The organism is Acidovorax sp. FG48, assembly GCF_057809085.1.
Genome location: NZ_JBMDJH010000004.1, coordinates 110007 through 338644 on the forward strand (window position 1 = coordinate 110007; position 228638 = coordinate 338644).

225 protein-coding genes and 7 pseudogenes (1 of these 232 only partly in view) are annotated in these 228638 nt (G+C 56.9%); 142 read left to right on the forward strand and 90 right to left on the reverse strand.

Annotated elements, in window-relative coordinates:
• Positions 1–704 carry the 3' portion of a DUF5623 domain-containing protein gene (locus tag ACODSU_RS07390; RefSeq protein WP_488841233.1) on the forward strand. The gene continues 586 nt to the left of window position 1, outside the view, so only the last 704 of its 1290 coding nucleotides appear in the window; the start codon falls outside the window, past its left edge; its stop codon occupies positions 702–704.
• A gap of 80 nt (positions 705–784) precedes the next feature.
• Here ACODSU_RS07390 and ACODSU_RS07395 read toward each other — a convergent pair whose 3' ends face one another.
• Complete coding sequence (locus ACODSU_RS07395; protein ID WP_488841235.1) at positions 785–1195, reverse strand: hypothetical protein; 411 nt, start codon at positions 1193–1195, stop codon at positions 785–787.
• Positions 1196–1522: 327 nt separating this feature from the next.
• On the opposite strand from ACODSU_RS07395, the gene ACODSU_RS07400 reads away from it, so the two are divergent.
• The 30 genes from ACODSU_RS07400 (at position 1523) to ACODSU_RS07545 (ending at position 17582) form a co-directional block, all read left to right on the forward strand.
• Positions 1523–1771, forward strand: coding sequence for a hypothetical protein (locus ACODSU_RS07400; protein WP_488841237.1), 249 nt, complete (start codon positions 1523–1525; stop codon positions 1769–1771).
• 119 nt (positions 1772–1890) lie between these two features.
• On the forward strand, positions 1891–2355 hold the full coding sequence (locus tag ACODSU_RS07405) for a hypothetical protein (protein ID WP_488841239.1): 465 nt from the start codon (positions 1891–1893) through the stop codon (positions 2353–2355).
• Between the two features lie 29 nt (positions 2356–2384).
• A complete protein-coding gene (locus ACODSU_RS07410; protein ID WP_488841241.1) occupies positions 2385–2672 on the forward strand; it encodes a hypothetical protein in 288 nt (95 codons plus the stop codon).
• 448 nt (positions 2673–3120) lie between these two features.
• Positions 3121–3948, forward strand: a complete 828-nt coding sequence (locus ACODSU_RS07415) for a hypothetical protein (protein WP_488841243.1) — start codon at positions 3121–3123, stop codon at positions 3946–3948.
• 1 nt (position 3949) lies between these two features.
• On the forward strand, positions 3950–4312 hold the full coding sequence (locus ACODSU_RS07420; RefSeq protein WP_488841245.1) for a hypothetical protein: 363 nt from the start codon (positions 3950–3952) through the stop codon (positions 4310–4312).
• A 239-nt stretch (positions 4313–4551) separates the two neighbouring features.
• Complete coding sequence (locus ACODSU_RS07425) at positions 4552–4977, forward strand: hypothetical protein (protein WP_488841247.1); 426 nt, start codon at positions 4552–4554, stop codon at positions 4975–4977.
• A gap of 153 nt (positions 4978–5130) precedes the next feature.
• Positions 5131–5304 carry a hypothetical protein gene (locus tag ACODSU_RS07430; RefSeq protein ID WP_488841249.1) on the forward strand — a complete coding sequence of 58 codons (174 nt, stop codon included), beginning with the start codon at positions 5131–5133 and terminating at the stop codon, positions 5302–5304.
• Between the two features lie 236 nt (positions 5305–5540).
• Entirely contained in the window at positions 5541–5882 is a 342-nt protein-coding gene (locus ACODSU_RS07435; protein WP_488841251.1) for a hypothetical protein, read from the forward strand.
• Positions 5883–6025: 143 nt separating this feature from the next.
• Complete coding sequence (locus ACODSU_RS07440; protein ID WP_488841253.1) at positions 6026–6586, forward strand: hypothetical protein; 561 nt, start codon at positions 6026–6028, stop codon at positions 6584–6586.
• Positions 6587–6665: 79 nt separating this feature from the next.
• Entirely contained in the window at positions 6666–7730 is a 1065-nt protein-coding gene (locus ACODSU_RS07445) for a phosphoadenosine phosphosulfate reductase domain-containing protein (RefSeq protein WP_488841255.1), read from the forward strand.
• 251 nt (positions 7731–7981) lie between these two features.
• A complete protein-coding gene (locus ACODSU_RS07450) occupies positions 7982–8104 on the forward strand; it encodes a hypothetical protein (RefSeq protein ID WP_436078713.1) in 123 nt (40 codons plus the stop codon).
• 82 nt (positions 8105–8186) lie between these two features.
• On the forward strand, positions 8187–8372 hold the full coding sequence (locus tag ACODSU_RS07455; protein WP_488841257.1) for a hypothetical protein: 186 nt from the start codon (positions 8187–8189) through the stop codon (positions 8370–8372).
• 82 nt (positions 8373–8454) lie between these two features.
• Positions 8455–8706 carry a hypothetical protein gene (locus tag ACODSU_RS07460; protein ID WP_436078715.1) on the forward strand — a complete coding sequence of 84 codons (252 nt, stop codon included), beginning with the start codon at positions 8455–8457 and terminating at the stop codon, positions 8704–8706.
• A gap of 21 nt (positions 8707–8727) precedes the next feature.
• Positions 8728–9342: a hypothetical protein gene (locus ACODSU_RS07465; RefSeq protein WP_488841260.1), complete on the forward strand. Its 615-nt coding sequence runs from the start codon at positions 8728–8730 to the stop codon at positions 9340–9342.
• 95 nt (positions 9343–9437) lie between these two features.
• Entirely contained in the window at positions 9438–9857 is a 420-nt protein-coding gene (locus ACODSU_RS07470; protein ID WP_488841261.1) for a hypothetical protein, read from the forward strand.
• Entirely contained in the window at positions 9854–10168 is a 315-nt protein-coding gene (locus ACODSU_RS07475; RefSeq protein ID WP_488841263.1) for a hypothetical protein, read from the forward strand. Before ACODSU_RS07470 ends, ACODSU_RS07475 begins: the two co-directional genes overlap by 4 nt.
• A 67-nt stretch (positions 10169–10235) precedes the next feature.
• Positions 10236–10580 (forward strand): beta barrel domain-containing protein, encoded by a 345-nt coding sequence (locus ACODSU_RS07480; protein ID WP_488841265.1) that lies wholly within the window; start codon positions 10236–10238, stop codon positions 10578–10580.
• Between the two features lie 59 nt (positions 10581–10639).
• The gene (locus ACODSU_RS07485) at positions 10640–10939 is read left to right on the forward strand and encodes a hypothetical protein (RefSeq protein ID WP_488841267.1); all 300 of its coding nucleotides are present in this window, start codon (positions 10640–10642) and stop codon (positions 10937–10939) included.
• Positions 10940–11226: 287 nt separating this feature from the next.
• Positions 11227–11583: a hypothetical protein gene (locus ACODSU_RS07490; RefSeq protein ID WP_488841268.1), complete on the forward strand. Its 357-nt coding sequence runs from the start codon at positions 11227–11229 to the stop codon at positions 11581–11583.
• A gap of 88 nt (positions 11584–11671) precedes the next feature.
• The gene (locus ACODSU_RS07495; RefSeq protein ID WP_488841270.1) at positions 11672–11995 is read left to right on the forward strand and encodes a hypothetical protein; all 324 of its coding nucleotides are present in this window, start codon (positions 11672–11674) and stop codon (positions 11993–11995) included.
• A 56-nt stretch (positions 11996–12051) separates the two neighbouring features.
• Positions 12052–12360, forward strand: a complete 309-nt coding sequence (locus ACODSU_RS07500; protein WP_436078723.1) for a type II toxin-antitoxin system TacA family antitoxin — start codon at positions 12052–12054, stop codon at positions 12358–12360.
• Positions 12361–12388: 28 nt separating this feature from the next.
• A complete protein-coding gene (locus ACODSU_RS07505; protein WP_488841273.1) occupies positions 12389–12805 on the forward strand; it encodes a GNAT family N-acetyltransferase in 417 nt (138 codons plus the stop codon).
• Positions 12806–12889: 84 nt separating this feature from the next.
• Positions 12890–13447: a hypothetical protein gene (locus tag ACODSU_RS07510; protein ID WP_488841275.1), complete on the forward strand. Its 558-nt coding sequence runs from the start codon at positions 12890–12892 to the stop codon at positions 13445–13447.
• A 302-nt stretch (positions 13448–13749) separates the two neighbouring features.
• Entirely contained in the window at positions 13750–14571 is an 822-nt protein-coding gene (locus tag ACODSU_RS07515; protein WP_488841277.1) for a hypothetical protein, read from the forward strand.
• Positions 14572–14661: 90 nt separating this feature from the next.
• Positions 14662–14859 (forward strand): hypothetical protein, encoded by a 198-nt coding sequence (locus ACODSU_RS07520; RefSeq protein ID WP_436078727.1) that lies wholly within the window; start codon positions 14662–14664, stop codon positions 14857–14859.
• A 4-nt stretch (positions 14860–14863) separates the two neighbouring features.
• Entirely contained in the window at positions 14864–15262 is a 399-nt protein-coding gene (locus ACODSU_RS07525; protein WP_488841279.1) for a hypothetical protein, read from the forward strand.
• A 259-nt stretch (positions 15263–15521) separates the two neighbouring features.
• Entirely contained in the window at positions 15522–15869 is a 348-nt protein-coding gene (locus ACODSU_RS07530; protein WP_488841281.1) for a hypothetical protein, read from the forward strand.
• A 184-nt stretch (positions 15870–16053) separates the two neighbouring features.
• Positions 16054–16803: a hypothetical protein gene (locus tag ACODSU_RS07535; RefSeq protein ID WP_488841283.1), complete on the forward strand. Its 750-nt coding sequence runs from the start codon at positions 16054–16056 to the stop codon at positions 16801–16803.
• Between the two features lie 49 nt (positions 16804–16852).
• The gene (locus ACODSU_RS07540; protein ID WP_488841285.1) at positions 16853–17149 is read left to right on the forward strand and encodes an H-NS histone family protein; all 297 of its coding nucleotides are present in this window, start codon (positions 16853–16855) and stop codon (positions 17147–17149) included.
• A gap of 256 nt (positions 17150–17405) precedes the next feature.
• Positions 17406–17582, forward strand: coding sequence for a hypothetical protein (locus ACODSU_RS07545; RefSeq protein WP_488841287.1), 177 nt, complete (start codon positions 17406–17408; stop codon positions 17580–17582).
• A 522-nt stretch (positions 17583–18104) separates the two neighbouring features.
• Here ACODSU_RS07545 and ACODSU_RS07550 read toward each other — a convergent pair.
• From ACODSU_RS07550 to ACODSU_RS07640, 19 genes are all read right to left on the reverse strand, one after another.
• Complete coding sequence (locus tag ACODSU_RS07550) at positions 18105–18770, reverse strand: YkgJ family cysteine cluster protein (RefSeq protein ID WP_488841289.1); 666 nt, start codon at positions 18768–18770, stop codon at positions 18105–18107.
• 55 nt (positions 18771–18825) lie between these two features.
• A complete protein-coding gene (locus ACODSU_RS07555) occupies positions 18826–20100 on the reverse strand; it encodes a transposase (RefSeq protein WP_488841291.1) in 1275 nt (424 codons plus the stop codon).
• Positions 20101–20358: 258 nt separating this feature from the next.
• The gene (locus tag ACODSU_RS07560) at positions 20359–20847 is read right to left on the reverse strand and encodes a hypothetical protein (RefSeq protein ID WP_488841293.1); all 489 of its coding nucleotides are present in this window, start codon (positions 20845–20847) and stop codon (positions 20359–20361) included.
• A gap of 41 nt (positions 20848–20888) precedes the next feature.
• Complete coding sequence (locus tag ACODSU_RS07565) at positions 20889–21365, reverse strand: hypothetical protein (RefSeq protein ID WP_488841295.1); 477 nt, start codon at positions 21363–21365, stop codon at positions 20889–20891.
• 148 nt (positions 21366–21513) lie between these two features.
• Positions 21514–21840 carry a hypothetical protein gene (locus ACODSU_RS07570; RefSeq protein WP_488841296.1) on the reverse strand — a complete coding sequence of 109 codons (327 nt, stop codon included), beginning with the start codon at positions 21838–21840 and terminating at the stop codon, positions 21514–21516.
• Positions 21833–23506, reverse strand: a complete 1674-nt coding sequence (locus ACODSU_RS07575; protein WP_488841297.1) for an AAA family ATPase — start codon at positions 23504–23506, stop codon at positions 21833–21835. Before ACODSU_RS07575 ends, ACODSU_RS07570 begins: the two co-directional genes overlap by 8 nt.
• Positions 23507–23515: 9 nt before the next feature.
• A complete protein-coding gene (locus ACODSU_RS07580) occupies positions 23516–23911 on the reverse strand; it encodes a hypothetical protein (protein WP_488841299.1) in 396 nt (131 codons plus the stop codon).
• A complete protein-coding gene (locus ACODSU_RS07585) occupies positions 23908–24441 on the reverse strand; it encodes a hypothetical protein (RefSeq protein ID WP_488841301.1) in 534 nt (177 codons plus the stop codon). Before ACODSU_RS07585 ends, ACODSU_RS07580 begins: the two co-directional genes overlap by 4 nt.
• A 299-nt stretch (positions 24442–24740) precedes the next feature.
• Positions 24741–28232 carry a hypothetical protein gene (locus ACODSU_RS07590; protein WP_488841303.1) on the reverse strand — a complete coding sequence of 1164 codons (3492 nt, stop codon included), beginning with the start codon at positions 28230–28232 and terminating at the stop codon, positions 24741–24743.
• A complete protein-coding gene (locus tag ACODSU_RS07595) occupies positions 28229–28534 on the reverse strand; it encodes a hypothetical protein (protein ID WP_488841305.1) in 306 nt (101 codons plus the stop codon). Before ACODSU_RS07595 ends, ACODSU_RS07590 begins: the two co-directional genes overlap by 4 nt.
• A gap of 168 nt (positions 28535–28702) precedes the next feature.
• On the reverse strand, positions 28703–29362 hold the full coding sequence (locus tag ACODSU_RS07600) for a hypothetical protein (protein WP_488841307.1): 660 nt from the start codon (positions 29360–29362) through the stop codon (positions 28703–28705).
• 45 nt (positions 29363–29407) lie between these two features.
• Entirely contained in the window at positions 29408–30256 is an 849-nt protein-coding gene (locus ACODSU_RS07605) for a hypothetical protein (RefSeq protein ID WP_488841309.1), read from the reverse strand.
• A 29-nt stretch (positions 30257–30285) separates the two neighbouring features.
• Positions 30286–31842 carry an LPD1 domain-containing protein gene (locus tag ACODSU_RS07610; protein ID WP_488841311.1) on the reverse strand — a complete coding sequence of 519 codons (1557 nt, stop codon included), beginning with the start codon at positions 31840–31842 and terminating at the stop codon, positions 30286–30288.
• A 110-nt stretch (positions 31843–31952) separates the two neighbouring features.
• Complete coding sequence (locus ACODSU_RS07615; RefSeq protein ID WP_488841313.1) at positions 31953–32297, reverse strand: hypothetical protein; 345 nt, start codon at positions 32295–32297, stop codon at positions 31953–31955.
• 11 nt (positions 32298–32308) lie between these two features.
• A complete protein-coding gene (locus tag ACODSU_RS07620) occupies positions 32309–33190 on the reverse strand; it encodes a hypothetical protein (RefSeq protein ID WP_488841315.1) in 882 nt (293 codons plus the stop codon).
• A complete protein-coding gene (locus tag ACODSU_RS07625; protein WP_488841317.1) occupies positions 33187–34320 on the reverse strand; it encodes a toxic anion resistance protein in 1134 nt (377 codons plus the stop codon). The genes ACODSU_RS07620 and ACODSU_RS07625 overlap by 4 nt, the downstream gene beginning before the upstream one ends.
• 32 nt (positions 34321–34352) lie before the next feature.
• Positions 34353–35132: a toxic anion resistance protein gene (locus ACODSU_RS07630; RefSeq protein ID WP_488841319.1), complete on the reverse strand. Its 780-nt coding sequence runs from the start codon at positions 35130–35132 to the stop codon at positions 34353–34355.
• A gap of 3 nt (positions 35133–35135) precedes the next feature.
• Positions 35136–35615: a hypothetical protein gene (locus ACODSU_RS07635; RefSeq protein WP_488841321.1), complete on the reverse strand. Its 480-nt coding sequence runs from the start codon at positions 35613–35615 to the stop codon at positions 35136–35138.
• A gap of 85 nt (positions 35616–35700) precedes the next feature.
• A complete protein-coding gene (locus ACODSU_RS07640; protein WP_488841323.1) occupies positions 35701–36315 on the reverse strand; it encodes a phospholipase D family nuclease in 615 nt (204 codons plus the stop codon).
• Between the two features lie 182 nt (positions 36316–36497).
• On the opposite strand from ACODSU_RS07640, the gene ACODSU_RS07645 reads away from it, so the two are divergent.
• Positions 36498–36962, forward strand: coding sequence for a hypothetical protein (locus tag ACODSU_RS07645; RefSeq protein WP_436078752.1), 465 nt, complete (start codon positions 36498–36500; stop codon positions 36960–36962).
• 3 nt (positions 36963–36965) lie between these two features.
• On the opposite strand, the gene ACODSU_RS07650 is transcribed toward ACODSU_RS07645, so the two are convergent.
• Positions 36966–37376 (reverse strand): hypothetical protein, encoded by a 411-nt coding sequence (locus ACODSU_RS07650; RefSeq protein WP_488841325.1) that lies wholly within the window; start codon positions 37374–37376, stop codon positions 36966–36968.
• 359 nt (positions 37377–37735) lie between these two features.
• Here ACODSU_RS07650 and ACODSU_RS07655 point away from each other — a divergent pair, with 359 nt between their 5' ends.
• A complete protein-coding gene (locus ACODSU_RS07655) occupies positions 37736–38677 on the forward strand; it encodes a hypothetical protein (RefSeq protein WP_488841327.1) in 942 nt (313 codons plus the stop codon).
• An 80-nt stretch (positions 38678–38757) separates the two neighbouring features.
• On the opposite strand, the gene ACODSU_RS07660 is transcribed toward ACODSU_RS07655, so the two are convergent.
• The 7 genes from ACODSU_RS07660 to ACODSU_RS07690 form a co-directional block, all read right to left on the reverse strand.
• Positions 38758–39555 (reverse strand): hypothetical protein, encoded by a 798-nt coding sequence (locus tag ACODSU_RS07660; protein ID WP_488841329.1) that lies wholly within the window; start codon positions 39553–39555, stop codon positions 38758–38760.
• Between the two features lie 77 nt (positions 39556–39632).
• Entirely contained in the window at positions 39633–41672 is a 2040-nt protein-coding gene (locus tag ACODSU_RS07665; protein WP_488841331.1) for an RNB domain-containing ribonuclease, read from the reverse strand.
• 82 nt (positions 41673–41754) lie between these two features.
• The gene (locus ACODSU_RS07670; RefSeq protein WP_488841333.1) at positions 41755–42192 is read right to left on the reverse strand and encodes a hypothetical protein; all 438 of its coding nucleotides are present in this window, start codon (positions 42190–42192) and stop codon (positions 41755–41757) included.
• A gap of 29 nt (positions 42193–42221) precedes the next feature.
• Positions 42222–43559, reverse strand: a complete 1338-nt coding sequence (locus ACODSU_RS07675) for a type II toxin-antitoxin system HipA family toxin (protein ID WP_488841335.1) — start codon at positions 43557–43559, stop codon at positions 42222–42224.
• The gene (locus ACODSU_RS07680; RefSeq protein WP_488841336.1) at positions 43556–43876 is read right to left on the reverse strand and encodes a helix-turn-helix domain-containing protein; all 321 of its coding nucleotides are present in this window, start codon (positions 43874–43876) and stop codon (positions 43556–43558) included. Before ACODSU_RS07680 ends, ACODSU_RS07675 begins: the two co-directional genes overlap by 4 nt.
• Before the next feature lie 131 nt (positions 43877–44007).
• On the reverse strand, positions 44008–44550 hold the full coding sequence (locus tag ACODSU_RS07685) for a DUF1643 domain-containing protein (RefSeq protein WP_488841338.1): 543 nt from the start codon (positions 44548–44550) through the stop codon (positions 44008–44010).
• Positions 44547–45980 (reverse strand): DUF3850 domain-containing protein, encoded by a 1434-nt coding sequence (locus tag ACODSU_RS07690; protein WP_488841340.1) that lies wholly within the window; start codon positions 45978–45980, stop codon positions 44547–44549. The genes ACODSU_RS07685 and ACODSU_RS07690 overlap by 4 nt, the downstream gene beginning before the upstream one ends.
• 443 nt (positions 45981–46423) lie before the next feature.
• Here ACODSU_RS07690 and ACODSU_RS07695 point away from each other — a divergent pair, with 443 nt between their 5' ends.
• The 9 genes and pseudogenes from ACODSU_RS07695 (at position 46424) to ACODSU_RS07735 (ending at position 52733) form a co-directional block, all read left to right on the forward strand.
• Positions 46424–47029, forward strand: coding sequence for a hypothetical protein (locus ACODSU_RS07695; protein ID WP_488841342.1), 606 nt, complete (start codon positions 46424–46426; stop codon positions 47027–47029).
• A gap of 152 nt (positions 47030–47181) precedes the next feature.
• Positions 47182–47394: pseudogene (locus tag ACODSU_RS07700) on the forward strand (DUF3717 domain-containing protein); the annotation flags it as partial.
• Positions 47395–47476: 82 nt separating this feature from the next.
• Positions 47477–47875, forward strand: a complete 399-nt coding sequence (locus ACODSU_RS07705) for a hypothetical protein (RefSeq protein ID WP_436078764.1) — start codon at positions 47477–47479, stop codon at positions 47873–47875.
• Positions 47872–48312: a DUF6283 family protein gene (locus ACODSU_RS07710; protein WP_436078765.1), complete on the forward strand. Its 441-nt coding sequence runs from the start codon at positions 47872–47874 to the stop codon at positions 48310–48312. The genes ACODSU_RS07705 and ACODSU_RS07710 overlap by 4 nt, the downstream gene beginning before the upstream one ends.
• A 537-nt stretch (positions 48313–48849) precedes the next feature.
• Positions 48850–49668, forward strand: a complete 819-nt coding sequence (locus tag ACODSU_RS07715) for a restriction endonuclease (protein ID WP_488841345.1) — start codon at positions 48850–48852, stop codon at positions 49666–49668.
• A gap of 40 nt (positions 49669–49708) precedes the next feature.
• Complete coding sequence (locus tag ACODSU_RS07720; RefSeq protein ID WP_488841346.1) at positions 49709–50041, forward strand: hypothetical protein; 333 nt, start codon at positions 49709–49711, stop codon at positions 50039–50041.
• Between the two features lie 13 nt (positions 50042–50054).
• The gene (locus ACODSU_RS07725) at positions 50055–50510 is read left to right on the forward strand and encodes a hypothetical protein (RefSeq protein ID WP_488841348.1); all 456 of its coding nucleotides are present in this window, start codon (positions 50055–50057) and stop codon (positions 50508–50510) included.
• Between the two features lie 189 nt (positions 50511–50699).
• Positions 50700–51647 carry a hypothetical protein gene (locus ACODSU_RS07730; protein WP_488841350.1) on the forward strand — a complete coding sequence of 316 codons (948 nt, stop codon included), beginning with the start codon at positions 50700–50702 and terminating at the stop codon, positions 51645–51647.
• 9 nt (positions 51648–51656) lie between these two features.
• Positions 51657–52733, forward strand: coding sequence for a hypothetical protein (locus ACODSU_RS07735; RefSeq protein WP_488841352.1), 1077 nt, complete (start codon positions 51657–51659; stop codon positions 52731–52733).
• A 30-nt stretch (positions 52734–52763) separates the two neighbouring features.
• Here ACODSU_RS07735 and ACODSU_RS07740 read toward each other — a convergent pair whose 3' ends face one another.
• Both ACODSU_RS07740 and ACODSU_RS07745 read right to left on the reverse strand, forming a co-directional pair.
• The gene (locus ACODSU_RS07740; RefSeq protein ID WP_488841748.1) at positions 52764–53948 is read right to left on the reverse strand and encodes a Y-family DNA polymerase; all 1185 of its coding nucleotides are present in this window, start codon (positions 53946–53948) and stop codon (positions 52764–52766) included.
• 191 nt (positions 53949–54139) lie between these two features.
• Complete coding sequence (locus ACODSU_RS07745; RefSeq protein ID WP_488841354.1) at positions 54140–54592, reverse strand: HAD domain-containing protein; 453 nt, start codon at positions 54590–54592, stop codon at positions 54140–54142.
• Positions 54593–54706: 114 nt separating this feature from the next.
• Between ACODSU_RS07745 and ACODSU_RS07750 the strand changes: the two genes are divergently transcribed.
• A complete protein-coding gene (locus tag ACODSU_RS07750) occupies positions 54707–55009 on the forward strand; it encodes a helix-turn-helix domain-containing protein (protein ID WP_488841356.1) in 303 nt (100 codons plus the stop codon).
• Here the strand turns inward: ACODSU_RS07750 and ACODSU_RS07755 are convergent.
• Complete coding sequence (locus tag ACODSU_RS07755) at positions 55006–55446, reverse strand: hypothetical protein (protein ID WP_488841358.1); 441 nt, start codon at positions 55444–55446, stop codon at positions 55006–55008. The two genes, ACODSU_RS07750 and ACODSU_RS07755, sit on opposite strands and share 4 nt — an antisense overlap.
• 201 nt (positions 55447–55647) lie before the next feature.
• Between ACODSU_RS07755 and ACODSU_RS07760 the strand changes: the two genes are divergently transcribed.
• Entirely contained in the window at positions 55648–56058 is a 411-nt protein-coding gene (locus ACODSU_RS07760; RefSeq protein WP_488841360.1) for a helix-turn-helix domain-containing protein, read from the forward strand.
• Between the two features lie 352 nt (positions 56059–56410).
• Here ACODSU_RS07760 and ACODSU_RS07765 read toward each other — a convergent pair whose 3' ends face one another.
• Together ACODSU_RS07765 and ACODSU_RS07770 are read right to left on the reverse strand one after the other, a co-directional pair.
• Positions 56411–59728: a type ISP restriction/modification enzyme gene (locus tag ACODSU_RS07765; protein ID WP_488841362.1), complete on the reverse strand. Its 3318-nt coding sequence runs from the start codon at positions 59726–59728 to the stop codon at positions 56411–56413.
• Positions 59725–62613 (reverse strand): TrlF family AAA-like ATPase, encoded by a 2889-nt coding sequence (locus tag ACODSU_RS07770; protein WP_488841364.1) that lies wholly within the window; start codon positions 62611–62613, stop codon positions 59725–59727. The genes ACODSU_RS07765 and ACODSU_RS07770 overlap by 4 nt, the downstream gene beginning before the upstream one ends.
• Positions 62614–63001: 388 nt before the next feature.
• Here ACODSU_RS07770 and ACODSU_RS07775 point away from each other — a divergent pair, with 388 nt between their 5' ends.
• Positions 63002–63964 (forward strand): hypothetical protein, encoded by a 963-nt coding sequence (locus tag ACODSU_RS07775; protein ID WP_488841366.1) that lies wholly within the window; start codon positions 63002–63004, stop codon positions 63962–63964.
• Between the two features lie 374 nt (positions 63965–64338).
• On the opposite strand, the gene ACODSU_RS07780 is transcribed toward ACODSU_RS07775, so the two are convergent.
• From ACODSU_RS07780 to ACODSU_RS07815, 8 genes are all read right to left on the reverse strand, one after another.
• The gene (locus ACODSU_RS07780) at positions 64339–65637 is read right to left on the reverse strand and encodes a Y-family DNA polymerase (protein WP_488841368.1); all 1299 of its coding nucleotides are present in this window, start codon (positions 65635–65637) and stop codon (positions 64339–64341) included.
• A 21-nt stretch (positions 65638–65658) separates the two neighbouring features.
• The gene (locus ACODSU_RS07785; protein WP_488841369.1) at positions 65659–66060 is read right to left on the reverse strand and encodes a TetR family transcriptional regulator; all 402 of its coding nucleotides are present in this window, start codon (positions 66058–66060) and stop codon (positions 65659–65661) included.
• Complete coding sequence (locus ACODSU_RS07790; protein ID WP_488841371.1) at positions 66053–67894, reverse strand: tyrosine-type recombinase/integrase; 1842 nt, start codon at positions 67892–67894, stop codon at positions 66053–66055. The genes ACODSU_RS07785 and ACODSU_RS07790 overlap by 8 nt, the downstream gene beginning before the upstream one ends.
• Complete coding sequence (locus ACODSU_RS07795) at positions 67884–68357, reverse strand: hypothetical protein (protein ID WP_488841373.1); 474 nt, start codon at positions 68355–68357, stop codon at positions 67884–67886. The genes ACODSU_RS07790 and ACODSU_RS07795 overlap by 11 nt, the downstream gene beginning before the upstream one ends.
• A gap of 118 nt (positions 68358–68475) precedes the next feature.
• Positions 68476–69765, reverse strand: coding sequence for a hypothetical protein (locus ACODSU_RS07800; RefSeq protein ID WP_488841375.1), 1290 nt, complete (start codon positions 69763–69765; stop codon positions 68476–68478).
• A 162-nt stretch (positions 69766–69927) separates the two neighbouring features.
• Complete coding sequence (locus tag ACODSU_RS07805) at positions 69928–70497, reverse strand: hypothetical protein (RefSeq protein WP_488841377.1); 570 nt, start codon at positions 70495–70497, stop codon at positions 69928–69930.
• Between the two features lie 45 nt (positions 70498–70542).
• Positions 70543–70869 carry a type I restriction endonuclease subunit M gene (locus ACODSU_RS07810; protein WP_488841379.1) on the reverse strand — a complete coding sequence of 109 codons (327 nt, stop codon included), beginning with the start codon at positions 70867–70869 and terminating at the stop codon, positions 70543–70545.
• Positions 70870–71387: 518 nt separating this feature from the next.
• The gene (locus ACODSU_RS07815; protein ID WP_488841381.1) at positions 71388–72293 is read right to left on the reverse strand and encodes a hypothetical protein; all 906 of its coding nucleotides are present in this window, start codon (positions 72291–72293) and stop codon (positions 71388–71390) included.
• 378 nt (positions 72294–72671) lie between these two features.
• Between ACODSU_RS07815 and ACODSU_RS07820 the strand changes: the two genes are divergently transcribed.
• Positions 72672–72977, forward strand: a complete 306-nt coding sequence (locus tag ACODSU_RS07820) for a helix-turn-helix transcriptional regulator (protein ID WP_409832787.1) — start codon at positions 72672–72674, stop codon at positions 72975–72977.
• Between the two features lie 293 nt (positions 72978–73270).
• Positions 73271–74656: a hypothetical protein gene (locus ACODSU_RS07825; protein ID WP_488841383.1), complete on the forward strand. Its 1386-nt coding sequence runs from the start codon at positions 73271–73273 to the stop codon at positions 74654–74656.
• Between the two features lie 390 nt (positions 74657–75046).
• Here the strand turns inward: ACODSU_RS07825 and ACODSU_RS07830 are convergent, their stop codons facing one another.
• On the reverse strand, positions 75047–76999 hold the full coding sequence (locus ACODSU_RS07830; protein WP_488841385.1) for an aconitase family protein: 1953 nt from the start codon (positions 76997–76999) through the stop codon (positions 75047–75049).
• A gap of 18 nt (positions 77000–77017) precedes the next feature.
• Positions 77018–77998, reverse strand: coding sequence for a Bug family tripartite tricarboxylate transporter substrate binding protein (locus tag ACODSU_RS07835; protein WP_488841387.1), 981 nt, complete (start codon positions 77996–77998; stop codon positions 77018–77020).
• A gap of 92 nt (positions 77999–78090) precedes the next feature.
• On the opposite strand from ACODSU_RS07835, the gene ACODSU_RS07840 reads away from it, so the two are divergent.
• Entirely contained in the window at positions 78091–78981 is an 891-nt protein-coding gene (locus ACODSU_RS07840; RefSeq protein WP_488841389.1) for a LysR family transcriptional regulator, read from the forward strand.
• A 44-nt stretch (positions 78982–79025) separates the two neighbouring features.
• On the opposite strand, the gene ACODSU_RS07845 is transcribed toward ACODSU_RS07840, so the two are convergent.
• Positions 79026–79934 carry a LysR family transcriptional regulator gene (locus ACODSU_RS07845; protein ID WP_488841390.1) on the reverse strand — a complete coding sequence of 303 codons (909 nt, stop codon included), beginning with the start codon at positions 79932–79934 and terminating at the stop codon, positions 79026–79028.
• Positions 79935–80044: 110 nt separating this feature from the next.
• Between ACODSU_RS07845 and ACODSU_RS07850 the strand changes: the two genes are divergently transcribed.
• The 11 genes from ACODSU_RS07850 to ACODSU_RS07900 all read left to right on the forward strand — a co-directional run bounded on the left by ACODSU_RS07850 (position 80045) and on the right by ACODSU_RS07900 (position 90498).
• On the forward strand, positions 80045–80986 hold the full coding sequence (locus ACODSU_RS07850) for a hydroxymethylglutaryl-CoA lyase (RefSeq protein WP_488841392.1): 942 nt from the start codon (positions 80045–80047) through the stop codon (positions 80984–80986).
• On the forward strand, positions 80983–82131 hold the full coding sequence (locus ACODSU_RS07855) for a CaiB/BaiF CoA transferase family protein (protein ID WP_488841394.1): 1149 nt from the start codon (positions 80983–80985) through the stop codon (positions 82129–82131). Before ACODSU_RS07850 ends, ACODSU_RS07855 begins: the two co-directional genes overlap by 4 nt.
• 15 nt (positions 82132–82146) lie before the next feature.
• Entirely contained in the window at positions 82147–83124 is a 978-nt protein-coding gene (locus ACODSU_RS07860) for a Bug family tripartite tricarboxylate transporter substrate binding protein (RefSeq protein WP_488841396.1), read from the forward strand.
• A 3-nt stretch (positions 83125–83127) separates the two neighbouring features.
• The gene (hppD, locus tag ACODSU_RS07865) at positions 83128–84222 is read left to right on the forward strand and encodes a 4-hydroxyphenylpyruvate dioxygenase (protein WP_488841398.1); all 1095 of its coding nucleotides are present in this window, start codon (positions 83128–83130) and stop codon (positions 84220–84222) included.
• Positions 84219–84755, forward strand: coding sequence for a VOC family protein (locus ACODSU_RS07870; protein WP_488841400.1), 537 nt, complete (start codon positions 84219–84221; stop codon positions 84753–84755). The genes hppD and ACODSU_RS07870 overlap by 4 nt, the downstream gene beginning before the upstream one ends.
• Positions 84755–86038, forward strand: a complete 1284-nt coding sequence (gene fahA / locus ACODSU_RS07875; protein ID WP_488841402.1) for a fumarylacetoacetase — start codon at positions 84755–84757, stop codon at positions 86036–86038. Before ACODSU_RS07870 ends, fahA begins: the two co-directional genes overlap by 1 nt.
• Before the next feature lie 112 nt (positions 86039–86150).
• On the forward strand, positions 86151–87194 hold the full coding sequence (locus tag ACODSU_RS07880; protein ID WP_488841404.1) for a pyridoxal phosphate-dependent aminotransferase: 1044 nt from the start codon (positions 86151–86153) through the stop codon (positions 87192–87194).
• Complete coding sequence (locus tag ACODSU_RS07885; protein WP_488841406.1) at positions 87191–87499, forward strand: 4a-hydroxytetrahydrobiopterin dehydratase; 309 nt, start codon at positions 87191–87193, stop codon at positions 87497–87499. Before ACODSU_RS07880 ends, ACODSU_RS07885 begins: the two co-directional genes overlap by 4 nt.
• A 14-nt stretch (positions 87500–87513) precedes the next feature.
• On the forward strand, positions 87514–88413 hold the full coding sequence (phhA, locus tag ACODSU_RS07890; RefSeq protein WP_488841408.1) for a phenylalanine 4-monooxygenase: 900 nt from the start codon (positions 87514–87516) through the stop codon (positions 88411–88413).
• Positions 88410–89111 carry an SDR family NAD(P)-dependent oxidoreductase gene (locus ACODSU_RS07895; protein WP_488841409.1) on the forward strand — a complete coding sequence of 234 codons (702 nt, stop codon included), beginning with the start codon at positions 88410–88412 and terminating at the stop codon, positions 89109–89111. Before phhA ends, ACODSU_RS07895 begins: the two co-directional genes overlap by 4 nt.
• A 28-nt stretch (positions 89112–89139) precedes the next feature.
• Entirely contained in the window at positions 89140–90498 is a 1359-nt protein-coding gene (locus tag ACODSU_RS07900; RefSeq protein ID WP_488841411.1) for a class II 3-deoxy-7-phosphoheptulonate synthase, read from the forward strand.
• A 110-nt stretch (positions 90499–90608) separates the two neighbouring features.
• Here ACODSU_RS07900 and ACODSU_RS07905 read toward each other — a convergent pair whose 3' ends face one another.
• The 4 genes from ACODSU_RS07905 to ACODSU_RS07920 form a co-directional block, all read right to left on the reverse strand.
• Entirely contained in the window at positions 90609–91700 is a 1092-nt protein-coding gene (locus ACODSU_RS07905; protein WP_488841413.1) for an AbrB family transcriptional regulator, read from the reverse strand.
• Positions 91700–92641, reverse strand: a complete 942-nt coding sequence (trxB, locus tag ACODSU_RS07910; protein ID WP_488841415.1) for a thioredoxin-disulfide reductase — start codon at positions 92639–92641, stop codon at positions 91700–91702. The genes ACODSU_RS07905 and trxB overlap by 1 nt, the downstream gene beginning before the upstream one ends.
• 44 nt (positions 92642–92685) lie before the next feature.
• Positions 92686–93438, reverse strand: a complete 753-nt coding sequence (locus ACODSU_RS07915) for a glutaredoxin domain-containing protein (RefSeq protein WP_488841417.1) — start codon at positions 93436–93438, stop codon at positions 92686–92688.
• A gap of 84 nt (positions 93439–93522) precedes the next feature.
• Positions 93523–94470: a LysR substrate-binding domain-containing protein gene (locus ACODSU_RS07920; protein ID WP_488841419.1), complete on the reverse strand. Its 948-nt coding sequence runs from the start codon at positions 94468–94470 to the stop codon at positions 93523–93525.
• A 138-nt stretch (positions 94471–94608) separates the two neighbouring features.
• On the opposite strand from ACODSU_RS07920, the gene ACODSU_RS07925 reads away from it, so the two are divergent.
• The 3 genes from ACODSU_RS07925 to ACODSU_RS07935 all read left to right on the forward strand — a co-directional run bounded on the left by ACODSU_RS07925 (position 94609) and on the right by ACODSU_RS07935 (position 97176).
• Positions 94609–95583: a tripartite tricarboxylate transporter substrate-binding protein gene (locus ACODSU_RS07925; protein ID WP_488841421.1), complete on the forward strand. Its 975-nt coding sequence runs from the start codon at positions 94609–94611 to the stop codon at positions 95581–95583.
• Positions 95584–95750: 167 nt separating this feature from the next.
• Positions 95751–96671 carry a restriction endonuclease gene (locus ACODSU_RS07930; protein WP_488841423.1) on the forward strand — a complete coding sequence of 307 codons (921 nt, stop codon included), beginning with the start codon at positions 95751–95753 and terminating at the stop codon, positions 96669–96671.
• 40 nt (positions 96672–96711) lie between these two features.
• Complete coding sequence (locus tag ACODSU_RS07935; protein WP_488841425.1) at positions 96712–97176, forward strand: DUF4124 domain-containing protein; 465 nt, start codon at positions 96712–96714, stop codon at positions 97174–97176.
• 1 nt (position 97177) lies between these two features.
• Here the strand turns inward: ACODSU_RS07935 and ACODSU_RS07940 are convergent, their stop codons facing one another.
• Entirely contained in the window at positions 97178–98773 is a 1596-nt protein-coding gene (locus tag ACODSU_RS07940; protein ID WP_488841427.1) for a flagellin N-terminal helical domain-containing protein, read from the reverse strand.
• Positions 98774–99196: 423 nt separating this feature from the next.
• On the opposite strand from ACODSU_RS07940, the gene ACODSU_RS07945 reads away from it, so the two are divergent.
• The gene (locus ACODSU_RS07945) at positions 99197–99505 is read left to right on the forward strand and encodes a helix-turn-helix domain-containing protein (protein WP_488841429.1); all 309 of its coding nucleotides are present in this window, start codon (positions 99197–99199) and stop codon (positions 99503–99505) included.
• Positions 99506–100287: 782 nt separating this feature from the next.
• Here ACODSU_RS07945 and ACODSU_RS07950 read toward each other — a convergent pair.
• Both ACODSU_RS07950 and ACODSU_RS07955 read right to left on the reverse strand, forming a co-directional pair.
• Positions 100288–100395 (reverse strand): annotated as a pseudogene (locus tag ACODSU_RS07950) (IS5/IS1182 family transposase); the annotation flags it as partial.
• Positions 100396–100459: 64 nt separating this feature from the next.
• On the reverse strand, positions 100460–101968 hold the full coding sequence (locus ACODSU_RS07955) for an amidohydrolase family protein (protein ID WP_488841431.1): 1509 nt from the start codon (positions 101966–101968) through the stop codon (positions 100460–100462).
• 384 nt (positions 101969–102352) lie between these two features.
• Between ACODSU_RS07955 and ACODSU_RS07960 the strand changes: the two genes are divergently transcribed.
• Positions 102353–102697, forward strand: coding sequence for a transposase (locus tag ACODSU_RS07960; protein ID WP_488841433.1), 345 nt, complete (start codon positions 102353–102355; stop codon positions 102695–102697).
• A 290-nt stretch (positions 102698–102987) separates the two neighbouring features.
• A pseudogene (locus ACODSU_RS07965) lies at positions 102988–103062 on the forward strand (IS3 family transposase); the annotation flags it as partial.
• A 59-nt stretch (positions 103063–103121) separates the two neighbouring features.
• Here ACODSU_RS07965 and ACODSU_RS07970 read toward each other — a convergent pair.
• The 4 genes and pseudogenes from ACODSU_RS07970 to ACODSU_RS07985 form a co-directional block, all read right to left on the reverse strand.
• Positions 103122–103591: pseudogene (locus tag ACODSU_RS07970) on the reverse strand (IS1595-like element ISAte2 family transposase); the annotation flags it as partial.
• 5 nt (positions 103592–103596) lie between these two features.
• Positions 103597–104607: a tripartite tricarboxylate transporter substrate-binding protein gene (locus tag ACODSU_RS07975; protein WP_488841435.1), complete on the reverse strand. Its 1011-nt coding sequence runs from the start codon at positions 104605–104607 to the stop codon at positions 103597–103599.
• Between the two features lie 67 nt (positions 104608–104674).
• Complete coding sequence (locus ACODSU_RS07980; RefSeq protein ID WP_488841437.1) at positions 104675–105760, reverse strand: porin; 1086 nt, start codon at positions 105758–105760, stop codon at positions 104675–104677.
• Between the two features lie 87 nt (positions 105761–105847).
• Positions 105848–106972 (reverse strand): FAD-dependent oxidoreductase, encoded by a 1125-nt coding sequence (locus tag ACODSU_RS07985; RefSeq protein ID WP_488841439.1) that lies wholly within the window; start codon positions 106970–106972, stop codon positions 105848–105850.
• A 410-nt stretch (positions 106973–107382) separates the two neighbouring features.
• Here ACODSU_RS07985 and ACODSU_RS07990 point away from each other — a divergent pair, with 410 nt between their 5' ends.
• Genes ACODSU_RS07990 through ACODSU_RS08010 form a run of 5 tightly spaced genes read left to right on the forward strand, consistent with a single transcriptional unit; the run spans position 107383 to position 111343 of the window.
• The gene (locus ACODSU_RS07990) at positions 107383–108441 is read left to right on the forward strand and encodes an alpha/beta hydrolase family protein (RefSeq protein ID WP_488841441.1); all 1059 of its coding nucleotides are present in this window, start codon (positions 107383–107385) and stop codon (positions 108439–108441) included.
• The gene (locus ACODSU_RS07995; RefSeq protein WP_488841443.1) at positions 108438–108746 is read left to right on the forward strand and encodes a subunit of meta cleavage enzyme; all 309 of its coding nucleotides are present in this window, start codon (positions 108438–108440) and stop codon (positions 108744–108746) included. Before ACODSU_RS07990 ends, ACODSU_RS07995 begins: the two co-directional genes overlap by 4 nt.
• Complete coding sequence (locus ACODSU_RS08000; RefSeq protein ID WP_488841445.1) at positions 108739–109566, forward strand: DODA-type extradiol aromatic ring-opening family dioxygenase; 828 nt, start codon at positions 108739–108741, stop codon at positions 109564–109566. Before ACODSU_RS07995 ends, ACODSU_RS08000 begins: the two co-directional genes overlap by 8 nt.
• Positions 109563–110336, forward strand: coding sequence for an alpha/beta fold hydrolase (locus ACODSU_RS08005; RefSeq protein WP_488841447.1), 774 nt, complete (start codon positions 109563–109565; stop codon positions 110334–110336). Before ACODSU_RS08000 ends, ACODSU_RS08005 begins: the two co-directional genes overlap by 4 nt.
• Positions 110333–111343 carry a tripartite tricarboxylate transporter substrate-binding protein gene (locus ACODSU_RS08010; protein WP_488841449.1) on the forward strand — a complete coding sequence of 337 codons (1011 nt, stop codon included), beginning with the start codon at positions 110333–110335 and terminating at the stop codon, positions 111341–111343. Before ACODSU_RS08005 ends, ACODSU_RS08010 begins: the two co-directional genes overlap by 4 nt.
• A 198-nt stretch (positions 111344–111541) precedes the next feature.
• On the opposite strand, the pseudogene ACODSU_RS08015 reads toward ACODSU_RS08010, so the two are convergent.
• The 15 genes and pseudogenes from ACODSU_RS08015 to ACODSU_RS08085 form a co-directional block, all read right to left on the reverse strand.
• Positions 111542–111646, reverse strand: a pseudogene (locus tag ACODSU_RS08015) (IS5/IS1182 family transposase); the annotation flags it as partial.
• 40 nt (positions 111647–111686) lie between these two features.
• Positions 111687–112887, reverse strand: a protein-coding gene (locus ACODSU_RS08020) for an IS3 family transposase (RefSeq protein WP_488841451.1) whose coding sequence is annotated in 2 segments (ribosomal slippage) — positions 111687–112605 and positions 112604–112887 — 1203 coding nt in all. Because the reading frame shifts where the segments join, the coding sequence is not laid out codon by codon here.
• Positions 112888–112950: 63 nt separating this feature from the next.
• Entirely contained in the window at positions 112951–113901 is a 951-nt protein-coding gene (locus ACODSU_RS08025) for a helix-turn-helix domain-containing protein (protein WP_488841453.1), read from the reverse strand.
• Positions 113902–114277: 376 nt separating this feature from the next.
• The gene (locus ACODSU_RS08030) at positions 114278–115111 is read right to left on the reverse strand and encodes an intradiol ring-cleavage dioxygenase (RefSeq protein WP_488841455.1); all 834 of its coding nucleotides are present in this window, start codon (positions 115109–115111) and stop codon (positions 114278–114280) included.
• A gap of 121 nt (positions 115112–115232) precedes the next feature.
• A complete protein-coding gene (locus ACODSU_RS08035) occupies positions 115233–115559 on the reverse strand; it encodes a Dabb family protein (protein WP_488841457.1) in 327 nt (108 codons plus the stop codon).
• Between the two features lie 22 nt (positions 115560–115581).
• Positions 115582–116622 carry a branched-chain amino acid ABC transporter permease gene (locus tag ACODSU_RS08040; RefSeq protein WP_488841459.1) on the reverse strand — a complete coding sequence of 347 codons (1041 nt, stop codon included), beginning with the start codon at positions 116620–116622 and terminating at the stop codon, positions 115582–115584.
• Positions 116623–116642: 20 nt separating this feature from the next.
• Positions 116643–117497: a branched-chain amino acid ABC transporter permease gene (locus ACODSU_RS08045; protein ID WP_488841461.1), complete on the reverse strand. Its 855-nt coding sequence runs from the start codon at positions 117495–117497 to the stop codon at positions 116643–116645.
• Between the two features lie 2 nt (positions 117498–117499).
• Complete coding sequence (locus ACODSU_RS08050; protein WP_488841463.1) at positions 117500–118204, reverse strand: ABC transporter ATP-binding protein; 705 nt, start codon at positions 118202–118204, stop codon at positions 117500–117502.
• A gap of 1 nt (position 118205) precedes the next feature.
• Entirely contained in the window at positions 118206–118925 is a 720-nt protein-coding gene (locus ACODSU_RS08055) for an ABC transporter ATP-binding protein (RefSeq protein ID WP_488841465.1), read from the reverse strand.
• A gap of 17 nt (positions 118926–118942) precedes the next feature.
• Complete coding sequence (locus tag ACODSU_RS08060; RefSeq protein WP_488841467.1) at positions 118943–120196, reverse strand: ABC transporter substrate-binding protein; 1254 nt, start codon at positions 120194–120196, stop codon at positions 118943–118945.
• A 43-nt stretch (positions 120197–120239) separates the two neighbouring features.
• A complete protein-coding gene (locus ACODSU_RS08065; RefSeq protein WP_488841468.1) occupies positions 120240–121301 on the reverse strand; it encodes a maleylacetate reductase in 1062 nt (353 codons plus the stop codon).
• A gap of 2 nt (positions 121302–121303) precedes the next feature.
• Positions 121304–122293, reverse strand: coding sequence for a tripartite tricarboxylate transporter substrate binding protein (locus ACODSU_RS08070; RefSeq protein WP_488841470.1), 990 nt, complete (start codon positions 122291–122293; stop codon positions 121304–121306).
• A gap of 17 nt (positions 122294–122310) precedes the next feature.
• A complete protein-coding gene (locus tag ACODSU_RS08075) occupies positions 122311–123819 on the reverse strand; it encodes an aldehyde dehydrogenase family protein (RefSeq protein ID WP_488841472.1) in 1509 nt (502 codons plus the stop codon).
• A 52-nt stretch (positions 123820–123871) separates the two neighbouring features.
• Positions 123872–124879, reverse strand: a complete 1008-nt coding sequence (locus ACODSU_RS08080; RefSeq protein WP_488841474.1) for a hydroxyquinol 1,2-dioxygenase — start codon at positions 124877–124879, stop codon at positions 123872–123874.
• Positions 124880–124911: 32 nt separating this feature from the next.
• Complete coding sequence (locus ACODSU_RS08085; protein WP_488841476.1) at positions 124912–125418, reverse strand: cupin domain-containing protein; 507 nt, start codon at positions 125416–125418, stop codon at positions 124912–124914.
• A 169-nt stretch (positions 125419–125587) separates the two neighbouring features.
• Here ACODSU_RS08085 and ACODSU_RS08090 point away from each other — a divergent pair, with 169 nt between their 5' ends.
• The 3 genes and pseudogenes from ACODSU_RS08090 (at position 125588) to ACODSU_RS08100 (ending at position 127225) form a co-directional block, all read left to right on the forward strand.
• Positions 125588–126535, forward strand: coding sequence for a LysR family transcriptional regulator (locus tag ACODSU_RS08090; protein ID WP_488841478.1), 948 nt, complete (start codon positions 125588–125590; stop codon positions 126533–126535).
• 130 nt (positions 126536–126665) lie between these two features.
• Positions 126666–126823: pseudogene (locus tag ACODSU_RS08095) on the forward strand (IS3 family transposase); the annotation flags it as partial.
• A 45-nt stretch (positions 126824–126868) separates the two neighbouring features.
• Positions 126869–127225, forward strand: a complete 357-nt coding sequence (locus tag ACODSU_RS08100) for a hypothetical protein (protein WP_488841753.1) — start codon at positions 126869–126871, stop codon at positions 127223–127225.
• A gap of 482 nt (positions 127226–127707) precedes the next feature.
• Here the strand turns inward: ACODSU_RS08100 and ACODSU_RS08105 are convergent, their stop codons facing one another.
• From ACODSU_RS08105 to ACODSU_RS08145, 9 genes are all read right to left on the reverse strand, one after another.
• Positions 127708–127893 (reverse strand): hypothetical protein, encoded by a 186-nt coding sequence (locus ACODSU_RS08105; protein ID WP_488841480.1) that lies wholly within the window; start codon positions 127891–127893, stop codon positions 127708–127710.
• Positions 127894–127907: 14 nt separating this feature from the next.
• Positions 127908–128246 (reverse strand): XRE family transcriptional regulator, encoded by a 339-nt coding sequence (locus ACODSU_RS08110; protein WP_488841482.1) that lies wholly within the window; start codon positions 128244–128246, stop codon positions 127908–127910.
• Positions 128239–128604 carry a type II toxin-antitoxin system RelE/ParE family toxin gene (locus ACODSU_RS08115; protein WP_317702402.1) on the reverse strand — a complete coding sequence of 122 codons (366 nt, stop codon included), beginning with the start codon at positions 128602–128604 and terminating at the stop codon, positions 128239–128241. Before ACODSU_RS08115 ends, ACODSU_RS08110 begins: the two co-directional genes overlap by 8 nt.
• Positions 128605–128683: 79 nt before the next feature.
• The gene (locus tag ACODSU_RS08120) at positions 128684–129874 is read right to left on the reverse strand and encodes a tyrosine-type recombinase/integrase (RefSeq protein ID WP_005798254.1); all 1191 of its coding nucleotides are present in this window, start codon (positions 129872–129874) and stop codon (positions 128684–128686) included.
• A gap of 41 nt (positions 129875–129915) precedes the next feature.
• Positions 129916–131262 (reverse strand): hypothetical protein, encoded by a 1347-nt coding sequence (locus ACODSU_RS08125; RefSeq protein ID WP_488841485.1) that lies wholly within the window; start codon positions 131260–131262, stop codon positions 129916–129918.
• On the reverse strand, positions 131262–132434 hold the full coding sequence (locus tag ACODSU_RS08130) for a tyrosine-type recombinase/integrase (RefSeq protein ID WP_488841487.1): 1173 nt from the start codon (positions 132432–132434) through the stop codon (positions 131262–131264). The genes ACODSU_RS08125 and ACODSU_RS08130 overlap by 1 nt, the downstream gene beginning before the upstream one ends.
• Positions 132431–132688 carry a hypothetical protein gene (locus tag ACODSU_RS08135; protein WP_488841489.1) on the reverse strand — a complete coding sequence of 86 codons (258 nt, stop codon included), beginning with the start codon at positions 132686–132688 and terminating at the stop codon, positions 132431–132433. The genes ACODSU_RS08130 and ACODSU_RS08135 overlap by 4 nt, the downstream gene beginning before the upstream one ends.
• Positions 132689–132825: 137 nt before the next feature.
• On the reverse strand, positions 132826–132948 hold the full coding sequence (locus ACODSU_RS08140; RefSeq protein WP_488841490.1) for a Y-family DNA polymerase: 123 nt from the start codon (positions 132946–132948) through the stop codon (positions 132826–132828).
• A 7-nt stretch (positions 132949–132955) separates the two neighbouring features.
• The gene (locus ACODSU_RS08145) at positions 132956–133381 is read right to left on the reverse strand and encodes a LexA family protein (RefSeq protein WP_488841492.1); all 426 of its coding nucleotides are present in this window, start codon (positions 133379–133381) and stop codon (positions 132956–132958) included.
• A gap of 115 nt (positions 133382–133496) precedes the next feature.
• On the opposite strand from ACODSU_RS08145, the gene ACODSU_RS08150 reads away from it, so the two are divergent.
• Positions 133497–134117: a hypothetical protein gene (locus ACODSU_RS08150; RefSeq protein WP_488841494.1), complete on the forward strand. Its 621-nt coding sequence runs from the start codon at positions 133497–133499 to the stop codon at positions 134115–134117.
• A 34-nt stretch (positions 134118–134151) separates the two neighbouring features.
• Entirely contained in the window at positions 134152–134934 is a 783-nt protein-coding gene (locus ACODSU_RS08155; RefSeq protein WP_488841496.1) for a hypothetical protein, read from the forward strand.
• A 21-nt stretch (positions 134935–134955) separates the two neighbouring features.
• On the opposite strand, the gene ACODSU_RS08160 is transcribed toward ACODSU_RS08155, so the two are convergent.
• Together ACODSU_RS08160 and ACODSU_RS08165 are read right to left on the reverse strand one after the other, a co-directional pair.
• The gene (locus ACODSU_RS08160; RefSeq protein ID WP_488841498.1) at positions 134956–135465 is read right to left on the reverse strand and encodes a hypothetical protein; all 510 of its coding nucleotides are present in this window, start codon (positions 135463–135465) and stop codon (positions 134956–134958) included.
• Between the two features lie 654 nt (positions 135466–136119).
• A complete protein-coding gene (locus ACODSU_RS08165; protein ID WP_488841500.1) occupies positions 136120–136905 on the reverse strand; it encodes a DNA translocase FtsK in 786 nt (261 codons plus the stop codon).
• Between the two features lie 1355 nt (positions 136906–138260).
• Here ACODSU_RS08165 and ACODSU_RS08170 point away from each other — a divergent pair.
• Both ACODSU_RS08170 and ACODSU_RS08175 read left to right on the forward strand, forming a co-directional pair.
• Complete coding sequence (locus tag ACODSU_RS08170) at positions 138261–138512, forward strand: hypothetical protein (protein WP_488841502.1); 252 nt, start codon at positions 138261–138263, stop codon at positions 138510–138512.
• 547 nt (positions 138513–139059) lie between these two features.
• The gene (locus ACODSU_RS08175; RefSeq protein ID WP_488841504.1) at positions 139060–139761 is read left to right on the forward strand and encodes an AAA family ATPase; all 702 of its coding nucleotides are present in this window, start codon (positions 139060–139062) and stop codon (positions 139759–139761) included.
• A 131-nt stretch (positions 139762–139892) separates the two neighbouring features.
• On the opposite strand, the pseudogene ACODSU_RS08180 reads toward ACODSU_RS08175, so the two are convergent.
• Positions 139893–139982, reverse strand: a pseudogene (locus tag ACODSU_RS08180) (hypothetical protein); the annotation flags it as partial.
• On the opposite strand from ACODSU_RS08180, the gene ACODSU_RS08185 reads away from it, so the two are divergent.
• The 26 genes from ACODSU_RS08185 to ACODSU_RS08310 all read left to right on the forward strand — a co-directional run bounded on the left by ACODSU_RS08185 (position 139974) and on the right by ACODSU_RS08310 (position 174735).
• Entirely contained in the window at positions 139974–140864 is an 891-nt protein-coding gene (locus ACODSU_RS08185) for a ParB/RepB/Spo0J family partition protein (protein WP_488841506.1), read from the forward strand. The pseudogene ACODSU_RS08180 and the gene ACODSU_RS08185 overlap by 9 nt on opposite strands.
• A 1159-nt stretch (positions 140865–142023) precedes the next feature.
• Positions 142024–143355, forward strand: a complete 1332-nt coding sequence (locus ACODSU_RS08190; RefSeq protein ID WP_488841508.1) for a replication initiation protein — start codon at positions 142024–142026, stop codon at positions 143353–143355.
• Between the two features lie 153 nt (positions 143356–143508).
• Positions 143509–143832, forward strand: a complete 324-nt coding sequence (locus tag ACODSU_RS08195; RefSeq protein ID WP_488841510.1) for an H-NS histone family protein — start codon at positions 143509–143511, stop codon at positions 143830–143832.
• A 246-nt stretch (positions 143833–144078) separates the two neighbouring features.
• The gene (locus ACODSU_RS08200) at positions 144079–144483 is read left to right on the forward strand and encodes a hypothetical protein (protein ID WP_488841512.1); all 405 of its coding nucleotides are present in this window, start codon (positions 144079–144081) and stop codon (positions 144481–144483) included.
• Positions 144480–146294 carry a conjugative transfer system coupling protein TraD gene (traD, locus tag ACODSU_RS08205; RefSeq protein ID WP_488841514.1) on the forward strand — a complete coding sequence of 605 codons (1815 nt, stop codon included), beginning with the start codon at positions 144480–144482 and terminating at the stop codon, positions 146292–146294. The genes ACODSU_RS08200 and traD overlap by 4 nt, the downstream gene beginning before the upstream one ends.
• Before the next feature lie 3 nt (positions 146295–146297).
• A complete protein-coding gene (locus ACODSU_RS08210; protein WP_488841515.1) occupies positions 146298–146906 on the forward strand; it encodes an IncC plasmid conjugative DNA transfer DtrJ family protein in 609 nt (202 codons plus the stop codon).
• Positions 146876–147604, forward strand: a complete 729-nt coding sequence (locus ACODSU_RS08215) for an EAL domain-containing protein (RefSeq protein WP_488841517.1) — start codon at positions 146876–146878, stop codon at positions 147602–147604. Before ACODSU_RS08210 ends, ACODSU_RS08215 begins: the two co-directional genes overlap by 31 nt.
• Before the next feature lie 138 nt (positions 147605–147742).
• Positions 147743–148162 carry a lytic transglycosylase domain-containing protein gene (locus ACODSU_RS08220; protein WP_488841519.1) on the forward strand — a complete coding sequence of 140 codons (420 nt, stop codon included), beginning with the start codon at positions 147743–147745 and terminating at the stop codon, positions 148160–148162.
• Between the two features lie 60 nt (positions 148163–148222).
• The gene (locus ACODSU_RS08225) at positions 148223–151984 is read left to right on the forward strand and encodes a hypothetical protein (RefSeq protein ID WP_488841521.1); all 3762 of its coding nucleotides are present in this window, start codon (positions 148223–148225) and stop codon (positions 151982–151984) included.
• A gap of 137 nt (positions 151985–152121) precedes the next feature.
• Positions 152122–152745 (forward strand): hypothetical protein, encoded by a 624-nt coding sequence (locus ACODSU_RS08230; RefSeq protein ID WP_488841523.1) that lies wholly within the window; start codon positions 152122–152124, stop codon positions 152743–152745.
• Complete coding sequence (gene traL / locus ACODSU_RS08235; protein ID WP_436078788.1) at positions 152742–153020, forward strand: type IV conjugative transfer system protein TraL; 279 nt, start codon at positions 152742–152744, stop codon at positions 153018–153020. The genes ACODSU_RS08230 and traL overlap by 4 nt, the downstream gene beginning before the upstream one ends.
• Complete coding sequence (locus ACODSU_RS08240) at positions 153017–153802, forward strand: TraE/TraK family type IV conjugative transfer system protein (protein ID WP_488841526.1); 786 nt, start codon at positions 153017–153019, stop codon at positions 153800–153802. Before traL ends, ACODSU_RS08240 begins: the two co-directional genes overlap by 4 nt.
• Positions 153803–153807: 5 nt before the next feature.
• Positions 153808–154863, forward strand: coding sequence for a hypothetical protein (locus ACODSU_RS08245; RefSeq protein WP_488841528.1), 1056 nt, complete (start codon positions 153808–153810; stop codon positions 154861–154863).
• Positions 154860–156344, forward strand: a complete 1485-nt coding sequence (locus ACODSU_RS08250; RefSeq protein ID WP_488841530.1) for a TraB/TrbI/VirB10 family type IV secretion system protein — start codon at positions 154860–154862, stop codon at positions 156342–156344. Before ACODSU_RS08245 ends, ACODSU_RS08250 begins: the two co-directional genes overlap by 4 nt.
• 2 nt (positions 156345–156346) lie before the next feature.
• The gene (traV, locus tag ACODSU_RS08255) at positions 156347–156853 is read left to right on the forward strand and encodes a type IV conjugative transfer system lipoprotein TraV (protein ID WP_488841532.1); all 507 of its coding nucleotides are present in this window, start codon (positions 156347–156349) and stop codon (positions 156851–156853) included.
• A gap of 27 nt (positions 156854–156880) precedes the next feature.
• The gene (traA, locus tag ACODSU_RS08260) at positions 156881–157195 is read left to right on the forward strand and encodes a TraA family conjugative transfer protein (RefSeq protein WP_436078793.1); all 315 of its coding nucleotides are present in this window, start codon (positions 156881–156883) and stop codon (positions 157193–157195) included.
• 28 nt (positions 157196–157223) lie between these two features.
• A complete protein-coding gene (traC, locus tag ACODSU_RS08265; protein WP_488841535.1) occupies positions 157224–159665 on the forward strand; it encodes a type IV secretion system protein TraC in 2442 nt (813 codons plus the stop codon).
• Positions 159666–159678: 13 nt separating this feature from the next.
• Positions 159679–160161 (forward strand): TrbI F-type domain-containing protein, encoded by a 483-nt coding sequence (locus ACODSU_RS08270; protein WP_488841537.1) that lies wholly within the window; start codon positions 159679–159681, stop codon positions 160159–160161.
• A 1-nt stretch (position 160162) separates the two neighbouring features.
• A complete protein-coding gene (locus ACODSU_RS08275; RefSeq protein WP_488841539.1) occupies positions 160163–160726 on the forward strand; it encodes a S26 family signal peptidase in 564 nt (187 codons plus the stop codon).
• A gap of 169 nt (positions 160727–160895) precedes the next feature.
• Positions 160896–161885 (forward strand): TrbC family F-type conjugative pilus assembly protein, encoded by a 990-nt coding sequence (locus ACODSU_RS08280; protein WP_488841541.1) that lies wholly within the window; start codon positions 160896–160898, stop codon positions 161883–161885.
• Positions 161885–163036, forward strand: a complete 1152-nt coding sequence (locus ACODSU_RS08285) for a TraU family protein (RefSeq protein WP_488841543.1) — start codon at positions 161885–161887, stop codon at positions 163034–163036. The genes ACODSU_RS08280 and ACODSU_RS08285 overlap by 1 nt, the downstream gene beginning before the upstream one ends.
• Positions 163037–163046: 10 nt before the next feature.
• A complete protein-coding gene (gene traN, locus ACODSU_RS08290) occupies positions 163047–167030 on the forward strand; it encodes a conjugal transfer protein TraN (RefSeq protein WP_488841545.1) in 3984 nt (1327 codons plus the stop codon).
• A 597-nt stretch (positions 167031–167627) separates the two neighbouring features.
• Positions 167628–168608 carry an SEL1-like repeat protein gene (locus ACODSU_RS08295; RefSeq protein WP_488841547.1) on the forward strand — a complete coding sequence of 327 codons (981 nt, stop codon included), beginning with the start codon at positions 167628–167630 and terminating at the stop codon, positions 168606–168608.
• The gene (traF, locus tag ACODSU_RS08300; RefSeq protein ID WP_436078801.1) at positions 168605–169570 is read left to right on the forward strand and encodes a conjugal transfer protein TraF; all 966 of its coding nucleotides are present in this window, start codon (positions 168605–168607) and stop codon (positions 169568–169570) included. The genes ACODSU_RS08295 and traF overlap by 4 nt, the downstream gene beginning before the upstream one ends.
• Complete coding sequence (locus tag ACODSU_RS08305; RefSeq protein ID WP_436078802.1) at positions 169571–171079, forward strand: conjugal transfer protein TraH; 1509 nt, start codon at positions 169571–169573, stop codon at positions 171077–171079.
• Positions 171080–171090: 11 nt separating this feature from the next.
• A complete protein-coding gene (locus ACODSU_RS08310; RefSeq protein WP_488841550.1) occupies positions 171091–174735 on the forward strand; it encodes a conjugal transfer protein TraG N-terminal domain-containing protein in 3645 nt (1214 codons plus the stop codon).
• Between the two features lie 22 nt (positions 174736–174757).
• On the opposite strand, the gene ACODSU_RS08315 is transcribed toward ACODSU_RS08310, so the two are convergent.
• The gene (locus tag ACODSU_RS08315; RefSeq protein WP_488841552.1) at positions 174758–175003 is read right to left on the reverse strand and encodes a hypothetical protein; all 246 of its coding nucleotides are present in this window, start codon (positions 175001–175003) and stop codon (positions 174758–174760) included.
• 253 nt (positions 175004–175256) lie between these two features.
• Between ACODSU_RS08315 and ACODSU_RS08320 the strand changes: the two genes are divergently transcribed.
• The 6 genes from ACODSU_RS08320 to ACODSU_RS08345 all read left to right on the forward strand — a co-directional run bounded on the left by ACODSU_RS08320 (position 175257) and on the right by ACODSU_RS08345 (position 183813).
• Positions 175257–176165 carry a tetratricopeptide repeat protein gene (locus ACODSU_RS08320; RefSeq protein ID WP_488841554.1) on the forward strand — a complete coding sequence of 303 codons (909 nt, stop codon included), beginning with the start codon at positions 175257–175259 and terminating at the stop codon, positions 176163–176165.
• A gap of 3 nt (positions 176166–176168) precedes the next feature.
• Complete coding sequence (locus ACODSU_RS08325) at positions 176169–179006, forward strand: hypothetical protein (RefSeq protein ID WP_488841556.1); 2838 nt, start codon at positions 176169–176171, stop codon at positions 179004–179006.
• Between the two features lie 31 nt (positions 179007–179037).
• Complete coding sequence (locus tag ACODSU_RS08330; RefSeq protein ID WP_488841558.1) at positions 179038–181887, forward strand: fibronectin type III domain-containing protein; 2850 nt, start codon at positions 179038–179040, stop codon at positions 181885–181887.
• Between the two features lie 257 nt (positions 181888–182144).
• Positions 182145–182537, forward strand: a complete 393-nt coding sequence (locus tag ACODSU_RS08335; RefSeq protein WP_488841560.1) for a hypothetical protein — start codon at positions 182145–182147, stop codon at positions 182535–182537.
• Between the two features lie 68 nt (positions 182538–182605).
• Positions 182606–183337, forward strand: coding sequence for a disulfide isomerase DsbC N-terminal domain-containing protein (locus ACODSU_RS08340; protein WP_488841562.1), 732 nt, complete (start codon positions 182606–182608; stop codon positions 183335–183337).
• 131 nt (positions 183338–183468) lie between these two features.
• Positions 183469–183813 (forward strand): hypothetical protein, encoded by a 345-nt coding sequence (locus tag ACODSU_RS08345; protein ID WP_488841564.1) that lies wholly within the window; start codon positions 183469–183471, stop codon positions 183811–183813.
• Positions 183814–183890: 77 nt separating this feature from the next.
• On the opposite strand, the gene ACODSU_RS08350 is transcribed toward ACODSU_RS08345, so the two are convergent.
• From ACODSU_RS08350 to ACODSU_RS08360, 3 genes are read right to left on the reverse strand one after another with little or no spacing between them, the layout of a single operon-like run.
• Positions 183891–184889, reverse strand: coding sequence for a hypothetical protein (locus tag ACODSU_RS08350; protein ID WP_488841566.1), 999 nt, complete (start codon positions 184887–184889; stop codon positions 183891–183893).
• Positions 184879–185601, reverse strand: a complete 723-nt coding sequence (locus ACODSU_RS08355) for a thioredoxin domain-containing protein (RefSeq protein ID WP_488841568.1) — start codon at positions 185599–185601, stop codon at positions 184879–184881. Before ACODSU_RS08355 ends, ACODSU_RS08350 begins: the two co-directional genes overlap by 11 nt.
• A 16-nt stretch (positions 185602–185617) precedes the next feature.
• A complete protein-coding gene (locus ACODSU_RS08360; protein ID WP_488841570.1) occupies positions 185618–187006 on the reverse strand; it encodes a GspE/PulE family protein in 1389 nt (462 codons plus the stop codon).
• 134 nt (positions 187007–187140) lie between these two features.
• On the opposite strand from ACODSU_RS08360, the gene ACODSU_RS08365 reads away from it, so the two are divergent.
• Genes ACODSU_RS08365 through ACODSU_RS08375 form a run of 3 tightly spaced genes read left to right on the forward strand, consistent with a single transcriptional unit; the run spans position 187141 to position 191636 of the window.
• Complete coding sequence (locus ACODSU_RS08365) at positions 187141–187491, forward strand: hypothetical protein (RefSeq protein WP_488841572.1); 351 nt, start codon at positions 187141–187143, stop codon at positions 187489–187491.
• Entirely contained in the window at positions 187479–188360 is an 882-nt protein-coding gene (locus ACODSU_RS08370) for a hypothetical protein (RefSeq protein WP_488841574.1), read from the forward strand. The genes ACODSU_RS08365 and ACODSU_RS08370 overlap by 13 nt, the downstream gene beginning before the upstream one ends.
• 18 nt (positions 188361–188378) lie before the next feature.
• Positions 188379–191636: a DEAD/DEAH box helicase gene (locus tag ACODSU_RS08375; RefSeq protein WP_488841576.1), complete on the forward strand. Its 3258-nt coding sequence runs from the start codon at positions 188379–188381 to the stop codon at positions 191634–191636.
• Here the strand turns inward: ACODSU_RS08375 and ACODSU_RS08380 are convergent.
• Positions 191596–192177, reverse strand: coding sequence for a helix-turn-helix domain-containing protein (locus ACODSU_RS08380; protein WP_488841578.1), 582 nt, complete (start codon positions 192175–192177; stop codon positions 191596–191598). The genes ACODSU_RS08375 and ACODSU_RS08380 overlap by 41 nt on opposite strands.
• A 117-nt stretch (positions 192178–192294) precedes the next feature.
• Here ACODSU_RS08380 and ACODSU_RS08385 point away from each other — a divergent pair, with 117 nt between their 5' ends.
• The 3 genes from ACODSU_RS08385 to mobH all read left to right on the forward strand — a co-directional run bounded on the left by ACODSU_RS08385 (position 192295) and on the right by mobH (position 195671).
• Complete coding sequence (locus tag ACODSU_RS08385; RefSeq protein WP_488841580.1) at positions 192295–192576, forward strand: hypothetical protein; 282 nt, start codon at positions 192295–192297, stop codon at positions 192574–192576.
• Positions 192577–192591: 15 nt separating this feature from the next.
• Positions 192592–193080: a FlhC family transcriptional regulator gene (locus ACODSU_RS08390; protein WP_488841582.1), complete on the forward strand. Its 489-nt coding sequence runs from the start codon at positions 192592–192594 to the stop codon at positions 193078–193080.
• 119 nt (positions 193081–193199) lie between these two features.
• A complete protein-coding gene (mobH, locus tag ACODSU_RS08395) occupies positions 193200–195671 on the forward strand; it encodes a MobH family relaxase (RefSeq protein WP_488841584.1) in 2472 nt (823 codons plus the stop codon).
• Positions 195672–195777: 106 nt separating this feature from the next.
• Here mobH and ACODSU_RS08400 read toward each other — a convergent pair whose 3' ends face one another.
• The 3 genes from ACODSU_RS08400 to ACODSU_RS08410 all read right to left on the reverse strand — a co-directional run bounded on the left by ACODSU_RS08400 (position 195778) and on the right by ACODSU_RS08410 (position 198729).
• Positions 195778–197487: an ATP-dependent helicase gene (locus ACODSU_RS08400; protein ID WP_488841586.1), complete on the reverse strand. Its 1710-nt coding sequence runs from the start codon at positions 197485–197487 to the stop codon at positions 195778–195780.
• Positions 197488–197490: 3 nt separating this feature from the next.
• Positions 197491–197799: a hypothetical protein gene (locus ACODSU_RS08405; protein WP_488841588.1), complete on the reverse strand. Its 309-nt coding sequence runs from the start codon at positions 197797–197799 to the stop codon at positions 197491–197493.
• A gap of 72 nt (positions 197800–197871) precedes the next feature.
• On the reverse strand, positions 197872–198729 hold the full coding sequence (locus tag ACODSU_RS08410) for a hypothetical protein (RefSeq protein ID WP_488841590.1): 858 nt from the start codon (positions 198727–198729) through the stop codon (positions 197872–197874).
• Positions 198730–200169: 1440 nt separating this feature from the next.
• On the opposite strand from ACODSU_RS08410, the gene ACODSU_RS08415 reads away from it, so the two are divergent.
• From ACODSU_RS08415 to ACODSU_RS08545, 27 genes are all read left to right on the forward strand, one after another.
• Positions 200170–201069: a PD-(D/E)XK nuclease-like domain-containing protein gene (locus ACODSU_RS08415; RefSeq protein ID WP_488841592.1), complete on the forward strand. Its 900-nt coding sequence runs from the start codon at positions 200170–200172 to the stop codon at positions 201067–201069.
• 101 nt (positions 201070–201170) lie between these two features.
• Positions 201171–202514, forward strand: a complete 1344-nt coding sequence (locus tag ACODSU_RS08420; protein WP_488841594.1) for a recombinase RecT — start codon at positions 201171–201173, stop codon at positions 202512–202514.
• A 227-nt stretch (positions 202515–202741) separates the two neighbouring features.
• Positions 202742–203401, forward strand: coding sequence for a hypothetical protein (locus ACODSU_RS08425; protein WP_488841596.1), 660 nt, complete (start codon positions 202742–202744; stop codon positions 203399–203401).
• Positions 203402–203593: 192 nt separating this feature from the next.
• Positions 203594–204100, forward strand: coding sequence for a single-stranded DNA-binding protein (locus tag ACODSU_RS08430; RefSeq protein ID WP_488841597.1), 507 nt, complete (start codon positions 203594–203596; stop codon positions 204098–204100).
• A gap of 149 nt (positions 204101–204249) precedes the next feature.
• The gene (locus ACODSU_RS08435; RefSeq protein ID WP_488841599.1) at positions 204250–205398 is read left to right on the forward strand and encodes a DUF7146 domain-containing protein; all 1149 of its coding nucleotides are present in this window, start codon (positions 204250–204252) and stop codon (positions 205396–205398) included.
• Between the two features lie 14 nt (positions 205399–205412).
• A complete protein-coding gene (locus ACODSU_RS08440; RefSeq protein WP_488841601.1) occupies positions 205413–205664 on the forward strand; it encodes a hypothetical protein in 252 nt (83 codons plus the stop codon).
• A 345-nt stretch (positions 205665–206009) separates the two neighbouring features.
• Positions 206010–208940, forward strand: coding sequence for an adenosylcobalamin-dependent ribonucleoside-diphosphate reductase (locus tag ACODSU_RS08445; protein WP_488841603.1), 2931 nt, complete (start codon positions 206010–206012; stop codon positions 208938–208940).
• Positions 208941–209199: 259 nt separating this feature from the next.
• On the forward strand, positions 209200–209733 hold the full coding sequence (locus ACODSU_RS08450) for a hypothetical protein (protein WP_488841605.1): 534 nt from the start codon (positions 209200–209202) through the stop codon (positions 209731–209733).
• 76 nt (positions 209734–209809) lie between these two features.
• Positions 209810–210703, forward strand: coding sequence for an ArdC-like ssDNA-binding domain-containing protein (locus ACODSU_RS08455; RefSeq protein WP_488841607.1), 894 nt, complete (start codon positions 209810–209812; stop codon positions 210701–210703).
• Positions 210696–210911 (forward strand): hypothetical protein, encoded by a 216-nt coding sequence (locus ACODSU_RS08460; protein ID WP_488841609.1) that lies wholly within the window; start codon positions 210696–210698, stop codon positions 210909–210911. Before ACODSU_RS08455 ends, ACODSU_RS08460 begins: the two co-directional genes overlap by 8 nt.
• 92 nt (positions 210912–211003) lie before the next feature.
• Entirely contained in the window at positions 211004–211138 is a 135-nt protein-coding gene (locus ACODSU_RS08465; RefSeq protein ID WP_436078833.1) for a hypothetical protein, read from the forward strand.
• A gap of 2 nt (positions 211139–211140) precedes the next feature.
• Entirely contained in the window at positions 211141–211773 is a 633-nt protein-coding gene (locus ACODSU_RS08470; RefSeq protein ID WP_488841611.1) for a hypothetical protein, read from the forward strand.
• 252 nt (positions 211774–212025) lie between these two features.
• A complete protein-coding gene (locus ACODSU_RS08475; RefSeq protein WP_488841613.1) occupies positions 212026–212634 on the forward strand; it encodes a hypothetical protein in 609 nt (202 codons plus the stop codon).
• Between the two features lie 288 nt (positions 212635–212922).
• Positions 212923–213144 carry a hypothetical protein gene (locus ACODSU_RS08480; protein ID WP_488841615.1) on the forward strand — a complete coding sequence of 74 codons (222 nt, stop codon included), beginning with the start codon at positions 212923–212925 and terminating at the stop codon, positions 213142–213144.
• Entirely contained in the window at positions 213141–213395 is a 255-nt protein-coding gene (locus tag ACODSU_RS08485) for a hypothetical protein (RefSeq protein WP_436078837.1), read from the forward strand. Before ACODSU_RS08480 ends, ACODSU_RS08485 begins: the two co-directional genes overlap by 4 nt.
• On the forward strand, positions 213392–213565 hold the full coding sequence (locus tag ACODSU_RS08490) for a hypothetical protein (protein WP_488841617.1): 174 nt from the start codon (positions 213392–213394) through the stop codon (positions 213563–213565). Before ACODSU_RS08485 ends, ACODSU_RS08490 begins: the two co-directional genes overlap by 4 nt.
• Before the next feature lie 124 nt (positions 213566–213689).
• Positions 213690–214655 (forward strand): deazapurine DNA modification protein DpdA family protein, encoded by a 966-nt coding sequence (locus ACODSU_RS08495; protein WP_488841619.1) that lies wholly within the window; start codon positions 213690–213692, stop codon positions 214653–214655.
• A 73-nt stretch (positions 214656–214728) separates the two neighbouring features.
• Positions 214729–214965: a hypothetical protein gene (locus ACODSU_RS08500; RefSeq protein ID WP_488841621.1), complete on the forward strand. Its 237-nt coding sequence runs from the start codon at positions 214729–214731 to the stop codon at positions 214963–214965.
• 63 nt (positions 214966–215028) lie between these two features.
• Complete coding sequence (locus ACODSU_RS08505) at positions 215029–216762, forward strand: adenine nucleotide alpha hydrolase family protein (protein WP_488841623.1); 1734 nt, start codon at positions 215029–215031, stop codon at positions 216760–216762.
• 396 nt (positions 216763–217158) lie between these two features.
• Positions 217159–217377, forward strand: coding sequence for a hypothetical protein (locus ACODSU_RS08510; protein ID WP_488841625.1), 219 nt, complete (start codon positions 217159–217161; stop codon positions 217375–217377).
• Between the two features lie 482 nt (positions 217378–217859).
• Entirely contained in the window at positions 217860–218195 is a 336-nt protein-coding gene (locus tag ACODSU_RS08515; protein ID WP_488841627.1) for a hypothetical protein, read from the forward strand.
• 10 nt (positions 218196–218205) lie between these two features.
• The gene (locus ACODSU_RS08520; RefSeq protein ID WP_488841629.1) at positions 218206–218706 is read left to right on the forward strand and encodes a hypothetical protein; all 501 of its coding nucleotides are present in this window, start codon (positions 218206–218208) and stop codon (positions 218704–218706) included.
• Between the two features lie 322 nt (positions 218707–219028).
• A complete protein-coding gene (locus ACODSU_RS08525; protein ID WP_488841631.1) occupies positions 219029–219193 on the forward strand; it encodes a hypothetical protein in 165 nt (54 codons plus the stop codon).
• A gap of 116 nt (positions 219194–219309) precedes the next feature.
• Entirely contained in the window at positions 219310–219642 is a 333-nt protein-coding gene (locus tag ACODSU_RS08530) for a hypothetical protein (RefSeq protein WP_488841633.1), read from the forward strand.
• A 434-nt stretch (positions 219643–220076) separates the two neighbouring features.
• Positions 220077–220829 (forward strand): hypothetical protein, encoded by a 753-nt coding sequence (locus ACODSU_RS08535; RefSeq protein ID WP_488841635.1) that lies wholly within the window; start codon positions 220077–220079, stop codon positions 220827–220829.
• A gap of 237 nt (positions 220830–221066) precedes the next feature.
• The gene (locus tag ACODSU_RS08540) at positions 221067–225986 is read left to right on the forward strand and encodes a DEAD/DEAH box helicase family protein (RefSeq protein ID WP_488841636.1); all 4920 of its coding nucleotides are present in this window, start codon (positions 221067–221069) and stop codon (positions 225984–225986) included.
• Between the two features lie 601 nt (positions 225987–226587).
• A complete protein-coding gene (locus ACODSU_RS08545; protein ID WP_488841638.1) occupies positions 226588–228462 on the forward strand; it encodes a DUF4942 domain-containing protein in 1875 nt (624 codons plus the stop codon).
• Positions 228463–228638: the final 176 nt, after the last annotated feature.

A 228638-nucleotide genomic window follows, 5' to 3' on the forward strand; every position in this document is an offset into this window, starting at 1 on the left:
AGCCCGCTGCACTGAGCAAAGCCGACGCGCGTGCCCAATGGGCCGAGCAACACCAGTTCGATATCGCCAAACCCCAATGGCCAGGCATGTACCTGCCCGGTGGCGAAAGCGGCTCTCGGTTGTATCTGGTGGCCAGCAAGAAAAGCGGCCCTCCACTTGCTCCCCTAGTGAAGGCTCTGGACCAACTGCCGCAGCCACCAGTTCCAGAGGCCTGGGAAGGAGAGTCGGCCAGGGGGCTCAGCCACTTCGTCAGCCCCGGGGCTACAACTGCCCTGAGCAAGAAAACTGCCCCCCCCAAGAAGTCAGCGGCGCAGCCCCCAGCGCCACGTGGCAAGCAGCCTAACCGGATGCCGATTGAGACCCATGAGCGGCTTGGCGGTCTGCTGAAGATCGTGAACGCCGACACGTACATGCGTGAGGGCGTGCGTAACCGCATGGTCAAGCTGCGCGGCACACTGGACAGTTGGATCCAGACCGAATACACCCCTGTACAGCTGCCCTTTGACCGGTTCACAGAGGTGTATTTCGGCGATGCGCCGCCCACCCGCTTCGAAAAGTCGATGCCTCAGCATCTTCGTGAGACCCACATGGCGTCCTTGGCAGAGGCCAAACAGATCCTGATGGATCACTACACGCCCACAAAGGCGCGGACGCTGGTCAGCAGCATCGACCAGATGATTAAGTCCCTGGCGACTTGGAAATAAGCGAGTGCAATTGAGGCCGGGTCCACCCTCCATCAGGGTGACCTGGCCCGTTATCCCAGCGCGCGGAGGGAGGGATATGGCTATTTTTTGCGTCCAGCCGTCTTGGAAGCTTTTTGAAGTTCGATGACCAATTCTTTCGCATCACGTTGGTGCGATTTGCAATTCTCCAAAACCTTCGCAGGGTCGTCCTTGTGCAGAGAGATGTATTCAAACTCCAGACGTGCGTTCGCTGCAATTCGCTTGGCGACCATTTCTGGGTAGTCATCAGTCAATAGGTCGGAGGCCCGGACGTATTGGAGAAATGCCACTTCGGTATCCACCGCAGGGACATAACTGAAGGAGTCAGCAACAGACATGCATGCTCGCAATTGCCCGATCAGATTCGTCGCATATGGCAGCTTTATCTCCATGTCCGCCCTGGTGATTTTTGCATGAGCAAAAAGAGGAATTGCAAGACATGCGGCAGTGAGAAATAGAGCTTTTCGGTTCATTTTGAGAGGGTAAAAGCCAATTGTAAGGTCCGGTTTTCGGGAGAAATTGCTTCTCACCGGTGTGCTGCAAGCCTCTTCCAATGAGACGATTGACGGGGCTCGACAGTCCACGGCGGCCAACCTAGCTGATGAACCACCACTGTCAAAGCGCGTTGAAGGCCTATACAATGTTGCGGAAATGATGCAGGCTACGCTTGCTCGTCGTTCCTAGCTGGGGAATCAAACAAACAGCGCCTACTTGGACTGGCACACCAGCCACCACCTCAACCCTCCCGGGACTTCTGTTCCCGCATGGGCAGTGGTCTCGGACATCTACCGGAGACCACGATGACCACATGCCAACGCGTAGCGCGGCGCGACATACCAATCACTGATCGCCCATTGGCGTGTCCACCAAACCAGAGCTACCGCCTCAAAGGTGCTTTCGGCTGGATCATGATCGGCGCTATGAATGACCAGGACGCCATGCGCGAAGCCCGCCGCTCCACAGACCATCCTCTTTTCGAGGACCTGCAGCGCTGGGACGGAACACAGTACGTTTCCTGCTGTCCCGTTGCTGGCGCAATGCCGGCATGATTTCCTTCAGGGAGAGAGGATGGGTTTAGCCCCACCTTCATTCCCATCTGACCTTGTTTAACCCTTGCGGGGCCTATCCCCGCATGGGGGCATGGCTTCGCTTTTCACTGGAGAACCCCATGGATAGCAATGACAACCCCCAAGTTTTTTACGCCACCCTCTCTGGCAAAACGACGCTTACATGCATCGACACTGCCAAGGACTTCGGTGATGGCGTACTGCGGTCGCACTTCAAGCGTCAAACCCGTGAAGAAATGGCCCTGGAGCGCGGTGTCGAGATCATGGTGACGGACATGAACTCCTTCATCGAAATGCAGGAAGCCAGCTACAAGTCTGAGCCCCAGCGCATCGAGGAGGATGACTTCTTCGAAGCACTGGAATGCCTGCCGCCCATGCGCTACGGCCATCATTTGGGCCTGGAGACGTTCCGCTTCGCGGAGTTCCTGTCTGGCCGCATCACGACGATCTACGCACGTGAGCCCAACGGTACCTGCTGGAAGTTCCATGACCTGGCCAGCCTGAGCCACGAGTTGGTGCGGGACAAGATCAACGGTGCTGCTGCTAAAGCAGCGATGCCAGCCTGATCCGTCCAAGCTTCGAGAAGGGATCGTCTATGACAACCCAACTTGAGCCAACTGACGACGCAGAGATGCGTGCCGCCTTTGAGGAGGAGTTCCAGCGAGACTGGAACGACCCCTACAGCAACGACTTGAAAGACACCTGGACCAGAGCCTGGACTGCAGCACGCCGCAAAGGTGATGCGCTGCTGACCGAAGCCCTTGAGCACGTGACACCCAAGCCGTGGGATGACGACACGCTACTGCACGCCCGGATATCCCGGCACCTTGGCCGCGAGGTCGAGTACGCCGAATGGATCGAAGAGGCTGCAAAGAACTGCTGAGCAACCTTTCTGGCGCCAGAGACACCTTCAACCCTTGCGGGCCTGCACCGCAAGGTGTGGGACCGCTACTAGGAGCCCCATGCCCGCATTTAGCCAAAAGCCCCACTTCATTGAGGGAGCGCGATATCCACTCAGCAGCAACGCCCAAAAGCTCTCACCGATCCCCTGTGAGTTCAATGTAGGCGACACCGTGACGTTCACAAACGACAACGGAGTCGCCTTCCCCGGGCACCTCGTAACGGGTTTTGCACCAGAGCCAGTTGGCAAACGGTTCATCTACCTGGACTATGACTGCTGGTGGTTCCCAGCTGAACCGGAATCCCTCACCCTCACCCACAAGGCCCCACCGGCCGCGTGACCTCTCTCCAAGCCCTACGGCTTGGATTCACCCTTGCGGGGCTGTCCCCTGCAGGGGGTGGCCTCGCACTTTTTCTTCTAGGAGATCAAATTGACGACAGCCAAAACCTCTGACCACCCTGACCTGGCAAAGCCACGTCGCCGCCTGACCTGCACCTGCTGCGGATCCAGCTACTCGGGTCGCCAGAACGACAACCAGGACACTGGCTTCTCCCTCGGGGACTGCTGCGTTGACTTCGTGCGCCCTCGCGTGGAGGACATGGAACGGACCTACGGCGTGCCCGGGGTCCACTACCTCGCCAATCCCGTCGCTAAGGTCCACACGATTGACGCACCGGATTCGTGGTCAGACTGGCACATCGCCCAAAACCTCACCGACCGCTGGGGCGAAATCAACCACGCCGAACCGGAAAAAAAGCTGGTGCAGCGCTTCCTTGAAGCCGATCCAGGCCTGCTGGATCGCCTGCGCTCCCAAATGTTCGAAGAAGACACCTTCATCGTCAACAAAGGCGGGCGCTGGGGGATCCTCTTCGAGCTGGAATACTGCTCTCGCGAGTCAGAAGCCAACACGGTGGGTGAAGAAAGCGCCAAGGCCTTTGAGCCCCAAGCGGACGTTGAACGGCGTCTGCTTCGCGGAATGAAGGCCATTGCGGACACCTTCCCCGGTGTGGACTTTGCGGTGCCTGGCTCAGGCCACACCTACGAGGACCGTCCAAGCGCCTGGGCCTTTGTGCCCGATGGGCTGCTGGATGACAACGCCCGCACCCGACTGGGCCACGCTCTTCAAACTCTCGGCCGGGGCTCGCAAAAGAGCACCGAATCCAACTGCAGCGATTGCGGCCAGTCCGCAGGCTCGATTGTTGGGTGTCCTGACGGCGCTGAAGTGTGCCAGCCGTGCTTCGAATCGGGAGCGCACTGACATGGCAGAAGTCTCAGAAGCTCACCTGCTGGGCCGAAACGCTGCGCTCAAGGGGTACTCCGTTCAGGCGCCTTCCCACCTTCGGTCTGTTCGCGATCTCCGTGACTACGAGGATGGTTGGCTTGCTGGAAACCGGGAGCGCAAGACGCTGCTGGAAGGAACGCAGCCTGTAGTGGTCGCGAACCGAACCGCAATCCCTTGCGTTCGGTCGATGGCAGACAAGAAATGGGGCGTGCGCTGGGTTGACCAGGGCTCAGGCCTCGAATATGCCTCTCCAGAGCTTGCGAAAACGGGCCTGGAAGATCGTGTCAAACGCGAAGCGGAGCTGGGCAAAGCCCTTGCTGCGCTGAAGCCTCGACGCTGATCTGCAAACGACAAGTTCCCGCGAGCCCCCCCAGGGGGTTTGCGAGGCTTGCCCAAGCCTCTGCCAACGCGGGGGCTTAGGCAAGCGACTTTGACCGTATGCCTTGTGCTGCGGACATAAGCGGTAGCTGACCGTGCTCGTAGAGCAACCCAGCATTTCAACGGCGAAAGCCATTTTCATCACCCCTGCGGGACCCATCCCTCAGGGGATAGGCCCGTGGATTTCTTCAAGGAATCACCATGAGCAACACATCGCACAGCACCAGCAACAATGCCACCACTCTCATCCCGGCCCGCAAGAAGCCGCGGATGGGGGAGACGGCTAACTCTCTGTGGGAGGCCATCAAAAAGGCTTCCCTTGGCGTGGTTTCCCGGGAAGGCGGATCCCGCATCCTCTACCCCACCCTGCGTGTGGTGGCAGGTGACTGGTTCACACTCAGCGCAAGCGGAAAGCTGCAGCTGATCGACCGCGAGCACGGCATGGCCGTCATCGACGCGACCGAAGAGCAAGCCGACGAGTTCCACCGCGACCTCGATGGCGACCGCGTAGAGGTCGTGCTCCTGACTCAGCCAGGCTATGCATCGAACTACGGCCCCCAGAAGGTGCTGGAAGTCCTGCACAGTCCATCGGGAATGTCCTTCGAAGGCATGCGGGCTGCTGCATAGGCCCTGACCCAAGACCGCAAGAAGGTCGTGCCCATGTCACAGCTGGGCGTTGCAAAGGATCTGCAGCCCGAATGGTGCTGAAGACTTGCACCGCCCAGCTGGACTCTCTTTCAAACGCCAAACCATGGCCGCACCATCAATGCGGCATCCACCATGACTACGCTATATCCGTTCCTTCTCATTGAACTCGCGGCACGGCACGACCGTGGCGAACATTCCGTCGCCTGCGACTACGAGGTCAGCGAGCGATTTGGATACAAGGTCACAGGCCTCTCAGGCAAGATCTGGCACACCCGGTGCTACTTGCGCGGATTCCTGGGGCCCTGATTAAAATGCCCCGAAGCCTGCAGCTCCAAAAGCAGCTGCAGGGCTTCCCCAAGTCCCTTGCTCCAGGGGACTTGGGGAAGATTTCTGGCCGCAGCGTAAGTTGCGATCAAAAAATGGTAGCTGGCCAGCCCCAGGGCAACACAGCAACACGCGGCGCACGCCGATATCAACCTCCCCTGACGGGCACTCGCTGCCCATACGGGGGGCGGTGCTTGTCTCAACACGTAGAGAAGCACATGAAATTCGAAACCATCAAGACCAAGGCGGTCCATGCTTTCACCGACATGGTGAATCATGAACTGGCCATGCCAGGCTTGACCACCAATCTGAATGCTCCCGTCAACCTCAGCATGACGGCTCTCGCAGCGGACCTCGGCATGACGGAAACCATCCGCCGTGAAACCCTGCACAAAGTCCTCGAACGTGGAGCTACGCTCATCCGCAACTGGGATGTACGCAATGTTGGCAAGCTGGTGAAACTCTTCCCCACGGCGGCTCCGTCGTCGTGGCGAGGCAAGCACCTGCAGGCCTACATCGCGGACAACGAAACATCGGACTGGATGGTCACAACCGCCTAGCACTCCGGGGGGGCTCCCCGGCCTCGCCCCTGGCTGGCAAGGGCAATTCACCCATCACCCGGCAACTGCCAATTCAACCCACCCTGACGGGCGTAAGACGCCCAACAGGGCCTTCGCTCGTCGTTTCTTTCTTGGAGAACGACATGAAGAACACGATCAGTTTCACCTCGATGCAAACGAACCCTGTCCACGACGTGCATTGCACGTTTGTGCGTCAAGGTGAACCCTTGCACCACGGCCGCGAAGGCGTCGCTGACGAACATTCCATCGTCATCGAAGTGACCCCACAAGATGGTGTCACCGGCAAAGTCATCAGTGTCATCAAAGCCAACGCCAGTATGAGTTTTCCAAACGAATACTCGGCCTTTGCGGACGTTACGCTGAGCATGGCCGACACCGATGCTCTTCGGCATTGGGCGCTGCAGCACCTGGTTTCTCAAACGGAGCTGATGACGAAGGGCAGCCTCCCCGATGAGCGCCCCGTTATCGAAGTGCCGATGAAGATCCACAAGGTGACAACGATTCGCCACGGCAGCTCGCGCTACGCCGTCATCCTCGCCAAAGGCCGTGATCACGAGATCCTGCTGGATGACGAACTGCCAGCTGCGGATTCGCTTCGCAAGTTCGCTGCCGACAACCGCGCGAGAGCGTTGCGCTATCTGGCATATGCCGACATGGCAGACGCTGCAGCAACGTTGATCTGAACGTCTGAACACAACTCAACCCACGCGGCGCTGCTCCCGCGAGGGGCGGTCCCGTGGCTTTCATTGAAGGAATATCGCCATGGAAACCATGCCATTGGCCCCATGTGGCCAGCAGGCGAAATCACACGCATCACAGACCACGCTCTGGGATGAAGATGCTGGTACTGACGAAGGCAGGATTGAACCCGTCCTGACAGACTACTCCCGCATCATCGTGGCGTTTTCTGGTGGGGCAGACTCAATGGCCTGCGTGCTGCACCTTCTCGATCTCGGGGTGCCTGCATCGCGCATCCATCTTCACCACCACCGCGTGGACGGAGACGGTGAGAACTTCATGGACTGGCCATGCTGCGAGGCGTACTGCGAAGCCGTTGCGAAAGCCCTCGGGATGGAGATTTCCTTCTCGTGGAAACACAACGGATTCGAGGGTGAGATGCTCCGCGAGAACTCGCCAACTGCTGCGACCATGATCCCCTGGGAAGGTGGACACAAACAGGTGGGGGGCGAAGGACCTCTGGGCACCAGAAGGAAATTTCCTCAGGTATCCATGGATCTGCAGACGCGTTGGTGCTCGTCCTACTTGAAAATTTCAGCCCTTGATAGCTGGATCAAAAACGATCCTCAGTTCCTCTTTGGTAAGACGCTCATCATCACCGGTGAGCGTGCCGAAGAGTCACCCGGTCGAGCCAAGTACAAGACCTTCGAGCCCCACCGCTCCGACAACCGTTTCGGGGTGCGCGTCAAACGGTATGTGGATCACTGGCGGCCTGTTCATGCTTGGCCCAAGACGAAAGTTTGGGAGACCATCCAGCGACACCGCATCCAACCCTTTGTAAGCTATATATTGGGGTGGCCACGGGCCAGCTGCATCGGCTGCATCTTTGGCGGACCTGACCAATGGGCCTCGGTGAAGATCGTTGTCCCAAAGCAGTACACGAAGATCTCGAACTACGAAAAGGAGTTTGGTGTAACCATTCACCGCACCCTTTCCGTGGAGACACTTGCAGCGCAAGGTACTCCCTACGACATGGACCCTTTCTGGCTGGCGGTAGCTCGCAGCAAGGAATGGACCCTGCCCATCATCGTGGACGATTGGAAAATGCCCATTGGCGCCTTTGGCGACCAGACGTGCGGCCCTACCTGATCCCTTCCACAGCCTCAAATCTCCTGCGCACCCTTCGGGGTTCGCGGGGGCTTTCCAAAGGTCTCTGGCACCCCGCCCGAGGCCTTCGCAAAGCGATTTCATCTACCTGCCTAGTGCTGGTGGAACGAAGCGGCAGCTGACCGTGCTCCTCAAGAGCGATACAGCATCCACGTTGGGATCAAACCCTACACACCTCCAATCCATCGGGACAGCATCCCGATGGGGGCTCACCCGATTTCTCCCGAAGTCACATGAGCAACCTGATCCACTCCCTGAAATCCGCCTGCCAGGGTGAAGACACACAAGCTGACCTCATCACCGCCGCCTGCGCCATAGCTGCACTGGTGGTGAACGGCCTGTACTTCTTCTCCTGATACCTGTCGGTTCCCTTTACCCCCAATGGCGGGCATCTGATGCCCACAGGGGCCAGTGCTTGCCCCACTCACAGGAGCAACCATGAAAACACGCATGTACACCTTGGTCATCGAGGCCGATGACGATAGCGCCTTCGATGACGCACTCTCTGAAGCTACGCGGCTGCTGAACCAGGGCAATCTCTCTGGTTTGGACCGCACGGACAACGGCGCCTTCTATTTCGACAGCACAGACGATGTGCCGGAGAACAAACGGCCCAACCGCTGATCAGCCGAAAGACCTATCCCAACCCATGACGGGCACTTGATGCCCTAGGGCCGGTGCCCGTCCTTCCCAAGGAGAAAGCACCATGTCAACCGACAAAACATCCACGCGTCACTTTCTGGTACCGGCATTCTTTGTTGTGAGCGCCGCGAATGCGGAAGAAGCAGACAAAATTGCTGAAACCATTCAGACCTACGCTGTTTCAAAAGGCATCGCCCTTTACCTTGATGAGGTCCTTCCCACTGTGGAGGTCTCAGACCACAGTGAACAGGAGTTCCATTCGGTGATGGACGAGCATGGCATCCAAGAAGCTGCCTGCAACCACATGTTGTCGTGAACCCGTCAAGGAGCCACACACATGACGCAGAAAATCCCTCATCAGGTCCGCACCCGGATCGCCTTCCATGTCACGCAGCTCGTGGATCACGCAAAAGCCCTCAACGGGGTTGAGCGTGCACGCGGCAACGGTCACATCCTCTCGCTGGAGATGGCGGACCGCAAGCAGCGGATTGCGACGGCATTCGACAAGTTGACCGAGATCCATGAACTCGCGGCCAAGCACAAGTCAACGGAAGAGTTTCTGGAGCTGGTAGTCAATGCCGGCATCCCAGACCTCAAGCCTTTTGGCTTTGCTGCAAGCGACCTCCCCTCGTGGGCACACCTGCACGCGGAGACGGGCTTTCATGTAACGGTCCAGGTCGAAGGCACTGCCACCGACCCGGAAGACGAAAACCTACCAGGGGAGTACCCCTTCTGGGTGAAGGTCACACGGCCAATCAAGTTCGCAAGCCTCACCCTTGGTGAGAAAACTGAGATTGCAAAGGCGGTTCTGGACGAGTTCCACAACCGACAAGGCATCGAGGTACTTGAAGACTTCGAGATCGCAGTGGTTCTCCCCAACGGTGATGGCATCAACGAAGGCGATGAGCACGAGACAACCCACCTGGTGGGATCTGTTCAGTGCGATTGGTAGTCCCGAGCTGAAAGTCTCAGCAAGCAATTTTTCAACCCCTGACGGGCTCGACAGCCCGCAGGGCTGAGACCCGTCATTCCATTTGGAGCACAACCATGACAACTCAGGAAATCAACGCATCCTCGGAAGCCCATTGCACATCCCCCAACCAAGCGCTGAGCCTGCTCTGCAGCGAGTGGGCCCAAGGGCTTCAGAAAAGCCCCGCTCAGCCAATCCTCGACGCCGTTGAGATGATGATCAGCGACCTGGAGCGTTTTCGCGCAGCAGTTCGCCAGAACCTCCCCGTCGAAAATGGCGGCTTTGAGGGGCTCTCCCGGGAGCAGGCCATCACGGCATTGCGCAAAGTCGCGATCGAGGTCTACGAGACCGGTGGCGGGTACTTCGGGTACAGCGGCTGCGATGCTGACCAGTGGGAATGCTTCGATGACGCGATCAACGCGGCTCTGAAGTACCACCCTGAAGCCCTGCCGCAGAAAGTGACCCTAGCGGTCAAAGGTGAGGTTTCGGCAGCATGATTCCCCCTGCAAACAAACACCAGGTCATCATCCAGGATGACGGTGAGTTCTACCTGGAACTGAACACGAACCATCCCATCGCGCAGGCCCCCGGCTTTCTGATGCGGAGATGTCCCAACACCAAAGCTGATGTTGCGGTTCTGGGCGGGTTTCAGCTCGGAGCGAACGGGTGGAATTGCGACATCAAGATTCCCCCCGATGACAGCCATGGACCTGACCTGCAGGTGCTCTCTACCGGTGCAACTCGCATCACCGCGATGGTGACGCTGTGGCAGTACCGCAAGCGCGCCATCAAACGCCAAGGTGCATGACCAACCAACCCCATGGGGCTCACGAGCCTCATGGGAACGGGCCCCAAGTCACAACGGAGAAATCGACATGGCCAAATTCCCGGCCCCAAAAACTGGAGACACGCTGGTGGTTGTCCCCCGGTACCGCAAGGGCACACCGGCCAGCGTCCTGATCACCAAGGTAGGACGGCTCTACGTTCACCTTGCCACGACTGAAATCCCATGGCAACACCTTGTTGACTTCGGGGTCTACCATGGGCAAAACGAGAGCTACTGGCTCTCGGCGAGCCTCTACGAGACCTATCGCACCAACAAGATATTGCTCGATCAACTCGAAGCCCGCATCGCGACGGTTGTTCCTCAGAACATGAGGACCAGCGACATCCTTGAGGCTGCGCGATTGCTGGGTGTAGAGCTGATCCCAAAACCCTGATTACCCTGAGAGGACCACGCCCCTTGGGGCTGGGCCTCATCAGTTCACCGGAGTTATCCATGAACAATCCAACTTCAATCAGTACGGCCGACGCCATGAAACTCCGCGCGCAAGCGCTGGAGCTACTGCGCAAGGCAGAACAACTCGATGGTCTCAAGGCGTATGGAATCCCTGCCTACAACCCGCTGACCTTGCCAGTGTTCATCCTTTGGTCCACAACGAAAATTACCCAGGACATGGCTTTCAGAATCTACGATGCTCGCATAGACGAAAACGACGGCAGAATCAAACCCATTGCCCTTGAAGACATCTGTGGTGTATCCGCAATCTCTCGGACCGATGGTCAAGAATCCGCCTAAAAGGCGTCACCATTTCGACCGAGCCCCACCGGGCGCGATCGGAATAAAGAAGCTCTGCACACCCCTCTAGGGCTCTGCAGGCGCTTCCCCAAGCCTCCCCATTCAGGGGGCTTAGGAAAGCGATTTCAACCACGTGCGTAATGCTCGCGGCGAAAACGGTAGCTGACCGTGCCATCTGGCGAACCAGCAATTCACGTCGGGCTGCATGGCCTGACACATACCAACCCACCGGGGAGCACTATCCCCGCTGGGGAGATGTTGCCTCCGGGATTCTTTGGAGCCCCATCATGGAAGCAACCATCGCGACTGAAAGTCGCAACACAAATGCCCTTGGACCCTATCTGGAGTTCAACGGGCTGAAGTTCAGCCCCTTGGGCAAACCACCCCTCCCTGACTCCCACGGCTTCTACAAGACCAACCCCGGCAAGGGGGCCCTCCTGTACAAACTCAACGGTGAGCCTGAGGCCTACCTGGTCAACAACCAGCGTCAAGGGCATTTTGTGGTGACTGCCCACAAAACCAGCGAAGGTGTTCGCTACATGTTCTCAACATCATCCTCCACCCAGAAATGGTTGAAGCTGGATGGTGTCGGGTACATGGCTTCGCACGATCTGGTGCGTTCGACGCGCATCGTTGATGCTTAACTGAAGCAGATTTTTCTTCCCCCCCATGACGGGCACCTGTTTGCCCCTCGGGGCCGGTGCTTGTCTTCCTTTTTTAGGAGATCAAGCTATGCAAAACAAAGCCAACAGCGTTCCTGGCGGCAAACCCCTGACCTACGGCCAGTGCCAAGCGGTGAAGGTTCTGGTCGCACAGCGGCTGGGGCTCGCTCCGACATGCACTGACGACGCCGTGAAGTTGATGCAAGGCGTACCAGTACACCCGATGCAAGCTGCCTCGGTTGACCGCGAGGCCGCAAGCATCCACAACACTTTGGCTGCAGGTGACCCCTCCAAGGTCGCTCAAGCCAACGTCGCTGGGAATCAGGTCCTCACGGAGTACGGCTTTGTCCATCTCGTCGCCCCGGCCACTCAACATGGACTGGTGACGCAATGAACGGACCTGGCTACACTCATGGGACACGAAGAACCTCGTCCAAGCCCTGGTTGGCCATGCCCACGAAATCCTCCAAAAGCCTCACTATCGGTGTATCGCCGACTTCGCTGCACAAGCTGAAGTCGGCCGCTGCATTGAAGGGTGTGACTGTTGAAGACTTTGTGGTCAAGGCCGCTGTGGCAGACGCTCGACGTACTTCCACCCCAACGGAGATCATCAATCTCACGGCGCGCGGCTACAAACGCGTGCTGGAGCGGATTGACGCCACAACGGCACTCTCGCCGGAACTCGAACGGCTCATGGCCGACTACGAGGCAGCGAAGATCGATGGTTCGAATACTTCCATTGCGTGGTCACCACGATAGGAAGTCATTCGACTGCGGCAATGCTGATTTGAACCGCTGGCTGGCCACCATGGCTCGCCAGCACATGGACAAGGGGATCTCTTCCACGTTTGTCGCCACAGACACCGAAACCTCACCTGCCGTTTACGGCTTCTACTCGGTGAGCATCGGCGAGTTGCGCAGCGCAGAGCTTTCCGCATCCAAGGCAAAGAAGTATCCGCAGCGAATCCCTGTCTTCCGCATCGGCCGTCTGGCCGTTTCGAACCAGCAACAGGGCCTCGGTCTAGGTCGCATCCTCTTGGCCAATGCCATTGAGCGTTTGACCGAGACCGCCGCCATCGTTGGTGGAATGGGCATCCTGGTGGACTCAAAACCATCCGCCCTGCCCTTCTACCAACGCTACGGCTTTGAACCCCTGGCGGATGACCATCCGCTTGAGCTGTTCTTGCCGCTATCTCGTTCCTGATCCCTGATTCGGAATCATCCCCACCAACCCAGACGGGCACTGATGCCCTCTGGGCCGGTGCTCGCCATTTCTCAAGAGAGCACCATGTCAAATTCCAACGAACTGATCCAAGTAGGCTTCACACACGCCCAACTGTCGCTCTTGCGCGCGTCAGTTGCGGCCTACCGTGAACTTATGAGTTCAGCCACCTCGGCCGATCGTGAAGCCCTGGGCCACGCCTGGGCGGATGCTGAGGTCGCTGCATGCGATGTTCTGCTGCAAACGCAGCTGAAAGACATCACGTCGAACGCCCAAATGGCCGGGATTGAAACCCCATCGCCTTGCGATCGCGCGCAGGGCTCCCCTCTGCTCGAATCCAGCATCGCTTTTCTCGCGATGCTCAACCAGGCCGACTCAGTGACCGTGAACCAGCAGTTGCTCCAGCACTGGGAAACTTCTGATGTGGTCGCCAATGACGGGAACCAGGTTGTTCGCTTCAGCTGGTACAGCGAAGGTGTGAACTTCGCCGTGACGCTGACACAGGACGGCATTGCCAACGGCCACTGGCACAACGGATTCTTCATCTGCGTGGACAGCGAAGGCGACACGCTGGAGATCCAGTTGGCCAAGCACACCGCAATCACGCCGCCCTCTGGCGCCTGATCTGGGACGTTTTGCTCCCACAACCGGTAGAAGGCCATCAGAGGCCCTACCGTCAATCCTTGCACCCCTACCCTTTGGTTCTGGTGCACCCCGCTCTCTTGCGTGCCCTCAGGGGCCGCAGGGGGCTTTCCCAAGCAATCCCTCCGTCTGTTTGGGTAAGCGAATTCCATCCTCCGCCTTGCGCAGAGGTTTGATACGGCAGCTGGCCGTGCCTACCGGCAAATCAGCACAACGATTCACCAACCCCTACGGGCATCTGATGCCCATGGGCCTCGATTCCCGTTCTTCATCCAAAGAACGACATGCATACAGACACCTCGATCACCGCAAGTCAAACCGCCCTCCTCGCCCTCAAGCAGGAACTGGTGGCCCACACCGACTTCGCAAAACACCTGCTCATCGAACCCACCACACACCTGGTAGAGCGATGGCAGTCCGCCCTGGCATCAGGGAGTGACAGCAACCTCCTGGCAGACGTAGATTCACTCATCGTTCGCCTTGAGATTTTCAAGATCAAGGCTCGACGTGCCCTGCCCATCGCCAACGGTGGGTTTCAGGGCCGTGAGCCTGCTGAATGGAAACAAGCTCTGGCTGAACACTCCATCCGCATCACCTATGACGATGATGGTGAAGTGTGGGGCTTTGAGGACTCCGGGCCTGATGGCTTCGATTCGGAAGAGGACGCGATCAACGCCGCTCTGCAAGCGCATCCTGAAATCGTTGAACCGGTTCTGGGGAGCGATAGTGGGGTTGCTGGTATCCACTCCACTGAACCACCGTCTACAGCTTCGAATGATCCTCTCAGGGCACTGGTATTCAGGCCCGATGGGCGGCTGCGAGGCGTGAGTTACTGCAAGCCGTCCACGCTGCGCGGAGCAATCATCACCGTCAAACCGACTGTGAACACCTCTGGATTAAAGGGCAAGGTCAACACGTACCTACTCGACAACACGGACTTCCACAAGCAGTACGCGATTGCCGTCAAGTACATCGCTGAGCACCATGAAATCCCAGCTGATGCTCCCATTCGCGCTGAAATGCTGGCCACCTCAAGCCTCTACCTCAATCACTACCGCCTGAAACTGCGCGATGTGAACTTCAAAACGGCCTTTCACCCTGGCTGAACCGCCGAATCACCCCGGCAGAAATCATTTTCACAAACCTAGACGGTTATGCCCGCCTGGGCAATGCCGTCATTTTCTGGAGACGCATTTATGTTGACCCACTCAATGCTGCTGCAAATGCTCGTAGAAGCTGAAGCGCGCCGCGACAACACCGATTTCCCAAAAGACGTGCGCGAACGCTCGGCAGAAACAGCAAGCCTGTGTCTGCAACGAATGGCCAAAGAAGGCCTGACACGTGCCCAACTCGAATCCCTCGCCCGCGAGGAGGCTGAGTGCGCAGGTGCCTGATTTGATGATGACCCAAGCAAGCGACAAGCCTGCCATCAAACCCATCCTGATCAAGGATGTGGCCGACTGGGTTCGACGCGTTTACGCTTCGGACTTCTATGCTGCTTCGTCGCTCACAAAGCGTGAATGGATCATGGAATACGCTGGCAACCACGGACTGGACTTCAACCGCCAGCCGTTACTAGAAGTCGGCGCTCTACTGATCAAAGCGCGTTCTGCCCTGGGCTCTATGCCTGAGGCGGACCGGTACGCCATGATGGACCTGACCATGATGGTCGAGGCCACTCTGAACATGGCCGCCGCGCTCAACCCGGCCGTTGCGCAAGTCATGCGCACGTTACCGCCACTGGAATGGTCCGACATGGAGCAGCCTGCTGTGCTCCGCACCGGAACACTTCATTGATCCACCGGCCGTTGCCGATGGCTCAACTCCCTGGAGCCCCCGTCGAAAGATGGGGGCTTTTTTTTGGCCTGCAGATTCTTGAGTTGCTCCGTTCAACTGCAGCGTTTCTTTGAAAAACGCACGAATTCGCTCCATTTCGCCAAATATAGCGGATATCGATTTACCTTGTATTTGGGCTATGCATAATGAAATTTCATGCCTCTGATTTGGTATGCGAAACAAGCAATAAGAGATCACTGTCAGCAAAGGAGAACTGAACGTGTTGGAATTGCGTCATGTAACCCCAGTCGCCTTCATAACGGGCTTGTTGACCTTCGTGGGTTCCATCGAAGGATTGACAGTTCCATTCCTCTACCAATTTGTGGTTTCATTCTCTGGAGGCGTGGTGATTTCTGGCTTGTACTTTTGGACCCGCAAGCAGGGCTCAAGCGTGACATTCGTCGCGCTGATGTTCTTTGGCTTCCTGATGGTGAATGTGCATTTGCTGACGGCGGAAGACAAATTCCAATCCGGGGCCGTGGCCTTAGGGCTCCTGGCGGGGTTGCTCATTAAACGAGGATGGAGGCGTCTTTCTGCGCGCGCCCAGCCAGTGCACGCCATTGAATAACCAGGTCCATTTGAGCACTTCACAACCTGCGATTTTCAAAAAGTGACACGTTTCAAGAATACTCAATAGAAATCCGACTAGAATCCGGCCAAATTACATTGGCAACTGTTTCTAAAAATAGCCCCGGGGCGTAACCCGCCACCGGGGCACCACTTCAGATTTCTGAGCACCCTTCACCAACTTCATGACGCCAGTCTCTTCGAGAGAAGCAGCCCGCCAACAGGCCAGATTGCTGGCCATCGTGGCGGTATCGCCCAAAGCCCGCGTTCAGTGTGGCAACCCAGGCTGCGGCCACGGGGTGTATGCGGCGATTCATGTGGTTGAGGACAATGGCGAACTGATGGTGCTGGGTTCCACCTGCTTTGCCAATCGGTATGGGGGCACGCAGGCATTGGGCCTTCCGGCCTACTCCGCTGGCGGCGGCAATGGACGCCTCCTGACCGACGCCGAAAGGCTGGTCCTGGTGAACAACACCGCTGAGCTGCTGGCTTCTTTCAAGGCAGAGCATGAGAGAGTGATGGCTGAGGCTGCGGCCCGCTTGCATGAGTCCAATCTGCGCAGGGCCCAGCGCCCTCGATTGGCCATCGTTCCGACGCAGCCCAAAGCGCCAGCCCCCCGCCATCCATGGCCATGGCAACACTCCATGAGCAGCTCCATCGCCGTGATGCGCTCGCCTGAAGGTCAAGCCTGGATCCGAGTCCAACATCGCAACGGCTCACAGAGACTTGTACCCTGGCCTGCGTTCCCTGGATGGGAGACGGCACTGCCGGCACCATGTGGGACCCCAGATCCTGAAATTGAAGCCCTGGTCGTCCCCAACATCGTTCTGGCCCTCAAAGCCATGCAGGATGAGGGCTACTCACCGCCACAGATCACCCGCTGGCCTGAACTCCTGAAGTTTGTGCCGCCACTTCATCTTCCATCCACTGTTTAAGGCTCTCCGAGCCTATCCCTGCCCCATCTCAACCCCCGAAAGGAACCACATGACCGATCCCGTCAGCTACAAAGACCTCATCGAAAAACGCAATGCACTGGATGCCCAGATTGAAGCACTTCGCAAAGAAGAGATGTCTGGCGCAATCACCAAGGCCCGTGAACTGGTGGCCACCTTCGGGCTCACCGAATCCGATGTGTTTCCGAGCGGGCGCAAAGCAAGCGGCACCAAAGGCACGACCGTTGCAGCCAAGTACCGCAACCCGGCCACTGGTGAAACTTGGACAGGCCGTGGCAAGGCGCCGAAATGGATCCGCGATGAAGACCGCGCCAAGTTCGCCATCTGAGCTTGCACTGGGGCATTAAGTAGCCCCAGATCGAAAAAGGGGGGCTTGCCTCCCTTTTTTTATGGGCGTTTCACTGTGAAATATGGCCCGGAAAAGATGATCGAAAGTTTGGTTCGCGCGCTGTCCATCGCCCTGCCTAGAGGATTCACTCTGATACAGCTTCTAACAATTGGCTGGATCAATTCTCAAGGGGGAAATCTCTAGAATGCCATCTAAGTTTTTGCCGAAGATTCACGGTTCACACAACTCCTCCGCCATGAAGAACAGCCTTGCTTGCTACTCCCTTGCATTGGTGTGTTGCATCGCCTTTCAAGCTGCTGCAGGCCCCTGGGACTGGGCGGATTTTCTTGGGCGCAGCGCCACCACCATGCTGCTGATGGCCGCCTGGCACCGCTGGGGGTGGCCGAGCATGAGTCAGTTCCGAAGCACCTGACGCCATCGACACCATGGCAGCGGAACCTACACCACGCCCCAAACAACCGCGCCTCACCAACTTGCAGTTCAAGGTGCTTCGATCGCTCCAAAGAGGGGCATGGCACGAGGGATCAACTGTCCACTGGCGCACTGCAAACCGTTGGGAGGAAATTGCTCACGCCTGGCAGATGGCGTTTTGGGGGGGTAACTACCGTCTCGACGCAATGATGACCATTCCCGACTTGGAACGCCGTGGGCTAGTGGAGGAAGGAACCCTCAAAGGCCAACACCCGAAGTCGTGGAACTGGGAAATCCGTCTCACAAATAAGGGGCGGGCATTCATCGAACGAGCCAACTCGGGTGCACAATCCTCGCAGCACCCCCACAACCCCAAGCGCTCACTGGCACGACGCGCGCTGCGACATCTAACGCCCTACAGGATGGCAAGACAGTGGCCTCGCACGGCGCACACATTGCGCACCTCCGTTGAGGCGTTACACCGAATCTGGCGAGGCATCCTGGGGCACTGAGCTGCTCCAAGCTACCGCTGTGGGAGCCCCTCAGGAAACCACTCACGGATATCGTCGTAGGTCTGGTTCAGTCCCAATGCCGCCACGCCCAAAAGCTCGTGCTCGGTGGTGTTGATACGCGGAACATTGACTTTCGCTTCAGGCGTGATGATGCACAGCAAATCATCGTCGTCCATGTTGAGCAACAGCCTGCAAGCTAAAGGCCGTGACTCATAAATACTGCACTTCCCTTTGCTCAGGAATGTGCAGGGCATGCCGTAGTAGATGGCGCTCATATCACTGACGATGGCCTGAAGATCAGCGCTTTCGTCCCCCATCTTCATACCGGCATTCTTGTTCAGGCGTGCGCCTGTTTCGCGGGCAATCACCTCGGCCTCTACTCGGCTGATGGGCACGGTGATATTGCAGCAATGCGAGCACCCGGTGCGACACGCTGAGAGCGCGAAGACAGGCTCCGCCATTGCCTCGGCCGCCTGCCGAAGCCAATAGACCTTCTTCGCGCCACTGGTGGCCTTGCCAGCCTGCCGCAAAAGACGAACCTCGTTATCCCGCTGCCGATTCCGCAAGTGCAGCAGCTTGGTCTCGATCCGGATCTGCATGCCCTCCTCGCGTTCTGCGACGCGCTCCAAGTGAGCCTGCAGCTCAGTGGCGCGATCCGGTGTTGTGGGTTCGTTCAAGCGTTGTCCTCCTTGGTCAGGATCATTCGACGATCGGTTCATGGGCTGGAGGCTGTCAGCCGTTGGCCTTTTTTTGAGCCTCATCCCGTAGTCGCGCAATGCTGGTTCCCGGGGTCCGGAAGGTGGCCCCTGGCATCCTGGACGGATACAGGGCTGAGGCACGGGCTATCTCGAAGACTTTTCCTCGCTCGGGGATTGCGTCGATCCAGTCGCCCAGGCTTCCCAGTTCCGGCAAATCCGCCAGCGAGAAGTCACGGGCGCCAGAGGTGAAGAAGGCCCGAATTTCAGGCTCAAAGTCCTTCAAGGCACCGGACAAGGAGCGAAAGTGCGTGCGCACCTTGGGGCTCAATTCCGCCACAGCACTGCTCATCTGGGCGAAAGCCTCATCTGCGGTGATCCCCGGCCTGTACGCTTGACGGAAGGCCTCGCGCGCCTGGTACGCCTCTCCAAGGACGGGGTACAGGGCAAACCAATAATTCATCTGGGCTCGGTCGGACTCGGACAAATCCGTATCGGCCTTGGCCAAGACCTCTGCATCGTGGGACAGATACCGCTTGAGGGTGATTTTGAGGGGCTTGCGGACAGCTTTGCGGGTCTGTTCCAGTGCCAGGTCGGCCATCTCAAGAACGAAGAATGGGTCTACGTACAGAATGGACCTGGGAAGGTGAGCCTTGATAGTTTTCCGGACTGTCTTGTTGAATCCGATGGCCACGAACCGCGCTGCTCCCTCCGCAGCCAACTCCATCAGCTTCGGCTCCAGAACTTTGTTCTCCTGACTTGCCAAAAGGTCAACAAGCGTCTTGGCCTTGGCGTTGATAAGCGCAGTCCGGGGCTTATTCACAACTTTGAGCGGTACCAGCGCCAGCGCCTCAGGAGCTGAAATGCGGACACAACTCTCAAGCTCCTTGAGGTAGGTGTGGAAGAGCAAGCGGGCAGAAGTGTCCTCAATACCAAGCTCCTCGCCCATCTGACCAAAGGTATGGGTGTAGCACTTCTCGGCCGCATCCAGAAAATACCGGCGCGTCAATCCGTGGATGTGGTTGAAGGCGGGGAGATCCTGCAGGAATGTCTTCTTGCATGCTGGGCATCGCATCCGTTTGATGACGACAAGAATCTCGACCCTTTTGCCGGCACGAGGAAAGTCCATGTAGGTCCGTTCCTTCGAGCCCCAGGAACGCGGCTTTCCCCCGCAGTACGGACAGGCTTTGGGGATCGTGGTGCACTCTGCGGTGTAGCGAATTCGATCGGCTTCCTCTTCCTGAGCAAGAAGGCGATAGTCTCTGGGCAGGCCAGGGACAGCAGTGGCAGGAAGTTTGGTTGTCACAGACATAGGGGCTCAGGATGCATTCTTCTTCTTGGCAGTACCTACCCTGCCAGGTCCATCAGAAAAGCGCTCCTTGGGGGCCTCCAGAGGCCTCGGCGGCTTCTTGAATGCTGGATGAGGCTGTCTCCCCGGAGTTTGCCTTGGGCACCACCATCTCTCGCCATACGCTTTTCGTGATCTCCCCCAATTGTGACCAGTCTGGCTTGACTGTCGGACACAGGTCATAACGCTGGTGCGCAGCTCGCTCGATCTCCTCTGCCGTCATTACCGGTATCCCGACTTGAGTTGTTGGTGCCGGAACTCGTGCATGGACCACTGCATCAGGAGAGCCAATTCAAAATTCGAGACTGCTGTTCGGGCATTGCTCGCGTCGATGAAAGGCGCCAGCGATGGGTGATCGCGCAACACCTCCTCCAGCCCCCTGCGAACATGGTCATCGGACGGCTTCTTGGCCACCGTGTCCTTGTCAATTCCGTTGAACTTCAGTTTCACCAGCCAGTAACCAGCGAGAAGCCACAGAAACAGTGAAAGGCCCTTGGTTAGGGGTGCCTCTCCCAACACAAAAACCATTCCCAAAAACGCAAAGAGAACAAAGTCGAGCATCAGGTAGTTGCGGCGCAAGCGCAGGACATGTTCAGGGTCAATAGGTCGCCCTTGTGGGATCGCGTCCGAGAAGTGATACATGAATGCGTTCCTGTCCCCTGCCAAGGTGAGCAGGAAGCGAAAAGCGCGCAGGATGAACGGTGGTTTCATAGATCTCTCAACAGAACAAGCACGGGGTCAAGCCATCGGATTCAATACTTCCTGAAGGCGTGGTCCGGTGCCCCCAGGATTACAGCGGTGACATATCGCACCAGCACCGACTCAAGGAACTGATTGCCACTCCTGGGCAGGTCATTGGCCTCGTAGAACGGCTTGAGTTGTGGGTGTCTTTCCAGCAACGATGTCAGAAATGCCGTGGTGTCCATTTCGGGGTTTGGGTGCATCGCCGACTCGGGCAGAGCAAGCAGCTTGATGCTCGCTGCGTTGCGACCTACGAGGTAGCCAAGGGGAATGGCTGAAACGGTAACCGCCCACGAATTCAGCCAGTACATCAAGCACGCCCAGACACCCCACATAAGGAGGTAGTTGGCGTAAACGTAGTTCTTGCGCAAGACAGCAACCCGTTGTGGATCGATGCGTCGGCCCCTGGCCACATCGTCGTAGAAGTAGGTCAGAAACGCGTGGCGCCGACCAAGGAGACAGGCAAAAAAACGAGCAGCGGGATTCATTCAGGGCTTCCAATCCGGGAATTGTCACATTGCCGTTGGAGCTGCTCGAAGGTGATTGAACATGCGCGGGTCGGCTGGTGGCCGGTAGCTGCCTCAATGGCAGGTCCGCCACGCCCCAGCGACACCGCAAATGGAAAAGAGGCTGAGTTCATGAAGGGGCTCCAGCATGAGGCGGCTCGGAGGGTTGTGCCGTGGCCTTTGCCAGGGACTCCAGCTCGTCGAGGCAGCGGATCAAGGCCGATTGGGTTGGCGTCAGCATGGAATGTTCTTTCACGACATAGCCCGCAAATCGGCTGTGAGGGAATCGCAGCTTGTGATCGTCGAACCACTTGTGCACCTCCCCGTGGTCGCCTTGAAAGCAATAGTCCCCGGTTACCGGGTGCTCCACCCGCCACTCCACCTGCGGTTGGCACAGACCCCGCATCTTGCGCATTTCGGCGAGGTCCAATCTCGGAGTTTCCAGCGGCTCAGACATTCGCAAGCTCCTTGACCCCGGGAATCTTCTGGTACGCGGGTATGGCTCTGAACATGGCGCAGCGCCGAAACACATCCACCGTCAGAGGCTCGTTATGGGCGTTGGCAACCCGCAATGCGAGGCGGAACAGCATCTTGGCATCTCGTGGGCGGAGCATGGGGAAAGCATCGATCAAACCCGCTACGGTGGCATCGTCCAATGGATGCTCAAACTGTTCGGCCATCGTCCGCCAGACTTTCGCGGCCAACTCCGGCCCTGGCTCGCTGTACGAGATACAGGCAGCGACGCGCGACAGGAATGCATCATCGATATCGTTGACCCGATTGGTGGTCATGAACAGAAGTCCCCGGAAATATTCGGCACTTCTCAAAAATTCGGCAACGATCGCGTTCTGCTCCAGGTCCTCTCCTCGGGAGCGGACATACACATCCGCCTCGTCGATGAGCCCCACGCAGTTCCAGCGCTCAATGCGTGCGAAGGTCTCCTTCAGGTTCCTGTGAATGTCCTCAGCGGAGGTACCGAGCGTCCCCGTGTGGACAGCAAACAGGGGCCGCTTGATGACTTCCGCGTACACCTCGGCCGTGAGGGTTTTACCAACCCCGGGGGGGCCCTTGATGAGCACCACGTTGCCCGCCGACTTGCCCTCAATGAAGTCGTCCACGAACACCCCCAGGTTGGTCGTGAGGATGCTCAGTAAGTCGTGCATCTCAGGCGGGAGGATCAGCTTGTCCTTCAAGGAGGCGTTGTACTGATACGGGGTCATGTAGTCCGAGTGGACCCACATGAACTCATGCGATTTGAGGTCAAACACCTTGACCAGGGGATGCACAGGCACCTGCCCCAGAAAATCCTCCGCGTCAAACAGTGACGACTCCATGAAGCGCTGGGACTGCGGCAGTTCCCGGGCCTCCTGATCGTGGATGACGCGGCGGTTGTCCAACATCTCGCCACGGCGGCGATACGAGCCATTGTCGAAAGCGAAGCACCGCCCGGTCACCCGGAACTGCTCCGCAAACTTCAGCCGCACCTCCGCATCGAATCTTTCCATGGACTTCTGGTATTTGTCCTTTCTCGCGCGGGATTCTTTGAACAACCCGGAAGCCGCCAGAATCTCTGCCACCGGCTTGTGCAATGCATCGTCGGGACGGAACGTGTGCGCCCGAGTGCGCGCCCCCTCGCTGCGAGAACGCGTATCGGCGTCAAGGCCAAACGCAATGGTGGTGATGACGACATGGGGGTCGGGCTTGTTCTTGTAGCCCTTGTTGTCGTTGAAGGTCGCGCTGAGGATCAACTCAGGATAAAGGCACCCATCGGCCGCTTCCGCATAGATCCATCCATCAATCCGGTCGTGGTGCAGATAGGTCTGGAGCATGGGCAGGAAAGCACCAAAGCTCGGGACTTTGCTGTCAATGGCCCCCCCCTTGGCCTTCAAAACCGCGTCGAGCACCCGCACCGCCTTCTTATTGCCCGCACTGTCGCAGAAGCCGCGAAGCTCCACCAGCGCATCGAGATCGAAGGCTGCAATGTTGAGGCTCACCTCTGCATCGGGGTCGTCCTCACCGTTGCGAAGCGACACGCGGCCTTGGGAGATCGCTGTTGAAATCAGGGGGCTCTTGATTTGGGACTTGACGGGCAGCAGGACGGCCGCTGGGATCACAAGGGACATGGGGCTCTTTCAGACTTTTGCAGGATGCGATGGCTTCTGCAGGGGGCCGACAAAGGACTCCCCTGTCTTGATCCAATCCTGCCGAGAACCATTGGTGAACCGCACAAAGTCTTCGCCTTCACGCTTCTCGCAAATCTGGTCGGGGTGGCCTGTGCGGACATACCAGTAAGCACCTGGGACAAGCGCAGCCGGAGCCCCATCGCTGACACCCGAAATGCCTTGGAGGGAGCGATGCTCTTTCGTGGCCTGCAGGTTGACCAGGGTCGCATCGACCCAATCGCCATCAATTCCCGGCATGGCAGGGAACGCGGCAACCGTATCGCTGGGAATGGCCGCGATGTATTCACGAAGTCCGCGAATCACGCGCATGGCGTCTTCCAGGACAGAGGAAATAGGGTCGTTCATGGTGCGATCGTCTCTGTTGTGTCTGGTTGTGTCTGGTCTGCCTGCTGCGCGTTATCGTCATTCGCGGCGACAGACGGCACAAGCAGCTGCATACCGCCGCTTGCCTGTTGATCTGTCGGCGTGGTAGCACCTGGCGCGGCGTCCGTGGCAGCAAACATCTTCGGGTGAGTGCGGGCGAGGTACTGAGCAAAATGGTTTTCCTGCCACTGCTCAATGCTCAAAGGACCGCTATGAAGGTGGGTGTACTTCCCATCCACAGCCTGCATTGCTCGCCAATGGCTGTGATGGTCCAGGCCCGCTTCTTTCGTCATCAGGGTGTTCGGCCCGGTGATCACGTAGGTTTCCTCGGAGGAATCACGCTCAGCCCCCCAGACCTCGGCGGCATCCACCACGCCCTCCCACTCAGCAATGCGAGACCAGGCGGCTTCGAGAGATGGCGCGCAAACCATGAAGTCCCGGTACAGAACGCGTGGCAGCTCATGGGGTTGCACCTCCACGGGGGAGACACTGAAGAGATGAAAAATAGGCATGTTCTACACACAATTTGCCGGATATGAATGAATGATACCTACCGGGACCAAATCTATCAACACAAAACGCCGGATATCTCTTATTCGCACAAACTCGTGATCGTCATTGCCCGTTTTGATTCCCATTGAAGACGCAAACTTTCTCGATACATGCCAATTTCGGGCTCAAACGACAAGGGTCGGCCTGTAGGGCTGAAGCCTCGGTCGCAGGTTTTTTGCAAGTTTCCGGGAATGGCCTGCTACTGCGTTCCCAGTGATGATGCAAACCCGTTTAGCAAGGCGCCATGCACTTTGCAGCTTCAATGGGAACCCTGTGAGTTCAAGGAACCCGTTGCAGTTCTTGGCAACACATAGAGCCGTTCAATGCCGGGAGGTGGCTGAGGTGCGTCAGGATGCTCGCGAGAATCCGACAGGACAGCGCCCTTCACTGACGATCTGAGCTTTCCAAGGGCATCCTCGCGATTCAGGTATGTGTGCCCGTAGTGAGACCTCCCATACCCACTGCCGAACATCTCCAGGTCATAGTCCGGGAACTCGATGCCAGCTGGGGCCAGGTCGTACCACTCCAGGAAGTTCGAGGCTGTCGCGGTTGCACGGCGCCCAAAAGAGCTGTACTTGACGTGAAGCGCCTGATGGGGGGCGAAGTTCTCTGCCTGCTTGAAGCCCATGATCTCGTCAATCAAGAGACACCCCTCAGCGTCCAGCAGATCGGTCGGCGACCAGAGCTTGTAGTAGCGAAGACTGTCCTTCTTCCACTCCTCAAACCAATCGGCCATCAACAGGCTCAGTGGTTGGCGAGATGCAGTGGAAACCGACTTGATGAACTCGGTCTTGACGTAGCCGCCCGTGGGTCCGCTGAAGGCGTCAGCGCTGACCTCGGCAAGAGTCCAGTCACCACGGGCATCTCGGGACTCGCTCCACATGGAGGCAATCCACCGCTGGTACCCATAAACCCTGCGAAACCTGTCGGAACAGGCCTGAAAGGCTTCAGGGGCGTGATCCTTGATCAATGCTCCCAGCAACCTGTGGGGTTGCCGGTTCGCAAGACAGAGATACTGGATGTCACCTTTGCCCTTCTTGGGGAAGCAGACGGCGATGGGAAAAGCGAGTATCGGATAGCAGACCTGAGTGGCGGACAGCCCAGAGGACGCGACGAACGCCGCCTCGAATTCGCGAAGTACATGGACCGCATCCACGGGCTGGTGCCCTTTCAGGAAGGTTGCAACAGCCGCTCGGAACGTCTCGGTCCGCCCAAGGATTTCGGTCTTGCGAGCGAGAGTGCGGAAAGCAGAGCCCAGTTGCCAATGCTTTGCCCCCGCCCATTCATGAAGTACGGTTTCAGCAGCAGCCTTTTCTGGCAAGAGTTCCCAGCGCCTGGAGACTTCGACCAGCTTGGTTTTCTTGCGCTCCAGGGTGATGCGGTGCACCCAGGCATGGGGCTCAAGACGGTCATCGCGCTCCTCCTCATTCGGCGCCGCGTAGATCGCAAACTTGGCCTTGCCGGACAGCACCAGCCTCAGAGGTTCGTATCCCAAGTCGCGAACGAACGCTTCGGCTTCAACGGCTTTGGAGCTGCCATCCACTGACAGGGCGAACATCTGGTCCAGCAGTCTTCGCCATTCAGCGTTGTTGGTGGCTTCTGGCGAAGGAAGGGACTGACCTCGGTGGGCTGCACGCCAAGCCTTGATCGCACGAGAGACCAAGGCCTCACGCTCTTCAGCTGCACCAACATTCCCATCACTCAGGGCTTGAGCAAGTGCCGCACGGGTTGGAGCTTCCTGGGAGCGTTCGGTCTCGATCAGTTTCAGCGCTCGTTTGAAGAACCGCAGGTACTCAAGATGGTTGGTACGCGTGTTCCGGTGATGAATGAACCAGTACAGCTCTTCGGGATCGACTGCATCCAGCACCAGAAACGGCAGTTGGGCGCTATCCCACTCTCCCCGCTTGTAGGAAGAGACTCGAACGGTGCTGGTGTATTCCCGACCTGAATGGAATGAGTTTGTGCACACACGCACATCCACACAGACGTGCTCGGCCTTCTTGTAGGCAATCAGGCACTCCATGTCTTGGATAGGGTTGGCACGCAGGTCATAGCCACAACCAATGGAACGGTAATTTTCCTTGGCCAGGCTTGGGGCCGTCGTGGGATTGATCAAATCGTCCCAATGGCAAAGAACACGCGAGCCAGGCCGTAGGTAGGCGTTTTTCTGAGAAATCCATTCGTGGAGATCTGGCGGCTTGGGTCCGCCCGCCAGCATCATCCGGGCATCATCGTCGTGAAGGAACCGCATCCAGCGATCCTGGAAGCGCTGCGAGACGAACCCCAGGGACTCGCCCTCATCATGAAAATCACCAAAAAGCTTGAGACGGTGATCTAACCCTGCCGCAAGGATCAAGAACCGCCGATAGTGGAGTGCATTCAACTCGTGGTTGCGCAGTTTGTCGGTGTACGCGACATCCTCAAATCGGATCTTGGATCCGTCCATCCCGCGAAAAATCTGGTCCTGCTCGTCGGTGGACGGGAACAGCCGTGCAGCTGCCAAATGACTTTCGACGGGGGACACCACGCAGTGGATGTTTTCCCCGTTGCGCACCATCAGGTAGACCTTAGCGTTCTCCCTGTTCCGTGCGATGTTGACGTAGGGTTCACCGTAGTCGATGTGGCGAGCTGTCGTGACGGCCACAAGCACGCATCGCTCCGTTGGGAAGAACTGGTCAACGAAGGCTGTCTCCTTGCGCAAAGCATCGAAGAACAGATGCTGGTCCTCGAAATCAAACCACTCGTCCAGGTCCACATACACAGCCAGCTCGTGCTCGACGATGCGTTTGCCCTGAACCACCGTCAGGGGGATTCCCCGGTCAGCGCCCTTCCCTTCCTTGATGGTGTGCACCAGGACATTCGTCCCCAGGTAGAGGTCCAGCGAGGCAATTCCATCCACGATTCCCTTCACATAGGACCGGACTTCCTCAGTCTGAGCAAGGGCCTGAGCCCCCTTCTCTTCGAAAAAGGGGGCAAGCTTGCTCAACTCCTCAGCGATGCGGGCTGTCTTGGCCTGGATCCAATTGGCCTTGATCGTGGCAACCTGCAGCTCGTGGCCTGCGGCCAGCTTCATGGCCTCTACCTTGGACTCGGTGATCCCGCATTCAATGGCGTTGGCCAGCGACCCTGTGGCCATGGATGACACTTCCGGGTCCACGGTAGGCAGAGCGACCGGATACGGGTGTTCAGTCGAGACGGCCGATGGATTCGCGGCCACTTCAGAGGTGTCTACAATGAATGCAAGTGCCTTGTTGGAGGCCTTGAGGGCATCAGATGGCTCTTGCGCATTTTTCAGGCCCTCCGCAACCACCTGGTTCATGAGGGTGGGATTGATATGGACAGAGGTGATCTCCTCCTGTAGCCCCTGAATTTTGGCGTTGATCAGTCCGAGTTCAGCTGAGCGAATTGCTTCATGGTCAGGCTCAAAGGAGAACGAATCCAGAAAGTCTTTCAGGAGGAACCGATGCTCCTTGAACTGGTGGTACTTGTCGTGCTCTACCCCATCGTCACCCACCCAGGTCAACTGGCGAGCGCGATTGATCTGGAGAGGATGTGGCCGAAGAATGACAGTGTGCGGCACCTCATCCACACAGCGAATGGACATGATCAATAGGACGGTCTCGGCCGCAATTCCCTCACAGGCCACGTCGCGGATAGCACGCCAGTATTGACCAGCCTGCAGCGACTGGAACCGGGCGATACGCTGGACGCTTGGATCAACGTCCCCGGTTGGAATGATCTTTCCCGTCATGCAACACCCTCCGCTGCCAACTCCCGCATCACCTGCCGCACCAGCTTTGCCGCGAACTGCTTGGGCTTGTCCCTCACTGCCTCGTCATTGAAAAGGGCACTGCGCGAGGTGTAGTTAGGGGAAGTGAATGCAGTCGCTGTGCTTTTGCCGAAGCCCTGCATAGAGCCCCCAGGAATCTCCTCCGGCGCATCAATGCACCCCGAACCAATGAAGGCAAGAGCCGAATCTGAGGAAGCATCGAAATGCTCTTGGGACAGGAGACTCCAGGCGCGGCTGGTTCGTAGGCTGTAGATCTGATGCATACACATGGTGGGTGCTTGGATAGCGGATGAATCGACGTGATTCACTGCCCCTTACCCACAACTGAACTGTACCGGTTGAGGGGAAGCATTGCAACCCAAAACACCGGATGTAGTGTTCCTGCATTCACGCCATGCACCGATATTTTTACAGGCCCCGCAGGCCGCGCATCACCTAACCTGCAGAGCCTTGTCTTGCATCTCACGCAGTAGTTTGGCCAAAGGTTTGCTCTCATCGTCAACATACCCTGGCCAAGGGATGAATGGCTTGCTGGTCATCTTTCCAAGCGCGATGGTCAGTGGACAGCGGTAAGCGATGAGATCAGCTCCCAGACTCTTCACTGCAACGAAGTCGGAGGGGCATTGCACTACCTCGCCTGCCTTCGAATCTCGCATGGCCATGAGATTCACCATGCCGTGATCATCGCCTGCAGAGCCCCAGTAGAAGGCTTCATGTTTGTAGGCCACGATGCCCATGTAGGCGCTCAGGAGAAGCCCAAGCACATTGGCGCCTACGGTCCAGAATCCAGGGACGGATAAACGCCGAAGTCCCCGCAAATTCCGTCCGAAACTCGCTAGGCCAAGCATGGCGCCGAGGGCCGTAATCCAGCCATCGTGGTAGGTAAGTCCCCATTGGAAAACCAGCGATCCCGCTGGGCTCCACTGCAGCACCTCAAGGACCACAGGCGCCAGCATGAGAAGCAAGGCACATGTGATGCCCAATTCTGAGATGGCTCCCCCCTTAGTTCCGGCTCGCGCACGCATCAGGCTGCGCGCCAAGATCCAGACGCAAAGCACCACAGCGAGGTTGAGTGCAGCTAAATAGAGCATCTCAGCACTGCAAGGTGACCGGGTTCAACACGAAACTCCCAGTTTTCATGGCTTTATCTTCAGGGCCGATGCAATCTCGGGACTGGCTCGCTGAACTACCGCAATACGACACTCGTCTTTAGAGCAAAGCCTGGTCCCGGACCACGCCGATCGCTTCACCACAACAGAATCACCGACTGCAAAGGGACCGGGGTCAACACGAAACTCTCCGTTGGCCGTAGCGACGACCAACCGGCACGACTGCACCTGGTGCGCTGGGTTGCAGTGGGTCTTGGTATCAACGGAGGTGATGGGGCCCGCAGAAGCCATAGAACCCTGAATGCTTACCGCATATGAGACAAGGAACACGATCCAACAAAGCAAGAGTGCCACAAACAACCACTGGAGCGGGTATCGGACATAAGGTCGGGCAGCAACCCAGGCGATAGACCTTTCAATGAATCGATCTATAGCGGGAGGCTTCTGAGCAGGTTCAGAGGGGAAAATGCCATCGTCAGAGAACTCCCGGAGCCAGGAAGGTAGAACGAGGACCAGCCCAATAGATGCGACGGCAAATACTGCTGCGCCCACCGCAGCCTGCGATTTGAGCACCTCGTAGAGCTGCAGATCAAAATCCGCCCTCGCAACGGACTGGTCCTTCACCCAAACCAGCAGCATGGCCAGGATCGCCAGGCCCGCCTTGAACCAGTCACCCCAATACTTGTTCGAAAAGAGATGACCGTATCTCACGTCGATCAACAGCGCGCAAGCCGTGCCGCCAAGCACCTGGGCGACCAGCCCTTGCTGAGTCAACCATATCGCGGAGAGAACCGCGAGCGCGAACAGGAATTTCAGCGTGATCGCGCGCCTCGCAACGAATTCATCGTCGCTGATTGGGTAGGGCAGATTGGCCATGGGGTGGACGTTCGTTGAGATGGATCGAATTAGGTGGCACGCTGCTGTGCGACTGCGTTGTTGCGAGGTGCGAGAGTGCTGAGGAAGCCCCTCCAGAGGGTTCGGAGTCTCTCCCGCTGCTCTCCCAGCGGGTATGCCGACATCGACAAGTCGTGCTGATCGCTGGGCAAGGTTCCATGGACTAGCCATGGGCTGGTTTCTCCGTTGGCGACCAACTCATCCTGGATGAATGCTTCGAAACTCCGCGCCCACAACTCAACCCGCGAAGCCCAATATCGCTTGCGCGTCCCCTTGATCGCCTCAATGCGTTTCGCATGCTCGTAGAACGGGTTGTCTTGGGGATGGAAGAGTTCGTCACACAAAGCTGTGAATGCCGTGAACGCATCAGGACGCGCCAGCTTCGCTCGGTTTGCGCGGCCACGCTCTTCTGTCATGAAATCGGTTTCGTCCAGCCAGTTGAATCCCGATGAAAACGTGCTTTGCGCTAGGTGACTGTCGAGTGCATGCGCCCATTCATGGGCGCAGGCCCCATGCCCGGTGTCGCGAGTGAGGTTCACGACCCAAAGTGCCGGCTCAAAGTGAGCAGATGCGCCACCTTGTCCGCGAGCCCCAAATGCGAGACCCAAAGTGGGCCTCCCTCGCCCACCGAGGCCAATCCACGCGGGTTCGAAACCGATGATCCTTGATAGGTCGTGGAACGCACAAAAGGCTTCGTTCAACCAGCGCTGCTTCTCCTTGTCGGATAGCGCTTCACCGAACTGAACACCACGCAAGCGGAACGTCTCCAAAAGCTCTTGCCCCGAGATATCCCAACCGCCAAGGAAGTCAGGACCGACCCGAACCTCAAGGTCTGCCGAAGCCCGACGCGTGACGGCCTTGCGAAGGCCTGCAGCCTTCGCGTTTTCTGCGAGGCGATCCTTGATAACTCTCCGGGCAGCGATCAGCGCCTCTACGCGCGTCAATCCCGTGCAGCCTTCCTCGTAGGCAGGACGTGGGGTTGTAGTGATCACCGCCCAGCAGTTGTCGCTGGGCAGTGCATGTTCACGCGTTGAAATCACCCCCACACTGGCACGCAAGCAACTGTCATCCTCAGGCCACCCAAGATCAGCCATGGACACGGATAGCCACGCCAGCTTTTGAGTGAGGCTGAAAGGGGGATAGAGCCTTCGACCCCCATAGCGCCCAGCTGCGCTCAAACGCATCCTGTCCTTGGCGTCGGAGAACCGATTGAGGCCTGCGAGCGCGTATGCCTTGGCATTCAATTGCAAGCGGGTTTCGTCATAGGCCTCATCAAAGACCTGTTTGACGATGGCGATCGCCGCGTCATACATTGCGGGCCACTCGTGAGCCTCCACACCGAACATCGCCTTTTCGTGGGGGGCGGTCCCCAACCCCCAATACGTGGCCGCGAGTGCAGCCAGGGTTGAGGGCGTATAGCGATTCACTCGCGAGAGTTCCTTCCAGTCGGGCTCCGGCCAGATCTCTGCAAGCCGCGAACGCTGGGCAGGTGTCTTCTCTGACTTCTTTCGTGCCAGGTGCTTCTTGGCCTGGGGAATGAACTCGCCTGCGTCTTCAATCTTCGCCATTGTTCTGCGTCAACTCCGGTCTGTCGCTATGCATCGGTGGCAATGCACAAGTTCGCACTCGTGTGTCCGATCATCTGCACCTGTGAATGTGAAGAATTGGGGCGTGGAAATCATGACAAGGTGGACCAGAGACGGGAATGGCTTTCGACTGGCCAGGACCTGAAGGCATGCCCAGGCTTTCTGGATGGCCCCATGGGCGGGCGAATTGGAAACGAACAGAATCCCTGCGCCACCACCTCATTTGTCAGGGTGTTGAACTCCTGCCACTCGAACCCTAAAGGGGCTTGTGCGTATATCTGTTCCAGTTCACGCGCGCTGTCCGCGTAGACCTTCCAAGCCAGGAACGCTGCGACCCCCAGTGCCAAAGCGATCAAGGCACATACAACCATGACCGTAGGGCTCAAAAAATCAAGCCACGGCATACCGTTCTCTTCCGGCAGCAGCAACAGGTTCATGGCACCATCCCTCAAGCGGTAACCCCCAAAGTTGCAATCCGGGCAACTCGCCGATTGAGAACCCGCGCAAACACCGCTGCTCCAGATGCCAGTAAGCAAAGGATGGAGCCGAACGCCATGAGGATCTGGCCGTAACCTTTCCAGCGTCCAGAAACCTCAAGCGCCTCTTTCTCAAACGCCTTGGCTTGCGCAGAGCGTGGGGCGCCAAGCGCCCGCACCTCTAGCGCATAGCGCGCTGCAGGGGTAGGTTTGAGTTCGGCCGCATTCGCTTCGAGTTTTGCCAGGATTGAGACGAAATCAATTCCTTTTGCCTTGCGTGAAAGCGCCGCCAGCTGCCACCAAAGGAAGTCCTCCTGCAGCTCAGGAAACCTCTTGGATTGCTCCATCATGGCCTTCCGAACTCCCTCATAGTCACGAGCTTCGATTCCAGAAACAATTTGCATGCGTTCCTGATAGTTGGTGTCCGATTGACGATTCGCCTTAACGGCACCGATTACTGCGACTGCAGCTAATAGAACAGCTCCAGCAGCTGCAGGTGCAATGCTCTGGCGTATGACACCTAAGCCAAAGCCAAACACCGCGAATATGATCACAAAGGCCCTGAAAAACGCCTCACCAAAAGACGCCACCTCAGCAAGACTTGCTTGCACAGATCCTTCCGGATATGACTCACGCAGGGGCGCATTGACTTCATTCAGGACTGCCTCAATCGCGGGAGGTATCTGCACTACCACCTGATCTATGGGCTCACGCACGCTCGCCAGAGCGAAAACCACAGCGCTGCTGACCGCCACAGTCAGAACGAGAGCCCACAAACCCATAGCCCACAAGTTGGCCTTCGCTGCACGCTGATCGAGCAAGCGGACTTTGGGGCGAAGGTCAGTCACGCTCATGCCGACGCCTCAATAGCAACCGGCTTCGCGCTTCTAGCGTTCATGAGGCGAGACCTGAGGTCATTGCGCATGGTGAGCAACTCCCGCTCGGCCACACTGCGGGCCTTGACGCCCTCCTCGTTGATACGGATGACCTCCTGGACCGTCTTCACCAGTGTTGCCTGGACCTCGCGCAAGGTCGCCGTATCGATGACCAGACGCTGATTGGCTTTGGCCGACTCGACAGAGTTACGGTGCAGCAGTTCCGCGTTCTGTTTCAGCAGTGCGTTCGTGGTGTCATCAATCCGACCCGCTAGCTCCACGGCGTTGTTTTGCTCAGCCAGGGCAACGCGCAGCATGAACTGGCGCTCCCAAGCCGGAATGGTGATCTCGCGGATAGCGTGGAACTTCGATTTCAACGTGGAGTTGTTGCCCTGGAGAAGGCGGATCATGGGAAGGCACTGCATCGCCGAGTGCTGCAGTGCGAGGAGGTCACCCAGCCGCTTATCCAGCTCTGCAACACCCGCGTCCAACTCCGCGATGCTCATCGCGTCCGTAGGTGCGGCCGAATCATTTGCCTTCATTCCGTCCAGCTCCTCGCGCATCTCAGCCAGCCGCAGCCGCCCAGCAGCGATGTGGATGCCCAGTAGCCAGTGTTCGTGCTTCACGGCGTCGAACATCCCGTCCAGTTGCTGATTGCGCGTATCCAGACTCGTTTGCGTGTTGCTGACCGTCGTCATCAGCTTGTTGATCTGGTCCCGCGTGGTGTCGAAGTGGGCACTGAAATCACTCGCGCGGCGGCGAATCTTGTTGAGCAATGCGCCGATGACGGGAATCTTCGACCTGGGGCCCGAGACACCCTCAATGTCCAAGTGGCTGGCCAGCTGGACAACCTTGGAGAGCATCGCACCAGCTTCACCCAGGTCATTGTTGCGAACCTCCGAGAGCAATGAATCGGTGTACCGCGTGTTGTGCTCGGCAATCTCACGGCCAAACTCAGCAACACTGGCCCTGCGCCCGGTTTGAATCGTTGATGCCACCCGCGCAATCTCTGCAGAGTCCCCAACGGTCAGTCCGAGCTGAGTCAGCTCCGCTTCTGGAATGGCCACAGGGGGGCGGGATGGATCGGCTTGAGTGGTTAGGAATGACATGCAAAATCCTCTTGGCTGGTGTTTTGGGCGATCTACTTGGTGTGTGCTTCTTCGAGCCCCTGCAGGCTGCGCAGCAGCGCTTGATGGGCTTGCGTTGCCTGGCTCACGATCTCGGGGTCGAGCCCCTTGGCATTGGTCATAGCCATGGCGTGATGGCGCCACACTGGCAAAAGCACGGTGGTCGTCTCGCTGAACCTGTCCAACAAGTCGAGCGCGGTGGACCGCGCAAGTCGCATCTGAGCCGCACTCATCTCATGCGAAGCCCTGATAGCGGACAGGTTGGTGAGCTTGCGTGCAAAGCGCTCGCGGGGTTTGTCGAATTCCAAGGCACCCTGAGATGGCATGCCCGCCAGAGGGTTCTCAGAGAGGTACTCGTGACCCGCCTGGATGTATGCGTCCAACTGATCCACTTCGGTATGGTGGGACGATAGAAGCCTCTCCAGGCCTTTGACTGTTTCTTTCACCGAAACAGCGGCATTGTTGGCGAGGTCCAGCAGTTCATCGAGCGACTCGCGCGCCATCTCATAGCGCACGAGCTGCTCCACGTCGCGACCCAGCAGCTTGTCGAGCCAGCTTGGTTCTGCCGCGATCTTCTTCGGGTCCGCATCCACCAACTTGCCAACTATCTTGCTGATGTGATCAGCAAGCCGTCCAATGGGGGAGGCCTCCATGATGCTCTGGAACGCACCCATTGCGTCAGAGCTACTGACGCCTGATGTCCCGTACTCGGAAATCAGGATGGGGTCCGCGAAGATCCCCGGAATGACCGAGGATTTCAGCTCATCTGCAGTCAGCGGAGCGATTGCCGACATTGATCAACCCTGGGCCGCGCCTGCCAATGCGGGCATGCCCTTTTCCAGCCATTGGGCGGCGTCTTTCTCGCTGCGCTCAAAGCTACCCTCTTCAAGAGCGTCTACGAAGTCCTGAAGGGCCAAGAAATCAGCCATGTAGAGCGGCCGGTTGCGGATCTGAAATGCATGCGTTTTGGCTGGATGCCGGCCCAGGAGGGTCACGTAGCTGCTGCAGCGGCCCGCCTGCACCAGCGTCATTGACCAATCGTGCTCTTCACGGGTCAGGATCCAGCCTTGCGCAATGCACAGCGCGGCCAACCCCATTGCCACCAGACCAGCGCGTTCGCTGTCCAGAACCATGAACATAGCAATGAACGCCAGCATGCAAGCGAAAAGCGCCGTGCAAGCGATCACTGCTTTGCGGTAACGGGACTTCCACAGACCCACCACCGTGGCATGGTCACGGTCCAGTTGTGCGCGGAACACGTCGAGATTGCTTTTCATACGAACTCCTTTTCAGTTTCAGGTTTGAAATCTCACGACGCAGCGGGCCTTCCCGCTCGCTGCCTCTACTCGATACAGATGGTTTTCAGAAGGGGCTTCGAAACGGCTTGGCCAACGCCCAGTTGCGTGCAAAGTGCGTTGCGTAGACCTTGGCCAAAGACGGGTTGTCCCAGTTCACCAGGACGTTCTCGCTGTTCCGGGACGCTGCTGCTTCCGAGAAGTTGAAGCTCCCCAACTCCAGGTGGCGTTCGTCCGCGATCAGCACCTTGTCGTGATGGATGGCGAAAGCATCAGTGACGCGCACCTGAGCCCCCGCCTCAACCAGCGCACCAAAAGCGGCGCGCGCCTTGGGCGACGCACCCTCCCCGAGGTTGTGCTTCTCATCCGCGACGATGGCAACGGAAACACCCCGCTTCACGGCGCGCAGAAGTGCGCTCGTGACCTTCGCACTCGTGAAGCTGTAGGCCATGACTTTCAGGTCAGCTTTTGCTGAGTCGATGACTTTCACGACCAAGGCCTCTGCGCCCCCCTTTGGCGAGAACCCCACCTCCAACGACCCAGCTGCTTGCACCTGCTGGACTGACAGGGAGTCAACAACATCCCCTGCGACACGGCCCATTTGACGCTTCACGTCATATGCCTGGGCATAGCCGATGGTCATGCAGAGGACAAGTCCGATGGCAGCAAATTTCGTTTTCATTCGACAATCCATTATTCAATCAACTGCAATTAAATCATTTAATGAATTCCATTGCAAATCAAATCAATCAATCAGATGTTTGATTGACAAGTGAACCGACGCCGTTGCAATGAAACATCAATGAAATTTGTTAATTCAATCCCAATCGGCTACAATGACACATCAATTCAACGGAGGATTCCATGCGTAAGTTCGCCCAGATCGCCGCCCTGGCTGTCGTCACCTTTATCACCGGTTGCGCCACCCGAGGAATCGACGATGCCTTCTTCCGGGCAAGCGATCCCAATGTCACGCAGACTGCGACGGGCACGCTCATCGCGATGGAAGAAAAGCGCCGTAGCAACCTGACCGTGACCAACACTGCCGCTGGCGTCGTTTCGGCTACCCAAGGCAGCTCTACCCTCGGCCTTGCGGCCTTCGCGCTGGACGTTTTCGATCATGAAAACGCGAAGAACAAAGACCGCTTCATGGTCATCAAGATCCAGGACGAAGCCACGGGCAAGGAGGCGGTGTTCGTCTCCGATTTGCTCACCCTCCCCAAGTACGCGAATGTTGGTGATCGTGTCCGCATGATTCAGAAAAAGTACGGTGCCGAAGCCGCCTACAACCTGACTCGCAACCCTCACTACGACATGCCGACGCGTTAAGCGTCAGGTGGCCGCCCTGGCGGCGGCCCTCTCCAGTTCTTTTTCTTTCCGCTGCCGCTCGTTGAACAGCGAGATCGCATCTGGATGGGCTCGGAACCAGGAGTCCGTCCACTCCTTTGCCTCATGCAGAGCCCTTTCGAACTCTTGGGGCGTGAACATCTGCACGATCCTCCCCCCTTGAGCCCTCCTGGCACCACCTGCGAAGCTTCCAAGGGAGCCCCCGATAGACACATCAATGGATTGGCCAAAGGGTTTCGACCGCGCCCCCAGGTACGTCTTCGTATAGTCCTCGGGGACCTCGACGCGAATCCCGTAGGACGCCCCTTTGATTCCAGGCCCGCTGGTGTCAAAACCAAAGAGGATGCAGCCCCTGTGCGTCAAGTAGGTCTTGTTGATTGCCAGGACAAAGCCCATGGCAATTGCATCGTCCATTGATCGAAAAACAGTCATCCATACCCCCAATGCGCGGGAGTGTGACCGAAAGTAAATGGGGCCGGGGGGCTAATTCAGCCGATTCGATGAGATGCGTCCGAATCGGGTGTTTTTCGGAGAAATGAGGGGTGGAAAAATTGCACCAAGATCCGCCCCCTCCATTAGGGATGGCCATGTGTTGTGGTCATCTCCGAGGATGTGAACTGACCGCTTACAGTCACTTGCGCCCGGGGTCGCCAGATTACCCCGTTAGACATTGCCGGTTGAGCCTGAGCAACGTGCCAGCTCATCGCGCCAAAGTAGACCACCTGCAACACACAACCACTGCTCGAAGGGACGCAATGAGTGATCTGCAAATTAACCGTTGGGAAGATTTTCAGGAGATTGGGTGCTATTGGATGAAGGCGCTTGCTCAACAGCGCCAGGGCTGCTACATGCCGTATAGCGTCTATGGCGGCGTAGGACAAAAGCAGTGCGGGGTTGACCTTGTTCCGAACCATATTGCTTTTGGAATCGTGGGGCAGTCAAAACTTCGGAACGTCCGATCGCTTACCTGGGCCGAAATCGAGAAAGAACTGGTGATGACGAATGAGTACCCCGGCCCGATTCGGGAATACTTTGTCCTGACGACTGCTGGGAGACACACATCCGTACAGGACAAGATGCCCTTTGGCGGTGCCACCTACACCCGCCGACAGGGCTCCTTTCAGGTCTTTGTCTGCTACTGGTCTGAACTCAAAACCAGGGACTTCATCCCGCAAGATGTACTGCTGAGGATTTTCCCGTCCATGGCATCTCTGGCCACCGGACTTACGTCCCGGCAACCCAGGCCGAATGAGTACATGGACTCGCTACTGTTTGCGCGCAGCTTCCTCCCCCAACTGATCTCACTTTCGCACATTGAATGGCTGGAGTCTTGGGATTTCGGGTTAGGCTATGTTCGCACCGACGATTTTGATCATTTCGCTGAATTACGAATCGATTTGGACCGAGTTTTGCAGGTTAAGGCACAGCCTCGATTGCAAGAATGGCTTAGCGAGGGGCGCAGGGCTGAGATGTTCAAATGCCTGCCTGCCGCAGAAAACCTGTTTCGTAGGGTGCTTGAATTCACACACGCGGTGGTAAGCGAGGCCTCCACGGCTACACGCTCTGGTATTACAGTTCTCGCACACGGCCACAGCGACCCTAGGGCACACAGCCGAATTACTTCCTCTTGGCGGCAGTCTGCTCAAGACCTAGTTCAAGCGTATCGTCAGGTGGTTGAGGGCGCTCCTCAAAGTTGATTGATCGATCGCTGAAAACGCCCAAAGGATTTTGAGCGAGATCCTGTCCTGCTCGATGGCTGTCGAGTTGCGCTTCTCTTTTATTGAGCCTCGTGACGCTCACGCTCTGGTACAAGCCCCCGCCGCACTACAAGCGCCATGAGCGTGTCACTCGAAGGCACAAACCCCTTCTTGCGCTTGGCGCGCTTGACGATCTCGAAACGGCCCGGAGCCGACTCCCACACCAGCCCGAACCCCTGGGGCAGCATGCCGGGATCGATCAGCCCCTTGGGTGTGCAATACCAAGCCGATTGAGCGATTGCGCGCGAGGCATCCACCTTGTCCGGGTTGGCCAGGTCAGCCATGAAGTCGGCCTTGGAGACCTTCACCTCCCAAGCCATCAGGTCTGAAGATGCGGCCCGGGGGCTCATCACCGCCGAAACGACATCCAGCCGTGCCTCGCAATGGAGCCCCACATCTGCCAGGAACGTGACGTTTTCCCAGGTCATGCACCCGCGCTCCTCGCGCAGCCAGCGTGCCAGCCTACCGGCGAGACTGTGATGTACGTCGTTCCTGTCCCTGCGCTTGTCCAGCTGCTCCTTGAGCGCCTTGATGCCCAGGTCCGTGATCGCCAGGCTGCAGGTGGATGCGTAGATCTGGTGCTTGCCATCCAGCGTCTCGCAAAAGCAGAACCCCGCTGCGATGAGGTCAAGGTCCACGATGGTGAGTTCGGCCAGCAGTATCGGACGCCCTTTCTCAAAGATGAAACGCAGCCTTCGCAATTGAGCTGGTCTCAACTCACTGGCATCCATGGGAGTGATCACCACGGGGTTTGCGCATGCCTCGCGCAACCGCAGTGTCCGCTGCGAAACAGGGTGCTCAACCTCGCCGCCCAGCAAGTCATCCCCTTCGCACGGAAGCGGCCCAGTCTGGGCTGACGGTGGAACGGGCCAAACCGTTTTCTCGCTCATGGCCCCTACCGGGTCACCATCGCCGCCAGCGCCTTCGCTGCGGCGTTACGTTTGGCCTCCCCCTTCGAGCTGGCGAAGCCGGAGAACTCACGCTCTTTCCCGTCCGCAAAAACCGTCACGACGGCCTCGAAGATGGGAGGTTGGGTCTGTTTGGGTGCAATGCTGTATTCAGGGATGCGGTACCGGCCTTGCTGCGCCATCTCCTGCAGCTCCCCCACCGGGTTCTGCGCACCGACAGGAGATGAGGCACCTTGCTTCACCGGAAACTCACGCTGCAGCACCGGCAGCAGCTCGGCGCATGCGTTGGCCTCTGCCTGCTTCTTGGAAGTGGCCGTGGCCTGAGTCTGATACGGCCCCTTCGGCGTGTGCACCTCGACGCTGGCAGTGAAGTAAGGCGCGTGCGATGGACCCGTGGACTTGTGCTTGAAGGATGGGAATGTCCAACCCACGGCCTGGCAGAACTCCAGCAGAGCCCCCTTCGGATTGGCGATTGCAACTCCTCCGACCTCCAGCGGCTCATCCTCAGGCTCAGCCCAGCGCATGGGAGGCGTCGCGCAGCCCAGCATCTTCGAGAGCGCATCCAGTGCTGCGCCCTGTTCCGCATCCTTCTTGCGTGTGCCCTTGGCGCGGCCAGTGTATGGCGTGGAATCCCGGGAGATCCGGCACACCCCCTCAAAGGCGGTACCCTGCCCAGTGGTTTGAAGGTCCACGGTCTGCAAGACGCCAGACTGGCGTGCGTAGAGCAGCAGATGCATGACACGCCCAGGGCCTGCGCTCATCCAGTCCACGAAGCAATCGGCCAGGTCGCGCGGCCACGCGGCCAAGGCCAGCTCCGAAATCAACCCATCAGCCACCTTGTCGCTGAGAGTGCCTGCCTTCATCCGGCTCATCAACTCTTCGCGCAGCGGCACCGGCATCTCCTGCTGCTGGCTCGCCAGCTTTGTCGCCTGGACAAGGATTTGATCGGGGGCTCCCTGCAGGCTGGCACGTTCGAGCCTGTCTTCCGTCTCCCGGCGCAGCACCTCCTTGTGAAAAGCAGAGGTTTCATCCTTGCGTTCAGTCAGCGTGGTGTTGATGCTCTCGCACATCTCCTGCAGCTGAGCTTGGTTGTAGGGTGGCGGGTTCCCATAGGTATAGGCCTTGAGCTGACGCACGTTGATCAGGTCGGCGTACCGACGCAGCGGTGAGGTCCCATGGGCGTAGGCAGGCAGGGCCAGCCCATAGTGACCATTGAGGGTCGGAGCGTAGCGGGCCCGCCCCACCGACATGCCCACCCGGCTGTTGAGCGCGTCCATATCCAATGAGCCCGTCTCCATCCAGGCGCGCAGGGACTTGGCCAGTTCGCCCGAGGCGGGCGCCGCCATCATGGGTTCGTGGTTCCGGTACACGCCCGGGATGCTCTCGCACGCCATGAACTGCGCCAGCTGAGCATTCGCGAGGATCATGAACTCCTGAATGATCAAGTGGCCCACCATGGCGTTGGCATTGGCCATCCGCAACAGTCGCCCTTCCTCATCGGTCATCACCATGCGCTTCGCATCGAACAGGGCCAGAGCCCCACGGTTCACGCGCGACTCGAATAGACCGCTGGCCAACGCGGACGACAAGCGCAGCGCCTCCCGCAGCGGCTCGTCATCACCACCCATGCGCGCGGGGATTTCTCCGTAGGTGAGCCTGTGAGTCACCTCGATTCTGCGGAAGTCCACAGCGAACTCCAGCACCTGGAAGGAGCCGGCATCAAGGAGGATGCGCAGCACCATCGCGTCGCGCTCTTGGCCTTGTACCAGGCTGGAGGCGTTTTCGGAGACATCCTGAGGGAGCATGCGTTTGACAGTCCGATCGCGCGCATAGATGGACGCGGCCAGGGCCTGCGCTTCGGTGTCCGCCTTGCTGCCCACAGGGACCGCCGTGGACGGGTCGGCAATGGCTACAAGCAACTCCACCTGCCCCCCCGGGAGCCCCCTGATGCTGAATGCATCGTCGATATCGCGGGTGGATTCGGAGTCAATCGTCACCAGGGGAAAGGCGGGGGCTTTTTGGGTCATAGGCAAAAGGGTAGGGGTTGAATCGGGGGTTGAACAGGCGCCAGCACAAGGGCTGGCCGTTCCATAGAAAAAGGGGTGGGTGTTACAGCGCCTCGCCAGGGGTAGCCCCGGGCAATGGTGAGTTCTGAGGCTTGGTGGCTTGTTTGGCGCGGATGGCATCCAGCTTGGCCCAGACACGAGCCAACTCCCTCTCACCAGCCTCGTGCATGTCGATGCCATGGGCGCGACACAGGGCCGCAAGGGTCAGCATCACCCCACCCGCTTCCTGGGCTGCTTCGCCCACGGGTCTCCCATAAACGTAGTCCACGAGCTGGTGCGCTTCTTCACGTGTGCAGCCGACAGCCTGTCCCAGCTCCAGTGCCTCCTCCAGCATGCGGTGTGAGCGCTCCAACTTGTTTCCCGCCACCTCTGCTCCAAAGCACTCCAGCAGCCAAGGCTCCACACGGCTCTGGAAGGTCCTTTCCGCCGCTGCGCAGCGCGTTGGGCGTTCCAGGGTGTTTCCGGATGGCTCGGTGTACATGCAGGGGCTCCTTGCTTGGTGGATGGGTGTCAGGCCTTCGCCGCTGTCTTTGCCGCGCGCTGGCGCAGGCTCTCGATGGCCGGGGTTGCGTCGAAGTGGGCCATCAGCCGCTTCTTCTGCTCGTCGAGCAGCGCGCTGGCTTGGATCATGTCGGGCCAGGCGGCATAGGCCTTTTTCACGGTATCCCTGACGATGGATGCGATCTTGGGCTCAGCGAGCCCCGGTACTGCGTTGGCCAGGTCACGGACCGTCGCGGGAGAAATCCGTTGATGCTTGGGGCTGTCAGGCGTAAAGCGCAGCCCGTGCCCCTTGCCCTTCAGGTAGGCCGCATATGCCACCACGTCGTAGGCCGGTGACAGCGCAGGGGTATGGCCATCAGCGTATAGCAGGCCGTAGTTCTTGCAGTGCCCGTCGTAGTTGCCCAAAAGATCGTTGACCACCAGGCGGCGGATCATCTCCTCGACCGCTGGCATGCCAAGCCCCGGGGTTGTCAACAGGACCAGCGCGATCGCAGCGTAGTTCGCACTGGGATGCTCGTATTTCAGCTCGGGCGGGATGTTCAACACCTGGGCGAAGTCTTCGCAGTGGATGTGCTGCGCCCCTGCCCGGTCAAAGCGCCTAACGGCCAGAAAATGGGTTTCCTGGCCCAGCACGAACGGCTGGTCCGCATGGATCTCGGAGACTGGCGCCAGGGTCACATCACACACCGTCACGCCCGCCTCGCTCGCCATCCGCATGGATAGCTCCTCGACCTGCGGGAGCAGCGGGAATTGAACCGTGGGCAGCTTGGCGATGATGTGAACCCCGTTCTCGTCCTTGGTCCGCTGCACGTATCGGCCGCCAGACCGCACGAGCGAGAGCTTGGGCTGGACCCCTGACAGCGATGTGGCATCCGGTACCGGCATCGGCGTCACCGTCATTTCAAGGGCATCGTTGTTCTGCGTAACCACCCGCGCGATGCTCTCTTGGGTGTAGGTGGCGGGCTGGACATACACGGCGCCGGGGAGGTCCGTGCCGCACATGCTCAGGAGACCGAAGTGGTCACCCTTGGACAACTCGCCAATGACCTCCAGATGCTGCCGCAATGGGCCTTCCGGCAGCATGTTCTGAAAGAACGGCGGGAGGGTTTCGCCTTCGCCATTGAAAAACGGCTGCTGGGCCGCTTCCATGAAGAACTTGATCCGTTCGTCCTCCGTGTGGATCACCGCAAACTGGCTCAGTACCGGCATGTCGCCAGAAGTCCAGAACGCCTTGTCGGGCACAAGGCGGGTCATTGCTGTGCCACCCTCCCCATACTGGAAGAGCTGGCCGACGAATCGGCGGTCCTGGCCCTGCCCCAGGAAAACATCGAGTGCGCGGTACTTCATGCCTTGGGGTCTCCCTTTTTCAGGTGATCGGTTACGCCCCTGTGCATCGTGCTCAGGCGTTGTTCAAGTGCAGACCTCACTGTTCTCTCCGGAGTCCGGTTCGAGTTCTCGAAGGATGCAGCAGCGCCTTTTGGCATCAGCACCACCTCCAGCCCCAGGGCATCGGCCACAGCCATCGCATTGGACAGACGTGGCGACACCTTGCCATCGAGCATCTGACTCACCGCCAGAGGGGACAGACCCGTCATTTCGGCCAGCTCACTGAGCTTCATGCGACGCTGCTCCTTGGCTTCAGTCAGCGCATTGGAGAACTCCATGGGCGTTTTCATAATTTAAATATAGATTTGCCTTGGAAATTAACTTAAGTATATACCATCGGGCAATAAAAGCTATATAAAACTATGGACAAATGTGGCTATCTAAAGAAAACTATAGTTATTGACCACTCTCAACCCAGGAACACCTCTACGGGGGTTGCATACGCAAGGCGAAGGGGGTGAAGCGGCAATCCGTCATCGGTGCGCCCCAGCGCCAGCGTGCGATACCCTGCCTTGCGCACCATCCTGCTGACCTCCTGAGGGCGGGCGAGTCCACGGCCCAGAGCCCCCCAGGCCACCATGACATCGCCTGTGCCCATGGCGCAGGCCTGCAGGATCTTGGAATCGTTGTCGGGGCCGACCTGATACCCGCCCTTGCGCAGGTCTGCGGGCTCGGTGGCGATGTACGCGAAGGCATTGCAGAACACCATGCCGCCATACCCCATCCGCTCAGAAAACCCCCTACCCTTGCGCGCGGTGGGGTCGCTTTTGACAACCCCCTGCTCCGTCACGCGGCCCGCTTGCGAGGGGTTGAACAGAATCCACGGTAGCACTGGCTTGCTGGCATCCCAGATGTGCACGAGCAGGTAGCGGAACTGCCCACAGGGAGAGAACTCGCCGTAGAACTGCTCGGCTGCTGCAGCGGCGTCACCGCCCCGCTTCTTGGTGCTCATGCTGTAAGCCCTTCGCTTTCCTCATGGGGAACCACCGACAGGATCACCCACCCCTGAGCGAGACCGTACCGCCCGCCTTCGAAGACGCCCACAACGCGGCGCAGCACCTCCTCCCCGGTGTACTGGAGAGGCTGGCCAGCAGCAACCTCCGCACCTGAATGGACGGTCTCCCGCAGCCGCAACACATCTCCGCATTGGTACTGCCGGTCATCGACACGGATTTCGAAGAGCTTGCGGCCTGCGACTGTCTCCTGAAACACCGAGGCATCCGTTTTCAGGGGGATCACGCGGCCGGTGAGCGGCGCGTAAGGGGCCGGTACGGCTTCGGGGCGCAGGCTGAGCGCCTGATCTACAGCGGCCTCGAATCCCTGCGGCGTGTCCGGGTGCCCGCGCACGATCTCGGAGAACCGTTCCCACTCTGGCGTTTTCTGCCCCGGGCCAATCAGGTGCTTGACGAACTCCCACCGCCGCACGTTCAGGGTGTCTGCCTTGCGCAGCGCGCGCAAGTTCGCGATGGTCTTGTCCCTGAACGCAACGGCGCCATCGGCCATGGACAGCCTGTCCATGGCAGTGAACATGGGGTTCTTCCAGACCTCATGGGAGGCAGTTTGGCTGCTGCGCCAATCGGGCTCACCAGCGGCAGGCTCACCAGCGGGAGGTATCTGGCGCGCATCGCAATGAAGCACCTCCCATTTGTCCAACACTAGTTGGTCTCCAGGCCCCACCGTGCGGTGGACGGCCCCAGTCTCACGATTCACCAGTTCGTAGGCGATATCGCTCTGGTCCGCATAGAGTTGTCCTCTGAGCGCAGCCATAGCGATAGACCCATCTTCGACCGTGGCCGTGTGGTTCTCGTCCTCCCACAGGTTCGACGGTTCACCGCTCACGGTCTCCCACGCCAGCTCATCGTGTCGCGCGAAATGGTTCCCTTCGGCATAAAAGGAGAGTGCCGCGCGCAGCGCCAGGCGCTCAAGAGCCCAGCTACCCCCATTCATCTGCTTGGCAATCAGCTGCAGCTCCTTGGCCGCTTCTCGGGGGTCGCAACCGTTGTCGAGCCAGTTGATCACCGGCTGCAGGGTCAGGGAGCACAGGGGAGATTGGCGGCGCCCTTGCTCAAAAGCGGCCTCCACGTCTGCCTGCGTGAAATAGCGCTGCCCATGCACAGTGTCGTCTCGGGTGATGCCCTCGGGCAGCGTGAAGCGGGCGGGAGCAATGGGCCCCGCCAAGTCTGCACGCACGTAGGAGACCTCAAGACCCCCTTGCGAATTGCGGCACCAGGTCACATCCGCCCCGCCTGGAAAGGCCATGGAGCGCTCCTCGGGGCTCGCATTCGGGTCCACCTGCAGCCAGATCTTTGCGGGAGCGCTGTGGTCCAGCGGCCCGCAGGTTTGGCGTGTCTCTGGAAGTGAAAGGCTATGGTCTAAGGTCATGGGAAACTTTCCAAAAAATTTTGACGATGCGTGAAGGCTTTACGCCTGCGCTATTGCTGAAATGGCACCCAGGACCGCACCAAGCCACGCCTGAACCTTGGGAAGACTTTGAAGCGGGCCCGCACACTGCGGCCCAGCCCCCCGCGCAACATCTCCTTGGCGCAAGCCGAGACGTTCCTGATCACTGAATTCCTCTGGGTGTCCCGCACCGTCACCATGAGCACCAGGCAAAAGGGCGAGTTGCGCGAGACAGCGGCTGCAGGGGCCTCCATTCACAGAACTATAGTGACTATGTTTTTTGGTGGTTAAATCCGCTGAACGCGTTGTCAATAAACGTCAGGCAGCTATAGAAACTCTGACCTTATTAGAACTTGGGTGCAGAATATCATGAACAGTGCCAATTTGCACTCCAATGATTTTCTTGTGTTTCACGCACCTATCCCATGAACACCACTTTCCAGCCCAACGAACGTGTCAACTGGCAGCACGAATCAGATCGGCCCGATAGCGCCATGGTCTACGGTTATGGGAAGGGTTTGCCGATCCCCGCGAGGGTCGTGAAACTGGGGGTCAAACGCGTGCAGATCGAGTTGAAGGTCAGACGCCTCTACGTGCGCAATTCGCTCTGGGATAGCAAGTTCAAGTGGGTCGATGCCACCACCCTCTCGCCCAGGGTGTTGCCATGCGCCGCATTCCACGAACCCATGCAGCATGTCCATGCTGGTTTTGTCCTGACGGGGTGGAAGCACCCCAATGGCCGAAGCCAGGTGTTCCCGAATGGAACGTGGTACCCCGCTGTGGATGGATTTACCTGTGGGGCTCCGTGCGGCACAGAAGAGCAAGCCGTGCGGGATGCCTTGCACAGTCTTTTGTCGGGGGGCTACCGCACGGCCCTTGTGAGTGCCATCTCGGTGCGTGAGCACTGGATTGCCGCAGACCAGGACAAGAACGGTGCTGGCGCCGCCGAATTGCCCGAGCTGAAGGACCGACTGGTCAAAGTTGAAACGGCATTTCCCCCTGTTGATCCCATCTGCACTCACGTGACATGAGCACCAGACACCCTTCGCCTCCTCCCACTGGGTGGCCTCCCGGCCTCCTGCAGGATGACTCGCGCCCCTTGTCCCGGTGGTTTGCAAGTAGGTCCGGGGCCCGGCGACAAGTCCGCCTCGTCTGCGAAGAAATCCAAAACGGAGCCAGAAGCATGGACACGCAAAATCCCAACACCATCCACGTCGTGGAAATCGAAGCAGCGATCAACTATTGGAGAGCCCGCAGCCCCTCGCCAGACGGGTTCACGCTTGCCCCTGAGCTGAGAGCGCTCGCAGAGATCTACGCGTTGATGGCGATTGGCCACGCAACTGAAGCGGCAACCAAGGAAGTCCCATCCAAGGCCATGGCAGCAATCGAGGCGTACCGTGCAGACCAGGCCTCATAACAGTGACAGCGAAAGAAGACAATTGGCAAACAGCCCTCCTCGCCACCAAGATTCCCACGCAATGAATGCAAAGCAGCAAGCAGCACTGGAGGCCGTGCTCCAAAAGTTCGACGGCTTGCCGCTCGAATGCGACGGAATGACGCGCGTGGTGTCCATGTACCTGTCGCACGAGGAAATCCCTCACACCATCCAGTGCGGCAAGTTGGCAGTGCAAGGCGCTGGCTTTATCCCGCTGCACTACTGGGTGGCGTTTGCTGATGGCCGGGTGTGCGATCTGCGGGCGAGAATGTGGCTTGGGAACGCCGCAAACGTGCCACATGGCCTGTTTCTGCCGAACGATGACCAGATGTACACCAAAGCGGCCGAGTTCCGAAGCACGCCCTACCTGGAAGTCCTTTTCTACATCCTGGCTCTGGCTCCTCTGGAGCACTTTCTCCAAGACGAATCCACGAAGACATGACTCCATCTGAAAACCGCCCCTCACGTCAGGCGCCTGAGGTGCTGAAGGTGACTCCTGCTGGGGATGAGCACCAGGTCGTCACGCTCAAGAGCAGCACCAAGGCTTACCGCAAGGAGCCCTGCCCTGGTTGCCCTTGGCGCAAGGACAACACGGGGGAGTTCCCCTCCGAGGCTTTCCGGGTCAGTGCCAATACTGCCTACGACATGAGCACGCACCGGTTTTCGTGCCACGAGTCCGGGGCGCAAAAGCCTGCCACCTGTGCTGGTTTCCTGTTGCGCGGCGCCGACCACAACATGGGCGTGCGCCTGGCCTACATGCGCGGCGATCTGGTGGACGATGTGACCGATGGTGGCCACGAGCTTTTCGACTCCTACCGGGATATGGCCGTGGCCAACGGCGTAGACCCCGAAGACCCTATCCTGAAACCCTGCCGCTGAGCCCCCCAAGGACCCCAACTGAATGGCGATCGAAGAAATCAAGCATGAGTGCCGAACCTGCCACGGCACAAAACTGACCAAATGCAGCAAGTGCCAGGGCACCAGGGATGTCCCATGCAGCAGCTGCGGGGGCCGGGGCTCCCAGATGGTGCGTGGAGAGCGTCAGGACTGCACGGGCTGCAGGGGCACGGGAAAGATCAAGTGCTACAGCTGCGGGGGGCGTGGAGGGCACAAATGCACCTCTTGCCATGGCATCGGGTTCACAGTGGAGCGCCGGGTCCAACACGACCCTGAAGAGCTGCGCCGCACGCCTTCACGCAGCCCATCGGCTCCGCAACCAACTGGTCATGGAGGGGGCCTGATCGCGGTGGTGAGCATTGGCCTGCTGGCCCTCGTAGCGCTGGCCGTAGCTGGTGGCTACCTATTTCTCAAGTGAGTCGCATGGCGCGCAGAAACAAGAACAAGCCTACGCCGTTCGACGGCGCTCTCTCGCTGCTGGCCCACCTGCCCTGGTGGCTCTGTCTGGGACTATCTTTCGTGAGCTTCGCCTACTTCCGGACCATCGACACCACGCCCAAAACCACGAACCCCGCCAATGCGGTGCAGGTTGCGGAGATGATCGAGAGCGGAATCATGGGGGGGCTCGTCCTGGTGGCCCAGCACGTGCTTCCCATCCTTTTTCTGGCCGCCGCAGGCCTGTCGTTCTTTGCCCGTGCCCACCGCAAGGCGCTGTTGCGCCGTGTGGAGCAGGCTCGAAGCCTTGAAGCGCTGCAGCTGATGACGTGGCAGGAATTTGAGTTGCTGGTGGGCGAGGCCTTCCGTCGCCGTGGGTTCGGCATCATTGAGCAAGGTGGCGAAGGCCCTGACGGCGGTGTCGATCTTGTCCTCAACAAGGCAGGCAAGCGCTACCTGGTGCAATGCAAGCAGTGGAAAGTGACCTCCGTGGGCGTGGACATCGTTCGCCAGCACTACGGTGTTATGGCTGCAGCTCGGGCCGATGGGGGCTTTGTGATCACCAGCGGGCGATTCACTGACGCAGCACGACAGTTCGCCCATGGCCGAGTGACCCTGATCGATGGCAGTGAGCTATTCACGATGATTCAGGAAACCAGGGGCGGCAACACAGGCTCTGTACAAGCCCCGCGCGCCCCAGCTCCAATCCCTGCGACAGTACGGGACGCAGCACCGGCCGGCATGCCTGTGGATACCAACCCGAAGCCGGTGGAGTGCGCACCAGCTTGCCCCCGTTGCAACAGTGCCATGGCGCTGCGCACATCTCGCAAAGGACCGACCATGGGGAATCAATTCTGGGGATGCACACGCTTCCCTACATGCCGTGGCGTTCGCCATGCTTGAGTGAAACAATCGCATCGCTGCCCCAAAGAACCCTACGCCCATGCCCGAACTCACCAGCGATGACTTGATCCAGTTGAGCGCCACTGGCGACACTGTTTGGGTGCACTCGCCCCTCGATGGATCGACCGTAGGTCGTTTCGACAAAAGGTTCGGCATCGACGCCCATACAACGGTCACGCAGCAGCTGGAAGGTGCCTCACAGTGCCTTCACTGCACCCATGAAAAGCCGTCACAGCAGGACTGGCTCACCTTCTGCGAATTGATGGCCAAGCACCACCAGATCGAGGTGGACCCAAGCATCCTTCGCATCGACGACGACGGCCAGCAGCCAGTGTCGGCGACAGAATCCACGTCCGAGGCCTCCGCCAGCTAGGCTGAACACACCCATGCCCATCACCAAGCCTGCAATCAAGGTCGAAGTTCGCGCCCAGCACCGCCAGGCGCTCAATGCATTCCTGGACGCCCGGGGCACGCCGTTTCGCCGCCAGGACCTCGCGGCCAAGTTCTACCCCATGACCACCCCACGTTCGCGCGAACGTGCAGACGCGCTTGCCAAGAAGGTCATGGACGAGCTTGCGAAGGAAGGCAAGATCGTCCGTCACGGGCATTTGCACTGGGAGAAAACGTCGGCCAAGCGAACTCTGCGCAGCGGGCGCGAGATCCCCGAACTGTCCGAGCCAATGACCCTCACCCTGGACACTCGCTGCCCTGAGAAATGGGCGGCAGTGGACCTGGAGACGGGCGAGGTATGGATGGGCTCTGCCAAAAGTGGCTGGACCCGTCCGACAGAGCAGCAGAGCAAGGAACTGGGCGCCCTTCTCTCCGATCAGCGCAAGCGCTGAAAGCTGGCCAGAGTTCGCACCTTAGAGGCGAACACTCGATCTACGCCCCATCCCGTGGTCCAATGTCGGGCTATGGTTCCTGGACTGCCCGAAGTCGCCGAACACTCCCACCGCGAGGTTTTTCGCGTGGATGCGGCGCACCCCCGCTACCCTCTCCTTTCCGAGGCCTTTTGGGCACATTTAGGCCGTTTGGACGAGCACATCACAGCCCCTCATGCCGACACACTGGGGCTCGCCCACGGGGAGCACCTGCAGGTGCAGTGGTGGACAGACGAAACGGGCCAGTTTTTTGCAGCCCAGGTGATGGACGCCAGATCTGGCGGTCTATGGGAGGTCTTCCACGTGCCAACCGGAGCCGGTTCCCCGGTGGTGGGTCGCCGCTTGTGCATGGGCTCACCAGCCGCACTGGAATCCCTGGATGGCCTCTGGCTTGAGGTCTTTGCTGACGTGCTGGCCGACCCTGCGCCCATCAAGCGGCACCCTGCATTTGTCGAACTCGTCGCCGCTGGGACCAATCCTGCGGGCGTTGTTGCCGTGCACGATGACCTGGCACGCATCGCAAAGCTGCAGTCCGATGTGCATTACTGGAGCCACCTTGCCAAAACCCTGGACAAGGCTTCCAGCGCACGTGTGAGCCCCTATACCCCCCCCTCAGATCCCATCGCTTCACCAGAGGCTCAGGATTCGTCGGCAAGCCAGAGGCAGTGGGCGCTGAAGGACATTGGCGAGTGGGCGCGACTGAACGAAGACCGCATCATCATCATGCAGCGCGCGATATCGACCACCAAGCGCGGCAGCTACGAGAATCCCGCGCTGCTCTACGAGTGCTTGGAGCTGCTGGCCACCGAGTACACCCAGGTCAAGACTGGTCAGGCTGATCGCAACGCGTTCAAGAACCGGGCCGACTCCATGGGCGTTGAGTACGGGGGCTCCGTAGAGCCCAGTGTTGCTGGCGAGCTTGGCGACCTGTACTTCATCCGCTGGAACGGGCGGCGCCAATTTCTGGATCAGCATCTTTCCAAAGGGAATGCTCGTGATCCCCGGTTCTGCCTTCGAATCTACTTCTTGTTCTGTCCCGTGGTTCAGAAGGTCATCGTTGGGCACATGCCCACGCACCTCCCGACAGGCCGCTCCTGAGGTATCGCGATGTCTAAGCTCACCAAAGATCAGAAGCGCGAGAAGAAAAAGCGCGAGGAGCGCAAGCTGAAGCTGCGCAGGGAACACGAGGAAAACAGGCACTTCAAAAAGGTCGATGGTTTGATGACGGCCATCACCATGGCTCTTGAAGGTCTGGGCTCGCAGGAGGAATTGGATGCAGCGGTCCTGCGCTTGGCAGGTGGCCAAAGCGTTGTCGTCAGCGAAAAGGAATCCCGGTTCCAGGGGCACGCTTGGGCTGAGGTGAAGGCCAGCACTACGCAAATGGTCGCGCTTCTGCAGGCCGACGAAAGCGCCTACTACTCGGGGTTGGGGCTGCAAGGGCGCCTCTACCTCAACGGAGAGGGTACGAAGCGGTTTTCAGTCTCCTCCATGCCGATATTCGCGCTGGTCTCATCTGGCTGGGACCCACTGGAGGTGGTGCACAAAACGGCCCTTGAGCTGGATCCAGAGCCCACCCAGGGGGCTTACGTCTTTGGAATGGAGGCCCGCAATACGGCGGTGCACTTTGCTATTGCCTCGACCGCGAACCCCGAAGACCCTCCCGAGGTGTACTTCGTCTCCCCAAAGGGTTGGCACCGCCTAGACCTGAGGATATGGTTTGAAGAACTCTGGCCATGCTTGGCGAGGGTTATGGTGGCCTCCAGCTTGGCCAGAGGTCCTTCCGACACACAGTTCGCGATCGCCCGTCTTATGGAGCTTTCAGGTTCGGCTGGTGGCCCAGACGGCGAGCCTTGCCTAGACGAAGAAGCGAGAGCCGCAATCCGATCATTCGGCGCAGAATTGACACTCGAAACTGAGTTGCTTGTGAAGGCGGCTGAGGCTGCTCGTACCATGCAAGTTCATTTGGCCAGCGAGGCGAAGTGGGAGGCTGGTTTCGAATCGAGGCAGGACGAGATCGACACGCTTGAAGCAAGGTGCCAGAGCCTAGAGCGCGAGCGCCAAGCCCTGCAACGATACGCGCAGGAAACTGCGGCTACCGCACAGCCCCAGGCAGCAACCATGCCCCCTCTGCCCTCCCCGGCCAAACCACTGCATGAGCGCATGGGCGCTCTGCTTGGAATCTAGGTCTGCGTCACACCAACGTGTAGCCCGCAGTCAGGCGCGGGCCACTGGGATGTCCTCAAGGCGCGTGGTGTATTGCGGTGTGAGCCGCATTTGCCTGGCTCCCCATGCCCGCTCCGTACCCACTCCCGTTCCCCCGACAAAGACGGTGCCCCGCCCGTATCGCCGATTCAATCTGTCAATCGTGGTCATCAAGTGCGACTGGTCTTCTGGCTCGGAATCTTCCAAATCAAGTTCACCTTGGTGGAGCGTGGAACTCGCTAGATCCAGCAATATCACGCCAGCTTTTTGCAGCTGGTATCCGTCTTCATAGAACCGGCGCACTCCCGCGCGAGCTGCCTGGACCAGAATGGATGTGTCTGCAGTAGGCCTGCGCAAAGGTACGACTACTCCGCGCGAGAACTGGGGTGGTGGGCGAAAAGGCGAACTGTGCGCAAAGACATAAAGCTGGCCCGCGAAGCTCCCCTGCTTCCTGAGTTTTTCTGCCGCGCGTGAAGCAAACTCACTCACTGCCTCCAGCAATGGCTCCAGCGTTGTCACCGGACGGCCGAAGGACCGCGTTACCGCGATTTGCTTTTTATCGGTGGGCACATCTTCCAGCGCCATGCACGATTGACCGCACAACTCGCGCACAGTCCGTTCGAGCACAACGTTCCAGCGGCGCCGAACGGTACCAGGGTCCATCCTCGACAGATCCCAAGCAGTGAGCACGCCGGCCTCTACGAGCTGCGCGCCTATCTTGCGGCCCACCCCCCACACATCCCCCACGGCGGTCGCCTGCATGATCGCCTTCAGCTCGTCAGCACTCAAGGTCGCGAGGTTGCACACCTGCGCCAGGTGCGCCGGATAGCTGCCCGGTTTCCTCTCTGCGTCCTTGGAGACGTGGTTCGCGAGCTTGGCCAACGTTTTCGTCGGCCCGATGCCCACACCGCACTGCAGGCCGATCCATTGGCGTATGCGGGCCCGGACCTTGAATGCCCTCTCGGTCAAGTCACCGGGGATGCCGTCGCAACTACAAAAAGCTTCGTCAATGGAGAAGAGTTCCGTCCGATAGCCAAAACCCGCTATGAGGCTCATCAGGCGCGTGGACATATCACCGTACAGGGTGAAATTGGCACTCAAGGCCACGAGGCCGTGGGATTCGCTCAAATGGGAAATCTTGAACCAGGGGGCTCCCATCTTGATCCCCAGAGCTTTCGCCTCCTCGCTACGGGCAATCGCGCAGCCATCGTTGTTTCTGAATGACCCTTACAGTTAGTAAGGAATAAGTGATTGAATTCACTTGTGGAATGGCGCCTAACAGTTTTTGGGATGATTTCGCTGTCGGTGCAGATAACCCAGTCGGCAAGTCCGCGTTGGGCTAAGAATTTTGTTATGTAAGGTCATGTCTTCTACCTCTGCATGCCTTGTCATAGAAGGCTTCGAAGGCGAGCTGCAAGTTGTGAACAGGTGTCCACCGTAAGCCCTGTTCGGCCATCGACCAAAAACAAGGACTTGCAGAACGGCCGATAGAGCCACGATCGATCATCCACGGCGACCCAATTGTGATGTGGCATGTTGTTGGCCCATAGCCAAGCATGACACTCCGCCTCCCGCTGGTACCCAACAAGAGTGGGCAGGACGTTCGTAAGAGCGCAGTATCTGGGGTTTACGCCTTCGATCATTGCCGCAATGTCCGGAGAAAAATTTCGGATTAGCGCCTCGTAGGGTTGTTCCAGCCGCCAGGTGCTGGTGATAACAACTCGGCACTCAGGCACTTGCCGTAGAGCTTCTTCCAGAATGGGAAGGCGGCAGAAGTGCCTCGACTCATGGCAATGCTCGGGGTGCAGAACCCCATCAAAATCAAGAAACAGGATGGGCATGCGCTGGCCTCATAAACAGATTTCCAACAGAGGCGGATTTTTCTAGGGTAGTTGCCTGCCAATGAGACTAGTTGGTCGTGGCCTTTTTGGTCTCATTGGGCGGAAATCGGGCGAATGTCCTCCCGAAAGCGTGTTCCACCCCAAGCCGACTTTGGTCGGGCACTGCAGCAACTGCGCGCTGCTCGGGGACTGGTTCAGGAAGACTTGTTGCTGGCCACCAGCCGCCGCCACATCAGTCGCATTGAACAGGGTCATCAGGTACCCAGCATCCGCACCATTGAAGTGCTGGCCGAGCAGATGCAGATTCATCCATTAACGCTGGTTGCTGCCGCATACTGCCCGGATCTTGACGCCACCTCGGTCAGCGAACTCCTCAGGACCATCAAAACGGACTTCAAAGGCATGGCGTCGGATTAGGCGTGGCAAGCCGAATCGGCTTGCTCCCTGGCGTGTTGAACCAACATTTGAAGGCCTTGCATCAGCCCGGTGCCAATGGAAGTGGCGTCTTGGCGCTGCAGCATGCGATTGACGATCTCCCGATCAACGGCAGTGCTGAGCAAGCACAGCGCCTCTTGGAGCGTCTCCATGCCGACCTCCAAATTGTCGCCCGAGCGTTTTGCGCCCGCCTTAGACAGGAGCAGCAGGGCAAGGGGCAAGGCTGCACGAGTCGGGTCGTGGTCCCCGTTCCAGCTAACACCAGACAGAAGATCTCTGAACTGGTCTGACACCAGCAGCAATTGCTTGTCATCCAGCGCATCCGGCAAGATCGCCTCCCATCCCCTCGACATGATCAGGCCCATCATGTCCTGTGCTCCAAATTTTCCGAGAGTCGCTTTTTCCAATCGCAGCATCATTCTTAATTCAAGTTAATATGAGACTAATTGGGCCCGTTCGAGGCCGTGCGCAAAGATAGCGGACCCGCAATGCCATTTCTTTGTTCTAGCCATGCACTGCCCTGAATGGAAACAATCCGGTTGCCTTGATGCGCTTAAGGAGGCAACCAGCCTGTTGCCTCAGATCTTTTCACCTTGAAGAACCGCCTAAATCTCACCCGCTTGGCCGAACTTGACAGTCAGTTTTGCGATTTCGCGAAGCTGCAGCCAACTACCGCGCCCAGGTGCGGCTGGACAAAGACGATCCGATTGGCGCTGGGCATGAGTTCTCAAGCACTGGGAGAGCGTTTGGGAGTAACAGCTCAGGGGGCCCGTAAACTGGAGCAGGCCGAGGCGAACGGGAACATCACGCTGAACACCCTAGCGCGCCTGGCCCATGGACTGGATTGCGAAGTGCGCTATGTATTTGTTCCGCGAACCAGTTTGGTGGAACAGGTGCTCAGGCGCACCCATGAAGTTGCTGGATTTCCGATGTCGCCTGTGCATGCTCCGAACGACGCTCTAATGGAGGCGCAAAAGCTGCAAGCACTTTCTACTGTTATTGCCCAAGTGAACAAGCGAGGACTCTGGTGAGTCGGGCGAACCGTGATACTGGACTTTGTGACCATACGCTCGTGCTAGCTGCAAAGCGCGTGGTAAGTTGATCACCGATAGGCCGGCTTCGGGCTGGCCAGTGATCTGAACGCTCAGGGGCTGGAGTCACCCTTCTTGGGAGAAAACTTGCCGTTCACTAGTACCCACGCGGATGTGTCTTGCCCACCAGCCATGTAGGCCCTTAATAGCGCCCAGAAGCTGTGCCTGGACACCATCGGGTACATGATCATGTTCAGTGGACTTGGAGTAGCCCAGGACCTGAGATGAGCATCCACCTTCCGAGCATGCTCGCGGCGTCTATGGACAGGGATAGCCAAACAGGTGTTGAAGACTACAGCAAGGGCCAGCTAGGAATGGCTTCGTCGATGAGGACTTCTAGCTCCATGGTCCGCTTGAGAGCTAAAAGAATATGTTTATAGGTGCCTAATTCTTCGAATGACAAGGTTCTGTCTACCCGGTCAGCGAGCCACTTCTTAGCGACTGTGTAGCCGCCGACACGATATTTCCACACGCTCTCAGGAACGCCCTCAAAGTACTGTGCCTCGTTTATATAGACGCGACCTATCCTGTCTACCGATAGGTCGTCATCTGTAGCTGGCGCTACTTCTGGTCCTTTTGCCTCGTCGAGAAGTTGGAAGCTCACCTCTTTAACGATGTTCGATCCGGCGCCAGGGAACGCGAACTCGCCAGGTGGCGCCATCACCTTCAGCCTGTGAAGCGCTATGAGCTCTTTGCCCAGTTCGCTGAGGCTCTTGAAGACCGGAGTACTTCCCGTGAAAGGTAGGCGAGGGTGCTCACGCTTAAGCGGGTCTGCATAGCGGTCTCGATAGGTGGGAGAAAAAAGGACTGCGTATATGTAATTGAAGACATCCTCTGGGCCAAAGGTGGTAACAAGGTCGCCTGCGCCGTCTGGCACCCATTCAAGACCTAACTTAGGCGAGAGCTCTGCTACAAAGCCTGGGTCGAAATTGGCGATTCGAGCGGGCTTGTTGTCTTTGTCCAGATATGCCTGTTCGTCGTCCTTAGGATAGACGTACAGCGGGTAGAAATAGTTGACCTCCTTGAGAGATACGGTGTGGTGCGTGAAAAGCTTGTCAACCACGAATGCGTGTTCCCAGCCCACGGCAATATCAATTGCTCGTGTGGAGCCCAAGGCGATGTTGTCGCCGGAGAGCATGTGTCGTGAGGCCCGCTCGCGGCGGTGAACGGCAACGTGGGGGTTGTAGACGGTCCACCGTGTGTCAAATGGGCGATAGAGAATGGGTCGCACCTCCTTCTCCCAGGACTTATCCTTGCCAAGCTCCATTTTTGCGTCGGCATAGCTCCATTGGTCGGTCTTGCAAAGTCGCCAGAGTTCTCGGGCCTTAGCTTCAGACTCGGTAGCGACAAAGGCTTTCACCTTGTCTTTCGCCTCTTGGGCTGACCACGAGATTGCAAACTGATCTTGCGTTGTGACGATTCCAGGCGCTGGGTCTTTGGAGTGCTGGTTGAAGATTTCCGGCAAGGACTTGTAGCTATGAAACTCCTGTACGTTCGTGTCGTCGTATGGAACGAAGAGTCGTTGCGGCGGAATTGGGGCGAGCACCGTCCATGGAGTATTGGCAACGTCGTGTGCATCGAGCCAGTCGTACTTACTTTGCCGAGAGCCGGAGATGCTGAAGTGGCGAACCGTTTGCTGCTCAGCGCGCACAGGGCGCTTGATCATCAGAGCAATGGCAACGCCTTGTTGAATGTCGAAAACGTTCTCGTCCTTCGAGCCGTCTTCAGCTGCATCTTGCCCCTTAGTGCTTCCCTTGAGGTCAAGAATAAAAATGTCATCGAAGCTTTTTTGAAGGCTCGCTCGCATGTCCATGAACGTCGCGTTCTGGAGATAGCGGTTGTTTGTAACAAAGGCCAGTACACCGTGGCCGGTTTGGTCAATGCGCCACTGTGAGAAGCGAATGAACTTGGCGTAGTCATCGGAGAGCCACTTTGCTTGACCCGGCTTTAAGAGTGTTGGACTTTTCTTATATTCACCCATGAGCTCGCGAATCCAAGCGCCTTTATTAACGCTATGCCCGGAATAGGGTGGGTTGCCCACTACCACCATGATTGGTGTGGACTGCTTCACATCACTTGCTTGCGACGCCTCGGCCGACAACCATTGAGTGAAGAGAGGGAGGCCCGCTAGCTCGTGTGCCTTCTCAAGCGTGTTTGTAAGAAAGACCCGAAGGCGTTCATTACTCGCAAAATCGTATCCAGTTTCTCGAAGCTGAATGCCAAGCTTCATGTGAGCAACCGCGTATGGGGCCATCAGCAACTCAAACCCGTAGATTCTTGGAAGAAGGTGCTCAGCCACGTAGCTTGGCCACATTCCTTCATTGCCCTCGAACACTTGATGAATCTGGTCCACCACGTTGAAGAGAAATGTTCCCGTACCGGCCGCTGGGTCGAGAATTTGAACGCGGTGCGTGAGTACCTTCTCCTTGAGTGGCGTTCCCTTCTTGTTCATCTTCCCTGTTGGTTTCTCAACCTCCACTTTGCTGTGGTCTGCCAGACCCTCGGCCAATCCAAAAGCGTCCCGCAGGATGTGATCCACTGACCGCACTATGTAGCCGACCACTGGCTCTGGGGTGTAATACACGCCTCGCTGTTCACGAAGCGCTGGGTCATACTCCGCCAAGAAGGTCTCATAGAAGTGAACCACTGGGTCCCGACGCTTTGATGCCTTACCAAAGTGCTTGAGCACTTTCGATAGGTCCGCATGGTCAAGCAAGTCTGCCAAGTCGTCCACCGCCCAGGCAATGCGCTCGTCTAGCTCTGCTCCAGCAATATTTGAGAAAAGCTGTTTGAGGAACGGGTTTGTCCTGGGTAGGTCGTAAGCGGCGCCTTGTCTCGTGAACGGGGTGCCCTCTTGGTGGTTAAAGCGAGCCGCAAAGAGCCCGTAGCAGATTGTCTGCGCGTACATATCCGCGAACTGTTCAGGCTCAAGGTCGTCACCAAAGAGCACGCGCTTAAAGCCTTCGAACTGGGCGTGGAATTCACCTTCACCGTTCTCCAGCTCAAAGGCTTTGGATATCAGTTCGCGGATAAGTCGCGCCATTTGGGCCATTCGCGTAGCGAGGTCGCGGGGGCTTGAGGCAACTGGCAGTCCAGAGGCCACGAAAGTCTGCAGGAGTTCCTTGGCTGATTCGATGCCTTCTGGACTTCGCGCGAGAGTCGCGCCATTCCACTTGCCTATGGTTGCGGTTGCGACTAGCTCACCGTCTCGATACAAACGAAACGCCAAGTAGTCCGTGAGCACGAGATTTCTCAGGCTTGCGCGGTACCGTTTGAGCTGGCTACTGGCTTCAACCACCGAAAGGTCTTTACCGACGTCTTTCGCCTCCACGTAGCCAATGGGTGTCGATGCTGAGTTGGCCTTCGCGACAATGTAATCTGGCGCGCCACAGTCGATACGCTTGGGTTCGTTGGTTGCGACGACCTTGCCAAAGGACTCTACAAGTGTCTTCAGTGCAGGTCGGTGGGTATGCTCAGTCGCGTTGCCAAGCTTCAACGCTTTTTCAATAGCGGAGAGATAATTTTCGAAGTTCATATTTACTGCCGCAAAAGAGCCTTGAGTTGGTTGACCTTGTTGGCGAACTTTTCGACTTCGTTGGATTTCATTCAAGCTGCCTTGTGAGCTCGCGTTTCGTTGTTGTATTTCTGTTCGCGAAGTACAAAGGCTGCCACACCACCTTCCATGATTGCTTGAATGTCTTTTCGAACATGTGGAGACTCCACGGGGCCTACGTGCGGAATCACAGTTAGTGAACCATCCGCGAGCACCTCGGTCGTGCAGCGAATCGCTAGCTTACCGCTGCGATTCTCTAGAGCAATTACCTGCTCTGCGTCACCGAGAACCGGAATGTTGGCATTGTGCGAGACGACTATCAGCTGTCTGTGCCACCGACTTTGGCGAAGCTCCTTGACCACCAGCTTAAATATCCATTCAGAATCAAGATCGTCTTCCGGTTGATCCAGCACAAGAGGCTCTTTTCCATGATGAAGCACGAAGGCAAGCATGGCAGCTGTGCGTTGCCCTGGCGAGCCCTGGACAACTGGTTGCCAATCCTCCGGTCGGTCCGGCCGCCCATCTTCCTTCAAGAAAGCCATGCTTGTAACGTCCTCGGGTAGTTGGGCCGCGATTCGATATCTGGCGCTCTCATCTATGGCGGCGAGGCGCGCCAGGAAGGGCGACTTAAAACCTGTAGCCTCCGCAAACGGCCTGACTTCTTTGGTAACTAGAAACGTTTGCCAGTTCGCGAGGCGGTCAGGTAGTTCGGCTTCAGGGCCTTTCCAGAGCCACTGTGCAAGCTCCTGAACTTCAGTCACGTATCCGTTTTCCCGGATTCCTGCGGTCATACGTACGAAGGCAATCCAAGGAGCTATGTCCTGGGTGTACGCATGACTGAACTTAAGTCGGCCGCTTCTGCTGGCCACGCTATCCAAAAGCGAATTGCGCACGTGCCTTCGAAGGCCATAGAGCTCTTGGAGTTGTTCCCATGCCCGAGCGCATTTCTCGCTCTCTTCGACCAACTTTTCTCCGCTAGCTTGCAGCGTTACAACGGTCTCCCGAGTTCGCGTTAACTCGTCTTGAAGTCTGCTGAATTCACTCGGAGAAAGCCCCTTCGTCTCCAGCTCATGCTTGTAGGATTCAAGGTCAAGCTCAGCCGCTTTGACAAGAGCCTGCCACGGGCCTTGGGACACGTTGCTCTCGAAATCGTCAAGTTCTGCCCGAGTGCTGATGGAGATTTCCGATAATGCTGTCGAAAGCTTCGCATTAATCGTATTGAAGCGGTTGGCAACTGGCGCGAACTCAGGCGAAAGAGCTGTCCCAGGAACGGCAGAGATGCTTCTGTTCGAAAGGACCTGATGCAATGTATTGATCTGGTCAAGCGCGTCTTCTAACGCTCCGACTTGTTGACGAAGACTGCTTTCCTCTGTCTGACGAAGTTCAATGTTGGCAAGCCGGGCTTTCACCTCTGGGGCAGAGAATGCTGCGACTTGCTCCTCAAGTACGGCCACATTAGCAAGTAGCGCTGGCAGCTGTTGCAACTCAGTAGTCAGCCGGTGTAATGCTCTGCGCTGGTTTGTCCAATGGGCGCGCGCGTCTTCAAGCAACTCTTCAAAAGTCTGGCTGACTGAAGTGATGCCGGGCGTTGGTACGTTCCATGCCTGATTCCAGCTGTAGGGCTGTCCCAATCCGCTATCGACAAGTGAAAGAAGGCTTCTTGAGGTGAGCTCAGGGTCGCTCTTGTCCCCTGCTGCGCGTTCGAAGAGTTCCTTTTGGCTTATCACCGTTGCAGTGAACGAGGTGGGTACCACTTGGCCATCAAAAGTCGTTTGGCTTCCCGTTGAGAGTGTCCAGCGAGCATTTTGCTGTGACTGTGATTCTTGAAGATGGTGAGTCGCTTCTAGCGTGGCCGCTTGAAACACAGTCTGAGCAAATTCCTCTGCGTCTTCCTTGAGGCGAACGGGTAGACCACTTGTGGTCGAGTAGAGCTGCCGGAGTGCCGCAACGACTGACGATTTACCGCTTCCTCGGCCACCTACAATGACGTTCAATCCAGGGTGAAAGTCAAGAGACAGCGCCTCGGCAGAGTTGCCAAGATTCCCACCTAATGTGAGCGACGAAATCCAAGCATGCCGCACGTTGTTCGGATTGCGGTCTTTAAAGCTCGCGAGCTTGGGCGACCAGTCACACAAGATGCGCGATTCATGGTCTAAGAACGCTTGGCGAAGAGCTTCTATTGTTGGCTCTGACATGCGTATCCACGTAAAGCGCTTGCCGAGTTGCTCGAAGCTGTAGGCGTCAGAAGTCGAGACGAACGCCAAGCTCTTCAGCCGAGGAAAGTCCGTGAGTTCTCGGCGCTGGAAGCGTGCCTTCCAGCTTCCACCTTCAGGGTTCGAGCAATCGCCTGCGTCGATGGCTGCTAGCCGTTCATGATGAAGCGCTTTGAATCGAATGTCTCCCCTGACTGTGTCTTTCGAAACTATGCCGTTTTCGGAGAACGCGTGCGGTGCAATAGCCAGATATTCGGCGGGAAGCGCTTCAAGGATTTGAGAGGTCGTGAGCTTGGAGGAACCGGGTACTTGGTTTCCGCCTTGCATGCGAAAGGGCGGGTGGTTGTGGTCGTATCCAATCGGGCCATGTATCAGGCGGTCAAAGTCCTGACCAGTGGCGGTGCGCTCCCCAATGACAATCAGGTGTGCGCCATCAGCACCAGTGGAAGAAGTGACCTCACACCCAGGAAACACGACAACACCATGGCGCATTCCTGCCGCCTTGACTTCATCAATCCACGTGGATGTATTGTGGTCTGCCAGCGCAATAACTTCTACACCCTCTGCGCGCAGAGCCGCCATGTAACCGTCTAGAAACCGTGCCCGCTCCGAGGAACGCAGTGCTAAGTCAGCATCATCAACACGGAACGCTGAGTTCTGCGGAAATGTAAAGTTCCAAGCTGGAGTCGCAACCTGAAGATCGCACTTCCACCAACGTGTTTCTGCCATGTTTCTCCTCCCAGTCGTTTACTGACACTACTGACTCGCCTCGGTCTTTGCGGAGGCTGTTTGGCTTAAGTCGGCTCTCTGCCACAGTGGCTTGAGGGACGATTTGCCAGCAGTAGTTTGCCTCAGCTTCCGCAGGCGCGATGTATTTTGTGGGTTCAAGCCGGCGATAGCGGTTGAACCACAAAAGTGTCAATCGTCAAAGTACACGCACTTAGGCAGCAATGTTCTCTAGGCCCAACAGGGACTTCATGGGGCTGATGAAAATCTCCTGGCCACCAGCAACCGATTTTCAGTGACGGTAACGTACGGCACACGGCCTTGCGCATACACTTCCGACAGCCATAGGTCCGCACTTCGCGGCACGCCAGAAAAACAAGCCCACTCAACGATGCAGACGAACTTTTTTCCCCAGACACAGGCTTTCGAGGTGCAGATTGGCAATGCCAACAGTTTCTTGTGGGCGTGTTACAGCGGGCTGTGGCATCTCGTGTCCGAGGCGAAGCGGCTGGACGATACGCTTGGCGTGACCGACTGGAAGAAGGCTGAGAAATACCTGATGCCTAGTGCCCCCGGTGTCGGCGGTGTCGATCTCAATGAGATAGCCATCCGTCGCCCTTGGTCGGCACACGAGGAAGAGTTCGAACAGAACATCCTGATTCAGATGTCTGTACTCTACGAAGATTGGGCGAAAAGTGTGTGCGACCTAATCGATCCCAATTTAGTCGGAGCCGCGGAGTTGTTGCAGTTCCCGGCTTCGAAGCCGCGGAGTTGGCTGGCCATCAAGACATGGAAGGCTTGGAAAAGCGCCATTGATGCGCGCCCTTCGGCTCTGATCGCCAACGAATTTCAGCCCGGATTGCTCGCTCGCCATAACCGAGAAATCCTGAAGATCGAGCCACTGTTGAAGTGGTACCGGTTTTTTAAAGAATGCAGGAACGCCAGGGTGCATGCCGCTGGTCTTCACACTGAGGCCTCAGTGAAGGCGTACGACAAGGCCAAGGCCACGAGATTGACGACGTGTGGCTTGAGTCGTGATTTAGCGCTTTCGCAGCCTCCTGTTGAAGGCCAGGCCGCTACGATGGGCATGAAGAACGCTCTTCTCGGGTTGGCAGTAGTCAGTCGCCTCGCGAACGCGTTCGACGCGCTTTTGTGCCATTCGCCAGCGTGCGAAGCATATGTGCTGGGCAAGCTGACTGCCGCGAGCAAAGCCACCGGCCGTCTCCCTGGCGCAACTCCGGCCAAGCGGAACGATCACATCCGGTCCATCCTGAGCAAAGCCAACGTTCCGCTCCCTGCTACCTACGCCGCGACCGATAGCTATCTAAAGCAGCATAAGCTGATCAAGTTTTAGACGAGGAACTTCGAGTATGCGACCTGGGAAGTCAGTTTGAAGACTGCTTGCGATCGCAGTGTGGGAGACCCAAAGAGGGGGCCAGCGCCATGTGCATCCGACCGTGCCACCTCTACGCCAGCGGCGTGATCGATCGTTCAGCTCACGGTCGATCCAGAGATAAGGTAGTCGGTATTTTTTGCCTAAGGGTGCTGGGTTCGGTAGTCGCTTCAGCACATTGTTGCGAAACACATGTGGCTCACACCCATTTGCCGATCTGAGGGCAGGATATTCATGCTGTCCGCAGCTCGCACGCGCCAGCATACAGACAGTTCGTGTGTTTTGAGTCGAGGGGCCGAGTCAGGTTAGGATGCGGTCACCTGAGTACGTCCTGCTCAGGCTCGAGCGATAGGCACATCCTCCCACCGCGTCGTGTACTGCGGCGTTCGCCTCTCCTGCTTCATCCCCCAGTCCTTGCCCTTGTTGGTGCCCCCCGTGGCACCCGAATGCACAGTGCCCTTGCCATAGCGCTGGTTGAGCGCATCCAGTGCCACCATCAGCTGGGTGCGGTCCCGGTGGTCTTCATCCTCCAGATCCAGCTCACCCTGCAGCACGCTGCCCGGCATCAGGTCCAGCAGCATCACCCCGGCCTTGACCATCTTGTACCCAGGCTCGTACATGCGGCGCATACCGGCTGCCGCCGCCCACACCAGCTTGCCGGTGTCGGCCGTAGGCCGGCGCAGGGGCACCACCACCGACTTATTGAAGCGAGGGCCGGGCCGGAACGGAGAGGTGTGGCAGAACACCAGCAGCTGGCCGGCCAGGCTGCCTTGCTTGCGTAGCTTCTCCGCCGCGCGGCTGGCGAACTCGCTCACGGCTTCCACCAACGGTGGTAGCTCGGTCACGGCCTGGCCGAATGACCGGGTGCATGCAATCTCTCTCTTGGGCTCGGGCGCGTCATCCAGCTCGATGCACTGCATGCCCTGCAGCTCACGCACCGTGCGCTCCAGCACGACGCTCCAGCGCCTGCGCACCATGGCCGGGTCCAGTCGGGCCAGGTCCAGGACCGTATGCACCCCGCACTGATGCAGCTGCGCGCCGATCTTGCGGCCCACACCCCAGACTTCTTCCACCAGCGTGCTGGCCAATACATCGTCCAGGTCCTGGGCAGGCAGGGCGGTCAGGTTGCACACCTGGGCCAGCTCGGCCGGGTAGCTCCCCGGCTTGCGCTCGGCGGTCTTGGCAATGTGGTTGGCCAGCTTCGCCAGCGTCTTGGTGTGCCCAATGCCGATGCCGCAGGGGATGCCCACCCACTGGTGGATTCGGGCGCGTATGGCATGACTCCGCTTGGTCAAGTCGCCCCGCATGCCTTGCAGCCCGATGAACGACTCATCGATGCTGTAGATCTCCTGCGAAGGGCCCAGACCCGCCGCCAGGCTCATCATCCGGTTGCTCATGTCGCCGTACAGCGTGAAGTTGGCGCTCAAGGCCACCAGGCCGTGGGTCTCTTCCATGTGCCGTATCTGGAACCACGGCGCACCCATCTTGATGCCCAGGGCCTTGGCCTCATTGCTGCGGGCAATGGCGCAGCCGTCATTGGAGGCCAGCACAATCACTGGACGACCATTCAAACTGGGTCGAAACACTCGCTCACAGCTCACGTAGAAGTTATTGCCATCAACCAAAGCGAACACAAACCGCCCCTTTGAACAGGACTACGCGCCTGAGCATTTTGGTTGAAGAATCGAAACCACTTTTCCAGTGGCCATACCCTTGAGTAGAGCAACTTCGTTCAGAAGTACGTGGTTGACAGATGCAAGCTTTGCCAGGTCAGCGCGCGCCTCAGCGAGTTCCTGCCTGAGTGCACGGTTGATTTCTCGCTCACGGACCAGCGCGTCATGCTTGGCATCGCGCTGCGACCGCGTTGCCTTGCCCATCAGCCCTCTAATCTTTTCGGCGAGGTCCGGGTAGGTGTTGTGGATTAGCGCTGGGGTGACTCCAGCCAACTTGGCAACCGCAGAGATGGACACTTTGCCTTGGCTTGCCTGCACTTCGTCAATAGCCCGCTGAATCTCATCAACTGTTCTTGTTCGGCTGCGCACCCTTGGATCATTCATTTCCAACTCCTCTAGAAACTGGCCCGTCTAGCGTTGTCGGTAACACACCAAGGTCCACCATGACTTGATGCGCCCACTGAACGTCACGCTCAGCACGCTGCTTGACCGCCGGGCCCGCATCATTAATGGCCAACAATTCGATTTGTTGCTCATAGATGCCCTTCCAGATGTCGGTAAACGACTCATCAATGACGCCGCTCTTGCAACCAACGCACCGGGTAGCTTCATACAGACCCGCGCCACCACACCCCTTTTCCTGGGCAAGGCACCAGCCGTGTCCCGTGGCTCGTACGTGAACCTGGGCCGCCGTTTCCGCCAACAACGCAGTCCGACTTTGGAGGGTAATAGCACGCGCCTTTTTTATTTCGCGTCCAGCGCCGCCGCTCAAACGCTGATCACTGAGCCAGGACTCAATCAAGTCCACCTTGAACTCATTCATCTCTTCCAGCACATCATCGAAGAGCGATGCATCCTGCATAGGATTGGACGCATATAACTGGGTCATGCTCATGCTGGAATGCTTGAACTGCCATTTGAGGAATACGAGCGAGGCACGCCCCATCCGTGACTCCACGATATTGCGCGCATAAGTTCTGCGGCACTGGTGTGGTGTCAATTCCCAGTCCGTTCCGGCAGCCTTTGCCAAACGTCGAAATGAAACCTTGGATCCTCCACCGGATAGTGCGTCAACGTGATAGCCCGCCGATTTACTGCCCCCTGATAGGCTGGTGCAAAGGAACAGTTTTCTGACGTCTCTCTTCGCCTTTGCCAACCGCAACATCTGACTCGTCGAGTTGTGAAGCGTGGCGCTGCACTCCAGTTCCGCGATTTCAAGAGCAAGCTTCTCTTGAAGCGGCTTCACGTAGTGGCTCATCAGATCCAGAACCTGGACTGTGAGCTCGGGTATCAGGAACTCAACCTTACCTTTTCCTGTCTTGTGCTCGGTGGTGGCGACCCAGTGAAATTCAACGCCATCTCTCACTTCACTACGCCAGGACCCAGCCTCGACCCCAATCGCCTCCTCATTGCGCATGCCGGTAGTGATCGATAAGACGTAAAGCGCAGCATCCCGAATGCGGATGAGTGAAGGATTTCTAAACCCCAACCCCTTCGCATCGCGTTCATTCAGAATCCCCGGCGCTGCTTGGAGAATATCTTCACAATAATTGAATAACTTTGCCTGAACATCTGGTGGGATGATGGGCGTCTTCCCGACTTCAGTTTGTCCCAAATGTTTGCCGCCGCTAACCTGCGACAGCGAGCGCTCGCCCCATGGAGATTCGGCGAGCGGTGACGACGTATCGCTGCGGAAAACCCATAAAAGGTCCAGGATGCGTAAGCTGTCGTAAACACTGCGCGCGTTGCGAGTAAGTCGGGATTTGGTGCGATGAATATAGTTCGAGACGTGAATGGGCTTCACCTGATCGAATCTCTTGATATTTTGCGCACTCAGCCAGCGAATCATTGGAATCGCTGATGCAATAGCAGTTTGGCAAATACCCATTGCTATGGGGGGGGTTGAGCCCGGTAGCCCGCGCTTAAACCATGCATACAAGACCGCCTTGCAGTCGTCGACCAAGTCCTGGGCACAGTCGTTTGGCCAAGGAATGTATTTCTGACCGTCCGCTATGTTGGATTGCTCAAAGTAGGGTCTGAAGTCCCAAATGGGATCTCCGAATCTGGAGAGAACGTGGCTAATCCCATTCATGCCAACCACCGCACTGATCACAATGTTAGATTTGGCGGACCCCGATAGCCCTGTGCATGAAACGGGCTGGGCGGCCAATATGTCGTAATCCTTGGAGGGCTGCGATGCAAATGCGTTAACGGCCATAGCGGGCCTCTCTACTGAGTTGAGACTGGCGCATGCGTATTGCCCAGAAGGGGTGCGGGCTTGTTTCTGCCAGTGCCTTTGCTTGCTCCACTGTTTCCGGGAAGAAACTATCCACTGCAATTCGGTCGATTTGCGCAATCAGATTCCGATGGTGGCCTTGCCACTCCTGCCACTCTCCTCCGGCGTAGTAGTCCAACTCCGACATTAGGAATCGCTGGAAGCTGAAGAGCCGGTGCAGGTCTTTGACCGTCCCCACAATGACATAGCTTGGACAGCCTAAGCAATGCGTGAACTCCGCGCAATGGGTAGCGCCGTCTTTCGGAGCGAGCGCGCCTTGCAGGCTGTCCTTGCAACTACCAGTGGGAGTCGACACAAGCTCTTGGCCCCTGAGTTTGGCTGGGAGCACTTCGCCAATGAATTTCGCACTCTCCGCCAGATACAGCTCTAAGTCGTTGATTTTCAAAGACTTTTAGCCAAGTCATCAAACTGTTATACGGCTGGTTATACGATTGCTTTCAGCCAGTTTTGGCTCAGAAAGTGGCACTCCCACCAGCCTGAAGAAGTTCTAGCGCCCCCCGGCCCTAGAACTTTTTTTCATTGGTGGCTTCCCTTTTGACATCCACCCCCACCAGCCCGGTACCAAGCGCCAGTGCAGCCCCCTGCGGCTTTTCCGCCAGCGCCACCATGCCGCACATCAGCAGCCAGTGCTCGGTCGCCTTGAGCGCCGTCTCTAGCGCCCAGCGCTTCAAGTCAGCCACCGGCATATCCCGAGGCACCCACACCGTTTCATCCCAGTGCCATGTCGCCAACCATGTGGCTTGGTGACCGCCATTTGCACTGGCATACCGCAACTGCGGCGCCCGGTGCCCTGCCGCCTCAAACCGCTCGGCAATGGCCGCTTGGTGCATTGCCGACAGCCGCCCCTCCCCCTGAATTTCTAGCCACAACCCCAAGCCTTGTGCCCAGCTCCGTTGGCGCAGTCGCAGCGCTGTGACCACAGGGGTGTTGGCTTGTAGTTCCCTCGCCTGAGGTTCCAGCACCACGCCCGCCTCTGAATAGCGCAACGCAGGCACTGGCGACAAATCGATGCGCCATTCGTCACTGCTGGCTGCCGTGCCGCTTTCTTGGGCTACATGCACCTGCAACGCTTCGGCCACACACTGCCACCACAGCACCCGCAGGCCTGGCACATCATCAACACCCATCGCCGCCCGCTCCCAATGGGCTACCTGCCGGGCCAGCACCCGTTGCGGCACACCCATCGCCTCTGCCGCATCCCGAAACGCCAGCATGGCAGGCCCCTCGCTGACCGAATGCCCCAGCGCCCTGCGGGCAAACCGTAGCACCCAGGCATGGTCGGTGCGCCCTGACTTGGCTTGCCACAACAGCACCACCGCCACCGCGCCCAACGTATCGAGCGATTCCCGCAAGGCTTCTTCAAACCCACTCGTACCCATCCACGCATGCCACTGCCCGAGCTCGGTAACGTCATACGCCGCCATGAACCACACCAGCAAGCGTAGCGCCCGTAAATGCTCCTGGGCCTCTACACCCCACAGCAAGCGCGCCACTTCGGCATCGCCTTCGTCGCTTTGCGGGTACTGCTCCAGCAAGCCCTGAAGATCCCGCCAGGACGCCAAGCCCAGGCGGTGACGGGCGTGTTTGCAGAAATACCGCACGGCAGCCATGCGCTGGGGTTGCGCAGGCGGGGTGTGCAGCGCCGTGTCAACCACCTCCAACACCAGCTGCGCCGCACCATCAACGGCTTCGTGTGGGGAGGCCAAACCAGGCAGGGGCAACAGAGGCGGCAACTCCAACAGCGCCGTGAGCAACCGCTCCAGCGGTGGGGGCATCAAGGAATCGTCGGTCATCACAAAGCACCTCCAAACAAAACAGCTCAAAACGAACTCCCGCCAGCCATGTGCTCATGCGGCCATACGGCAGCGGCACTGGGAGGTCTGCCCAGCGCTACGGAAAGCGGAAGTTCAGGAAGAAGAAAAGAAAGAGAAACCGAGGAAAACAAGCCGAACTGCTTACTCGCCCTCTTGCGCCTGCACCACAGGCGACAGCACCAACACCGCGTCGATGTTCACGCGTTCACTGAGCGTGGCCACCACACGCCGTGGCTGCTTGCTCGCCCAACGGGTCAGCATGGCATTCCAGGGCACTAGCGGTATCGGGGCCATGGCCGGGTCCAGCACCAGCAAGTCAGCGGGTTCCTCTGCCTCAAAGCGCATGCCCACAGCCAGCACCCAATGCATGTAGCGCTCAGTAGAAAAGCACACCAAGCACAGCTTTCCATCGGCCAGCGCATCCAAGGTGCGTTCCGCCACGCGTGAGCGCAATTCCTTGCAGTGCACTTGCTCGGCATAGGGGGCCAGTTGCTGCTGCAGCTCTTGGACCTCGCAGCCATCAAAGTAGTACCGCTGCGCCACTTTGCGCAGCGCTTGCAGGCGCACATCGCGGGTGTCCCAAATCAGCGCATTGCGCCGCACTTGGCCCAGCACCATCAATGCCATCAAAACGCAGTGGTAGCCGCAAGTGGCATCCACTTCCCCCTGGCGCACATGCAGCCGCTGGTTGCCCACCATGGGGCCATGCATGCCAGCACTGATTCGGGGGTGGCAATGGTAGGAATGCAGCATTGCTCAGTATTCCTCCGGCAGCAGCAAGGTGGTCGAGCGCCGGTCGGCCTCGGTGATGATCCACAGCCGGTGGTTCGGGGGGATGTCATAGACCGACAGCAAACGGCTGCCGTAAGTGAGCGCCGCAGCGTTCGCTTGCTTGTCTTCCTGGCACAAGTCACCCCAATCCCCCGCGACGTGGCGCAGCACGAACGGCAGCGGTGCCAACTGCAGCGCTTCGAGCATGTCGAGTGCACCGGGGGTGATCAGCACAGTGCCCAAGGAGAACAAGGGAGTGCGTTGTTGTTCGTAACGCGCGCATGCGGCGGCCTGACCAGGCGAAGAGGTCATAGGAAAGCTCCTGAAAGAAAGGGAGAAGGGAAAGAGGAAAAGAACGAAGCGCAGCTATGCGCTCGGCACCACCGCCAGCACACCCTGGCGATCTGCCACCACACAACCCATCACCACCGCGATGACACGGTCACGGCGCTGCCACGCGTGCTGTCATGGCGACAGCGGCGCGCACGCTACCGTGGGGTTACTGCGCGAGGGAAATCAAGCTGGGGGATGGGGAGAATGCGACCTGAGAATACAGGCGGGGGGAAAGCTGATATTGATTTTCAGCAAGCGGCTAAAAAAGCCAATTACCAAAACCAACATAAGTTTATATCGAATTATAACACAACGTCGGCATTGTTGATTTTTCAGCAATATCGACACACTGGAATTCCAATGCGTTCATGTGTTTTTGAATGAAATCAAATTTCAAGCCAACAAAATAAATCGCTCGATGCAAAATGCAGGTGACTCACATATTGATAGATTTGAATTTTGGCAAACCACCCAGCCCTCCATTGCAGAGTATTAAATTATTTTGCCTTCGTCTCCACGAATTCTGAAACTGCTCTCACGAACATACTTTCTTTCGTCTGCAATCCAATATTTTTCACAATATCCCGGTAAAGCTCATTTCTGTTTCCTCTGTACTTGTGACGGGAATTTCTTTCCGCAGCCTTTACAAGGCCTGCAATTTTCCCTGAAGCAACGGCCTTGTCTATAGATGTCTTAATATCCTCCAAATTTTTCCTGCCAACTATCTTTTCAATACTCCTCTTGTTTTTATTTTTTATGAGTGGCCTGGAAATTAATGGCTCAGCCAATTCAATTTGGGCTTCAATTTCTTCTTTTGATGGAATACCGCTCAGCAAGAAAATATCAATAGGAATTGACTTTTGATAGGTTGCTTTATTTTCAAAAGAGCATAAGACCTCGAAATATCTAGCCCCTTTATTTTCTCTCCATGAAGCGTAATGTTCGATAAAGCTGTCTTTTTTCAGCACGCCTTGCAGAACGAGAAAAAGCCAGATTCTGTACCAAAATATTTTATGGAGACTTGTCTGCTGTTTGATTGAAGGAGCTTCATTGGCCAATATTTCCTCGACCCTTCTTCTTACTTCAAAATCTTCTTTTGATTGGATTGCCCTGAGGTTAGATGTCACCCCATGCAACTCCAATACCTCATTCAAACTATTGGGCTCTTTTTTTATTTTGGGACCAACCTCGGAGTCAATAGAACCAAAAATGGGTGTTTCATACTTTGAGACTAGCTTTATGAAAAACTCACACGACCAATAGCTTTTCACATTTGACGATGCTTTCAATATTTTCATATTCGCCCTGGTTGGTTGTTTTGTTTCTTTATTAGAAAATGAATTTTCATCCATCTTTTCACTAGTCGCCTCAGGCTTGGCTCCATTCAGAGAAACGACTCCCAAGTCAAGTGACCCTCTTTCCACGACTCGCTATTTCTGGCGGTGCAGTGGTACCACTTTCCTCCCACCGTTTGTACTACAGCACGGTACGAACAACCCTCTCACCTCCTGGCGAGCTTTCGCTCATCCACTTCCATTTTCCACTTTCCTCTCCGAATTTTAAGAGCGCATCTCCACCTCTTCCACTTTCCTCTCGATTGAAAGTGCTGCATTGCGCACCGTCAGTTGAGAGACAACTCAGCGCATACCGCATGGACCGCAAAGCTAGCACTGGCGCGGCTTAGCGAGGAGTTGAACAACATTCGGAAAAAAACTGTGAACCCTGATGGCTGGATGCAGTGCATGTCGCACTGGTCCGTAGCACATACCTGGAGTTCATCCATGAATGAGAAGCTGCAAGCCGTCACGGCTAACCAAGTGAAGTTGCCACGCAAGCGCACTGCGTCGGCCCCCACCCTTCCCGATCCCCTGCGCAATTTCAACGGCCTTCCCGATCAGGCCTTCGTACGCCTCCCCGTAGTGCTGATGCTGCTGGGGGTATCCCGCTCGACCGTTTGGCGTTTGTGCAAATCCGGCGCATTGCCCGCTCCAAAAAAGCTGGGTAGCCATATTGCCGTTTGGCAAGTTAAGGATCTGCGCGAAGTATTGAATTCGGGTTCGCTTTGGACGCATTCTGCTTCGGCATAAATTGCGGATTTATCAAACGCTCGGAAAACCAAGAAAACCCGATTTGATGCTGCCGTAGAGCTGTTTTTCAGTGGTTTTTAGGGTTTTGGCGGCGATGTCGTCAGAAGCGAATGTGCTGGTTACTAGTAATTGATTGACTATGACTAGCTCACCACCACCAACCACACATCGACTACTAAAGCAGATCAACTAGCGGACCAACCATTTAACCAACCTGTAGCGTGCTTGCGTGATATGCAATATCGCCCATAAGGGCATCGTTGCAAGCACCAAAATCACAATTGAAAGCTTTTATGTCTGATTCTCAAACGTCCATCTTCTATATGCCAGCACCCCGCAAAAAGCATGGGGCCATCAACTTTCCCGCAAAGTATGGAATCATCTTTCACAATAAAGAGGTCTGTCACCTCAATACTATGAGTGATCACATTAAGGGTCTAACAAAGGCTAATAATAAGATCATTGCGAAGTTGAATGGTGATTATCAAATCTGCGCATACAATCTATCAGTAAATCCCCCTGCAACCTTGATCGGCAACAACGTATTGATGAGCAATTCTGTCTACCAGGCTGCGCTCACCCATAAATACCTGCTGCAGATCCATCTTGCGGAATCGGGGGGCGTCGACCCGGCGTATGTGAAGACCATTAGCTTGAAGCATTGCGAGTTTCAGGAAATCACACTGACTTACTGCTTGGAGTTTGAATCGGACAAGCAGGCCGTGGGCTTTCAATCCAAGCTCAAGCGCTACGCAGGGATTGTGCTGAAGTCGCCCCGCAACACGAATCAGAAAATTTCCAACAAGGTGGGGGTTTCTGCATCTGGGGATACCCAGTCCTGGTATATCAATAAGGTCGAGGGGCGCTCGGTATTGTTCTACGTGAAGGATAGGAACCAGAAAAACAAGTTTTCTAGCTTTGATGCGCCAGAGGTGGCGAGTGATATTTACGCCATTGGCAAGCGCGTGCTGCGGGTGGAAATCAAGCTCAGCACCAAATACCTTGTGGAGAACGGGCTGAGCAAGCCAAGCGCTTGGCGCGGGGCCAAGGGCAAGGCGGTGTATCAGCAGCAGTTCGATTGGCTTCGTACTTTGCTGAAGGTGGATGCGGACTACCGGGTCAACAAGCCACAGCAGCGCCATATTGATCGGCTGTCGGTATGTGACAAGCTGGTACTCGATTGGCACCTCAAGGGCAAGCCCATGAATCGGTTCCCGGAGTTCAAGTCAGGCGAGTGGAAGAAGTCGCCGATCAAGCAACGTATCCAGGAGCGCCTGCGCATCGATATTGATATTCCCTGGAAGACCCAGTGCCGTATCGCGATCCCTGGGCTGAGTGAGTTGCTGTCGCTGGATCGGTTGGTGAAGCCACCGAAGGAGTTGTTGGAGCACAGCCATATGCCCGCGACGGTCAAGGGCAAGAACCGTGTGCTGCGCGAGCGTGTTGATGCGGCACTTGCTGCGGCGCAGATCAAGTGGGATGCGAAGGCGCGTGGCAAGGGCAAGGCCACGAGTAAAGGCAAGAGCAAAGCCAATAGCAGTGCTGCTGGCAATGGAACAACGGCCTCGATCCCGGTCTCCACGCTGTGGGCGGTTTTGGAGGGGTTCCGCAAGGCGGGGGTCCTGGTGCACTTTCCCTCGGACGGGACGACTAGCGATGTGTCTAACTTGATGGGGTAAGTGGTGAGTGTTGCCCCTTTGGTTCTCCAAAGGGGCAACAGTATCGCTCGGAGCCAAATCAGCCAGCGCTATAGGTGGGTTGTGTCTGGCCCTCAATGGTTTATGACGGGTTCTCGGCCCGGCGGTTGAGCCATCGACTGCTCCAGGCTGAAAGCGGCCGGTCGTCTTAGGTCATGCGGTGGTCTGTGTTCGACCCCCAGCAGCCACTCCCCTCTGAACTGATGCTCCGAGCACTGCAAAAATACGGCACTGCTCTACCAGTTATTCGCCTAGATAACGACGGAGTATGGGTCACGCGCGAATGCGCGCCGTAGCCCACACCCAGCAACCCGCCTTAGTAGACCGTGGCCACTCTCAACCTCAAACCGTGCAGGCCGCGTGGCACGAACTTCAGCGAGTGAGCATCTTTTCTCTGAGACTCGAAAACGAAACGATGTGGCCGGACACGGCACTTGCCGCAACCGTGGACGGACTGCCCAACCACAACGAGCCGGGACCTGACCGACCCGGGAAGTTGCGATTGATGGCACTGATCGTGACTTGCTCCGCCCGATGCGACACGCCCGGTCCAGCGTTGATACAAGCGCCGCACCCAGGTTCGACGAGCTGGACACCCATCTGCTGGAAGACCTTGGTCATGCCTGCGCGATCACTGCGCTCCCGCACATCTTGGCTGCCGAACTGAAGGAAAAACTGAACGCCGGGCGCCAATTGCAACCCTCGATCGAGGGCCCATTTCAGGACTTCGTGGTAACCCTCGATGTCCTCGTACTTGCCGCCGGTGCAGGAACCGCCATAGGCAATATCGATCGCCACTCGCTCCGACAGGTCGGCAACAGAGACGCCCCTGCCGGGGTCGCCTGGTCGGGCGACCATTGGCTCGAGCTTAGAGCAATCGACTTCAATGTCGTAGTCGTACCGGCATCCCTCGTCGCTGTGCATCCAGTCCTCCAACTGGAACTCGACGCCCCGCCGCTCGCGTAGGAACCTCACCGTCTCGCTGTCGGGTGCAACGATGCCAGTGAACCCCCCGATCTCGGCCACCATGTTGGTGAGCGTCGCCCGCGCATCCGTGGTCATGTGCGCCACCGCCTCGCCGGTGTACTCGAAGATCTGCCCGACCAACTCTCCGCTTCGTACAGGTTCCAGTCGGAGCAGATGCAGCACCACGTCCTTGGCGTCTACGCCGGGGCGCAACCGGCCGTTGAGGCGAACCCGGCAGACTTTGACTGGCGCCACGCGCACATCGCCCGTGATCCAGGCATTCGCCATCTCGGAAGCACCGATGCCGAAGGCAAATGCACCCACTCCACCACAGTGCGGCGTATGGGAATCGGTGCCCACGACCACCTGACCGGGCAGCACGTAGCGTTCCACCATGATGGAGTGGCAGATTCCCTCTGCACCCGTCTTGCCTGGCAGGCGATGGTGCAACTGCACCCCATAGCGTTCGCAGAACTGTTCCTGCATGACACCCATTGCCATGGCCGAGTCCAGCAGGCCCATCGCGCGCTTTTCTGCGGACATCGTCTGCGGCACGTAGACCAGGTGATCAGCGAAACACTTGATGCGTTCGACGTCATGGAGATGGACGCCCTTTCCCATCGCACTCTTCATGAATGCAGCGCACATACCGGTGACGTAATCGTGCGAATAGCGCCAGTCGGTGCGGACAAATTTAACGTCGTCTTCTGCAAACACACCCGCAACCGGTTGCTTGGCAGTTCGGCCGATGATCTTGTGCACATAGCTCATCGGCCGTTCATGCGCAACAACGGGAGCCAGGTCAATCTCACCTGACAAACGAGCCTTTGTGTAGTTGAACAGCCCGCCCCGAGTAACGATGTCGGACGTTACCGGGTCGAGGCCGTGGACGAGTTCCGCCAACGGAATCGATTCACCCGCCCGAATGCGATCGATGAGTCCGAAGTCGTTCGAGGTGAAGATCCCGAGGTTGTGGCAGTTCTGTCGGTAGATCCGCTCGAACTTCTTTGCGATGACCAAGCGGATACCCGCTACACGCTCGGCGTAAGGGCTGGCTTCTCGGGATGAACCCTTGCCGTAGCGCGCGCCGGCCACCGTCACAGAGAATCCGCCGAGCCGGATGGCGTCGGTTGCGACAGGCCGGCGGCCTCCGCAGGTCAGGCCAACATACGGATAGCGCCCGAGCGTCTCGTCGACAAAGAAACACGCCCAGCCCGGGGTGATTTCGTCCGTCGAGATGTCGTCGCGCAGCTTGCCAGCTTCCGCCAGTGTCAGGTCCTCGCCATTGAGTTGCCTCTCGATCTGGTCAGGATCCTCGGTCAGAAACAGGATGCGGCCGGTGAAATCAACAGTTGTCATGGCAGTCCTCTGGTCCGATTACTCGGTCAACTTGATCTTGGCGTCGCGAATAACTCCTTCGCGCTGGGTTCGTTCCGCTGTCATTCGCTGTGCAAACGACTGTGGGGTTCCGCCGGTCGGGGACAGACCCAGTTCGTTCAGCCTGGTGCTCACCGACGGCTGCCGCAGTGCGGCATTGAACGCTTCATTCAGCTTGCTCACGACTGTTGGCGGTGTGCCAGCGGGCGCCATCAGGCTGTAGCTGACCAGCATGTCCGTGCCTTTGAGCGTCTGGGTGGTGCGGGACAAAGCTGGCATCGCTGCATACGGCTGGTTTGACGCGACTGCGATCAACTTGATCTTTCCAGCAGCCGCAAGGGGTTGTGCCGTGCTGAGCAGGGTGATCAGCGAATCGATCTGCTTCCCGGCCAGGTCCGCCAGCGCTGCACCTGAACCTCTGTAGGGGACATGATTCAAGGGAAGGTCAGCGCTCTTGGAAATCAGTTCGCCGAGCAGGTGGTGGTCCGTCCCGGTGCCAGGCGACCCGAAGCTGAGAGTTCCTCGCGATTTTGCCCAGGCGATAAACCCTGGAAAGTCATTGGCAGGCGCGTCGGCGCTCACGGCAATGACCAGCGGCGCTTCAGCCAGATGAACCACCGGCATCAGGCTGGACATCACGTCTTCGGCCCTCTTGCCATAGAGCGCCGGGTTGATGGCATACAGGCTGTCCGTCGTCAGGAGCACGGTGTAGCCGTCCGGCGGCGCTTTTGCGACCAGCGACGCACCCACCAGGCCTCCGCCACCCGCGCGTGTATCGACGACGACGGGTTGCTTCAGACTTTCTGCAACGACCGCTCCAGCAACACGCGCCAGGATGTCGGCACTGCCGCCGCCGGCGAAAGGAACAACCAAGGTAATGGGTTTGCTGGGATAGGGAGTCTGGGCGACGGCGCGGTTGGCGGCCAAGGCACACAGCGCGATCCCTGCGCAGGCTGCGGTCAGGCGAATCAGTTGTTTCATGGGTGTCTCCATCAATAGGAGCTTCATGGTAGATTCCCGAAAGATCACGTGGGTGATATTTAGCGCAAGATGTTTTCCAAAAGGGAAAAATGATGACTCATCCATACGACCCGCAGTCGTTGCGCCTGTTCCTCACGGTATGTGAAGAAGGCAGCATCGTTCGCTGTGCCGATCGCGAAGCGACCGTGCCTTCCGCTGTCAGCAAACGCATGACCGCATTGGAGGAGCAAGCCGGTATCCAGTTGTTGCGACGCGGTCCTCGCGGAATGGAACCGACCGACGCCGGATTTGCCTTTGCCCGCCAGGCCAGAGAAGTGATGGCCAGTCTCGAGCGGATGGAGGCGACCATGCAGGTCATTGCGAGCGGTGGTGAGGGCAGTGTGCGAATCGTTGCGAGCCTGGCCGCTCTGTCCGCTTCACTTCCTGCGGACATGGTCAAGGTACTTAACGCGCACCGGGCCATCAAGGTGAGCTTGAAGGAGGCGTCCTCCACGGAGATGGTGAAACAGGTTCGCGAAGGCAGCGCCGATCTTGCGATCTGCTGGGATGCCGCCGACCTGACTGGATTGGAAACCCTGCCTTACCGATGCGACCACGCGTGCGTGATCGTTCCCACCGGCCATCCCCTGGCGCGCCGAAAATCCGTGGCGTTCTCAGAGATCCTGAAGTTCGACTACGTCAGCGCGATGCCAGGAAGCATGATGGAAACCAAGCTGAGACAATACGCAGCAGCTGCCGGCAGGCCGATGGCACCACGCATTGAGGTTCAGAGTTTCGATGGGGTTGCCCGGCTCGTGGCGGCCGGGTTCGGCATCAGCGTGTTGCCACGCGAGGTGGTGGAACCATTGGCGAGATCCCTGGAGTTGCGGATCGTGCCGCTGGCTGATTCCTGGAGCATCCGGCAGTTCGTGATTTGCTTCAGGGAAGAGCCGTATGTTTCGCGGGCAGCGTTAGCCATCGCCAGGGCCTTGAGCCAGCAGTGACGCGAGGAGTCATGGCTGAGCAGGGGAAAAGCCGGACGGCCGTGTCATCCCTGGGCGGCGGCGGCCTTGCGCAGGTAGTCGACCAGAAGTGCAACAGCCTTCGGAAGCGGCTCTTTGGCCCTATGACAGATCATGAAATGACGCTTGGCCCAGGCATCCGACAGCGGGATGACGCGGATCGCGCACGATTCCAGGTAGTTCTCCACGATTTCTCGCGGGATGATAGAGATGCCGAGATTAGCCCGTACTACCCGCAGAGCTGACTCGAAATTCGAGACGACGGCGCGGTACTGCATCCTCTTCCCGGCGATTGCCGCGGCGCGGGCTTGTATCTGGTTGGCGGCGCTCGCTGGATCGAGACCTACATGTTCCCATTCGAGGGTGTCCACGAAGGCGCAGCGCTTTCGGCTGGCCAAAGGGTGTTCCGGATGAACAACCGCCACCAGATGGTCAGTGCGGTAGGGTATCGTTTCGAGATCGCTGAGGTCCGTACCGTCCCACAGGACCCCGACGCGTGCCGATCCGTCCTTGATGCGCCGGACGATCTCACGGCTGACTTCCTCCTCGATGTCGATCTTGATCTGGCGGTGTGCCGGTACCTTGAGGAAAGCGGCGACGTCGTCAGGCAGCGCTTCCGAGATGACGGACACGGAGGCCAGAAGGTGCACCTTGCCCTGCACACCCGCGCCGTAAGCAGCCATGTCGTCCTTGATGCGCCGGGCACTCGAGAGCATGGCCCTGGCATGGTCCATCAGGGTCTCGCCCGCCGGCGTCAGCCGAACGCCCTTGCGCTCACGTTCCAGCAGCGACACGCCAAGGTCCTCCTCCAGTTGTGCCAGCCGCTTGCTGATCGCTGAAGCCACGATGTGTTCCTGCGCCGCAGCACGCGTGATGCTCCCTGTGTCGCACACCGCGACGAAATACCTGAGTGATAGCAAGTCGAGTTCTTTCACCTGGGTTTGCCTTTCCAGTTCGGAACGCAATGCGTTCTGAAATACCGTTTTTCATTCTATTCGGAAAATCCTAAGCTTGCGCCATTCCACGGTCAAGCAAGGAGACATCCATGGCCTTTCCAGGCAAGGTAACCATTCGCGAGGTGGGCATGCGCGATGGCCTTCAGAGCATCGCCACTATCGTCAGCACCGAAAACAAGCGTCACTGGATCCGGGCCGCCCACGCTGCCGGGCAGCGTGAGATCGAAGTCGGGTCGTTCGTGCCGGCCAAGCTGCTTCCCCAGATGGCGGACACCTTGGAGGTCCTGGCTTTCGCGAAGACCCTTCCCGGCCTTTCTGCGTCCGTGCTGGTTCCGAACTTGAGGGGCGCTGAGCGTGCCCTGGAAGGCGGCGCGGACCTGATGATCCTGCCTGCTTCTGCCAGCGAAGCGCATAGCCAGGCGAACCTGCGCAAGTCCATCGATGACGTCGTCGCGGAAGTCGGCCGTATCCGCGCTGCGCGCGACGCGTCCGGCTCGAAGACGCTGATCGAAGGCGGCGTCGGAACTGCCTTCGGCTGCACCATCCAGGGCGAAGTGAAGCCCGCGCAGGTGCTTCGCGTGCTGGAGGCGATGCTCGACGCGGGAGCCGATCGTGTGAGCATCGCGGACACCGTGGGCTATGCGGACCCAGCTTCGGTCAGCCGCCTGTTCGAAGCAGCGCTGAAGATTGCCGGCGACCGGTTCTGGTGCGGCCACTTCCACGACACCCGAGGCTTGGCGCTGGCCAACGTCGTCGCTGCACTGCAGGTCGGCGTCACCCGCTTCGACGCCTCGCTTGCCGGCATCGGTGGCTGCCCCCACGCGCCAGGTGCCAGCGGAAACGCCAGCACGGAAGACCTGGCTTTCATGCTCGAGGCAATGGGCATCGACACGGGCCTTGATCTTCAAGCGCTGTTGCGGCTGCGCGCGGAAGTCGCCGCCTGGCTCGCGGGTGAACAGACCAGTGGAACGTTATGGCGCGCCGGTCTTCCCAGGAATTTTCATCCGCACACCGTGGGAGCAACGGCATGAACCAGAGCACCGGCCTGCCCCTCGAAGGCGTGCGCGTCGTCGAATTCACCCACATGGTGATGGGACCCACATGCGGAATGATCTTCGCGGACCTCGGCGCCGAGGTCATCAAGGTCGAGCCGCCCGGCGGCGACAAGACCCGCAACCTGCCAGGGCTCGGGATGGGCTTCTTCCGCACCTTCAACCGCAACAAGAAGAGCGTGGTGATCGACATCAACACGGCTGAGGGTCACGCTACCGCCGAAGAGCTGATCGGCCAGTGTGACATCGTGCTCGAGAACTTCCGCCCCGGCCTCATGGCGAAGCTCGGCCTGGACTACGCCACGCTCGCCAGCAAGTTCCCGCACATCATCTACGTTTCGCACAAGGGCTTTCTGCCCGGGCCGTACGAGAACCGGCTCGCGCTCGACGAGGTCGTCCAGAACATGGCAGGCCTGACGTACATGACTGGTCCCAAGGGGCGTCCGTTGCGAGCGGGTTCGTCGGTCAACGACATCATGGGCGGCATGTTCGGCGCAATCGGTGCGCTTGCTGCGTTGCAGGAGCGCAACCGCACCGGGCGCGGGCAGGAGATCCAAAGCGCGCTGTTCGAGAACTGCACGCTGCTCGCCGCCCAGCACATGCAACAGTTCCAGATGAGCGGCGAACCTGCCCCGCCGATGCCCTCACGCGTTTCCGCGTGGAGCGTGTACGACGTCTTCACCCTGGCAGACGACGAACAACTGTTCATCGGGGCCACCAGCGACAAGCAGTTCCACACGCTTTGCCGGGTGATCGAGCGGCCCGACCTGGCAGCCGACCCCGAGCTGGCAACGAACGCGATGAGGGTGGAAGTACGCCCACGACTGCTGGAGGCGCTGGGCGAGACGCTCAAACAGCATCGCGCGGCAGAACTGACGCCCAAGCTCGAGGCGGCGGGCATCCCGTACGCACCGATCGTGCGGCCCGACCAGCTGGTCACGGATCCGCACCTGATCGCGTCGGGTGGACTGGTGGACATGCAGACGGATGATGGCGGTTCGACCAAGGTCGTGCTGCTGCCGCTGCTGATGGGTGGCCGACGCCCCGGCGTCCAGCGCCCACTCGCCCGGATCGGCGAGAACACGGAAGAAATCCTTTCCCTGCTCCCGTCACGAGCTGCATAACCCCTGGAGACAGACATGCAATTCCAACTCACTCGGCGTCACCTGCTCGTTTCCGGCGCCGCCAGCATCGTCACCACGACCGGTCTCGTCCGAGCCCAGGACAAGCCGCCGCTGCGATTCATTGTCCCGGCCAGCGCGGGTTCCGGCATCGACACCATCCTGCGTGCCGTGACCAACCCGATGTCGAAGGCGCTCGGCGGCCAGCCCATCGTTGTGGAAAACGTTGCCGGAGCGGGTGGCGTGCCTGGGACGCAGCAAATCGTGCGCGCCGCGCCCGACGGCAACATCCTGGGATTCGTATCCAACAACCACGTGGTGAATCCGAGCGTTTTCAAGAAGATGCCCTTCGATTCGCTGAAGGACATCACGCCCATCTGCGTGGTCGGTGCAACGCCGTTCGCCTTGCTGGTGAACTCGAAGGTGCCCGCTAGGAACCTGAAGGAATTCCAGGCAATGCTGAAAGCCAAACCAGGGGGCTACAACTACGCCTCATCCGGCAACGGCACCATCATCCACCTTGCCGCGGCACAGTTGCTGGACGAACTCGACGTAGATGCGAAGCACATTCCGTATAAGGGGATGGCGCCGATGGTTACGGACATCATCGCCGGCGTGGTGGACTTCGGCATCGTGTCCGTTCCGGTGGCGCAAGCCCACGTCAAGAGCGGTGCAGTGCTGGCGCTAGGTGTAGCGACGCGGCAGCGTGTCGCCTCGCTTCCCGACGTTCCCACGTATGCCGAGCAAGGCTTCCCCAACGTCGACATCAATGGCTGGTTCTCTGTCATCGGGCCCGCCAAGATGAAACCAGCGGACGTCAAGCGCATCCACGCTGCCGTCCTCGCCACCTTCGCGACGCCCGAGGCCAAAGACGCGATGGCCCAGCAGCAGAACGTCATTCACCCGATGCCGGTGGAAGAGTCGAGAAGCTACTTCGAAACAGAGATCAATCGTTACGCGCGTCTGGTGAAAAAAGCCGGCGTGCAAGTGGACTGAAACATGACTGACCTTTTCGACAATCCCATGGGCCTGTGCGGATTCGAGTTCGTCGAGTTCGCCTCGCCAGTGCCGAATCTGCTGGAACCTCTTTTCGAGAAGATGGGTTTCACGCTCGTCGCGAAGCACCGCTCGAAGGATGTGGTTCTGTACCGCCAGGGTGACATAAACTTCATCGTCAATCGGGAGCCGAAGTCGCTGGCGGCGTACTTCGCCGCGGAGCATGGCCCGTCCGCCTGCGGGCTCGCCTTCCGGGTGCGCGATTCGCACAAGGCGTATGAGCGCGCGCTCGAACTGGGCGCGCAGCCGATCGAAATGACTACGGGCCCCATGGAGCTGCGCCTTCCCGCGATCAAGGGCATCGGCGGCGCACCGTTGTACCTGATCGACCGCTTCGAGGATGGCAAATCCATCTACGACATTGATTTCGAGTGGCTACCGGGTGCGGAGCGCCATCCGAAGGGTCACGGCCTCAAGGTGGTGGACCACCTCACGCACAACGTGTACCGCGGCCGCATGGCGCACTGGGCGGCATTCTACGAGCGCCTGTTCAACTTCCGTGAGATCAGGTACTTCGACATCAAGGGAGAGTACACCGGCCTCACTTCCAAGGCGATGAGTGCCCCGGACGGGATGATCCGCATTCCGCTGAACGAGGAAGCCGGCAAGACCGCCGGCCAGATCGAGGAATTCCTGATGAAGTTCAGCGGCGAGGGCATCCAGCACGTCGCCCTCGCTTCCGACAACCTGCTGGAGACGGTCGATGCACTGCAGATGGCCGGAGTGAAGCTGATGACCGCTCCCAACGACATCTACTACGAGCTGCTAGAGGAGCGCTTGCCTGGCCACGGCCAGCCTGTCGGAGAGCTGCAGGCGCGCGGCATCCTGCTGGATGGCAGCACCGCGAAGGGCGAGAAGCGGCTGCTGCTCCAGATCTTCTCCGAGACCATGCTGGGCCCGGTGTTCTTCGAGTTCATCCAGCGCGCTGGCGACGACGGTTTCGGCAACGGCAACTTCAAGGCCCTGTTCGAGTCTCTCGAACGCGACCAGCTCCGCCGCGGCGTGCTCAATGTCGACGGCGAGAAGGAGACGGCATGAATATCGACCGCATCCACCACGTTGCCTATCGCTGCAAGGACGCCAAGGAGACGGTGCTCTGGTACCAGAAGATGCTGAACATGGACTTCCAGCTGGCGATCAGCGAAGACCAGGTTCCCTCCACCAAGGCGTCGGACCCGTACATGCATGTGTTCCTCGACGCCGGCAATGGCAACGTGCTCGCTTTCTTCGAGCTGCCCAAGCAACCGGAGATGGGCCGTGACCCGAACACACCTTCCTGGGTGCAGCACATCGCGTTCCGGGTGAAGGACCGCGCCGAGCTGCTCGAATACAAGGCGCACCTCGAGAAGAACGGCGTCGAAGTCCTGGGCGTTACCGACCACGGCGCGTTCCATTCGATCTACTTCTTCGACCCCAACGGCCATCGGCTCGAACTAGCCTGCCCCGATCCCGAGGAGGAGGCGATGAACAAGCGCCTTGACGCGGTGAAGTGGGACATGCTGGAAGAGTGGTCGCGGACCAGGCGCGCGCCCAAGCACGGCGCCTTCCTGCACCAGCGCGAGTTCAAGTGATGTCCACGCAAGTGAACGACGCGAACGACCCCGCCCTGGAAAGCTGGGTGGAAAGCGCCAACGATGCCGCCAGTGACTTTCCGGTCCAGAACCTGCCGTTCGGTCGATTCCGGCGCGAGGAGGACAGCGCGTGGTGCATCGGCGTCGCCATTGGCGACCAGGTGCTGGATCTGCGCAAGGCGGGCCTGATCGATGTCGCCGACATGAACCGACTCATCAAGCTGAAGCCGGAGACTCGCAAGGTCATGCGCCAAGCCATTTCGGAAGGTTTGCGGGTAGGCAGTCCGGCACGAGCGAAGTTCGCGTCCGCGCTCGTACCGCAATCAGCCGTGACACTCGGGGTTCCGTGCGACATCCACGACTACACAGATTTCTACGTGGGCATCCACCACGCGACCGCTATCGGCAAGCAGTTCCGTCCGGACAGTCCATTGTTGCCCAATTACAAGTGGGTGCCGATCGGCTACCACGGGCGTGCATCGACCATCGTGTCGAGCGGCACCTCTTTCCGGCGGCCGGTCGGCCAATCCAAGACGCCTGAGGCGGTCGAGCCGGTGACGGGCCCGAGCACACGGCTGGACATCGAGCTGGAACTCGGGTTCGTCATCGGCCGACCCAACCCAATGGGCGTGCCGATCCGCATCGGTGACGCCGAGGATCACGTGTTTGGCGTCACCCTGTTCAACGACTGGAGCGCGCGCGACCTCCAGGCGTGGGAATACCAGCCTCTCGGCCCTTTCCTGTCGAAGAACTTCGCCAGCACCATCTCGCCCTGGATGGTGACCCTCGAGGCACTCGAGCCCTTCCGCAGGCCGCTGGTGCGTCCAGTCGGCGACCCCAAGCCGCTGCCCTATCTGGACTCGGCTGCCAACAGCACCCGCGGTGCCTTCGACATCCAGCTCGAAGTCGTGCTGCAGACGCCGGCCATGATGGCCGCTGGCCACACGGGCGACACGATCAGCCGCTCCAACTTCGCCGACGCGGCGTACTGGACGATCGCGCAGCTCGTGACGCACCACACGGTCAACGGCTGCGCGTTGCAGGCAGGCGACCTGTTCGGATCCGGAACGCTCTCGGGTGCACGGCCTGACCAGGCCGGATCGATGCTGGAGCTGACGCTCGGTGGCAAGCAGCCGCTAACGCTCTCGAGTGGCGAGATCCGAACGTACCTGCAGGACGGCGACACGATCGTGCTGCGCGGGTACTGCGAACGCCCCGGATTCCGCCGCATCGGCCTCGGTGAGTGCCGAGGCACGGTGCTGGCTGCCGTGGCGCAAGCCTGACAGGAGAAGAACAATGTTGAAGGCCACAACCACCCTTGTTGCGGACTCCAGCAGCCGCACTGGGGCTCACCGAGACCTCTTCCAAGGAACCATGCCCTCTCCGCTCCCTCACTTGGCGTCGCTGCAACCCTACCAGGCTGCTGCCGGCGCTCAGGCTCTCTACAACCTCTCAGCGAATGAGGCCTGCCTCGGCCCCAGCCTGCAGGCCCGGCAAGCCGCGGCTGATGCAGTACGGCACCTCGCCTCCTACCCGGATGGCTCCGCATCCGCCTTGCGCGCCGCCATCGGCACCCGATACGGGTTGGACCCTGCGCTGGTCGTCTGTTCCGCGGGCTCAGAGGAGCTGATCTCCCTGCTGGTCCAAGCGTACGCCGCGCCCGGCGACGACATCCTTTTCAGCCAGTATGGATTCATCAAGTACGAACTCGCCGCCCGCGCGTACGGCGCGAACCCCGTACGCGCTCCGGAACGACAGTTCACCGCGCAAGCCGACGCGCTGCTTGCTGCAGTCACGCCTCGTACGCGCATCCTGTTCCTGGCCAACCCGAACAACCCGACGGGCACCTACATGTCCGGCGCGGAGTTGCAGCGACTGCGGAATGGCTTGCGGGAAGACGTGCTGCTCGTTGTGGATGCAGCCTATGCGGAGTACGTCGAGGAAGAGGACTACAGCGACGGCCTTGCGCTGGCCACAGCGACGAACAACACCATCGTGCTTCGCACCTTCTCCAAGATCCACGGGCTGGCCGCGCTGCGCTGCGGCTGGGGTTACGGCGACGCGGGCATTGTGGAGGCGCTGCACAAGGTGCGCGGCGCCTTCAACGTAAGCGCGGTGGCGCAGGCGGCGGCGCGCGTAGCCATCGCCGACGTGCGCCACGAACGCATGGCGCGAGCCCACAACACCGAATGGCGTCAGTGGCTCCAGGCCCGGCTGCTCGCATCGGGGCACATCGTGATCCCCAGCGTCTGCAATTTCCTGGTCGTCCGCTTCGAAAGCGTGGACGCCTGCCGGACCGCGCATGCGGCCCTCGCCGAACGTGGCGTTCTCGTGATGCCGTTAGGCGGGTACAGACTACCCGAGGCCCTCAGAATCACCATCGGCACGCGCGAGGCCAACGAGGCCGTCGCCGCCGCGCTGTGTGGGGTGCCGTCATGAAGCTCGACGACGATCAAATCGCTGCCGGGCTTGCCGCGCTCCCTGAGTGGAAGCGCAACGAGGAGCGTGGCGGGACGCTCACCCGTGAATTCCTTTTCCACGACTTTGCCCAGGCCTTAGGCTTCATGACGCAGGTGGCGGTGCTCGCGGAGAAGCGCAACCACCATCCCGAGTGGTCCAACGTCTACAACCGCGTCGCCGTGACGCTCACCACCCACGACGTCGGCGGCCTGTCCATGAACGACATCGAAATGGCGCTGCTCATGGACCGCATCGCCGCCGCACTTACCACCCAGAGCAACTGACAACTGGAGCCGATATGCTGCAACAACTGAAGGAAGCCCAGAAACACGGCCTGGCCGCCGGCGCCGAACAGGCGCCAGCGCGCGCCGACTGGACCATCGACCAAGTCTGGGCGCGCTATACGGCGCAGGAGCATGCGGTGTGGAAGACGCTGTTCGAGCGACAGGGCAAGCTGCTGCCTGGGCGCGCGTGCGACGAGTTCGTCCAGGGCATGAAAGACCTGCCGATCGGTCCCGACCAGATCCCGAACTTCGAGCAGTTGTCCGAAATTCTCATGAAGCGCACGGGCTGGCAGGTGGTGGCCGTCCCGGGGCTGGTGCCGGACGACGTGTTCTTCGAGCACCTTGCCAACCGCCGCTTTCCGGCCGGGCACTTCATCCGCAAGCCGCATGAACTGGACTATCTCGAAGAGCCCGACGTGTTCCACGACGTCTTCGGACATGTTCCCATGCTGATGAACCCGGTGATCGCCGACTACATCCAGGCTTATGGCCAGGGCGGCCTGCGAGCCAAGCAGCTGGGCGTGCTGGAGAACCTGGCGCGGGTGTACTGGTACACGGTCGAATTCGGGCTCGTGCAGCAGCCAGATGGCTTGCGCATCTATGGCGCCGGCATCGTCTCCTCTGCCACGGAAACGCGCTTCTCGGTCGAGGACCCGTCGCCGAACCGCGTGCGGTTCGACCTGGAGCGCGTCATGCGCACACGCTATCGCATCGACGATTTCCAGGAGACCTACTTCGTGCTGGACCACCTGGACGACCTGCTGCGACTCGCGCACATTGACTTCGCGCCGCACTACGAGCACGTGCGGGGCGCCCCCGAGCATGAGCCCGGGGTGGTGCTGCCGACGGACGATGTGCTTTCGAAAGGCACCGGGCGTTATCACGCGGGCAAGCGCACAGGAGCGACGGCATGATCGCGTATCCCCAGACGGTGATGATCACCGGTGCCGCCGGCCACCTCGGCCGCGCCGTTGCAAATGCGTTCGGCGCGCGCGGCGCGCGCCTGGTACTCATGGACCGCGACGCAGGCGCACTGCGGCGGGCTTTCGGCGAAGCGGCCGACTGCCTCCTGCTCGAAGTCGACCTGCTGGATGCGCAGAAGGTTCGTGACGGCACCGAACGTGCACTGACGCGCTTCGGCCGGATCGACACGCTGTGCCACGTCGCCGGCGGGTTCCGCATGGGCGAGGCGGTGCACGAAACCTCCGCCGCCACCTGGCAGTTCCTCATGGACCTGAATGCGCGCAGCCTGCTGAACGTGGCCAACGCACTTGTTCCGCACCTGATCGAGCGCGGAGGTGGCAGGATTGTGACGGTAGGCGCGGCGGCCGCCGTCAAGGGGAACGCGCACATGGGCGCCTACAGTGCCTCCAAGAGCGCATTGATCCGCCTCACCGAGGCGATGTCCGCGGAACTCAAGGAGCGCAACATCAATGTGAACTGCGTCCTGCCCTCGATCATCGATACCACCGAGAATCGTGCCGCCATGCCCGATGCGGATCCGACACGCTGGGTGGCGCCGGAAGCCCTCGCGGAAGTGATCGCCTTCCTTGCCTCCGACGCAGCCCAGGCTGTCCACGGGGTCTCGATTCCCGTGACGGGTCTGGTCTGACACATCGGCCCCGACCTGCTTGCATACCATGACGTCAATGCAACATTGGAGTCCCTCCTCATGGCGTAGTCGGCCGGCCCGTCAGCTGCCGGTTTACCGCGACGCTGACGCGCTCGAAGCCTCGGAGCGTCGCCTGAAAAGCCTGCCCCCGCTGATTTTCCCCGGCGAGATCGACCAGCTGCGCGCACGGCTGGCCGCGGTCTCGCGGGGCGAGGCTTTCCTGTTGCAGGGTGGCGATTGCGCGGAGAGTTTCGACGCCTGGGGCCAAGACCCGGTGGAGTCGACGTTCCGCGTGATCCTACAGATGGCCGTGGTCCTGACCTATGCTGCGGCTTGTCCCGTGGTGAAGGTCGGGAGGATCGCCGGCCAGTTTGCGAAGCCACGCTCGTCGGACGCGGAAACAGTGGACGGCGTAACGCTGCCCTCCTACCGGGGTGACATCATCAACGGCGCTGCCTTCACGGCCGAAGCGCGCGAGCCGGATCCGTCGCGGCTGCTCGATGCCTACTCCCATTCTGCGACCACGCTCAACCTGCTGCGCGCGCTGGCGCAAGGGGGGTTCGCAGACCTGCATGAGGTCCATCGCTGGACCGCCGACTTCGTGCGCCACAGCCCGCAGGGCGAGCGCTTTGAAGAACTCGCAGATCGCATTACGCAGTCGCTGGCGTTCATGAACGCGTGCGGCTTCGACGCTGCGCGTGCGCCACAGGTGCACGCGGTGGAGTTCTACACCTCCCACGAAGCCCTGCACCTGCACTACGAAGAGGCCCTCACGCGCTTCAATGAACGGGAGGGAGGCTGGTATGGCGGCTCGGCGCACATGCTGTGGCTCGGCGAACGCACGCGACAGATCGACGGGGCACACGTGGAGTACCTCCGGGGCCTGCGCAATGTGATCGGCGTGAAGCTCGGGCCGACGGCCCAAGCAGACGACGTGCTCCGCCTGCTCGATCGCCTCGACCCGCAGCAGGAGCCTGGCCGCGTGGTCCTCATCAGTCGCATGGGCAGCGAGAAAGTCGAGCACGCGCTACCGCCCTTGCTGCGGGCAGTGCGCGTTGCAGGACGCACGCCGGTGTGGTGCTGCGATCCGATGCACGGCAACACCGTCACCTCGAGCACCGGGTACAAGACGCGGGACTTCGAACGCATCCTTCAGGAAGTGCGCGGGTTCTTTGCGGCCCACGCGCAGGAAGGCACCTATCCGGGCGGGCTGCACTTCGAGATGACAGGTCAGGACGTCACTGAATGCCGGGGCGGTGCCCAGGCGGTCTCCGACGAGGGGCTGTCAAGCCGCTACCGCACCGCCTGTGATCCGCGCCTGAACGGCTCGCAGAGCCTGGAGCTCGCGTTCCTTATTGCCGACGTGCTAAAGAACCGGCGCGTGTGATCACGCGCTGCCCGTGTGCAGGTGTGTCCGCGTCGAAGCCGCCGGGTCTATTGCGGCAAGATCCGCGCAGCTCATCGCGTCACGCAGAAGAATGCGTTGAAGTCGCGGCGCTAATCTCGGGCAGTCGACAGCGAGCGCGCCATTGCACGCGCGACCAGGGGACTCGTGGCAAGGACCAGTAACAGTCGCAAGACTTGCATGGAGACTACGAATGCCAAGTCGACCGGGGTGGCGGCTGCGATGATCGCTACCACGTCGGCTCCCCCCGGGCTGGTTGCCAGATAAGCGGTCAGGGGGTCGATGCCTGCCCAATGCACTAGGGCGGCGCCGACGCCAGCACACAGAAAGATCAAGGTCAGCATTGACACAAGGACCATTGGCAGCGCGCCAAGGCACAGAATCAGCACCTTTCGATCGAACCGACATCCGATGGTCCAGCCGATAACGGCGTACGCCAACGCCAGCATGACCGGATGGAGATCCAGCGGAACGTGCGCCACATTCTGGAGGACGAAGAAAGCCGCCATTGGAATGAGCATCGCGCCCGCGGGGATGCGAAGCCAGGTACCGAGATAGGCTCCGCCCACGGCGACTGCCAACGCTGCTGCGACGGGCCGCCAATCGGATGGAAGGATCAGGAGGGAGGCGGTCGCCGCCGCACTCGGCATGCCCTGCCCATCGCCGCCGCTGATCGACCAATGCGCAATCAGGGAGGCTGTCAAGGAGACGCATACGACCCGCAAATACTGCATGAAGGCAACTACGCGTACGTCTGCACCCTGGGCTTCGGCCATGATCAACATTGCGGAGGCCCCTCCGGGCGCCGAGCCCCAAAGGGCAGTAGCCCCGGGGAACGTCGCCCGCCGAGACAACGCCCAGCCCAGCGCATAGGCCAAGGCAGTCACTGTGGTGACGCCCAGAAAGAGTGCCATCCAATGGAACGATATGGTGTCCAGGAACGAAGTGGGAACACTGCGACCGAGCAGGCATCCGACGACGCCCTGTGCGCAAACGAAGGCGCTCCGTCCTGAGTCGATGCCCGAACCGCACAAGGCCAGTGCAATGGCGGCGACCATCGGCCCGAGAAGGCGACTTGCAGGCAGCCCTACTCGCTCGAAGGCCGCTGCCAGCACTATCGAAAGGATGACAAGCTGGAGCCATCGGGCAGCATTTCCCTGCACGATGGCTCTAGCGGCTCGCATCAGGAGTCGAGGAAGCGTTGCGCGTCCAACGCGGCCATGCACCCAGTTCCTGCACTCGTGATTGCTTGGCGGTAGATGTGATCTTGAACATCACCTGCAGCGAATACACCAGGCACGCTGGTCGCCGTTGCGTAGCCTTCCAGGCCAGAACGCGTCTGGATGTAGCCGTCCGCCATTTCCAGTTGTCCCTCGAAGAGCGCGGTGTTGGGCTGGTGACCGACTGCGATGAAGCAGCCTTGCACTTGAACGAGCTCGGTGACCGATCGCTTGGAGTTCCGTACCTGCACGCCGGTTACACCCGAGTCGTCACCGACGATCTCTTCAACGACGGAATTGAGCTGAAGTTCGATCTTCCCCTCTTCGACCTTCTTGTGTAGCCGGTCGAGCAGGATAGGTTCGGCCCGGAACTTGTCGCGCCTGTGGATCAGCGTGACCTTGCTTGCGATGTTCGCCAGGTACAACGCTTCTTCAACGGCGCTGTTTCCGCCACCCACGACACAGACATCGCGATCCACATAGAAGAACCCGTCGCAGGTTGCGCAACCTGAGACTCCGCGGCCGAGAAACTCGCTTTCGGAAGGAAGGCCCAGGTACTTGGCGGAGGCGCCCGTGGCGATGATCAGCGCGTCGCAGGTATAGGACGCGTCCCCGCCCTGCAGGACAAAGGGCCGGCTCTTCAGGTCCACCTTCACGATGTGGTCCGCGATCACGCGCGTGTTGAAGCGCTGCGCATGTTGCAGGAACCGCTCCATCAGGTCCGGCCCCATGACACCTTGAACATCGGCCGGCCAGTTTTCGACGTCGGTCGTGGTGGTGAGCTGGCCTCCCTGCACGTTTCCGGTAATGAGCGTGGGGGCGAGATTGGCTCGCGCCGCATAGATGGCTGCGGTGTATCCGGCGGGACCCGAGCCAAGAATGATCAGTTTGGAATGTTTTTCCATAAATGCGTCGCCAATGAGTGTTGCCTGAATGCGGTCAGCCCGGCCTATTCCCACAGACCTTCCGGCATGGGCAGTCCCTGCAGGACTTCCTCCGTCAATTGCTGCTCGACGGGGATGCCCTTCTCGTTGCACCACGAGAGGAGTTGACGCGTGTGCTGGGCGCTGTGCCAGACGGAGCGCTCCAGGAACGAATGCATGGAATGCACGCCATAGAACATCGTCAGCTGCTGCGTGCAACTCCGATCCTCGAGGCTGTCCCACCACTGCGCCACGCGCTTCTTCTTGTCTTCTGCATAGGCGAGGATGCCCGGGAAATCGATGTCCTTCGGCGCGTCCACGTTCGCAACAGTCGTCCAGTCTTGGAGGCCGTCGATCACCACCTGCAGAAAGGCGTCCGGCGACTGGAAGATGTGATAAGTCAAATCGCGAACCGTACGATCACGCGGGGGCTTCGGCAGTTCATTCAGCATACCGGCCGGGATTCGCGAGATTGCATTGGTGGCGATCCCCAGGATCTGCTTCCAGCGCTCGATGAGCACATGCGGCGGCAGGACCTCGACAACATTGTCGACACCGACGAATTTGGCAACGTCATCGAGCGACTGTGCAAACGTGTAGTCGCGGCCACGAACCACCACCGGAATGGATCTGATCCCCATGGATGCCAGAAATTTCATGGCGGCGGGGTCTTTGGCAACGTTGATCGATTCGTACGGCACGCCCTTGCCGGTCAGAAACTCTTTGACGCGGACACAGCTGGAGCACCCAGTTGTCCAGTAAACGGCGATCGCTTCCATGATGCAGCCCTATTGAGTGATGAAGGCCTTCACTTTAGGGATGGCATCGCCCCACCGCTATTCAATGTGCAGAGGGGCCTTCGCTCAATCCGATGGCGGACTGGCGGGCGGGAGGATTCCCAACCACCGTGCCTCTTTCAGCGCTTTTTGCACCACGTCCTCCAGCAGCCTGTAGACCGCGGTAGCGGTGGCGCCCATGGGCAGGTGTTCGGACGTGCACACTACCGCCGTCCTGGAGATATTTAGCGGGGTCAGGACTAAGGCCCCTCCGCCCTCGGTCTTCAGCTGCCGTTGAAGCCCCGACGCAGGCAGCACAGTATGCCCATAGCCACTTTCGACGACCTCGACGATCGTTCGCAAGGAGTCGATTTCCGCAAGGGGCTCCATCTCGAGATTCTCGGCGGCAAGCGCGCCCTGAACGAGCCTGCGCATCGCCGTCTGCCCGCTGGAGAGCACCAGCGGAAACTGCACAGCTTCGGCCATTGAGATGCTTCCCTTGCGTGACTTCAAGCGGGACTTTGCGGGCGAGACAAGATAAATCGTCTCAATGAACAACGGGTGCTCGATGATGCCGGGGGAAGGTTCGAACTGGTATGTGACGGTCATGTCCAGACGACCCTGCAGGACCATTTCCTTGAGAAGGTAGCTCATACCTTCCAACAGTCGTAGCCTCACTTGTGGCAACCGCTTCTGTGCAGCCGCGAACAGATCGAATGCGAGAAGGTCCTCCACCACCACCGGCAAGCCCAGCGATGCAGGGCCGCTGGCACCTACGCCATAGCGCTCCACGTCGTGCGTGGCACGTTCGACCTGGCGAAGGATTGCCACCGCATGGTTGTAGAGCGCTTGTCCTGCTTCGGTCGGGAAAACTCCGGTGGATCGTCTGACGAGCAGTTTCTGCTTCAGCCGCGTCTCCAGTGTGGCGATCTGCAAACTCAACGCGGACTGAGCCACGTGAAGCTCGACTGAGGCGCGTGACATGCTGCGCTGCTCAACGATTTTCGCGAAGTATTTCAGTTGCCGCAGTTCCATGTAAGGTTCCTTCAAAGATCGTCGGTGCGAAGCGTCATCTGCGCGGTAGATCGCCGCATCTCCGGGTTGAATAGCCGTTTTCCGGGCCACGGAATACTCTGGAGGCTTGCATCACCCACTTACAACTAAGGAATCCGTATGAGACAAGTCTATCCAATTCGCCGCCGCTCGCTACTGCTGGCCGCTGCATCCGCCGCGAGTGCCCTACCAGCCTTCTCGCAGGGAACCAAGGCTATGCGCTTGATCGTGCCATTTCCGCCGGGTGGCGCTGTCGACGCGGTTGCGCGGATACTGGCCGAGCGGCTACCTGCCGGCCTTAACGGAAGGCCGGTGGTCGTGGAAAACAGGCCGGGCGCCGGTGGCAACATTGCCTCCATGGCGGTTGCCCAGGCCTCTGCGGACGGCGACACCTTCCTGGTCACTTCCAACAACCACACGATCAATCTTGCGCTCTACGCCAAGCCCGGCTACGCGCTGGAGGATTTTTCATCGGTTGCTCAGTTCGGCATGGGTCCCTTTGCATTGGTGGCACATCCGAAAACCAACTTCAAGACCTTGGGGGACATGCTCGCGGCAGCGAAAGACAAGCCCGACTCGATTTCCTACGGGACCGGGGGCAATGGACACCCTGCGCACCTTGCGATGGAGCTGCTCAAGTCGCGTGCGAAGGTCTCCATGCAGCACATCCCGTATAAAGGATCGGGGCCTCTGACCTCCGACTTGGTCGGAGGTCAGTTGCCCGTTGGCGTGGTTTCCGTTGTAGCGGCCCAGTCCTTTGTTACTAGTGGCCAACTGGTACCGCTGGCCGTGACCAGCAAGCAGCGCTGGCCGGGGCTCCCTAACGTTCCCACTTTGGAGGAGTCAGGCTTTGCAGGTTACGAATACAACGCGTGGATCGGAATCCTGGCAAAGAGGGGGACTGCAAAGGCCGATCTGTCCAACTTAGAGCGACAAATCCTCGCTATCGCGTCAACGGAGGACATACGTTCGCGCATGTACCAACAAGGCATGCTGCTCATGCCGAAAGGCAGCGCCGCCTTCCATGAGGCAATCACCCACGAGGCCGACATCAACCGCGATTTGATTCGGAACATTGGGTTGAAACTGGACTAGCGGTCGGCGTGGCTCAACGACCGACCGCTATCGCTGCATTACAGCCGCCCACATAGCGGCATAGCTACTCTTCTGGACCCGAGCGCATTCTTTGTGCAGGCAATCCCCGACATAACAAACGCTTGCGCCAAAATAGTGCAAACGCCAAAAAAACATCGGGAGGAACCATGGCCAGACGCAAGAAATCTAGTCCACTAGAAGATGTCCTGGACTTGCTTGCCATGCTCCCCTGGTGGGTCTGCCTGGTACTCGCAGCGGTCAGCTATTTCTTGCTGCACCGCCTAGCGGCACCCATCCAAACCTCTGACATTCAAGGCCAAGGAGGCGCCATGGTGGGGGCCATGATGCAAAAGGCCATCATCCACGGCCTGGCAACCGCCGGTCAATACACCGTGCCACTGCTGTGCATTGCTGCGGCAGCCCTTTCAGCCTGGCGGCGCAAACAACGCCAAGCCCTGGTTTCGGACGTGGCGCAAGCACGCAATGCAGACGCCTTGGACGGCATGAGCTGGCGGGAGTTTGAGCTGTTGGTCGGTGAAGCCTACCGACTGCAGGGGTACCGCGTGATAGAAATCGGTGGGGGCGGTCCTGATGGTGGCGTCGATCTCGTACTGGCCAAGGGTTCGGAAAAATTCTTTGTGCAGTGCAAACAGTGGAAGGCCTACAAAGTCGGCGTGACCACCGTGCGTGAACTCTATGGCGTCATGGCTGCCAAAGGTGCCACGGGTGGCTTTGTCGTCACCTCGGGGCGATTCACGAGCGATGCCAAAGACTTCGCCCAAGGGCGCAACATCGAACTCGTTGACGGCCCCCGGCTCTTTGCCATGATTCAGCAGGCTCGGAGCACCCAAGGCAAACCGGCAGCCGCACATCGTGAGACTCCCAACTCAATGGGGAGCCCGGCACCTCACCCCCAATCGGCAATCCAAGCTCCCCAGGCTACCGCCAAGGCTGCAACCCAACCCGAATGCCCACGTTGTGGTGCCGCTATGGCACTGCGCACCGCCAGACAAGGGGCCAATGCCGGAAACACATTCTGGGGCTGCACCACCTACCCCAAATGCCGGGGAACCATAGCTGCCAGCTAGTTCGAGTTTGAAACCCATGCGCTTATTGTCTTCTTCACGTTTGAACCTGACCCGCCACCTTCATTGGTCGTTCGCACTGCTAGGTCTGTTGAGCTTCAGTTTCCCTGCCTATGCACAAAAGCCCGTCTACCGCTGCGAGACGGCAGGCAAGGTGAGCTATTCGGATGCACCTTGCGTGGGGGCCAAGGAAATCGACACGACACCCACACAAGGCATGGACAAAATGACCGGTGCCAGCCGCAAGGGTGCTGATGTTCAGCGGGATGAGCACAATGCCTTGATGGCCGATGCCTTGAGGCCACTGACGGGAATGAGCCCTGAGCAATACCGGGTCTACAAGCACCGATTCAAACTCAGCCCCAGAGACAAAGCGGAATGCACCCGGCTGGATACCGAGTTGCCAGAACTCAAGCAGCGAGCCGCCACAGCCACTCCCACTGACAAAGCCCTGGCCGACGTGGAGCTGTACAAAGCCCGCAAACAGTTCAACGACCTGAACTGCTAGCTCAAATCCCCTTGAGCAGGGTCAGCACCTGCTCCGGTACTGCATTGGCTTGCGCCACCATAGCGGTGCCTGCGTTTTGCAGGATTTGCTGGCGAGCCAATTGCGCTGTCTCTTGGGCAAAGTCGGCGTCAACGATGCGTGCGCGGGCGGCAGCGGTGTTTTCTGACGAGATTTCCAAGTTGGCAATGGTGGCCTCGAAGCGCGACTGCACAGCACCCAAAGTTGCCCGTGCGCGTGAAACCGAATTGATTGCCGCATCGAAAACCTGCAGTGCCTCGTTTGCTTTTCTGGTTGATGCAAAAGAAATATCGTCAAGTGCCACTTGACGGTTTGCGCCTCCGCGTATCAGCCCTGTGCGAGTCTCGTTACCGTCTACATCGTATTCAAATTTGGCTTCTCCATTAAAGGAGATGGCACCATCGGATACCAGATTCAAAGCACTTATAGCGTAGACATCATCAGTGCCAAAGACACCAGTGCCCAGCGTGCTGGGAAATGTTGAAGGGAGAGTCCAGCCACCTGAGAGCATGTAGCCATCCTCATTCCATCCAAAATCCGCCAAAACAATATCTGCAGGCGGGTTAGTGTCATTCATGATGTGAAGGTTCTCACCTTCAGTGTTGACCAACCGGAAGTAAGGTTGTCCTTGAGCGAGGACGTATTTCTCTGCTCGCACGCCCGTCACGCTAGCTTCTCGATTGATTGCGTCCATCGCGTTCAACGCAGCGTTGGGCGATCCGTCCCAAGCGAATGACACAGACCGAGCCTTGCTGTAATCCTCGCCTGCCACCAAGCGCAAGGTGATCTGGCCTGAAAAATTTGGCAGTCCGGTGAAGAATAGACTGGACTCGGCTGTTGCCTTGATTGCTGGCTCAAATTCTTGACTGTTGATAAGACTCGCCACCTCACCAGTGTTCCATATGCCGTCAATTGACAGCTCTTTCCCTTGAATCTCCAACTTCCTGTCGGTAGCTCCCGCTGCGATGGAGGTCATCCAATTGTTGAAGCCATTCCTTCCAAAATCTTGGAAACTTGGCCAGTCATAGTCTCCTTTATTCCACAGCAAGGAGCTAGATGCACTGTGAAAGCCCAAGGTGTTTGCTTTCAGTGCGGGCACTGACACATCAATGGTCTGCCCAGCGTTGGCCCCCACCTGAAACGTCTGCGCGGTGAAGCTGCCGTCCAAGAGCTTGTGACCATTAAAGTTGGCCGTCTGGGACATGCGTTCGAACTCTTGAAGCAGTTGAGAGTATTCGGCAAACAGGGCTTGTCGGTCACTCCGGGAGTTGGTTCCGTTGGCCGCCTGTACCGCCAACTCGCGGCCACGTTGCAGGATGTCGGTCATCTTCTGCATTGAACCCTCGGCCACCTGAGCCAGCGAGATGCCGTCGTTGGCGTTGCGCTTGGCGGCGTCCATGCCTTTCACCTGCGTGAGCATGCGCTCACTGATAGCCAAGCCTGCCGCATCGTCCTTGGCCGTGTTGACGCGCAGGCCCGAAGACAGGCGCTGCATGGTCGTAGCCAGGCCTGCCTGATTCGCGCTCAAGTTGCGCTGGGCATTCAGCGAAGGAACGTTGGTGGAAATGGTCAGCGCCATGCCATTCCCGCTGCTTCAATCCTCGCCGCAACGGCCCCTATCGCACCAACGCCAATGAGCGCATTCCTCAGTCCGTTCGAAGTCTGCCTCCCCGTCATTGATGCTCCTCCTGCTGCTACAGGTCGTCTCGACCTTCGCCTTAAAACTACGTAAATCGTAGCTATCGAGAATATTCAGATAGGCAGCCATCAAAGGCCGGAAGTAGCTGGCGATGGCTACGCAATTCGTAGCTTTGAGGCAAATGGGGGGGAGGCGGGGTGACAGCCCGGGGCTTTCAGCACGCTATCGTGCTCAGCACTTCCTGGCGAGCCACTGAAGAGGTGCAAGCCGCGCTCATCGTCAGGCTGCACGGCCTGAACAACGCAACTCGTAGTATCAATAAAACCGCATAACTACGACTCTCGTAGTCCTATGGGACGAGAGATGTCAGAGGCGGATCAACGGTGGGGAGCCAGGCTAAAGCAAGCCAGGCTCAACGCAGGCTTGTCTCAAAAAATGCTAGGGATCGAAGCTGGGATTGATGCATTCGTGGCGAGCACACGAATCAATCGCTACGAACTGGGCATCCATCGGCCCGACTTGCTCACCGTGCGCAAACTTGCCAAGGTGCTGGGTGTGCCTGTGGCCTTCTTCTTTGCGGATGAGGATGACGAGATCGCAGAATTACTGCTTCTGTATGGGAAGGCGAGCGCAAGCAAACGCCAGGAGTCGCTCAAGCTTTTGGCTAACTGAGTTAAAGCGTCAGTAAGCATCAGTAGCTGATGCCCCATCAACGACTGCGGGCTCAGGTTACGAGAGTCGGCATCCCACGAATACCCAGCGCCAACAGTGTCGGCTACGACCTGCGGGACTCATTCGAGTCAGGTATATGAAGTGCGTGAGGCCCCTTTTCTGGGCACACCTTCTCCGAGCGAGCCATTTGCAGCGGCACTTTGTGGCGCGCAGTCAGTTCTATCTCAAATTGGATGATTTTGGCTGGCGGGGTCGTCGTACAGACCAGCATCAAAACGCGGTCGGGGCTGATCCGCACGACCTCGTCCACAGCGGGCGTAGCAAGTACCGATTTCACGTCTCCGACTGCATATCCGTCAGGCGTGATGACTACACCCAACAACTGGGCAAAACTCGCCGAGCAGCCAAGCCCAAGCGAGGCAATCAAAGCAAGGCTGCGAAGAAACCTCATGCACTCCTCCCATACAGGCACTGTTAGCCTGCCCGCGTTGGCCGATAGTACAAGGTGAAGATCGGGGATTAGTCTCATTGGAGGGCTGCTGGGCAGCGATTGCGGTTCTTGGTATCTCCGCGGTTGGCACCCGGAAACGGACGCTCAACGACCGAGACAAGGTCTCACTCACACCAACTGATCTCCACGAAAGTCGGTGCGATTCACCAAAGCAACGCGGCAAAGCTCAGAAAGGAGATCGAAGAACAGCAGACACGATAAACTTATCCACAATCGAGTAGCCAAGGAACCCATCAACCCAGTGGCTCAATATTCAACGTGATCGCTGGTCCTCGCACAGCGCCGTCCAAGGCACCTGCGCATCCATGGTCTTGAGAAATTCATCGCGCCGCGTGGGCTTGCGGCGTTGTTCAAAACACGACTGTCCATCGGCCGCCATGGCAAGAGTCTGCTGCTTCTTTGCCCAATAATTTACCCAGGCTGAAGAAGCAGTGGGGACTTTTTCAGCGTTGCCTTAAGGCGGGCATACCGGCGCGTGTACGAAGTCCTTCAAGCGCATCCTTTGCCGCTTTCATTACTTCTGGCACCTTGACCGCGGTCAGCGTACCGCCCCTCTTCAACACTCTTCCATCAACAACAACTGTATCCACATTCTCCGGCCGGCCTGATGAGACCAGAAGCCAAGCGGGATCAATGTCTTGTGCAAGCTGCATGTTGATATCACTCTTGCGGATCATGATCAGGTCGGCCCGCTTCCCCGGTCTGAGCGAGCCCGTAACGTCCTGAAGCCCATGTGCAGTGGCCCCTCCAATGGTTGCGATTTGCAGAAGCTGGCGGGCGGAAGGCAGGTTGCTACCGTCAGACCTCAAGTTGGCAGACGCCCAAACCACACGCATATTCATAAACATATCTGCGCTCGCCAGCGCTGAAGTATCGACTGCTATGGACAGCTTGATTCCTGCAGCCGTCGCTGCGGGAACCGGGGGCACCAGTGTCGTGGTCAAGGGCTCTACAGTGGGACTCATGGCCAAGCTCGTCCCGGATGCAGCGATTGCTGCCAAAAACGGCTCTGAACTGATACCGTGAAGCAACTGCAGGTCTGGCCCGAGCAAGTTATTGTCGATAAGGAAGCGGACTGAATCCGGACTGTCCGGCTGCGTCGACAGCGAATGGAGCGAGACAGGGAGTCCGAGTGCTCTAGCTTTTTTTAGTTGATCCGAGGTCTGCTGGATCGTTTGCGCCCCTAAGCCGACCTGGGTGGCACCGATCCCGAGCGTCATCATCCGATCGCCTGGCACAAACCACTTCTGACGCACCCGAGGTACATCGCTCCACGGAATTTCAGTCGTGCCAAAGGGGGCTCCATAGCTCCAACGAGTCCTTACACCCATCTCCATGTGCGCGGTGAGTTCAGCATCAGCGTGCGCAGGAGAACGATTGTTGTTGGACCAGTTGTGGACGGTTGTAAAGCCAGCGTTGATCGCCTCTGTCAACGCAAGTTTGACACCGGCGTAGCTATCGGTCGGCGTGTAGGCGGGGCCTAATCTCCCGAACACCTCAAAGTATGTGAAGCCAGCCTTGTCGTTCACCAAGCCCCTCCACAAAGCATTCATCATGTGCCAATGACCATCCACGAAACCAGGCATGACGATGCAGTCGGTGGCATCAATCAACTCTGCAGATGATGCGGAGATCGAGGGAGCGACATTAACAATGACACCATCTTTAATATGAACGTCACCCTTGACAAGGTCACCTATCCCAGGATCCATGGACAACACATAGCCGCCCCGAAAAATGAACTCACCATGGGATGGCAACGCAGGCGCAGCATGGGCTTCGGTCCCGCCGCATCCCGTGAGGCTCGCGGCACCACCAGTGAGCATTGCGCTCGCTGCGGCACCTTTGAGGGCAGTGCTGATAAATGTCCTTCGGTGAACATTAGTACCATCAGAGCCGCAGGCTTCATCAAGGCGAGAAGAGAGACGCATGTTTTTTTGCGTGATGGACAAAGTAGTCTCCTAATGTTTTGCTTCGTAAATGCGTAGTGCAGTCGTGGCCGCAGTTGTATTAGCCCGCGTGCAGCGAGTGATGTCAACGGACATGAATCGGCTTTACATGGCTGGTCAAAAGCGTGTGCGTGCACAGGCAAGAGTGGGTCTCAAAAGGGACCTCTTTGAAACGGAATGAAGAACCTGTTCACGATCTCAGCCAAGCCACCGTGAAAACGCACTAGTGAGACAAGAAAGGGCCCAGCGATATATGGCCAGAGCAGTTCGAGCTAATCGCCCCCCAGAGCGAGTGCGGCGCAAAACCAAGTCGGCCACCATAGACCAATATGAATCGCCCCGGTTTTGAACTGACCCCCAGAAGTTGGACAAACTTCAAGGGGTTACATGAAGAAGTACAAAACGGAGTTCAAGCTGAAAGTGGTCCAAAGCTTCTTGGCTGGCGAAGGTGGCGCGAAGCTTTTGGCTCGGCGGTGGTCGGTTCCTGAGGAGAAGGTCTGCACATGGGTGAGCCACTACCGCCTGCACGTCATCGACGGTTTGCGCCCCAAGCGCAGCGCGTACAGCGCGCAGTTCAAGTTGCAGGTGCCGGCTCATCAGGATCGCGAGCAGCTTTCCAGTCGTCAGGTCGCGGCGGTCTATGACATCCGCAATCCCAACCAAGTCGTGGTCTGGCGGCGCAATCTCGATCTAGGCCGTCTGCAGGCGTGCGAGACCAAGAATGAAGAATAGCCCAAGATGAAGTCGAAACGACGCTCTGCTGTCCCGTCGAGCACGGTCGTTGCCGATGCGGGGAAAGGCCTGCGGGAAGAGAACGACCGGCTGCGCGCGGAGGTCGCGTACCTAAAAAATTTGCAGGCCTTGATCCGATCGAAGAGATCAGCTGCGCCGACAAAGCGCGACTGATTGCCGGGTTGAGGCAACTCCATAAATTGGCGGATCTGTTGCAGGTAGCTGGTCTGGCGCGCAGCACGTTCTACTACCAGTGCCAGGCAGCCCAGTGTGCCGACCAGCAAAGCGCCATGGAATCCAGAATTCGCGCTGTCTATGACGAGCACAAGGGGCGCTACGGATACCGGCGGATCACGGCAGCGTTGTGCAATTCAATGGCACAACCGGTCAACCACAAGTGCGTGCAGCGTCTGATGCAAAGGATGGCCAAGGCGACGCTGGTGTCTTTGCATAGGATGGTCTAGTGGCAGCAGAGACGTGGGTGCTGCCTACACACTCGCCGCTTCGCTCATCTTCAAGATAAGGCGGGCCGAGGCCCCTGTTCGATACCGAGCCATCAGGACCGGCGTGTACTCCGGGCCTCGCAGCCACCCAACGCATTTCCCCGCGCCGACGCGCTTTGCGCAGTCTCCCGCTGCCCCTTGCATGAAACCAGGAAGTACGACTCATCGGCTTGGGTGATGCCCAAAAGTTGGCGGGCGTGGGGTTTCTTGGGACAGGCACAGAAGCGATGGATCCAGCTAAAGGCGGTGCTTTGCGCCACACCCAATCGCTGGATTGCCTGGTTGAGGGAGAGCCTGTGCCAAGGGCCTCTGCTTGGCCTGTCCACTTGGCACGTAGTCGCAGCGGCACAAGCGGTGTGCCGCTCAGGGCATTGAAGGGGCGAGCGCAGTGGAGCCTCAACTTACGGCGCTAAAGCCTAGGGAGGTCACAATATCTTTCCAGCGTGCCGTCTCCGTGCGCATGCGTTCCGCCAGGGCTTCGGCCGTACTGTTGGTGACCTCATAACAGCTGGCTGCCATCGCCTCTTGTAGCTCCTTGTTTGAAAGCGCACGTACGATTTCCTCGTGCGCACGTCGGATCTGCGCAGCAGGCGTTTTTGCCGGCAGGAAGAAGCCAACCCAATCTTGGATTACAACGTCTCGATACCCCTGCTCAAGGAAGGTGCTCACCTTCGGAGTAAATATGCTTCGTTTGCTTCCTGTCGTGCCAAGGATGCGACACTTATTCGAGTTTGCGAAGGTCTGCACATCACCGAGCGGAACGCAGGCAGCAGAAACATGGCCGCCCACCATGTCGAGGACAGCAGGGCCCGGGCCTCTGTAGGCGACGTGAATCAGATTAAAGTTTTCAGCCTTCGCGAGCATGGCTCCTGCGAAATGTGGGGTGGAACCCGCAGCGGGCGAGCCAAACTGGGCTTTATCTGGATTGGCCTTACACCAACGCACATATTCCTTGAGCGTTGTGATCTGTTCAGGCACGGCTGGCCCGACCGCGAAGGCTAGGTCAAACGTCGCACCAATAGACACGGGTATCAGGTCGACTGTCGGCTGATAGGGTAGGCTCTGGAAAGTGTAAGGGAACAACACCATGTGCGGCGAAGGCGTCAGCAGCAAGGTGCCGCCGTCGGCTGGTGCACCCTTGACGAAACTTACAGCAAGCTGTCCGGAGGCACCGGTGCGGTTTTCAACGATGGCTGAGACAGCATAAGCTGGCTGCAAACGCTCGCCGACACGGCGTGCCAGGTTGTCAATGACCGATCCGGCGCCCGATCCCACGACCAAGCGCACTAGCGGGAGGCTTGCGGATTTTTGTGCCCAAGCCAACCGGGGGGGAACCATAAAAGGCAGGGATCCGAACACTGCGGCGTTGCGGATCAGCTCACGACGGCTTTTGAAGTAGGGTTTCATGGGGACTCCTGAGGACGGATGCGCGCTCAGCGCGCAGCGTTGGTTGTGTATTTTTGAAAGCGCTCACTCAAAAGCTGTGGCGCAAACCAACGGCCAAACCCAATTGGTTCATGCCGGCACCAACAGTCGAAGCCGCACTTACTGAAACAGCTGCAGCAGCTGAATTGCGTACATATCCCGAACTGATGTAAGCCACCGTACGGGGCGAAAAAGCATGACTAATCCTTAGAGCCAGCATCTTGGCGTCGTTAGGGCTGGACTTCACGTCGTACCGGTAGATTTCAGCATCCATGGTCCACCGCGGTGCAAAGCCATAGCTAGCCCCCAGGTAGGCGATATCGCTGCGAAATTCGGTCGCCGTACTGCGCTTCCGATGCAGAAGGCCTCCAAACAAACGCACGGCATCGATCTGTGTGCTGCCCGACAACAGAGTTCGACTATCGCGGTAATTGGGGTTGTTGAGGCCGAGGGTTGCGTTGGGGCCGCCGTTCATCACATCGTGGCTGATTGCAGCGTTGAATGCCTTGCTGGTGTACTTAGCCATGGCGCTCCACTGTCTGCAGGCTTTGCTGCTAGCCTCGCCAGGACAGTTGGTCGCGGTGGGTCCTACGCCTGCCATGACATCGCGACCAAAACTGTAGGTCGCGCCGACGGAAAAATTGCCGAAGGTGCCCAAATAGCCCAGTGCGTTATCGCTTAAAGCAGCGGGGATGTACGAGTCGATTGAGCCTATAGAGTGCAGACTGGGGCCCATGGCTGAAAAAAGGGCCTGCGTTGTCATGACGGGGATTCGGCCGGCCGTCACGGTGCCATAGGGAGTACCAAGTCCGACAAAACTGCCGCGGCCCCATGCGCGACCACCAAAATTTAGACTACCGGTGTCCGGAGCAAGTCCCATTTCCATCTGAGCCAGTGCAAAAACTCCACCACCCAAGTCTTCGCGTGTACGAAATCCCAGCCGAGACGGCAGCGAGCCAGTCAGGGAGGGCTGTCGGATTTGGCTACTTCCGACACTGTCGACATTAGTCAGCCGTTCGACCGCAACATCCACCACACCATAGATCGTGACACTGGATTGGGCTTGCGCTGCATATGCCCCGCCCGCCAATATGGCCATGCAGGTACCACGTTGAAAAATTTTTTGCGCGTTCATGTTTTGTCTCCTTTGCGGATTTATCTCCGCTTTGTAGTGCACTACCGAGGAAGCGATGAGCGGCGAGGTGGCCACCCATCATCGAACTTAAATTTCTTCCGCCAGCGCTGACAAGCTACGTGTCAAGATGGCCGTCTGCTCAGCTGGGGATGCTCCGCTGCGCTCCTTGTCGCCGATTTCGAAAGAGCTCTCGACTACAAGCTGGCATCGCTCATGACGCCGTTTCATGAAGTTGTGCAACGCTTCAGGCACGGAGTCAGCAACATCAAGTTCGGCCGCAAGCACGAGGGCATCCTCTATGGCTAGTCCTGCGCCCGAAGCCAGTTGCGGTGTAGTGGGGTGAGCAGCATCGCCGATCAGCTGGACGTGGCCGCGTGACCAAGGCTGCGGCAAGCGAAATGCCTCGAGAGGTCGCACGATCACGTCTGACGCCTGCGACAGGCCCTCACGGATCGCCTGCAACGGACCGCCGTAGGATTGCAACAAATTCGACAGCGTTGGGGCCAGATCTGCATCCTTGACGTGGCCACGCCCTTCGCAGGTTTCCAGCAGGAACATGTACATGCTGTTAGCAGACACAGGCGTGAGGCCTACCTTGTGTGGGCCACCAAGGAAGAAGTGGCGTTGATTCAATCCAGGAGGGCGCGCCGCGACAGCTCGCCAAACATATTGCCCCATGTAGCGCGGCTTTTCTGCCTCAGGAAACAACAAGCTACGTACCTTCGAATACAGCCCATCTGCGCCCACCACCAAGTCAAAGTCAGCCTCGGTACCGTCGCTGAACTTTACCTGGGCACCCTGCTCCAGATCTTTGACCGTTTCCACCGTCAGACCTAGCCTCACCTCTGCGCCAGAAGCAAGTACTCGGGCAGACAGGATTTTGTGCAGTAGGGGGCGCATGATGCCTCCGCAACCCGCCACGCCGGCATCCGGCGAGATTGGGGTGGGCACCTCCTGGATGAATTGGCCATGCATGTCGCAGACCCGAATCCCGTGGCCAATGTAGGCTTGCGCAGCTACTTCGTCATAGATGCCTAGCTGCTTCATGGCGCGCAAGGTCGGTCCAGTGATCGTGATGCCAGCCCCGTAAACCCGCCAGCCCGGATCCAAATCAATTAGCTCCACTGCATGGCCTGCCTGCCTCAGCATGAGCGTCGTGGCCATACCCGCGATGCCGCCGCCGACCACGAGAACGCGTCGCTTGTGTCTCATTTGTTTGCTCTCCGCTTTAGATGGGAGCCGATTAAAGCGGCCCACCTAAGCTGGCGTCAACGGCTAAACAGGCTGATCTCCGTACCGATCAAAGACAAGTTCAGAGCTAAACAAAAGCAAGGGTTTACACGTGCATCACGTGGCCTGAAGCCGCGATTCGCACGTCCCAAACCCAACGCACACATGGTCAATACCAAGTGCATTTGTAGCCAAACGGTTCGAAGGCGAATCGACTTAGCATCTCGCAAATCGCAGGTAGGCGGAAGAGTGCGCGGGCCTACAACCACTTCAACGGAGACATGATGGCAGACAGTAAAGACCTCCCACGGGCCGAAGTCCAAGGACGGCCTAAAACATTGGAAGAAGCACGTGTATGGATGAAGGCGCGACTCGCTTCGCGCACGCACCCGATGAACGCACTGGACCCTCAAGAAGGAATTGCGTTGATCGACGCATTGCCAAGCCTCGACGGCCAAAGCTGGTCCGATCATTGGCGACGTCATGGCGATCTCGTCTCACGCGAAGCGGACGATGCACTAAACAATGGCCGCGCCGCTGAGGCAAGCCGCCTGTTCATGAAGGCCAGCGGCCTGTACTTCATGGGCCGTTTCCCCTGTCCCGACCACCCAGGCAAACTGCAAAGCGCAGAACTAGAGCGGGCGGCGTATATGAAGGCTGCTCAGCTTTGGGAACTTCCCGCCGAACGGATCAGCATTCCATTTGCCGGTCGTGCGGACGAGGGCAAGGAGGTGATCGTGCTGCTGCGAAAGCCGGTGAACGTGGAGTGCCCTCCTGTGGTGGTGATGTGGGGCGGCGTGGATGCCTGGAAAGAACAGATGACGCAAGCCTGCGATGCGTTGCTTGCGCTAGGAGTGGCGACGGTCGCGATGGATAACGCCGGCACGGGTGAATCCCCAGTACGCGGTGTTCAGGACGCAGAGAGGCAATTCGTTACCGTGTTCGACTGGGTCGACTCGCGACGGGACCTCGACGGCAACCGCCTGGCCTGCCTTGGTCGTTCATTCGGAGGCTACTGGGCAACCAAGCTGGCGCTGCTGTATCCCGATCGGCTCAGAGGTGCAGTCAATTGGGGTGGTGGTGCCCACCACATGTTCCAACCCGAGTGGATCGGTGCCTCTCGCTATCCTGACAGCTATCTCATGAACTTGGTGGAGACCCGTTGCCGCATGCTCGGTGCCACAAATGATCAAGAGTATCTCGCCTTCTTCAAACGCTTGTCGCTGCTCGACCAAGGCCTGCTGGACCGACGCAGCGCCCCCTTGCTGCTAGTCAACGGACGAGAAGACAAGCAATGTCCAATTGAGGACTTGCACTTGGTCAGCTCCCACGGCAATCCCAAGCATGTCCGCCTATTCCCTGGGGGGCACATGGGGCTAACGCCGGAAACCCTGCCAACTATCGTGCGCTGGCTGGCCGATCAGGTCGAGGCAGATGGAGGTCCGAAATGACCGCTCGCAACTGGCAACTGTCAATGCCAACCCAAGAATGCTATTGGATCGACAAAATTTTGTTCGACGTGCATCACAAGGAAGGTCACCTGCAACGGTATCTGGACGATCCCATGAACTACATGGAGAGCTTCACACTATCTCAGTCAGTCAAGGCCCAGATCCGCGACAACGATATCGGAGCACTGTACTTGGCTGGTGCCAACCCCTATCTTTTACGTGCTCACGCGCTTGGAGTTCACATGCTCGAACAGGATTTTCTTCTTTCGCTGCGCAGCGTCAATCAGAAGGTAACCCATGGCTAAATTTGTTGGTGCCTTCGCTGCAAGTCATACGCCCGTGATGTTGAACTTGCCACAGGCTGTGCATGACGAGGTGCGTATGCGGGTGTATGCCGCCTTTAAGGATTTGGGGGCGGCCATTGCTGCCACTCGCCCGGACATATTGGTGCTGGTGTCGGACGACCATCTGCACAATTTCTTTCTAGACAACTTCCCCGCGTTCTGCGTGGGTGCAGGCGACCGCTATCCAGCACCGGCCGAACACTGGCTCAAAGCGCCAAAATCTGTACTACTGGGTGACGCAGGTTTCGGTGCGCACCTGCTGGGGGAGGCATTGAATGCTGATTTCGACCCATCGTTTTCAATGCACCTCACGCTTGATCACGGCGTCCTCACACCGCTTTTGCTCGCTGGGCTTGAGGATAAGGTGCGGATCGTTCCTTTATTGATCAACTGCGTACAACCGCCATTGCCTACCATGCGCCGCTGCCTGCAGTGGGGTCGCATGCTTCGTGAGGCCATCGAGTCATATGGACCTGACCTGCGGGTAGCGGTACTCGCGACCGGCGGTATCAGCCACGACGTAGCGACGCCCCGCATGGGCATGGTCAATGAGTCTTTCGACCGGGAATTCATCCGCTTGTTAGAGATCCGCGATGAATTCGCTCTGGAACAGTTCGCGACCCACCGGGTCAACGAGGCGGGGAATGGGGCTGAAGAAATACGGAACTGGCTGGTGGCCCAAGGGGTATCACGCGGCGCTGCTTTTCACAGCCACTTCTACGAAGCCGTGCCGGAATGGTACACAGGCATCGCTCTAGCATCCTGGGAGGGTGACAAATGAGTGCTGGTAGCGAAGCGCTGCATTTGCGCATTTTCGGGGATGGAGGCAAACCGCTACTGTTGCTTCATCCAATTGCGACTCGTGGCGATATCTGGGACCTGCAGGTGCCGGTGCTGGCATGTGATCGCCAAGTAATAGTGCCCGACCTTCCCGGGCACGGTAAGTCCAAGCTATTGCATGACGGCGCAAATGTCGGTGACTATGCGCGCGCGGTGTTGGAGGCAATCGAAAATCTCGGTCTGCCTGAAGTCGATGTGGTGGGCTTGTCTTTTGGCGGCATGGTAGCGCAGGCCATCGCGCTGGCATCGCCTCAAAAAGTCCGGCGACTGGTGCTGGCCCACTGTGGTGCTGTAACCCCATCAGCGGTGGTGGAGATGTGGCGTCAGCGGCTTGAAGAGGCAACAGAATTCGGCATGTCGCAGCAAGTCTCCTCCACTCTCCATAGGTGGTTCACGCCGGACTTTCGGCAGCGTGCAAGTGCAACATGTGCCTGGGTGGCAGAGATGATCGCAAATACTCCGATTGAAGGTTATGCAGCCGCCGTACAGGCTATATGCAGACTAAACCACACGGCGCAGCTTGGTGGCCTGCCTATGCCCGCGTTGGTAATCGGCGGCGCTCTTGACCAAGCCGTGCCATTAGCGACATCTGAAACCATGGCCGGACTGTTGAGTCATGGAGAATTCATCGCTTTAGCTGACGCGGCTCACCTCGGAAACGTTGAGAAATCGACTCAATTCACCGAAATGCTGCATACCTTTCTGCGGTGAACAAGATCATGTCAGCCCCCTACGCCGAAAGGTCGACGCGCCGACAATACCTTGCATATGCAATGCAAGCGGTTTTGCTACCAGCACTCCTGCCGCAGCCAACTACCGCAAAAGAATATGCGCCAACTCGGATCGTGGTGCCTTTCAGCACTGGAGGAGCTCCAGACGTCATCGCGCGACTGCTCTCCCTTACCTGGAGTGCGCAGACGGGGAAATCCATCATCGTTGAGAATCGAGCGGGTGCGAACGGAATCATAGGAACTGATGCTGTTGCCAAAGCTGCGTCAGATGGACGGACCCTGCTACTGCAAGGTCCGTCTCTTGCCATTAACCCGTCGATTTATCGTAAGTTGCCCTTTGACGTCGAGCGTGATCTCAGGCCCATCGTGAAGGTCTGTACAGCGGACGGGTTACTGTTTGTTGTGAATGCGCGAAGCACATTCACCTCCCTCGCCGCATTCCTGCGGGAGGCAAAGCAAACGGATGCAAGACTTGCATATTCATCCCCTGGAACGGGGAATGCACTGCACTTAGCCTCAGAGAGTTTTCTAATGACTGCAGGTATTGAGGCAACCCACATTCCCTATAAAGGGGCAGGTGAAGCAGTATCTGCGCTTCTGGCCGGAGATGTGCATTTCATGTTCGCTTCCGCCCCCGCGGTTAAGCAGCAAATCCAAGCAGGAAAACTAAGAGTGCTAGCCTTCGCAGGCCCAATGCGAAGTGCTGATTTTCCGCACGTACCAACTTTGAAGGAGGCGGGACTTCAAGGTGCCGATCTAACCTTGTGGTACGGCTTGTTTGCCCCGGGTGCTGTTGCAGATAGAGTCGCAGCAGACTTGCAGTCTGAAGTTCAGCTTGCAATCAAAGACGAAAAGTTTCGACAATTATTGTCAGTGCAGGGTTTGCAGGCATCGGGTGCAAGTGGCCAACAATTGCGCGAGAAGGTCCATCACGATATTGCCGCATGCCAGGCACTAGCAGCCAAGGCGGGCATCTCCCCTGAATAGCACGGCTTTGTTGCACAAACGCCATTTAGGCCGAGATAACCCCAACCCTGGACGCAGCTAGGGAGGCTCTTCACGAATCGGTTCTGGTTGTGCCACGGTGATGTGTGAAGTGAAAAAGCACTCGCGTTGAGTAACTTTGGCGTGAGCTGGGTGCCCTCAGACGCTGTGCGGGGGCCATTGGCCCCTAGTACTCGGGCGTCACGCCCCCTGCACGCGCACTTTCCCCATGCTCGCCAGCAGCTTGTGCCTTGCCATCCACAGATTCCCCAACGCAAACAGTGTGACGATCTGCGCTGTGTTTTTCTGAGGTTGCCCCTGAAAACCGGAGTGCTTAGCCCGGTCATCAAGCGGCAGATTTTCGCTGCGCCGCCAACCAGCGTTGTTCGAACTGCATCGGGCTGAGGTAGTCCAGCGCCGAATGTAGCCGTGAGTGGTTGTAGAAAGCGATCCAGTCCATGATCGCCTGCTTGGCTTGCTCGCGTGTGGCAAACCGCTGGCCATGAACGCAGGCCGTCTTCAGTCGTCCCCATAGGCTCTCCGTGGGGGCGTTGTCCCAGCAGTTGCCCTTGCGGGACATCGAGCTGCGGACACCCCAGGCCTTCAGGGTGTCCTGGAAGTCCTGGCTGCAATACCGGCTGCCCCTGTCGCTGTGAAAGATCAGGCCCTCAGCCGGTTTGCGCCGAAAGCAGGCCATCAGCAGCGCGTCCTTGAACAGCCAGGTCTGCATGTGCGCCTGCAAGCTCCAGCCCACCACCTGGCGGCTGTGCAGCTCCAGCACGGCGGCCAGGTACAGCCAACCTTCGTCGGTGGTGATGTACGTGATGTCGCCGCTCCACAGCACATTGGGCGCTGCCTGCGTGAAGCGGCGCTGCACCAGGTCCGGGGCTACCGGCAAGCGGTGTGCGCTGTCGGTGGTCACCACGAACTTGCGCTTGGCCTTGGCCCGGATGCCGTGGCACTGCATCAATCGGCGCACCCGCTCCTTGCCCACGCGCAGGCCGCGGGCTAGCAGTTCACGGTGCATGCGCAGCCAGCCGTACTCGCCGCCCAACTGCTCGTGGATGGCACGGATGTGAGCCAGCAAGGCATCATCGCTGTGCCGCGTGCGCGTGCCGGGCTTGGTGCCACGCGTACAGGCACTCCAGCGGAAATATCCACTGGCACTGACCTGCAGCACCTGGCACATCAACGTGATCGGCCAGCGGCCCTTCATCGAGAAAATCCAGGCGCACCTTGCAGCACGTCCTGCGCAAAGTACGCCGCAGCTTTTTTGCGATGTCGCGCTCCATCGTCAACCGCGCCACCTGCGCCTTCAGCCGCGCGATCTCCGCCTGCTCGGGCGTGACCGTCGGCGTTGTGGCCTTGCCTTCGCACGTCACCGCCAACTGCCCATTCGCATCGTCCCGCACCCAATTCGTCAGGCTCGCCTTGGGCATACCTAGCGTCGCGGCCACGGCAGACGCAGCGCGTCCAGCCTTGACCTGCCGCACAGCCTCCTGCTTGAACTCCAGCGTGTACTTCGCTCTCGTTCGCTTCTCGTTCAATTCTTGCTCCCGTCCCGGCATTCTCCGGGCTGGGGCTATGCACTCCAGGTGTCGGGGGCAACCTCAAAGGCAAAGCTTCAGCGTGGCTGCGCGCCGATATTCACGAGGTGCGACTCCATAGCGTTGCTTGAACGATCGACTGAAATGAGCCACGTCGTTGAAGCCCCAGGAATAGGCGATTTCGCTTATCGAGCGCGCTCTCAGCGCAGGTGAAGATAGATCGCTCCGGCATTGCTCGAGTCGCTGAGACCATACTCGCTTCATTAGGGACTCTTTGTCGCCCGCAAACAATTCATACACGTACCGAGTGGACAGACCGACCGCTTGAGCCACGCTGTTCGCTTCCAGTGCGCTGTTTCGCAAGTTGTCTCTGAGGTAATCCAATACACGCTGGCGGTGAAGTGCTCTGAGGCGCGAGGGTACGGTCTCCAGCTGACGAGCCGCCGTGCTGAACGCAGCACCCAGCAAATACGGCAGTGCGTTTGACAGATGGTCCGCTTGAAACTCATCGAGTGTGCTTGCGCTGGCGAACATTTCATCGATGAAATTCGCTAAGACTCGCGCAGTACCGCTTCCGCAGGAAACGGCTGTGGCCGTCAGTGTGTCGGCTTCCGGGATCAGCTGTCGCAATGAGTCTGGCTCCACATACATCGACTGGGTGTAGATGTGTTCTGTCTCTATGGAAAAAGGTCGCGCCGGATCGATCATGAAAAGATCACCTGCGTGAATTTCAGAAGAACGCCCCCCCTGCGAAACGTAGGCGACTCCCTCACGCTGCAGCGTTACCAGCCACCGAGTGGGACGCAGGAATTGCTGTGACCGAGTTGTATGAGGAGAAAAGCGCAGAGCGGCGAACCGCAGAAGACGACCGCTATAGGCTGTGATCTGCGAATGAAATGTCACAAAATTTTGTTGCTCGACAGCCAGATCGACTGCGAAGAGCTTATGCATCGCATCAGCAAAGACTTCTGGCCCGGGAGTGCCTTCAAATGAGAAACTCTGGTAGGGACTCATGCGATCGGATATGGATAGACACGTTCAAGCTAACGTCACATAGTGTGCGACTTACATGGTGACATTGATACATCGCAAACCCTCGTTTGTTTAATGTGCATTTCCTCCTGGGCCTTAAAGCCAAAGGCGGTTGACGCGAAGGAGTTCGGGACACCTGGGAAGTCAGACGTCAACAAAACACTCGAGACCAGGATTGGCGCTACTAAGCTGAAATGTGGCGCACACTGGCGCCAGCCAGGATGGCGCGAACTGTGCAAATCCACGTAGGAATGTTCTCTCACAAGCTAACGAGAACAGGCGGTGTGGATCGTTCCCAACGTTACGCCAAAGCGTGAAAGGGTGGCTGCCTTCGCCATTGCCGACAGTGCACCAGAATTCAACTTGCTTTGGGGTTCAGGACGAAGTCATATTCAAGCAAGATACTTCCATCGGATTGACTCTTCCATCCCTTGATCAAGGAGGGTCTCACACCAAACACTGCGTCCGTTTGCAGATAAGGATCGCCTTCCCGAAAGACATGGGTGATAAGTGTCTCGTAACCCTCTGCGCTCACCATGAAATGCAGATGCGCTGGCCGCCAAGGGTGACGGGCGGTCGCAAGCAGCATCTTTCCAACTGGCCCATCTGTCGGTATGGGATAGGCCTCGGGCACAACACTGCGAAAATGCAGGCTGCCATCGCTCTGAGTTGTCAGCCGGGCGCGGGCCTGCGCGTGGTCAAGCTCCGGCTTTTGGACGTCATACAAGCCCTCATCGTCGGCCTGCCATACATCAACGATGGCACCGGCAATGCGTGTGCCATCCACTCCGCAGACGGTGCAACGTATTTCACAGGGGTTACCCTTCGCGCCATTTGCGATATCCGCGCCGTTGAGTACTTGCGGAGCGTTCTTCACAAAGAACGGACCAAAGACCGTCGCCTCGGTACAACCCTGAGGTTTTTCATTGTTCATTGCAACAGTCAGCATCGATAGTCCCAGCACATCACTGAGAAGAATAAATTCCTGACGTGTGCTGGTGCACTTTTGCCCCACGTCCGTGAGAAATTGCACACCTTTAAACCACTCATCCTCCGTGAGGTGCACTTCTTGAGCGAAGGCATGCATGTGCTGCACTAGCGCTTGCATGATCTGCTTGAGGCGGGGGTCTGGCGTATTGGCAAGACGCTCTAGCACTGCCTGAGTGATGTTCATCCGGTTGAAGTTTTGCATACAGCGAACTCGGAAAATTTTTAGTGATAAGGGATCAATCGAGTTGCAATCAATCTCGGGAAGTGACGATCTCCCACTTCTCGTAATCAGCCTTGGTGCAGCAATAAAATAATCAGTAGATTCAGCCAGACGTGAAGAAGTCCGCTTGCACACGAGCAGATCGCATCGGCCCCACCAGGGTCTTGATCTTCAAGTGTCCCGGATGAGTCTGATATGCATCCAGCGCGTCGCGACTGGCAAAAACCATGTATAGCGCCACATCCCACGCATCAGGGGCTTCAATAACGTTGGCACCGACCTCCATCTGCAGCAGCCCAGGAATCTGCGTTCGCAATGTCTCGAAGGCATGAGTCACCGTGTTTGCCTGACGAATCCGTTCCTCGGGCGTGGCGCCATTAAGCCGCCACGCGACGATGTGCGCGATGGGCGAACCTTGCAAACTACTCATGGTGTTTTTACGCGTGATCGAATCAACGCATTGACTGGACTCGGAGCAACCGAGCTGTGGGGAACAGCGTCCATCCCCAGCGCCGCTGCGCGTAGCCCCAGAGGCCCTGTTTGAAATAAACGGTGGTCACGATAGCAAGCAGCCCAAGTCCTAGCAGGTACCAAGTACCGTAGTCACTGAAGAACTTGTTCAACGTCCAGAACACAAAGGCACCGACGAGCGGCCCCTCAATGCAACCGATGCCACCAATCACCACCATGAAAATTGCAAAAGCTGTCCAGTTGACGCTGAAAGCAGCGTCGGGGCTGATTCGCAAATTGCTTACGAAGTACAGCGCACCCGCGAGGCCCGCACCAAAGGCAGATACGGCGTATACCGCCAGTTTCATGCGCCCCACTGCAATGCCTTGCGAACGTGCGGCGACTTCGTTGTCACGGATAGCCAGCAACGCCAGGCCACGTTTACTGCGCAAAAAGAGGTAGACCAGCACAATCGAGGTGACCACGCAGGCCAAGGCCATCCAGTAAGTGGTCGACTCCCGGGTGGCCTTGTCGATACCGCGCAGTGCAGTAAGCGTGGTACCAGAACCGCCTCCAACGGCAGAGATGTTGGCAAAGGTTAGGCGAAACACTTCAGCAATCACCCAGGTGCCAATGGCAAAGTAACCGCCTTGCAGCTTGAACGCCACCCAGGATACAGGCAGCGCCACCAAGCCGGCTGCCAGGGCCCCCAGCACCACCGCAACAAACGGATTGATGCCGTAAAAGTTTCCCAGCACGAGCATGGTGTATCCACCCAGGCCGAAGAATGCCTGTTGGCCAATCGACACCATACCGCCATAGCCTGCCATAAGGTTCCACATCATCGCGAAGATGAAGTAGCAGGCAATTTCAACAAACTCACGCATCCAGCTGGATTCGCCCCAGAACGGCAGGCTAGCGGCAAACACAACCAAGACGAGCGCGATGCAAAGCAGGTACAAACTGGCGCGTGTGCTGCGTACTACCTCAAAGGAGGGGTTCGCTGGAGACATAGCGACCTCGGAGGTTGGAGAAAAAGTCATCGTGTTCATTTGCTACGCCCTCAGCTGCGGGTCTTGGGAAAAAGGCCTTGGGGCCGGAACACCAGCACGACCAAAAACATCAAATGTCCAGCCCAGATGCCCCAGCCAGGGTCCAAGCGAAAGCCTACCTGCTGCGTGATGCCCAGCAACATGGCTGCCGCCAAGGTGCCCCAAAAACTTCCCATGCCTCCGATGATTACGGCCTCGAAGGCAAACAGCAGTAAAAGTGGGCCGTCGGCTGGGGAGACAGTGGTACGCATGGCCTGCAGGGAACCCGCCAGGCTAACTAGAACCAGCGCGAGCGCCGTTGCCTGCGCGTATACCTTGCGCGCATTGAGTCCCATCAGTTCGGCAATCTCACGGTCGTCCGACACGGCACGGAACGACCGCCCCATGTCGGTATGGTTAAACAACCATTGAAGACCCACGGTGGCCAAGACGGCCACCAGCAATATCACCGCCGGAAGAACCCCTACCGAGAAATCAGCTGTGATCGCAAAACCCAGGGTGTTAAAGCCCCCCGTTTCCATTGAGCGGGGATCGGCGGAATACAACTCGAGTAAGAGGTTCTGAATAACTATTGACAGGCCAAACGTCACCACCAACGAGGGCAAAGGGTCCTTGCCCAGGGTGCCGTTAAGCACATAACGCTGCAGGCCATATCCCAAGCCCCAAGCCAAGGGCATCAGCAAAATGATGGCAAGCCATGGCGCTGCCCCCAAGGCAACCAGCGAGATAGCGCCAAACGCGCCAAGGATGATGAAATCCCCATGGGCGGTGTTGGTGAGCCGCATGACACCAAACATCAGGGAAAGGCCGAGAGCGAACAGCCCGTAGAGCCCCCCTAGCAACAGGCCTTGTGACAGCGTCTCCATGATCACACTCCAAAATACGCGTGGCTGATCTGCTCTTTGGTCAGCGTCTGGGATTCACCTTGCAGCGACACCCGACCTTCCTGGAAGCAATACAGTCGCTGCGATGCATTGCGGGCGGCCGAAACGTCCTGCTCGACGATGACAACTGCCATGCCTTCGGCGGTGATGTACGGCATGGCAGCGTAGATTTCACGGATCACGATCGGCGCGAGACCCAAGGACAACTCATCACAGAGAAGTACTTCAGGGTTGCTCATGAGTGCACGGCCAATGGCGACCATTTGCTGCTGGCCGCCGGAAAGAGACGTGCCTGGCAAGCTGCGTTTCTCTTGCAAGATCGGGAACAGCTGGTAGATGCGCTGCAAATTCCAGGGCCCAGGGCGCTGTGCGTTAGCACCCATGCGCAGGTTTTCTTCTACGCTGAGGGATGGGAATAGGCGCCGTCCTTCGGGCACCATAGCTAAGCCCTGGCGAACAATGGAGCCTGGATGCTGCCCCCCAATAGGCTGTCCTTTCCAGAGGATAGCTTCATGAGGTGCCTTGACAAGGCCGGTCAGGCACTTGAGAAAGGTGCTCTTACCCGCTCCGTTGGCGCCGATGATGGCCACGAGCTCCCCCGCATCGAGACCGAAATCAATTCCAAAGAGGGCCTGGGCATCGCCGTAGAAAGCCTGAAGGTTATTAGCCTTAAGCAAAGCCGCTCCCATATCAAACCTCCATGCCCATGTAAACGCGCTGGACCTCGGCGTCATTCATCACAGCCTGGGGTGAGCCCTCAGCTAACTTTTGGCCGAAATTGATAACAAACAGGCGGTCAGCCACCGCCAATAGCGCATGCACCACATGCTCAATCCAGATCATGGTTACGCCTTGAGCCTTGATGCGTTTCAACTCCTGCACCAGCACATGTGCCTCGTGCTCGGTCAACCCCCCAGCGATCTCATCGAGCAGCAGCAGTTGCGGCTCGGTGGCTAAAGCACGGGCTAACTCCAACCGCTTACGATTGAGCAAAGTCAGCGAACCGGCCGGCTTGTTGGCATGGGCAGAGAGTCCCGTCTGTTCTAGTACACGTACTGCGGTGTCCCAGGCTCGACGTTCGGTGTGACCACCGCCAAAGCAGGCAGCGGTTACCAAATTTTCGAATACGCTCATGTTGCCAAAGGGCTGAGGTACTTGGTAACTGCGCCCAATGCCTCTATGGCAACGCAAGTGTGACGGCAGTGAGGTTACGTCCTCCCCTTGATACTCGATGCGGCCGCTACTCACGCGCACATCGCCGGAAATCAGGTTGAACAGAGTGGTCTTGCCCGCACCGTTTGGGCCGAGGATGCCCAGGGTTTCGCCCGACTCCACCGACAGACTGATGTTGTCGGTGACCTTGAGCGATCCGTAGGACTTGCTGACCGAATGCAATGCGAGCAATGACATGACTGTGCCTTGGCCTCTCAGTTCAATTTGAGGGCACCGCCCACTGGAATGGCCTTGGCGGTCTCGTTGTTCACGATGACCAGGTCGTACTTATACTTTTTGCCTTTGACCCATTGACCCAGCACCAAAGGAGTTTTGCTGACATTTTTAAAAGGTCCTTGGCCACCCCATGCCACATCGCCAACCACCGTCTTGAGTCGGGTCGCCGCCACAGCATCACGAACCTCCGCCGCCTTCAGAGTCTTGCTGCGCTTGAGCGCATCGGACGCGATTTCAAACAGCGCATGTGCGAAGCCGATAGGCTGAGTCCACTGCTTTTTAGTACTGGCTTCATAGGCATCAGCCAAAGCCTTTGCACTCTGTTGTGTCAGGCTGGAGCTGAATGGATGGGAAGGACTCCACCACACCTCAGTGCTCAGGCCTTCTCCCAAATCTCCCAGAGCCTCGATCGCACCAGGGAACAACAAAGCCTTGCCCAGTGTGATGATCTTGGGCTTGAAGCCCTGCTGCTTGGCCTGGGTTAAAAAGGTCTTGGCATCCGGCGGAATAACAACGCCTGTCACGATCTCTACACCATCCCTCTTGAAGGCCGCAATTTGTGCGCTGAAGTCTTGGGTACCGTTCTGGAAACGTCCCGTATCCGTAAGCTGATAGCCCATCTGCTGCAATGGCTTGGGAAAGCCGAGCTCTTTGTCGCCCCAGGCGTTTCCATCTCCATCATTGGGGAACAAGCCCCCCACTTTTTTGTTGGTGGCCACGCTATTCCAGCCATTGCTGTAGTTGGCAATAACGTCCTCCAGACCCCAGAAGAAGTGGAAGGTCCAGTCAAAACCTTTCTTCGGATCGCCCTTACGACCAAAGAACCAAGGCTGCCAGGGCACCACACTGGAGATACAAGGCACTTCGTTCAACTCGCAGGCGTCGCTGACAGGGTTTGCAGTTTCCGGCGTGCCCGCGGTAAGCACCAGTGCTACCTTGTCCTTGAGGATCAGATCATTGGTCACTTCGCCCGCCCGATTGGGGTTGGACTGACTATCTTTAAGGACGACCTGCACCGCGTGTTTCTTACCACCAATGACGATGCCATTCTTGAAGGCGGCCGTCATCTGCTCGATGACCCATTTATCGGCCTCGCCAAATGGTGCCAGGGGACCGGTCTGGGGTGAGACGTAGCCAATCTTGACCGTGTCAGCAGCCCAAACCATGGGGGTTGCGGCAGAAGCTGCGAATGCAGCGAGGCCTTGGGTGAAATGTCTGCGTTGGATCGTCATCGTTGTCTCCTAGTTCTTTTGGTGAGGGAAATCCATGGGGAAATCAGGCCTGAGGTCGCACGCCGTCGAAGGCGTTCTGCAGCAACTGGCGCAAAGCGACTCGCTCGAGAGGGCGAGGGTTGGGGTACTGGTTCTGCAAGGCGATATCACACGCCTTGTCCAGGTCGGACTCGGACACACCCAGGTCGCGCAACGCCACGGACGCACCGTGCTCGCGAGCCAAGTCGTACACCGCCTGCGGAGCAGATTCCGCATGTAGTGCGCGGGCAATTTGCACCATAGATTCGGGCGCAGCGCTGGCGTTGTAGGCCAACGCATGGGGTAAGACGATGGTGTGCGTTTCAGCATGAGGCAAGTTGAAGGTGCCACCCAAGGTGTGGCACAGCTTGTGATGCAGTGCCATGCCTACATGACCCAACACCGTGCCACATAACCAGGCGCCGTAAAGAGCGTCGCTACGTGCGTCCATATGGTTTGGTTGCTGGGTAATACGGGGAATAGCCCGCCCCAGAGCGGCAATGCCCTCTTGCGCCATCAAACTCATCACCGGGTTGGCATCAACGGCATATAGCGCCTCAGCCGCGTGTGCCAGTGCGTTGATGCCGCTGGTCACGCTCATCGCTACGGGTAGGCCCAGGCTCAACTCCGGGTCGTAAATCACGGTGCGTGGGAGCACTCTCAAGTCGCGGCCTGTTCTTTTGAGTCCCGCTTCGGTGATGCCATAGATGGGCGTCATCTCGGAGCCGGCATACGTGGTGGGAATCGCCAAAATGGGGAGACCGGAATCCAGCGCAATCGCTTTTCCCAGCCCCACGGTGGATCCGCCGCCGATAGCCACCGCGCAGTCAGCGCCCAGTTGCCGGGCTACCTCGCGCGCCTCGCGTGCGGTCTCGATGGGCACATGCATTACTGCACGATCAAAGATGCCTACTGCTCGAGCCCCCAATAAATTCGCCACCCGCTCGGCACTACTACGCTGCTCAGGAGTTGAGAGAACCAAGGCCTTCTGAGCTCCCAGAGCCAGAATTTCTTCGGGCAAGCGAGCCAGCGCTGCGGGGCCGAATACAACGCGCGAGGGCTGAGCCTGGTAGACAAAGGTTTTCATGGCTACTCCAAGCTCAGACCGCGTTCACGCACCAAACGAGTCCACTTGTCCTGCTCAACCTTGAGTTCGGCGCCAAACTGTTCCGGGGTGCTGCCAATGGCGCTCAACCCCTGTTCAGTCAGGCGTTTCGCAAACTCAGGGTCCTTCAAGATCTTGCCAATTTCCTGCTGCAGCTTATCGATCGCCGGACGCGGCGTCCCCGAGGGGGCAAGGAGCCCCACCCAGGAATTGACGTTAAAGCCCTGGAAGCCCGACTCGGCAACGGTAGGCACCCCTGCATAGGCGGGCACCCTCTGTGCGCCAGTCTGTGCCAGGGCCTTGAATTTTCCTGCCTTGACATGGGGCTGCGCCAGTACGGCAGACAAGAACATCATGTCCACTTGGCCCGCCATTAAATCCTGCTGCGCAGGGCCACCGCCCCTGTAAGGTATGTGCGTGATGAAGGTACCGCTGACACTTTTGAACAACTCGGCGGTGAGATGGTTGCTGGAGCCCGCTCCCACGCTGGCGTAGTTAAGCCGGCCCGGCTGGTCCTTAAGCAGACGCACAAATCCCGGTAGATTGTCGGCACTGACTTTGGGGTTGACCACCAGAATTAGCGGGTTGCTCACTATCTGCGTGACTGGCACCAGATCCCTCGCCACATCAAACGCCAGCTTGGGATACACGAGCGGGAATGTCGCATAGCTGTCGAACACCATTAGCAGGGTGTAGCCGTCTGGCGCTGCGCGGGCCACTTCAGCCGCACCAATCGTGCCACCCGCACCGCTACGGTTGTCAACTATCAAAGTCTGTCCAAGAGCAGCCTGGAGGCGGGGCTGCAACTGACGAGCCACGGTGTCCACAATGCCGCCCGGAGGAAAGGGCACCACAATGCGGATTGGCTTCGTGGGCCAACTGGCGGCAACGGGGACTTGCGCCGAGACGAAACCGGATGCCGCAAACGCCACTGCAGTAGCCAGCGCACGCCGAAACAATGGGTGAATTCGCATGGTGAATTGGCCTAATTTCAGCGGGGGTAGTAAGGCTGGATTTGGGCATCGACGTTCACCCAGATGCTCTTGACCTGGGTGTACTCGCGCATTGCATCGAAACCCATCTCACGGCCATAACCGGATGCGCCGACCCCGCCAAAAGGGGATCCAGGATTCACGCGCTTGTAGCAGTTGATCCAGACCATGCCGTTCTTCATGTCACGGGCAAACTTGTGCGCGCGTTGCAGGTTGCTGGTCCACAAGCCACCACCTAGTCCGTACTCGGTGCCATTGGCGATCTGTAGTGCCTCTTCGTCGTTCTTGAAGGTGATTACAGTGACAAAGGGGCCGAACACCTCCTCTTGCGCCACACGGTCTTTCCAAGTGCGGGCGCGCACAACGGTAGGCTCAACATAACAACCAGCAGCCAACACACCGCTAGGTGCCTTTCCACCGGCGAGGATCTCTGCGCCTTCGTCGCGTGCCACGTCCACATAGCTCAGAACGCGGTCCCGGTGCATTAGGCTGGTCAGTGGACCCATTTCAGTCTGCGGATCCATCGGATTGCCGAGACGGATGCTGCGAGCGAGAGGGATAAATTTTTCAAGGAAGGCGTCGGCGATTTTCTCGTGCAGCACAAGGCGAGAACCGGCGATGCAGGCCTGCCCCTGGTTATGGAAAATGGCCCAAGCTGCCCCATTGACAGCTGCCATCAGGTTCGCGTCGTCGAAGACGATATTCGCGCCCTTGCCTCCCAGCTCCAGCTGCACTTTTTTCAGATTTCCAGCGCTCGCCTGCACGATGCGGCGACCTGTAGCGGTGCTACCTGTAAAAGCGACCTTGCCGATATCAGAATGCTCTGCAATGTACTGACCAGCAACATGACCCAAGCCAGGCAGGATGTTGACCACCCCGTCAGGCATGCCCGCCTCTGACATCAGCTCTGCGATCTTGAGCGAAGAAAGCGGAGTGATTTCGGCCGGCTTCATGACCACACAGTTGCCTGCAGCCAGAGCCGGTGCCATTTTCCAGCTCGTGAACATCAATGGAAAGTTCCAGGGAACGACCTGCCCTACGACACCCACCGGCTCACGCAGGGTGTAGTTCAGAAAGCCCGACTCGACAGGAATCTGCTCGCCTTGAAATTTGTCAGCCATTCCGCCGAAATAGCGGTAAGTGACCGCCGTACGAGGGACATCCAAGAAGCGCGAGTCCCGGATTGGGTGACCAGTGTCCAAAGACTCAAGCCGGGCCAGTTCCTCGGCATTGCTTTCAATCAGATCAGCGAGCTTGAGCAGGATGCGGCCTCTGTCCATCGCCGCCATGCCACTCCAGGCTGGAAGCGCGTTTCGGGCAGCCACCACCGCTTTATCAACATCTGCCTTACCGGCCATTGCAACCTCGGTGATCACCGAGTTGTCATGCGGGTTCAGCGTGGGCAACGTCTCGCCAGACTCCGCATTGACAAACTGACCATTGATGAAAAGCTGGTGACGAACAGGCGTAGTCAGGCCTGCCGCAGCGGCAACGTCTGCGAGACTCATGAAGTGCTCCAACCCCGCGCTTCAGCGGGGAATCAGGGATAGGGAAAGAGGGTTAGAACTGAACCGGAACTTCCGGCGCTTCCCCGTTCTGGATCTCATAGACCAGCTTGGGGGATCCGTTTTCCCAGACCAGCAGCATCGAGCGCTTTGGGCTATACCCTTGGTGACGACAGTACGCAGGCATCGCAGCCATGTCGCCAGCTTTCATGATCACGCGGGCCAGAGGTTTACCTGTGTTCTTGTCCGCACAGTCCCACGCTATTTCGTCGCTCATCTGAAAGAACCACTCCACCCGATCATTCGAATGCATGATCGGCAAAATATGCTCTTCAGTGGTTGGACACATGTAGCTATGTTTGACCACGCTAGTGAATGAAGGATTCCAGGTCACCTGCGAACGGCTCAAGAAGGCAAAGAGGTTGAAGGCGTGAATGTCGGCTTCGAAGCCAGGCTCGGGGTGCAGTTCCGGCTCATCTTGGGGTACGTCTGCAAACGCGCGATTGATCGGTGCACCGCGCTCGTCAGTGCGCAAGGCCAGGTCATCCTTCAGCCCCACGCAACGGCTTGCCAATTCACGTGCACGGGTAATGGCTGGACGGTTATGCCCGTTCTTGCGACCGTAAGGCGTGCCTGTTTCCTGAGGTGCAGCAAAAGGGTCAAAACCTTCGTTGGTCCAGTCGTCGAGCATATCTTCGAACGTGGCCTTCATTTGGGAGGTTGGGAAATTCTCTAGCAGATCTACGCCAGCCGCTTTCATCGTGCCGTTGAAGGCACCAGCCTGCAGATCCACGGACGAATAGTGATTGACGGTACCAATCACATCATCGAAATTGACCCCGCCATAAAAGAAGCCCCAAGCCACATCACGCATCAGCGCACAAAGGAATGCGCCCACATCCATCGTGTGCGACAGAGGCCGGCCATCGCGAGTCTTCCAGCTGATGTGCGCAAAGTATTCGTCACGACGAAAACCAAATGAGCCCAAGGTGAAGGCCTTGTAGCCCATCGTAGCGTCGGGTTGGGTGGCAATGACCTTTGCCAATTCTGTGGGTGCGTTCATGGAATATCTCCTGTCGGTGTGTTCAGTGTGAATCAGGCGGTCTGGCAGATATCTGCCCACTTTTCCACTGTCAGGTCGCCCTTGCAGGTCTGCAGCACAATAACGCTCGGTTCGGCTGCACGGAACTGATAGGCTGTGTTCTTAGGCAGCATGCCCTGATGGCCACGCTTGAGCTTCATCCAGCCCATTTTTTTGCCTTGGGGCTCGCCCTGAACCAGTACCGCACCGTTCTTTTCAGAATCCTGTACGGTTTGGGTGGGGTCCAGTTGAATCAAATGGATTTCCACATCGGTATCCATGTTCAACGCGAACTCATCGTGTGCACAAGTGAACCAGGGGGACGTGCCTTCGGCCCGCAGCGCTTCCAGCACATAGATCTGGTTTTGTCCGAAAACAACCTTCTCGTAAGGTTTCGATTTGTTCGCTATATCGAAGCAATTGGAAAACGCGTAATGCTTCACATCGTCATCGATGGGCTCAACGCGGCCTTTCTCAAAGCTTTTCAAAGACCCAAATTTGGTCTGGTAATTCACGCTCATGCTGTGTCTCCGTTCGTCAGTTGCTCTGCGATGAACGTAATTTAGTCAATGTGGGGGGATAGCAGTAGGGAGCAAAATGCCACAGAATTGTTCGGCTAATCAGAACAATCAGCAGGGTTTTCCCCTAAAAAAGCCCCCACCCCAGCCCCTAAAAAGGTGCCGCTTCGCCATGGACCGATTGCAGAACATTGAAACTTTTGTGAGGGTGGCCCAAACCCAGAGCTTTGTAGAGGCTGCTCGGCAGCTACGTGTATCACGCTCTGTCGTGACTACAAGGGTGAAGCAGCTGGAACAGTACGTGGGGGCCCCTTTGTTTCACCGCAGCACACGCATGGTGCGTTTGAGCGAAGTGGGACAAGCGTATTTGCGGGATTGTCTGGAGTTGGTGGGGCGGGCGAATGACATCGCCGACCAGATGCGCGATGCGGGTAACTCTCCTGCAGGCACGCTGCGAGTGCATGCCCTGACAGGCTTGGTTCTGGGTCACTTTGCATCGGTACTGCACCACTTTCAGAGCACCTATCCCGACATTCGCCTTGACTTGATCGTCAGCGACACTGTGGTGGAGCCGGTAAAAGCCGGCGTGGATTGCGCGCTACAGATCTTTCCGCCCGCGACCAACGAGCTCATTGCGCGTGGGCTATTCCCTGTTCGCCGCGTGTTTTGCGCAACGCCCCAATACCTCAAGGAGAGAGGCCGTCCGCGTGATCCACGCGACCTATACAACCACAAGCTCGGGCTCTACTCGGGCTACCCAAGCCGAGACCGCTGGACATTTCATCACGAGGGGCAAGCGATTACGCTGTATCTGAGTGCCGCACTGCTTACCAACAGCGTTCACTTGCTACGTGAGTATGCGCTTGAAAATGCGGGCATCGTCTGCTTACCCACCCTCGTCGCCGCTGACGCTATTCTCAAGGGCGAGCTAGAGGTGGTGCTGGCAGAGCACCTGCTGTCTTCATTCTGGTTGAGTGCGGTGTATGCATCCACCTCCAGAAATGCATTCAAGCTACGCCTGTTCATCGAGCACATCATGTCCAGTTTTTCCAAGACCCCCCCCTGGGACGCACAGCTGATCGACCGTGGGTTGATATCGGATCAGTTAATCGATGTTTAGCTGCGAATCGCATGGCTGGATAGAGCCGGCACGTAAGGTGCGATTTTCCATTCTGGTGGAGGAAGCGTTTGATGTTCAACCGATGTCACAGAGTTCAGTGCGAACGGCGACGAGCCCAAGCTATCGGCCTGCAGCCGAAGCCCTGCGAGCCAAGAACCTGGAGCGTGAGGTCAAGGAATTGCGCCGGGCCAACGAGATATTGAAGTTGATCAAAGCGTTTCTCGCGCAGCTGGAACCCGACCGCCCACTCAAGCCTTGAAGGCCTTTATCGAACAGCGGCGCAATGCTTCCAGGAACGCACACCTGAGCTGGGCGGTCACACGGGTGACCGAAATGCTCACGCAAATGGAAGCGTTCAATGGCGTGCTGATTGCCAGCACCAACCTCATGCAGGGGCTAGACCCCGCCGCGCCACGCCGTTTTGATTTGAAGATCAAGCTGGATTTTTTGCGCACCGAGCAAGCCTGGGCACTATTGCAAAGCCACTGCTCACACCTGGGACTGCCTGCGCCTGGCGGTGCCGAGCAGGCAGGGCTGGCGCGCTGCAGGTATCTCACTCCCGGTGACTTTGCCGCCGTGCTGCGCCAACATCGCTTTCGCCCCGTGCGCGGCGCCGATGCAATGGTGGTAGCTCTGGAGGCCGAATGCACGCTCAAGCAGGATGCCCAAAACCCCGTCGGCTTTGTTTGACACTACATTGAACCGGCGAAGAAACGAACCCCACAAGCGCGTGCAATCCACTTCCGAAATGCTCGATTTCGCAAATACCCAGAGAGCCTATGACCGATGTTTAAGGAGAGTGCTCGGGCCGCGCCTACATCATCGCGCGCCACTTCTCCAGCACATTCCCGCGCCTGTCGGCTGCCTCCACTTTGATGCCCACGATGTGTGGTCGCGCTGCATACGCCGCAGCACGACGGTGAGTGTGATGTTGAGGTCTTGATCCGCTTTTCGTTGTACGCGCGAATAACACTGCGACGAATTGCTAGTGAATGAGCGACCTCCGCTGGTTGTGAAGAGCATCAAGCAAAAGCCTCTAGCCCCTTGCGCTTGAGCAGACCCAGTACGCGACGCGCAGCTCCGCCAGGACGCTTGTAGCCAGCGTCTCGCTGCACCACCGATAACGTTGAGGTGTTCACGAACGCCGCGAGCACACCCTGAATGATCTGCAGCTAGGAGCGCTGCATGACGATGTCGTTTTCCTCGAACACTCCGTCATCCAAGCACAGCGCATCGTATTCACGCAGGGACCTCAGATCCATGAAGCCCGCTTTGTGCAGGTCGGTAGCAATGTCATGCAGTGCGGCCAGCAGCGGGCTGGCAGCCTTTTTTGCTTCCGCAGGCAGTGCAGCTTCCATTGGACGGGAACCACTCACGAGGGCATTGCAGCCTGTGTCGGAGCACCCAGTTCCGCAAAGTTGCTGATCCTCACCGCCCCATCTGGAAACCGTGCAATGACTTCCAGCTCACCCCCCATCGCTTGGATGTGGCTGCGTAGCGTTGAAAGATACATGTCTGTGCGCTTCTCCATCTTGGCGATAGAGGGTTGCTGCACATGCAGCACATCCGCCAGCATCTTTTGCGACAGCCCCCGAGCTTGGCGCAGCTCGTGCAGTGGCATTTCATCCAGCATGGTTTGCGCGAGCTCAGCTGCTTGAGCGCGCGCTTGAGGGCTCATTGCAGCCCGCAATTCAGAAAACTTCTTAGCCATCTATTTCTCCTTCACGGCGAAGCTGGACCAGATGCTCGTCATACAACCGATCAGCGATTGGCACATGCACTTCGTACCAGCGGTCATCACCCGTCTTATCACCGCCGATCAATAAAATTGCCATTCGGCGAGGGTCAAAGGCATACAGCGTGCGAAACGGCCGACCTCCGTGCTGCGTGCGCAATTCACGCATGTGCCCGTGGCGAGAACCGTTGATACCACTGCTATGGGGGTGACCGAGTGAGGGGCCACGCTCTTCCAGCAACGCTACCGAAGCTGCCAAGGACACTTGCTCCTGCTCAGACAAACCTTCCCACCACGCTTCAAACTCATCGGTGTACTCAACGTCCCAAGACATAGTTAAATATAGCCTCCAAGGAATATTCCGTCAAGGGAATAGGTATCGGGCTGGTTGATCAAACATCACTGCACGGTGTTCATAGCGAATGCTCAGCCCACGCCTGCATCATCGCGCGCCGCTTCTCCAGCATGTCCCCGCGCCGATAAGCTGCCTCCACCTTGTTGCCCACAATGTGTGCCAGCGCCATTTCCGCCATTTCCTGGGGGTAGTCGGTGGCTTCCGCTGCCCAGTCCCGAAACGAGGACCGGAAGCCGTGCACGGTGATGTCGTCGCGCTTCATGCGCCGCAGCACGGCGGTGAGCGTCATGTCGGAGAGGGGTTTGTGGTCACGCGTGCTGGGAAACACGATGTCGGTATCTGCCAGCTTGGTGTCCTTCAAAGACTCCAGCAGTTGCATAGCAGCATCCGATAGCGGTACGCGGTGCTCTTTACCGGCTTTCATGCGTTCGCCAGGGACGGTCCACAGTTTGTGCTCGAAGTCCACCTCGTACCAGGCCATACCGCGCACTTCGCCTGAGCGGGCGGCGGTGAGGATGGTGAACTGCAGAGCCAGCGCACCAATGCCGCTTTGCTGGCGCAGCTCGGCCATGAAGGGTTTCATGTCGCGCCATGGCAGTGCAGCAAAGTGCTTTGATTTGGCAACTTTGGAGCGTGCAGGCAGCAGTGCGTCGAGGTGGCCTTTCCAGCGGGCGGGGTTGTCTCCCGTGCGGTACCGGTGCACGGTGGCCCAATCGAGCACAGCTTCCAAACGGCCCCGCAGGCGCGAGGCGGTTTCTGCCTTGGTGTGCCACACCGGTTCAAGCACGCGCATGATGTGCGCGGTTTCAATCAGCGCGACATCCATCTTGCCGATGATGGGGGCTGCGTAGGTTTGCAGCGTGTTCGTCCACTGGTCGGCGTGCTTGGCGTTCTTCCAGCCCGAGCGGTGTGATTCGATGTAGCGCTCGGCGCAACTGTCGAACGTGATGGTTTTGGCTTGCTCGGCACGCGCCACGGCAGCGGCTTGGTGCTTGACTTGCATGGGGTCGATGCCTTGGCGCACCTGACGGCGCCAGGCCATGGCTTTGTCGCGGGCATCGGCCAGGGAGACTTCGGGGTATGGCCCCAGCCCCGTCCAGCGCTCACGGCCGTTGAAGGCGTAGCGCAGAATCCAGGACTTGGAGCCCCCTTCGGTGACTTTGAGCCACAGGCCGGCACCGTCGCCATGCAGGCCCGGCTCCTTGAGCCTGGTAGCTTGCAATTGAGTGAGTTTGTTGGCTTTGACCATGGGTGGAGTTCGACGGAGACGAGACCCAAATTTTGGCCTCGTTATACGGAAAAGTATACGGAAAAAACACGAGATTGAGAGATGCCATCAGAAACGCCGTGAAACAACAAAAAATCATAACCCATTGTTTTTATTAGGTTATTCTTTGATTTCTTGAGATTTTCTGATGCCAAGTGAAACCTGGGTTCGACTGCCGCCCTCTCCGCCTTGGTGCGGTCGTCAAGACGCAAGTAGTGGTTGTCTGCGACTCGTGGGGAATGTCCCATCACAGCGGACACAGCAAGCAGATCGCCGTTACTAAGCCTCCAGAGTCGATTTTCCATCGTCTTGCGCAGGCGTCCGAGAGTCACGCGCAATGGTGCGCCGTCATCGGATTGCAGTCCGTGGCGTTGAACGATCGCCCTGGTAAGCTGGGACACGGTTCCCGCCGTCAGAGAAAGCGTTTGCCCCCTGTTCTCTCCACGTTGCGAAGAGCGGTAGAGCCAAACACGATCCTTGGCGAACTCTGGTGCACTGGGCACCAGGACCCGGGTAATTTCCAGCGCTTTTTTGAGCACGGCCACACCATCCATGGGGATAGACGCCGCAACATCATGGATGCTGGTCTGTCGCAGTGACGTGGATTGCGCGCCTTTTCCCCTGCGTTTGAAGGTTCTAACCAGCATGAGGTTTGGCATGAACGGGTGAGGGGCCAAGCAGTCCCTCTTCATTTCCAGAAGCGGGGTGAGATTGATGCCCGAGCGCATGCCAACAATGAGCATGAGAGCCACGGTGGCCTCTGACTCCGTTCCAGAAAACCGCCCGTGGTGGATGGCAATAAGGTCGGCTTTGAGAGCAGTCGCCAACTTCTGCATCTCGGCTTGGCTTAAAGCGCTCTCGCCGCGTGTAGCTAGGCCATTCAATGGGAATGGATTGGCCGGCAGCAATGTCTCATCGGGTTGGTCAATGAAGCCGTAATCGATAAGACCGACTACCACTGACTTGAAGGCAGAGTAATAGTTCTTGGCCGTGGTGCCGTTTGGATACTTGCGCTTAAGCCATCTCACATAACGGGCGACGTGCTCCGGTGTCAAGTCAGACGGCCGTAAGGGCACACTGCCCACAAAGTTCTCCAGAAGGTATGGCAGGAACACTTTGATCCCGTTGGATGCAAAACTTCCGATGGTTGCCACCGAATAGTTTCCACTGCGGAGCCGCGCTTTCAGTATGGCGATTGCCGCCCAAACCCAGTCGTCAAAGCCGCGCCCCAGCCACGAGCTCAGGTCAATCACTTTATGGTCTCGGGGATTGGGCGGCAACGCGAGCATCGCGTCGCTTGGTCCAAATTCAGCTCCAAGTCCGGGTGAGATTTCAGATGTCTTTGCTTTGTAGTCCTTGGTCCGGGCCATCAACGACTCCCCCTCGCAACAGGCTCATCGTCACCATTGGCGAACAGCACGTCCATTTCGTCCTCATGCGCCAGAACGATCTGCGCGTCTAACTGATTGATCAGATGTAGATAGATCGCTGTGGTCTGCACATCAGAGTGCCCCATGCGGTCGCGAACATACAGCAACGGCTCACCCTGAAATGCAGAGCTTTTGCGCAGAGCGGAAAGAGTGTAGGTTCCGTAGGTGTGACGCAGCATGTGCGCCCTAACCGGAAAACCTACCTTTTTCTCAATGGATTTCATCGCGTCCACGACGGCGCCTTTCGAGAATTCCGTTCCAAGCTCTGTCAGAACAAGCGCAGCAGGCGCCTGCCCCAATCGTTGCCGCCGCACTTCTCGCTGGTGCAGGGAATAAGTCCACATGTCTTCCATTAGCGACCACGGCACGTCCACGCTTCTGGGCTTGCCATACTTGATGTGCATGTCAGCCGGCTCCAGATTGATGCGGATCATCTGTCCGGGCGTCAGTCCCTTATATGTTCTCGGATTGAAAACATATGTGAGTGGAAAGGTGCGCGCTTCGCAGGATCGCATCCCGGTGCGCACCATCAGGTTGAACAAAAGCGCATGGCTTGCATCAAGCCTCGCGCCAAGGCACTGCCTGACCTGCTCTTTGCTTAAAAATTTGATAGTTGCTTTTCGCTCACGGGCCATCACCATCGGCTTAGAAACAACGCCGCCCGTGCGCTCCACATGGGCTAGAAATCCCTGATGGGATGGCGTCCGCACATCGCGCATACCGAATGGCAGATGCGAGATGTAGCCCTTGCGTTTACACCAATCGTAAAACCGCACAACCAGGTTCAACCGCTTGTTCACGGTATTTGGACTCAGGCCTAACTCGCCCAGCGACCAGTCGCGATACTTGGCTAAAACGCTTAGCCCATGCGGCTTTGGGCCCTCGTTCCAGATCAGCTCGTTGGCAGACAGGAATGCAAAGTAGTCGTACAGCCTGCGGCCATACGCTTCCCAAGTGAGCTTGCTCTCAATGCTTCCATGGGTGACTAATGTGTCCCACAGGAACGACTGCGCTGGTTCCAGGGGCCATCCGTCATTGTTGACAAGCAACGGGAAACCCGCAAACGAACGGCCTTCAACCTTGAGGTCGGTTGTGGCTAGCACAAGCCTCACAGCCCCCTCTCTTTCAGCAGCTTTGCGGCTGCCTTGAAATTGAGGCCATGAATGTGCATGACCAAATCAATGGCGCCACCACCCCCTCGGTTCATTCGCACATCTAAAAACTTCGTTCCGGTGCACAAGAACTCCCAATCATGGCCAGCAACATGGGCGTGCCAACGCGTGGTCAGATGACTCGATCGTGGGTGGAACGAGGCATCTTCTTTGAGATGTTCAGCTAGCAAACGCAGGACATGGATTGAATCCATCTCCCGCCACCGGACTAGGTCCGAGTTATCCACAGGTCTCATCGCACTCCCTTTCCTCCCCCAGGCCCCCACCTGCTACTCGTCTCAATGAGACGATGAATTCGAATACCAAGAGTCCCATGACAGGATGCATGCTACTAACAAACTTGATCAGTAAGATCATTGGAGGACATCACAATGAGAGGACGGCCTTTTAGGGAGGGTCGAAAGTTCTGTTCTACCGAGGCGTAGAAGTTGGATGCATCAAAAAGGGCGAACATGGCCACCTCACCTGCCGCCCCCGCGAAAGCGCTTGATCGAGGCCGTCACGACGCCCCAGATTTCGACTGTCTGCCCGTCTTTTGGGACGATTTCAGGGTATGTTGGGTTCGCAGCCACCAGCTTCATGCGCCCGAACTTGAGCCACAGCGACTTGCAGGTGAACTCTCCGTCCACCACGGCGACCACCACATCCTGGTGCACAGGCTTGAGGGCCCGGTTCACCACCAGCAGATCCCCGTCGAAGAGCCCCGCGTCCTTCATCGAATCCCCGCGCAGCCGTAGCAGGAAAGTCGCCTGGGGATGCGTCACAAGGATGGCTGTGAGGTCCAGGCGATCAACATGGAAATCCTCTGCCGGTGATGGAAAGCCTGCACGCACCACGTCACCACCCACAGGAAGCACCAGGGGCTGGTCAGAAATGAGGGTAGGCAATAGGTCACGTTTCACACTGTATGAATATACAGGATTCGCCAAAACGAGCAACTCCGAGGCCCTATCACCAGAAGCAGCCCGATATACTTTCTGCAAGTTGTAACAAACGCTTCGCATGGCCCCCACCGCTCACCGTCTTGGCTTGTACGCCCTCCCTCTTCTCGCATCCCTGGCCCTTCCTGTTTGGGCTGCAGGCCCCGTGGGGCTCGGATACCTCAAGATGGGGATGAGCAAGAGCGCGATTGAGCAAGGCGACTCCAGCGGCGCTATCAAGCTGCTAGGTCCCCTGCAGGAGCTGAAGCTGCCGACCAAAGCACCTGTGGCCGACGACTATTACACGACCCAGGCGGTACTGCCCTTCTCTCCCGACCCTGTGAAACTCAGTCTTGGCTTCAAGGGGGAGTCTCTTTCGGTCATCAACATCCAACTCCCCGATGAAGCCATGGAGAACAAGATCCGGGCTGAGCTTGAGGGGAAGTACGGTCCACCGAAGCTGGATGATGGCCGCAAGGACGAGCAGTGCATCTACCGAAACGGGAACAGCTTCACCCTGAAATCGGGCGTGATGTCGGTGGGATGGACGGACGAAGAAACATCAACCACCACGGCGCTCAACCTGGTGCACTTTCAGTCCTGCCCTTCCAGCCTCAGTGGCGATATGGTCAGGACACAGCCCTCCCGCAGCCTCTCGATTCAGCGTCGGCCCGCCCCCGCCAAGGCCAGCGGACTCTTCTAACAGCCTGGGTTACCAGGCTCAGCAAAGCATCGTTTTGGCCATCAGCAAACTTGAAACCCGCGAACGGATCTTCTTCAGAGATCGCCTACGCGAGGCGAGATATACGGCACTTGCTGATGCCGAAGGGTTCGGAGCCATCTGTTTTGCGCTTGAATCTCTGGGTCTGAGAGTTCACGGTAAACAGGAAGCGCTGGGGAAATACTTAGATCCAATCGCTGCCTATGCGGCGAAGTCGCTAGTCCTCACGGATCTAGCCGCATTGGAGCCTTCTCAATTCAAGCCCTTCGCCGCTCTGTACGGGATAGTTCTTGCCGCTCGCAATGACGCGATGCATACCGGGGCCTATGCAAGGCACGCAACCCAGGCAGCAATCGAGCTGTGCATCGGACTGGAGGAAGCACTAATGGCCGACGTACCACGAACAGTAGGCAACCTGATGGTTACCGCCCCCATCACCGTTGAGTCCTGGCAAACAGTGGCGTACGCGCGCCAGCTCATGCTTACGCACTCGTTTTCTTTCTTGCCTGTGAGACTGGGCGCCACCTGGTGTCTTGTGTCAGAACTGGGGCTCGCCAAGCACCTGAGCGGGAGCAATAACGAAAGAAAGACACGCCTCTGTCAGTCAATTGAAACCGCACATGACAGCGGCATGGAATTGATTCCGATTCAGGACAGCTCCTTACTCACGACGGATATGCAGATTAAAGACGTACTGCGTCGATCACCAGTGCAAGTGGGACCCATGCTGTGGCTGGTCGTTGATAGCCGCCGCCCGGAACATTTAGCTGGAGTTCTATCGCCATTCGAACTGATGTGACCCTTCAAGACAGAACGGTTGCTACTTTCCGTTCTGAAATCCTCGTCGCACCCAAGCGACCGAGTGCCCTAGCAGGAAGACAACCAAGGGAACGGTGAGAGTGCGAGCCAGATAGTCGGGAAGAAGCTCGGTGAAAGTTGCACTAAAGCGTTCGTCGGCCGCTTGGCGCACGCGCTTGATTCGGTCACTCTTGGTTGCTGATGCGATGCGCAACTCCATGAGCGCCACCGCCGAGGGACTCAGGGTGGTAGGGCCGATCATGAACTCCATGCACTCGTTCTTGTTGATGCCGGCTCCCATGTAAGCAGATTCGCAAATCGGGTCTGATGCCTCGTACCTTGCTTCTGCCGAAGGTTTGCGGCGCGCATCCTCAATCTCAGCCGTGGCACTGAGCAAAGCGCGGGACTCCACCGTTGAGGTATCCAGCTGGGGCGGTAGAAGGGCCACGAAGTTGTACGTGGTGTACGAGATCCACAAGGCAGCTGCCACGACATACATGCGTAGCCAACCGTTGAGTCTAGGAAATTTCATTTTGTACTTTGAGGATCAGCATCGGCTCAGCGCATGGGACAACCAGTTTACCGGCGAGAACATCGCATGAAATTCAAGCATGACGGTGCGCGAATCTGATGTGCCGAATGCGGCGCCTCATTCTGGCTTCACATCCCAATACCAGGTGCAACGCCCTTCCCAAAGAACGATCGCCGCGCTCAAATGCCCATCACTGCGATGGCCTCAGCTTCTGGGGTGGGTGACCTTTGCTAGCTGGTTCAGCAGAAGATCGGCTTTCCAGGCCGTCCCCCCCTCTCTTGCTACTTGCAAAATTAGCCGGTAGCGCGGGATTGGGCTTCGCAGTAGGCTTTGATCTGTAGCTCAGTCCGTTTATCAAAGACAGCGAAAACTCTGTCTCCCGTTCCATGTACTGGGCCGACATGACCATGATGAAGCCAAGCACGAGTGCCAAGACGAGAAAACTCGTGATGGCACTCCAGATGCAGCTTGCAATGCGTGTGAATCGGATGGAGTTCATGCCTGCAGTCTCTTGTCACGACCACAGCCACGCAAACCCTACTGGGGGTATACCTGCACGAGACAGAAGAGTTGCCTATTTGGGACCAAACATGGTCAGCCCCGCAATCAAAGCCCCCAGTAGGGTTTGACAGCCAGGCTTAGGCCCCGACTCGCTCACGCTTGCGCTTGCGCAAGAACTGACCTGACGCCTTGTTCGTTGGGGTTTGATATCACGCCCACTCTATGCAGTTCTTCGATGATGGCTGCTGCGCGGTTGTATCCAATGCGCAGCTTGCGTTGCAGATACGAGAGGGAAGCCCTCTGGTCCTCGATGACAAGCGACTTGGCCTGTACCAGCAACGGATCGTTGCTCGGAGCGCCTATGTATTGCCTGGCCACGTCAGTCACTACTGATCGCGTGGGCTTGAGGGGCTCGGGCTCTCCAGCTCTGCCATCACCTGGAATCTCTATATCGAGCTGCTGCTGAGACTTCGCAGCTTTCGCTTGAGCAGCTTTTTTGTTCTTGGTGGCGCGGAACTCTGTTGCAGCCACATGAGCGTTGAACAGTTCCAGAAAGGTCGCGGCATCAAGTTCAATCTTTCGCCCCTTGCGAGCCGCAATTGGCAAATTCTCAATCTCAGCCAGTTGCCTTCGCGTAGCGGTATCCAGCGTTTTGACAACGGCTGACAAAGACGCATACAAGTCACTGGCATGCTTGCGAGGGGGAGCCCATTCCATATCTGCGTCCTGGATGAGCACCCTCTTCCCAAGCGCTTTCACTTCAATGGTTTGCTCGGCCGGGAAAGACTCGGCTCTTCCACCATGTTCGAGAACAGCATCAATCTCAGCCTGGATGACTCCAGCCCTACTTGGCACAAGTTTTGGGACATCCACATCCGCATGTGCCAGCATCAAATCATCTTTGACCCCGGCATTGGCCTTTAGTGGTACTGCAGCCATTGTCGATCCCATACATCAACACAGAAAAACGGATGTGAGTTTAGGCACGCAACCGGGTTTCAGCAATGCAAATTTGCACTGAAACCCAAAAAAAGGAGAACTCGTTACATCCTCAGTTCGCAATGTATGAGGGTTGCGCTCAGGTGAAACGTGAGAAATGAAAGAACTATAGTCAGTACATAGTTTCAGCCCTCGTTCATCCGTTCTGTAGTGCTGGAACTTCTTTCTCGACCAGTACGTTTTACACACAAGAAACTCAAGTGGCCCAACCAGCAAAGTCCCCGGCGATCGCAAAGAGAGCACTTACTAGCGAGCGGCCCTCCCCCTCAGAATTTAGAGCGGAGGTTCATCGCAGAGGATGGTCGTTCAGGGAAATTGCAGAGCGATGGTCGGTTTCTGAGACATACCTAAACAGGGTCTGCCGGAGCGAACAGAGGCCACCAAAGTGGGAGGATGCCATTCACGCCCTCCCCTACTTGTCGTCCAAAGATGGTTCCTCCTTGTCCCAGGTTCCGTCGCCGAAGCAGATGTCACCGGCAGAATTCATTGCAGAGGCACATCGCAAAGGATGGAATCCACGCGACCTTGCGGAACGATGGGATGTCACACGCCCCTACATCAAACGCCTCGCGCATCGCCCCGATCGGGCAGTTCACTGGGATGAAGCACTACGAGGTTTGCCGCACATGCTGTCGATAGTGAAAGGCCAAGCCCTTGAAGTTATAGCCAATGAATGGCTATAGACAGCTTAACCACCATCAGTGAACCGCTAGTGAACTGCTAGCAAACCGCCAGAAAACTTCCACTAGGGAATGTGTACCGGGAATCAGCCCTACCCCCCAAACAGCACAACCCTGTGTACCGCCAGTGCACCACCAGTGCACCACCAGTGCACCTCTAGCGCATCTATTGCACCACCAACAAAGCTTGGTGATTTGTTCGAGGACTGATACCCAACCTGGGCGCAATCTCCTCGGCACCGACCCATCTTGAGTACGACCACCAAAGACAAGCCTCGCCGGTGGCCAGCACCTTAGAGGTTTTCGCTCGCCCAATTTGTCGCTTCTTCCAGCCCCACTTCCACCTCTTGTCACGTAAATTCTTTAACCGGTTAAAGAATGCCCCGCCCCGCCACACCCATCGACCCTCTGAATCCACGCAAGCAATGCAACCCGCCATTCCGGGCTTAGATTGCAGAGCGTGAGACAAGTTGATTGACGAGCTTCGCTTGATCACGTCTCAAGACCAAGGACAAGGCACACGCCACCCATCGAGCGACACCCCCCACAACACAAAATCCAAACGTAGAAATTTCTTTAACCGGTCAAAGAAACGGAGCCCAACCAGTTCAGGACATGCGCATTGCCGAACAGGAGCTGGCTATGCATATAGAGCTGGACGATTGGTTTGATATCGAGGCCCAGCATATGTTCTTTGATGCGCTGGCAATGGGGCATACCTTGGTTAACCAGTTGTCCCCAACGCATCCGCCCCAGGTCGGAGCTACCCACTGCACCTCGACCAAACCAGACAACAAGTCCTCCAGACAAGATGACTCATGCCATGGCAAGACACCAGTCAGCACAACTCACCCCGAAATTCTTTAACCGGTTAAAGATCGGGAGCGCGTTCCTCATTCATTCACACATGCAACGACCACCAATCGTGCGGACGCCCGCAACCTAGAAGCCCAATCGCCGCACGGCTCTTAGCGCAGAACAGATCGATTTACACAGTCACAGAGGCGCACATACGCCACCTCCCGGACCTTTAACCAGTTAAAGGTTTGGGCCAACGTTCGGCGCGGAAACCTGGAAATGCTTTACACAACCGAGATCACCGGTTGCCGGTGAGGCGGCTCGCTGCGCAATAAGACTCACCTTAGGTGCCGCCGAATCTACCCCTGCTCCTGTGCGATCGCCAGCCGAGGCTGAGAGTGCGGGGCTTTAACCGGTTAAAGCCTGGCCCCGAAGAAGAAGCCCCCCCTGAGCGACGAGTGGGAGGACCAGCAACCTCTAAGCTGATGAAAGGATGGTTACAGGGTGAAATATCTTTGACCGGTTAAAGAGTCAGGGCATAGCTGTATAGATTGAATTTTTAGTAAATGATTGACAGTATTGGTGCAATCGAAAATAATTAAGAGCAGGAGGATCTATGACTGAAAAGCAAACAGCGAAAATCATCACTATCTTCAATCAGAAGGGTGGCGCAGGAAAAACCACTACCACCTGTCAGATTGCTGGAACGTTTGGTCATCGCGGCTATGACGTTCTTGTGGCAGACCTCGATAAACAAAATTCGGCATCGAAATGGGTTAGCGCGGGAGAAGAAGGTCAGTTCCCGGCCAGTTTGTGGTCGGGTCATATGTACAAGGGAAACATAGCGACTGAACTTGGGAAATTAGCGGAAAAATACGAGCTAATTTTCATTGATTGCGCTCCAGCTGTTGATCAACCGGGTACATGGGCATCGCTATTGGTCAGTGACCTCGCCATCATTCCGACGAAGCTAGGCCCAGCAGACACGGATGCCTTGCACGATGCCTTCGAGCTTGCAAAAAAAGCAAGACGCCAAGCTGGCTTCGACTTCCCAGTACGAGTGCTAGCTACGGCCTATCGAAAGGCACGAACGGATGAGCGCCTCGCACTGGAGAGGCTTGCAGTGAATGACGCCTATCCAGAATTCCCAGCGCTGAAGACCTCACTAGCCGACCGTCTCTCATTCACCAGGTCAATGCTGTACGGCGTTACGGCCCACTCAATGCCCAAGTCAAATGAGGCAATAGCTGAACTGGAATCGGTAGCCGATGAGATATCAGCTCTTCTTGGTTTGCCTAAGAAAAAGAAGGCCAAATAAGGAGTAACACCATGGCAACACAGCCCAAAATCAAGCTTGACCCTCAAGCTGCCATGAATCGACATTTCGCAAGATCCGCCGCAACCGCACAGGATCGATTCGCACTTGCAGCAGAAACGATAACTCGCATTCCGACTGGCTTGTCTCCAGAACAGCCTGTCGCCGACACAACGCCAGCAGTGTCTCAAGCCACTCTGACAACGCAGAAGCCAGTGCACCATTCAGCCCAAGAAGCCTTCGACATTTCGAAGTGCGTTCCGGGTGCAGTGATCAGCGTTCCATTCCACTTGATTGACCTAAACCCTGTCGGGCCGCGACAAATCTATAGATCGGAGGAAATCGACAAGATCGCACAGACACTTGTCGATGGCCAAGATGATGCAGCTCACGGCTTCGTGAGAGGTGAACGCGTAGTTCTCATTGACGGTGGAACACGTTACCGGTCAGCAAAAATATCTGGGGTTGGTTTCCTGGACGTTAAGTTCGAAGAAGCGCCGCAGGGTGACCTGGACCTCTATCTGCGTGCTCGCCGATACAACGACCAACGATCACAGCCATCAGTGATCGACCATGCGCTCAGCTTACGCCTCCTGCTTGACTCGGGGGCAGTAGGTAGCTCACGAGAGCTGATTGAGAAGGTGCCTGACCTCAATGGGAAGGGGCGAATGGCCGAAGCCCAAGTGTCTGTCTATCTGCGAATTGCAAGAATGCCCAGGCATATCCTTGAGCGGATGTCAGAGAGCGCCATTACAAGCCAACTCACAGTGCTGTACGCGATCAGCGAAATCTTCCCGAAGGATGAAGATCCGACCACCGAACAAATCGATCTGGCCGTCCAGCTCATTGAGGAGATCAAGACCAAAGACTTGACCAAAAAACAGGTCCAAGACTTGGTGAAGTCACGTGTCTCAAACGAACGGCAGCATCGTGAACGCAGCATGCAGCAGCCTATTGCGTATGGTTCGTACAAGGGACATATCAAAGTTTTCGCCAAGCGAGGTCAGATCGACCTATCCCTAAAGGGCGTCGAAGAAGAGAAGCTGCCGCTGTTGCAACGTGAGTTTCAAGCTCTCATCGAGCGGTTCACAACTGAGCATCGATAGGCCCCGAGACAACCAGTAGGAAGGGCAGGGCAGGGGTTGCCACGCCTTCCTCCCCCGCTCACCACAGCTCCCACAACCTTAGCCCATAACAGTACCGAGCGTGCTCATCACGGGCTATCAATGATCACAATGAAAGCAAGCACTTACATTGGGCATCAAAAGTCACCACGTATGGGACCGGCATACCACTTTGGTGGGGAAAAACTGGGTCTGAAAAAAGACCTATGAGGTCGCATATGGTCACCAGTCATGGGAGTAGGTCACCCATCGGCAGGTCCAAATGGGTCAAAAAACCAACTTTCGGTCCCATAGACATAGACCATAGATGACTAGAGGCATGAAAACGGCCGGTGACCAAGGTACGCAAGGCCATTGCGAGAAAAAAGGTCCCATAGACGGTGACCTTTAGCAAGGCCAAGTACCTCTCGTGGAAGAAACTATCCCACAAATGGTGACCATAGGCGCCCCTGGGTCTAAGTGAATGAGTCACCCAGAAACGTAGACCATAGAGAAAGGCTGAAACGTCCCATAACCATAGCCCTTGGTAGGCCACACCAAGAACAAGGGGCGCTTCAGAAATGGACGGAGGAGGGCGTTGCGTCTAGAGGATCAAGAGATCAAAGCGCTTAGGCGAGCAGTCCCATGAAGATAGACCTTCAGGACGACTGTAAAAAGAGGCCACTCATGAGACCCAGAAACATAGACCATAGAGAGTCAGAGCGAAGGAAGACTCCCAAAAACTTAGACCATAGTGATGAAAATTGCTGAAAAACCCAGCATCCCAGAGATGTAGCCCTTAACGATATGGCCATCTCAAAGAAACATCCCATATCCACAGCCCTTACTATGGTCTGTGGATATGGGAAGAAGCGATTTCCCATATCCACAGACCAAAAGTCCCATTCGTGGTGACCTAAATCCCATATCCACAGCCCTTAACGCCCATGAATGGGGACCAACAATCCCATAGCTGTAGCCCAAATCGGCCGCAAACCCGCATCAGCCTTAGCTTTCACGCTCCTAAATGTATTAAACACGAAAGTGTTTCTTAAAGAAGGAAAGCACCGGTAGCGTCATTTTGTATAGAAATCCCAAAATCAGAAAAACCAGGCTATGGTCTATTGATCGACGCTAGCTTTAGACCATAGAATGCCCTTCCATGGCACGCCAATCAAAGGTCACTCAACCAACTGAAGGACAGATCCAGCTCTTCAGACTCCCTGAAGTACCTGAACCCTACAAGAAGGCCGTAGAGGTTCTGCACAGCAAGCCGCGTGCCCCCATGTCGTTGATGCACCGTAAGCTGCTCAACGCATGGCTCAAGAACGCTGTGGAGTCCAAACCAGACAAAGAGGGGTGGTGGTCACTTCCAATCGTCGAGATGTCCGAGAGCATTGGATTCGACTCGAACAATCGCGACTACCTGACGTCATCTGCACGCGATCTGATGACGATGGTTTTCGAGTGGGACATCATGGCCGAAGTGCAGCGCCGCACCTTGTGGAAAGCATCGGTGTTGTTCCCAGAGGTTGAGATCACGTCCGGGCTGATTCGGTATCAGATCAGCAAGCAGGTTCAGGAAAAGGTGCTGAGCCCAGAGATATACGCACTGATCGACCAAAGAATCATTCGCCAGTTCAGACGTGGCACGTCAATAGGCCTGTACGAGTTCTGCATACGGTATCAACGGTTGCCCAAAACACCTGAAGTCCCATGGGAGACCTTTAGGGACATGATCATGGGGACATCTGCCGATGCCAAGTCATACAAGCAATACAAGGTCTTCAAAGACAAGGTGTTGAAGCCGGCAATTGCTGAAGTCAACACAGTGGTAGAGCTAAAAATCGAGCTACAGGAAACAACAAAGGGCAGAAAGGTAGTCGGCCTCTACTTCCTAATCATTCGGCCTGAGACCCCCCCCGTCGAGGAATTCAGTACGCCGGACGAACTCGCCGATACAGCGGCAATGGTCGCGCTCGGTATCCCGCAGACAGAGGCTACAAAACTAGCGAAGACAAACAGCCATAACGAGATAGCAGCGGCTATCGAGTACACGCGGAAACGCATCGAAGCCAAGAACTTGGACAAGCTCGACAATCCGGCCGCTTACCTGCGCCGAGCGCTGGCAGAAAAATGGGCGATTGTTGAGGGCCAGTCTCAAGCGAAGGCCGTTACGAAACCAGCAGCTAAGAAGACCTCAGCACCAGATCAAAGCCGCCTCCAAGAGGCCTGCCTGGCACAGCGAGACAAAGAGGCGGAAGGATACTTTCACGAGTTGGATCCCTCCGAGCAGCAGATGATGGTGGACGAGTACAACGCCCAACAGGAGCTTGCCACTTTGAAAATCAAAATTGGAAAGGGCAAGGCCCATGGAAAAGCTGCTACCGCGACGTTCTATCGATGGCTAGCGCACAAGACTTGGGGACCTCTGACACCTGAGCAACTTTTGGAGTACGCAAACAACCTGCTCTTCGGAGGGAAGTCGTCTTGATCTGACTTGCGTATGCTTGAACCCGAATCAATGAACAGGTACACCAATCGAATGGACCATCTGGTCTTGTCAAGCTGATGGGAAATTGACCTGACGTTTAACATCATTGAATGGTTACAATGCAATGATTCATTGACATCCATGGAAAGCGCAATGACAGAAAAAAAGTCATCGAAGGAGTTGCTAGCCGAAGCCGAATCGCTTTTTAAGCAAGCTCAGGAAGTACGCCAGCAAGAAGTCGCAGCGATCATTGCAGACATCAAAGAGCAGATCAAAACTCATGAATTGAGGCCTGAAGACCTCTTTCCTGGAATCACGAAGACTCACACTAAGGCGAATGGTCGGCAAAAACGTGAGCCACGATATCGTGGTCCTAACGGACAGACCTGGGGTGGAGGATCTGGACGGAAGCCCGATTGGGTCCGAGAGGTCGAAGCGAAGGGCGAAAGCCTTGATAAATACCTGATCAACAAGTGATCAATTAGATGGCGCCGCAATGGCGCCTTTTTTTATGGCCATCACAATGATGGCAGCTGATGCAGTCGCAATGTGACACAAGTCGGATAAACGGGGATTTGAGAGGGTCCCAGGACACGCGGTCAATCGCTGCAACGAAGCTAGGAGAACCCCATTTCGAAACACGCCCGAAGGTGCTGTTTTTCGAGGGGGTTTTTTTGAGCCCGGTTGATATTCTCCAGAGGAATGAGAGCACTGGAGAACGATGTGTGGCTGTACGAAGGTCCGCCAGATGAAATTGAGTTGAGCGTTCCTGACGCGAGCCCAGAGCAAGGCGGCTATGTGATTGTGTGCGAGCTGCAGAATTCCGAGCTGCGTATGTTCGCGACACGCTTCCCAACGAAATGCGTGAACAACTGGAACAGCAGGTCGGACCGATTTGCTGGTCAAAAGCTGCGCCACGTGATGGTGTCGGTACCCCTCATTCCTTACGAACGAGCGAAAAAGCTTCTCATTCAAAAAATCGCCCAAGAACCATCACCTGATGAATCGAATGGCGACTGCCAGGTTCCAAGTGTCATTGCGGCAGTGAAGAAGCAGGCTGAATTGATTTTCCGTGTCCGAAGTATCGAGACAACGAAGGTCGCTGGTTACCTGCAGGGTGGGGCATGAAGCAAGAAATCTTCGACTTCGACAACCCGTGGCGGCCAATCTACGAGGCTCCACAGGCCATGGGCTGGATTGGCGCAGCAATTGGCTGCGCAGCAACTGGTGCTTTTCTACCCCTGCCCACGACATTCGCGGCAGTTGCTGCTGGCACGTGTGCCGTAGCGGGAGCGTACCGTGGTGCCAAGGCCTACAAACGACGTGATGTGAAGGCACGGGCCACCAACACAACAAAGTCGTTCATCACGGTTGAAGAGCTGATCTCCAAAGCGAAGAATGCGGCCAAAACCAATGAGCTTTGGCTAGGCCAAGGTTTCCAATGGACCGATATCGAAGCGAACACCATGCACTCATTGTTGGGTGGTGGAGTCGCTGCACAACTGGGTCGAGAGGCCACGGCCAAAGACGGTGCCTATTGGTTGCATGGTCTAGGCAAAGAACAGGACGTGCTCATCGATATGAGCATGCTCGACGGTCACACTCTCATTACGGGCACAACTCGGGTGGGGAAAACACGTTGCTTCGACTTGCTGATTGGTCAGGCGATTGCACGAGGTGAGCCCGTAATCATCATCGACCCAAAGGGCGACCATGGGCTTGCAGCAAATGCGAAGCGCGTATGCGAGGTCCTGGGACAGTCGGAACGATTTGTCTACTTCCATCCGGCGCACCCCGAGAAATCGACAAGCATTGACCCGCTCAGAAACTGGAACAGAAAGACAGAGCTTGCGAGCCGTGTTGCAGCACTGATCCCCTCTGAAACTGGTGCTGACCCTTTTACAGCTTTCGGGTGGAAGGTCATCAACGATATCGTGGGTGGTCTGATCGCAACAGGCAAACGGCCGAACCTGATTGAGCTGCGTCGCTACATCGAAGGTGGACCTGACGAGCTGCTGCTGAAAGCGCTTCGTGAGCACTTCCGACGCAATGTTCCAGACTGGGAGGCAAAGTCGGCCCCCTATGTGAAGAAATTCTCAAAGGAGCCAGTCAAGGCCTATATCAGCTTCTATGAAGAGGTTGTCATCCACGAGCATCCGAACGTGGACCTGGGCGGCCTTATATCGACCTTTCACCACGATCGTGACCACTTCGGGAAGATGGTGGCATCGCTGATCCCAATTCTGTCGATGTTGACCAGCGATCCATTGAAGGACCTTCTCTCACCAGACTTCGAGATGGGCCATGAGAAAAAGGTAACCGACTTCGCACGGATCATCAGAAACGACCAGGTTTGCTACCTCGGATTGGATAGCTTGGCGGATGCCACAGTTGGCAGCGCAATCGGATCGATGTTCCTTGCGGACATGACAGCCGTCGCGGGTGACCTCTACAACTATGGAATCAAGTCCAAGAAGGTGGTCAACATCTTCGTGGACGAAGCGGCAGAAGTAATCAACGGACCGACGATTCAGCTGTTGAACAAGGCCGGTGGCGCGGGCTTCAGAATGTTCATCGCTACACAGACATTCGCTGACTTCGCCGCTCGTCTTGGTGATGAGAACAAGGCTCGCCAGGTGCTCGCCAACACTAACAACAAGATCACGCTGCGGGTGCTGGATGCGGAAACGCAGAAGTACATCTCGGACGGCATTCCGAAAATCAAAGCTAGAACCATGTCAGTCAAGTACGGGCATGGCATCGATGCGAACGTGCATGACGCATACAGCGCGAGTTATCAAGAAGCGGCAACTCTTGAAGAGGCGGATTTGATCCCTGCTGGGGTGCTGAGCGAACTTGCTCCATTGCACTATTTCGCAAGGCTATCGGGTGGCAAAACCATCAAAGGTCGCTTGAGCATCCTGCAGGTCGAGGAGTAGAGCATGGCCACAAGTCAAAAGGAGAACAAGCACTCCTTCGCATCCATCGCATTGGTGATTGTCATCTTTGGCGGGATGGCTGCATTAGCTTTCATTCCAGTTGAAATCTTCCAGATGGTCCGCCTAAAGGAACAGGAACAGATCAAGTCTTGGCTTGGCCAAGAAACTGACCTGTGGATCATGATGAAGATCGTTCACCTTCTGCAGTGGGCGAACAACGAGGCTTCTAGCTCACTCGACATGATGCAGATCAGCGGCAACACCAAGATTGACGGGTGGGTGGCGCAACGCCTTCATGCGGCGCTTATCTGGTGCCACGTGGTCTTCTACCGAGGCGGATTCATGCTGATGTGGGGAGTGTTCGCGATACCGCTCCTTCTCGCCATGTACATGGATGGCCACTATCAGCGCGAGAAGCGCAAAGCAATGTTCTCTTCACAAAGCCCTGTGATGCACAAGTACGGCATCGACATGATGAAAGGGGCGGTGGGAGTCCTGATCCTTTGGATCTTCATTCCGTGGCACATCACCATGTTGATTGCGCCACTCATCTATGTCTCTATAGGGATTGCGGGGTGGCTATGGATATCGAATATGCAGAAGCGGATGTAAGGGTGAACAGGAGCATCACTGCTATCCAGGTGGTGTCAGCCAACTTCCGCGCCCAACCCATTGTCGAAGCGGGGCGTGGCTACAAGGTCAAAGGATTGGAGCTGCTCCACCGGAAAGCTTTGCGCTATGGGGACACGCAGGCAATGCTGGATGTGGACATCAAGGCGGTCGAAAACGCGGCAATTCTTGCGCGCGAGTATGGAGCAGGCTGGCGGATCCATTGCAATGTCGAGATCAGCTCACTCATTGACACCAGGTGGATGGATGCCATGGCTGGAACAATGTGCCCAGGCGTAGTGGTAGAGCTTGTGGAGCGTCATCAGCTATTGTCTGATGAGAGGGTTCTTCATAAGGTCCACCTGATGGTTGAAGCCATTCGTCGATACGGTGGATCGATTGCTCTCGACGATGTAACAGGTACGCCACTAGAAATGGATGCAATCCGGACAATGCGGCCGGAGATCATCAAGGTCGAAAGATCTGGGCGGATTGACAGGCTCAAAGAGTGGACCGACTCAACCCTTGTGATTGAGCGAATCGAATCTCATGAACAGGCTGCGCAGGCAAAAGACCTGGGCGTCGATGAACTGCAGGGTTACTGGTGCGATGTCCGAGCCGGTTCTGAAATTCCCGTAGCTCTGACGCCTCCTGGAATTGCCTTTTTTGCGAGCATGGAGTCAATGCGCAAGGCTGCATAGGACGAGGCCATTCGAGCTTGTAGAAGCCCCAGCGGCCCGTTCCATCGCATAGGGGGCCTGGTTCAAAAAAACGAAATGCTGCCGGTGGTGTCGTTTTTCGCGGGTCTTTTTTGAAGGCGAGTCCCTAGCATCGGAGGGATGAAAGTCTGGTTATTTCTTGCCCTCACAATCGTCGCACACCTGGCCAACGCGGCTTGCTTCGATGAAGCCGCTGAGCGCTACAAAGTCCCCGTTGAGCTGCTGAGAGCCATTTCGAAGGTCGAGTCGAATGGCAACCCCAATGCGCGCAACACGAATACCAACGGTTCGACTGACATCGGGCATATGCAGATCAACAGCAGTTGGTTGCCTACGCTGGCCAAGTACGGGATCGATGAAGCAAAACTAGCCGATCCATGCATCAACACAAACATCGGTGCATGGGTATTGGCGCACAACATCGCGCGCTACGGCCTGACATGGCAGGCCGTAGGAGCTTACAACGCGGTCACCCCCTCCAAGCAGGACGTGTACGCGAGAAAAATTGAGAACGCGCTCAAGAAGAAGGCAAAGAACTGAAGCGCTCAGTTCAAACCTTCGAAATCCCCCTTCACGATCGATCCCAAGCGGGAGCCAACTATGAAATCAGTCACGTCGCTCAAGCATGTTCCATTCGCCATCCTCTTGGCTTACGGCATGACCCACTTTGGCCTTGCGCAAGCAGCACTGGTGTCTGGTGCGTGTTTGGTGAATGACATCAACGTTTGCCAGGACCCGAATGCAACGGTACCCACTGCTGGGATTCTGACCATACGTGGTTACGCATTCGATATGTCATCTGGAGATCGATTTGTTGAGGGCGGCGGAGCCTACGTTCTTGTCCGGAATGAGGACACTCTTGCGACCTACAAGCTCCCCATTCAACGTTCCGAGGCTCGGCCAGATGTCGTCGCAGCATCCATCACGGGAACGATTACTGCGTCGCAGTATGAGATGGTGAACTCCGGTTTCATTGCTCAGGTTTTCATGGCATCACTTCCCCCCGGCCGATACACGGTCCAGGAAGTGAAAGTAAACATGAAACTCACTGGCCTTACGAAACTCCCCATCGAGTCGGCGAATGAGCGAGCAGCGTTCAATATCGGCAGTGGAGACAGCCCATTCCGATTGATCAAGTCTGACGGTTCATCCGTGCCGTTGAGCATGGGTAAAGCAAGCAATGGCGTGATCCCTGCCACTGGCTATCCTGCTTTGCGAGATGGTGCGTATCAGGTGCAGGCGGCGTTGCCGAGTGTTTCAGGGCCGCTGCTGAAGACGGTGGACTTTGTGTACAAGCGTCCGGTTCTGACAGTGCCCGTTTCTCTTCCAATTGTTGAGGACTTCCCTGGGGTCACCACCCGTATGTCTCCAACGAACCCGTTGAACAACAGGGCGCTCGACTTGGCAACGGTGCCGGTTGTGGTGGATGAAGTGCAGGGGGCAAACACAAAGCTGAACGGAGAGCCGCTTGAAACAGGCAAAGCCATTGATCTGCCGCGCCAGCAAAGTGTTGCGGGCGTCTATCCACTCGCGATCCGGGACGACGGAGATGTTGAGCAGCAGCAGACGGTAAAACTCTGGGTAAACCTTCCAGACGCCCCCAATATCAACCTCGTTTCAAACCGGTGGAATCCGGATTCGAAGATCACGGTCTCGGCATCAAAGGCAACCGCTGCGATCAAGGTGGAAGATCTTGATGTCTCAGCGAAACTGGAAGGCGGATCAACGGACACGTGCCAGACACTCTCAATGGTGCGGCCAGAATACATGTTGTCCCAAACATCAGGGGTCAACTGCGCCATTAAGTTCGGGGATCTTCCAGATGGCCTCAAGTACAACCCATACGCGGCAAATGCGCTGCGCGGTTCGGTTCCCGTGGTTGGCCCCAATGTGTTCGACTACACGCCAGGTGTCGTATACACAGACCCTGCAACGCGAAAGACGGCGTTCTACCCTGCGAAGACAGGCAGCAAGCCAATTTCGATAACCGGGACGACGCCAGCACCAATCCAGTTGGCGTTCAAGAACGATAGGCTCCTTGACGGTATCTACTCCAAGAACGCCGCGCAATACCCGGGCAAGTTTTTTGCAACTGTAGATCGCGCTCAGCCACGCACTTTGGGCGTGATGAACGTGAAAGGCGGCTATCGAGAAATCATGACAAGGATCACCTACCCAGGTGCCGAAAACGTCAAAGAGGTGTACAGCTCAATCGCCGACAGCAATGTCGCACTGCAGATGCAAGCAGACGAGCCGTGGAGCAAATACAAGGTCAAGGTTGAGTCGTGGTACCAAAAGGCTCCAGAGTTCAAAACTACCGAAGAGATGGAGTTCATTGGGGTTCCGCTGACCCCCATTGTGGATCTCGAAAAGGCGTTTGCATCTCACGATAAGGCAGACACGGTTATTTCTGGTCAACTAGGTCTTTCCAAGGGCCAGTCGCTGGTGTTTGACCCGGCTGGCATGGGCGCCTGGCAGGTGTTCATACGCGAAGAAAAAAGTGAGACCCCTATGGGAACGCCTGTTGCAGTTGGTGCAGACGGCACCTTCAGCATCAACCTTGGTCGGCTGAGTGCCGGTACACGCATCATTGTTGCTGAAGCCAAGATGGTGGACGGAACAGGTCTCGTGTCCAACAGCTCTGTCGTGAGTAAGAGTAGGGCATTGGTCACTGCTGTCGGTGACACGATCGAGGCCTCGCTGTCCGCTCGTTCCTTGAGTGGCAAGGCACCATTTGTGCAAACCATCAATGCCAACCTCAAGAACAGCAAGATGCTCAGCTCTGTCAAGGCCGTATCTTGGGAGCGCATGAAAGATGACGGTTCTTGGGAGCGCGTGATGCGTAACGAGGCAACGGAGTACGTTGGTGTGAATTACACGGCGACTCTTGCTGACGTTGGGAAGGCAAGCTACCGCGCTGTCTTGACCAACAAGTTCTCTGGCGCCGAGTACGTTACTGAGCCTATTTCGTTGCAAGCTTTCTCGGTGCCATCGTTCAGCATCAAGGCACCGGGAGTAGTGCAGGTAAACCGTCCTGTGACTCTTGAGGTACAAGCCGACGAGGGGTTCGATGCAGCATTCACCTGGAAAATGGTCACCGCAGGCGGATTCACAGAAGTCAGTTCGGACAACGGAAAGACGTTCAGCTTTACGCCAACTGAATTGAAGAATTATGTGATTGAAGTTTCAGGGCGCTCTGCGAATGCGCCAGACAACCCTGCAGCGGTCGTTACGAAAACGGTCGGCGTGAAGGCTGTCAACCCTCTCGCCGCCAGAGCTTCTATCACTGGCCCCACTTACCTGGAAGCGGGTAAAACGTACAGCTACAAGGCCACTATCAATGACGTTGTTCCTACTGGCTCCAACAAGGCCTACAAGGTTCTCGGCTACTGGATGCTTCCTGATGGAACGCGCGTTGATGGGACTGAGTTGAGCTTCACGCCTCGCACCGGGGATACAACCCTCAGCTACTACACCTACGTGGAGGGGTATCCTGAAGAGACGACTGTGGCTACTCTGGGGTTCAAGGCCTGGACCTACACCTGGCCAACGAACTGGAGAATTCGCCTGCAGCCAACCCTGCTCGACGTTCCAGCCCAAGTGAAGTTCTTCGTCGAAGCGCCTGACTTCGATCTGAAGTCACTCAATGGCGAGCCGTTGACATACACATGGGCACTTCCGCAGGACGTGACAAGATCGTCGGGTGCAGACACTGCAGGCACGTTGACCATTTCCAGACACGGTACTTACCAGATCGCAGTGCAAGTGGCTGACACGCGAGGCAACGTAGTGAATGTCATGTCTGATGAGTTCACCATTCTTCCGGCAGCGAGCGTCAAGACGCAAGCTTCGATCGTGTCGAAGTACGGGGCCGCTTATTACGCACCTGGAACCTACTACGTGAGCCTCAAGATCAACGAAATGCCTCGTGGTGATTCTTTCCTGCGCAACGAGATACTTATCAATGGGGCGAAGGTTGGGGAGTTCACCGGCTCGGGCAACTACGTGTCGTTCGCGGACCCTGGCAGCTATGAAGTGGTCATCCGAACCATTACCAAAGCGGGTAACTACGGTGAACAGGCAATGACGGTTCCCGTGTCGGCAGCGCCGGCTCCTGCGTGTGACATCAAACAGAGCACGACAACCAGCGGTGTGCTCATCACGCCACTCTGCACCGTGGCCGTTGGGTACATCAAATCCCTCACCTGGAACTACAAACTCGATGGCGTGGAGCAGAAGGCGACATCCAAGTCCTTCTTGGTCACAAAGGACTGGATCAACAACAGCCGTCTCCGCGAATTGACGCTGACCATTGAGACTGACCTGGGTGCAGTTAGCACCTACCCAGTGCAAATAAATTAACCTGAACTGGGGCAACTGGCCTATCAATTTTGATAGGCCAGAACTTCCCCTGAGATGGAGCGAAATCGGGCGTTTTTTAACGCCCTTTTTCATGGGTTCGGACCCTATAGTTCCTGCATCGGCTTAACCAAAAAGCAATGCAAGAAATGAAATCGGGGATCGTGAAATTCATAGCCATTTTGGCTATTGGAGTAATGAACTCCGGGTGCGCCCCGAGGTTCATCGACGTAGAGCAGCCGGTACCGCACGTGACCTGGGTAGAGCGCCAGGTTGAGACGGTCGGAAATGCTGTAGGCCCCTCTCAGGGCCGTGAATTCGTCCTTTCCACCAAAGAGAACAACGTGCTTGGCCCTGACGAGCGGGTTCGTTGGGTCGCGGGCGTTGACCTGGGCAAAAGCAAATTGCAGCGCTCATCTGAGCGTCTCGCAGGGGGTCCCATTGATGGACTTTTTGGGCAAGCGTCAAAAAACACATCGAGTCTAGTAGAGGTCCATCAATTCAATGTGGTTGGGGATGCTCTTTCGATTGAAGGTCAATTGTCATTGCAGCGATTCAATGGAAACAATGCGAATCGCTATTACGTCGAATTTCTCAATTCTGGACGAATGAGCGAATCGAGTGAAACGGAAATGACAAGCGCATGGAGATCGCTATCAGCGAAGCTTAAAGAACGGGGGCTGAACACAGCCAACGTAGTCCTTGGCGGCAGCAAGTACGAGCAGCGCACAAACGCAATCGTCATGGTGAGGATTGGAAAGTGAAAGAGCGTCCGATCCCTGACTACGTGGATGACCAGCTCCAGTTCTTCTTCTGGGAAGTGGATGAGTTTTTCCCCGCGCTCACGATCTTCATCGTGATGTTCATGTGGGACCAGCTCCTGATGGGCATCGTATTGACCGTCGTGTTCGTGAAGGCATTTGGTCGCTTCAAGACCAACAACATGCCTGGCGTTCTATTCCACATGGCCTGGTGGAGCGGCCTTATGGGAATGAACAAAAGGTTCCCCAATGGCGCTATCCGAGAGGCAGTGAAATGAAGTTTTTGGACATGCTTCGCAACATGAAGCAGCTGCAGGCGATGACCATCGTCTCGCTTGTATCCAACGTGATTCTGGCCCTTGGAGTCGTCTACGCGTTGATCACGGTTTCTAACTTGCGTGAGCGAGTTGTGTTGGTTCCGCCGAATCTGGATAAGCGTGCGCAGATCGCATGGGCCTCCGCAGACAAGGAATACCTCAAGAGCTTTGGTCTGTACATGGCGACGTTGGTTGGAAACATTCAACCCAAGTCATCGGCTGTTGTGCTCGATTCGGTCGGGGTGTTCATGGACCCTGGCATCTACAACGACTTTCGGCGGCAGCTTCTGGCCGTGATCGAGGACCCAGTTTTTAAGTCCTCTGGATCTGTCATCAGCTTTCTTCCAGCCTCTGTGCAGTACGAGGCAGAAACGACGCGCGTATTCATCACCGGAACGATCATCACCTCGACGGCGGGCTCGCAGAAGTATCAGAAGCATGTCACCTACGAGGTCGGCACCTCCATACGCGAAGGTCGTCCCTACGTCACGCACTTCACCAGTTACGAAGGCAACGTGCCTCGCTCAGTCACTTGGTGGGTCCAAAAGAACGGTCGCGACGGTTTGCCTATCCCCGATCACGCATTGCCCGATCGATGGAAGACGCAAAAGGCACAAGTGATCGCTCCATCAGCCTCTGATTTTGAGGTCATGAACACCGAAAAGACAGGTGCCGGTGAGCCCGTAGGCGTACCCGCTGCGGACGCCGTGGCGCCTGCAAGCGCCCAGGAAAAGAAGGAGTAAGGCACATGGCGTTGGTTAAAAAAATCTCAGCTCTTGCCATTGCCATCGGCTTTGCGTGGGGAGCGTTTGCGGCCGATGAGGCGCCCAAAGGCGTATCACAGCCGACCATCTCAGCTGTTCAAGCCTCAGCGGGCGAACTGGCGCAGGGTCAAGGATCTGGCCGATTTGTAGAGCGAGCAGGCACGGGATCGAGCAAAGCTGTCAGAACGGCAGCACCAGTCACGCTTCCAGCAGGACCTCTGGGCAAACCCACGAGCGACATCACCAAGCTGATTGGTGAAGCGCAAAAGGCCGGTGGCGAGGCCCTGGACCCAATCCAAAAGGAGATCAATCTTCCTGGGTTGAAAAAGGACGATCCTTCGCTGAAGCCATTCGTTCTGCACACCCGGAACGGTGTCAACGAAATCGTCCGTCTGTCCGGTCGTTTGCTCAACCGGATAGCCACTCCCTTCAAGTCCCCGATGGTGATCGACACCAGCGCATCGGACTACAAGGTCGTGGGCAGCGACATCTACTACACGCCAGCTGGCGACAAGCCCATTGGCCTTTTCATAGCCGATGAAGCGAACACCCAGCAAACGATCAGCCTGACGATTATCCCGGCCCATGACATTCCGGGCCAAAACCTGATCGTCAAGCTGGAAGACCTACGCACGGTCCAAAACCTCGCGGCAGCGCCATCTGAAGCTGAGTCGGAGGTGATGACTCCGCGTGCTAATGACTACACAAGCTTCGTTCGCTCCCTGCTGACACAAGCTGTTCGCGGTCGCATTACCGGCTTCTCGCCTGTACCGCTGGAGGGCGGGGTCGCCCGCATGGGGACCCTCGAAGTGGTCCCAGAAGTCTCCTTCGCAGGCTCTGTCGTTGACATCTACCGCTACAAGATTCGCAACACGAGCAGCGATCGCATGGATCTCCTTGAGACAGCCTTCTTCCGTAAAGGGGTGAAGGCAGTCAGCTTCTTCCCGCGTCTGTCACTGGCGCCAGGTGAAGACAGCTATGTATTCCTACTTGCAGACAAGCCTAAGGCCGCTGCCAGCTTTGGTGTGGAGGCCCAATGAGCATCGCCGACAGCTTTAACAACCTGCAGCCTAATCACAAGCGCACCATCATGCTCGTGGGAGCAGGTGTCCTTGTACTTGGCGTGAGCGTGGCAATCACGTCCATGGGCGATAAGAAATCTCGGAAAACTCCCCGAGCTGAAAAGCCCGAAGTGACCGTCGTTTCGCCAGCCCGCACTACCGGTGTGGAAGGCATGTCCAGCCAGCTCGCTGCACTTCAGAAGGGGCAAGAGGCCCTTGAGTCCAAGCTCAAGAAGTGGGGCGAGAGCCCGCCCGCATCGAAGAAGGAAGCGAACAAGGACGACGAGATCGGTGGGGTCGATAGCGCGCTGGAAATTCCATCATTGACGCCACAAACAAGCGTCTTCGAAGCGCCCACATCTCGACCTCCATCACTGCCACCACCACCGCCTTCGGCCCCAACTGCGGTGACGGGTAATTCAGAAGCTCCGTCGTCACCTGTGCAACCTGCGATGCCAGCAGCAAACACCAGCGCAGCTAACTCTGCTCAGCCTGAGTCTGCTGGAGCGAGTCGTATCCGCGTGGTGACATCACGTGGTGAGTTGAACTCGACTCAGGTAGCTGAAGTTGCCAAGAAGACTGAAGTAGTTGCCAAGAGCCCGAAGGCTCCCGAAGGAGCGTTCATTCCTGCGGGTTCGATGTTTACAGGGGTTCTCCTCAACGGGTTGGATGCGCCAACTTCAGCTGTCGCCCAGAAAAACCCGACACCCATTGTCATCCGCGTAAAGCGCGAAGCGCTTCTGCCCAACTTCGCAGCGATAGACGTGCGTGAGTGTTTTCTCATGGCAGCAGGATATGGCCAGCTGGCGAGCGAGCGGGCGATGGCGCGTGCTGAAAGCCTCTCTTGCGTCCGTTCTGATGGCCAGGTGATCGAGAACAAGCTCGATGCTTACATCGTTGGCTCAGATGGAAAAGTGGGCATTCAAGGCCGGTTGGTAAGCAAGCAGGGCCAGATGATTGCCCAGACGCTGATTGCCGGGGCGCTCGGCGGGGTTGGCCAAGCATTGACGCGTTCCCGCGTCCCTTCGCTCAACATCAACCCGACAGAAGGCGAAAACATCTACCAGTCGGAATCGTTGTCCTCGATCGGACAGTCGGGGTTGGCCGGAGGAATTTCGTCTTCGACAAACATGATCGCGAAGTTCTACCTGGACATGGCCAAAGAGACTTTCCCAGTTGTGGAGATTCCAGCTGGTGAAGTGGCGACGATCATCGTTACGCGCGGTACGAACCTTCCACTGAAGGGTTCGACGAATCTGCAGAAGTTCGTTGACCCCAACGAAAAGCAACGCGGGAACAACGCCCGTCGCGACCACGAGGAACTCCATCAGGAATCTCGTGCGCCTCAATCCCCCGCAGCCACAGCACTTGGCATGGCACAGCACTCAGCTGCCGGAATCGCCAATGGCGTCGCAAACGCAAAGAAACCCACATTCGAAAACGGCATTGGCTGGCAATGACTATGACCTCAATTTTCCGCTCCGCTTTGATGATTGCCGTTAGCGCGGCCTCCCTCGCACTGGGCGGTTGCTCTTCGCTCAACACTGCCAAGAACTCGGACTTTGCGTGTGACAACAGCGACTGCCCGACACCCCTTGAGGTGTATTCGCAAACAAACCACGCCCCCGCCTCAGTGAAGAACGGCCGGACACCGGAGTCATGGAAGCTCAACGGGGGAAAGAACGCCGACGCCAAGCGCGACAAAAAAGCGGATGCCCGTGAAGAACTCCGCATGGATTTGGCTGTCGCGGAACCTTCCGCGCAAATGCTCATGGGCGGTGCGCCAGCGCCTCAGCCGTTGCGCGAAGCCAGCCAGGTCATGCGCATCTGGATCGCTCCTTACATCGATCAACAGGACAACCTCAATTGGTCGGGTTACGTCTATTCCGAAGTCACACCACGCCGCTGGGCTGTGGGTGAACAAGAGGTCCGCCATCAGGGCCTCCCTCCCCAGTTTCTCCCTCGCTAACTCTCATCAACTCATAGGAAATTGGATATGAACCACTCCTCGAAAAAAATCGAAACCGCCTTGCTGCTGGCCATCGCCATCACTTTGCCCCTGCAGGCGATGGCAGGTGCAGGTGGCACGGAATTCACGCAGGTCTACGACCAGCTCACCGGCTGGGCGAACGGCACGCTGGGCAAAGTCCTCGGCGTGTCTGCGCTGCTGGTTGGTCTGGGCGTTGGCGTGATCAAGCAATCGGTGATTGCCGCCGTTGTCGGCATCGCTATGGCTCTGACCGCTGGCTTCGGCCCTGGTGTCATCGATGGTGTTGTGTCGTCTGGCGTAGCCATCGTCAACCCGATCTAAGACATCGAGCAACAGGGGGAGAAATCGAATGTCAGTAGTTCACGACAACATCCGCAGGGCGGCACAGCGCATCAACCCGGACGGGTTCCTTCCGGTGAACTCCTATGACCCAGAAACGGGGATCTTCTTCCTCGATGATGGGTATCTGGGTGTGTGCTACTGGGGTGATCCAGTGAACGGCGCTGACGACACGACAGCGGAAATGCTCAAGGGAGCATTTTCGCTATCGCTTCCAGAAGGAAGCTTTGTCCAGGTATCGCTGATCGGGATGCCTGATATTGACCGCCAGGTCGCCGCATACCGTGATCGGCGGAAGCAGGGTATTAATCGGCTGACCAATCCAGCCACGCGTAATGTTATCGAGGCCTACGCCGAACGACGCGCAGATTTCATTTCTCATTCAAGGTCTGTCTCAAACATCCCAACGATCGGGGTGAAGATGCTTGACCGAAAAGTTTTTGTCGCACTGAAGATCCCATTCAGTGGAATGACGCCCACAGAAAAGGACATGGACCTGGTTGCCGAATCTGGGGCCAAGCTCGCGGAGTCGCTGCAGGTAGTCGGGCTGTTTATGAGTCGCATGACGGCTGCTCAGTACGTCACGTTGGCGTACCGCCTGACTCATCCATTCAATGCTCCAAAGACCGATGAAATCCGCGAGGACCAATTGCTCAAGGAGCAGGTATTTGTTCCTGGGGAGAGCATCGACGTAGAAGTTGACCGGCTCGTCTTCAATGACGATACCTACGCACAGATGCTGTCGGTAGGCCGATGGCCAAAAGGCAATGATTTGTCTCTCATGGCCTACATGCTTGGCGATCCTCTGGGCGCCAACAACCAGATCAAGCTTCCTTACCACATCAACCTGACCCTGCACTACCCAGAGCAATACGCAAAGCGCTCTTCGGTGAAGCAGAAGTCTGCTTTCACAAACTACCAAGCGTTTGGTCCGCTGCTCCGGTTTGTTCCAAAGCTGCTTTTCAAGAAGCAGGGCCTTGATGTGCTTGTCAACGCAGTGGAGCAGGGCGCAACGGTGGTGGAGTCCTGCTTCAGCATCAGCGTCTACAGCAAAGACCGTGAAGAAAGCGTGCGTCAGATCGCTGCACTCAAGACGTACATGCAGTCCTTTGACTTCAGCATGGGCGAAGAAAAGCGCGTGATGCTGCCGACCTTCTGGAACGCCTTTCCATTGTTCCCGACAGCAGAGTCGATCAAGAACACGTTCAGATTCAAGACGCTGGCAGTTGAGCAAGCGATGACGTTTGCTCCGATGCTCGGTGAGTGGAAGGGTACTTCTACTGGGAAGCCTGGGACAGGTCACGCCATGCTGCTCCAAAGCCGCCGTGGACAGGTCATGAGCCTGGATCTTTACGACAGCCCAACGAACTACAACGGGGTTGTTTTCGCAGCTGCTGGATCGGGCAAGTCCTTCTTCACACAGGCCATGATTGCGGACTACCTATCGATCGGGGCCAAGGTCTGGGTGATTGATGTGGGCCGCTCGTATCTCAAGCTGGCAAAGATGCTGAGTGGGTCGTTTATCGAGTTCGGCTCGATGTCCGGGATCAGCTTGAATCCATTCTCTCGAATCGAAGACATCGACGAGGAGATTGGGCTGATTAAGTCTTTGATTGAAAAAATGGCCGCCCCCATTGACGGTCTCGAAGACTGGCATCGTTCACGTCTTGAAGAAGCGATCAAGGCCGTGTGGAGCACCAAGGGAAAGGCGACAACCATAACCGACGTGGCCACCTACCTGCTGGCTCAACAAGACACTCGGATCAGCGACTTGGGATCAATGCTGTTTCAGTTTACCCGCGACGGCTCTGAAGGCTACTGGTTCGACGGAAAGTGCAACATCGATCTGGATCAAGATCTTGTGGTGCTTGAGTTGGAGGAGCTGAAAGGAAAGCGTGTACTGCAGCAGCTCGTGCTGATGCAGTTGATCTCGTCTATCCAGCGGGAAATGTATCTCTCCAATGATGGGCGTCCCAAGATCCTCATCATTGATGAAGCCTGGGATCTGTTGAATGACCCGATCATCGCCCGTTTCATGGAAGACGCCTACCGTCGCTTCCGTAAGTACGGCGGGTCCGCGATTGTTGTGACCCAATCGATCGCCGACCTGTATTCGTCGCCATCTGGTATCGCAATCGCAGCGAACTCGGCTTTCAAATTCATTCTGCGTCAAAACGGCGAAACCATCCAGCAGGTCAAGAAAAACGAGTATCTCGCTCTCGGCGAGTACGGGTTCTATCTGCTCGGTACCGTTCATTCACAACCGGGGAAATTCAGCGAAGTCCTCATGTACACCGACCAGGGCATGGGCTTGGCCAGATTGGTGGTGGACCGCTTCACCCAGGTTCTCTTCTCTACCAGTGGCACAGAACGAACCGAGGTTATCAACTCAATTGAAAAGGGGGTTGATCCAGTAAGGGCCATCGAGAACTACATCGCCACATACGGCTAATGAAGAGAACCAAATGACTACAGAAACTACACCCGTACCCGTTGCAATAGATGTCGCTCAGAAGCGTAGCCCCGGGGGCATTGCTGCACTAGCGTTTGATGTCTTGGTGATCGTGGTCGTTTCACTCCTGACCATGATTCTCGCGATCCGGTTTGCACCTGCCATCGGGCTGTCGCTGGGTGGTTCAAAGAGTGATGGCCAATTCCTCGTAGCCAACATTGAGTCCTTGGCTCGTGAAGAAATGCTCGCCCTGGGCGATATGGTCCGTAAGGGTGAAATCCTGCCCGCAGAAATGCCTGCAAAAACTGAGAAGTTCAGCGATGAACTGATCAAGGTCCTCCAGGCATACGCGGACGAAACCGGCAAGGTTGTACTTCGCAAAGACTCCGTGGTGGCGGCTCCCGAATCCGTCGTCGATCTGACCGATGAAATTAGGACCAAGCTACTCAAGTCCGGTGCCATGCAGCCTTCTCATGAGCCAAAGGACAAGCCCTGAAATGGACCCGATCGCTGGTGCCGAAATAGGTGCGAGAAAGAGGAGCATTCCGGTCTGGCTGAAATTCTTGATTGGATTTCTGGCTGTGGATTTGGTGGCTATTGCCCTTGTTGTGGTCGGTCTTCTACTGACTGGCTTGCGGATTGGCGTTGATGTACAGCGCCTCATTGGAGAGCCAGCATGCATGCCGTCACTCTTGTATCTCTGGCACAAGCCTGATCGCGACACACCGCGCAAAGGCGACTACGTAGTGGCCAGGATGCCTGAAACGGGCATGTCCATCGGCGCTCGAAAGGGCGACAGGATTGTCAAACAAGTTGCTGCCACCGAAGGTGATCGAGTGCGGATTCAAGGCACTGAGCTGTGGATCAATGAAAAGCACACCGATCGGTTGTGGTTGTCAAAAAGCATTCCAGGAAAAGCACCCGGAGATTTCGACCGTGATTCCGTCATGGTTGAACACGAAATCTTCCTGATGGGCACCACCAAAGAGAGTTTTGATTCCAGATACTGGGGAACCCTGCGTCGTGAAGAAATTATTGGTTACGCGATTCCTTTGCTGTAGCGTCCTGACGGTGCTCTGCACTGGTACTGCCTTCACGGCAGATGAGAAGGTCCACATGCCGTGGACGGATCGTTCATCTGTTCCGCCCGTACCACTACATACAGCACCTCCTAGCCAAAGTCTGGGTGATCTCGGCTTTGGAACATCAAGGGGGGCGCCTTCTCTGTGGATGAATGAAGCTGTCGATCGTCATCGGAATGCCATTCCAGGCGTAAAGGAGGGTGAGTCAGCATCAATGGACTATGAGATGCAGGTATTCATCTCTGCCGGCATGCCAGAAGGGGTCCTTCGTCACCTCTTTGCGCAGGCGATGCAGTTTCCCCAAGGGAAAGTCCGTTTTGTGCTCCGTGGATTCACTCCCCAGCAACTCGGGCCACTTGTAAGCAAGCTGCGCGGCTTGTTCCCTGACCCATATAGCGATCACATTGCCCTTGAGGTTGATCCAAATGCATTTCGCACCTACAAGGTTGAAGCCGTTCCAGTCTTTCTGGTGAAGGAACAATCAAAGTGGTTTGAGGTTCAGGGAGCCCAAAGCCTTGATGCTGCGAAGGAGAACGTACGCAATCGCAGCCGAAAGGTTGTTGGTGAGATGTATGCCATCGCAGAGCCAGACATCCTCGCCGTGATCGAGGACCGGGCGAAGAAATTCGATTGGGCCCCTGTTTTAGCTCGCGCACAGGCGCGCATGGCCAACAACCTCAAGCCAGGTTTTGACTTGCCAACCGCAAACCGTACCGATACGCGGTATTTCACGCCTACCTTCACCGTACCGCATGACATCACTGCGCCATCACAGGCGGGGCAGGGTGAGACAGTTTTGGCTAGGGGAGGGCAGTCGTTCAACCTGCTTGATCACACGCGGCTCCAGGTTCCAGTCATCGTGTTTGATGCGTCCGATACCCGCCAGGTCAAGATGGTTCGCTCGTGGCTCATGCGCCCGGAATACAAGGATGCTGACCTTTTTGTGATCGGCAGCGACTTGACCTCGCGGAACGCTAAAACTCCGTTGACGACTGAACTGGGCAATGCATTCAAGCGGCCTGTCTACCCATGGCTTGCAAAGCTGAGCGAGCGCATGGGCGTCGATTCCGTCCCATCAATCGTTGTGCAAGACGGAAACCGCCTGCGCATTTCTTCCTTCGACCCGGAGAACCGGTGATGAAATTTCTCGGCGCGATCGCTTCGCTCCTTCTCGGGGCGGTGCTTTCCATCGGTGGTGCAAAGCCTGCTCACGCCCAGGGCGAGGCGTTGAACATTGGCTGCAACAGCTACAACCCGCTGGAAACCATGTTCTCCGATGTCTGCTGGTCTGGCATGTTCCCAATTCGCCTAGCTGGCGGAACTTTCATGAATGGGAAATCAGGTGTTCCTGCAGATGCTTCGCGCAAGGTTGTCTGCGCCTGTGGGGGTGACATCAAGAAGGGACAGCTTCCAAGAATTGGTTTCACCATTGGTTTCTGGGCACCAGCCAAGATCATGGACGTGACGCGCAAGCCCTACTGCATGCCATCACTCGGTGGAATCGAGATGCCCGTCGCTAGCGTTGAGTTCCTGAACTCGGGAGCCAACCGTGGGCGTAACGATCGCCAAGAAGCCTTTGCAAACTGGGTCTTGTACAGCTTCCCAATCGTCTACATGCTCCGCCTGCTGGACGATGGTGCCTGCCCGCCAGATGGGTTGACGGAGTTCGATCTGATTCAAGCGAGTCCGCTGTACCCAAACTGGAACGATGTGCTTGGTCGGTACACGACATTCATCAATCCGGAGATGTTGCTCTTTGCGAATGCTACCTCGTTGTTCGCAATGCCAATTGATGCAGCTGCCGCGACAGCAGGAAAGCCTCTGAACAATATGTTCTGGACGGCCGGGGCCTGGGGCCCTGTGTACCCGATCACAGGGTTCTTCGGGAACGGCGTGGGAAACATGAAGGACAACGTTGGGTTCACCAGCCTGACTGCTATGCGTGGGCTTTCGCTGATGCACCGCCTGGGCTTCCTGAATGAAACCATTGGGAACGACAGCCTTTGTGAACGCCAGATGCGTCCCATCATCCGCAAGGATGCCTATCGCTGGCAGATGCTCGCTCCGTCCCCTGAGTCCGACGGACGGTTGCCAGGCGCCCCACCACCTACGGCTACGACTTCTCAAGTCCAAGAGGTCAACCCGCCCTCACGCTTCAGCACCTGCACGCACCCCACTGGATCGAGTACCGCTGCTTGGGGCGTTTGGCGCGATGTACCAGCTACAGGTGAAGACCATTCCTATTTGATTTTCCAGTGGACCGACTGCTGCTTCGGCGCCACCCCCTGAGATAAAACGTATGGATACTGGAATTTCCAAATCGATGCGCTTTGGCGCGAGCGTGATGTTGGCATGGGCCACATGGGTGATGCCCGCTATGTGGAGCATGGCATATGCACAGTCTTTGCCATACCAGGAGCCGACCCAGGCCCAGATCGAGGCATCAACATCTCGCGGCAAAGAGTTCTCTACCCAAGATGAAGCCACCAGCGATACCCTCATCAACAAGCGAGCTTCAAAGATTCTGAGTGGCAGTTACCAGGGTACGGGTCAACTTCGCACCCCAAACTTCGCTGAAGACACCACCCCAGTGAGAACACCAAAGGTGGTTGCGGATCCAAACGAGAAGGCGAATGCCGAACGCCAAGCAGCGAGAGTGAAGCCTCGTACCCAACAGGAAATGGTCTCTGGGGCCCAGTCAGGCTCGGGTATTGGCTCAACCGTCTATGGCCAAATGGACGCTGGCAACAAGTCCCTTGCGACTGGACAAGTTGAACCAGGGGTAAACCAGACAAGCGGGAGTCGTGTAAACCTCCATGAGGTCATGCCAGGCTTCTCGTCCCCGGAGGTGAATCGCCTCGATCAGATGGGAGCTGACATTTACGCAAACCCTGAGAAGGCAAAGACGCTGGCTGAACAGAACAAGCGCAACCTGCGCCGGGATGGCTGTCGCCGTACTCAGTTCATGCCGTTGACCTTGCAGAACATTGATCTCGCACCGTCTTCCGCCGATCATCGAATCCTGAAGGTGGAGTTTTTTGACCTGGTGAAAGAGCCGATTCCCGGTACTAACCCCGTGGAATATCAGACCATTACCAAGCCAAGTACCTACAAGCGCGGCCAGGTCAAGATGAGTGTGGCTACTCTTGGTGCGTCATCGACTGTGTGGTGGGACAAGGTGGATGAGACCTTTGCCATTCGCTACACGTACACCCCATTTACGAATCCAAAGAACAGGAATTTCTTCACGTACAACCACTGGTGGGCGATGAAGAACGCTTCAGGTTCTTTTGAGCGCATCGTGAACCAAGGTCTCGTGAGCTACGGATCTCCCTCGGATGGGTGGACGCCCGTTCTTGGCTACACCCTTCCGTACGGGGCATCTGCGCTATATCTCTCTGCAGATCTATACCAGACCGAGGTCAATTACTACGAAGGAACAGAGGGTGTTCCGTGCCCTCCCGACCCACCTGAGACTTGCGAAGTTCCGGCTATGGGTGGAGGAGTGATTCGGTTCTGTCCAGGCTCTTTCGGATCCAACATCGCGTTGATGTATGACGATCAGGCAAACCCAAACGATCGCCGATATGGCAAGGCCATCAACGACACATTGTCGGTGAATGCATCACGCAAGGACTACAAGAACGATGCAGGTGTCACCGCAGGCGTGATGCGCGGCCTCAATGCCTCAAGCAGTGAAAAGGCGCAGGAGCTGATTGGCAGTTGCCGTCGCGACGCAATATCTCGGATTGAGGTGAATCAGGGCAAGCCATACGGCATTCCGGACATCAACACGTGCTCCGAGACACTCATCAATCCATACCCTCAGGGCTGCAAAAACATTCAGCGTTCGTTTGGCCTGACATACATGGGCGAACACAACTTCATGACAGTGCGGGCCTTCATGAAGACCAAGGTTCCAATCATCGACCCCCAGACGGGTAAGCAAATCAAGGATACGGATGGGAACCCGCTGTTCACATACCGGAAGGACCCCGCCAACGTGGCTGGTCCCATTCGCACTGATTTCACCATCATGGGAGCTGCTACTTGCCCTGGCGGGAACTGCTCGACCGAGATACCAGATGATCCGCGAGGTGGGAGCGAGGGGTACTACGTCGAGTACACACACACACCCATGGGTGGTGACCCAAAGACATATGCCTTTGATGGCGTCTACGTGCAAGGTGGAGGTACAAGCAACTTCACTCACTATGGTGAAGCGTCTGCTAATTGGATGCCAACCGGTTCAGCAGCAGGTGATGGATCGCTTCACCAAGTGAGGTTGATGGCCAAGGCCTACAACATCCCGATCAATACCTTTGCTGGTTGTGAAAAGTACATGCAGTACGTTGCTGACGGCTTTTGCCGTGGTGGCAAGTTGACCTGCGTAGCTACGTCGCCGACGAGAACCGTGGGCGGCGTGACCTTTGGGCCTGGTCTCCCCAATAGCGGCATCGTGACTCTTCTGAAGAAGTGGGGAACCGAGTCCACCGCTGTTTTTCCTGACTATGAGGGCGGAGACAGCCCTGACCCGACGCCAACGGGCCCTGGACTGACCATGCTCGAAGACGCAATGTGCTGGGAAGCGCAGGGCGAATCATTTACGAGCTGCTCGACGATGCAAGATGAAGGAAGCCTCAAGCGGTTCTTCAAGGGGCAGGAGGAGTGGGGTACAGATTGCCATATTGCGAGCGACCCTGAGGGTAAGCCTCTTGAGTCCTCTGGGATGTGCAAACGCGCACCCGCTCTGGATAGCTGTGACACTCGGTTTGAGGGACTCTATACGGGCCAGTGCTACAACCCGACCGTTGCATACGACTGCGGCACAACAAAGCAGTCGAACCTTCCAGTAGTCGTGGAGGAGCTTGGCGACGCTTGTACTGGAGCTATGCGGTGCCTCGGCACCGAGTGCCACCGGCCGAACCTGACAGGCTCACACGGTGGAGAGTTTGCCCAGGCAGTTTCCGGAATGGAGGCACTGAACTTCATGATCAGCGAAATGGTGTGCGCCGAGACGGGAGCGACACCTACGAGCGCTGAGCAGGCCTGCACGCCCATGGTCTTCGGCGGCAAACCGATGTACTGCAAGATCCCAATCGGACATCAGATTGGCCTGACTCCCAACTGCTGCAAGGAGGCGAAGAAAAACGCGGGCGGGGCACCATCATGGATCGACTACCTGAAAGCGACGTATGCACTCTACAAAATTACGCGCAACCAGACTTTCCAGCAGTTCATGTCGAACTACGACGCTTACAACCAAACGGCCAACTACTTGGGCGAGATCGCGAAACCTGTTCAGAACATGCTGGACAGTGCATCCGGCTTCATTACAGACAAAGTAGTGACTCCATTCCGTGCGGGCTTCGATAACCTGTTTGGAGGCTTTGGTTCGGGTGGGCAGATCATGGGACCGCCTGCGTCTCTGGCTGTTGATGCACCTGTCAAGATGCCTTCAATCTCGGGGGTGATCGACTCCTTTACCCAAACGCTGATGAAGTCCGCAAGCGAGGTACTGAAAGCTATTGGTGGAGGTCCTGAGTTGTCCGCCATGTTCTTTTCAGAAACTACCCTTGCCAATGGAGCTACTCGGTTTGAGATGACGGCAATGATGCAGAACATTGCTTTGGTCTTCCAAATCTACTCGGTCCTTCAACTCATTGGACACATCATTTTTGCATGCAAACAGGAAGAGTACGAGTGGGGTATGAATGACAAATGGAAGTTATGCACATTCGTTGATTCATGTTGTGCCAAAAAGGTGTTTTTGCTTGGGTGTGTTGAAAAGCGGCAACTCTACTGTTGCTACAAATCAATTGTCGCGCGAGTGATGTCTGAGCAGATCATCAAGAAGAACTTGGTGGCGAATCGACCTTATGGATATCGCACGAGTACCAGTGGCCAGCCCCTTGGAAAATGCGATATCAACTGCGGCGGATTTACGCCATTTGAGTTGGCTTCGGTGGATTGGTCTCGGGTAGATCTAACGGAGTGGACGGATACATTGGTCGAAAGCGGCCTCCTAAACCCAGCTGATCCCAGAACAAACTTTGGTGTGTCCAAGAACACTGTGGAATCGACAATGACTGTTGGACGTGCAAAGGATGAAGAAGGAAAATTTGATCAGCGCGTTGGAGCAGTCAAGAGCGCAGAGGGCTGGATTCAGAATTCCGACAAGGTGACCGACTTTGCCGAATCCCTTCGTGAAGAAGGTGTCCAACATTGCTATGTGAACGACAAGAAGATGCCCTTTACCTATCCTGGGTGTGTGATGAAGTGAAAAATTCGAGCAGAACCATGGTCATTTTCTGCACACCACCGTTGAAAAAAAAACCGTAGTCAAACTCGAAACATAACCTCAGGGGGCGCTGGCCATAGTCAGCGCCCTTTTTCTTTTGCGGTCCTTGAAACGGGGCTGAACAGGTCGCTTTTCGGCACCGTTTTTTTGGGCCAATTCCATACGATCAGGGAAGTGCGAATACACAGCGCACACCAGCGACCTTCATCCAGTTGTTAGCCATTCGATGGCGCACTGGCAATCGTATTGATCAGACCCCCCAACTCATTTTCAGACAGACGTGCAAGAGGAAGGCAAGTATCTCCTGGTGATCGTGACCGTCCTGGCCGTGGCTGCATTGGGCATTCTGGCCCTGGCCGCTAAAAACGAGAGCAAACGGTCACATGGGCCGTCGAAGCGGGCACGAGGTGATTCGAGAGTGAACACAAAAAAATCTGAAACAAGGCGCACTAAGGGCGCCCAAGTCCAGATGGACGCAGTTCCTGATGCTTTACCTGAGAGTCGTTTGATCATTCCTCCACCAGATGAGCCTCGTATCGAAGCAATCGCCCCCAAAAACGACAGAGCGAGGATCTTCTGATGTTGCGCACGCTTGCCGTTACTTTCTTCGTTTCACCCGTACTCGCTGCTTTCGCTGCTGGCCCTGTTGCTGACGCTGTAGACCCAGTTGTCCAAGCAATTCGCGAGTCAGCCCAAGACAACTCGCGGCTGTCATCCTGCGTAGCCTTGGCCAATGCAAACAAGCAAGTCTCAACGCCAGAGTCGGCCGCAGTGCGCCGTAAAGCCATCGAGCAGGTAAGTGCTCGACTCAAGAGAAATGAGCCAGCCATGCTTCGGGCACGTGCAGATGCTGCGCGTAAAGGGTTGTACGGCTTCAAGCAGGATCCAGACATGGCACTGCGCTTGTACGAGCGGGCAAAAACCCCCGATGCGGGTCTCAACGCTGCGCTGATCCTCTTCAAAGGGGGGGCAGATCCTATGGAAGCGGCGACGGCTAAGCGAATAGTCGATGTCCTCACCAAAAGCGGTGCATCGCTCCCGAATTCAAGAGGTAGCACGGGTTCACAGGCGCACTACATCGCTGGACTCGTCCATGAATCTGGTGCCACCGGTGATGCAGATCCAAAGCGCGCATTCGAGCACTACCGCGCTTCTGCAAGGAACGGATATGTGCCAGGCGCTTTTCACTACTTGCGATTGCTGTCTCAAACCCTCCCCAAACTACCCGATTCAGAAAGATCCGTAGTTATGCAGGAGCTGCGGATGATGATGACTCGATGGCGCTGGCAGTCGGCGGACATCATGCTTTTGAACGGTGACATGTACGCCGCTAAGTGGATCCCTGATGAAGATGGTTTTCTCGCTCAATACCACTGGCGAATGGCGCAACGCATGGGGGGGCCAAAGGAAGTCCGTGACTTTGAAGATGCTCTCAAGACACGTCTCAAGAAGCTTTCCCCTGAGAAAGAAAAAAGGCTTGAAGAGGCCGTCGAGTCTGGCATCCGAAATGTCATGGCAGTGAAACACGAATTGGAGTTTGCAGACCTATGCGCCGAATGAACTATGCATTGACAAGGGTCCTTGCTCTAGTAGCAATGGCCGTGTTTGGGCTCATTCTTATGGCCCCGGCCTTCGCGGTTGATGGTTTCATTAAGGACAAGGAGGAGGGCTGGTTCTGGTATCAGCGCGATCCCGAGCCTCCGGAACCTAAACCAATTCCTAAGCGGCCTCCGCCGCCTCCCATGCCACAGGCCCCTCCCAAGAAGGTGGAGCCAGCGAAGCCAAGTGCGCTTTCTGTGGAATGGTTCCAAAAGGAATACCCGCAGATCCTCAATGCTGCCATTGATGATCCAACGGCCGAGAACGTCCAGAAGTATCGCTATGCAACGCGTGTGATGCTCGATAAGGCCAGCAACTTCACACACGTGTTTCAACGCCAATCGCTGCTTGACCCACTGCTGGATGAGTCGATTCGAACACCGTTTTCAAGCGCGGCACGAGGTAGCTTCCAGGCGTTGACAGACAAGGAGCGTACTGAGGCTGTGAACAGCATCAACAAGGCTGCAGGCCTCTGGGTCTTCCTGGATGAGAAGTGCCCCTTCTGCGCGCTGCAGTACCCACTTGTCGCCCGCACAGCGAAGGAAAGGGGATTCATCGTTACTTACATCACTCCTGATGGAAAGCGACCCCCCTGGATGTCTCCGAAAGACGAGTTGCTCGCTGACAGCGGTCAGTCCAAGTACCTGCGAATTGGTGTCCGACCTGCCGTGGCATTGGTCGTTCCCCCGGCAAAGATCACGGTTTTGACGCAGGGAATGTTGTCACAGGATCTGCTTGAAGAACGGATCTTGCACGCGGGAGACGAGGCCGGATTGCTGTCGGCGGAGTTGCGCAAGAAGGCCTTTCCGAACGAACGAGGTCTCTTGACGACAGACGACATCAAAGAAATCGGTAGGGAGTTGGATTCGAACCCCAATGGCCTGACCACGAACGTACAGCAGCGAATTGAAAAGAGGTTCTAAGTGAATAACTCCCAGCCCAAAAGAAATCAACGCCTCTGGCTTCGCTTTAACTCGCTCGCGCTGGCTGCGGCGATGACGTTGACATGCCTTCCTACCACCAGCCAGGCGGGTTTGAAGGAGGCAATGAACCAGATGTTTGTGTCGGCCTCGACCAATCCGCAAATGATCGACACCCAGCGGCTGAAGGGTGTGTATGGCGGCTCAATGTCGCTTCGACCTGCAGGGCAGGGCATCAACATCCTCCAGTTTGCTCCGCCACGAATTGACGCTGGGTGCGGCGGTATTGATGTTTTCTTTGGAAGCTTTTCGTTTATCAATGGTGCGCAGTTTGAACAGCTGGTGCGATCCATTGCTGCCAATGCCGTTGGGTTCGCCATCAAGTCAGCAATTAACGGAATGTGCAGCCCATGTGGAGCCATTCTTCAGGAGCTTGAAGCTGCTATTCGCGAACTGAATGCAATGGCGAAAAACACATGTGCGATCGCCAAGGCCATGTTCGATAAGGACGCATCCGACAAACTCATGGAGCGGGCTTCGAAAATCGGTGAGCACCTTAAAACCGCAACAAATCGGGTTTCAGATGCTTTGGCTGCCAACAATCAGTCCCAGTCGGAGCCTCCTTCGAAAACAGCAAAAGGTGGTAGCGAGAACACTAAAGATAACAACCCAATGTATGGGAATTTGGTGTACAGGGCGGCTAAAGAGACGCTCAATGGGGGCACAAACACCCTTCGTGCATTTCTAAGTGAGACCGAGGCAATAGAGATGATCCTCGGCCTTTTCGGGACAGTAATCGTTACGCCCGCTCCCAGTACAGGTGCGACGTGCCCGGATTCGTCTCCAGAACGTTGTGACCAACCACCACTTCCGTATGGGCCTGTTATCGCGGAATGGGGGCAGCTCTTTGATCCTGAGAAATTCTCGGATGCTGGAGTTAAGGTTTACAAATGCGCTGATTCTGCGTGCGAAAGAATGACAACTGGAAATATTCCATTGTCGAGCTGGGGTGGTGTCCAGAAAGTTATTAATTTGGCTATGTTTGGGGTCGAAAATCCATCGACCGTATCAAGTTCGAGTTATACGCCGAACTCGATTGTGGGGTCCTTTGTCCACAAGGTTCCACTTACAAATTCAAGCATTGACCCAAGATCGAAAAAGCTGATTGAAATACTTCCGCTTCCTATTCTCAATGCCATGATGGAGGTTCAACATATCAAAGGAGGTCCGGAACTGCTCGGTCTTCAAGTTGCCAACATGATGCCTCAATATTTTGAGTATCTATTGGCGACAGAGCTGTTGACGATTGGGAACAATGTCTTTTCCTCGCAAAGCAAAACTAGCCCGCCTGCGGGATATCAGGAAAATCTGTATCTAAAAGCACAAACGCTTAAGCGGCCCGCAGCTACAGAGTTGGCTGACATGATGAATAAGTCCATCGATTCAGTTAGAAGCATGAGAGCACTGGCGGGTTCCAACCTCCAAACCAGCAGTGGCGGAAGTAGAAAGTAGAGGACCCTGAGATGGCTTTCACTATCTACACAATCTCCGACCCGGCCACGATTGGAAGTGTTCTGACTTCGATGGCCATGTTTTTCGGCCAGGACTCATGGGTAGGGTCGATGATTAAGACGGGGCTGATTATTGCCCTTCTATTCATTCTCGGGAAAGGTGTCGTTGCGAATGGTGGCTTGCGGCTTGATACGATGCTCATACAGCTTATTATTGTTTGGGTGGCGTTCATGCCGAAAACGACAGTAACTGTTGAACATTTTGAAAACGCTGCACCAGCGCGGGTTGTTGACGATGTTCCTTTTGCAATAGCGGTGCCTTCGGCGATGGCCGGATCATTTGCCCTGTTCGTCACGCAAAAGATTGAAGTCGTTATGTCCTCTGCCAATCCGAAGTTTATATCGGCGAGTGGAGAAACTGAGGTATTTGCGCCAGCTAAGACCCTTATGGCTATCGTGGGTTGCGCTCACGATCCTGATCGCTGTATGGATGAAAATTGGAAGCAAACTCTTTTCGCAGCATCGAGGTACTGTGGCGGTGGCGAGATGAGTAATAAGGATTTCAATAGAAGTCCTAGCGTTTTTCGTGCCTTTGCTGAAGGGCTTACTCAAAACAACCAAACTATTATTTACACGACGGACAATCCTTATAACCCTGGAGGCTCAGGTGGGCAGGCTGCTACTTGTGAAGAAGTTCGTCAATACATTAATAACGTTGCTACCGACCTTGAAGCGAACAATGAGTCTGTCTTTGAGAAGGTGCTAGATGGAATTGCGAAGAATACGCAGCAAAACAAGTATCAACAGTGGGCGAACGCTCAGCCGTCAACACGGGAATGGTCTGAAACATTAGAAATAATAAATCACGTAACAAATGATTCTGCTCAGATCAACAATGTAGCCATTACAAATGTCATGGCCTTTTCAATGGCTGAGCAGTTTGCCAGGGCCGGAAAAACCAGTTTCGATACCATCGTAGAGGTGAAGCGTGATACTGGTTTGTTCGAGTGGGCCAAAGCTGAAGCGGATAGCGCATTCATGGTCACAACGGCGTCGCCGAAGTTCATGGATATTTTGTTCTTCATTTTTATAGCTGCGACTCCAATTGTCATGTTTGTGGCAATTGCAAATCCTGAATCTGGTATTAAGGTTGTCGGCGGATATCTACTCTTTGGGTTGTGGACTCAAAGTTGGGTTCCAATGATGTCGATCATTACTGGCTGGTACCAGAATCAGTTGCTGAATTTTCCACTGCCTGGTCCATTGGGCTTTACGCCTGAATATATGGCAGGATATTTGAGGCATATTTATTCAACCACAATCGTTGCCTCTAATATGCTTCAGGCATCGCCATACATGATGTTTGCAATTATGTCTGGGAGTATGTTTGCACTCTCCAACATGATTTCTAAGGCTGCACCTTCGGTTGGCGCAGGAAGCGTCGCTGAGGGTTCATCTCCTTCTTCAGGTGGTAGCAAGCCTGGAGCTGGAATTCCTAATGCCACAGGTTTGGGAAATGGTCCTTCTGGTGCGGCTCAACTTGCGTCAATTGGAGGTGGTTTGGCAGCGATTTCGGGCGGTGTTGGTGGAAGTGCTTTCGCAGGCGGTGCCAATGTCGCGCCGGCAATGGGGGGGACTCTCCCATCAATAAGTAGCACTGCAGGGGCGCAAGTTGCAACGGCTGCTGCAGATACCAAGGCGGCGGAAGCAACACAAAGCGCTTCTCAAACGGCCGAAAAGGGGTGGCAGCAAATTTTTTCTACTGGTCGCTCTGGATCAACGGCGGTGTCAAGTTCGGAAGTAGCTAGCGCGATGCGGAGTGAGGGGTATACGGTAGCAAACACGGCGAGTGATACGCAACGCGACAGTTCTGGCCAGGCAACAACTTTCCGTGTTGGACATGATACGAGCCAGACCTCACGAGTGGGCCTTGGCGGTGAAGCTAGTATTGATTTGGGTGGTGTGATGGCTGCGATTGGAGGCGTGCTTGATAAGAAGGCAGGCGCTCTTTCCACTGCAAGTGGGAAGGCAGCTGAGAAGGGAAGCCTTGCAAATCTTCAATCCTTGTATGGCCAAGCCGAAAAGGCACTCGCAGCAGGAGATACAGCGAAGGGTAATTCGCTTCTTGATCAGTTTGGTAAAGCTGCGGCCTCACACGATGCTAATTTCGGAGGTGGTGCAAGCTCTGTACTAGGCCAAGTCGGTGGCATTATGGGCAAAGCGTTGAAGCTAAAGGGGTCGTTGGAAGGAAGTGTTGCCCGTGGAAATATTCAAACGGCGGGATTATCGTCTGACCAGTCAGGATCTACAGATCGCACCCTTTCAAGCGGAAGACAGGTTACTAGCCAATCTGGAGCGACAAACACTACAGGTACTCAAGCAAGCCGTAGTGCCTCCTTGACCAAGGCTGCGAGTGACATTGAATCGGCAACAAATGCTGCGAAAGAATCGTTCCAGACTGCCCAGACAGCCCGTGAAGCACAATCATTGACGCGATCGGCGACAGCATCTGCTGGTGCGAATTCGAATTCATCAATTGATGGCACTGCATTAGTGGCTGCTTGGGGAAATACCCAAATGAATTCCAACGGCAGAGACTCAGGTACTTCTCGCCAAGCTATGGATCGTGTTGTATCAGCATTAGGTTCTGCTCTGGGTGCTGCGGGGGGTGAATTTCAGCAGGCTTTAGCAGCTAACGTGTCCCGCCTCCGCGACGAGGGTAAGGGTGCAACTATGAGTAACGACCAAATTGCCGGTGCAGCCGCTGTGCAAGCTTTGCATTCCATGATGCAGAGTCCAAATCAAACTACTGCTGCAACAGGTTTTGCGGCAATCGCTACCATGGCGGAAAAGTCAGGAATGGGCGGAGCTATTAACTCTGAGGCCCTATCTCGTGCCGCTAGTTTGGTGAGTGAAGTTGATGGAAAACTGCAATCTAATTCTGAAGCCTTGAAGCCTCAAGCTGAAAATGCAGCAAACCGGGTCGATGTAGGAATGGCAAATGCTGCATCTGTCGAGAAAAATGCAGCGAATTTTAATAGGGACGCAGAAAATGCAGCAGCCGGTGGATTCGGTGCGGCTTCTGGATCTTTTGGAAGTGCACAGGCCACAGGTGATACCCTGGCCAAGGATGTACTGGCTCCCAAATCGGACATTCAACAGTCTAGAAACCCATACAGCTATGAGGCAGCTCACGATCGAGCGGTTGGTAATACATCTTTCGCTCCTATGTCAGGTGATGCTTCATCTTACGTGGCAGGTGATTACAACCCTACGGTTGCAAAAGAGGCAGCTGCAGTTTTGGGCGCTGCTTACCAAAAAGCCGAGCAAGCCGTAGATGGAGCAATATCTCACGGCCAACAGACATCTACGAGCGTTGCAGTACCGATTTCAAACTCCCTTTCCGCTGGCGAACAAGTCGTTAATTCCGTAAGCAGTCATGTAGATAGCGCAGCATCCACTGGAGCCTCAACGGGAGCGGGAGTTTCATCTTCACTTCCAACTCTTGGTGGAGGTGCAGGCATCAACTTGAGTGGTGGGTCAGGGGGGGGAGGGCAAGCGCCATCACCGCAACCTCAACAGAATCCCAGCTCAAAACCTAACTCATCGCAACCTTCAACAAACGGCAGCGGTCGTGCACCAATGCAGGGGCGATAAAAAAGGGGCCATGGGCCCCTTTTCATCTGTCTCGATTAAAGATATTAAAGGGCAGATGAGACTGTGTTGGATCGTGAGCATCGTCGAGCATGTCCGGTGTACGCTTGTCATCAAAATCAGGTACAGCCCTCTTTGTTGACTGATGACGGTCCAGCCATTGACGAGCATTTTCCAACCGAGCATAACCATGTTCAGCTGCAGTTGGCTCTTCTTGTTTTGTAGCGTCGCTACTTCCAAAAAGCATAGAAAGGAAATTGCGGATTGGCATCTGTATTCTCCGTTTATGCTTAATTATAGCATTCGGTAAAGATTAATCAACCATATTAATCAGGGGCTACTATCTTAATGGATTTTGTAGCTTTTTTGATAATATGACTCAACAACATAATGAGCGATAAGCCTAAAAATTGATCTCTGTTGGCAGTAAGGGGTCTGCAAATAGGGCCGATTCGGTTGTTTTTCGGGACCGTTTTTTTTGGCAAGTTCCATACCATCAAAGCATCCACATGAGGTGCGCAGGTATGTCCGACAGATCAATGAGACAGGCAATCTATCGCCTGATAGCCGTGTCAACCGCTTTCCTTCTGGGAGGCTTGTCTTTGAATGCAGCTGCACAGCATTGTGCGCCCGCAACTGGCGATCAGAACGTTGCGATCGCGGATGAGCTGCTCAGAAAAAATGAATCACGTCGTGCCTACGTGTACCTGAACTTAGCACGGGAGCAAGGTAGTGGTGAGGCATACCGCTACACGGCAGAGATGTTCGAGAAGGCTCGGGGTGTAGCTGCAGATCCATCCATGGTCCGGCACATGTTCTCTTTCGGCGCCCAGTCGAATGACGCCGAATCGATGTTTCGGACTGCCTCTGATTTTTACGAGCGTGGTCTGAAGAAAGATGGCGACTACTGGGCTCGGCGTGCAAAGGATTGCGGCCACATGGGTGCGGTGATGCTGCTGGTCAAACAGGCCTCACTGGATCGCCGGAATGAGGAGGCCCGCTCGCTGCTGTCAATGGCAATAGATGCTGGCTACAGCCCTGCCAAGTTCTATTTGGCTGAGGTCTACGACAAAGGTCAGCTCGGCCTTGAAAAAGATTATCAGTCCGCTTTCAAGTGGTACTACATGGCTGCAAAAGATGGGCAAGCGGAAGCCATGGCCGCAGTTGCGTATTACTTCAATCGTGGCCTTCATGGCGTCCAGGACGATACGGCATCGCTCCATTGGTATCACGAGGCTGCGAAGGCAGGTCACGTTGAATCGATGACTGCCTATGGCTGGATGCTTGCCGTGGGGAAGGGCGGTGCTGTTGACTTGGCTGAGGCAGATCACTACTTCAGAAAGGCCGCACGGAAAGGAGACAAACAGGCTGTTCGTTTCATGCAGGAATTCCTGAAAAAGCCTGGTTCTACGTCACTTCCGAAGGAGGGCTGAACGATGAAGAGACTACTTGCATTCTTCTTCCTTTTGGTCACGACGGCTGTCATAAGCCTGCCAGCGAACGCTGCAACGCGCTATGCCTATGTCAAGAATGAGACTCCTAAGTCAGCCTCGATTTCCATTACCAACGATGGACCAGTGTTTGGAGGAGGTTCTGGGAGCGCCTCATTTGCCGTAGCTGGCGGCGCCACAGGTAACGGCACTGGGCAGACGGACAACGGCATAGTGGTTGAGGTGAACATTTCCGCCTACGCCATCGGCGGCGGTGCACCTTGGAGTAACTACTACTGCCTGCGCTACTCGACAGTTTCAATGGCTGACGCATCCACGAAGCCCTGCTCAGCTCCATACAAAACAGGTGCCTATTCGGCAACTCCAGGCGGTTTGAATGCGACCAGCATGTATGTGGTCATTAGTGTTGCCTCGGCGCCTAATTGCGCCGCTGGAACAGTCTCTTGGGGACCTTCTAACTTCTGCTCGGCTTCTGTGTCAGAGGCGAATCCCTCTGCATCCATATCCGTAACCAATGCTGCGGTAGGTGCCACGGGATCAGGAACAGCTGTGTGCTCGGCATCAGCAACATGGTCGGTGACCAACGCGACATGCACATCCAGCTTGATGGTTCCCTCGACCGTCATAGCAACGCAGGGAACCATTGCTGGTGGTATCAAAGTAACTTGGAATGCTGTGTCCGGCGCGAGCACCTACGAAATTTCGTATCGAAAGCAAGGTGCCACAACATGGACGACTGCCTCTAATGTCACCTCGGGATACCAACTATCGACTACTGACGAAGCAGTTTTCGAATTCATGGTCAGGGGCGCAAATCCTGCTGGACCCGGAGATTGGTCTGGTGTTGTGACTGGTTACGTCCGTCCACAGATCATGCCTGTGTTCGTGTCTCAAGACATTCCCTTGAACGTCAAGGCTGGATCTGCATTCGCAGGAACGCAGATATGGAGGAATGACGGCTATACAAGCTGGGCAACTGACGGCAGCTTCTACATCGGGACTGCAACGGGCTCTGCAGACTGGGGTACGGCTAAAGGCCAATTCTCTTCAGTTGTCGCTCAAGGACAGAGTTCAACGAGCAATACGTCGTTTCAGGCCCCTTCGACGCCAGGTACATACACACTGAGCAGGCAGTTTTACAAATCTGGTACTGCCTATGGAGCGCCATCGGTCGCAATCCAGATCAAGGTTTGGGGAGACGCTAGCTGTTCATCACTTGTAGTCGATTCTCCAGTCGTTTACAGCGTCAATGCAGTCGTTTCCGTAACGTTTGCTGCGAGTGATCAAGTCTCCTCAATGACAGGTACTGTTTGGAGTGTCTCCAACGGTACAGATGATCAAAGAGCCTACACGCCAGTGAACTCGGCCGGGAAGTTCAAGTTTGATGTTCCTTTGTCGAACCACTCAGGTTTTGGGCAGTATCAAGTAAGGGTACAAGTAGAAAACCCTGTTGGCAGTGCTACGTGCGAAACACAGTTTGAGTTTCGCGAATTGGCCTTGCCAAGCCTGACCTCTCTCAAAGAGTTGGTGGGTAAATCGATCGATTCTGCTTACGTGGTTGGCCAGACTCCATCTGAGCCATTCCTGGAAGTCGCAGTTGCTCGTACCAACAATTTGCCTCTTTCTCTTGAGGTTCTTAAACCCCAAGGGGGCGTCGTGCAGTCTGCATCGATTGCCGCAGGTGCTCCAAGCGTGAACCTCAGTAGTGTTCGCTGGGATGGTGCAGCGTGGGAGCGCACTGATTATGTGCTTCGAATCCGTTACACGGAAGCTGGATCTGAAACTCAAGGAAAGGTCCTTGAATTTCCTCTCAGCTTGATTCTTAGCCCTGCCGGCAATCAACTCAAGCTGAGTTACGAGAGCGGTCATCCCTTGGTCGCAATCACCTCCCTTGGCCTCGGTGGCCAGAGCTATGACCCAGTTAAACAAGGCCAATGGGCGTCCCGAGTGGCTGAACAAGGCGGTGTGAGCATCGATTCATTCGATGCCATGAGCGACGGTATCAGGCGCCATGCCCTGGCGTATGACTCACTCTATAACGCAACATTACAGGCGACAGCACGTGCTCTGCCTCCTGCGGGCATTGAATTGCTGTACCCACTCGAAGTGACAACTGTTGCGAAGGTTCCTGTTCTGCCAGTGCGTTCGTTGGCTGCATCGGATGGAACCATGGAAGACATCGTTCGAATCTCTTGGCAGGTACCAGCTGCAGATGGTGCAGGATTTACCTACGACGTATATCGCGGAGATTCGCTCATTGAATCAGGCAAAAAGGCTCAGAGCTTTGACGATACGCCTCCTGAGCGTGGAGTTGAGTACACCTATCGAGTCGTAGCAGTTCTCGCTGGAGCGCGAAGCGTCGGCGATGCGGCAGACACAGGCTTCGTACCAGCCTGTCGTGCACAGCGCCTGGTAGGGGCATCCGTCAACGCAGATATGACCCGTATCAATGGATTGTTGGAACGGTGGGACTGCCTTTCAAGCTCATCAGCCCAGGGAGCTGTTAATGCAGATTCGATGCAGGCAGTTGCGATTAATGGAGAGGGCGAATATCGCAGTTTCAGCTTCCCCCTCGCCCCCACTCTTCAAGATGGATCCCATGTTCTTCGCCTCGCGCTTCAGTCGGAGGGTGTTGTCCTGAATGCCAACAGAACGTACGACGTTCCGTTCGTCCTTAATCGAGCTTCGATTGCGGTCAAGTCTTTGACGATTCTCTACAACGGCGCCACGGCCCAGCCAGGCCTTGAAGCCAGTTCCATTGGCCGCTTTGGAATCAAGATGGATGGCGGGTCTGGTGTTGGATTCGCTGAAGAGATTAAGTGAAACAGGGCCAGACGCTGGGAACGGAGAAAACATGACCCCGAAGATATTGAAAGTATTTATATTGGCAATGTTGGCGATGTACGCCTTCAGCGTGCACGCGGTGACCTCCACCTTCTACAACAAAAGCCAGAGTCGAGTCTCTGTGCGCTTTTATTCGCGGGCGAGTCAGAGTACAGGAATGGTTCAGCAGGGCTCTGAGGTCCTGTTGAATGCTGGCTCATCACGAACCTTCTCCGGACCTGGTGATGCGGGTGAGTTCTATGTTCGTAATGACGGCATTTCCATTGTGTCGGTGTATGTTGTAACGGATTCAAATCCTCCCGACTACATCGGCTATGGCGACCTTTATTCGGGAAATGGCGTTTACTCTGTATTTATTGGTGGCGGTGCAAGTGCTGAGGTGCGAGATTCTGCTCCTGTGGAATGTTCAGCTACTCCCGTCCGCTGGGGTGCTGGAAACTTCTGTTCAGCAACGCCAGTAACGACTGCAAATGGTGGCATCGCCAATCTAACCAACTCCTCGGCTGGCGCAACTGGCTCGGCGGTTGCGTCATGCTCCGCAGGCACCTGGACCGTTAGTTCCGCGAGTTGCTCAGTGAGCCTCGTAGCGCCTATTGGACTATTCGCTACTGACGCAGCAAATGCCAACAGCATCAACATCACTTGGGGAGCCTCGCAGGGCGCGTCAAGTTACCGACTCCAGTCTCGGAAGGTGGGTTCTTCTACCTGGACTGACCTTGCCACTCCTTCCACAGCGTCCTACAACTGGACGGGTCTCAGCGACGAAAGCATTTTCGAATTCCAAGTGCGCGCAGAGAACTCCCTTGGATCATCTCCCTGGAGCGCAGTTGAAACGGGGTCCATTCGGCCAAAGCTGGCACCGACCTTTGTCTCTCAGACGGGCATCCCTCAAAAAATTGGTACTGGTCAAGCCTTCACCTTTACCCAAACCTGGAAGAACAATGGTTCGGAGACTTGGACAGGTGGTGCATACGGAACTGGGCCTGATGGTCCAGCTAACACAAGTGTTTGGGGTGCCGGTTTCTCTGCATTTACTGGTTCTATAGCAACAGGTGCGTCAACAACAACAACGATCTCAGCTGTAGCTCCCACAGTGCCAGGAACGTACCCCATTCAACGCATTTTCTGGAAGAGTGGGTCTGCCTACGGTGTTGCTTCAACTCCTGTGAATGTGGAGGTGGTAGGTCCTCCAACCTGTACAGGGATCGCTACGAATATCGCGACCACATACAACGTGAATGGCACTGTGACGGTTACCCTCCAGGGCCCATCATCGGTTGATACCGCGACTATCAAAGCTTGGGGAGAAGCGAATGGGCAGGACGATGCCAAAGACTATGCAATGTCTTTTGGATCTAACTGGTCGGTGACGATCCCTGTCTCTGCGCACCTTAGTCCCAATGAAACCAAGATCAATTTTGAAGCACGTGTAGGTAATTCGCTTTTTGCAGCAGCCCCCTGTGCTACTGGTTCATTGGCATTCCAGCAACTGCCTGTTCCGACTTTCAAGTTGACCCCCACCATGGGTTCCTACGATCCAGGTTCACTGAGATCGGGTTTTGTAGCCGACAGAGCAAATGGTGCTTTCGCAACGATCAATGTCGCTCTCGGAAACGTATCAGACCTGAAGGTGAAGGTGGAGCTTTCGGGTACTGCGGACGAAATAGGTGTGTCTGTTCCTGCAGGAAGTTCTGGCGTGGAGATCCCATTGCGTCTTCTAAGCTCAAAGATTGGGAGCGATGTCCCAGCTTGGACGGCAGTGTCAGGCAATGTCCGTGTGACATATGCCGATCAGGAGGCCGCGTCTCAGCTGAAGGTGGCCAGCCAGCCGATTGAAGTATTGGTCGCTCCCTCAGCCATGCAGGTTGCAGCTCAAGGAACGCTCGGCCTGCCACCTGCAGTGAATGCCCGCGTATCAAAGGATGGTGCTTTCGAGACGAGCTTGCATGGTGCTTTTCAGGGGGGATTATTGACGCACCCCGACAAGCAGTTGGTTAAGCCCCTGGCTGAGACAACTGGAAATGGGGAATGGTCGGCGAATGACCTTGACTACTCGCAGCTATTCAAAACTCAACTGGTCGCAGTTGCACGCGCAACACCGCCGGTAGGGGTCGTTCTACTTCAGCCCTTGGAGTTTTACAGTGCACCTTTCACTCTTCCGGTACAGGCGCCTGCTGCGTTATCGGCAACAGACGGCACACGCGAAGATGATGTGAAAGTGACCTGGACTCCTCCAGCCGTTGACAGTTCGATCCGCTATCGGGTGTTCCGTGATCAGACAGAAATTTCACCAGCAGGTGGCATGACCGGTGCTGAGTTCATAGATGTGCCGCCATCTCGTGGACAGGTGTTTACCTACCGCGTTAAGACGTTAATTGGCTCAGCATCAAGTGCTGGTGAAGCTGCTGATACGGGTTTTGTCCCAATGTGTCGGGCCCCACGTTTGATTGGCGCGTCGCTCAATGCTGATATGACTCGCATCAACGGATTGCTGGAACGTTGGCAATGCCTCGAATCAGCGCAAGCAAAGGGGTTGCTTGATCTTTCGCCCGAGGTCTACGACCTGGCGATAACCGGTGCTGGAGACTATCGTAGTTTTAGTTTCCCCCTCCCCGATGGCCTTGCCGATGGCGCCCATGTTCTGAATCTGAACCTAAATTCCACAGGGGTGAGTATGTTTTCGCAGAGGACATATGAAATCCCGTTCTTGCTGAACCGCGCGTCAATTGCGATCAAGAGTCTCACCATCCTCTATGACGGTAGATTTGCTCTTCCAGGACTGGAAGCCAACTCGGTTGGGCGTTTCGGTATCAAGATGGATGGTGGCACTGGCATTGGTTTTGCCGAGGAGATGAAGTGATCCTTCGTGACCCAGCTGCTTCTTGCAGCCGCCGATATTTCCTAACCAGTGCGGCCACTTTGGTGTCTGTCCCTTTCGCGGCCCAGGCTCAGTCGAGGGTTGGCAAACAACTTGTAGCCTCTATCCCTGTGTTTCCTTGGCTCTTGATAGGGCAAACGACCCTCAGTGAGATGAGAGGGCCTGTACAGGCGTTGCTCAACTCCAATCCTCGCCCTTGGTACCGTGATGGAGCCTCCGATATCACAGGCGGCACGTACATGACCATCAGCACCTTGGCCGGTAATGGGGTAGCCAATGAGGATGGTGTGCGCATATTCACCACCGTCTTTGACAAGAACCAGCGGGCACAACTCGCCATCTTTGTGGTGGACAAAGGCTGGAACGATGTGAATGTCCAGCCGCTTCTGAAACGGATGACGGCCAGGTACGCATCCTACGCAAGCCCTGTACGTATCCAAGATGGTGACAGTGAGGCCACCGACTACTACTACTACTTTGACATCGGTCGCTTTTGCATTGAGATTGCCATTCCTCAGCATGGTACCAATGCCACGGTCTACTTCACGACCAAGGAAATTCATCGGCAACTTCGAATGGCAGATCGGACCTACGATTTATTCAAGCCGTATCTGGAACAATCCAGCAATTGATAGATCCATGCATTGATGATTCATCGATTCAGCAATGATTCATTCAACTTTGATTTGCAAAACATCATATGAGTATTAAATCCACCGTCCTCGCAATGGCCATTCTGGCTGGTGTGTCCACATCCGCCTTCGCAGATCCCTCAATCGCAGATTTGAAGGCAAACTTGCTCAAAAACATGCCTGGCCTCACCATTGATTCATTGAAGGCATCCTCCGTCCCCGGCCTTTATGAAATGGTCTCCGGACCTGATGTTGCCTACGTTACGGCCGATGGTGTCCACATGATTCAGGGCACCCTGTACAACGTCGCTACGCGAAAGAACCTCACAGAGCAGAGCTTGTCCGTATCGAGGGCGAAACTGATGCAGCAGATCGATTCAGCTTCACTGATGGTGTATCCAGCTGTAGGCAAGGAAAAGCACTCGATCACGGTCTTCACCGACCCATCGTGTGGCTACTGCCGCGCTCTCCATGGTGAAATTCCGAAACTCAACGAACTGGGAATTACTGTCAAGTACGCGCTGTATGCACGAAACGGCAATGGAACCCTGACAGGCAGGCAGTTGACGGAAGTTCTATGCTCAAACGACCCCAAGGCGGAGCTGACAAAGTTCTTTGCTGCCTCAACCAGGGATGTGAAGGGGGCAGAATGCCGTAAGGCGGATGGCCTTGAGCGGATTGCCCGAATCGCACCGCAAGTCGGCCTCAAAGGTACTCCGCACATCGTTACGGACAAGGGTTTGGCGTTCTCTGGCTACCAACCCCCGCAAGAGCTACTGCGGACGCTGCAAGGTTCGTGAACTACTCCCACTGTGCTTATAGCGAGACCAGCTTAGCGAAGGCTTAAGTCCAAATTACTTGAATCTTGTAACGGCCTATGTTTGATTTTGCATAGCAAAAGATTGAAAATCCGTTACAAGGAGAAACAATCGTGATTGGAACAACGAAGCCCACGGATGGGGTATTCATTGACCTGCGCATTGTCTTGCCTGAGCACGTGCACTTTTCAGACTTATGTCTGGAAATTGGAGACGATGGCGAAGTCCGTATGGATGCGACGCCAGTGCGCACTATTTGCGAAGCTTCCGGGCTTGACCCTGAGATGTTTCTTCGTGAAGGGGCGGAGATGGATTTGGCGAGGTTCGTGCAAGGTTGGTACGCTGCCCACCTAGCACGTGGCGGCAGACCCAATCCGGTGTTGGAAGAGTTGCACGCCTTTGAGATTCCCCCTCAATGGCCTGCCAGCAAGTTCATCTTTCAGGTTGGGCACGCGTAATGTGAAGTCCTAAAAAAAGCGGCGATGCCTGGTGAGGGCATCGCCGCTTTTTTACGTCTGTACTTAAGAGTGGCTCGTTACTTGAGAAGTAGGGCCTTCCACTCGTTCTGCGTGCCGGGGAGGGGGGTGAACTTCATCTTGTCACCTTCCCCCACGTAGAGCAGCGGGAGTGTAGACAGTCGAGCCAGCAACGCTTGCGTGGAGTTTTCATCTATCTGGAAAATGCCCGTGCCAATCGCACGTTTCAGCTTTTCGTCTTTCTTGATGCGAGAGGGCTCCATCCAAGATGTTGCCCGCCCGCGTTGAGAGAACTCAACCAATTTTTCAACGCCATCGCCAGAGAGTCTTTCGTATCCCATAGCCATAGCCATTGCGCCCGTGGACAGCTCATCTTTCCCGGCCGATACCGGAATAAAGCGGATCGGGCGGGGGTTGGCACCACTCTTCACGAGGCTCTGGTGCAACCCTACCAAGCTGAGGAAACTGCTCTTGCCAGCTTCCGGTCCGAGGTCCACCACAAAGGAAATCGGCGCGGTCTTTGACTTGCCGCCCTTGAGCATCATTCCGTGCATGTCCTGGGGCCGCAAAGCGCGAGCTGGGTTGTCGGCCATCTCGCCGCGCACATAGCGTTCCACCATCTGGTTGAGGTCGCGGTCCTTCTCCATGTCGATCATCATCCCGACCACCAGGTAGCGGCGAGTCTTGTCCGTGTAGAAGACAAAAAGCTCCTGACGACCTTCGGGGTTTTCCGTCGAAAAGCTGTCTGCCTGGACAACAAAGCCGTCAAGGCCGGGGATGGCCGTTTCGACCTTGCGGATGACCTTGGCGTTTTCTAGGCGAGCATCTGCACTGGCGCCCATCATCGCGTTCAAACGATCGGAGCTTCGCAACCAGGCGGGGATGTCCTTGTCATCAGGAGAAATTTCGGTCGCTTTGATGTTCGACGATGCCCCTACCTTGTTCGGCTGAATGAAGTCATTGATGCCGGCAGCGGAAGCTGCTCCAGCGCCACATGCCATGAAGGTTGCGAGGGTGAGGGTGATGAGGGAGCGAGAGTAGTTTGGCTTAAATTGCATTTGGACCTCCATGCATGAGGCGGCTGACCATGCCGTTGAGCAGCAGCAGGAATTGAGAAGGGTTGCTATTGGCGTGGTCGGGGTTGACGACATACCGACCGAGAAGCGCCACGGAGGGGGTAACGGTCACCTTGTAGGTGTTGATGAGCTTGCCGTGATCAGGGACTCGCTTCTGAAGTGCTGCTCCTTTGCTTTGCAAGAACGTCTGGATAGCTTTGAAGTCGATCCCAATCGACACAAGGGTCTTGAGAACGTCCTCCATGGTGACGGACGTTTTGGCTGGCTTCCCTGTATCCGAGTCGCCTTGAAGCATCGTGTACATCGAGAAGTCATATAGCGGAACCTTGGCGGGTGCCAGTGCCTGGGCGACCAACCGGCCGTATACGGCGAAAACTTGGTTGTCGTTGTCCACGCTGGTAACAAGGGGCGTTGCATCGAACGTGTAGGGTTTGGGAAGAGTGCTCCCCCATTGCGTGAGACCGTTGTGGTAACTGCGGCAATAGGGGCAGTCGTACGAAAAAAGGAAGCGAATCCGGTTCGTGTCCCCTGCAACCGTGGGTGTGATCAAGTCATAGGGCTTGGTCGAGATGCCGGGGTCTTGCTTGCTAGCACCGGCCGAGTTTTGAGCCCAGCTAGGGCTGGTCAGCATCGGGCTGGCCAACACGGCTGCGATGGTGGCGATGGACTGACGCCGAGTATTCGAGTTGTGCATGATGAAAATGAGGTTCCTACGCGTGTGCACCTGCAGTCAGTGAGATGGCTTGTTGAAGGGTGGTGATGCCAGCTGCGGCCAGTTCCATGGCCGCTTGACCAAGCGTTCGGTATTGAGGCTGCAGCTTTGCAGCGCGGATCAGTGCTTTTAGGTCGCGCTCTTCGCAAGCAAGTCTGGCCTCAGGGGTTGGGAGAATCAGTTCAAAAACCGGTGTCAACCCGACCATTCCCTCAACGCAACGTTCGTAGTCACAACCGTGGCGATTCAGGCTGTAGACGACCTCGCAGCTCTGAATCGTTGCTTCGTCCAGTTCGGAGTTGCGCATCTGTTTGCGCTCAAACTCACCCACTTCATGGGGAATGCGGCAATGTGGACAGACCTTTTGGACCAGTCGCTGGGCGAGGAAGCCTCCCATCGCCGCACTGAGAACGTTAGGCACGACGTTGAGGTCAAGCATCCGAGACATGGATACTGCGGCGCTGTTCGTGTGGAGCGTCGAGAGAACGATGTGGCCAGTGAGCGCGGCTTGAGCTGCTGTTCGGGCCGTCTCGGGATCCCGGACTTCGCCCACTAGGATGATTTCCGGATCCTGGCGAAGAAATGCCTTGAGTGCGTCGGCAAAAGACATCTTCGGCGTGGTTGCGCATTGGACGAGGCCTTCCACGCGATACTCGATAGGATCCTCGATCGTCACGATCTTGACGGTCGGCTTGTTGAGTTCCTGGAGGATGCCGTAAAGCGTCGTGGTCTTTCCGGAGCCGGTAGGGCCTGTCACCAGGAAGAGCCCCTCGGGCTGATTGATGATGTGCCGGATGCCATTGCGGACCCCCTCAGGCATGCTGATCTGGTCCAACGTCATCAGGTTCTTGGACTGGTCCAGCAAGCGGCAAACGATGGATCGCCCGTGGTCGGAAGGAACGATGCTCACCCGCACGTCCACCATGCGTTCATCCACATCGATGCGCAGCGATGTGTCCACCGGCTCCTGGCTATCGATGACCGACCGCTTACCTTTGGCCCGGATTAACCGGTTCACTTCACGCGACATTTGTTCCGGCCACTCGGAGTGGGTCTGCAAAGTGCCCGCAATCCGCCGCCGAACGATCATCCTGCCTTCCAGGTCTTCAAAATGGATGTCACTGGCGCGCATCCGAGCACTGTCGCGGAAGAGATCATTCAGGAACTTGACCGCGCTTCCATCCGTTGCACTCGAAGAGATGAACTCCGTTGGCTCACGCTCGATTTCATGGTGAGCACGGCGCTGTTGCTGCGCCTGTCCATTCGCTACAAATCCGTTCATGATGCCGCTTTCATTGATCAAGTGATCTTCGCAGATATGCCTGAAAAAGGACCTTTGAAAAAGAGCAAAAAGCGTCGCATTTGAGGTGGTGCCTATGTCTCTCATTCAATACATTCATTGAAATTCATAGAATCAAATTGCTAATGGATGATTAATCGGAGACAATGAATCCATGCCCAAATAATTCATCAGGGCGGCCAGCCCCGCAGGCTCGATGCGGGGGTATCCAAGGAGTGACCATGAATCTCGGCGCAGACGACCGAGGCCAGTTGGTAGAGGAAAACCCAGCAGGCATCCTGAAGTTGATCTTTCCCGCGAATGAGATGAAGCACATCGCGCGGGTGGTGCGTATCGAGCGCAGCCGTGAGTTGGTAAACGCTCTCATGGCCACTGCAAAAGGACGCAGCGATGCTGTGGCAACCGCTCAGCTGGCGGAGCTGCGGCACAACCTTCGCCTGGACCTCGCTGAAGCAAATCGTGCCTATGTCGAGGGTGGGCCTGCTCAATCGGAGCCTGCTTCTGCACCGAATCAGAAAAGCAGCTGGAAAGCCATTCGTTGGGTGCAGGGAGTTCTCAAGTGGATGCGCTGACTCTCAACACAACCCTTGGTGAAGACGGCTTGTATCAGGTGCAATGGCAGTGGGCGCGAAGCAATCAGCGCGTTCCACAAGTCGGCGTGCTGCACGTTTCTGTTGACCCGAAGTGGATTCAGGATCGGGCTGCACTGGCGGAAGTGCAGGCTATCTTTCACTTGCTGCACGAACGTGAAATTCACGGGACCCGCCTGGGCAACGGTATCGCAATTCGCGTGAGTGAAAAGACGATTGCCCTTGCTGTGCAGAAGAAGGCTTTGAAGGCGACAGGGGCCGGTAGAGCGAACCCATCGCCAGTGATCCACGCCGTTGATTTTCTGGCCACCAAGTTCTTCGAGGCAGAGGTCTCGGTAGCAAAGTGGACTGAACCTACCCAGTACAAGCAGTTTGAAGCTGCGAGTATTTCCGTGGGTGTAGAGATACCGACAGTTCGCGTTGTATGCCACTTGATTGGCCAGCCATTGCGCATCAGCCGCCACGCCATATACAGGTATCTCGCTCGAATCGACCAGAAGCTGCACAAACTGGACGAGCACGATCTTTCGCAGGTGCCAAACGCCCGCTGGTCACATGCTTGGAACTGGCTCACCCGTGTATTGGTAAACCCCAACTTGGAAGAAGCACGGGTTAGCAGCAAGGCCCTCGCGCGTGTCACAGCGAAGTATGGCGAGGGCACCCGATATCTGCGCTTTCCAGACGCCGGCAACGTCATCCTCGTGGTGCGAGTTGATGAGCGCGGCCCTGTGCTTGCGACGGTTATGGTTGAGGACCTGTACAACCCATTTTTTGAGCGCCTGCCTGTGATGAAGGGTGCTCACCTCATGTCTCACTCCAACGCAATGGCCAAGCGCGCCGCACGCAAGTAGTGATTGAAAGGAGTGGAGATGAAGCCGGAAAACATTCTTGCCTTTTGGCACGCGCTTGAAGCGATAACCGCTCAAGAGGTTGCGCGCCTTGACGCGATGGATCCGTGCCGCCCTGTGTATGGGTTGGGCTATACCGATAGCTCAGTGGTGCCTTGGAAGTCTGCCAACCACACAAGCAAAGCCATTGAAAAGGGGTTCGCCTGGAAGTACGCAGCTCAGTGCGGGGTTTACGCAATCGACGCTGTAACGGGAATGCTCCTGCGTCATTTCGGGAACAGCCAGGCGGACTGGTATGAACAGGGTGGCGGGCGTGCGAGGTTGTTCGACCTGGCCTTTGATAGCTCGGGTCTGCCTTTGGGACATACCTTCGCACTTTCGTTGTCAGCTTGGTCGGCGGGGCAGATCTTGAGAGATGGCGGGGGAGCCCATCTTCTTCAGACAGGTGGAGTGGCGACCCTTGATGGTCTCCCTATGCCGGAGCACTCTATTCCTGAAGTGATGAGCGGATTTGCTGCCTTCGACGCCCTGTCACGACACCTAGCCCAGTGGGTGGTGTTTGAGGCTCGACGGATGCGTGATGCGGGGGAGTGCGCAGATGCAGTTTGGATCGATGCACTTGTCCAGGATGTTTCCCGCCGCTTGTTTGGCCAGGACTCTGCAATCCCGATTGAAGAACTCTGCCGGGTTCGCGCGACTCAGGTCAAGCTGGGGCGTGATGAAGCCACACAAAATGCCGCCCGTGCACAAAATGACTTTGACATTCTGAGCAGCTTCTTTGTGGAAGATCTGCAGCGGGTGAGAAAAGCCTTTGCCGCTGGACACGCTGGCAAGGGACTGAAGGAATTTCTTGCAGCAGGGCAGGGGAAGAGCGCCCCTGTTCGTATTGACGTGCGCGCACCCGCCAGTTCCCCCTTGATTGAAGCTGCACTGCGCCCCTCGAAGATGCCAGCTGGGCGCTGGCCATCGGATCACGCGCTTGTGCTGAGTCAGCAGCTGGCCGTCAATGAGGCATGGGCTAAGCTCCAAAATGGCAGCGGCATCTTTGCGGTGAATGGACCTCCCGGAACTGGGAAAACGACATTGCTGCGTGACGTGGCTGCAGCAGTCATCACGCAACGGGCATCCATTCTCGTGCGGGGACGCACTGGGTTTTTTGGTCCCAAAGCCGCCCATCGGCTGGGTGACATTTGGGTGCCTTACTACCCATTGCACGAGAGCCTCGAAGGCCACTCCATCGTTATCTGCAGCTCCAACAATGGGGCTGTCGAGAACGTGACGCTTGAGCTACCTGGCGAGGCTGCTGTTCCTCAACGCGTCCTTGCCCAGTCTGACTACTTTCGGTCGGTCGCCACCAGCGTGACGGGAAAGAATGCATGGGGCCTCGTGGCTGCGCCTCTCGGAAAACGGGCAAACCGCAGTGAGTTCCTCTCTTCGTTTTGGTGGAGCAAAACCGGGCAAAGAGACAAGGGTGGAGAACTGGTCACGCCAGGTCTACGCGAAGCCCTTGCGGGACTTCAGAGCAAGTTGACTTCTCCTGTAGTGGGTTGGGATGCTGCAGTGAAGAAGTTCAAGCGCGCGCAAGAGAACGAAAAGGCATTTCGCACACTCCTGGAGAAAATGGCTCAGCGTCCTGAGCACATCGCGGCTTTGAAGGCACGGGCCACGAGTGACGAAAGCCGACTTGCGGCGATGGATGCTGTGTTCGATGAGCGCCAAGCCCTGCTAAAGGCAGTTGAAGCAAAGCTGTCTGCAGTAGAGCGTCTGCGGGTCGCCTCGCTTGCACAGCGTGCGCATGTCGATGGACGAATCTCGGGTCATCGGAAGGATCGCCCCGGATTTCTGGAGATGCTGCTGACCCTTGGCAAAGCCCAGAAAGAGTGGCGTGAACAACTCAATGCATTGAACGCAGAAGCGGCTTCGGTGGCGGCCGATTGGCCTGCTATGGACAGGGAACGTGAATCTTGCGTGCGCACTTCCCAGCAGATCAAGGCTGCGATCCATGATATCGAGACACAAGCCTCGAAACTTGATGGGGAGCTGCAGGCAACGATCGCAGCTTTGGGTGCGGAGGAGTCCCAGCTGAGAGCCGATATGGAATGGCTGGGCGCTCGTTGGCCACGCCTGGATGTACCAGATGAAGATCGTGAACGGATTGAACCCTGGGCGGATCGACAATGGTTGCAAGCTCGTGAAGACCTGTTTCTGGCGGCGCTGGATGTCCACCGCGCTTTTGTCGAGCACCATCCAACGGAAATGCTCGCCAACCTCGGGCTTGCGAGTGACTGGCTGAGCGGAAAGCAAATGCCTCCCGAACTGGCGCGAACGGCGCTGGACTCGTTGTGTCTCGTGGTGCCGGTGATTTCAACCACCTTCGCTTCAGTTTCACGCATGTTCTCGCAGCTGAATCAGGAGAGCATTGGTTACACCCTCATCGATGAGGGTGGGCAGGCGCTGCTACCCCATGCAGTGGGGGCCATCTGGCGCTCCAAGCGGACTGTTGTTGTGGGTGATCCTCGCCAACTCGAAGCCGTTTTCACTGTTCCCTCCCAAGTTGAGGCCGCGTTGGCAGCGCAATTCAATATCGGGCAGCAGTGGATGCCCAGTTTTGCGTCGGTGCAGGGACTTGCCGATCAGGCCTCTGTATGGGGTACTTGGTTGCCAGGTGACCGAGGTGATCGTGAGTGGGTCGGATGCCCTTTGCGGCTTCACCGCCGTTGCGATGAGCCAGCATTTTCGATTTCAAACCATCTTGCCTATGGGGGGCTCATGGTTCATGGCAAGGTTCAACCCGTTACGGGCGGATCGCTCAGTGCCAGTGGTTGGATCGATGTTCGGGGCAGGGTGAGCGAGGGCCACTGGATAAGAGAAGAGGGCGACGCTGTTAGAGCCTTGCTTTCAGACCTCATAGGTAACCAAGGCGCCACCCCTGATCAGATCGCAATGATCACCCCCTTCAGGGACTGCTCTTCGAGACTCAAGGCCATGGCTTCGGCCTACGGGATCGCGAACGGGCGAGTAGGGACTGTTCATACCGCCCAGGGCAAAGAGGCAGATATTGTTGTGCTCGTGCTGGGTGGAGATCCACGGCTACCGGGGGCGAAGGCCTGGGCTGCAGCGAAACCCAATCTGCTGAACGTGGCGGTCTCCCGTATGAAGAAGCGCCTCTACGTGGTAGGCAACCGGCAGGAATGGGCCAAGCACAAGCACTTCGGCGTGATGCACGAATACCTGCGACCTATTTCTTATCGAGCTGACGAAGCGACCCAGGAACAATGATGTCTGACAGCTCCCTTTCAGTAAGGGGGCTGCTTTCACCCGGTTGAGTCTTGGGCCCCACAGATGGACCTGCTGAAAGGTCAATCTGACCTGAGGCTTGTTTTGCTATGCGTGCGCTCGACTCACCTCCCTTCCCTTTCGACTCCTGTTCCAGCTCGGCTGTACGGTGTGCCTCCACAGTCCTGAGGGTAAATCCGCGCAGCAGGATGTCAAATTTCTCGCTGTCGATTCTTTCCAGGTTCGCAAGCACCTCCCCGAGAGCCAGAATCTTTGCGCCCACTTCCGGGGCCATGGAGTTCAGCACATCAGGCTTTTGCATGGGGCCATAGCCTGAGAGTAACCAATTGATGTTCAGCCCCTGAGCGCATGCTCGTCCGAGGAACTGCGAGCCCGGGGCATTCACCCCGTTCTCGTACTTGCGCAACACGCCCACGTCCACCCCGAGAACCTTGGCCAGGCTGTCCTGAGTTTCATGCCGTGAGCGACGCCAACTCTTCAGCCTTTCCCCAACTGATGACGGTGTAGTGGAGGGCGTTTCCATGGCCTCAAGGGCTTTGGGAGTGCCAATTTGCATTGTTTACCTAAAAAATGAGTGCGCATTCGCACTGTTTCTGTATCTATAGATTACAATCGTTTCAGTCAGCTAGGGAAACACGACATGAAAGACGTCATTTCAATCAACCGCGCATTCTTGCTGCACGCTCGCAGCGCCGCCAGTGACAATTCTGGAACACTTGTTACAGGTATGACCAGCGAAGAATTGAACTTCTTCAAAGATCTGTCCATCGAGCAGATCGAGCAGTTGGCCACATCAATGCCTACAACCGGATTTGTTCTCCGGTTCAAGGTTGAACACCTCAAGCGCATGGTCGAGACACCTCGCCAGTCGTTCAACCCACAGTACGCGCTGTCCCTTTTGTCTGGCAGCGCCTCTCGCTGACAGCGGCGGTGAAGCATGGCTGAGACCACCCTTGGGAACATTCAGAAGCAGTTGACTGCTGCCGAACTGATACGGGGCAAGATGCGCCTATCGATCGTTCAGTCGTTGACAGGTCTGACCATACGTCCATTGAGGACCATGTGGAAAGAGATTCACAACGAAGGTCCATCGAACGGAAAGCTTCCCGAATCCGTTCTGTCCTACATGGTCAACCAGGCCATGGCAGCGGGGATCAGCACTTTCACATCACTGCATCTTCGGCAGCACAGTCCGAATGCCCCGATTACGGCCGACGGTCTACTGGCGACCTGGAGCACATATCAACGATTGTGCGGGCCCATGGACATTAATGCGGGCTACTACGCTCTGCGTGATGTAAGAGCCGACTTTGTTTCTTTCCCTAGGTGTACGTGCTGCGACGCCCACTTCATTTACGACCCTGGCAGCACACTGACGAGTCGCTGTCCCTTTTGCGGTCACTCACCTGCCAAAGATGACAAGTAATGCGGACATGGTTCAAAGGGCTTTTCACGTCCAACCCGCGCTCTTCCCCAGCAGCGAGCACCCCTGCCGCATTGCGCGCTAAAGTCCTCGACGAAGACATACCCAGATACCCGCCCTTCATGAAAGGGCTACCTGTGCTCCCGCCTCAAAAATTGGTGGATGCACAGTTTGAGCTGCTCGATCAAATCCAAAGCAGTGTCATTGTCAAAAAGGAACTCTACGAGAAGCACTACCTCGGTGCAATCCGTAGATTCGCTGCATTCGCCCATTTGCTTCCTGCCTCCCAATCCCACCACCATCGCGGCGCTGGTGGCTTGCTTCGCCATTCCATGGAGTGTGGATTGATGGCGTTGCAAGGCAGCGACAAAATGCTGCTTGATCTAGGCAGGCCTCCCTCACATCGAAGAGAGCTGGAGCCCAGGTTACAACTTGCGGCCTTCCTCGGGGGGCTCTGCCACGATGCGGGCAAGCCAGCAACTGACGTGGTTGTGACAAGCCACGACCGAGAGCTGATCTGGCGACCCATCAAGGAAAATCTTTGGGATTGGTCGCAGTCCTCCGGCATCGATTCCTACTTTCTGGAATGGCGCCCTGGTCGAAACAAGCAGCACCAGGCCCTGTCGAACCTCCTGTCCGAGCGCATCATCACGAACGAAACCCTTGCGTGGATCGCCGAGGGCGGGACAGAGCTTGTCGTGTGGCTCATGGAAAGCCTCAACGAGAATCCAACGGCAACCAATCCGTTGTTTGAGCTGATCAAGCGGGCCGATCAGCAAAGCGTCAAACGCGACTTGGAGACCATGGGCACAGCTATGGCTGGCTACGAGGTTGGCGTGCCCGTGGAGCGCTCCATCACCGACAAGATGCGGACATTGGTGCGGCAAGGTATTTGGGGAGTCAACGAACCAGGTGCACGTGTCTGGAACATCGGCGGGCACATCTACCTTGTGTGGCCTGCAGCTGGTCAGGAGTTGGCCCAGAGCATTAGAGATGAAGGCATACCAGGCATTCCACGCACGTGCGACTCGATCCTGGACATGCTCGTGGAACGACAGCTCGCGTTCTTGCCAGAAGGACATGACACCCAGGATAGGCTCTGGCGCATTGCCCCGGATGCCATCACTGCCAAGATCCCAGGCAAGGAACTGACCTGTATTCGCCTGCGCAATGACTCGCTGGTGTCCACTATCCCCATTGCTCGTGTCCCAGGTATTGTGGTTGGTCTGGCTGGTTCCGAGGCTGAGTCCGGCGCCACGAGCGCAACGAGCACTGGTGCGTCGGTGACGACACCGAAACCGGCGCAGATCGACGAGCAGCCTTCCCAACAGTCCGCCGCTGAGGCGCCGGCAAAGTCGAAACCCGAGCGGTCCAAGCCGCAGCCTTCAGCTCAAATGGAGGAGGGCACCTCTGCTGCCACCACTGGTGGGCCTTCGTATGCGCATGACCCCGATACAGGAGAAATCACCGACCCTGGGGTTTTCGGCCAAGAGACAAGAGAAGAGGCGTCAAGTCCGCCCCCAGCACTGGCCCCAACCCAGGAGGCACAGCCCAAAGAGAAACCCAAGCGGACAGATCCTCCCACGGTCAAGTTCGATGGCGCGGCCGGTGAGGGCTTGAAGGCGCTCATTGACGACCTGAAGTCGGGTACTCGAAAGTGGGATGTGGACGTGCGTGTAGACGCTGAAGAGCATGTCCTCATCACCTGGCCTAGCGCATTCGCTGGGTATGGTTTGACCGGCAAGGTTCTCCTTGAGGAAATGTCGGTCAACGAATGGCTCTGGATTGATGAGGACAACCCGCTGCGAAAGCTCCAGGATCTGGAAGTCGCGAAGGGGGAAACCATCAAGGTGTTGCGCCTTGCCTACGAGGCGAGCTATGCATTCTTGTATGAGGCCAAACCTAATCAGGCCAAGGTTGCATCTCGCGCGCTCGAAGACGAGAGCACTCGGCCTCCGCAACGGGGAAGCAATGCTCAAGAAAATGGGGTGGGGTCGCCTGCACAAGAACCCGTAACTTCACCATCCGTAGCTGCGCGGCCCAAGGACACTTCACCTCCGGCCGCGTCAAACGCCAAGAGCGCTGATGCCGTTCAAAAGCGCGAGGGTGATGTGCCGGTGACTGCGGAAGCTGAGAGAAAAGGTGATCTCAACGGGGGCGCGAAGGGCGGGGCTCGACTGGACAGGGCCAAAAAAGAGAAGCCCAATCGGTCCATGCCTTCCCGGGTACCAGTCGCCCCGCCAGGCGAAGATGCGCCGCCCCCTTCAGCACCCGCAACGGAACAGTCGGAACCTGAAAAGCAGTTGGCGCAGCAGCTGTCAAAGCGTCTTGAAGAAGGAACACCGCCTGTCCGCAAAAAACCGGCCAAGAAAGAGGGTGTGACCATTGACGAGGTGCTGGCGGCGCTGGAGGGCGCCGGAGTCGAATCGACCCTCAAGCCCGGGTGGAAAGAGTTCCTGCTTCAGGATGGGCGAGCCCGTCTCAAAGAGGGGGGTGTTGATGTTGAGCGCTCTGCCTTGTTCAACCTGTGCAAAGAAAACGCAGACCGCTTGGAGATGGCCAAGGGGCTGATCTTGTACAAACCCAAGGGCTGAGCCCACATCGCCCATACCCTGTACGCCCTTGGCGGGCGAGGGGCCTAGGGTCATGGCCCAGGCCACTCCCATTGATAAATCGTCCGCCATGGCAAAGCGGCTTGCTTCAGAGTCCTGCTTCTTCCCAAAACCGAGTTTCCAGACCCTCCTGCAGGGCCCCGGACATCACAAGCTTGCGTTTGGCGCGAGTCATTCCCACATACATGAGCCTGCGCTCCTCTTCCTCGGTCGAATCTGCGTGGGGGAGATTGCCTTCCTCGCAGCCCATGATCCAGATGCTTTCAAACTCCAAGCCTTTGGATGCGTGCAGCGTCATGATCTGAACTGCTCCCGTCGATGCTTCCTTGGTCTTGCTGTCACGAGTGAGGTATGACAGCCTCTGAGCCAGCGATCCGTTGAGACGGCAAATGGAATCGGAGAGGCTCTTGAGCAGGCTGGCCTGTGAAGGCTTGCAGTATCGGGTGAGGTATCCCGAAACGCCATGGACCACCAACGATGTTCGACCCTTGCGTGCTTGTTCAGACCACGAAAGAAACCCTTCACGGAGGCCGGTGAGGGCTCTGCGCAGAGTGTCATCTCGCGCTTCAGACAAGGCAACGTCCAGGCGGTCTAAGCAACGCCCCGAGCTGGCCCGCGAGTGTTCATTGATCCACGAGGCGTCCATGCCGCAAAAGGACAGTGCATTGGCCACACCCGTCCAGGACTCATCGGTGATGCTTCGAAGCAGTCCCGCAAAGACACCTCCAATGGCCTGGTCCCAGACGCTTTTCCCACCTGAACGCTCGTACGGAATGCCGGATGTGGAGAGGGATATTTCGACGAGATCAAGCAGGGAGTTCGTGCGGCCCAGCACTGCCCATTGCCCCTGTATCTCGGCGTTCATCGTCTTCACAAGCAAGTCCATTTCGTCGTCACGCGTGGGCAGTCGATGAACCACTTCCTCTCCGGGCACCTCCTTGAACGCCTGTATGTTCTTGGCTGCTCGATTCGAGTTCTTCGCAATTAGCTTGGCGGCACTGGCCAGAATGTTGGGGGCGCAACGGTAGTTCACAGGCAGGGTCAGCTCCATGGACCCGAGCGCTAGGCTTGCCTCCTGTAAGCCTTCGTATCCCAGTGCGTGTCGGAACGAATACAGGCTCTGGTCGTCATCACCGACAAGGGTGATCTCCACCCCCGCGCGTCCGTGCAGCAGGATCCATTGCATCTGCACTTCATCCATGTCCTGAGCTTCGTCCACCAGCATCCATCTGATGGGCAGAGGTGCGAAAGTGCCGGCCTTCATGCCTTCCACGCACCGCAAGATGAGGTCTGCAAACTCCATGGCGTTTTCAGACTGCAGTACCGCTTCATAGCTGTCATAGATACGCTGCATCGCGAGGTCTTGGAAGGCGATAGGAGCGATGTGAGCCTTGGCTTGATCGATAGCTTTCTGGACCTCCTCAAACTTCAGTCCCGTATCGTTTTCTCTCCAGCATCTTTTGAGGACCTGGTTGCGTTCACCTTCATTGAGCAGCTTCGGAAGCCTGCCAGTTGTGTTGCGGCGGATCTGATCCTTCGCCAGGGAGTGGAAAGTTCCTGCAGCAATGCGTCTGGTGTTCTCTTTGCCGCAGGTGTCGATGATCCGATCGAGCAACTCCCCAGCCGCATCCTTGGTGAACGTGACGGCGCAGAGGCGCCCGAGTTCGTTGTTGTCGATCAGATAGCCAGCTCTTGTCGATAGGACCCGTGTCTTCCCAGATCCCGGGCAGGCCAGAATGGTGACATGCCCTGGTGCCTTTACAGCGCGGTCTTGGAATGGGTTGAGTTCAAGAGCCATAGTTCACGGGCTGAGATTCGGGTCGAAGTGCACGCTTGAAAGGATCCTATGAATCGTCTCAGCGTCCTTGCGCCAGTTCGGGTCGATGTACGAAATCTCTCGCTCGGTGATTGCTGCAAGTTGCTCGGCCAACTGGATGGCATTAGCTTGTCCAACCAGGGCCTTGGCCACAAGACGCTTCGCAAAGTCAGCCATGACAATTGCTGAACAGCGGCGGAAATAGTGACACTCCGCCCTTGAGGATTGGAGAGCGCTTTCGCGGTAGCGCACAACCCGGCATACGAAACTCTCGATGATGAATGGCGATTCCATAGAGGCCTCAAACAAAACGGCCCGGAATAGTCACTTGACCGATTCCGGGCCGGTAGGGGGAGTTAGATACCGTTACGCAGCGACAGCCTCATCGGCAGATGCAGGTGCCGTTACTGCTGGCGCTTGATCGGCAGGGGCGATCGCGTCGGCTCCAGCGTTCTTGTCGGCCCGTGCCTTGCGGGGCTTCGCCTGCGCGGCCGTCGTGTCCGGGTTGGCGTCGCTTTGGTGTGCTCCCGCATGGTCTGGGTCAAGGGGGGTATCAACGCGGGGGTCTGGAACATGCATTTCGCCCTTGCGCTGCGTCGAAGCCATCGCGCGTGTTGCCAGGTTTCGGAAGACACCACCCAAGCGCAGAATTTTCCGCTGGGAGTCGTAGATGATTTTGTTGCGCTCGGAGTCACGGATGACCTGGGCAATCCACAGTGCGTCAACAAGACCAACGAGCTTGTCAAAGTCCTTGATCAGTTTGACCAGCAAGCTGGCGCGAGGCGATGTCACCTGGGCCTCGCATTCGACTGGACGAGAGTAGGTGATGCCTTCAGCTGCGATGCCGTTCGCATCGGCCAGCGCCTGCAGGCGTTCCATTTCACTGGTGAGGTCCTTCGCGGCCTGGTCCATTTCAGTGCTGACGAGAGAATCCACTTCGACGGCTTGGGCTTCAGTCGTCAGTGCACGAACCAGCACGCCCAAGGTGAACAGCGATTCGGCAGCGGCCTGGAAACCACGATCAAACGTCTTCTGCGCGTTGAACGACTTCAACTGAAACTTCATCGTGATGAAGGGCATCGATGACGACTGTGACCGCTGACGACGCTGGGCGTTGGGGGCGCCAGCTTGCTTGGTGCGCGGCGGTTTCGCAGGCGCACCTGGGGTCGCTTCAGGGGCAGCGCCCGCGCTCGACGTTTCTTCGGTAGGAGCTTCTTTAGCCATGATTTCCTCGTAAAAAAAGGGTGGACAACGGTGAAACCATGGTATGGGGGAGGTACCAAAAAAATGCCCTTGAAAAGAAGCCCAAATTGCAGCGTTTCACTCACTCCTTGGGCGGCTTAAAAGATTCATCAAGTCGGAGCGAATTTTGTTGACATGCGCTGAAAAAGGGCGTTAGGATTGCACCCACAAGAGCAGTGTGCGTAACGCCACTCTCTTCTAGTGAGGTAGCTGGCCTCCATAAACTTAATCAGCATTTGACTAGCTGCTTGCCTTGCCAAGCACACCACTAACGACGCAACATTCCGTTATTGGTTTCTCATGCGCATGCATGAATGATTGGAGCGAAGCTCCCATCCCGTCACTGCGGGAAATAGCAGTTGGGTTGGGCGCGTTTAAGACCTGGACTTTCATCCGTTGGATGGAAGATGGGCTTCTCGCTGCAATCCTGCCTTTAAGGCATTTCTACTTGGAAGATTGACCCCAGAAGGGCTCTCTTCCCCGCCCTGCGCGATGCAGGCCGGTTTCAAAGACACAAGCAAAACTCTTCATGCCGTAGGCGTGTTGCGCTCGCTTGTGCCAAAACATCGAAAGACCTCTTCAAAGGTTTTTCGGTGCAGTCCTCCACCATTTGGTGGAGATTCAAAATCCTCGGGGATGCCATCTCCGAGGGGAGCATGGTGTTTCCGAGGAATTTCCGTTCCTAGGAGTATCACCATGTCCGCTCTCGTATTTGCCGCCTGTGTCGCTACCGGTTACCCATTGGGTATTAAGGTGTGCCAGGTGCTCGGTCTCCGCTAATCATTTAGCGTAGTCCAATTTAGTCTGCGGTTAACCCCGCAGGCTAGAGCGCTCTAGTAATAGAGCCCTCTAGCCTGCGGGGTGCCACGGACATTCAAAAATGTCATGTGCGGCACCCAGCAGGTTTTCAACAACCTAGCGAGGGGCTCATCATGGAAATTCTTATCGTTACTCTGTGCGTGGCCATCGGTCTCGGCATCGGTGACCGCCTCTTCCATCGGAGGGGGTGACCACATGCTTGCCGAAATCACAACACGCGCAGAAAACACAGTCACACGCCTCTACAAGGGCATTCCTATCCGCCTCGCTGGGGACGTGCATTCGAGACTCAAATCGAGTCCACCGGATGCGCTCGCCTCGGAAGAGACAAGGGCCCTTGTCCGTCAATCCCTGCGTAAAGCAGGTATGGTCCAAAAACGGGCGTAAAGACGGCCCGCAGATTCGTCTGCGGGCTGGCTTCCTCAAATGCATTTACTGAGTGCCTTTGAGAAAGCTTTTTGTTGTTTGGGTATCCAGGCAGCTCAAAAAGGGCGGTAGCTGGCCCCCAAAAATCAACCAGCAGTTTCTATTTTTCACAAACCTCCGGGGTGCTTCACCCGGAGGGTGCGGCATCTCGAATTTTCATCAAATTGGAGATACCGCATGACGTTAATTGCAAATGGGCTGGAAGTTTTTGATATGCCCGCTGCGTCATATCATGCTTCCCCGGCTGTGGGCCATTCGGCTCTCGTGAAGATGATGCGCTCACCAGCGCACTTTAAGCACTACTTGGAAAGCGAGCACACACCGACACCAGCTATGGAGTTCGGCACCGCGCTGCACCTGGCTGTGCTGGAGCCCCACCTGTTCTCAGAGTCCTACACAGTTGCACCAAAGTTCGACCGTCGTACCAACGACGGTAAAGCTGCAGCTGCTGCCTGGGAGGCTGAGCACTTGGGCAAGAAGGCACTTACAGAAGAGCAAATGGAATTGCTGCAAAGCATGCGTCGAGCAATCGACGGCCATGTTCGTGCGTCTACTTTCGTCCGCGAGGGCAGAAAGGAAATGAGCTTCTTCTGGAAAGATGCCGAAACGGGTGTGGACTGCAAATTCCGCCCCGATGTGCTTTTGCTCGATGGAGGTGAGCTGGTCAATTTGTCGCAAGCGCTTGAAATGGGCGCCAGCAATCACATTGCCGGTCAACTCGATCTGAAATCAACTTTGGATGCAAGCAAGGATGCTTTCAGACGCCAGATGGCAAAGCTGGGTTACGACGTGCAAGCGGCGTACTACAGCGATCCACTGAGTGAGTACCTTCAGCGGGATATTCCGTTCCGCTTCCTTGCGGTGGAGACTGCTGCACCGCATGGTGTTGCGCTCTATCGCGCGGGTGATCGCACGATGCGAGTAGGGCGTTCTAAGTACCGTGCTGCTCTGCAGCTTCTGCAGTGGTGCAAAGAAAACGACCAATGGCCGAGTTACCAGCCATTCAGTGAAGAGGAAGAAATCGACGTTCCGAGCTATGAACGCGAAATTCATTTCGACGATGACGACGCCTACTGAGGCATCCAGGCGTTGAGATACTCTTCAGCATTCCATTCAACCTCCGGGACACGCTCATCCCGGAGGGGATGACGTTTCCCAATTTCATTTTGGAGAAACCAATGTCATTCCAAGCATTGAACTCAGTTCGGCGTGCTGCTGGCAACAGCAGCAACGAGCTGATGCTCTTTCCCGACCTCTTGGAAAAGAGCCGGATGGAAATCCAGCGTGCATTACCAAAGCATCTGGACTCTGACCGCATGATGTGGCTCGCGTTGTCGGCGTTTCGCCTCAACCCGAAGCTTGAAGAATGTGATCCGATGTCCGTGATGGCCGCAGTAGTGCAGGCCAGCCAGATGGGCCTAGAAATAGGTCTCAACGGTGAAGCCTACCTTGTGCCATTCAAGCGCGAGTGTCAGTTGATCACTGGCTACCAGGGATTGATGAAGCTGGCTCGGCAATCCGGTTTTGTGGATGACATCTACGCGATGGAAGTCTACGAGCGGGATGCTTTTGAAATCGACTACGGTGCTGGGCGCAAGCTCGTGCATAAGCCGTTCGGCCAATCGAATGGCTTTCCTGTGTCGATCTCGGAGCGTGGCAACCTCGTGGGCTTCTACGCGGTTGCAATGCTCACCAGCGGAGAGTCAGCGTTTATCCACCTGGCCAAGAAAGACTGCGAGGAAATCCGTGATTCGAGTGCAGGCTATCGCTTTGCCAAGAAGAACGGGCAACTCCATCCATGGATGGATAAGTTCACTGAGATGGGAAAGAAATCGGTGATTCGCCAGCTCACAAAGCAATTGCCGAAGTCAGCCCATCTGTCCCTTGCACTCAACCTGGATGCTTTGTCGCATGAGGGCTTGAAGCAGCGGATAACGCTGCAACAGGCCGCTGATGGCACCTACGAGCCGACACCTGCGCATTTCAAAGCGCAGCCCGAGAACGAAGGGAACGCGAACCCCGTTCAGCCACCGCAGGGTGGACATTCCACGGGCCCGGTTCAGCCACCAAGCCAGCCGTCGAGAAGCTATGGAGCACGTCCCCCCGTTCAGGGAGGGTATGCACCAAACGCTAAGGCACCCGCACCTGCAACAGCGCCAGCACAGCCCCCCCGGCCAGCTGCGCAAACGCCACCGCCTACACAGCGGCAAGCCAGTGCTCCGCGACAAGGGGCTGTGGTGACACCGGTAGCTCAACGCGCAAACCCTCCTGTGAGACAGCCAATGCCGTCTCAAAGCGCTCCTGTATCGAAACCTCAGACACCCAGCGAAGAGGCTTCGTTGAAGGCTGCGGCTCCATTCCTGGAGAGGATGCGCAGAGCGCCGAACATGGACCGCGTGAACGATATCTATATCGAGGCAGAGGATCGGCTCCAAGGAGCAGGTTTGGAAGCCATCTCGCGTGAGTACATGGTCTTGAAGAACGACCACGAGAAAAATGGAACTCGCCCTATGTTTGGGTGATATCCATCTCAAAACCTCCTGCGTATGCAGGGGGTTTTTCAAGGCTCAATCCCTCATGGGTGGGCCTCGAAAAACTCAAAGTTTCATTCGACTTGGCTATGCCATTCGGATCAAAGAAGGTAGCTGGCCACGCCTATTCCAGGCAATACAGCACATCACATCAACCCAGCGAGGTGTTTTCCCCGCTGGAGGGAAAGCACATCGAAGTTCCATATAGGGAGTTCAACATGTTTTTCCTCAAGACAATCTTTGGCAAATCCAAGGAAGAAATGGCCGATTTCCTGGCGAACCACCGTCGCTACAGCACGATGGGTACGCGATCGGCAGCTGAAAGCTACTCGAACTGCTGCAAGATCCATTCACTTGGTCTGCGTGGCGCTCAGTTGGCAAAGGCGCAGGAAGTCGTCCAGCTCGAAAATCTTCAGGACCTGATCAATCGCCCCATCCGTCGCTTCACCGAGGAGACCTACGGTGCTTACACGGTTGGGTTCAACGGCCGCATGGGCGGTCATATGGTTCTGTATTCGGGTGAGTATTACGACCCCGGCTACAAGAGCTATTGCACCGGTTGTGGACAACGGAACTATCAAGCTGTGCCGGCAGGTGAGTCGGCTCCCTGCGGTGTGTGCACTACGCCCCGCACAAACTACAAGGTTCCGCCTCGATTTCATCGGGTTCACTCGAACGGAATTGATCACGGCATGTCGCGTGACGATTTTCTCGACCTGAGCCAATCACAGCTGAAAACGAAGTTCGACCTGGTTCGCCGCTTCGATGAAGTCTGTGATCAGGTGCGAGATGAGTTCATCACATTGTTGGACGACTTCATTGTTGTAGAAGAGCAGGTGATGGTGCCCACCATGGTCAAGCGACTCGCGCGCATTTGATATGGCCCGCCTCATCAGTTGCGCCTACACGGCGTCTTACAAAGGATGCTTCATCCATCAACTTACTGACGGAAAGTTCACTTGGCAGTCGAAGGACTACCGGGTGCACCCCGCCAGGTCTTGGCGCTCGGCGCAGATTGCGATAACTCGCTCACTGCGAAGTGCGTCTTCCCGCGCTGAATAGCGCACCCCATGGGGCTCCACTACCAGCCCTTGGGGCAGTGGGTCTCCAGGATCACAACCAAAACTGGAGCATTTATGAACAGGCATATGCTGATTGGGAACATCGGCACCGACCTCGTGTTGCGTCGCTTCCCGAGTGGTGATGCGGTGGTCAATTTCCGTATGGCTACTTCCGAGAGATGGCTTGAAGCATCAAGCGGCGAATGGAAGGAGTACACCGAGTGGCACAACGTCGTTGCTAAGGGGCGCATGGCTGAAATGATCTGCGAATGGGGTCGAAAAGGATCCCATTTGATGATCGAAGGTCGTTCGCGTACCCGCAAATGGGCGGATGACAAGGGCACGACTCATCACATCGTCGAAGTTCATGTTGATTGGTGGAAACCAAGCATGTTCCCCCAGTCCGCAGGACGAGGCCACGGTCATCAAGACGGTTCTGCTGAAGGTCAGAACGGATACGAGAACGAGCAATCTGCTCCTCGCGACTACATGTCCGGGCCGTTTCAGGCAACCTAATGTAGCTCTCTTCTGAGCGAACTCTTCCCAGCCGGGAACTCTCCGGCAGGGGAGTCACTGGCTGGGTTTTTCGCAGCCCATGAGTGGGCACACCAAAGTGCCTCACGGGTGCTTTGTTGTGCCCTCTCTGGGCCACTACAGGAGAACCTATGACAGCTTACAGAAGACTCACTGACGCTGAGTGGCGTGAGCACTGGCAGGAATACTGGTCAGAGGCGCGCAACTATGCAGCTGGTAACTGGGACTCGGTTCTGAGGGCGTTAGCGCCCCAGGTGAGCCCAGCCCTTGATGCACTCGGAAAACGTCACGTAGCTTGCCCTGTTCACGGAGGCAAGAACGGCGATGGGTTTCGGATGTTCAAGGATTTCCATCAAACCGGAGGGGGCGTCTGCAACACATGCGGACGGTTTCATGACGGATTTGAGATTTTGAAATGGGCGAATGGATGGTCAGCTCGTGAAGCCGTTGAGGAGGTGATGAGCCACTTCAAAGGCGGAGACGGGAAGCTCCGGCCGCGTCCCATAGCCGTAGTCCCACAGCCAACGGGGAACACGCGGGAGGAGAACGAAAAGCTAGCGCTTTCGCTCAATAGAGCTTGGTTGGATTCGCTACCCGTCACGTCACGGGAGGCAGAACCATTGCGGCGATATCTGCGAAATCGTGGTCTATCGATCCAGATCCCAGAGACGCTGAGGTTTCACCCGGCGCTTGCCTACTTCGACCCTGAAACCAACCGCATCATCGGCCGCTACCCGGCCATGCTTGCAATGGTGACAAGTCCGGAGGGGGAGCCGGTGACGATCCATCGCACCTACCTGACGAACGATGGCTGCAAGGCCAACGTCGCGTCTCCAAAGAAGCTGATGGCCTACCCCGATGTCCGAACGGTCACTGGGGGAGCTATCAGGATGTGTCAACACGGTCGTGTACTTGCTGTAGCTGAAGGGATCGAGACTGCATGGGCAGTGGTTCAAGCGACAGGGATTCCAACCTGGCCAACGGTAAATGCTGTGATGTTGGGACTCTTCGTGCCGCCACCGTCTGTGGAGCAATTGATTGTCTTCACCGACAAAGACCGACCGTCTCAGTACGCGCCAAAAGGTCCTGGCCAGGAGGCGGCGATCAAGCTTGTCAGACGTGCTTGGGAGATGGGCGTTCGCGCAACAGCTATCACCCCGAAAGGGGAGATTCCTGCTGACGCCAAATCCCTCGACTGGCTCGACGTGCTTCGGCGCGACGGACCTGAGGGGTTTCCTACCTTGGAGGCCGTTCGTCGGTCGATGCTTAAAGTCGCTTGAAGGGGGCACGCACCATGTATGGACGTGTGAACTTCAGGCTGATCGATACGGACCCTGGGGCGCGAACAGCGTTCGCACCCCCGGCCGGTTTTGATGGCGACTACAAGGCGTTTCTCAAGGACCGCTCTGAAAACGACACTGGCGCGCGACAACACATTGCGTGTGTCGCCAGCCTGATGCGAAGGAAGGACGGCGTAGTGCCCGAATTCACTGGAAAGTATGCCCGGCATGCCCAGTGGATGATGGAACGCTACAAGCCTGTCTGAAATGAAACCCTGCCCCTTTGGGGGCGGGCTTTCCAGATTGCACCACCAGGTGCAATGCGGAAAGCCTGAATTCATTCTGTGTGGCTAGTCCCACGGATTGTTGCTCCGAGCTGAGGAGGGTAATCAATCAGCATATTCCGTTGCCCAGGTCACTGGTCAACATCACCCAGCGCATCTATCGATGTGCATTCAACCCCAACCGGGACCCTCCCGGTTGGGCGGCTCCTTGGTTGGTTTCAGAAGACACGCCCCATGGCAGGGTCTGCCAGAACCTCTCTCATCGCAATGGGAGGGGGGTTGTGGCAGGCCCTGCATGGGGTTTTTGCAACCGAAAAGGAGTCCAAAATGGAAATGACTGCAATCTCCCAGATGGGAATCGCACTGCAACCCCTGTCGCGTGACCTGCTCCTGCAGAAATACGCGCACGGCGGTGAAACAACGCCCGAGGAGGTGTTGGACCGCGTGGCCAATGGCCTCGCTCAAAATGAACATGTCCCTCAAGAGTGGCAACCGCGTTTTCGCGACGCTCTGAACTACGTCATCCTCGGCGGGCGCATCAACTCCTCTGCCGGTTTGGATGATCTCGGCACCACCTGGATCAACTGCTTCGTGCAGCCGATCGCCGACTCTGTTTATGAACGGGTCGATGGAATGCCATCGATTATGGAAGCCGCAAGCGAAGCCGCTCAGACCATGCGTCTGGGTGGTGGAGTTGGCTACGACTTCAGTGTTATCCGGCCGAAAGGTTCCTGGATCAAAAGCACGCGAAGCCATGCCAGCGGCCCCATCAGCTACATGGGGATCTTCAACTCCATGTGTGAGACCGTCATTTCGGCGGGCGCGCGTCGTGGGGCTCAAATGGCCGTGCTGCGTTGTGACCACCCAGATATCGAGGATTTCATCGTCGCCAAGCGCGTCGCCGATCCGTCGATTCCTTGGGACAAGCGCCCGCTGCGCTGCTTCAACATGTCAGTTGGTATCACCGACGAACTCATGAAGGCCGTGGTGGATGACGGTGACTTCAACTTGGTTCACAAGGCCGAACCGTCGCCTACGCAGAAAGCTGCTGGGGCTGTGCGTGGCAAGGATGGTCTGTGGATCTACAAGACTCTGCGTGCCAAGGACTTGTTCGACTCGATCATGAAGTCGAACTATGACCGAGGTGAGCCAGGCGTCATCTTCCTTGATCGGGTAAATGCAGACAACAATCTGCGGTACACCGAGAAAATCGCAGCATCGAACCCATGCGGTGAGCAAATGCTTCCCGCCTATGGTTGCTGCGATGTGGGTCACGTTGCATTGCCCCGGTTCGTGAACTGCGCTGTCTGGGAGGGGGTCCCTTCCTTTGACTTCGAGCGGTTGCGCGCCGTTGTCCCGATGCTTGTCCGAATGCTCGACAACGTGCTTGATCTCACCAACTGGCCTCTTGAGGCACAGAAGGCTGAGGCCCAGAGCAAGCGTCGTATCGGACTGGGTTACACCGGGCTGGGCGATCTGCTGATCATGATGGGCTTGAAGTACGACTCGCAAGAGGGCCGGGACTTCGCTAAGAAAATTGCGGAGACCATTGCCTACGCAGCCTACGATGCATCCGTCGAGTTGGCGGTTGAACGTGGGGCCTTCCCCCTGTTCGATGCTGAAGGGTATCTGGAAGGGGTGACTGAAACGAGCGATGGAACGTTTGCGAGTCGCCTCCCCGAGGAGCTGAAGCAGGCCATTCGAAAGCATGGCATCCGCAACAGTCACCTGTTGAGCTTGGCGCCTGTTGGCACCGGTTCTCTGACCTTCGGAAACAACTGCAGCTCGGGCGCTGAGCCAGTTTTTAGCTTCAAGCAAAAACGTGAAGTCATCCAATTGGATGGAACGCGCAAGCTGGAAGATGGGCTGGTGAATGCTGCATATCTGCAGTACCAGAAAATGGGAGGCGATACAGAAAATCTCCCTGACTACTTCGAAACGGCTCAATCCCTATCGGTCTCCGGCCATATGGAGATGCTCAAGGTGCTTGCACCAATGATCGACTCTGCGATTTCGAAGACGGTCAACGTCCCCTCGGACTGTCCTTTCGAGGATTTCAAGGGGGTGTACCTGGACGCATGGTGTGCGGGGCTCAAAGGCCTGACCACCTTCCGCGAGGGAGGCGAGTTGGGTGCGGTTCTGATCGCAGATGATGGGGCATCGGGCAGCACATCCCCTGAGGGAATTGCTCACGATGGCCAGTTTGCGAACCAGGTTGACCCGGATCGTCGGGTGCGCTTGCATCAGTTGCCGGAAACGGTGATGAACAGCATGCGTTGGCTTGATCGGCCGCACATGCCGGATGGGAACCCATCGTTCACCTACATGGTTGAGAATCCCCTTGGGGACTTCGCTGTGATGGTGGGCGAACACGTCAACGGGACGACCCATCCGTTCGAAGTCTGGATCAATGGCGCTGAAGCTCCTCGCGGGCTGGGTGCAGTGGCCAAGACACTGAGCGCTGACATGCGCACCTTCGACAAAGGCTGGCTCAAATTGAAGCTGGAATCCCTGAACAAGTGTGATGGGCAACCAGTGGAAATCGCCATGCCACCAACTGGTGAGATTCACACCGTGCCCAGCGTGGTGTCGGCTTTCTCACAGATCGTTCAGTACCACGCTGAGAAAATCGGCTGGCTGCAGTCCGAGGGTGACAGTTCCCTGGTCGATGCCATGATGTTCCGCAAGGAACCGAAGGCAGAAGCTGAGGGCACGTTGTCCTGGACAGTGGACGTGAAAAACGCAGGAACTCGCGACGATTTCGTCATGTTCGTCAAGGAACTGGAAATGCCGGATGGCTCCCGACGCCCCTACAGTGTCTGGATCGCTGGAACGTATCCCAAGGTCTACGACGGGCTGTGCAAGCTCCTGTCGATTGATATGCGGGTGGCCGATCCAGCCTGGATCGGGATGAAGCTGCGCAAATTGCTGAACTACCGTGAGCCCCAGGGCGACTTTTGGGCCCCGGTACCAGGCGAGAAGCGTCAAGCTTGCTACCCATCAACTGTCGCGTACATGGCGCAACTGTTGATCCACCGCTTCCACAGTTTTGGTATCCTCGACGCAAAGGGTCACCCCGTTGCCAAGAGCGGTCTTCCCCAGGGCGATTCAAAGCCTGAAGATGAAGGTACACCGCTCCAAGCAACGATGCAAAACGGCGCCCAGTGCCCCGATTGCAAACGGTACTCCGTCGTGAAATACGGCGGTTGCGAACAGTGCACTGCTGATGGCTGTGGCTATATGGGCTCGTGTGGCTAACCCCTCATGACCCTGAGAACCTCGCGATTTATCGCGGGGTTTTTCAAAGCGCTTTTGACGAGGGAGAGCGCTTTGAAAAACAAGGTTTCATTCTCCGTCCGTATAGGCAGAGAGTTCGAAAACGGTAGCTGACCGTGCCTCCTGGGCGAACCAGCATTCAAACGACAGGTGCATGCCTGTCACATCAACCCTGGCGGGATGCCCATTCCCGCATGGGCATTGGTGTCTCCGCTGATCACGCAATCAATCGGAGTTCACTATGTCTTTTGAGAAAGCCCTTTTTTGTTTCGCCCTGGTGGGCTCTGCTGGTTTTTGCCTTGTGCTGGCTGCAGGCCTCATCTTCTGGTCGAAGCTCAAAATTCAATCTTTGGTGCGCTCCGAGTCCTCGGAGTCCAAAGGGAAGGATGAAACCCTCGACCGCGCCCTCAAGCTGATTGAGGACCAAACCATGTCCATTGAAGCCCTGAAAGACACGACAGCCTCGTTGCTGCAGCGTGTGGAAGCGGCGGAAGCGGCCTTTGCTAACAAGCAACCTGTGGATGCGCCTGAGCAATCGGCCGTGCCTGCTGCGAGCCCTGCTAAGCCGACACGTCGGCGCAGTAGCAAGGCCGCATCAGTGGTGCCAGCTGATGCCGGCATTCAAGGGGTCGGTCTCCCATCCCTTGACGACATGTCGATGGTAGGTGGTATGCCCATGGGCATGCCGGTTGACCCTTCAATGGGTTCGCCTGTGTATCACGGTGGTCCTTCCGAACTGACACTCGGTCACGAGAAGTTCGAAGTCATCGCGTAATTTGTTCCACCCAAGCGGGGATTCCAGTCCCTGCATGGGGATTGGTGTCCTTGCTCTTTTTGCATAGGAAGTCACCATGGAATCGAAGTTAGCTTTTCAGCGCCCCGACTGGCTCAAGATGATCGAATCGATCCTCACAGAACCTGGCCGACTCGGCGACTATTACCACGCGTTTCACAACTACAGCCTGGGCAACCAGGCACTTGCTGTGGAGCAGCTGCGCATGCGCAACATTGAGGTTAGCCCCATCGCTAGCTTCAGAGCGTGGAAAGAGAAAGGACGCTGTGTGAAGAAGGGAGAAAAGGCCATTGGCCTTTGGATGCCTTTCACGCCGCGCAATCCAAAGGACGGCGACAAGGTTTCGGCTCCCAAGGCTGAAATCAAGTCTCGCCCTGCGCCGGACGAGAATGCGAAAGCCAGTTCAGCCCGCATGGCATTCATGATGAAGAACAACTGGTTTGCTCTTGCGCAAACTGAAGTTGATCCGAACGCGGAGAACCCTCCTGTTGAGATCGTCAAGGTCGAGATGGATTGGGACGCAAATGCGGCAATGGCAAAGCTGGGCATCACCGAGGTTCCGTTTGCGATGGTTGGCGGCAATACCCAGGGATGGGCCTTGCCTCCAGCTAAGCAGATCGCGATGAACCCTTTGGCGCAACTGCCACACAAGACTCGTTTTCATGAAATGGCTCACTGCCTTCTGCATGGAAACGAGACCGTGGAGATGGTTGATGGAAGCGAACTGGGCAAGACCCTGAAGGAGGCTGAAGCTGAAAGTGTGGCATTCCTCTGCTGCTCGGCGCTGAACCTCCCGGGGCTCGCTGAAGCCCGGGGATATGTCCAGTCTTGGCTGGGGCACAGCACTACGGATCGAGAGGCCTACAAGAAGAGCGCAGCGCGTATCTTCTCGACAGCCGACAAGATCCTGAAAGCAGGTCTCAACGTGAATGCGGGGGTGGCCCATGGCTGAAACCCGCACCCGGCTCAAAGTCGCGTATGTTGGTCGCGACATGGCCTCTGTACCCACTGTCCGTGTGGACCTGGAGTTCAACAAAGACGGGGTGAAGCTGTATGGCTGCACCCAGCGCACATTCCACCGCAACGACATCGATGAGGCCCAGGCCAAAGCGAATCAGTTGCTAAAGGATGGGCTCGTTCAAGAAGTTCGCGAAATGTAAGTCGTTGGCGCATCCCAGATGCGCTTTCCCCCCCCGCCAGGGATCATCCCCTGGAAGGGGGTGCTCCTGGGCTTTTATCTAGGAGTTCTTTCATGCGTTCTATCGAAATCGTCCGTACAGCCGGTGGCCTGAAGTATCTGAACCCAGCTCCGGTGGCATCCCGCCGCTACAGCTGGATCGGCAAAAGCAGCCTCATCGGCCGCATTGGTGCCCTCTTTAAGGTGTGACCATGGGTGGCGTCGAAATCGTCTCCGCAGAGACATTCCGCGCATTCGAGTTGGCGCATTCAAGCTTCGGCTTGTGCTCGCGTCAGCCGGACATGCCCGCAAAGGTGCGTGCCATCACCTACGGTGGCAAGCACTACACCGTTCTGGCCCGCCATTGGTGGAATCAGGTTCGCTGTACGGTAGAAGCTTACGAGCTGATACCTCTCAGCGAATACAACGGGAAATCGACCATCGACGCCTTCGATCCACAAGTCATCCGCGCAGAGTTCCTGCTTACGGATTTCACTGGGTTGATGGTGGAGGTTGATGATGCACGAATGGTTTGCGCACGCCGTCAAACCTTCGAGTGTGGCCTTCCCTCCGGTCGCCCCATGTGCTTTCGAGCAGCGATGCTGTACTCCGAAGCTCAGGAAGATCTGAGTTGGCGCAAGAAGTACCAAGCAAAACCACCTCAGGTGTTCTCCCTCAATGGGCATCCGGTATTCAAGTACATGGACGCCCGCACAGGACATTGCGATGTGGTGTTGCTTTGGCGAAATAGCGGTCTAGTCGAAGAGATTCGACTTGATCGTTCAACCCCTTTGGAGGGTGTTCCAGCACATGTACTCCATGAACTGGTAGCCATCCCCGCCTGAACTCCCAGACCCGCTGAATGCGGGTCTGGTTGACCAGGTGCATTGCCACGTAAGTTGGCTTTGCCCAGTGCACACGAGTGCGCTGCGCAAAGCGAATTCCCTGGTGTTGCTGCGCAACCCCATCGATGTCTCTGAGCTGCAGAGCTAAAACAACCAGCATTCCGGTCGCCACTGCGCTGCCATCAACCACAACCCTTGCGGCCCTCGTTCACCGCTGGGTGAGGATGGCTGACATCTTTGGAGATCAACTCTATGAAGAGAATACCCATTGCCGTTTCGACGGCTTCCAACATCCAGCTCGACTGGGCCATGGCCATGATCTTGGGCCGCGCTGAGCGAGAACCAGTGCACGCAAAGGACACTGACCTGGAAGGGAAGGCGCTTCCCATCACCCTCTATGAGACGGCGAGTATCTATTCCCCGAACACTCCCTATGAGGCGCGTGTATCGCCCATCCGTGTGACTCGGTTTGGTGTGCAGAATGGCGCCAAGCTGCCAACGATCAACTTCCTTGCTGAAGACGGCTCGGAAGGCCGGGGTGTGGTGGGCATGTTCTACTTGACCAAGCAGGAGGCCGAACTGGAGGCTAAAGCTACTCTGAAGGGCTACGCCTTGGACTTCCACCCAACGACCAGCTGGGGCGATTGTGGCCAGCTTCTACACGACTACCGGGTCACATTTGAAGACTGCGAAGGTCATCATTTCAAAGCACGCACCTCACTCATGGGGCGGCGTGCAGGCGAAGGGCAGGGGGCAACTCACCAGGTGGCTGCAGTACGCAGCATCCTTGCCATGGAGAGCGGCGACACCATCATGGTGCCTGAAGACCTTGCTACCCTCGTCGCAAATTGGCGTCGCTAGTTCAGGCCAAGCGTTCTGCATGTGAGGGTTCCGATCTGGTGCCCGCAAATCAGTCTTTTTAGACTTGAAACCAGCCACCCCCATGGGGTTGGCTGGCCCAAGCCCGAAAGGGCTCGTCCTAGGCTCTATTGGGGCCTTGCGCGAGCGTTTTCATGCTGCAGGCTGCGCCTACAGCTCGAAACTCCCAGCTGGGGAAGTAAAACAATCAGCACATTCGATCGGCATGCCGATCAACATCAACCCTGCGGGTCATCCCGTAGGGCTGGCTCGCATCTCATTGGAGCCAACATGAAAACAAACTCTCAGCCAGAAGTCGTGAAAATGACACTTGCGGAGTACGAGGCGCAGCCTCAAAGCTACCGGGGTGTTTGGACAACCGAACGCACCGATTTGCCGAACTGGGCAGCTGAACGACATCTCTATGTCGGAAAGCGTACCTTGCTCTGGAATTCTGGGGCTCATGGTACCGCTCTGTTGATTGAAGGCCTCGGCCTGGAGATCACAGAGTGAATGGGCATCAACGGCTCATTCGCGAACAGATCCTGCACATGCTCTTCGGGACGGTAATTTTCATCGTTCTGGGCGGCCTGGCAGTGGGTCTCGACCTCGCTTCCCAGTGGGTTAAAACCCTCGGCGTCACGGCATTCACCTACAATTCCATCAGCTACGTTGCCCACGGCCTCATGGCCTTGGACATCGCCTTGTTTTTGGGGTATCTGCTCAAATCGTCCTGGGATCTTCTGAAGGAGATTTTCAAATGACCGACCTCAACATCGGCCGCATTTTTCTCAACAGCGTTCGCGTCTACTTCGCGCCTCTGACTGGTGCCTTCAAGGGCATTCGGGAAGAAATGCGCCGAACGGACCCATGGCGGCATCGCCGTGCAGTACGCAGCCAGGCACGGCGCCACAGCCATTCGACTCGCGGATAACATCCACCAAGTCGCTGAACCCGGTCTCTCGCAAGAGGACCGGGTTTTTTCATTGTGGCTTCGGCCAATACCCATCGGGGCATCACCCGATGGGGTGGTGCTCCATCAACTCAGGAGCATCACTGTGTCAACAACGAATCTGCCCATGGGGCAAGTCAATGCGCACGTCAGCGATGAGCTGGTCATGCGGGTAGGTATCCCCCACAAAGGCGGCAAGCTGGCATTCCATGCATTCCGAGAGGGGTACCCCTCAATGGTCAGTGCCAATGCATTTTGGAACCCCAAGAAGGCCCAATTTGTCGTGCCGGAGATCTCCGATCTCTACGAGGTCCCGTTCGCGCTGGATTCGGCCGGGTTTGTGGCCGTGTCACAGTTTCAAGCGAAGGGAAAGCAACCAGGTATGGCGGGGATTTACCCCTGGACAGCTGGCCAATACCTTGAGCTTGCTTCATTGCTGAATCCCGAGTGGTTCAGTGCGCCAGATCTTTGTTGTGAGCCGGAGTTGCAGAACAGCCAGGAAGAAATTGATTTTCGAATCAATGCCACTGCGACCTTGCTGGAAGGCACGCTCCAAACCCTCTATGCATGGCAAAACGAGTTGGCCAAAACTGAATCGGCATCGGTGATCGCAAATATGCTCAAACCACCTGTGCCGGTTGTTCAAGGCTGGCGAAAAGGCGACTACCAGCGCTGTTTGGACCTCATCCTTGAGGTTTGGAGGCGCTGGGAACCGTGGATCGCCCCCCCTCGGCTGATGGGGCTCGGCTCTGTCTGCCGGAGGTCAACCGATCACCCCGAGCATGGGCTCTACGCCATCCTGCAGGCATTGGACGGACGAATCCCAGAGAACACCGCTTTTCACCTGTTCGGGGTGAAGGGCACTTCTCTTGCCCAGGTCAAAAAGCTCGGCTGGGTCAAGTCTGTGGACAGCATGGCTTGGGATGTCGGGGCTCGGATAAAGGCTCACAAAGGGGCCTATTCCAACACCCTGGCGCATCGTGCGGAGGAAATGAGCCGCTGGATGTCGGTTGCGACAGCGCGGATTCTTCCCGGTACCGGGCGTCAGCTGGATCTCCAGTTGTCATCCTGATTACTCGATCCGCACCTATGTGCGGCATTCAACCCATTGGGCCTCGACCCAATGGGCAGGCCCGGAGAAATCTATGAGCAATACAAGCGTCGCCCTGGTCGATATGGTCATGGGCGCAAAGGCCTCACTGCAGGTCAACGAGAAACTGATGGTGGGGGATAAGTTTCGCCTTCTCGGGCGAAGCGTGACGTTCGAAGCAACCACCATTCGTGGTGTCCTTGGAGGGGAAACAACCGTTGTTGATGGTGTCAGCGAGTGCGGTCGCTTCCAAACGACTGCACGGGTGTGTGACACCGCAAATCCCCTCTGATAGCCACATTCATAACCCCTGCGGGCCACACCCGCGAGGGTAGGTCCGCAAAAGGAGAATCAAGTGAAATCTCTGGACCTATTTTTTGATGGTGAAGTAGATACTCCAGTTCCCGATTCTGTCAGCCAAACTGCGCAGGAAGTTAGGATGATGCGGGAATCACCGGAAGAACGAGCACGTCGTAGAATTCAGAACCTGATGCGCGATAAGCACGTTTTATGCCTGGCTTTCAGCTCTGGAAAAGATAGCAGCACAGTCGCTGATTTACTGCTTCGTAGCGCTGTTGAGTTCAAAAAAGCAGGTGGTAGTGTGCCTCCAATTATCATCATTCACAGCTCGACGGGAGTTGAAAATCCAGTCGTTGCAAGAATGGCACTATCTGAGCTTGAAAAGATGGTTGCATTTGGCCGAAAACACCATCTGCAACTCCAGACTTTGATAGGTGAACCTGATCTCAACTCGACTTGGCCTGTGCGTGTAATTGGCGGTAGAGCGCTGCCTACTTACCCGGGCGGTCGTGCTGATTGCACAATTGACTTCAAGACCAAACCGGCTCGCAAACTCATCAATCAGGCGAAGCTCTCATCTGAGGGTTTCGTTGGATGGGGAGCGCCGGTCATCCTGACTGGCGTCCGATCCGGTGAGTCAATCGCTCGCGATCAACGTATTGCCCACAGACATGAAACGGCTGAGGGTACGTGGACGAACGACGATGGAGACCTTCGCGCATCCCCAATATTGGACTTCACTGAGGATGACGTATGGGAGACGCTCGGAATGTCGGCTGCTGGCGTTTATGACTCGTATTCCGATTTCGGAGATGTAATGGATTTCTACCGCGCGAGTGGTGGGTCCAGCTGCGTCATCGTCGCGGACATGAAGATGAACGCATATCAAAAGCCATGTTCGGCCAGATCGGGCTGCTGGGCATGCAGTCGAGTGGGGCGGGATCGGTCAGTTGAGTCGATGATTGAGAGTAACGAGAAAGCCTTCGGTTTTCTCCGACCGCTTAATCGACTTCGCAATTGGATCGTTGACACGCAATTCGACTGGAGCCTTCGACAGTATGTGGGTCGCACGATTTCAAAGGACGGCTATATCGAAGTTGGAGCTGACACGTTCAGTCCTGCAACGCTCAAGAAGCTTTTGATCTACACCCTGACCGCTGAAAGGCTATCCGGCGTGCAGATCATCAGTCCCGAGCAGTTGATCGCCATCGATCTTCGATGGAGCCTCTACGGTCTATTCCCTCCTTTCAGCGCTTTGAAGACCTACTTTGAAGTGGTGGAGCAAGGGCAGTGGGAGGAAGCCCCTGTGGGGCCCAGCTACCCGCACACTCCGGTGCCCAAGATCGGACGCATCCATGTAGGGAACAACTGGTACGAGGTGACAGGCATGAACACTGTTTCGGGCCTGCGAGACCTTGGCGCTGAAATCTTCCACGAGTCCTGTGGCTTTGACCTCAAAGTCCTGGCCAACGGCTCGTTGGTAGCAAACTATGAGGAAGGTGACAAGTTTGAGGTAGACGCTGAGTCTGCCTGCGACTTCATCGCCTTTCTTGCTGAGGACTACATCCGGGACTACTGCCATGAAGACTACCCTGACTGGACAGAGGGCTTCCGAACGTACCTCCGCCTTGGGATGGTCCATATTGGCTCCGGCCAGTCTCGAACCACTGACGAGATCATGCGCCGCACACAGTGGCGACAGGAGCACAACTTGCACGGTCAAAGAAGCCCCCAAGAGCTGGAGGCTCGCTGCGATGTGCTTTACCAGCGGCAGCAGAGCCTGATCTGATGCCGGAAGGGCATTGATATCTATCCGCCAGAACGGTTACGATATGCCTAATGAAACCCTCGCGCTTGCGCGAGGGCTTTCCCAAGTAGCTCTGATGGGGCTCCTTAGGAAAGCAGTTTGCACTTCCTGGCTATGCCTGGCAGTCCATATTCCCAGCTGGGGAGTTGAAACAATCAGCATCCACCGCGTATGGCCACATGCGCATCTTGTCCAACCGGGCCCTCCTACCCGGTTGGGTACGTGGGCCTTTTTTTGTGAGGCCACCATGTATCGAACGTGCCTGCGATGGTTCCTGGCATGAACCGCGCCGCCTTTCTGGGCCTCCGGCTTTGGAAGAGCGGTCTTTTGGTCCCCCCCAGTACCATTGCCCGATCATTGCCTTTTCAAGGTCGAGCCATGCCAGAAATCCTTCTTCGCTTCAGCGACAACGAAACTACTTACGAACGTGTGAACGCATTGGCTGCAGAGCTGGGCATCACACCGGAGCAATGGGTTCTGCGCGCTGTGGCGAAGGATCTTGGCGACTACGGGCTCAAACCCGTCCCCGATGGGCTTCAACCGAAGTCCTTGTCTCAACTGTTCGAAGCCTCAGGCGTCCTGAAGCCTCGAACGTAGCCGCCCCTTCATGGGGTGAGGAGGTTGTATGCGTACCCTTCTTGCCCCACCACCAGTGGGGACAGTCGTGCGATGCTGGTTCCCTGAAAGTGAATCAGTGATGGTCCCCGGTCCGAAGTTTCGGCCGGTACTGGTGTTGGCGGTGGACGATGAGTCTTCACGGGTTCCCCGGGTACTTGTTGCCTATGGGACCTCCCAGCACACAGAGAGAAACGCTCTCGGAGAATTTTTGGCTCCTCGGAGTCTGGTCCCCGAACTGGAATGCGACACGAAGTTCTGCCTCAAGCAGGCGTTCTGGTTGCCACTCACCAGGGAGTATTTCTCTGCTCGCGGCAGGCAATCCGTGCCCGTCGTTCTTCCAACCCGCCTGCACTCTGTGCTACTGCGGGCATACCACGAGGCGCAGTAACTCTGCGCCTTTTTCCCACCCCGGGGCTCCAATTCCCGGTGGGGGAGGGGGCCTCGATATTCTGAGAATCCCCATGCAACAACAAATCTCAACTTCACGGGCTAACGCCGGAAAGTCCTTCAATCTGTCTCGTTCAGAACTCTCTGCGGCGATGCACAACCACCCGGATGCGGGGCGCGTCGAACTGGCGAGTCTGTTTAAGACAGGTGAGCTGGATGTTGACCTGATCGAGCGGGCCCAGCTTTACGTCAGTGAGGCTCTCAAGCGAAGTCCTGTTGTCTCTGTTGAGGTCGCGGCCTTCAGCATGAACATGATCAGCGGCCGGAAGGAAGCTGTGTTTGGTGTCCGGTCTGATGGTGTATTTCATGGCCACTACTTTGCGAGTGCCTTCAAAAAACTGTCGGCATAAAGGATTGACCATGGATCGCAATCAATTCGGTATCACCGACCAAATGGTTCAGGCCGCTCAAGCGTTGCTCGATGCCCGTGCACACGAAGCCATTGTGAAGCCACAGGTGCAGACGTATCAACGTCTCATCCTGGCAAAGCATCGGTTCATGTTTCGCGAAGAGTTCTGTGAAGAGCCTGGTGCAGATCAGCCCATTTCTGACCCTGAAAAGGCTTGGCTGATGAGCGATGCTGATTTTGCAACCTACGTTGCTGATTGCCATCGCGAGCGCGATCGCCTAGGTCTCGTAACAAGGATTCCGGACGGTTGCCCGCTGCTTGAGGCGAAGGCGCGGCGTACGGAAGCTGAATGGCAGCTTTTTGATGTCTTGTCCCAGCACCCTCGACTCGGACATCTCAAGGGGGCCAACCAAAGCGTTTGGCGCATGCGTCAGCAGGCACTGGACCTGGCAGTCAAGTTCATGATGCCATTTCTTGAAGAAGCTACCTCGCGGAACAGTGTTTCGATGTGAGGTAACATAATCCCGTCGCGACTCCCCCCTGGGAGCCGCGCCGTGGCCACAACCAGTGGCCTTTGGAGGTGCCGCTGTCTTCAGTCGCACCCTCAAAGGATCATTGACCTGGGTATCCCATGTCATGAAAAGCTCCCAGCTGGGGAGTCGAACAAATCAGCATCACCTTTTTCAACCCCTGCGGGCCACGTTCTCCGCAATGGGGGCATGGTTCGTTTTTTTCGGAGCAACCATGCAAACTCTAGTAACGATTGGGTCCACTGTTTCTGCGTACGCAGAGATCCTCGTGGACTTACCTGAAGGCGCTTCACGCGCTGACGCCATGGCGATCATCAAGCACGCCAAAGACGCTGCCGAGGTCGCTGGCACGGTCGTATATAAGCCAGACTGGTCAACTCATGAGCATTTTCGAGTGGTCGCAGCAAGCGATGAAGCCATTCAAGAGTTGACGCTCAACACCATGCTGGATGACAAGCAGGCTGGTTAGATACCGTCAGCCGAGCGTGATGGCCGGGAGCGCGCATCTCCTGAGCCCCCACCAACCTTTAACCCTGCGGGTACGCCCCGCACGGGGCTGTGATCCGCGATTCTCAAGGATTCAGTATGCATAAAGGTCAAATCAATTCGGCCGCGACGGTGTACGCCCTCGAACGTCGGGGGTTCTCACTGACCCCACACCAACGAAAGCTGGTGGAGAGCATTGCCTCCATGCAAGTCGGGGGCGACCAACCAGACAGCACACCTTCGGCTACTCCACAGCAAATCGATGCCTTGCAACGATTCGCAGCCAAGCATGGCCGGACATGGAAATGTCGTCTGGTCGAAGCCTGGATGAAAGGCAACGACGACCGATTGCCAGATGGAGGATTGCTACGCCAGATCCGCAATCAACTCGGTACGAAGTGGTTGCGGGACTTTCGCATAGGGGCCCAATGATGGGCAAAGCAGCAACTTCAGCGAAGCGTTCGCGCGGGGCTCACTGCCCCGTTGATCTGACTCGGTTGGTCCGGTACGAGGAAGTGCCAGACGGAACTTGGTACCGCGTTGGCAGCGGTGATTCTCGTGCTGGTGGCATTGGACAGGTGATAGGGATCCTGGCCCTGAAGCACTCACCAGGCTATGAGGTAGTTTTACAGCTTAAGGATGGGAAGGTTGACACCTTCTCACCCCTTCAGCTGTTCCCAATGCAGGACCATGAAATTGCCAACACTGGCAGTGCCAGGCAATTGCAACTCGTGCTCTGATTCCAGGGTAAGAGATACCAATCCCATGTAAGCAAACGGTTCTGGCAACAGGATCACATCAACAACCCATTGGGGAGCCTTCTCCCCTCGGGGAGATGTGCTCTCCTCCTCAAAGTAGAGGCTCCCATGAATCTTGATACATCGATGGGCCGTCAGCGGGCCATCAACACCTCAGGCCGATTCGCAGCCTTCGCGTCACCTGACCCGGACCCACAGCGAATCGTGCTCGCAGCTCAGGACTGGATCCGTATGGCGAATGCCTACTGCGGAGATCGCTTCGCAGAAGCTGACGGAAGATCGGCAATGACGGTATCTGCGGTAGACCACGGTGGATTCCAACACACGATTTTTTCGGTAATACACGGCGGTGCAACAGGTGAGCACCGGGCGGAAGGATACCGATTGGTCCCACCAGCAATGTATGACGGGCTTACCGCAGATTTCATTGACTGGCGCGATCCTGCGACAGTTGAGGCCAGGCGGCGTGGAGACGCAACTGGACTGCTCGTGAGAGTCAAGGGCAGGCTTCTTGTCTGCGCCAAAGCTGTTCACTTCATCCGCGATATCCCATCCGTACCACCGATGCCGCTCCATGAGGCGAAAGACTACGACGTTGCAGCTCGGTCGATGGGCTGGCGAGCAATGGCCTTCAATGGCGCGAATATCAGTTGGAGGTCTCTCAATGGACATCCAGTCGTGATCTACCAGCACCCGATGCAGGCTCGGTGCGTTTCCATGTTGTTCTGGCGTAGCCAGAGCGGCATTCAGGAATACTGCCTTCCAAACGCGCTTGACGCGAGCATGTTCACCGAGCCGGTGGATGTGAAAGCGCCACAGCAGGTGGTGAAGGAAGACCCGATTCAGTTGGGACTTTTCTAAACCACCGATGTCCTCGCAATGCGAGGGCTTCCCCAAGCTCTTCCAGAGGAGAGCTTCGGGAAGAAAGGATTGATATCACCGGCTAAGCCTGTGGTTCAAAACTCCTAGCTAGGGAGCCTAAACACGTAGCTCATCATTTCAATGCCGCACTCAGCGGCGCACAAATCTCAACCATCCCAGCGGGGCACTATTTCCCGCAGGGAAGTGGTGCCTGTTGGATTTTTCAAAGGCATCACTATGAAGATCAGTCAGATAGCAGCGGCATGCTTGTGGCTTCCCGGCTTTGCGCCAGATGAAGACCCCAATCTTGTCCCTGGGTTGCTTGATGCACAAATGGGTCAGGTCGCACTTCGCGATCTCGCACCAATTGCAGCAGTCGAGGCTACCAGCCCAGCAAAGCCAAAATGGCCCCGGCTCATCGACGACGTGCATGCCCAATTGGGCGGGTCCGTCTCGAAGTTTGAAGCCAACCTTGAGGCGATCACGATCCTGCGCAAGCTGGAGAGTGAGGACCGCGATCCATCCGCGCGCGAGCGCGAGATTCTCAACCGGTACACGGGCTGGGGCGGGCTTCCACAAGCCTTCAACCTCCAGCAGAGTGACACCGCCTGGCGCGAACGTTCTTCCAGGCTCATGAGCTTTCTGAGCACTGAAGAGTACGCCTCAGCGATGGCTAGCACCACGGACTCCCACTACACGCCTGTGCCAGTGATCGATGCAATGTGGTCAATGGTCAAGCGCCTGGGCTTCTCTGGTGGCCGGGTACTCGATCCATCCACAGGAACAGGTTTCTTCTTGGGCGCAATGCCCGAGGAGATCGCCAGTCGTAGCACTGTGACCGCCGTTGAGGTGGACAACGTGTCTGCCAGGATCGCAACGAAGCTGTACCGGCATCATGGTGTCCGTGTTCTCAACAGAGGATTCGAGTCGGCCAGTCTGCCGATAGGAATGTTCGACCTCTGTATATCCAACTGCCCCTTCGGGCAGACCAAAGTCGGCGAGGTGCGGAATGTCCCGTATGCCAACTTCTCGATTCACAACTACTTCATCGCTCGTTCGCTGGAGTTGGTGCGGCCGGGAGGGTTGGTCGTCATGCTCACATCCAGTTTCACGCTGGATTCGTGGCGTGACCGGGCCAGGGCGTATTTCGCAAGTCAGGCAGAACTGGTTGGTGCCATTCGGCTACCCGCCTCCACGTTTCAGAAGATGGCGAATACGTCGGTAACTACAGACATCATCATCCTGAAGCGCGTTGCCTCGACGATGGGCCTTGACAAATCATGGACCGAAACGACAGCCCTTCCAAAAGGGTCGCCGATCAACGGAAACCCGTACTACAGCAGCACTCCAATCACTCTCAACAAGTGGTTGGCCCGGAACCCAGAAATGGTGGTCGGAAAGCTGTCCATGGAATCCGCTGCATATGGTGAGAAATCGGTGTGCACGTTCGAAGGCGACTTGAAATCTGCTCTGCAGGAGCGGGTGGAGAGGTTGCCAGAAGGCGTATACAGCCCTCGTCAAGAGACGCCGCGAAAGCAGCGCATTGAGACGATCCGGCTCGATACCGCGATGCGTCCAGGGTTCGCCATGGTCGCAGGCAAGGTGTGTGAAGTGGATGGCGATGTTGCGCGCCCCGTACAAGCTTCAGAAAAGACGCTGGCTCGGATGGAGGGAATGATCGGCGTCCGTGACGCAGTGAGAGCGCTGATCTCAGCGCAGGCCGAGAACGCCAACGACGCGATGTTGAGCATGTACCGAACGGCGCTTGCGGTTGCTTACGATACTTTCGTGAGCAAGTGGGGCTACCTAACGGACAGGCTCAATCGAGCGGTCTTCAAGGGCGATCCGGACTTACCGTTGCTCATGTCGCTTGAGTACCGCGATGACACGGCCAGAACCGTGGAGAAAGCGGCGATTTTCACCCAGCGAACTGTGGGTGCTACCAGGAAGGTATCCCGCTGCGAAAGCTTGCAAGACGCTCTGCAGGTGTCCCTGGCAGAGTCAGGCCGCGTGGTCCCCTCACGGATCGCAGGTCTGGTTGGCAAGGATGAGGAGACTGCAATGCGCGAACTGGAGGAATCCGGTAGCGTGTTTCTGGACCCGGCAGCACCGACTTGGATCGTCGAGGATGCATACCTGTCGGGTAACGTCCGTGAGAAGCTGGTACTGGCCCAGGACGCAGGCGAGCGCTTTGAGCGCAACGTGGCGGCATTGGAGGCGGTACAACCTAAGTTGCTCACACCCGCCGAGATAACACCTCGGTTTGGTTCAACATGGATTCCAGCACGGATCTACGGACAGTTCTTGGATGAAATCCTTGGCGCAGGGAAGGGTAACACCCACTCCGTCGAGGTAAATCTGAGTGTTGGTACGTGGACGGTGGAATCGCCTTACAGCTGTGAATCCAGTATCGCGGCAACTCAAACCTACGGAACTACGCGTGTGCCATGTGGGAAGCTGGTGGAGCTAGCGCTCAATCAGATCGAACCATCGGTATACGACAGAACCAGGGATGGGAAGCAGGTTGCAAATGCGAAAGAGACCATCGCTGCCAGAGAGAAGCAATACGACCTGAGATCCAAGTTCAAGGAGTGGGTTTGGTCGGATGAAGAACGGGCAGAAATGCTCGCGAACGCATACAACCAAGCGTTCAACTCCTGGGTGGTACGCCGATATAACGGGTCGCACCTGGTGCTACCCGGCTTTTCGGATGCATTCTCCTTGCGTGATCATCAAAAGGATGCAGTTTGGAGGTGCTTGTCTTCAGACACGAATGTCCTGCTGGCCCACGCGGTCGGTGCGGGCAAGACACTGGAGATGATCTGTGCTGCCATGGAGATGCGGCGGGTTGGAAAGGCCAGCAAGCCGATGATGGTGGTGCCGAATCACTTGATCGAGCAGGTGGCTGACGAGTTCATGCGGGCATACCCGGCCGCCAACATCTTGATGGCGACAAAGGACGACCTCCATGGAGAGAAGCGCAAAACGCTGCTCTCTCGCATAGCAACAGGAAACTGGGACTGTGTGATCATCACCCATTCATCATTCGAGCGAATTCCTATGAGCGAAAGCTACATGGAATCGTATATAAAGGATGAGCTGGAGAAGATTGAGGACGTGCTCCGTGAGCGATCAAGGGACAGCAAGACCAATAGAATCGTCAAGCAATTGGCGAGGGCTAAAAAGTCTTGGCAAGCAAGGCTGAAAAGCCTCTCAGCAGATCAGAAGAAAGACAATGTTCTAACTTTCGACGAGCTTGGGGTTGATCAGTTGCTGGTCGATGAGAGTCACTACTTCAAGAATTTGTGGCGCTTTTCGAAGATGGAGCGTATTGCAGGGTTGCCAAACAGTGACTCTCAACGCGCGTTCGACATGTTCGTCAAGTGTCGATATGTCTGTATGAGTCGTGGTGATGGTGCTGGCGTCGTTTTTGCTACGGGCACGACAATCACCAACAGTATGGCTGAGGCGTTTGTAGTGCAGCGTTTCCTTCAGGAGGCAACTCTTGAAGCGTGCGGCGTGTCAAACTTTGATGCATGGGCTGCGAACTTTGGTGAGACTGTGACGGCACTTGAGCTTGCTCCAGACGGAAGCGGGTATCGGGTCCAGAGCAGGTTTGCATCATTTGTGAACCTCCCAGAACTGATGAACATGTTTCGTCAGGTTGCGGACATCAAAACGCCGTCGATGCTCAATCTGCCGGTGCCCCGATGCAGGGAAGAAACGATCATTGCCGATGGTGGTGAGGCGCTGAAATCCTATGTCGCGAAGCTGGTCGAGAGATCGGAGAAAATCAAATCAGGGCAGGTGAAGCCAAAGCAGGACAACATGCTGCTGGTGACTGGCCATGGTCGAAAAGCTGCTCTCGATATGCGGTTGGTGGATCCGTTCGCCGAGGACCGTGAAGGTAGCAAGATTGCCCTGTGCGCAAACGGGGTGTTCGAGAAGTGGAAGGCAACTGCGAGCTTCAAAGGCACGCAGCTAGTCTTTTGCGATATCAGCACTCCGAGGACAGATGGTCGATTCGATGCCTATACCGATCTGCGTGACAAGCTGATCGCAAAGGGTATTCCGGCCAGCGAGATTGCCTTCATTCACGATTTCACGACGGATGCTGCGAAAGCGGCCCTGTTCAGAAACGTGCGTGCCGGCATCGTTCGTGTGCTCATGGGTAGTACCGACAAAATGGGAGTGGGGACCAACGTGCAAGAGCGTCTGTGTGCCATCTGGCATCTTGACGTTCCGTGGAGGCCTTCCGACCTGGAGCAACGCAACGGCCGGGGAATTCGCCAAGGGAATATGTGTGAGGAGGTTCACATCTTCTACATGCTGACTCGGGCGAGCTTCGACGCCTACTCTTATCAGCTGCTGGATGCCAAGTGCCACTTCATTGAGCAGATCATGCGCGGCGATACAAGCCTGCGTGTCCTTGATGAAGACTCCGGTGTTCTTACCTTCGCTGAAATCAAGGCGATTGCGTCAGGAAATCCTGCGGTACTGGAGAAGTGCGGTGTTGATGCCGAACTGGCGAAGCTCACTCTGGTCTACGACAAGTGGTCTAGTGAGCGCTGGAGCCATACCCACGAGCTGAAGCAGATGCCACGCTGGATCGAAACGACCCAGCAGAAAATCGAGCGTATGTCGGTGGATGCTGCGACAGTTGCTGCGATGCCAGATGATTCGTTCACCTTCATGGTGAACGGCATTGGTGTTGTGCCAGCGTGCGATGCAGCTAAAGCCTTCAAGAAGATCATCCAGTCGTTGCCACGTAACAGTGGACCCGTTGAGATGGGAACATTCCGGGGCTTGAGCATGTTCGCTGAGAGAAATGAGTTTTCGGAAGTCGAGGCATGGCTCAAAGGGTCGATGGAATACAACTTCAGGATTGCAAAATCTTGGGATAGCTTTGTTTCGTCGATCATTCAGGTGGCCATGAACTTGAGCGCGGAAGTGACTCAGCTGAAGAAGCACCTGGACCGGCAGTTGATCCGCCAGAAGGAACTGGAAGATGAGGTCACACGACCTTTCGACAAACAGGACCGCCTGGAGTATCTGCAGCGTAGAAAGATCGAGCTGGACACGATGCTTGATCTCAACAAGGGGGAGATGTCTGCAGTGGACGAGTCGGATGAAACCGGCGAATCTGCTGTAGCCTGATACCATCCTTCAACAGAGCACCAACAGGACCCGAGAGGGTTCTGTTGGCGGCTTTCCAAAGTGTCCTTCGCTGGACCTTTTGGAAAACCGTTTTGATGCATCAGGCTGCGCCTGTGCTCATATTCCAAGCTGGGGAATCCAAACAATCAGCACAACGCCTCTACGGGGCATATACCGGTGGCCTCCAGGCTGCTTTTCTCAACCCATGCGGGCTTTTGCTCCCGCATCGGGGGTAGGGCTCGCGATTTCGTTCGGAGTTCCTATGAATTTAGCGTTCGCGCATTCCACCCGCGCCCCTCGCGCGTCATCAGGTTTCATTCGTGCACATGATTTGGCCAAGCAATACAAGGCTGATGGGTGCATTCGTGATTTCCGTGTGGATTCTTGTGGCAAGCGAGGCCGAGTGATCACACTGAAAAATGAATCGGGCTGGAGCCCCTACCCACTGTTCGTCGAAAACCCTTCGACTGACGAGCAACTCAACTAACTGAGGCTTCGGCCTCGAATCAACCACACCGGCCCTCACGGGACGGTTTTCTTCAACCTGAGCGGGACCGCCCCCCCGCTCGGGGTGGTGGTCCCGCATTTTTCGGAGACCATCATGGATCTTTTGCAGTTCTACCCCACGGGAGAACGTACGGCTGCGCTGATGTGGGCCAAATTCAAACGCCCTGTCCAGCACCTTTGCGAGCCGAGCGCTGGTAAGGGGCATTTGATACGCTACGCTCAAGAGGGATTCCCGAATCTTCGCGACGAGGAGATTCCCTGGATCGCCGAGTTGGACGATGCCGGTGACAGTCTCACACCAGGTCGGTTTCGGCAGCTGTCCAGATTCAAGTTCAGTCACATCAAGGAAACCTCGGTCATTGAGGTCAACGCTGAGTTTCACTCAACCTTGAAGGCACTGGGGGCCAAGGTCCTCGGGTACGACTTTCTTGAAGTTCGGTCGCTGGCCACAGCTACCTCTGTTCTGCTAAACCCCCCTTTCCGTGCAGGGTGTGCCCACGTTCTGCATGCTTGGGATTGCTTGTTTGATGGCGAAATTGTCGCCATCATCAATTCGGATTCCATTCGCAATCCGTATACCCAAGAGCGTCAACGTCTGCTGACCTTGATTGAGCAGCACGGCTCCGTCGAGTTTCTCCGCGATCAGTTCGTAGATGACGTGGAGCGCAAGACGGATGTTGAGGTGGCTTTGATCTACCTCGATAAGGTCCCTGGAAAGTACCTCAATGTTGAATCGTTGCTTGGTGATCTGACGCGCGGGGATTCAGGGCTCACGGATGTGGACCCCGAAGTCTGCACTGCGCTTTCTCTCCCAGGTAACTACATCGAAGACACCTGTTTTCGATTCCGTCAGGCCGTTCAGGCGGCCAGGAATGCAAGCGAGAGTGCAGCACTTGCGGATCACCTTTCGAATGCCATTGGTCTGTCCTTGGAAGAGATGCAGTCCAAAGGTGTTGGGAGTGATTTCCGAGAGGTCTCGTCATCGATTCGAGAAGCTGCGAATGCAGATTTTCGTGATCGGTATGCAAAGCTCAAGCGGCAGGCATGGGGCCAAGTCCTGCGGTCATCACTGCTGAACCAGAAGTTGTCCAACCAAGCGCGCAAGCGCCTGGAGGCATCCGCAGAAGAGATTTATGACCTCGACTTCTCACCTAGCAACATCCACGGGCTCTTTGCTGGCGTCTTGAACTCCCTTGAGGACATCTTCAAGGACATGATGCTCCAGCTGTTCGACACGATCATTGGAAAGTCGAATGAGAATGTCGCGTACTACAAAAGCTACCGGTCGAGCGAAAAGCATCGAATCGGGATGCGCCTACGGAAAACCCGTTTCATCCTTCCAAGGATGCGGCCTGGGTACAACTCCGTTGACTATGAGGCACAGGGAATACTTGGCGATATCGACAAGTGCTTTCACTACCTGCATGGTGCAACTGGGGAGTATGACGGGCTGGTTGACTCGATTCGCAAGAATGGAGTCAAGTCGGGGGTCCGCTACGAAACGCGCTACTTTGGGTTTCGTTGGCATGCGGGAGTCCAAACCATTCACGTTTATGCCAATTCCCCGGAGGTCATGGACAAGCTAAATCGATTCGTCGGCAAGCTCCGCAACTGGCTACCTGGCGATATGGATGAAGCAAACGCTGATTTCAAGAAGCAGTACGAGAAGGCTGAATCTTTCACTGACGAGTATTTGACGGCCTACCGAAAGGGACGGTTTTCGAGTATCGGCGAGAGCGAGATTGCTCATCGTGCGGTGCGTCTTGCTCAAGGCAATAGCCAGGAGGAGGACGCCTACACCCTGACGCGCTTGGCAGCGGCCATCGATGAAGTTCATGAAAAGCATGGTCTCTTGATTGGTCCATCGCTTAAGTCTTCAGCTCCCACGAAGGCTATCGGTCAGGGCTCCCAAGCTCATTCCGATGCTGAAGTGGCAGTTGCTCCGCAGCAGCTCCTGCTCGCTGCATAGTCGCCTTGGTCTCCGCCCGTCTCCGCGTGGTGGCGTCGTGCGAGGCCACTGAGCGATTTACAATAGGCCTACACCCTCGGGTGTATGGCTTTTCATTGAATCCTTCTTCAGGGTCCAATGACAAGCCAAATTGTTGTACCAGTCTGCACTGGTGCTCATGTTCCAAGCTGGGGAAT

Bases quoted from the DNA above. Each gene is read 5' to 3' on its own strand.
- ACODSU_RS07395 (WP_488841235.1), bottom strand. From the start codon at position 1,195: ATGAACCGAAAAGCTCTATTTCTCACTGCCGCATGTCTTGCAATTCCT.
- ACODSU_RS07400 (WP_488841237.1), top strand. From the start codon at position 1,523: ATGACCACATGCCAACGCGTAGCGCGGCGCGACATACCAATCACTGAT.
- ACODSU_RS07405 (WP_488841239.1), top strand. From the start codon at position 1,891: ATGGATAGCAATGACAACCCCCAAGTTTTTTACGCCACCCTCTCTGGC.
- ACODSU_RS07410 (WP_488841241.1), top strand. From the start codon at position 2,385: ATGACAACCCAACTTGAGCCAACTGACGACGCAGAGATGCGTGCCGCC.
- ACODSU_RS07420 (WP_488841245.1), top strand. From the start codon at position 3,950: ATGGCAGAAGTCTCAGAAGCTCACCTGCTGGGCCGAAACGCTGCGCTC.
- ACODSU_RS07425 (WP_488841247.1), top strand. From the start codon at position 4,552: ATGAGCAACACATCGCACAGCACCAGCAACAATGCCACCACTCTCATC.
- ACODSU_RS07430 (WP_488841249.1), top strand. From the start codon at position 5,131: ATGACTACGCTATATCCGTTCCTTCTCATTGAACTCGCGGCACGGCAC.
- ACODSU_RS07435 (WP_488841251.1), top strand. From the start codon at position 5,541: ATGAAATTCGAAACCATCAAGACCAAGGCGGTCCATGCTTTCACCGAC.
- ACODSU_RS07440 (WP_488841253.1), top strand. From the start codon at position 6,026: ATGAAGAACACGATCAGTTTCACCTCGATGCAAACGAACCCTGTCCAC.
- ACODSU_RS07445 (WP_488841255.1), top strand. From the start codon at position 6,666: ATGGAAACCATGCCATTGGCCCCATGTGGCCAGCAGGCGAAATCACAC.
- ACODSU_RS07450 (WP_436078713.1), top strand. From the start codon at position 7,982: ATGAGCAACCTGATCCACTCCCTGAAATCCGCCTGCCAGGGTGAAGAC.
- ACODSU_RS07455 (WP_488841257.1), top strand. From the start codon at position 8,187: ATGAAAACACGCATGTACACCTTGGTCATCGAGGCCGATGACGATAGC.
- ACODSU_RS07460 (WP_436078715.1), top strand. From the start codon at position 8,455: ATGTCAACCGACAAAACATCCACGCGTCACTTTCTGGTACCGGCATTC.
- ACODSU_RS07465 (WP_488841260.1), top strand. From the start codon at position 8,728: ATGACGCAGAAAATCCCTCATCAGGTCCGCACCCGGATCGCCTTCCAT.
- ACODSU_RS07470 (WP_488841261.1), top strand. From the start codon at position 9,438: ATGACAACTCAGGAAATCAACGCATCCTCGGAAGCCCATTGCACATCC.
- ACODSU_RS07475 (WP_488841263.1), top strand. From the start codon at position 9,854: ATGATTCCCCCTGCAAACAAACACCAGGTCATCATCCAGGATGACGGT.
- ACODSU_RS07480 (WP_488841265.1), top strand. From the start codon at position 10,236: ATGGCCAAATTCCCGGCCCCAAAAACTGGAGACACGCTGGTGGTTGTC.
- ACODSU_RS07485 (WP_488841267.1), top strand. From the start codon at position 10,640: ATGAACAATCCAACTTCAATCAGTACGGCCGACGCCATGAAACTCCGC.
- ACODSU_RS07490 (WP_488841268.1), top strand. From the start codon at position 11,227: ATGGAAGCAACCATCGCGACTGAAAGTCGCAACACAAATGCCCTTGGA.
- ACODSU_RS07495 (WP_488841270.1), top strand. From the start codon at position 11,672: ATGCAAAACAAAGCCAACAGCGTTCCTGGCGGCAAACCCCTGACCTAC.
- ACODSU_RS07500 (WP_436078723.1), top strand. From the start codon at position 12,052: ATGCCCACGAAATCCTCCAAAAGCCTCACTATCGGTGTATCGCCGACT.
- ACODSU_RS07510 (WP_488841275.1), top strand. From the start codon at position 12,890: ATGTCAAATTCCAACGAACTGATCCAAGTAGGCTTCACACACGCCCAA.
- ACODSU_RS07515 (WP_488841277.1), top strand. From the start codon at position 13,750: ATGCATACAGACACCTCGATCACCGCAAGTCAAACCGCCCTCCTCGCC.
- ACODSU_RS07520 (WP_436078727.1), top strand. From the start codon at position 14,662: ATGTTGACCCACTCAATGCTGCTGCAAATGCTCGTAGAAGCTGAAGCG.
- ACODSU_RS07525 (WP_488841279.1), top strand. From the start codon at position 14,864: ATGATGACCCAAGCAAGCGACAAGCCTGCCATCAAACCCATCCTGATC.
- ACODSU_RS07535 (WP_488841283.1), top strand. From the start codon at position 16,054: ATGACGCCAGTCTCTTCGAGAGAAGCAGCCCGCCAACAGGCCAGATTG.
- ACODSU_RS07540 (WP_488841285.1), top strand. From the start codon at position 16,853: ATGACCGATCCCGTCAGCTACAAAGACCTCATCGAAAAACGCAATGCA.
- ACODSU_RS07545 (WP_488841287.1), top strand. From the start codon at position 17,406: ATGAAGAACAGCCTTGCTTGCTACTCCCTTGCATTGGTGTGTTGCATC.
- ACODSU_RS07555 (WP_488841291.1), bottom strand. From the start codon at position 20,100: ATGTCTGTGACAACCAAACTTCCTGCCACTGCTGTCCCTGGCCTGCCC.
- ACODSU_RS07560 (WP_488841293.1), bottom strand. From the start codon at position 20,847: ATGAAACCACCGTTCATCCTGCGCGCTTTTCGCTTCCTGCTCACCTTG.
- ACODSU_RS07565 (WP_488841295.1), bottom strand. From the start codon at position 21,365: ATGAATCCCGCTGCTCGTTTTTTTGCCTGTCTCCTTGGTCGGCGCCAC.
- ACODSU_RS07570 (WP_488841296.1), bottom strand. From the start codon at position 21,840: ATGTCTGAGCCGCTGGAAACTCCGAGATTGGACCTCGCCGAAATGCGC.
- ACODSU_RS07575 (WP_488841297.1), bottom strand. From the start codon at position 23,506: ATGTCCCTTGTGATCCCAGCGGCCGTCCTGCTGCCCGTCAAGTCCCAA.
- ACODSU_RS07580 (WP_488841299.1), bottom strand. From the start codon at position 23,911: ATGAACGACCCTATTTCCTCTGTCCTGGAAGACGCCATGCGCGTGATT.
- ACODSU_RS07585 (WP_488841301.1), bottom strand. From the start codon at position 24,441: ATGCCTATTTTTCATCTCTTCAGTGTCTCCCCCGTGGAGGTGCAACCC.
- ACODSU_RS07590 (WP_488841303.1), bottom strand. From the start codon at position 28,232: ATGACGGGAAAGATCATTCCAACCGGGGACGTTGATCCAAGCGTCCAG.
- ACODSU_RS07595 (WP_488841305.1), bottom strand. From the start codon at position 28,534: ATGCATCAGATCTACAGCCTACGAACCAGCCGCGCCTGGAGTCTCCTG.
- ACODSU_RS07600 (WP_488841307.1), bottom strand. From the start codon at position 29,362: ATGCTCTATTTAGCTGCACTCAACCTCGCTGTGGTGCTTTGCGTCTGG.
- ACODSU_RS07605 (WP_488841309.1), bottom strand. From the start codon at position 30,256: ATGGCCAATCTGCCCTACCCAATCAGCGACGATGAATTCGTTGCGAGG.
- ACODSU_RS07610 (WP_488841311.1), bottom strand. From the start codon at position 31,842: ATGGCGAAGATTGAAGACGCAGGCGAGTTCATTCCCCAGGCCAAGAAG.
- ACODSU_RS07615 (WP_488841313.1), bottom strand. From the start codon at position 32,297: ATGAACCTGTTGCTGCTGCCGGAAGAGAACGGTATGCCGTGGCTTGAT.
- ACODSU_RS07620 (WP_488841315.1), bottom strand. From the start codon at position 33,190: ATGAGCGTGACTGACCTTCGCCCCAAAGTCCGCTTGCTCGATCAGCGT.
- ACODSU_RS07625 (WP_488841317.1), bottom strand. From the start codon at position 34,320: ATGTCATTCCTAACCACTCAAGCCGATCCATCCCGCCCCCCTGTGGCC.
- ACODSU_RS07630 (WP_488841319.1), bottom strand. From the start codon at position 35,132: ATGTCGGCAATCGCTCCGCTGACTGCAGATGAGCTGAAATCCTCGGTC.
- ACODSU_RS07635 (WP_488841321.1), bottom strand. From the start codon at position 35,615: ATGAAAAGCAATCTCGACGTGTTCCGCGCACAACTGGACCGTGACCAT.
- ACODSU_RS07640 (WP_488841323.1), bottom strand. From the start codon at position 36,315: ATGAAAACGAAATTTGCTGCCATCGGACTTGTCCTCTGCATGACCATC.
- ACODSU_RS07645 (WP_436078752.1), top strand. From the start codon at position 36,498: ATGCGTAAGTTCGCCCAGATCGCCGCCCTGGCTGTCGTCACCTTTATC.
- ACODSU_RS07650 (WP_488841325.1), bottom strand. From the start codon at position 37,376: ATGGGCTTTGTCCTGGCAATCAACAAGACCTACTTGACGCACAGGGGC.
- ACODSU_RS07655 (WP_488841327.1), top strand. From the start codon at position 37,736: ATGAGTGATCTGCAAATTAACCGTTGGGAAGATTTTCAGGAGATTGGG.
- ACODSU_RS07665 (WP_488841331.1), bottom strand. From the start codon at position 41,672: ATGACCCAAAAAGCCCCCGCCTTTCCCCTGGTGACGATTGACTCCGAA.
- ACODSU_RS07670 (WP_488841333.1), bottom strand. From the start codon at position 42,192: ATGTACACCGAGCCATCCGGAAACACCCTGGAACGCCCAACGCGCTGC.
- ACODSU_RS07675 (WP_488841335.1), bottom strand. From the start codon at position 43,559: ATGAAGTACCGCGCACTCGATGTTTTCCTGGGGCAGGGCCAGGACCGC.
- ACODSU_RS07680 (WP_488841336.1), bottom strand. From the start codon at position 43,876: ATGGAGTTCTCCAATGCGCTGACTGAAGCCAAGGAGCAGCGTCGCATG.
- ACODSU_RS07685 (WP_488841338.1), bottom strand. From the start codon at position 44,550: ATGAGCACCAAGAAGCGGGGCGGTGACGCCGCTGCAGCAGCCGAGCAG.
- ACODSU_RS07690 (WP_488841340.1), bottom strand. From the start codon at position 45,980: ATGACCTTAGACCATAGCCTTTCACTTCCAGAGACACGCCAAACCTGC.
- ACODSU_RS07695 (WP_488841342.1), top strand. From the start codon at position 46,424: ATGAACACCACTTTCCAGCCCAACGAACGTGTCAACTGGCAGCACGAA.
- ACODSU_RS07705 (WP_436078764.1), top strand. From the start codon at position 47,477: ATGAATGCAAAGCAGCAAGCAGCACTGGAGGCCGTGCTCCAAAAGTTC.
- ACODSU_RS07710 (WP_436078765.1), top strand. From the start codon at position 47,872: ATGACTCCATCTGAAAACCGCCCCTCACGTCAGGCGCCTGAGGTGCTG.
- ACODSU_RS07720 (WP_488841346.1), top strand. From the start codon at position 49,709: ATGCCCGAACTCACCAGCGATGACTTGATCCAGTTGAGCGCCACTGGC.
- ACODSU_RS07725 (WP_488841348.1), top strand. From the start codon at position 50,055: ATGCCCATCACCAAGCCTGCAATCAAGGTCGAAGTTCGCGCCCAGCAC.
- ACODSU_RS07735 (WP_488841352.1), top strand. From the start codon at position 51,657: ATGTCTAAGCTCACCAAAGATCAGAAGCGCGAGAAGAAAAAGCGCGAG.
- ACODSU_RS07745 (WP_488841354.1), bottom strand. From the start codon at position 54,592: ATGCCCATCCTGTTTCTTGATTTTGATGGGGTTCTGCACCCCGAGCAT.
- ACODSU_RS07750 (WP_488841356.1), top strand. From the start codon at position 54,707: ATGTCCTCCCGAAAGCGTGTTCCACCCCAAGCCGACTTTGGTCGGGCA.
- ACODSU_RS07755 (WP_488841358.1), bottom strand. From the start codon at position 55,446: ATGATGCTGCGATTGGAAAAAGCGACTCTCGGAAAATTTGGAGCACAG.
- ACODSU_RS07770 (WP_488841364.1), bottom strand. From the start codon at position 62,613: ATGGCAGAAACACGTTGGTGGAAGTGCGATCTTCAGGTTGCGACTCCA.
- ACODSU_RS07775 (WP_488841366.1), top strand. From the start codon at position 63,002: ATGCAGACGAACTTTTTTCCCCAGACACAGGCTTTCGAGGTGCAGATT.
- ACODSU_RS07785 (WP_488841369.1), bottom strand. From the start codon at position 66,060: ATGAATGATCCAAGGGTGCGCAGCCGAACAAGAACAGTTGATGAGATT.
- ACODSU_RS07790 (WP_488841371.1), bottom strand. From the start codon at position 67,894: ATGGCCGTTAACGCATTTGCATCGCAGCCCTCCAAGGATTACGACATA.
- ACODSU_RS07800 (WP_488841375.1), bottom strand. From the start codon at position 69,765: ATGACCGACGATTCCTTGATGCCCCCACCGCTGGAGCGGTTGCTCACG.
- ACODSU_RS07805 (WP_488841377.1), bottom strand. From the start codon at position 70,497: ATGCATGGCCCCATGGTGGGCAACCAGCGGCTGCATGTGCGCCAGGGG.
- ACODSU_RS07810 (WP_488841379.1), bottom strand. From the start codon at position 70,869: ATGACCTCTTCGCCTGGTCAGGCCGCCGCATGCGCGCGTTACGAACAA.
- ACODSU_RS07820 (WP_409832787.1), top strand. From the start codon at position 72,672: ATGAATGAGAAGCTGCAAGCCGTCACGGCTAACCAAGTGAAGTTGCCA.
- ACODSU_RS07825 (WP_488841383.1), top strand. From the start codon at position 73,271: ATGTCTGATTCTCAAACGTCCATCTTCTATATGCCAGCACCCCGCAAA.
- ACODSU_RS07830 (WP_488841385.1), bottom strand. From the start codon at position 76,999: ATGACAACTGTTGATTTCACCGGCCGCATCCTGTTTCTGACCGAGGAT.
- ACODSU_RS07835 (WP_488841387.1), bottom strand. From the start codon at position 77,998: ATGAAACAACTGATTCGCCTGACCGCAGCCTGCGCAGGGATCGCGCTG.
- ACODSU_RS07840 (WP_488841389.1), top strand. From the start codon at position 78,091: ATGACTCATCCATACGACCCGCAGTCGTTGCGCCTGTTCCTCACGGTA.
- ACODSU_RS07850 (WP_488841392.1), top strand. From the start codon at position 80,045: ATGGCCTTTCCAGGCAAGGTAACCATTCGCGAGGTGGGCATGCGCGAT.
- ACODSU_RS07855 (WP_488841394.1), top strand. From the start codon at position 80,983: ATGAACCAGAGCACCGGCCTGCCCCTCGAAGGCGTGCGCGTCGTCGAA.
- ACODSU_RS07860 (WP_488841396.1), top strand. From the start codon at position 82,147: ATGCAATTCCAACTCACTCGGCGTCACCTGCTCGTTTCCGGCGCCGCC.
- hppD (WP_488841398.1), top strand. From the start codon at position 83,128: ATGACTGACCTTTTCGACAATCCCATGGGCCTGTGCGGATTCGAGTTC.
- ACODSU_RS07870 (WP_488841400.1), top strand. From the start codon at position 84,219: ATGAATATCGACCGCATCCACCACGTTGCCTATCGCTGCAAGGACGCC.
- fahA (WP_488841402.1), top strand. From the start codon at position 84,755: ATGTCCACGCAAGTGAACGACGCGAACGACCCCGCCCTGGAAAGCTGG.
- ACODSU_RS07885 (WP_488841406.1), top strand. From the start codon at position 87,191: ATGAAGCTCGACGACGATCAAATCGCTGCCGGGCTTGCCGCGCTCCCT.
- phhA (WP_488841408.1), top strand. From the start codon at position 87,514: ATGCTGCAACAACTGAAGGAAGCCCAGAAACACGGCCTGGCCGCCGGC.
- ACODSU_RS07895 (WP_488841409.1), top strand. From the start codon at position 88,410: ATGATCGCGTATCCCCAGACGGTGATGATCACCGGTGCCGCCGGCCAC.
- ACODSU_RS07900 (WP_488841411.1), top strand. From the start codon at position 89,140: ATGACGTCAATGCAACATTGGAGTCCCTCCTCATGGCGTAGTCGGCCG.
- ACODSU_RS07905 (WP_488841413.1), bottom strand. From the start codon at position 91,700: ATGCGAGCCGCTAGAGCCATCGTGCAGGGAAATGCTGCCCGATGGCTC.
- trxB (WP_488841415.1), bottom strand. From the start codon at position 92,641: ATGGAAAAACATTCCAAACTGATCATTCTTGGCTCGGGTCCCGCCGGA.
- ACODSU_RS07915 (WP_488841417.1), bottom strand. From the start codon at position 93,438: ATGGAAGCGATCGCCGTTTACTGGACAACTGGGTGCTCCAGCTGTGTC.
- ACODSU_RS07920 (WP_488841419.1), bottom strand. From the start codon at position 94,470: ATGGAACTGCGGCAACTGAAATACTTCGCGAAAATCGTTGAGCAGCGC.
- ACODSU_RS07925 (WP_488841421.1), top strand. From the start codon at position 94,609: ATGAGACAAGTCTATCCAATTCGCCGCCGCTCGCTACTGCTGGCCGCT.
- ACODSU_RS07930 (WP_488841423.1), top strand. From the start codon at position 95,751: ATGGCCAGACGCAAGAAATCTAGTCCACTAGAAGATGTCCTGGACTTG.
- ACODSU_RS07940 (WP_488841427.1), bottom strand. From the start codon at position 98,773: ATGGCGCTGACCATTTCCACCAACGTTCCTTCGCTGAATGCCCAGCGC.
- ACODSU_RS07945 (WP_488841429.1), top strand. From the start codon at position 99,197: ATGTCAGAGGCGGATCAACGGTGGGGAGCCAGGCTAAAGCAAGCCAGG.
- ACODSU_RS07960 (WP_488841433.1), top strand. From the start codon at position 102,353: ATGAAGAAGTACAAAACGGAGTTCAAGCTGAAAGTGGTCCAAAGCTTC.
- ACODSU_RS07975 (WP_488841435.1), bottom strand. From the start codon at position 104,607: ATGAAACCCTACTTCAAAAGCCGTCGTGAGCTGATCCGCAACGCCGCA.
- ACODSU_RS07980 (WP_488841437.1), bottom strand. From the start codon at position 105,760: ATGAACGCGCAAAAAATTTTTCAACGTGGTACCTGCATGGCCATATTG.
- ACODSU_RS07985 (WP_488841439.1), bottom strand. From the start codon at position 106,972: ATGAGACACAAGCGACGCGTTCTCGTGGTCGGCGGCGGCATCGCGGGT.
- ACODSU_RS07990 (WP_488841441.1), top strand. From the start codon at position 107,383: ATGAACGCACTGGACCCTCAAGAAGGAATTGCGTTGATCGACGCATTG.
- ACODSU_RS07995 (WP_488841443.1), top strand. From the start codon at position 108,438: ATGACCGCTCGCAACTGGCAACTGTCAATGCCAACCCAAGAATGCTAT.
- ACODSU_RS08000 (WP_488841445.1), top strand. From the start codon at position 108,739: ATGGCTAAATTTGTTGGTGCCTTCGCTGCAAGTCATACGCCCGTGATG.
- ACODSU_RS08005 (WP_488841447.1), top strand. From the start codon at position 109,563: ATGAGTGCTGGTAGCGAAGCGCTGCATTTGCGCATTTTCGGGGATGGA.
- ACODSU_RS08025 (WP_488841453.1), bottom strand. From the start codon at position 113,901: ATGAGTCCCTACCAGAGTTTCTCATTTGAAGGCACTCCCGGGCCAGAA.
- ACODSU_RS08030 (WP_488841455.1), bottom strand. From the start codon at position 115,111: ATGCAAAACTTCAACCGGATGAACATCACTCAGGCAGTGCTAGAGCGT.
- ACODSU_RS08035 (WP_488841457.1), bottom strand. From the start codon at position 115,559: ATGAGTAGTTTGCAAGGTTCGCCCATCGCGCACATCGTCGCGTGGCGG.
- ACODSU_RS08040 (WP_488841459.1), bottom strand. From the start codon at position 116,622: ATGACTTTTTCTCCAACCTCCGAGGTCGCTATGTCTCCAGCGAACCCC.
- ACODSU_RS08045 (WP_488841461.1), bottom strand. From the start codon at position 117,497: ATGGAGACGCTGTCACAAGGCCTGTTGCTAGGGGGGCTCTACGGGCTG.
- ACODSU_RS08050 (WP_488841463.1), bottom strand. From the start codon at position 118,204: ATGGGAGCGGCTTTGCTTAAGGCTAATAACCTTCAGGCTTTCTACGGC.
- ACODSU_RS08055 (WP_488841465.1), bottom strand. From the start codon at position 118,925: ATGTCATTGCTCGCATTGCATTCGGTCAGCAAGTCCTACGGATCGCTC.
- ACODSU_RS08060 (WP_488841467.1), bottom strand. From the start codon at position 120,196: ATGACGATCCAACGCAGACATTTCACCCAAGGCCTCGCTGCATTCGCA.
- ACODSU_RS08065 (WP_488841468.1), bottom strand. From the start codon at position 121,301: ATGAAAACCTTTGTCTACCAGGCTCAGCCCTCGCGCGTTGTATTCGGC.
- ACODSU_RS08070 (WP_488841470.1), bottom strand. From the start codon at position 122,293: ATGCGAATTCACCCATTGTTTCGGCGTGCGCTGGCTACTGCAGTGGCG.
- ACODSU_RS08075 (WP_488841472.1), bottom strand. From the start codon at position 123,819: ATGAGTCTCGCAGACGTTGCCGCTGCGGCAGGCCTGACTACGCCTGTT.
- ACODSU_RS08080 (WP_488841474.1), bottom strand. From the start codon at position 124,879: ATGAACGCACCCACAGAATTGGCAAAGGTCATTGCCACCCAACCCGAC.
- ACODSU_RS08085 (WP_488841476.1), bottom strand. From the start codon at position 125,418: ATGAGCGTGAATTACCAGACCAAATTTGGGTCTTTGAAAAGCTTTGAG.
- ACODSU_RS08090 (WP_488841478.1), top strand. From the start codon at position 125,588: ATGGACCGATTGCAGAACATTGAAACTTTTGTGAGGGTGGCCCAAACC.
- ACODSU_RS08100 (WP_488841753.1), top strand. From the start codon at position 126,869: ATGCTCACGCAAATGGAAGCGTTCAATGGCGTGCTGATTGCCAGCACC.
- ACODSU_RS08105 (WP_488841480.1), bottom strand. From the start codon at position 127,893: ATGGAAGCTGCACTGCCTGCGGAAGCAAAAAAGGCTGCCAGCCCGCTG.
- ACODSU_RS08110 (WP_488841482.1), bottom strand. From the start codon at position 128,246: ATGGCTAAGAAGTTTTCTGAATTGCGGGCTGCAATGAGCCCTCAAGCG.
- ACODSU_RS08115 (WP_317702402.1), bottom strand. From the start codon at position 128,604: ATGTCTTGGGACGTTGAGTACACCGATGAGTTTGAAGCGTGGTGGGAA.
- ACODSU_RS08120 (WP_005798254.1), bottom strand. From the start codon at position 129,874: ATGGTCAAAGCCAACAAACTCACTCAATTGCAAGCTACCAGGCTCAAG.
- ACODSU_RS08125 (WP_488841485.1), bottom strand. From the start codon at position 131,262: ATGGCCCGGACCAAGGACTACAAAGCAAAGACATCTGAAATCTCACCC.
- ACODSU_RS08135 (WP_488841489.1), bottom strand. From the start codon at position 132,688: ATGGATTCAATCCATGTCCTGCGTTTGCTAGCTGAACATCTCAAAGAA.
- ACODSU_RS08140 (WP_488841490.1), bottom strand. From the start codon at position 132,948: ATGTTCGCCCTTTTTGATGCATCCAACTTCTACGCCTCGGTAGAACAG.
- ACODSU_RS08150 (WP_488841494.1), top strand. From the start codon at position 133,497: ATGGCCCCCACCGCTCACCGTCTTGGCTTGTACGCCCTCCCTCTTCTC.
- ACODSU_RS08160 (WP_488841498.1), bottom strand. From the start codon at position 135,465: ATGAAATTTCCTAGACTCAACGGTTGGCTACGCATGTATGTCGTGGCA.
- ACODSU_RS08165 (WP_488841500.1), bottom strand. From the start codon at position 136,905: ATGGCTGCAGTACCACTAAAGGCCAATGCCGGGGTCAAAGATGATTTG.
- ACODSU_RS08170 (WP_488841502.1), top strand. From the start codon at position 138,261: ATGCGCATTGCCGAACAGGAGCTGGCTATGCATATAGAGCTGGACGAT.
- ACODSU_RS08175 (WP_488841504.1), top strand. From the start codon at position 139,060: ATGACTGAAAAGCAAACAGCGAAAATCATCACTATCTTCAATCAGAAG.
- ACODSU_RS08190 (WP_488841508.1), top strand. From the start codon at position 142,024: ATGGCACGCCAATCAAAGGTCACTCAACCAACTGAAGGACAGATCCAG.
- ACODSU_RS08195 (WP_488841510.1), top strand. From the start codon at position 143,509: ATGACAGAAAAAAAGTCATCGAAGGAGTTGCTAGCCGAAGCCGAATCG.
- traD (WP_488841514.1), top strand. From the start codon at position 144,480: ATGAAGCAAGAAATCTTCGACTTCGACAACCCGTGGCGGCCAATCTAC.
- ACODSU_RS08210 (WP_488841515.1), top strand. From the start codon at position 146,298: ATGGCCACAAGTCAAAAGGAGAACAAGCACTCCTTCGCATCCATCGCA.
- ACODSU_RS08215 (WP_488841517.1), top strand. From the start codon at position 146,876: ATGGATATCGAATATGCAGAAGCGGATGTAAGGGTGAACAGGAGCATC.
- ACODSU_RS08220 (WP_488841519.1), top strand. From the start codon at position 147,743: ATGAAAGTCTGGTTATTTCTTGCCCTCACAATCGTCGCACACCTGGCC.
- ACODSU_RS08225 (WP_488841521.1), top strand. From the start codon at position 148,223: ATGAAATCAGTCACGTCGCTCAAGCATGTTCCATTCGCCATCCTCTTG.
- ACODSU_RS08230 (WP_488841523.1), top strand. From the start codon at position 152,122: ATGCAAGAAATGAAATCGGGGATCGTGAAATTCATAGCCATTTTGGCT.
- ACODSU_RS08240 (WP_488841526.1), top strand. From the start codon at position 153,017: ATGAAGTTTTTGGACATGCTTCGCAACATGAAGCAGCTGCAGGCGATG.
- ACODSU_RS08245 (WP_488841528.1), top strand. From the start codon at position 153,808: ATGGCGTTGGTTAAAAAAATCTCAGCTCTTGCCATTGCCATCGGCTTT.
- ACODSU_RS08250 (WP_488841530.1), top strand. From the start codon at position 154,860: ATGAGCATCGCCGACAGCTTTAACAACCTGCAGCCTAATCACAAGCGC.
- traV (WP_488841532.1), top strand. From the start codon at position 156,347: ATGACCTCAATTTTCCGCTCCGCTTTGATGATTGCCGTTAGCGCGGCC.
- traA (WP_436078793.1), top strand. From the start codon at position 156,881: ATGAACCACTCCTCGAAAAAAATCGAAACCGCCTTGCTGCTGGCCATC.
- traC (WP_488841535.1), top strand. From the start codon at position 157,224: ATGTCAGTAGTTCACGACAACATCCGCAGGGCGGCACAGCGCATCAAC.
- ACODSU_RS08270 (WP_488841537.1), top strand. From the start codon at position 159,679: ATGACTACAGAAACTACACCCGTACCCGTTGCAATAGATGTCGCTCAG.
- ACODSU_RS08275 (WP_488841539.1), top strand. From the start codon at position 160,163: ATGGACCCGATCGCTGGTGCCGAAATAGGTGCGAGAAAGAGGAGCATT.
- ACODSU_RS08280 (WP_488841541.1), top strand. From the start codon at position 160,896: ATGAATGAAGCTGTCGATCGTCATCGGAATGCCATTCCAGGCGTAAAG.
- ACODSU_RS08285 (WP_488841543.1), top strand. From the start codon at position 161,885: ATGAAATTTCTCGGCGCGATCGCTTCGCTCCTTCTCGGGGCGGTGCTT.
- traN (WP_488841545.1), top strand. From the start codon at position 163,047: ATGGATACTGGAATTTCCAAATCGATGCGCTTTGGCGCGAGCGTGATG.
- ACODSU_RS08295 (WP_488841547.1), top strand. From the start codon at position 167,628: ATGTTGCGCACGCTTGCCGTTACTTTCTTCGTTTCACCCGTACTCGCT.
- traF (WP_436078801.1), top strand. From the start codon at position 168,605: ATGAACTATGCATTGACAAGGGTCCTTGCTCTAGTAGCAATGGCCGTG.
- ACODSU_RS08310 (WP_488841550.1), top strand. From the start codon at position 171,091: ATGGCTTTCACTATCTACACAATCTCCGACCCGGCCACGATTGGAAGT.
- ACODSU_RS08315 (WP_488841552.1), bottom strand. From the start codon at position 175,003: ATGCCAATCCGCAATTTCCTTTCTATGCTTTTTGGAAGTAGCGACGCT.
- ACODSU_RS08320 (WP_488841554.1), top strand. From the start codon at position 175,257: ATGTCCGACAGATCAATGAGACAGGCAATCTATCGCCTGATAGCCGTG.
- ACODSU_RS08325 (WP_488841556.1), top strand. From the start codon at position 176,169: ATGAAGAGACTACTTGCATTCTTCTTCCTTTTGGTCACGACGGCTGTC.
- ACODSU_RS08330 (WP_488841558.1), top strand. From the start codon at position 179,038: ATGACCCCGAAGATATTGAAAGTATTTATATTGGCAATGTTGGCGATG.
- ACODSU_RS08335 (WP_488841560.1), top strand. From the start codon at position 182,145: ATGACCATCAGCACCTTGGCCGGTAATGGGGTAGCCAATGAGGATGGT.
- ACODSU_RS08340 (WP_488841562.1), top strand. From the start codon at position 182,606: ATGAGTATTAAATCCACCGTCCTCGCAATGGCCATTCTGGCTGGTGTG.
- ACODSU_RS08350 (WP_488841566.1), bottom strand. From the start codon at position 184,889: ATGCAATTTAAGCCAAACTACTCTCGCTCCCTCATCACCCTCACCCTC.
- ACODSU_RS08355 (WP_488841568.1), bottom strand. From the start codon at position 185,601: ATGCACAACTCGAATACTCGGCGTCAGTCCATCGCCACCATCGCAGCC.
- ACODSU_RS08360 (WP_488841570.1), bottom strand. From the start codon at position 187,006: ATGAGAGACATAGGCACCACCTCAAATGCGACGCTTTTTGCTCTTTTT.
- ACODSU_RS08365 (WP_488841572.1), top strand. From the start codon at position 187,141: ATGAATCTCGGCGCAGACGACCGAGGCCAGTTGGTAGAGGAAAACCCA.
- ACODSU_RS08375 (WP_488841576.1), top strand. From the start codon at position 188,379: ATGAAGCCGGAAAACATTCTTGCCTTTTGGCACGCGCTTGAAGCGATA.
- ACODSU_RS08380 (WP_488841578.1), bottom strand. From the start codon at position 192,177: ATGGAAACGCCCTCCACTACACCGTCATCAGTTGGGGAAAGGCTGAAG.
- ACODSU_RS08385 (WP_488841580.1), top strand. From the start codon at position 192,295: ATGAAAGACGTCATTTCAATCAACCGCGCATTCTTGCTGCACGCTCGC.
- ACODSU_RS08390 (WP_488841582.1), top strand. From the start codon at position 192,592: ATGGCTGAGACCACCCTTGGGAACATTCAGAAGCAGTTGACTGCTGCC.
- mobH (WP_488841584.1), top strand. From the start codon at position 193,200: ATGAAAGGGCTACCTGTGCTCCCGCCTCAAAAATTGGTGGATGCACAG.
- ACODSU_RS08400 (WP_488841586.1), bottom strand. From the start codon at position 197,487: ATGGCTCTTGAACTCAACCCATTCCAAGACCGCGCTGTAAAGGCACCA.
- ACODSU_RS08405 (WP_488841588.1), bottom strand. From the start codon at position 197,799: ATGGAATCGCCATTCATCATCGAGAGTTTCGTATGCCGGGTTGTGCGC.
- ACODSU_RS08410 (WP_488841590.1), bottom strand. From the start codon at position 198,729: ATGGCTAAAGAAGCTCCTACCGAAGAAACGTCGAGCGCGGGCGCTGCC.
- ACODSU_RS08415 (WP_488841592.1), top strand. From the start codon at position 200,170: ATGACGTTAATTGCAAATGGGCTGGAAGTTTTTGATATGCCCGCTGCG.
- ACODSU_RS08420 (WP_488841594.1), top strand. From the start codon at position 201,171: ATGTCATTCCAAGCATTGAACTCAGTTCGGCGTGCTGCTGGCAACAGC.
- ACODSU_RS08425 (WP_488841596.1), top strand. From the start codon at position 202,742: ATGTTTTTCCTCAAGACAATCTTTGGCAAATCCAAGGAAGAAATGGCC.
- ACODSU_RS08430 (WP_488841597.1), top strand. From the start codon at position 203,594: ATGGGGCTCCACTACCAGCCCTTGGGGCAGTGGGTCTCCAGGATCACA.
- ACODSU_RS08435 (WP_488841599.1), top strand. From the start codon at position 204,250: ATGACAGCTTACAGAAGACTCACTGACGCTGAGTGGCGTGAGCACTGG.
- ACODSU_RS08440 (WP_488841601.1), top strand. From the start codon at position 205,413: ATGTATGGACGTGTGAACTTCAGGCTGATCGATACGGACCCTGGGGCG.
- ACODSU_RS08445 (WP_488841603.1), top strand. From the start codon at position 206,010: ATGGAAATGACTGCAATCTCCCAGATGGGAATCGCACTGCAACCCCTG.
- ACODSU_RS08450 (WP_488841605.1), top strand. From the start codon at position 209,200: ATGTCTTTTGAGAAAGCCCTTTTTTGTTTCGCCCTGGTGGGCTCTGCT.
- ACODSU_RS08455 (WP_488841607.1), top strand. From the start codon at position 209,810: ATGGAATCGAAGTTAGCTTTTCAGCGCCCCGACTGGCTCAAGATGATC.
- ACODSU_RS08460 (WP_488841609.1), top strand. From the start codon at position 210,696: ATGGCTGAAACCCGCACCCGGCTCAAAGTCGCGTATGTTGGTCGCGAC.
- ACODSU_RS08465 (WP_436078833.1), top strand. From the start codon at position 211,004: ATGCGTTCTATCGAAATCGTCCGTACAGCCGGTGGCCTGAAGTATCTG.
- ACODSU_RS08470 (WP_488841611.1), top strand. From the start codon at position 211,141: ATGGGTGGCGTCGAAATCGTCTCCGCAGAGACATTCCGCGCATTCGAG.
- ACODSU_RS08475 (WP_488841613.1), top strand. From the start codon at position 212,026: ATGAAGAGAATACCCATTGCCGTTTCGACGGCTTCCAACATCCAGCTC.
- ACODSU_RS08480 (WP_488841615.1), top strand. From the start codon at position 212,923: ATGAAAACAAACTCTCAGCCAGAAGTCGTGAAAATGACACTTGCGGAG.
- ACODSU_RS08490 (WP_488841617.1), top strand. From the start codon at position 213,392: ATGACCGACCTCAACATCGGCCGCATTTTTCTCAACAGCGTTCGCGTC.
- ACODSU_RS08500 (WP_488841621.1), top strand. From the start codon at position 214,729: ATGAGCAATACAAGCGTCGCCCTGGTCGATATGGTCATGGGCGCAAAG.
- ACODSU_RS08510 (WP_488841625.1), top strand. From the start codon at position 217,159: ATGCCAGAAATCCTTCTTCGCTTCAGCGACAACGAAACTACTTACGAA.
- ACODSU_RS08515 (WP_488841627.1), top strand. From the start codon at position 217,860: ATGCAACAACAAATCTCAACTTCACGGGCTAACGCCGGAAAGTCCTTC.
- ACODSU_RS08520 (WP_488841629.1), top strand. From the start codon at position 218,206: ATGGATCGCAATCAATTCGGTATCACCGACCAAATGGTTCAGGCCGCT.
- ACODSU_RS08525 (WP_488841631.1), top strand. From the start codon at position 219,029: ATGGCGATCATCAAGCACGCCAAAGACGCTGCCGAGGTCGCTGGCACG.
- ACODSU_RS08530 (WP_488841633.1), top strand. From the start codon at position 219,310: ATGCATAAAGGTCAAATCAATTCGGCCGCGACGGTGTACGCCCTCGAA.
- ACODSU_RS08535 (WP_488841635.1), top strand. From the start codon at position 220,077: ATGAATCTTGATACATCGATGGGCCGTCAGCGGGCCATCAACACCTCA.
- ACODSU_RS08540 (WP_488841636.1), top strand. From the start codon at position 221,067: ATGAAGATCAGTCAGATAGCAGCGGCATGCTTGTGGCTTCCCGGCTTT.
- ACODSU_RS08545 (WP_488841638.1), top strand. From the start codon at position 226,588: ATGGATCTTTTGCAGTTCTACCCCACGGGAGAACGTACGGCTGCGCTG.